The organism is Microbacterium sp. LMX7-1.2 (assembly GCF_040675935.1).
Lineage (GTDB): Bacteria > Actinomycetota > Actinomycetes > Actinomycetales > Microbacteriaceae > Microbacterium.
In genome coordinates this window covers 168,782-391,338 of record NZ_JBEGIL010000001.1, presented here as the reverse complement: position 1 = coordinate 391,338, position 222,557 = coordinate 168,782, and the positions used below count along the sequence as shown (strand labels likewise).

The 222,557-nt window shown below is 68.3% G+C and carries 221 protein-coding genes and 5 tRNA genes (2 of these 226 running past the window's edge); 107 read left to right on the top strand and 119 right to left on the bottom strand.

Annotation, left to right across the window (positions count from 1 at the left end):
* Nucleotides 1-2,578, top strand: partial view of a chromosome segregation protein SMC gene (smc, locus tag MRBLMX7_RS01935; RefSeq protein WP_363365951.1) — the 3' portion only. The gene continues 968 nt to the left of window position 1, outside the view; 2,578 of the gene's 3,546 nt are visible here — the last part of the coding sequence; its start codon lies beyond the left edge, outside the window; it ends in the stop codon at nt 2,576-2,578.
* Nucleotides 2,579-2,691: 113 nt separating this feature from the next.
* Here the strand turns inward: smc and MRBLMX7_RS01930 are convergent, their stop codons facing one another.
* Nucleotides 2,692-3,354: a hypothetical protein gene (locus tag MRBLMX7_RS01930; RefSeq protein ID WP_363365950.1), complete on the bottom strand. Its 663-nt coding sequence runs from the start codon at nt 3,352-3,354 to the stop codon at nt 2,692-2,694.
* Between the two features lie 28 nt (nt 3,355-3,382).
* On the opposite strand from MRBLMX7_RS01930, the gene ftsY reads away from it, so the two are divergent.
* Both ftsY and MRBLMX7_RS01920 read left to right on the top strand, forming a co-directional pair.
* A complete protein-coding gene (gene ftsY / locus MRBLMX7_RS01925) occupies nt 3,383-4,255 on the top strand; it encodes a signal recognition particle-docking protein FtsY (RefSeq protein ID WP_050721088.1) in 873 nt (290 codons plus the stop codon).
* Between the two features lie 54 nt (nt 4,256-4,309).
* Nucleotides 4,310-4,810, top strand: a complete 501-nt coding sequence (locus MRBLMX7_RS01920; protein ID WP_050721087.1) for a DUF2004 domain-containing protein — start codon at nt 4,310-4,312, stop codon at nt 4,808-4,810.
* A gap of 107 nt (nt 4,811-4,917) precedes the next feature.
* Here MRBLMX7_RS01920 and lipA read toward each other — a convergent pair whose 3' ends face one another.
* Entirely contained in the window at nt 4,918-5,910 is a 993-nt protein-coding gene (gene lipA / locus MRBLMX7_RS01915; protein ID WP_363365949.1) for a lipoyl synthase, read from the bottom strand.
* A complete protein-coding gene (gene lipB, locus MRBLMX7_RS01910; RefSeq protein ID WP_363365948.1) occupies nt 5,907-6,560 on the bottom strand; it encodes a lipoyl(octanoyl) transferase LipB in 654 nt (217 codons plus the stop codon). The genes lipA and lipB overlap by 4 nt, the downstream gene beginning before the upstream one ends.
* A gap of 119 nt (nt 6,561-6,679) precedes the next feature.
* Here lipB and MRBLMX7_RS01905 point away from each other — a divergent pair, with 119 nt between their 5' ends.
* Complete coding sequence (locus MRBLMX7_RS01905) at nt 6,680-7,264, top strand: TetR/AcrR family transcriptional regulator (RefSeq protein ID WP_363365947.1); 585 nt, start codon at nt 6,680-6,682, stop codon at nt 7,262-7,264.
* A 40-nt stretch (nt 7,265-7,304) separates the two neighbouring features.
* The gene (gene ffh / locus MRBLMX7_RS01900) at nt 7,305-8,864 is read left to right on the top strand and encodes a signal recognition particle protein (RefSeq protein WP_363365946.1); all 1,560 of its coding nucleotides are present in this window, start codon (nt 7,305-7,307) and stop codon (nt 8,862-8,864) included.
* A 6-nt stretch (nt 8,865-8,870) separates the two neighbouring features.
* On the opposite strand, the gene MRBLMX7_RS01895 is transcribed toward ffh, so the two are convergent.
* The gene (locus MRBLMX7_RS01895; protein ID WP_363365945.1) at nt 8,871-9,782 is read right to left on the bottom strand and encodes an EamA family transporter; all 912 of its coding nucleotides are present in this window, start codon (nt 9,780-9,782) and stop codon (nt 8,871-8,873) included.
* Nucleotides 9,783-9,860: 78 nt separating this feature from the next.
* On the opposite strand from MRBLMX7_RS01895, the gene MRBLMX7_RS01890 reads away from it, so the two are divergent.
* On the top strand, nt 9,861-10,757 hold the full coding sequence (locus tag MRBLMX7_RS01890; RefSeq protein WP_363365944.1) for a LysR family transcriptional regulator: 897 nt from the start codon (nt 9,861-9,863) through the stop codon (nt 10,755-10,757).
* Nucleotides 10,758-10,819: 62 nt separating this feature from the next.
* Nucleotides 10,820-11,734, top strand: a complete 915-nt coding sequence (locus MRBLMX7_RS01885) for a hypothetical protein (protein ID WP_363365943.1) — start codon at nt 10,820-10,822, stop codon at nt 11,732-11,734.
* A gap of 67 nt (nt 11,735-11,801) precedes the next feature.
* On the opposite strand, the gene glpK is transcribed toward MRBLMX7_RS01885, so the two are convergent.
* The 3 genes from glpK to MRBLMX7_RS01870 form a co-directional block, all read right to left on the bottom strand.
* Entirely contained in the window at nt 11,802-13,316 is a 1,515-nt protein-coding gene (gene glpK, locus MRBLMX7_RS01880; protein ID WP_050721081.1) for a glycerol kinase GlpK, read from the bottom strand.
* Nucleotides 13,317-13,355: 39 nt separating this feature from the next.
* The gene (locus tag MRBLMX7_RS01875) at nt 13,356-14,117 is read right to left on the bottom strand and encodes an MIP/aquaporin family protein (protein WP_363365942.1); all 762 of its coding nucleotides are present in this window, start codon (nt 14,115-14,117) and stop codon (nt 13,356-13,358) included.
* 93 nt (nt 14,118-14,210) lie between these two features.
* Nucleotides 14,211-15,920 carry a glycerol-3-phosphate dehydrogenase/oxidase gene (locus tag MRBLMX7_RS01870; protein WP_363365941.1) on the bottom strand — a complete coding sequence of 570 codons (1,710 nt, stop codon included), beginning with the start codon at nt 15,918-15,920 and terminating at the stop codon, nt 14,211-14,213.
* Nucleotides 15,921-16,022: 102 nt separating this feature from the next.
* On the opposite strand from MRBLMX7_RS01870, the gene MRBLMX7_RS01865 reads away from it, so the two are divergent.
* Nucleotides 16,023-16,994 (top strand): sugar-binding transcriptional regulator, encoded by a 972-nt coding sequence (locus tag MRBLMX7_RS01865; protein ID WP_050721078.1) that lies wholly within the window; start codon nt 16,023-16,025, stop codon nt 16,992-16,994.
* Between the two features lie 22 nt (nt 16,995-17,016).
* On the opposite strand, the gene MRBLMX7_RS01860 is transcribed toward MRBLMX7_RS01865, so the two are convergent.
* Nucleotides 17,017-18,168 carry a glutamate--cysteine ligase gene (locus MRBLMX7_RS01860; protein WP_363365940.1) on the bottom strand — a complete coding sequence of 384 codons (1,152 nt, stop codon included), beginning with the start codon at nt 18,166-18,168 and terminating at the stop codon, nt 17,017-17,019.
* Between the two features lie 207 nt (nt 18,169-18,375).
* On the opposite strand from MRBLMX7_RS01860, the gene rpsP reads away from it, so the two are divergent.
* The 4 genes from rpsP to trmD are packed head-to-tail and all read left to right on the top strand — an operon-like array spanning nt 18,376 to nt 20,379.
* On the top strand, nt 18,376-18,813 hold the full coding sequence (gene rpsP, locus MRBLMX7_RS01855) for a 30S ribosomal protein S16 (RefSeq protein WP_363365939.1): 438 nt from the start codon (nt 18,376-18,378) through the stop codon (nt 18,811-18,813).
* A gap of 6 nt (nt 18,814-18,819) precedes the next feature.
* Complete coding sequence (locus MRBLMX7_RS01850; protein ID WP_050721075.1) at nt 18,820-19,050, top strand: RNA-binding protein; 231 nt, start codon at nt 18,820-18,822, stop codon at nt 19,048-19,050.
* Between the two features lie 2 nt (nt 19,051-19,052).
* Nucleotides 19,053-19,655 carry a ribosome maturation factor RimM gene (gene rimM / locus MRBLMX7_RS01845; RefSeq protein ID WP_363365938.1) on the top strand — a complete coding sequence of 201 codons (603 nt, stop codon included), beginning with the start codon at nt 19,053-19,055 and terminating at the stop codon, nt 19,653-19,655.
* Between the two features lie 19 nt (nt 19,656-19,674).
* Entirely contained in the window at nt 19,675-20,379 is a 705-nt protein-coding gene (trmD, locus tag MRBLMX7_RS01840) for a tRNA (guanosine(37)-N1)-methyltransferase TrmD (protein ID WP_363365937.1), read from the top strand.
* On the opposite strand, the gene MRBLMX7_RS01835 is transcribed toward trmD, so the two are convergent.
* Nucleotides 20,376-20,969, bottom strand: coding sequence for a histidine phosphatase family protein (locus MRBLMX7_RS01835; protein ID WP_363365936.1), 594 nt, complete (start codon nt 20,967-20,969; stop codon nt 20,376-20,378). The genes trmD and MRBLMX7_RS01835 overlap by 4 nt on opposite strands.
* Nucleotides 20,970-21,022: 53 nt before the next feature.
* On the opposite strand from MRBLMX7_RS01835, the gene MRBLMX7_RS01830 reads away from it, so the two are divergent.
* Complete coding sequence (locus tag MRBLMX7_RS01830) at nt 21,023-21,760, top strand: class I SAM-dependent methyltransferase (protein ID WP_363365935.1); 738 nt, start codon at nt 21,023-21,025, stop codon at nt 21,758-21,760.
* Nucleotides 21,761-21,769: 9 nt separating this feature from the next.
* Here MRBLMX7_RS01830 and map read toward each other — a convergent pair whose 3' ends face one another.
* Nucleotides 21,770-22,552 (bottom strand): type I methionyl aminopeptidase, encoded by a 783-nt coding sequence (gene map / locus MRBLMX7_RS01825; protein WP_363365934.1) that lies wholly within the window; start codon nt 22,550-22,552, stop codon nt 21,770-21,772.
* Between the two features lie 109 nt (nt 22,553-22,661).
* Between map and MRBLMX7_RS01820 the strand changes: the two genes are divergently transcribed.
* The 9 genes from MRBLMX7_RS01820 (at nt 22,662) to MRBLMX7_RS01780 (ending at nt 29,820) form a co-directional block, all read left to right on the top strand.
* Nucleotides 22,662-23,153 carry an MFS transporter permease gene (locus tag MRBLMX7_RS01820; protein ID WP_363365933.1) on the top strand — a complete coding sequence of 164 codons (492 nt, stop codon included), beginning with the start codon at nt 22,662-22,664 and terminating at the stop codon, nt 23,151-23,153.
* 195 nt (nt 23,154-23,348) lie between these two features.
* Nucleotides 23,349-23,696, top strand: coding sequence for a 50S ribosomal protein L19 (rplS, locus tag MRBLMX7_RS01815; protein ID WP_096716150.1), 348 nt, complete (start codon nt 23,349-23,351; stop codon nt 23,694-23,696).
* Between the two features lie 117 nt (nt 23,697-23,813).
* Entirely contained in the window at nt 23,814-24,545 is a 732-nt protein-coding gene (gene lepB / locus MRBLMX7_RS01810) for a signal peptidase I (RefSeq protein ID WP_363365932.1), read from the top strand.
* Nucleotides 24,542-25,201 carry a ribonuclease HII gene (locus MRBLMX7_RS01805; RefSeq protein WP_363365931.1) on the top strand — a complete coding sequence of 220 codons (660 nt, stop codon included), beginning with the start codon at nt 24,542-24,544 and terminating at the stop codon, nt 25,199-25,201. Before lepB ends, MRBLMX7_RS01805 begins: the two co-directional genes overlap by 4 nt.
* A 58-nt stretch (nt 25,202-25,259) precedes the next feature.
* Nucleotides 25,260-25,586, top strand: a complete 327-nt coding sequence (locus MRBLMX7_RS01800; RefSeq protein ID WP_017204525.1) for a DUF2469 family protein — start codon at nt 25,260-25,262, stop codon at nt 25,584-25,586.
* A 102-nt stretch (nt 25,587-25,688) separates the two neighbouring features.
* Nucleotides 25,689-26,051, top strand: a complete 363-nt coding sequence (locus tag MRBLMX7_RS01795; protein ID WP_363365930.1) for a YraN family protein — start codon at nt 25,689-25,691, stop codon at nt 26,049-26,051.
* Entirely contained in the window at nt 26,048-27,577 is a 1,530-nt protein-coding gene (locus MRBLMX7_RS01790) for a YifB family Mg chelatase-like AAA ATPase (RefSeq protein WP_363365929.1), read from the top strand. The genes MRBLMX7_RS01795 and MRBLMX7_RS01790 overlap by 4 nt, the downstream gene beginning before the upstream one ends.
* The gene (gene dprA / locus MRBLMX7_RS01785; protein WP_363365928.1) at nt 27,574-28,770 is read left to right on the top strand and encodes a DNA-processing protein DprA; all 1,197 of its coding nucleotides are present in this window, start codon (nt 27,574-27,576) and stop codon (nt 28,768-28,770) included. Before MRBLMX7_RS01790 ends, dprA begins: the two co-directional genes overlap by 4 nt.
* A 147-nt stretch (nt 28,771-28,917) precedes the next feature.
* A complete protein-coding gene (locus MRBLMX7_RS01780; RefSeq protein ID WP_363365927.1) occupies nt 28,918-29,820 on the top strand; it encodes a tyrosine recombinase XerC in 903 nt (300 codons plus the stop codon).
* A gap of 27 nt (nt 29,821-29,847) precedes the next feature.
* On the opposite strand, the gene MRBLMX7_RS01775 is transcribed toward MRBLMX7_RS01780, so the two are convergent.
* Nucleotides 29,848-30,384: a murein hydrolase activator EnvC family protein gene (locus MRBLMX7_RS01775; RefSeq protein ID WP_363365926.1), complete on the bottom strand. Its 537-nt coding sequence runs from the start codon at nt 30,382-30,384 to the stop codon at nt 29,848-29,850.
* A gap of 319 nt (nt 30,385-30,703) precedes the next feature.
* On the opposite strand from MRBLMX7_RS01775, the gene rpsB reads away from it, so the two are divergent.
* The 9 genes from rpsB to MRBLMX7_RS01730 all read left to right on the top strand — a co-directional run bounded on the left by rpsB (nt 30,704) and on the right by MRBLMX7_RS01730 (nt 37,406).
* Nucleotides 30,704-31,645, top strand: coding sequence for a 30S ribosomal protein S2 (gene rpsB, locus MRBLMX7_RS01770; RefSeq protein WP_363365925.1), 942 nt, complete (start codon nt 30,704-30,706; stop codon nt 31,643-31,645).
* Between the two features lie 44 nt (nt 31,646-31,689).
* Entirely contained in the window at nt 31,690-32,517 is an 828-nt protein-coding gene (gene tsf, locus MRBLMX7_RS01765) for a translation elongation factor Ts (RefSeq protein WP_363365924.1), read from the top strand.
* Between the two features lie 91 nt (nt 32,518-32,608).
* Complete coding sequence (pyrH, locus tag MRBLMX7_RS01760) at nt 32,609-33,325, top strand: UMP kinase (RefSeq protein ID WP_050721059.1); 717 nt, start codon at nt 32,609-32,611, stop codon at nt 33,323-33,325.
* Nucleotides 33,326-33,392: 67 nt separating this feature from the next.
* The gene (gene frr / locus MRBLMX7_RS01755; RefSeq protein ID WP_363365923.1) at nt 33,393-33,947 is read left to right on the top strand and encodes a ribosome recycling factor; all 555 of its coding nucleotides are present in this window, start codon (nt 33,393-33,395) and stop codon (nt 33,945-33,947) included.
* Between the two features lie 5 nt (nt 33,948-33,952).
* Nucleotides 33,953-35,092: a phosphatidate cytidylyltransferase gene (locus MRBLMX7_RS01750; protein ID WP_363365922.1), complete on the top strand. Its 1,140-nt coding sequence runs from the start codon at nt 33,953-33,955 to the stop codon at nt 35,090-35,092.
* Entirely contained in the window at nt 35,092-35,673 is a 582-nt protein-coding gene (locus MRBLMX7_RS01745; protein WP_363365921.1) for a DivIVA domain-containing protein, read from the top strand. Before MRBLMX7_RS01750 ends, MRBLMX7_RS01745 begins: the two co-directional genes overlap by 1 nt.
* A 48-nt stretch (nt 35,674-35,721) precedes the next feature.
* Nucleotides 35,722-36,393 carry a transglycosylase SLT domain-containing protein gene (locus MRBLMX7_RS01740; protein WP_363365920.1) on the top strand — a complete coding sequence of 224 codons (672 nt, stop codon included), beginning with the start codon at nt 35,722-35,724 and terminating at the stop codon, nt 36,391-36,393.
* A gap of 9 nt (nt 36,394-36,402) precedes the next feature.
* Complete coding sequence (locus tag MRBLMX7_RS01735) at nt 36,403-36,690, top strand: hypothetical protein (RefSeq protein WP_050721055.1); 288 nt, start codon at nt 36,403-36,405, stop codon at nt 36,688-36,690.
* Nucleotides 36,691-36,692: 2 nt separating this feature from the next.
* Nucleotides 36,693-37,406: an alpha/beta hydrolase gene (locus tag MRBLMX7_RS01730; RefSeq protein ID WP_363370771.1), complete on the top strand. Its 714-nt coding sequence runs from the start codon at nt 36,693-36,695 to the stop codon at nt 37,404-37,406.
* On the opposite strand, the gene MRBLMX7_RS01725 is transcribed toward MRBLMX7_RS01730, so the two are convergent.
* A complete protein-coding gene (locus tag MRBLMX7_RS01725; protein ID WP_050721054.1) occupies nt 37,403-38,452 on the bottom strand; it encodes an AI-2E family transporter in 1,050 nt (349 codons plus the stop codon). The genes MRBLMX7_RS01730 and MRBLMX7_RS01725 overlap by 4 nt on opposite strands.
* Nucleotides 38,453-38,629: 177 nt before the next feature.
* Here MRBLMX7_RS01725 and MRBLMX7_RS01720 point away from each other — a divergent pair, with 177 nt between their 5' ends.
* Nucleotides 38,630-40,630 carry a glycosyl transferase gene (locus MRBLMX7_RS01720; protein WP_363365919.1) on the top strand — a complete coding sequence of 667 codons (2,001 nt, stop codon included), beginning with the start codon at nt 38,630-38,632 and terminating at the stop codon, nt 40,628-40,630.
* The gene (locus MRBLMX7_RS01715; protein ID WP_363365918.1) at nt 40,627-41,565 is read left to right on the top strand and encodes a tetratricopeptide repeat protein; all 939 of its coding nucleotides are present in this window, start codon (nt 40,627-40,629) and stop codon (nt 41,563-41,565) included. The genes MRBLMX7_RS01720 and MRBLMX7_RS01715 overlap by 4 nt, the downstream gene beginning before the upstream one ends.
* Before the next feature lie 33 nt (nt 41,566-41,598).
* Here the strand turns inward: MRBLMX7_RS01715 and glgB are convergent, their stop codons facing one another.
* The 3 genes from glgB to glgX form a co-directional block, all read right to left on the bottom strand.
* Nucleotides 41,599-43,806, bottom strand: coding sequence for a 1,4-alpha-glucan branching protein GlgB (gene glgB / locus MRBLMX7_RS01710; protein WP_363365917.1), 2,208 nt, complete (start codon nt 43,804-43,806; stop codon nt 41,599-41,601).
* Nucleotides 43,803-45,875, bottom strand: a complete 2,073-nt coding sequence (locus MRBLMX7_RS01705) for an alpha-1,4-glucan--maltose-1-phosphate maltosyltransferase (RefSeq protein ID WP_363365916.1) — start codon at nt 45,873-45,875, stop codon at nt 43,803-43,805. Before MRBLMX7_RS01705 ends, glgB begins: the two co-directional genes overlap by 4 nt.
* A 62-nt stretch (nt 45,876-45,937) precedes the next feature.
* Complete coding sequence (gene glgX / locus MRBLMX7_RS01700) at nt 45,938-48,010, bottom strand: glycogen debranching protein GlgX (RefSeq protein ID WP_363365915.1); 2,073 nt, start codon at nt 48,008-48,010, stop codon at nt 45,938-45,940.
* A 106-nt stretch (nt 48,011-48,116) separates the two neighbouring features.
* Between glgX and MRBLMX7_RS01695 the strand changes: the two genes are divergently transcribed.
* The 4 genes from MRBLMX7_RS01695 to MRBLMX7_RS01680 are packed head-to-tail and all read left to right on the top strand — an operon-like array spanning nt 48,117 to nt 53,223.
* Nucleotides 48,117-49,292, top strand: coding sequence for a cysteine desulfurase family protein (locus MRBLMX7_RS01695; protein WP_363365914.1), 1,176 nt, complete (start codon nt 48,117-48,119; stop codon nt 49,290-49,292).
* A 9-nt stretch (nt 49,293-49,301) separates the two neighbouring features.
* Complete coding sequence (mnmA, locus tag MRBLMX7_RS01690) at nt 49,302-50,399, top strand: tRNA 2-thiouridine(34) synthase MnmA (RefSeq protein WP_363365913.1); 1,098 nt, start codon at nt 49,302-49,304, stop codon at nt 50,397-50,399.
* A gap of 41 nt (nt 50,400-50,440) precedes the next feature.
* Nucleotides 50,441-52,756 carry an NAD-dependent DNA ligase LigA gene (ligA, locus tag MRBLMX7_RS01685; RefSeq protein ID WP_363365912.1) on the top strand — a complete coding sequence of 772 codons (2,316 nt, stop codon included), beginning with the start codon at nt 50,441-50,443 and terminating at the stop codon, nt 52,754-52,756.
* Nucleotides 52,753-53,223 carry a hypothetical protein gene (locus tag MRBLMX7_RS01680; RefSeq protein ID WP_363365911.1) on the top strand — a complete coding sequence of 157 codons (471 nt, stop codon included), beginning with the start codon at nt 52,753-52,755 and terminating at the stop codon, nt 53,221-53,223. Before ligA ends, MRBLMX7_RS01680 begins: the two co-directional genes overlap by 4 nt.
* 58 nt (nt 53,224-53,281) lie before the next feature.
* Here the strand turns inward: MRBLMX7_RS01680 and MRBLMX7_RS01675 are convergent, their stop codons facing one another.
* From MRBLMX7_RS01675 to MRBLMX7_RS01665, 3 genes are all read right to left on the bottom strand, one after another.
* Nucleotides 53,282-53,824, bottom strand: coding sequence for a GNAT family N-acetyltransferase (locus MRBLMX7_RS01675; RefSeq protein WP_363365910.1), 543 nt, complete (start codon nt 53,822-53,824; stop codon nt 53,282-53,284).
* A 129-nt stretch (nt 53,825-53,953) separates the two neighbouring features.
* Nucleotides 53,954-55,783, bottom strand: coding sequence for a DEAD/DEAH box helicase (locus tag MRBLMX7_RS01670; RefSeq protein ID WP_050721043.1), 1,830 nt, complete (start codon nt 55,781-55,783; stop codon nt 53,954-53,956).
* A 45-nt stretch (nt 55,784-55,828) separates the two neighbouring features.
* Nucleotides 55,829-57,529, bottom strand: a complete 1,701-nt coding sequence (locus MRBLMX7_RS01665) for a long-chain-fatty-acid--CoA ligase (RefSeq protein WP_363365909.1) — start codon at nt 57,527-57,529, stop codon at nt 55,829-55,831.
* 67 nt (nt 57,530-57,596) lie between these two features.
* On the opposite strand from MRBLMX7_RS01665, the gene gatC reads away from it, so the two are divergent.
* From gatC to MRBLMX7_RS01635, 6 genes are all read left to right on the top strand, one after another.
* The gene (gatC, locus tag MRBLMX7_RS01660) at nt 57,597-57,896 is read left to right on the top strand and encodes an Asp-tRNA(Asn)/Glu-tRNA(Gln) amidotransferase subunit GatC (protein WP_050721041.1); all 300 of its coding nucleotides are present in this window, start codon (nt 57,597-57,599) and stop codon (nt 57,894-57,896) included.
* Nucleotides 57,893-59,410 carry an Asp-tRNA(Asn)/Glu-tRNA(Gln) amidotransferase subunit GatA gene (gatA, locus tag MRBLMX7_RS01655; RefSeq protein WP_363365908.1) on the top strand — a complete coding sequence of 506 codons (1,518 nt, stop codon included), beginning with the start codon at nt 57,893-57,895 and terminating at the stop codon, nt 59,408-59,410. The genes gatC and gatA overlap by 4 nt, the downstream gene beginning before the upstream one ends.
* Entirely contained in the window at nt 59,410-60,924 is a 1,515-nt protein-coding gene (gatB, locus tag MRBLMX7_RS01650; RefSeq protein WP_363365907.1) for an Asp-tRNA(Asn)/Glu-tRNA(Gln) amidotransferase subunit GatB, read from the top strand. Before gatA ends, gatB begins: the two co-directional genes overlap by 1 nt.
* A 78-nt stretch (nt 60,925-61,002) precedes the next feature.
* A complete protein-coding gene (gene dinB, locus MRBLMX7_RS01645; protein WP_363365906.1) occupies nt 61,003-62,259 on the top strand; it encodes a DNA polymerase IV in 1,257 nt (418 codons plus the stop codon).
* A gap of 37 nt (nt 62,260-62,296) precedes the next feature.
* Nucleotides 62,297-62,614: a hypothetical protein gene (locus MRBLMX7_RS01640; RefSeq protein ID WP_050721037.1), complete on the top strand. Its 318-nt coding sequence runs from the start codon at nt 62,297-62,299 to the stop codon at nt 62,612-62,614.
* Nucleotides 62,598-63,179 carry a hypothetical protein gene (locus MRBLMX7_RS01635; RefSeq protein WP_363365905.1) on the top strand — a complete coding sequence of 194 codons (582 nt, stop codon included), beginning with the start codon at nt 62,598-62,600 and terminating at the stop codon, nt 63,177-63,179. Before MRBLMX7_RS01640 ends, MRBLMX7_RS01635 begins: the two co-directional genes overlap by 17 nt.
* Before the next feature lie 17 nt (nt 63,180-63,196).
* Here the strand turns inward: MRBLMX7_RS01635 and MRBLMX7_RS01630 are convergent, their stop codons facing one another.
* The 7 genes from MRBLMX7_RS01630 to orn form a co-directional block, all read right to left on the bottom strand.
* Complete coding sequence (locus MRBLMX7_RS01630; protein ID WP_363365904.1) at nt 63,197-63,688, bottom strand: DUF2017 family protein; 492 nt, start codon at nt 63,686-63,688, stop codon at nt 63,197-63,199.
* Nucleotides 63,685-63,978 carry an ATP-dependent Clp protease adapter ClpS gene (gene clpS / locus MRBLMX7_RS01625; protein ID WP_363365903.1) on the bottom strand — a complete coding sequence of 98 codons (294 nt, stop codon included), beginning with the start codon at nt 63,976-63,978 and terminating at the stop codon, nt 63,685-63,687. The genes MRBLMX7_RS01630 and clpS overlap by 4 nt, the downstream gene beginning before the upstream one ends.
* Nucleotides 63,975-64,322: a metallopeptidase family protein gene (locus tag MRBLMX7_RS01620; RefSeq protein ID WP_363365902.1), complete on the bottom strand. Its 348-nt coding sequence runs from the start codon at nt 64,320-64,322 to the stop codon at nt 63,975-63,977. The genes clpS and MRBLMX7_RS01620 overlap by 4 nt, the downstream gene beginning before the upstream one ends.
* 44 nt (nt 64,323-64,366) lie before the next feature.
* Nucleotides 64,367-64,993: a LysE family transporter gene (locus MRBLMX7_RS01615; RefSeq protein WP_363365901.1), complete on the bottom strand. Its 627-nt coding sequence runs from the start codon at nt 64,991-64,993 to the stop codon at nt 64,367-64,369.
* Nucleotides 64,994-65,043: 50 nt separating this feature from the next.
* Nucleotides 65,044-67,152 (bottom strand): heavy metal translocating P-type ATPase, encoded by a 2,109-nt coding sequence (locus tag MRBLMX7_RS01610; RefSeq protein WP_363365900.1) that lies wholly within the window; start codon nt 67,150-67,152, stop codon nt 65,044-65,046.
* Nucleotides 67,153-67,251: 99 nt separating this feature from the next.
* A tRNA-His gene (locus tag MRBLMX7_RS01605) sits at nt 67,252-67,327 on the bottom strand.
* A 36-nt stretch (nt 67,328-67,363) separates the two neighbouring features.
* Nucleotides 67,364-67,990 carry an oligoribonuclease gene (gene orn / locus MRBLMX7_RS01600; protein ID WP_363365899.1) on the bottom strand — a complete coding sequence of 209 codons (627 nt, stop codon included), beginning with the start codon at nt 67,988-67,990 and terminating at the stop codon, nt 67,364-67,366.
* A gap of 58 nt (nt 67,991-68,048) precedes the next feature.
* Here orn and MRBLMX7_RS01595 point away from each other — a divergent pair.
* Nucleotides 68,049-68,121 (top strand) — tRNA-Arg (locus MRBLMX7_RS01595).
* Nucleotides 68,122-68,176: 55 nt separating this feature from the next.
* On the opposite strand, the gene MRBLMX7_RS01590 is transcribed toward MRBLMX7_RS01595, so the two are convergent.
* A complete protein-coding gene (locus MRBLMX7_RS01590; RefSeq protein ID WP_050721033.1) occupies nt 68,177-68,446 on the bottom strand; it encodes a hypothetical protein in 270 nt (89 codons plus the stop codon).
* A 206-nt stretch (nt 68,447-68,652) separates the two neighbouring features.
* On the opposite strand from MRBLMX7_RS01590, the gene MRBLMX7_RS01585 reads away from it, so the two are divergent.
* From MRBLMX7_RS01585 to MRBLMX7_RS01570, 4 genes are all read left to right on the top strand, one after another.
* Nucleotides 68,653-69,225 (top strand): single-stranded DNA-binding protein, encoded by a 573-nt coding sequence (locus MRBLMX7_RS01585; protein WP_363365898.1) that lies wholly within the window; start codon nt 68,653-68,655, stop codon nt 69,223-69,225.
* A 107-nt stretch (nt 69,226-69,332) separates the two neighbouring features.
* Nucleotides 69,333-69,791 carry a DUF6993 domain-containing protein gene (locus tag MRBLMX7_RS01580; protein WP_363365897.1) on the top strand — a complete coding sequence of 153 codons (459 nt, stop codon included), beginning with the start codon at nt 69,333-69,335 and terminating at the stop codon, nt 69,789-69,791.
* A 63-nt stretch (nt 69,792-69,854) separates the two neighbouring features.
* Complete coding sequence (gene ettA, locus MRBLMX7_RS01575; RefSeq protein ID WP_363365896.1) at nt 69,855-71,534, top strand: energy-dependent translational throttle protein EttA; 1,680 nt, start codon at nt 69,855-69,857, stop codon at nt 71,532-71,534.
* A 5-nt stretch (nt 71,535-71,539) separates the two neighbouring features.
* Nucleotides 71,540-72,028 (top strand): acyl-CoA thioesterase, encoded by a 489-nt coding sequence (locus MRBLMX7_RS01570; RefSeq protein WP_363365895.1) that lies wholly within the window; start codon nt 71,540-71,542, stop codon nt 72,026-72,028.
* Between the two features lie 97 nt (nt 72,029-72,125).
* On the opposite strand, the gene MRBLMX7_RS01565 is transcribed toward MRBLMX7_RS01570, so the two are convergent.
* Nucleotides 72,126-73,013: an acyl-CoA thioesterase gene (locus MRBLMX7_RS01565; RefSeq protein WP_363365893.1), complete on the bottom strand. Its 888-nt coding sequence runs from the start codon at nt 73,011-73,013 to the stop codon at nt 72,126-72,128.
* A 52-nt stretch (nt 73,014-73,065) separates the two neighbouring features.
* Here MRBLMX7_RS01565 and MRBLMX7_RS01560 point away from each other — a divergent pair, with 52 nt between their 5' ends.
* On the top strand, nt 73,066-73,731 hold the full coding sequence (locus tag MRBLMX7_RS01560; RefSeq protein WP_363365892.1) for a hypothetical protein: 666 nt from the start codon (nt 73,066-73,068) through the stop codon (nt 73,729-73,731).
* Nucleotides 73,732-73,737: 6 nt separating this feature from the next.
* On the opposite strand, the gene MRBLMX7_RS01555 is transcribed toward MRBLMX7_RS01560, so the two are convergent.
* The 4 genes from MRBLMX7_RS01555 to pepN all read right to left on the bottom strand — a co-directional run bounded on the left by MRBLMX7_RS01555 (nt 73,738) and on the right by pepN (nt 79,542).
* Nucleotides 73,738-75,396, bottom strand: coding sequence for an FAD-binding dehydrogenase (locus tag MRBLMX7_RS01555; protein WP_363365891.1), 1,659 nt, complete (start codon nt 75,394-75,396; stop codon nt 73,738-73,740).
* A complete protein-coding gene (locus MRBLMX7_RS01550; protein ID WP_414685082.1) occupies nt 75,393-75,842 on the bottom strand; it encodes a globin in 450 nt (149 codons plus the stop codon). The genes MRBLMX7_RS01555 and MRBLMX7_RS01550 overlap by 4 nt, the downstream gene beginning before the upstream one ends.
* Nucleotides 75,839-76,909, bottom strand: a complete 1,071-nt coding sequence (locus MRBLMX7_RS01545) for a mechanosensitive ion channel family protein (protein WP_363370767.1) — start codon at nt 76,907-76,909, stop codon at nt 75,839-75,841. The genes MRBLMX7_RS01550 and MRBLMX7_RS01545 overlap by 4 nt, the downstream gene beginning before the upstream one ends.
* Nucleotides 76,910-76,989: 80 nt before the next feature.
* Nucleotides 76,990-79,542, bottom strand: coding sequence for an aminopeptidase N (pepN, locus tag MRBLMX7_RS01540; protein WP_363365890.1), 2,553 nt, complete (start codon nt 79,540-79,542; stop codon nt 76,990-76,992).
* Between the two features lie 124 nt (nt 79,543-79,666).
* Here pepN and MRBLMX7_RS01535 point away from each other — a divergent pair, with 124 nt between their 5' ends.
* The 5 genes from MRBLMX7_RS01535 to MRBLMX7_RS01515 are packed head-to-tail and all read left to right on the top strand — an operon-like array spanning nt 79,667 to nt 84,554.
* Complete coding sequence (locus MRBLMX7_RS01535; RefSeq protein WP_363365889.1) at nt 79,667-80,851, top strand: ferrochelatase; 1,185 nt, start codon at nt 79,667-79,669, stop codon at nt 80,849-80,851.
* 59 nt (nt 80,852-80,910) lie between these two features.
* Nucleotides 80,911-81,396: a ribose-5-phosphate isomerase gene (locus MRBLMX7_RS01530; protein ID WP_363365888.1), complete on the top strand. Its 486-nt coding sequence runs from the start codon at nt 80,911-80,913 to the stop codon at nt 81,394-81,396.
* Between the two features lies 1 nt (nt 81,397).
* Entirely contained in the window at nt 81,398-82,396 is a 999-nt protein-coding gene (locus MRBLMX7_RS01525) for an Fpg/Nei family DNA glycosylase (protein ID WP_050721023.1), read from the top strand.
* A 23-nt stretch (nt 82,397-82,419) separates the two neighbouring features.
* Nucleotides 82,420-83,061: an FMN-binding negative transcriptional regulator gene (locus MRBLMX7_RS01520; protein WP_363365887.1), complete on the top strand. Its 642-nt coding sequence runs from the start codon at nt 82,420-82,422 to the stop codon at nt 83,059-83,061.
* Complete coding sequence (locus MRBLMX7_RS01515; RefSeq protein WP_363365886.1) at nt 83,058-84,554, top strand: amidohydrolase; 1,497 nt, start codon at nt 83,058-83,060, stop codon at nt 84,552-84,554. Before MRBLMX7_RS01520 ends, MRBLMX7_RS01515 begins: the two co-directional genes overlap by 4 nt.
* A gap of 66 nt (nt 84,555-84,620) precedes the next feature.
* On the opposite strand, the gene MRBLMX7_RS01510 is transcribed toward MRBLMX7_RS01515, so the two are convergent.
* Nucleotides 84,621-85,106 (bottom strand): Dps family protein, encoded by a 486-nt coding sequence (locus MRBLMX7_RS01510; protein ID WP_050721020.1) that lies wholly within the window; start codon nt 85,104-85,106, stop codon nt 84,621-84,623.
* A gap of 140 nt (nt 85,107-85,246) precedes the next feature.
* Here MRBLMX7_RS01510 and MRBLMX7_RS01505 point away from each other — a divergent pair, with 140 nt between their 5' ends.
* The 3 genes from MRBLMX7_RS01505 (at nt 85,247) to MRBLMX7_RS01495 (ending at nt 86,950) form a co-directional block, all read left to right on the top strand.
* A complete protein-coding gene (locus MRBLMX7_RS01505) occupies nt 85,247-85,783 on the top strand; it encodes a gamma carbonic anhydrase family protein (protein WP_363365885.1) in 537 nt (178 codons plus the stop codon).
* Nucleotides 85,784-85,812: 29 nt separating this feature from the next.
* Nucleotides 85,813-85,886, top strand: a tRNA-Ile gene (locus MRBLMX7_RS01500).
* A gap of 116 nt (nt 85,887-86,002) precedes the next feature.
* The gene (locus tag MRBLMX7_RS01495; RefSeq protein ID WP_363365884.1) at nt 86,003-86,950 is read left to right on the top strand and encodes a helix-turn-helix domain-containing protein; all 948 of its coding nucleotides are present in this window, start codon (nt 86,003-86,005) and stop codon (nt 86,948-86,950) included.
* A gap of 42 nt (nt 86,951-86,992) precedes the next feature.
* Here MRBLMX7_RS01495 and MRBLMX7_RS01490 read toward each other — a convergent pair whose 3' ends face one another.
* A complete protein-coding gene (locus MRBLMX7_RS01490) occupies nt 86,993-88,474 on the bottom strand; it encodes an aldehyde dehydrogenase family protein (protein ID WP_363365883.1) in 1,482 nt (493 codons plus the stop codon).
* A gap of 185 nt (nt 88,475-88,659) precedes the next feature.
* Between MRBLMX7_RS01490 and MRBLMX7_RS01485 the strand changes: the two genes are divergently transcribed.
* Nucleotides 88,660-90,675, top strand: a complete 2,016-nt coding sequence (locus MRBLMX7_RS01485; RefSeq protein WP_363365882.1) for a primary-amine oxidase — start codon at nt 88,660-88,662, stop codon at nt 90,673-90,675.
* A 74-nt stretch (nt 90,676-90,749) separates the two neighbouring features.
* Here MRBLMX7_RS01485 and MRBLMX7_RS01480 read toward each other — a convergent pair whose 3' ends face one another.
* Nucleotides 90,750-92,288: an APC family permease gene (locus tag MRBLMX7_RS01480; RefSeq protein ID WP_363365881.1), complete on the bottom strand. Its 1,539-nt coding sequence runs from the start codon at nt 92,286-92,288 to the stop codon at nt 90,750-90,752.
* A gap of 191 nt (nt 92,289-92,479) precedes the next feature.
* On the opposite strand from MRBLMX7_RS01480, the gene MRBLMX7_RS01475 reads away from it, so the two are divergent.
* Together MRBLMX7_RS01475 and MRBLMX7_RS01470 are read left to right on the top strand one after the other, a co-directional pair.
* On the top strand, nt 92,480-92,989 hold the full coding sequence (locus MRBLMX7_RS01475; RefSeq protein ID WP_363365880.1) for a hypothetical protein: 510 nt from the start codon (nt 92,480-92,482) through the stop codon (nt 92,987-92,989).
* A 103-nt stretch (nt 92,990-93,092) separates the two neighbouring features.
* Nucleotides 93,093-93,311: a DUF6458 family protein gene (locus tag MRBLMX7_RS01470; RefSeq protein ID WP_050721018.1), complete on the top strand. Its 219-nt coding sequence runs from the start codon at nt 93,093-93,095 to the stop codon at nt 93,309-93,311.
* Between the two features lie 32 nt (nt 93,312-93,343).
* Here MRBLMX7_RS01470 and MRBLMX7_RS01465 read toward each other — a convergent pair whose 3' ends face one another.
* The 3 genes from MRBLMX7_RS01465 to MRBLMX7_RS01455 form a co-directional block, all read right to left on the bottom strand.
* Nucleotides 93,344-93,691 carry a hypothetical protein gene (locus tag MRBLMX7_RS01465; RefSeq protein WP_363365879.1) on the bottom strand — a complete coding sequence of 116 codons (348 nt, stop codon included), beginning with the start codon at nt 93,689-93,691 and terminating at the stop codon, nt 93,344-93,346.
* Nucleotides 93,692-93,776: 85 nt separating this feature from the next.
* Nucleotides 93,777-94,685 (bottom strand): helix-turn-helix transcriptional regulator, encoded by a 909-nt coding sequence (locus MRBLMX7_RS01460; RefSeq protein WP_363365878.1) that lies wholly within the window; start codon nt 94,683-94,685, stop codon nt 93,777-93,779.
* A gap of 1 nt (nt 94,686) precedes the next feature.
* Nucleotides 94,687-95,442 (bottom strand): exonuclease domain-containing protein, encoded by a 756-nt coding sequence (locus tag MRBLMX7_RS01455; protein ID WP_363365877.1) that lies wholly within the window; start codon nt 95,440-95,442, stop codon nt 94,687-94,689.
* A gap of 78 nt (nt 95,443-95,520) precedes the next feature.
* Between MRBLMX7_RS01455 and MRBLMX7_RS01450 the strand changes: the two genes are divergently transcribed.
* Nucleotides 95,521-96,420, top strand: coding sequence for an alpha/beta fold hydrolase (locus MRBLMX7_RS01450; RefSeq protein WP_363365876.1), 900 nt, complete (start codon nt 95,521-95,523; stop codon nt 96,418-96,420).
* On the opposite strand, the gene MRBLMX7_RS01445 is transcribed toward MRBLMX7_RS01450, so the two are convergent.
* On the bottom strand, nt 96,392-96,865 hold the full coding sequence (locus tag MRBLMX7_RS01445) for an Lrp/AsnC family transcriptional regulator (RefSeq protein ID WP_050721013.1): 474 nt from the start codon (nt 96,863-96,865) through the stop codon (nt 96,392-96,394). The two genes, MRBLMX7_RS01450 and MRBLMX7_RS01445, sit on opposite strands and share 29 nt — an antisense overlap.
* Before the next feature lie 170 nt (nt 96,866-97,035).
* Between MRBLMX7_RS01445 and pdhA the strand changes: the two genes are divergently transcribed.
* Genes pdhA through MRBLMX7_RS01430 form a run of 3 tightly spaced genes read left to right on the top strand, consistent with a single transcriptional unit; the run spans nt 97,036 to nt 100,531 of the window.
* Entirely contained in the window at nt 97,036-98,151 is a 1,116-nt protein-coding gene (pdhA, locus tag MRBLMX7_RS01440; RefSeq protein WP_363365875.1) for a pyruvate dehydrogenase (acetyl-transferring) E1 component subunit alpha, read from the top strand.
* A 2-nt stretch (nt 98,152-98,153) separates the two neighbouring features.
* Nucleotides 98,154-99,164: an alpha-ketoacid dehydrogenase subunit beta gene (locus tag MRBLMX7_RS01435; protein WP_363365874.1), complete on the top strand. Its 1,011-nt coding sequence runs from the start codon at nt 98,154-98,156 to the stop codon at nt 99,162-99,164.
* Nucleotides 99,161-100,531 (top strand): dihydrolipoamide acetyltransferase family protein, encoded by a 1,371-nt coding sequence (locus tag MRBLMX7_RS01430; RefSeq protein ID WP_363365873.1) that lies wholly within the window; start codon nt 99,161-99,163, stop codon nt 100,529-100,531. The genes MRBLMX7_RS01435 and MRBLMX7_RS01430 overlap by 4 nt, the downstream gene beginning before the upstream one ends.
* On the opposite strand, the gene MRBLMX7_RS01425 is transcribed toward MRBLMX7_RS01430, so the two are convergent.
* On the bottom strand, nt 100,524-101,117 hold the full coding sequence (locus MRBLMX7_RS01425) for a TetR/AcrR family transcriptional regulator (protein ID WP_050721010.1): 594 nt from the start codon (nt 101,115-101,117) through the stop codon (nt 100,524-100,526). The two genes, MRBLMX7_RS01430 and MRBLMX7_RS01425, sit on opposite strands and share 8 nt — an antisense overlap.
* Before the next feature lie 112 nt (nt 101,118-101,229).
* On the opposite strand from MRBLMX7_RS01425, the gene MRBLMX7_RS01420 reads away from it, so the two are divergent.
* Genes MRBLMX7_RS01420 through MRBLMX7_RS01400 form a run of 5 tightly spaced genes read left to right on the top strand, consistent with a single transcriptional unit; the run spans nt 101,230 to nt 107,202 of the window.
* Nucleotides 101,230-102,783 (top strand): carboxyl transferase domain-containing protein, encoded by a 1,554-nt coding sequence (locus MRBLMX7_RS01420; protein WP_363365872.1) that lies wholly within the window; start codon nt 101,230-101,232, stop codon nt 102,781-102,783.
* 4 nt (nt 102,784-102,787) lie between these two features.
* Nucleotides 102,788-104,719 carry an acetyl/propionyl/methylcrotonyl-CoA carboxylase subunit alpha gene (locus MRBLMX7_RS01415; RefSeq protein ID WP_363365871.1) on the top strand — a complete coding sequence of 644 codons (1,932 nt, stop codon included), beginning with the start codon at nt 102,788-102,790 and terminating at the stop codon, nt 104,717-104,719.
* Nucleotides 104,716-105,867 carry an acyl-CoA dehydrogenase family protein gene (locus MRBLMX7_RS01410; protein WP_363365870.1) on the top strand — a complete coding sequence of 384 codons (1,152 nt, stop codon included), beginning with the start codon at nt 104,716-104,718 and terminating at the stop codon, nt 105,865-105,867. The genes MRBLMX7_RS01415 and MRBLMX7_RS01410 overlap by 4 nt, the downstream gene beginning before the upstream one ends.
* Nucleotides 105,868-105,877: 10 nt before the next feature.
* Complete coding sequence (locus MRBLMX7_RS01405; RefSeq protein ID WP_363365869.1) at nt 105,878-106,399, top strand: MaoC family dehydratase; 522 nt, start codon at nt 105,878-105,880, stop codon at nt 106,397-106,399.
* Nucleotides 106,396-107,202 (top strand): HpcH/HpaI aldolase/citrate lyase family protein, encoded by an 807-nt coding sequence (locus tag MRBLMX7_RS01400; protein ID WP_363365868.1) that lies wholly within the window; start codon nt 106,396-106,398, stop codon nt 107,200-107,202. The genes MRBLMX7_RS01405 and MRBLMX7_RS01400 overlap by 4 nt, the downstream gene beginning before the upstream one ends.
* Before the next feature lie 8 nt (nt 107,203-107,210).
* Here the strand turns inward: MRBLMX7_RS01400 and MRBLMX7_RS01395 are convergent, their stop codons facing one another.
* Nucleotides 107,211-107,798, bottom strand: coding sequence for a histidine phosphatase family protein (locus MRBLMX7_RS01395; RefSeq protein ID WP_363365867.1), 588 nt, complete (start codon nt 107,796-107,798; stop codon nt 107,211-107,213).
* The gene (locus tag MRBLMX7_RS01390) at nt 107,795-108,634 is read right to left on the bottom strand and encodes a Sir2 family NAD-dependent protein deacetylase (protein ID WP_363365866.1); all 840 of its coding nucleotides are present in this window, start codon (nt 108,632-108,634) and stop codon (nt 107,795-107,797) included. The genes MRBLMX7_RS01395 and MRBLMX7_RS01390 overlap by 4 nt, the downstream gene beginning before the upstream one ends.
* 86 nt (nt 108,635-108,720) lie before the next feature.
* Between MRBLMX7_RS01390 and MRBLMX7_RS01385 the strand changes: the two genes are divergently transcribed.
* On the top strand, nt 108,721-109,524 hold the full coding sequence (locus tag MRBLMX7_RS01385; protein ID WP_363365865.1) for a TrmH family RNA methyltransferase: 804 nt from the start codon (nt 108,721-108,723) through the stop codon (nt 109,522-109,524).
* Nucleotides 109,525-109,540: 16 nt separating this feature from the next.
* On the opposite strand, the gene MRBLMX7_RS01380 is transcribed toward MRBLMX7_RS01385, so the two are convergent.
* Nucleotides 109,541-110,371, bottom strand: a complete 831-nt coding sequence (locus tag MRBLMX7_RS01380; protein ID WP_363365864.1) for an SGNH/GDSL hydrolase family protein — start codon at nt 110,369-110,371, stop codon at nt 109,541-109,543.
* A gap of 124 nt (nt 110,372-110,495) precedes the next feature.
* Here MRBLMX7_RS01380 and MRBLMX7_RS01375 point away from each other — a divergent pair, with 124 nt between their 5' ends.
* Together MRBLMX7_RS01375 and MRBLMX7_RS01370 are read left to right on the top strand one after the other, a co-directional pair.
* On the top strand, nt 110,496-112,238 hold the full coding sequence (locus MRBLMX7_RS01375) for a DEAD/DEAH box helicase (RefSeq protein WP_363365863.1): 1,743 nt from the start codon (nt 110,496-110,498) through the stop codon (nt 112,236-112,238).
* Nucleotides 112,239-112,349: 111 nt separating this feature from the next.
* Nucleotides 112,350-113,447 (top strand): VIT1/CCC1 transporter family protein, encoded by a 1,098-nt coding sequence (locus tag MRBLMX7_RS01370; RefSeq protein WP_363365862.1) that lies wholly within the window; start codon nt 112,350-112,352, stop codon nt 113,445-113,447.
* A 73-nt stretch (nt 113,448-113,520) separates the two neighbouring features.
* Here the strand turns inward: MRBLMX7_RS01370 and MRBLMX7_RS01365 are convergent.
* Nucleotides 113,521-113,603: transfer RNA gene (locus MRBLMX7_RS01365), tRNA-Leu, on the bottom strand.
* A 113-nt stretch (nt 113,604-113,716) separates the two neighbouring features.
* Between MRBLMX7_RS01365 and MRBLMX7_RS01360 the strand changes: the two genes are divergently transcribed.
* The gene (locus MRBLMX7_RS01360) at nt 113,717-115,012 is read left to right on the top strand and encodes a M20/M25/M40 family metallo-hydrolase (RefSeq protein WP_363365861.1); all 1,296 of its coding nucleotides are present in this window, start codon (nt 113,717-113,719) and stop codon (nt 115,010-115,012) included.
* 47 nt (nt 115,013-115,059) lie between these two features.
* The gene (locus tag MRBLMX7_RS01355; RefSeq protein ID WP_363365860.1) at nt 115,060-115,884 is read left to right on the top strand and encodes an undecaprenyl-diphosphate phosphatase; all 825 of its coding nucleotides are present in this window, start codon (nt 115,060-115,062) and stop codon (nt 115,882-115,884) included.
* A gap of 31 nt (nt 115,885-115,915) precedes the next feature.
* Here MRBLMX7_RS01355 and MRBLMX7_RS01350 read toward each other — a convergent pair whose 3' ends face one another.
* Nucleotides 115,916-116,764, bottom strand: a complete 849-nt coding sequence (locus MRBLMX7_RS01350; RefSeq protein WP_050720998.1) for a PAC2 family protein — start codon at nt 116,762-116,764, stop codon at nt 115,916-115,918.
* Between the two features lie 90 nt (nt 116,765-116,854).
* Here MRBLMX7_RS01350 and MRBLMX7_RS01345 point away from each other — a divergent pair, with 90 nt between their 5' ends.
* Genes MRBLMX7_RS01345 through lnt (MRBLMX7_RS01305) form a run of 9 tightly spaced genes read left to right on the top strand, consistent with a single transcriptional unit; the run spans nt 116,855 to nt 126,581 of the window.
* Nucleotides 116,855-117,538, top strand: coding sequence for an HAD family hydrolase (locus MRBLMX7_RS01345; RefSeq protein ID WP_363365859.1), 684 nt, complete (start codon nt 116,855-116,857; stop codon nt 117,536-117,538).
* A complete protein-coding gene (locus tag MRBLMX7_RS01340; RefSeq protein ID WP_050720996.1) occupies nt 117,535-118,554 on the top strand; it encodes a tRNA (adenine-N1)-methyltransferase in 1,020 nt (339 codons plus the stop codon). Before MRBLMX7_RS01345 ends, MRBLMX7_RS01340 begins: the two co-directional genes overlap by 4 nt.
* 10 nt (nt 118,555-118,564) lie before the next feature.
* Nucleotides 118,565-119,491 (top strand): hypothetical protein, encoded by a 927-nt coding sequence (locus MRBLMX7_RS01335; RefSeq protein WP_363365858.1) that lies wholly within the window; start codon nt 118,565-118,567, stop codon nt 119,489-119,491.
* On the top strand, nt 119,491-120,483 hold the full coding sequence (locus MRBLMX7_RS01330; protein WP_363365857.1) for a helix-turn-helix transcriptional regulator: 993 nt from the start codon (nt 119,491-119,493) through the stop codon (nt 120,481-120,483). Before MRBLMX7_RS01335 ends, MRBLMX7_RS01330 begins: the two co-directional genes overlap by 1 nt.
* A complete protein-coding gene (locus tag MRBLMX7_RS01325; RefSeq protein WP_363365856.1) occupies nt 120,480-121,469 on the top strand; it encodes a helix-turn-helix transcriptional regulator in 990 nt (329 codons plus the stop codon). Before MRBLMX7_RS01330 ends, MRBLMX7_RS01325 begins: the two co-directional genes overlap by 4 nt.
* Nucleotides 121,470-121,495: 26 nt before the next feature.
* Entirely contained in the window at nt 121,496-121,756 is a 261-nt protein-coding gene (gene tatA, locus MRBLMX7_RS01320; protein WP_363365855.1) for a Sec-independent protein translocase subunit TatA, read from the top strand.
* Nucleotides 121,757-121,810: 54 nt separating this feature from the next.
* Nucleotides 121,811-122,569 (top strand): twin-arginine translocase subunit TatC, encoded by a 759-nt coding sequence (tatC, locus tag MRBLMX7_RS01315; protein WP_363365854.1) that lies wholly within the window; start codon nt 121,811-121,813, stop codon nt 122,567-122,569.
* Nucleotides 122,566-125,040: a DEAD/DEAH box helicase gene (locus tag MRBLMX7_RS01310; protein WP_363365853.1), complete on the top strand. Its 2,475-nt coding sequence runs from the start codon at nt 122,566-122,568 to the stop codon at nt 125,038-125,040. The genes tatC and MRBLMX7_RS01310 overlap by 4 nt, the downstream gene beginning before the upstream one ends.
* A gap of 11 nt (nt 125,041-125,051) precedes the next feature.
* Nucleotides 125,052-126,581 carry an apolipoprotein N-acyltransferase gene (gene lnt / locus MRBLMX7_RS01305; protein WP_363365852.1) on the top strand — a complete coding sequence of 510 codons (1,530 nt, stop codon included), beginning with the start codon at nt 125,052-125,054 and terminating at the stop codon, nt 126,579-126,581.
* Here the strand turns inward: lnt (MRBLMX7_RS01305) and MRBLMX7_RS01300 are convergent, their stop codons facing one another.
* From MRBLMX7_RS01300 to MRBLMX7_RS01285, 4 genes are all read right to left on the bottom strand, one after another.
* Nucleotides 126,582-126,965, bottom strand: a complete 384-nt coding sequence (locus tag MRBLMX7_RS01300) for an RNA polymerase-binding protein RbpA (protein ID WP_050720988.1) — start codon at nt 126,963-126,965, stop codon at nt 126,582-126,584.
* A gap of 124 nt (nt 126,966-127,089) precedes the next feature.
* Nucleotides 127,090-127,863, bottom strand: coding sequence for a glycerophosphodiester phosphodiesterase family protein (locus tag MRBLMX7_RS01295; RefSeq protein WP_363365851.1), 774 nt, complete (start codon nt 127,861-127,863; stop codon nt 127,090-127,092).
* The gene (locus MRBLMX7_RS01290) at nt 127,860-128,786 is read right to left on the bottom strand and encodes an SPFH domain-containing protein (protein ID WP_050720986.1); all 927 of its coding nucleotides are present in this window, start codon (nt 128,784-128,786) and stop codon (nt 127,860-127,862) included. The genes MRBLMX7_RS01295 and MRBLMX7_RS01290 overlap by 4 nt, the downstream gene beginning before the upstream one ends.
* A gap of 9 nt (nt 128,787-128,795) precedes the next feature.
* Nucleotides 128,796-129,269, bottom strand: coding sequence for an NfeD family protein (locus MRBLMX7_RS01285; RefSeq protein ID WP_050720985.1), 474 nt, complete (start codon nt 129,267-129,269; stop codon nt 128,796-128,798).
* Nucleotides 129,270-129,390: 121 nt separating this feature from the next.
* On the opposite strand from MRBLMX7_RS01285, the gene MRBLMX7_RS01280 reads away from it, so the two are divergent.
* Nucleotides 129,391-130,155: an SDR family oxidoreductase gene (locus MRBLMX7_RS01280; protein WP_363365850.1), complete on the top strand. Its 765-nt coding sequence runs from the start codon at nt 129,391-129,393 to the stop codon at nt 130,153-130,155.
* Between the two features lie 73 nt (nt 130,156-130,228).
* Here MRBLMX7_RS01280 and MRBLMX7_RS01275 read toward each other — a convergent pair whose 3' ends face one another.
* On the bottom strand, nt 130,229-130,828 hold the full coding sequence (locus MRBLMX7_RS01275; protein ID WP_363365849.1) for an HdeD family acid-resistance protein: 600 nt from the start codon (nt 130,826-130,828) through the stop codon (nt 130,229-130,231).
* Nucleotides 130,829-131,008: 180 nt separating this feature from the next.
* Here MRBLMX7_RS01275 and MRBLMX7_RS01270 point away from each other — a divergent pair, with 180 nt between their 5' ends.
* From MRBLMX7_RS01270 to MRBLMX7_RS01255, 4 genes are read left to right on the top strand one after another with little or no spacing between them, the layout of a single operon-like run.
* Entirely contained in the window at nt 131,009-131,407 is a 399-nt protein-coding gene (locus MRBLMX7_RS01270; protein WP_050721986.1) for a helix-turn-helix transcriptional regulator, read from the top strand.
* Between the two features lie 4 nt (nt 131,408-131,411).
* Nucleotides 131,412-131,822, top strand: a complete 411-nt coding sequence (locus MRBLMX7_RS01265; RefSeq protein ID WP_363365848.1) for a VOC family protein — start codon at nt 131,412-131,414, stop codon at nt 131,820-131,822.
* 24 nt (nt 131,823-131,846) lie between these two features.
* Nucleotides 131,847-134,195: an excinuclease ABC subunit UvrA gene (locus MRBLMX7_RS01260; RefSeq protein WP_363365847.1), complete on the top strand. Its 2,349-nt coding sequence runs from the start codon at nt 131,847-131,849 to the stop codon at nt 134,193-134,195.
* 30 nt (nt 134,196-134,225) lie between these two features.
* Nucleotides 134,226-134,882: a dihydrofolate reductase family protein gene (locus tag MRBLMX7_RS01255; protein ID WP_363365846.1), complete on the top strand. Its 657-nt coding sequence runs from the start codon at nt 134,226-134,228 to the stop codon at nt 134,880-134,882.
* A 6-nt stretch (nt 134,883-134,888) separates the two neighbouring features.
* Here MRBLMX7_RS01255 and MRBLMX7_RS01250 read toward each other — a convergent pair whose 3' ends face one another.
* Nucleotides 134,889-135,734, bottom strand: a complete 846-nt coding sequence (locus MRBLMX7_RS01250) for a class I SAM-dependent methyltransferase (protein ID WP_363365845.1) — start codon at nt 135,732-135,734, stop codon at nt 134,889-134,891.
* A 305-nt stretch (nt 135,735-136,039) separates the two neighbouring features.
* Here MRBLMX7_RS01250 and MRBLMX7_RS01245 point away from each other — a divergent pair, with 305 nt between their 5' ends.
* The 3 genes from MRBLMX7_RS01245 to MRBLMX7_RS01235 all read left to right on the top strand — a co-directional run bounded on the left by MRBLMX7_RS01245 (nt 136,040) and on the right by MRBLMX7_RS01235 (nt 139,004).
* Nucleotides 136,040-137,176 (top strand): tyrosine-type recombinase/integrase, encoded by a 1,137-nt coding sequence (locus MRBLMX7_RS01245; RefSeq protein WP_363365844.1) that lies wholly within the window; start codon nt 136,040-136,042, stop codon nt 137,174-137,176.
* 14 nt (nt 137,177-137,190) lie between these two features.
* Entirely contained in the window at nt 137,191-137,517 is a 327-nt protein-coding gene (locus MRBLMX7_RS01240; protein ID WP_341934489.1) for a helix-turn-helix domain-containing protein, read from the top strand.
* Nucleotides 137,518-137,990: 473 nt separating this feature from the next.
* Nucleotides 137,991-139,004, top strand: a complete 1,014-nt coding sequence (locus MRBLMX7_RS01235; protein WP_363365843.1) for a hypothetical protein — start codon at nt 137,991-137,993, stop codon at nt 139,002-139,004.
* Between the two features lie 12 nt (nt 139,005-139,016).
* On the opposite strand, the gene MRBLMX7_RS01230 is transcribed toward MRBLMX7_RS01235, so the two are convergent.
* Nucleotides 139,017-139,301: a helix-turn-helix transcriptional regulator gene (locus MRBLMX7_RS01230; protein ID WP_126893216.1), complete on the bottom strand. Its 285-nt coding sequence runs from the start codon at nt 139,299-139,301 to the stop codon at nt 139,017-139,019.
* A gap of 196 nt (nt 139,302-139,497) precedes the next feature.
* Here MRBLMX7_RS01230 and MRBLMX7_RS01225 point away from each other — a divergent pair, with 196 nt between their 5' ends.
* From MRBLMX7_RS01225 to MRBLMX7_RS01205, 5 genes are all read left to right on the top strand, one after another.
* Nucleotides 139,498-139,899: a hypothetical protein gene (locus MRBLMX7_RS01225; RefSeq protein ID WP_341934487.1), complete on the top strand. Its 402-nt coding sequence runs from the start codon at nt 139,498-139,500 to the stop codon at nt 139,897-139,899.
* A gap of 37 nt (nt 139,900-139,936) precedes the next feature.
* Nucleotides 139,937-140,764, top strand: coding sequence for a metallophosphoesterase family protein (locus MRBLMX7_RS01220; protein ID WP_341934486.1), 828 nt, complete (start codon nt 139,937-139,939; stop codon nt 140,762-140,764).
* Nucleotides 140,761-141,153: a hypothetical protein gene (locus tag MRBLMX7_RS01215; RefSeq protein WP_341934485.1), complete on the top strand. Its 393-nt coding sequence runs from the start codon at nt 140,761-140,763 to the stop codon at nt 141,151-141,153. Before MRBLMX7_RS01220 ends, MRBLMX7_RS01215 begins: the two co-directional genes overlap by 4 nt.
* 138 nt (nt 141,154-141,291) lie before the next feature.
* Complete coding sequence (locus MRBLMX7_RS01210) at nt 141,292-141,552, top strand: hypothetical protein (protein WP_341934484.1); 261 nt, start codon at nt 141,292-141,294, stop codon at nt 141,550-141,552.
* A gap of 49 nt (nt 141,553-141,601) precedes the next feature.
* Nucleotides 141,602-142,213 (top strand): HIRAN domain-containing protein, encoded by a 612-nt coding sequence (locus MRBLMX7_RS01205; protein WP_341934483.1) that lies wholly within the window; start codon nt 141,602-141,604, stop codon nt 142,211-142,213.
* 240 nt (nt 142,214-142,453) lie between these two features.
* Here MRBLMX7_RS01205 and MRBLMX7_RS01200 read toward each other — a convergent pair whose 3' ends face one another.
* From MRBLMX7_RS01200 to MRBLMX7_RS01165, 8 genes are all read right to left on the bottom strand, one after another.
* Nucleotides 142,454-143,239, bottom strand: coding sequence for a WD40/YVTN/BNR-like repeat-containing protein (locus MRBLMX7_RS01200; RefSeq protein WP_363365842.1), 786 nt, complete (start codon nt 143,237-143,239; stop codon nt 142,454-142,456).
* A 181-nt stretch (nt 143,240-143,420) separates the two neighbouring features.
* A complete protein-coding gene (locus MRBLMX7_RS01195) occupies nt 143,421-144,017 on the bottom strand; it encodes a DUF305 domain-containing protein (RefSeq protein ID WP_341934481.1) in 597 nt (198 codons plus the stop codon).
* A gap of 83 nt (nt 144,018-144,100) precedes the next feature.
* Nucleotides 144,101-144,541, bottom strand: a complete 441-nt coding sequence (locus tag MRBLMX7_RS01190; RefSeq protein ID WP_341934480.1) for a DUF6153 family protein — start codon at nt 144,539-144,541, stop codon at nt 144,101-144,103.
* A gap of 47 nt (nt 144,542-144,588) precedes the next feature.
* On the bottom strand, nt 144,589-146,709 hold the full coding sequence (locus tag MRBLMX7_RS01185; RefSeq protein WP_341934479.1) for a heavy metal translocating P-type ATPase: 2,121 nt from the start codon (nt 146,707-146,709) through the stop codon (nt 144,589-144,591).
* Nucleotides 146,710-146,761: 52 nt separating this feature from the next.
* Complete coding sequence (locus MRBLMX7_RS01180; RefSeq protein ID WP_341934478.1) at nt 146,762-147,082, bottom strand: heavy-metal-associated domain-containing protein; 321 nt, start codon at nt 147,080-147,082, stop codon at nt 146,762-146,764.
* Nucleotides 147,083-147,110: 28 nt separating this feature from the next.
* Nucleotides 147,111-147,392 carry a metal-sensitive transcriptional regulator gene (locus tag MRBLMX7_RS01175; RefSeq protein ID WP_341934477.1) on the bottom strand — a complete coding sequence of 94 codons (282 nt, stop codon included), beginning with the start codon at nt 147,390-147,392 and terminating at the stop codon, nt 147,111-147,113.
* A gap of 125 nt (nt 147,393-147,517) precedes the next feature.
* The gene (locus MRBLMX7_RS01170; protein ID WP_341934476.1) at nt 147,518-148,888 is read right to left on the bottom strand and encodes an FAD-dependent oxidoreductase; all 1,371 of its coding nucleotides are present in this window, start codon (nt 148,886-148,888) and stop codon (nt 147,518-147,520) included.
* 13 nt (nt 148,889-148,901) lie between these two features.
* Nucleotides 148,902-149,636, bottom strand: a complete 735-nt coding sequence (locus MRBLMX7_RS01165; protein WP_341934475.1) for an MIP/aquaporin family protein — start codon at nt 149,634-149,636, stop codon at nt 148,902-148,904.
* A 49-nt stretch (nt 149,637-149,685) separates the two neighbouring features.
* Between MRBLMX7_RS01165 and MRBLMX7_RS01160 the strand changes: the two genes are divergently transcribed.
* On the top strand, nt 149,686-150,360 hold the full coding sequence (locus MRBLMX7_RS01160) for an ArsR family transcriptional regulator (protein ID WP_341936240.1): 675 nt from the start codon (nt 149,686-149,688) through the stop codon (nt 150,358-150,360).
* A gap of 13 nt (nt 150,361-150,373) precedes the next feature.
* A complete protein-coding gene (locus MRBLMX7_RS01155) occupies nt 150,374-150,769 on the top strand; it encodes a low molecular weight phosphatase family protein (protein WP_341934474.1) in 396 nt (131 codons plus the stop codon).
* 1 nt (nt 150,770) lies between these two features.
* On the opposite strand, the gene MRBLMX7_RS01150 is transcribed toward MRBLMX7_RS01155, so the two are convergent.
* A complete protein-coding gene (locus MRBLMX7_RS01150) occupies nt 150,771-152,087 on the bottom strand; it encodes an NAD(P)-binding domain-containing protein (protein WP_341934473.1) in 1,317 nt (438 codons plus the stop codon).
* A gap of 80 nt (nt 152,088-152,167) precedes the next feature.
* Here MRBLMX7_RS01150 and MRBLMX7_RS01145 point away from each other — a divergent pair, with 80 nt between their 5' ends.
* On the top strand, nt 152,168-152,515 hold the full coding sequence (locus MRBLMX7_RS01145; RefSeq protein WP_341934472.1) for an ArsR/SmtB family transcription factor: 348 nt from the start codon (nt 152,168-152,170) through the stop codon (nt 152,513-152,515).
* Between the two features lie 68 nt (nt 152,516-152,583).
* Nucleotides 152,584-153,678: a hypothetical protein gene (locus MRBLMX7_RS01140; RefSeq protein WP_363365841.1), complete on the top strand. Its 1,095-nt coding sequence runs from the start codon at nt 152,584-152,586 to the stop codon at nt 153,676-153,678.
* Here MRBLMX7_RS01140 and MRBLMX7_RS01135 read toward each other — a convergent pair.
* A complete protein-coding gene (locus MRBLMX7_RS01135; protein WP_341936239.1) occupies nt 153,599-153,880 on the bottom strand; it encodes an ArsR/SmtB family transcription factor in 282 nt (93 codons plus the stop codon). The genes MRBLMX7_RS01140 and MRBLMX7_RS01135 overlap by 80 nt on opposite strands.
* 183 nt (nt 153,881-154,063) lie before the next feature.
* Here MRBLMX7_RS01135 and MRBLMX7_RS01130 point away from each other — a divergent pair, with 183 nt between their 5' ends.
* Nucleotides 154,064-155,422, top strand: a complete 1,359-nt coding sequence (locus tag MRBLMX7_RS01130) for a M23 family metallopeptidase (protein ID WP_363370759.1) — start codon at nt 154,064-154,066, stop codon at nt 155,420-155,422.
* A gap of 23 nt (nt 155,423-155,445) precedes the next feature.
* Here the strand turns inward: MRBLMX7_RS01130 and ccsB are convergent, their stop codons facing one another.
* The 16 genes from ccsB to MRBLMX7_RS01050 form a co-directional block, all read right to left on the bottom strand.
* Entirely contained in the window at nt 155,446-156,453 is a 1,008-nt protein-coding gene (gene ccsB / locus MRBLMX7_RS01125; protein WP_363365840.1) for a c-type cytochrome biogenesis protein CcsB, read from the bottom strand.
* Nucleotides 156,450-158,171: a cytochrome c biogenesis protein ResB gene (gene resB, locus MRBLMX7_RS01120; RefSeq protein ID WP_341934470.1), complete on the bottom strand. Its 1,722-nt coding sequence runs from the start codon at nt 158,169-158,171 to the stop codon at nt 156,450-156,452. Before resB ends, ccsB begins: the two co-directional genes overlap by 4 nt.
* Nucleotides 158,152-158,907 carry a cytochrome c biogenesis CcdA family protein gene (locus tag MRBLMX7_RS01115; protein ID WP_050721167.1) on the bottom strand — a complete coding sequence of 252 codons (756 nt, stop codon included), beginning with the start codon at nt 158,905-158,907 and terminating at the stop codon, nt 158,152-158,154. Before MRBLMX7_RS01115 ends, resB begins: the two co-directional genes overlap by 20 nt.
* Nucleotides 158,904-159,569 (bottom strand): TlpA family protein disulfide reductase, encoded by a 666-nt coding sequence (locus MRBLMX7_RS01110; protein WP_341934469.1) that lies wholly within the window; start codon nt 159,567-159,569, stop codon nt 158,904-158,906. The genes MRBLMX7_RS01115 and MRBLMX7_RS01110 overlap by 4 nt, the downstream gene beginning before the upstream one ends.
* A gap of 636 nt (nt 159,570-160,205) precedes the next feature.
* The gene (locus tag MRBLMX7_RS01105; RefSeq protein ID WP_341934468.1) at nt 160,206-160,886 is read right to left on the bottom strand and encodes a M23 family metallopeptidase; all 681 of its coding nucleotides are present in this window, start codon (nt 160,884-160,886) and stop codon (nt 160,206-160,208) included.
* A 337-nt stretch (nt 160,887-161,223) separates the two neighbouring features.
* Nucleotides 161,224-162,846 (bottom strand): apolipoprotein N-acyltransferase, encoded by a 1,623-nt coding sequence (lnt, locus tag MRBLMX7_RS01100; RefSeq protein ID WP_341934467.1) that lies wholly within the window; start codon nt 162,844-162,846, stop codon nt 161,224-161,226.
* Between the two features lie 3 nt (nt 162,847-162,849).
* Nucleotides 162,850-163,788, bottom strand: a complete 939-nt coding sequence (locus MRBLMX7_RS01095; protein WP_050721170.1) for a cytochrome c oxidase assembly protein — start codon at nt 163,786-163,788, stop codon at nt 162,850-162,852.
* Between the two features lie 49 nt (nt 163,789-163,837).
* On the bottom strand, nt 163,838-164,173 hold the full coding sequence (locus MRBLMX7_RS01090; protein WP_045262820.1) for a DUF6804 family protein: 336 nt from the start codon (nt 164,171-164,173) through the stop codon (nt 163,838-163,840).
* Nucleotides 164,170-164,712, bottom strand: a complete 543-nt coding sequence (locus MRBLMX7_RS01085; protein ID WP_341936237.1) for a signal peptidase II — start codon at nt 164,710-164,712, stop codon at nt 164,170-164,172. The genes MRBLMX7_RS01090 and MRBLMX7_RS01085 overlap by 4 nt, the downstream gene beginning before the upstream one ends.
* A gap of 2 nt (nt 164,713-164,714) precedes the next feature.
* Nucleotides 164,715-164,864 carry a hypothetical protein gene (locus MRBLMX7_RS01080; protein ID WP_156149084.1) on the bottom strand — a complete coding sequence of 50 codons (150 nt, stop codon included), beginning with the start codon at nt 164,862-164,864 and terminating at the stop codon, nt 164,715-164,717.
* Nucleotides 164,865-165,143: 279 nt separating this feature from the next.
* Nucleotides 165,144-166,157 (bottom strand): NAD(P)-binding domain-containing protein, encoded by a 1,014-nt coding sequence (locus MRBLMX7_RS01075; protein ID WP_341934466.1) that lies wholly within the window; start codon nt 166,155-166,157, stop codon nt 165,144-165,146.
* Nucleotides 166,154-166,819: a DsbA family protein gene (locus MRBLMX7_RS01070; RefSeq protein WP_341934465.1), complete on the bottom strand. Its 666-nt coding sequence runs from the start codon at nt 166,817-166,819 to the stop codon at nt 166,154-166,156. The genes MRBLMX7_RS01075 and MRBLMX7_RS01070 overlap by 4 nt, the downstream gene beginning before the upstream one ends.
* Before the next feature lie 87 nt (nt 166,820-166,906).
* Nucleotides 166,907-167,368, bottom strand: coding sequence for a hypothetical protein (locus MRBLMX7_RS01065; RefSeq protein WP_341934464.1), 462 nt, complete (start codon nt 167,366-167,368; stop codon nt 166,907-166,909).
* Between the two features lie 57 nt (nt 167,369-167,425).
* A complete protein-coding gene (locus tag MRBLMX7_RS01060; RefSeq protein ID WP_341934463.1) occupies nt 167,426-168,085 on the bottom strand; it encodes a copper resistance CopC family protein in 660 nt (219 codons plus the stop codon).
* Complete coding sequence (locus tag MRBLMX7_RS01055) at nt 168,082-169,983, bottom strand: cytochrome c oxidase assembly protein (RefSeq protein ID WP_341934462.1); 1,902 nt, start codon at nt 169,981-169,983, stop codon at nt 168,082-168,084. Before MRBLMX7_RS01055 ends, MRBLMX7_RS01060 begins: the two co-directional genes overlap by 4 nt.
* Nucleotides 169,980-170,801 (bottom strand): DUF3515 family protein, encoded by an 822-nt coding sequence (locus MRBLMX7_RS01050; protein ID WP_363365839.1) that lies wholly within the window; start codon nt 170,799-170,801, stop codon nt 169,980-169,982. Before MRBLMX7_RS01050 ends, MRBLMX7_RS01055 begins: the two co-directional genes overlap by 4 nt.
* A gap of 362 nt (nt 170,802-171,163) precedes the next feature.
* Between MRBLMX7_RS01050 and cmtR the strand changes: the two genes are divergently transcribed.
* On the top strand, nt 171,164-171,538 hold the full coding sequence (gene cmtR, locus MRBLMX7_RS01045) for a Cd(II)/Pb(II)-sensing metalloregulatory transcriptional regulator CmtR (RefSeq protein ID WP_341934460.1): 375 nt from the start codon (nt 171,164-171,166) through the stop codon (nt 171,536-171,538).
* A 275-nt stretch (nt 171,539-171,813) separates the two neighbouring features.
* On the top strand, nt 171,814-173,613 hold the full coding sequence (locus MRBLMX7_RS01040; RefSeq protein WP_363370756.1) for a heavy metal translocating P-type ATPase: 1,800 nt from the start codon (nt 171,814-171,816) through the stop codon (nt 173,611-173,613).
* A gap of 152 nt (nt 173,614-173,765) precedes the next feature.
* On the opposite strand, the gene MRBLMX7_RS01035 is transcribed toward MRBLMX7_RS01040, so the two are convergent.
* From MRBLMX7_RS01035 to MRBLMX7_RS01025, 3 genes are all read right to left on the bottom strand, one after another.
* Nucleotides 173,766-174,707 carry a cation diffusion facilitator family transporter gene (locus MRBLMX7_RS01035; RefSeq protein ID WP_341934459.1) on the bottom strand — a complete coding sequence of 314 codons (942 nt, stop codon included), beginning with the start codon at nt 174,705-174,707 and terminating at the stop codon, nt 173,766-173,768.
* Nucleotides 174,707-175,072 (bottom strand): ArsR/SmtB family transcription factor, encoded by a 366-nt coding sequence (locus MRBLMX7_RS01030; protein ID WP_341936235.1) that lies wholly within the window; start codon nt 175,070-175,072, stop codon nt 174,707-174,709. Before MRBLMX7_RS01030 ends, MRBLMX7_RS01035 begins: the two co-directional genes overlap by 1 nt.
* A 1,351-nt stretch (nt 175,073-176,423) precedes the next feature.
* The gene (locus tag MRBLMX7_RS01025) at nt 176,424-176,873 is read right to left on the bottom strand and encodes a VOC family protein (protein ID WP_363365838.1); all 450 of its coding nucleotides are present in this window, start codon (nt 176,871-176,873) and stop codon (nt 176,424-176,426) included.
* Between the two features lie 88 nt (nt 176,874-176,961).
* Here MRBLMX7_RS01025 and MRBLMX7_RS01020 point away from each other — a divergent pair, with 88 nt between their 5' ends.
* On the top strand, nt 176,962-178,287 hold the full coding sequence (locus MRBLMX7_RS01020; RefSeq protein ID WP_363365837.1) for an MFS transporter: 1,326 nt from the start codon (nt 176,962-176,964) through the stop codon (nt 178,285-178,287).
* Nucleotides 178,288-178,293: 6 nt separating this feature from the next.
* On the opposite strand, the gene MRBLMX7_RS01015 is transcribed toward MRBLMX7_RS01020, so the two are convergent.
* The 7 genes from MRBLMX7_RS01015 to polA form a co-directional block, all read right to left on the bottom strand.
* Nucleotides 178,294-179,106, bottom strand: coding sequence for an arginase family protein (locus MRBLMX7_RS01015; RefSeq protein ID WP_363365836.1), 813 nt, complete (start codon nt 179,104-179,106; stop codon nt 178,294-178,296).
* A gap of 56 nt (nt 179,107-179,162) precedes the next feature.
* On the bottom strand, nt 179,163-179,927 hold the full coding sequence (locus tag MRBLMX7_RS01010) for a formylglycine-generating enzyme family protein (protein WP_363365835.1): 765 nt from the start codon (nt 179,925-179,927) through the stop codon (nt 179,163-179,165).
* Nucleotides 179,924-180,682: an SGNH/GDSL hydrolase family protein gene (locus MRBLMX7_RS01005; RefSeq protein ID WP_200903780.1), complete on the bottom strand. Its 759-nt coding sequence runs from the start codon at nt 180,680-180,682 to the stop codon at nt 179,924-179,926. The genes MRBLMX7_RS01010 and MRBLMX7_RS01005 overlap by 4 nt, the downstream gene beginning before the upstream one ends.
* A 46-nt stretch (nt 180,683-180,728) precedes the next feature.
* Nucleotides 180,729-182,081, bottom strand: coding sequence for an MFS transporter (locus MRBLMX7_RS01000; protein ID WP_363365834.1), 1,353 nt, complete (start codon nt 182,079-182,081; stop codon nt 180,729-180,731).
* A gap of 49 nt (nt 182,082-182,130) precedes the next feature.
* Nucleotides 182,131-183,162 (bottom strand): LLM class flavin-dependent oxidoreductase, encoded by a 1,032-nt coding sequence (locus MRBLMX7_RS00995; RefSeq protein ID WP_363365833.1) that lies wholly within the window; start codon nt 183,160-183,162, stop codon nt 182,131-182,133.
* A gap of 54 nt (nt 183,163-183,216) precedes the next feature.
* Nucleotides 183,217-184,893 (bottom strand): DUF885 domain-containing protein, encoded by a 1,677-nt coding sequence (locus MRBLMX7_RS00990; protein WP_363365832.1) that lies wholly within the window; start codon nt 184,891-184,893, stop codon nt 183,217-183,219.
* Between the two features lie 63 nt (nt 184,894-184,956).
* The gene (polA, locus tag MRBLMX7_RS00985; RefSeq protein WP_363365831.1) at nt 184,957-187,590 is read right to left on the bottom strand and encodes a DNA polymerase I; all 2,634 of its coding nucleotides are present in this window, start codon (nt 187,588-187,590) and stop codon (nt 184,957-184,959) included.
* Nucleotides 187,591-187,635: 45 nt separating this feature from the next.
* Between polA and MRBLMX7_RS00980 the strand changes: the two genes are divergently transcribed.
* Nucleotides 187,636-188,058 carry a hotdog fold thioesterase gene (locus MRBLMX7_RS00980; protein ID WP_363365830.1) on the top strand — a complete coding sequence of 141 codons (423 nt, stop codon included), beginning with the start codon at nt 187,636-187,638 and terminating at the stop codon, nt 188,056-188,058.
* On the opposite strand, the gene MRBLMX7_RS00975 is transcribed toward MRBLMX7_RS00980, so the two are convergent.
* The 3 genes from MRBLMX7_RS00975 to MRBLMX7_RS00965 form a co-directional block, all read right to left on the bottom strand.
* On the bottom strand, nt 188,039-188,293 hold the full coding sequence (locus tag MRBLMX7_RS00975; RefSeq protein ID WP_363365829.1) for a hypothetical protein: 255 nt from the start codon (nt 188,291-188,293) through the stop codon (nt 188,039-188,041). The two genes, MRBLMX7_RS00980 and MRBLMX7_RS00975, sit on opposite strands and share 20 nt — an antisense overlap.
* A 91-nt stretch (nt 188,294-188,384) precedes the next feature.
* The gene (locus tag MRBLMX7_RS00970; protein ID WP_363365828.1) at nt 188,385-188,918 is read right to left on the bottom strand and encodes a GNAT family N-acetyltransferase; all 534 of its coding nucleotides are present in this window, start codon (nt 188,916-188,918) and stop codon (nt 188,385-188,387) included.
* Between the two features lie 4 nt (nt 188,919-188,922).
* A complete protein-coding gene (locus tag MRBLMX7_RS00965; protein ID WP_025103469.1) occupies nt 188,923-189,540 on the bottom strand; it encodes an ANTAR domain-containing response regulator in 618 nt (205 codons plus the stop codon).
* Between the two features lie 101 nt (nt 189,541-189,641).
* On the opposite strand from MRBLMX7_RS00965, the gene MRBLMX7_RS00960 reads away from it, so the two are divergent.
* Nucleotides 189,642-189,724, top strand: a tRNA-Leu gene (locus MRBLMX7_RS00960).
* A 52-nt stretch (nt 189,725-189,776) separates the two neighbouring features.
* Nucleotides 189,777-191,042 carry an alpha/beta fold hydrolase gene (locus tag MRBLMX7_RS00955; RefSeq protein ID WP_363365827.1) on the top strand — a complete coding sequence of 422 codons (1,266 nt, stop codon included), beginning with the start codon at nt 189,777-189,779 and terminating at the stop codon, nt 191,040-191,042.
* A 64-nt stretch (nt 191,043-191,106) separates the two neighbouring features.
* Here MRBLMX7_RS00955 and pyk read toward each other — a convergent pair whose 3' ends face one another.
* The 29 genes from pyk to MRBLMX7_RS00810 form a co-directional block, all read right to left on the bottom strand.
* A complete protein-coding gene (gene pyk / locus MRBLMX7_RS00950) occupies nt 191,107-192,558 on the bottom strand; it encodes a pyruvate kinase (protein WP_363365826.1) in 1,452 nt (483 codons plus the stop codon).
* 66 nt (nt 192,559-192,624) lie between these two features.
* Nucleotides 192,625-194,082, bottom strand: a complete 1,458-nt coding sequence (locus tag MRBLMX7_RS00945) for a glutamate synthase subunit beta (RefSeq protein WP_363365825.1) — start codon at nt 194,080-194,082, stop codon at nt 192,625-192,627.
* The gene (gene gltB / locus MRBLMX7_RS00940) at nt 194,075-198,598 is read right to left on the bottom strand and encodes a glutamate synthase large subunit (RefSeq protein ID WP_363370753.1); all 4,524 of its coding nucleotides are present in this window, start codon (nt 198,596-198,598) and stop codon (nt 194,075-194,077) included. The genes MRBLMX7_RS00945 and gltB overlap by 8 nt, the downstream gene beginning before the upstream one ends.
* Before the next feature lie 137 nt (nt 198,599-198,735).
* Nucleotides 198,736-199,761: a prolipoprotein diacylglyceryl transferase gene (gene lgt, locus MRBLMX7_RS00935; RefSeq protein WP_363365824.1), complete on the bottom strand. Its 1,026-nt coding sequence runs from the start codon at nt 199,759-199,761 to the stop codon at nt 198,736-198,738.
* 10 nt (nt 199,762-199,771) lie between these two features.
* On the bottom strand, nt 199,772-200,575 hold the full coding sequence (gene trpA / locus MRBLMX7_RS00930; protein ID WP_363365823.1) for a tryptophan synthase subunit alpha: 804 nt from the start codon (nt 200,573-200,575) through the stop codon (nt 199,772-199,774).
* Nucleotides 200,572-201,840 (bottom strand): tryptophan synthase subunit beta, encoded by a 1,269-nt coding sequence (gene trpB / locus MRBLMX7_RS00925; protein ID WP_363365822.1) that lies wholly within the window; start codon nt 201,838-201,840, stop codon nt 200,572-200,574. Before trpB ends, trpA begins: the two co-directional genes overlap by 4 nt.
* Nucleotides 201,840-202,613: an indole-3-glycerol phosphate synthase TrpC gene (trpC, locus tag MRBLMX7_RS00920; protein WP_363365821.1), complete on the bottom strand. Its 774-nt coding sequence runs from the start codon at nt 202,611-202,613 to the stop codon at nt 201,840-201,842. Before trpC ends, trpB begins: the two co-directional genes overlap by 1 nt.
* A complete protein-coding gene (locus tag MRBLMX7_RS00915; RefSeq protein WP_050720960.1) occupies nt 202,613-202,858 on the bottom strand; it encodes an HGxxPAAW family protein in 246 nt (81 codons plus the stop codon). Before MRBLMX7_RS00915 ends, trpC begins: the two co-directional genes overlap by 1 nt.
* A 47-nt stretch (nt 202,859-202,905) precedes the next feature.
* Nucleotides 202,906-203,496, bottom strand: a complete 591-nt coding sequence (locus tag MRBLMX7_RS00910; protein WP_050720959.1) for a Trp biosynthesis-associated membrane protein — start codon at nt 203,494-203,496, stop codon at nt 202,906-202,908.
* Entirely contained in the window at nt 203,493-203,852 is a 360-nt protein-coding gene (gene hisI, locus MRBLMX7_RS00905) for a phosphoribosyl-AMP cyclohydrolase (protein WP_363365820.1), read from the bottom strand. Before hisI ends, MRBLMX7_RS00910 begins: the two co-directional genes overlap by 4 nt.
* On the bottom strand, nt 203,849-204,610 hold the full coding sequence (gene hisF / locus MRBLMX7_RS00900; RefSeq protein WP_050720957.1) for an imidazole glycerol phosphate synthase subunit HisF: 762 nt from the start codon (nt 204,608-204,610) through the stop codon (nt 203,849-203,851). The genes hisI and hisF overlap by 4 nt, the downstream gene beginning before the upstream one ends.
* Nucleotides 204,610-205,452 carry an ATP phosphoribosyltransferase gene (hisG, locus tag MRBLMX7_RS00895; RefSeq protein ID WP_363365819.1) on the bottom strand — a complete coding sequence of 281 codons (843 nt, stop codon included), beginning with the start codon at nt 205,450-205,452 and terminating at the stop codon, nt 204,610-204,612. The genes hisF and hisG overlap by 1 nt, the downstream gene beginning before the upstream one ends.
* Before the next feature lie 39 nt (nt 205,453-205,491).
* The gene (locus tag MRBLMX7_RS00890; RefSeq protein ID WP_363365818.1) at nt 205,492-205,755 is read right to left on the bottom strand and encodes a phosphoribosyl-ATP diphosphatase; all 264 of its coding nucleotides are present in this window, start codon (nt 205,753-205,755) and stop codon (nt 205,492-205,494) included.
* The gene (gene rpe / locus MRBLMX7_RS00885) at nt 205,752-206,432 is read right to left on the bottom strand and encodes a ribulose-phosphate 3-epimerase (protein ID WP_363365817.1); all 681 of its coding nucleotides are present in this window, start codon (nt 206,430-206,432) and stop codon (nt 205,752-205,754) included. The genes MRBLMX7_RS00890 and rpe overlap by 4 nt, the downstream gene beginning before the upstream one ends.
* 4 nt (nt 206,433-206,436) lie before the next feature.
* Nucleotides 206,437-207,825: an RsmB/NOP family class I SAM-dependent RNA methyltransferase gene (locus tag MRBLMX7_RS00880; protein WP_363365816.1), complete on the bottom strand. Its 1,389-nt coding sequence runs from the start codon at nt 207,823-207,825 to the stop codon at nt 206,437-206,439.
* Nucleotides 207,826-207,977: 152 nt separating this feature from the next.
* A complete protein-coding gene (gene fmt / locus MRBLMX7_RS00875) occupies nt 207,978-208,904 on the bottom strand; it encodes a methionyl-tRNA formyltransferase (protein ID WP_363365815.1) in 927 nt (308 codons plus the stop codon).
* 53 nt (nt 208,905-208,957) lie between these two features.
* Nucleotides 208,958-210,916 carry a primosomal protein N' gene (locus tag MRBLMX7_RS00870; protein WP_363365814.1) on the bottom strand — a complete coding sequence of 653 codons (1,959 nt, stop codon included), beginning with the start codon at nt 210,914-210,916 and terminating at the stop codon, nt 208,958-208,960.
* A 7-nt stretch (nt 210,917-210,923) separates the two neighbouring features.
* Nucleotides 210,924-212,117, bottom strand: coding sequence for a methionine adenosyltransferase (gene metK, locus MRBLMX7_RS00865; protein ID WP_363365813.1), 1,194 nt, complete (start codon nt 212,115-212,117; stop codon nt 210,924-210,926).
* A 92-nt stretch (nt 212,118-212,209) separates the two neighbouring features.
* Complete coding sequence (rpoZ, locus tag MRBLMX7_RS00860; protein ID WP_045258544.1) at nt 212,210-212,467, bottom strand: DNA-directed RNA polymerase subunit omega; 258 nt, start codon at nt 212,465-212,467, stop codon at nt 212,210-212,212.
* 65 nt (nt 212,468-212,532) lie between these two features.
* Complete coding sequence (gmk, locus tag MRBLMX7_RS00855; protein WP_363365812.1) at nt 212,533-213,441, bottom strand: guanylate kinase; 909 nt, start codon at nt 213,439-213,441, stop codon at nt 212,533-212,535.
* Entirely contained in the window at nt 213,434-214,279 is an 846-nt protein-coding gene (gene pyrF / locus MRBLMX7_RS00850) for an orotidine-5'-phosphate decarboxylase (protein WP_363365811.1), read from the bottom strand. The genes gmk and pyrF overlap by 8 nt, the downstream gene beginning before the upstream one ends.
* Nucleotides 214,276-217,563 carry a carbamoyl-phosphate synthase large subunit gene (gene carB, locus MRBLMX7_RS00845; RefSeq protein ID WP_363365810.1) on the bottom strand — a complete coding sequence of 1,096 codons (3,288 nt, stop codon included), beginning with the start codon at nt 217,561-217,563 and terminating at the stop codon, nt 214,276-214,278. The genes pyrF and carB overlap by 4 nt, the downstream gene beginning before the upstream one ends.
* The gene (gene carA / locus MRBLMX7_RS00840) at nt 217,563-218,708 is read right to left on the bottom strand and encodes a glutamine-hydrolyzing carbamoyl-phosphate synthase small subunit (RefSeq protein ID WP_363365809.1); all 1,146 of its coding nucleotides are present in this window, start codon (nt 218,706-218,708) and stop codon (nt 217,563-217,565) included. The genes carB and carA overlap by 1 nt, the downstream gene beginning before the upstream one ends.
* Nucleotides 218,705-219,241, bottom strand: coding sequence for a hypothetical protein (locus MRBLMX7_RS00835; RefSeq protein ID WP_050720946.1), 537 nt, complete (start codon nt 219,239-219,241; stop codon nt 218,705-218,707). Before MRBLMX7_RS00835 ends, carA begins: the two co-directional genes overlap by 4 nt.
* Nucleotides 219,238-220,542, bottom strand: coding sequence for a dihydroorotase (locus MRBLMX7_RS00830; protein ID WP_363365808.1), 1,305 nt, complete (start codon nt 220,540-220,542; stop codon nt 219,238-219,240). Before MRBLMX7_RS00830 ends, MRBLMX7_RS00835 begins: the two co-directional genes overlap by 4 nt.
* A complete protein-coding gene (locus MRBLMX7_RS00825; protein WP_363365807.1) occupies nt 220,539-221,504 on the bottom strand; it encodes an aspartate carbamoyltransferase catalytic subunit in 966 nt (321 codons plus the stop codon). Before MRBLMX7_RS00825 ends, MRBLMX7_RS00830 begins: the two co-directional genes overlap by 4 nt.
* Complete coding sequence (gene pyrR, locus MRBLMX7_RS00820; protein ID WP_050720943.1) at nt 221,501-222,031, bottom strand: bifunctional pyr operon transcriptional regulator/uracil phosphoribosyltransferase PyrR; 531 nt, start codon at nt 222,029-222,031, stop codon at nt 221,501-221,503. The genes MRBLMX7_RS00825 and pyrR overlap by 4 nt, the downstream gene beginning before the upstream one ends.
* Nucleotides 222,032-222,100: 69 nt before the next feature.
* The gene (locus MRBLMX7_RS00815; protein WP_050720942.1) at nt 222,101-222,481 is read right to left on the bottom strand and encodes a type II toxin-antitoxin system VapC family toxin; all 381 of its coding nucleotides are present in this window, start codon (nt 222,479-222,481) and stop codon (nt 222,101-222,103) included.
* On the bottom strand, nt 222,478-222,557 hold the 3' portion of the coding sequence (locus MRBLMX7_RS00810; RefSeq protein WP_363365806.1) for a hypothetical protein. It continues 178 nt past the right edge of the window; 80 of the gene's 258 nt are visible here — the last part of the coding sequence; its start codon lies off the right edge, out of view; it ends in the stop codon at nt 222,478-222,480. The genes MRBLMX7_RS00815 and MRBLMX7_RS00810 overlap by 4 nt, the downstream gene beginning before the upstream one ends.

The following is a 222,557-nucleotide window of genomic DNA, read 5'->3' as shown; positions in this document are numbered from 1 at the left end:
GGTGACCGTCACTCAGGCCACGATCGACGAGGCCAAGGACGAGATCACGGAGATCTCCGCGGGGCTCGGTGACGCGCAGGATGCCGCGGCGTCGGCGAGTCGCGAGGTCGTCGCCGCCCGCGCAGAGCTCGACACGCTCGACGTCGACATCGCCGAGCAGAGCGCTCTGGTCTCGCAGTACGACATGCGCCTGACCGCGCTGCGTGGCACGGCGGACGCGGCGGCATCGGCCCTCGCCGCTGTGCGCGGAGCGGTGCTGCGCCAGGAGAACGCACTCGAGTCCGCACACGCGCGACGCCGCGAAGCCGCGGAGGCGCTCGAATCCATCGACGGCGCTGAAGCGCCCGAAGGCACCGCCGCGGAGCACTCCGCCGCGTACGAGAGCGCGCAGCGCGCGGCGACGGCGGCCGAAGCCGAGCGGGAGACCCTGCGCGAGCGTCTGCACGCGGCCGAGCGCGAGGTGGACGCCCTCACGGCCAAGGCCGCGGCCCTCAGCAGCGCATTGGCCGTCTCCGGCGGCGCCGCAGAGATCGTGAAGGCCGGCGGCTCCGGCATCCGAGGCCTGGTGGGGGATGCCGTGCAGGTGCGGGCCGGGTTCGAGGCCGCGATCGCCGCGGTGCTCGGACCTCTCGCGGAGGGCGTGCTCGTCGATACAGCGGCGGACGCGTTCGCCCTCGCCGCCCAGGCGGGTGAGCATCGCAGGGGAGTGGTCGACTTCGTCGTCGCGGACGCGCTGCGTCCCACCGTCGAGCTCCCGCAGATCGCCGGGGTCACCCGCGCGATCGACACCGTGACCGCGCCGGACGGGGTGCTCGGCATCCTCTCGCACGTGATGATCGCGGATGACATCGAGGCCGCGCGGACGGCACGGGAGACACTCGACCTCGCGGGCGACACGACGACCACGATCGTGACCGCGACCGGCGAGGTCGTCACGGCGCAGACCCTGCGCACCGGATCGGGCGGGGAGCGATCGCGCCTCGAACTCGCGGCCGAACGCGATGCCGCCACCGACCGCATGGCCGAGGTGCAGGTCATCGTCGACTCGCTGCGCGAAGCGCGGATCGACGCCGATGAGACCGTCGAGTCGACTCGTCGCCACGCCAAGGACGCGCTGCGCGCGCTCCGTGAGCATGACGCCGCACTCGCGAGCCACGCCGAGCAGGTCAACCGCATCACCGTGACGCACGAGTCGGCGGTCGCCGAGTGCGAGCGTCTGGAATCCGGCCTCGCGCAGGCGCAGGCCGCCGTGGAGGATGCCGAGAGGACGGCGGAGTCCGCGAAGGCAGAGCTCGACGACGCGGTGTCCGCACCGCGGCCGGTACTGGATGCGTCGGCGCGGGATGGTCTGCTCGAGGCGCTCGAACTCGCTCGGGAGGGCGAGGTCAGGGCGCGACTCGAGATCGAGACGCTCCGTGAGCGCGTCCGAGCGGCGCAGGCACGGGTCGCCGGACTCGAGCGGCAACGCGAGCAGGAGCGCGATGCGGCCGCTGAGGCGGCACGTCGTGCGGTGATCCGTCGGGCCCAGCGCGAGGCAGCATCCGGAGTCGCCGACGAGCTCCCGCGCATCCTCGATTCGCTGGACCGCTCGGTGAGCGAGGCGCGTCTCGCTCTGGCCGAGGCCGAGGCCGCGAGGTCGGCGCAGAACGAGGAGCTCACGGGTCTCCGTGCCCAGGAGACGTCGCTCCGGGAGCGCCTCGCGGGCCTCACGGAGAGCGTGCACGGCCTGGAGCTGCAGATCCACGAGAAGAAGCTGCACCTCGGCAGCCTGCTCGAGAGGGTCGCCTCGGAACTGGCTCTCGACGAAGATATTCTCGTTGCGGAATATGGTCCGGATCAGCTCGTACCTCGCGATCCCGGTGCGGAGCCGGCCGATGGCGAGCTGCTCGATGACACCGCGATCCCGTTCGACCGCCGCATCCAGCAACGCCGCCTCTCGGAGGCGGAGCGCAAGCTCGCACAGCTCGGTCGCGTCAACCCGCTCGCGCTCGAGGAGTTCGCGGCGCTCGAGCAGCGCCACGCATTCCTCACGGAGCAGCTCGCCGATCTGACCCAGACGCGGCAAGATCTGCTGACGATCATCGGCGACCTCGACGAGCGCATGCAGACGATCTTCGCGAGCGCGTTCGAAGACACGAAGGATGCGTTCGGCGAGGTTTTCCCTCTGCTGTTCCCGGGCGGCTCGGGAAGCATCTCGCTGACGGATCCCGACAACATGCTGACGACAGGCATCGAGGTCTCGGTGCGTCCGGTCGGAAAGAAGATCGAGAGGCTCTCACTGCTCTCGGGCGGCGAGCGATCCCTCGCGGCCGTGGCACTGCTGGTCGCGATCTTCAAGGCCCGCCCGAGTCCCTTCTACATCCTCGACGAGGTGGAAGCCGCTCTCGACGATGCCAACCTCGGGCGGCTTCTCACGGTGTTCGAGCAGCTGCGGGAGAGCTCGCAACTGCTCGTCATCACGCACCAGAAGCGCACGATGGAGATCGCCGACGCCCTCTACGGCGTGTCCATGCGGCAGGACGGGGTCTCGGCGGTCGTCGGGCAGCGCGTGGGCGATCGTGCGGCGGCCGCGGTCTGACGTCGCGTCGGCCGCCGGGTCTGCGGGCACGGCTGCGGAGTCCGGACGGAATTCGCGGCGTGTCGACGCCCCGGCGCGGCATGTCGGGCTCGAACTCCGAAGCCGTGCCCGGGTCACCGGCGTAGGCGCGACTCGAACTCCTCGACCACAGGACCGAGACCCGGGAGATCCTGGGGACGATGCCCCGCGCCGGGCAGGATCACATGCTCGGCGCCACGGGAGGAGAGGATCTCCGCGATCGCTTCGTACTCGTCGTTCCATCCGCCGGTGACCACGAGAATCGGTATCCCAGCCACCATCCGTTCGCGGATTCCGTGACCCCACGGCACTGGGGTCGTGGACCAGCGCTCCGCCGTGGCAGCCTCGGTCGCCCACAGATCTTCGTCGAAGGGGCCGCCGAACATCACGGGTCGCAGCATCGCCCAGCATCCGCGGAGGTCACCGGTCGAGGCGAGTGCCCGCGCCTCGGACACGATCGCGATGTGTCGCTCGATGGACGGGACGCCGCGGGCGAGGTCGTAGAGAGCCGGTTCTACGAGGACCAGTCCTGACACGTGTGCCGATCGCGCCGCCAGAACCGCAGGCACGGCCCGGATCGAGTGGGCGAACAACAGACTGCTCTCGGTGCGCGAACCGCTCCGGACAGCATCCGCCTGCTCCTGCACGGACATCCCGACATCGAGAGCCAGCGACTGTTCCGGATTCGCATCGAGATGAAGCCAGGCACTGTGCACCGGGCGCTCGGCGCTGTGGATGAAGAGCCGTCGGGGAGGCATCTCAGGATCGTAGCCGTAGGCTGGAGTCATGGCGGAGAAGTCCTGGTCCCTCGGTCGCGCACTGCGCGGCATGTTCGTCAAGCCCACGATCGACGAGACGACATGGGAGGACCTCGAGACCGCGCTCATCACGGCGGACTTCGGCCCCGACATCAGCGAGCGCATCGTCGACGAGCTGCGCGCGAAGGTCGAGCGCTACCGCACGACCGACCCGAAGGATCTCCAGCGGATGCTGCGCGAGACGCTCGAGGAGCACTTCGCGAAGTTCGACACGACCCTGAAGCTCACAGAGCGTCCCGCCGTAGTGCTCGTCGTCGGCGTCAACGGCGTCGGCAAGACGACCACGATCGGCAAGTTCACGAAGTTCCTGCGCGGCTATCAGCGCAGCGTCGTGGTGGGCGCCGCCGACACCTTCCGTGCGGCCGCGGTCGACCAGCTCGCCACCTGGGCGCAGCGTGGGGGAGCGGCGATCGTCCGCCCGCAGCAGGAGGGCCAGGACCCGGCATCCGTTGCGTATCAGACCATCGAGTTCGCGCAGCGGGAAGGCATCGAGATCGCGATCATCGACACCGCCGGCCGGTTGCATACCAAGGGCGGTCTGATGGACGAGCTCACCAAGATCCGACGCGTCGTCGAGAAGCAGGCCCCGATCAGCGAGGTGCTGCTCGTACTGGACGCGACGACCGGGCAGAACGGCGTGATGCAGGCCGAGGCCTTCCTGCAGCATGCGGGCGTGACGGGGCTCGTGCTGACGAAGCTCGACGGCTCAGCGAAGGGCGGATTCGTGCTCGCGGTGCAGGAGCGCACAGGCATCCCCGTGAAGCTTCTCGGCCAGGGCGAGGGCATCGACGACCTCAGCGGCTTCACGCCGCATGTGTTCGTCCAGTCGCTGGTCGGCTGACGACACGCGAGGACAGGACTACCGCCGCGGTCACCGGGCTGGTTTCATATCGGTATGGCGATCGAACACGACTACTTCGGACTGCTGTCATCGGGTCCTGACGGCTCGATCTTCTGGTCGGAGACCGTGGAGCTCGGCGACCAGAGCGTGACCGTCGATCTGACTGCGCCCGATCAGGACGATGTGTCCGCCGACGCGCTCGACATCGCCGCCTCGCTCATCGCCGGGCTGGAGACGGTCGACGGAACCGCGCGACGCAGCATGCTGTCGGAGGTCGACGATCGCACGAGCGAGGTGACCGAGTACATCCTGCAGCAGCAGGAGGCCTACGGAGACGAGATCGAGGACGTGCTGGTCGACGTCAGCGGAGACGCGGCGGTCGACATCATCCGCTCCCTGCGCCTCATGAGCATGACGATCCTCGCCGACGAGCACGGCGGCTCCGAGCCGTTCGCGGTCCTGGAGTACGCTCTCGACGCCGACACGACTGACGACGTCCTGCTCGTGAACCTCGGCTCCGACGGCGCGGTCCTTTCGGTCATGAGCGCCGACTGACGACGCATCTCCGGTCGGGGGTGTAGGCGATCTCGCCGAGGTAGGCCGTTACCCGGCGTATGGTCCTACGCCGGCGTCGTCGCCTACCTCCCAACGGCCCTACCCGGTCAGACGGCCTGAGCGAAGCCCAGGTCGGCGCCCTCGGCGATGTGCGCGAGATGCGCGGGGATCTCCCGCCCCTTCGAGGTCATCGACTGCGCCCACAGGCGTCCCGCACGGTAGGAGGAGCGCACGAGGGGGCCGGCGAGCACACCGAGGAAGCCGATCCGCTCCGCCTCCTCCTTGAACTCGACGAACTCGGCCGGCTTGACCCATCGCGCCACAGGCAGGTGCCGCGGTGACGGCCGCAGGTACTGCGTGATCGTGATGATGTCGCATCCCGCCTCGTGCAGGTCGTTCAGCGCCTGCACGACCTCTTCTGGCTCCTCGCCCATGCCGAGGATGAGGTTCGACTTCGTGATGAGCCCGGCGTCACGCCCCTGCTCGATGACGTTCAGAGAGCGCTCGTACTTGAAGGCGGGGCGAATGCGCTTGAAGATCCTCGGGACGGTCTCGACGTTGTGCGCGAACACCTCGGGACGCGCCTCGAAGATCTGCCCGAGGAAGGCGGGGTCGGCGTTGTGCTCGTTCGCGAGCAGCTCGACGCCCGTGTTCGGGTTGAGCGCGTGGATGCGCCGCACGGTCTCGGCGTTCAGCCAGGCCCCCGTGTCGGGGAGGTCGTCGCGCGCGACGCTCGTGACGGTGGCGTAGCGGAGGCCCATCCGCTGCACGCTCTCGGCCACGCGGCGGGGCTCGTCGGTGTCATAGGCGTCGGGCTTACCGGTGTCGATCTGGCAGAAGTCGCAGCGCCGCGTGCACTGCGATCCACCGATCAGGAAGGTCGCCTCGCGGTCCTCCCAGCATTCGAAGATGTTCGGGCACCCGGCCTCCTGGCACACCGTGTGCAGGTCCTCGGTTTTCACGAGCGACTGCAGCGCCGTGTACTCCGGGCCCATCTTGGCCTTGGTCCTGATCCACTCCGGCTTGCGCTCGATCGGCGTCTCGGAGTTGCGGATCTCGAGGCGGAGGAGCTTGCGGCCCTCGGGTGCGGCGGTGGTCATGCGGAGGCTCCTGCGAGGTCGGCGGTCGAGTAGGCGCTCGCGAAGGCCGCGGAGACGGCATCCACGATGTCGGTGGGGGAGACGGTCCGGCCGGTGATCTCGCTCACGGTGGTCACACCGGCGTCGGTGATGCCGCACGGGATGATGCCGCGGAATCCCGCGAGAGTGTTGTCGCAGTTGATCGCGAAGCCGTGCATGGTCACGCCCTGCTGCACGCGCACACCGATCGCGGCGACCTTGTCCTCCGACAGGGGCCGACGTACCCAGACGCCGCTCCGGCCCTCGACCTGATAGCCGTCGACGCCGAACGGACGCAGGACGTCGATGAGGATGCTTTCGAGCCGCCGCACGTGTGCGACGACATCCATGGGTTCGGAGAGCCGGACGATGGGGTAGCCGACGAGCTGGCCCGGTCCGTGCCACGTGATCTTGCCTCCGCGGTCGACGTCGACGACCGGCGTGCCGTCCTGCGGGCGCTCGTGCGCCTCGGTGCGCTTGCCCGCGGTGTACACGGCCTCGTGCTCGAGCAGCAGGAGCGTGTCGGGGCGGGTGCCGGCGACGACCTCGGCGTGGACTCGGCGCTGCAGGTCCCAGCCCTCCGTGTACGGGACGTAGGCCGGGGCGAGTCCGGCCGTGACGATGTCGAGCATGCTGCACTCCCTTGTGAGGGCCGTTCGGGGATGTGTCCATATAGATGGATCGCGTCTAACAATACTCCTCGAACGTGGAGGTGGCATCGTCCGCGGAAGCTGCGCGGTACCGTGTCCTCATGACCAGCACGAGTCGCGCCGGCCGCCCCAAGGCGTCGTCCCGAGAGACGCTCGCGGAGGCCGCGTGCGAGCTGTTCCTGGAACGGGGGTACGACGCGACCTCGGTCGCCGACATCACCCAGCGTGCCGGTGTGAGTCGCTCGAGCTTCTTCAACTACTTCTCCTCCAAGAGCGACGTGCTGTGGTCGGGACTGGACGCCCGCATCGACGACGTCGGCACAGCGCTCGGTGCGCTCGGCGCAGGTGCGGATGCGGCGTCGGTACGCACCGTCCTCGTGGACGCGCTGCACGGCTTCGCGCCGGATCCGCTCGCCCTGGCGCTACGCAACCGGACCGCGATGGGACTCGACGAAGAGCTCACGCGCGACACCGCCCTGCGGCTGGCCCGGCTCGCGTCGATCGTCGCGTCCGCAGCATCCGCCTCCGGACTGTCGATGATCCGCGCCGAGATCCTGGGGGCTGCGCACGCCGCCGCCGTCCTGTCGTCCCTGCGGGTCTGGGCCGAACAGGGCGCCGGCTACTCGGCGCCCGAGACCGCGCTCGGCGACGCCCTGCAGAACCTCGACGACCTCCGCTGGCGCTGACGCGGACGGCGCAGAGCGCTCGGCTAGAATCGGTAGCACCATGGCTACGTTTGGCACGCTCTCCGATCGGCTCACCGAGACCTTCCGCAATCTGCGCACGAAGGGAAAGCTCACTGCGGCCGACGTCGACGGCACCGTCCGCGAGATCCGTCGCGCGCTGCTCGACGCCGACGTGGCGCTCGCGGTCGTCAAGGACTTCACCGCGAAGGTGCGCGAGCGCGCGCTCGGCGACGAGGTCAACAAGGCTCTCAACCCGGCCCAGCAGGTCGTGCAGATCGTCAACGAGGAGCTCATCCAGATCCTCGGCGGCGAGCAGCGTCGTCTGCAGTTCGCCAAGACGGCCCCCACCGTCATCATGCTCGCGGGCCTCCAGGGCTCGGGCAAGACGACGTTCGCGGGCAAGCTCGCGAAGCAGCTCGAAGGGGAGGGGCACACGCCGCTCCTCGTCGCCGCCGACCTCCAGCGCCCCAACGCCGTGAACCAGCTGCAGGTCGTCGCTGAGCAGGCCGGGGCCACGATCTACGCACCCGAGCCCGGCAACGGCATCGGGGATCCCGTGAAGGTCTCGCGAGATGGCGTCGAGCACGCACGCCGTCAGCAGCACGACGTGGTCATCATCGACACCGCCGGTCGCCTCGGCGTCGACGCCGAGCTGATGAAGCAGGCTGCGGACATCCGCAAGGCGGTCGACCCTGACGAGGTCCTCTTCGTGATCGACGCCATGATCGGTCAGGACGCCGTCAACACGGCCAAGGCTTTCCAGGAGGGCGTCGACTTCACGGGTGTCGTGCTGTCGAAGCTCGACGGCGACGCGCGTGGTGGCGCTGCCCTGTCGGTCGCCTCGGTCACCGGGCGTCCGATCATCTTCGCGTCGACCGGTGAGCGCCTCGAGGATCTCGAGCCGTTCCATCCCGACCGTATGGCGAGCCGCATCCTCGACCTCGGCGACATCCTCACCCTCATCGAGCAGGCCCAGCAGGCCTTCGACGAGGAGGAAGCCGCCAAGATGGCGGAGAAGCTCGCGACCGAGCAGTTCACCCTCGAGGACTTCCTCGACCAGCTTCAGCAGATGAAGAAGATGGGCTCGATGAAGAAGATGCTCGGGATGCTCCCGGGCATGGGGCAGATGAAGCAGCAGCTCGAGGACTTCGACGAGCGCGAGATCGACCGCACCGAGGCGATCATCCGGTCGATGACGCCCGGCGAGCGCCGTAATCCGAAGGTGCTCAACGGATCGCGTCGCCTGCGCATCGCCAAGGGCTCGGGCATGACGGTCACCGATGTCAACCAGCTGGTGCAGCGCTTCGACCAGGCCGCCAAGATGATGAAGACCGTCGCGCGCGGCGGAACGCCGAACATCCCCGGGATGGGCCCCGTGCCCGGCATGGGCCGTCCGGGGGCGTCGTCGAAGCGTGGGAAGAAGGGCAAGGGCAAGGCGTCGGGCTCCCGGTCCGGCAACCCCGCGAAGCGCGCGGCCGAGAACGCGGGCATCGCTCCCGCGTCGACCCCGACCGGCTCCGGCTTCGGCCTGGGCGGTGGAGCGAAGGCCCCGACCGAGGCGGATCTCGCCGAGATCCAGAAGCTCTTCGGCAAGGGCTGAGGCGTCTCAGCTCCTGGTCGGCACCACGTCTTCGAGCGCGGGCTCGAGCGGGATCGAGCCCCGTCGTGGCCGTGCTGCGATCTGCCCGCCGAGGAGCGCGACGAGCACGATCGCGATCCCCAGCGCCTGCGCGCCGGTGAACAGCTCGCCGGCGATCGTCACGCCGAGGACCGTCGCGACGACCGGTGAGAGCAGCGCGAGCAGTCCGGGCGCGATCACCGGCAGCTGCTGGATGCCACGGAACCACAGCGTGTAGGCGATGAGACCGCCGACCGAACCCAGCCACAGGTAGCCGAGAACCGCTCCACCGTCGAGGTGCGAGGGGAATCCCTCGAGCGTGATCGTGAGCGGGAGCAGAAACAGGCCTCCGGCGGTGAGCTGCCAGCCGGCGTATGCGACGGGCCCCACCCCGGTGGGACGCCCCCAGCGCTTCGTGAGGATGATACCGAGTCCCGTCGAACTCACGCCGCCGAGCGCGGCCAGAATGCCCCAGCCGTCGAGCTTCGCCTCCGGACCGAGCACGACCATCGCGACGCCGGCGGCTCCGGCGAGGGCGGCGATCGCGCCCGCGGGTCGGATGCGGTCGCGGAGCACGAGTGCGCCGAGTGCCAGGACGATGAGCGGCTGCGCGCCGGCCACCGCCGCGGCGACGCCGCCCGGAAGCCGCTCGGCGGCGAGGAAGAGCAGCGGGAAGAACGCGCCGATGTTGAGGATGCCGAGCACCAGTGCCTTGAGCCACCACCACCCTGTAGGCAGCGTGCGTCCGATCGCGAGAGCCAGGAGTCCGGCGGGCAGCGAACGGAGGAGACCGGCGAGCAACGGGTGGCCGACAGGCAGGAGTTCGGTCGTGACGAGGTAGGTTGTGCCCCAGGACACCGGAGCGACGGCCGTGAGGAGGAGAAGTGTCAGCCTGTTCATGTATCCAGGGTCCCGCCACGACGTTCATGAGTCCAACGCATAGTTGTCACTTCACCCATGAAGCGCGATCATGGGTGCATGGATCTCCAGCAGTTGAGATACGTGGTCGCCGTCGCTGACATGTCGAGCTTCACGCGCGCGGCGGAGCGGTGCTTCGTCACACAATCCGCGCTCAGCCATCAGATCGCCGCTCTCGAGCGCGAGATCGGACAGAGGCTGTTCGTGAGGTCGAGTCGGAGGGTCGGACTCACGGAGGCGGGTGAAGCGTTCCTCCCTCATGCGCGAACTTCAGTGACGTCGGCAGACAAGGCGGTCGAAGATGCCGCGGCAGCGTCCGGAGAGATCGTCGGTACGTTGCGCCTGGGCGTCATCCCGACGGTCACGGCGATCGACGTGCCGTCGCTGCTGCTCGCGTACCGGATCGCCCATCCGCTCTCCCGGGTCGAGATGCGGATGGGGAACAGCGACACTCTGATGACCGCCATCCGCTCCGGAGAGCTGGACGTGGCGCTGTTGGGTCTGCGCGAGGGCGCCGCCCCCGATCGGGTGGCCTCGCGCCTGCTCGCCACCGAACGGCTGCAGCTCGTCGTCGCCGCCGAGCACCGTCTCGCCGCGGAGCACCGAGTCGCCGCCGAAGGGTCTGTGTCCCTCGCGGACCTGGCCGGGGAGACCTTCGCCGACTTCCCGGCCGGGACCGCCGGGCGTGCGCAGAGCGATTCCGCGTTCCAAGCCGCGGGTGTGCAGCGCGATGTCGCGTTCGAGGCCGACGCGGTCGAGCCGATCCTCAGCCTCGTCGCTTCGGGTCTGGCCGTCACTCTGCTCGCACCGGGCGTGGTGCGCCGTACGTCTGCGCGCGTCATCGCCATCGATGTGCGCGGAGCACCCGTTCGCAGCGAGTATCTGGCCTGGGATGCGACGGCTCCCCGCAGCACCGCGCGAGCATTCCTGAATATCGCGTCGACTGGGCTAACCTGAGCGGCGCCGATCCTCGACGCCGAGCACGGCCCTCGGGCGAGGGCCGGAGAAAGAGACGACCTGTGGGATTTCTGAATTTCGGAAAGAAGAAGACCGCCGACCGCGACCCCGATCTCGACGACCTGACCGTCGAGGAGGCGGATTTCCTCCGGCGACTGTTCGCCGAGATGTGGCCGGCATCCGAGGGAACCATCACTCTCCACGGGGAGTACGCGCAGAGTTCCTCCGGCGGCCAGTTCGGGCTGTACAACCTTTCGCGCGCGGCGAGGGTCGAACCGCGGGAGAACTGGCCGCAGGTCGTGGAACGGCACATCTCGGGATTGTTCAGTCGCAGATCCGCGCCCGCAGAGGCAGACCTCTCCGACGATGAGATCCTGTCGCTCGTGAAGGCCCGGCTCATCACGAGCTCGTACCTCCCCGAGAGCCACCGTGCGGCGTTCACGTACCGGCGGACGATCGCGGACGGACTCGAAGCCATCCTCATGCTGGACTTCCCTGAGACAGCGAGCGCCATTCCCGACGCGATCGTCAGCCGCTTCGACCCGGACTTCCTGTGGAAGACGGCCATCGACGCGGTGTCGGCCGAACCGCTCGACGAGTTCGCGGTTCTCGAGGTCGGTTCGGGACGCATCCTCGCGGCGATGACGGATTCGCTCTTCACCGCGAGTCACGTGCTCGACTTCCCTGCGCTTCTCGCGGATGCCGGTGTCACATCCGCGCCTCACGGTGCGCTGTTCGCCGTGCCGTCGAGGCACGAGCTGTTGCTTCACGTGGTGGAGAGCCCGAGCGCGATCTCGGTGGTGAGCGAGATGACGCAACTTGCTCAGCTGCGGTTCAGCAGGGGCGTCGGCGAGATCTCGTCGGAGGTCTTCTATTGGAGCGGAGCGGGCTACGAGCGGGTCACCTTCACGCACGAGGGCGGATCGGTGAACGTCGACGGCACCGGCTCGTTCTTCGCGGCTGTCAACGGATTCTGACCCCGACCGCGAACGAGGAAGCGGGCTCGGAGGAATTCCTCCGAGCCCGCTCCTCAGCATCCTGAGATCACTTCACGTCTTCGTCGACCCAGTCCATCGACTTCGTGACGGCCTTGCGCCACAGGCGCAGCTGGCGGTCCCGCTCGCCCTCGTCCATCGACGGCTCCCAACGCTTGTCCTCCTGCCAGTTGGCGGACAGGTCGTCGAGACCGCTCCAGAATCCGACTGCGAGACCTGCCGCGTACGCGGCGCCGAGCGCGGTGGTCTCCGCGACGACCGGACGCACGACCGGCACGCCGAGCACGTCGGCCTGGAACTGCATCAGCGCGTCGTTCGCGACCATGCCGCCGTCGACCTTGAGCTCGGACAGGTCCACTCCGGCATCCGCGTTGACCGCGTCGAGGACGTCGCGGGTCTGGAACGCGACCGCCTCGAGCGCTGCCCGCGCGATGTGGTTCTTGTTCGCGTAGCGGGTGAGGCCGACGATCGCGCCGCGGGCGTCCGGACGCCAGTACGGTGCGAACAGACCGGAGAACGCGGGGACGATGTATACGCCACCGTTGTCCTCGACCTGCTCGGCGAGCTTCTCCACCTCGGGAGCGGAGGAGATGATGCCGAGCTGATCGCGCAGCCACTGGATCAGCGATCCCGTCACGGCGATCGATCCCTCGAGCGCGTAGTGGGTCGGCTGGTCGCCCAGCTTGTACCCGACGGTCGTGAGCAGCCCGTTCTTCGAGCGGACGATCTCTTCGCCCGTGTTGAAGATGAGGAAGCAACCGGTGCCGTACGTGTTCTTGCTCTCGCCCTTGTCGAACGCCGCCTGGCCGAAGGTCGCGGCCTGCTGGTCGCCGAGGATGCCGGCGATCGGCGTCTCGCGCAGCAGGGAGGAGCTCTCCGCTGCGCCGTAGACCTCGGAGGAGGAGCGGATCTCCGGCATCATCGAGCGCGGCACGCCGAATGCCTCGAGGATGTCGTCGCGCCACTCGAGCGTCTCGAGGTCCATGAACATCGTGCGCGAAGCGTTCGTGACGTCGGTCGCGTGGACGCCGCCCTCGACCCCGCCGGTGAGGTTCCAGAGCACCCAGCTGTCGGTCGTGCCGAACAGCAGGTCGCCGGCCTCGGCCTTCTCGCGGGCGCCGTCGACGTTCTCGAGGATCCAGGTGATCTTGGTCCCGGAGAAGTACGTGGCCAGCGGGAGGCCGACGATCGACTTGAAACGGTCGACACCCTCGTCGCCCGCGAGGCGGTCGACGATCTCCTGCGTGCGCGTGTCCTGCCACACGATCGCGTTGTACACAGGCTTGCCGGTGTTCTTGTCCCAGACCACCGCGGTCTCGCGCTGGTTCGTGATGCCTACGGCGGCGATGTCGTGCCGGGTGAGGTCGGCGCGGCTCAGTGCGAGGCCGATCACCTCCTGCACGTTGCGCCAGATCTCGGACGCGTCGTGCTCGACCCAGCCGGCCTTCGGCAGGATCTGCTCGTGCTCCTTCTGGCCGGTCGCGACGATGCTGCCCTTCTTGTCGAAGATGATCGCGCGGCTCGACGTCGTCCCCTGGTCGATCGCGATGATGTAGTCAGCCATTGTGTGTTCTCCTTTGAATCGATCTGCGGGCGATCAGGGTCAGGCGGCGCCGGCGAGGCCCAGGAGGACCGGCGCGGCGAGGGCGGCGAGGGCGCCACCGATGAGGGGGCCCACGACGGGCACCCACGAGTACGACCAGTCGCTCGAACCCTTGCCCTTGATCGGCAGGATCGCGTGCGCGATGCGAGGGCCGAGGTCGCGGGCAGGGTTGATCGCGTACCCGGTGGGGCCACCGAGCGACGCGCCGATCGCGACCACGACGAGGGCGACGGGCAGGGCGCTGAGCGGTCCGAGGCCTCCGGGGACGCCGATGTCGGCGACGCCGTAGTCGGCGAACGCGAACACCGCGAAAACGAGCACGAAAGTGCCGATGACCTCGGTCACGAGGTTCCAGCCGTAGGAGCGGATCGCGGGGCCGGTCGAGAAGACGCCGAGCTTGTTGGCGGGCTCGGGCTCCTCATCGAAGTGCTGCTTGTACGCGAGCCACGTGAGGATGGCACCGACGATCGCACCGAGGAGCTCGGCGGCGGTCGCGACAGCGAACTGCGCGAATCCGATCTTCCCGCCGATCAGGAGTCCGATGCCGACGGCCGGGTTCAGGATCGCTCCGGAGTAGGCGGAGGCGAGGACACCCACGAAGACCGCGAGACCCCATCCCCAGTTGACCATCAGGAAGCCGCCGCCGTAGCCCTTGTTCTTGGCCAGGGCGACGTTCGCCACGACTCCACACCCCAGGAGGATCAGCATCGCCGTGCCGACGAACTCCGAGAGGAAGTAGAGACCGAGATTCACATCAGTCATGTCTTCATTGACCTTTCTTGTGTGCCGGGGCCCCTCAGCCCCGGCACGTTATGGGAGTTACGCCGCGAGGAGGGCGGCGCTTCGGAGCTCTCGTCAGCCGCGGGCGCGGGACGGGATCTCGAGTCCGTGTCGTTCGTTCAGCAGCAGACGGGTCTGTTCGAGCTCGGCGTCGTGCCGCTCTCGGTCCCATTCGAGCAGCGGGGCGAGGGCGTCCGCAACCTCTTCGAGCACCTCGGCATCGGCATTTCCAGTGAAGGCGATGCTCGTGCGGCGCAGGATCACGTCCTGGAGGCGGGCGACGAGTTCGTTCTTCACCATCCATTCCAGCTCACGGGTCGAGAGATCGCCGCCGGCGAGAGGAGTGTCCGCACCCTGCTCGATGTACTCCCACACCTGGGCGGCGCGGGTGCCGTAGCGGGCGAGCAGCTTCTCGGACCGATCCCCGGCGCCGGGCAGGTTCTCCTGGATCCAGATGCGACGGGCCTTCTCGGTGCGGGGGAAGTCCCGTCCGCCGCCGATCGCCCGACCTGCGGTGGAGACGGTCCGCGTGCGTCCGATCAATCCGAGCACGGTGTCGGACAGGGACTCGCCGAGCGCGCGGAACGTGGTCCACTTGCCGCCGACGAGGCTGACGAGCGGTACGGCGCCCTTACGGTCGACCTCGACGCGGTAGTCCCGCGACACGAATCCGGGAGCCGTGTCCTCGTGGCGGGGGAGCGGGCGGATGCCGGAGAAGTTGTAGACGATCTGTTCGCGCGTCACCGCGATCTGCGGGAACACGTGGTGGATGAGATCGAAGAAGTAGTCGATCTCCTCGTCCGTGCAGACGGGGACCTCGCGCGGGTCGGCGTCGATGTCGGTGGTGCCGACGAGCACCCGGCCCTTGAGCGGGTAGATCAGCACGATGCGGCCGTCGGAGTGCTCGAAGAAGATCTCCCGTCCACGCGTCGCCTCGAGGAGCTCCGGGTGATCGAGCACGATGTGCGATCCCTTGGTGCCGCCCATGAAGTGCGTGTCGGTGCCGAGCGCGTCGTTCGTGAGGTCGGTCCAGGGGCCCGAAGCGTTGACGACGACGTCTGCGGTGACCGCGAACTCGGTGCCGCTCTCGCGGTCGCGGAGCATCACCTTGTCGCCGTCGCGGGCGATCGCCTCGACGTAGTTCAGCGCGACCGCGCCGGGGTGTGCCGCGCGGCCGTCCTGCAGCACGTCGAGCGCGAGGCGCTCGGGATCGTGCATCGATGCGTCGTAGTACGTCGCGGTGTACTTGATGTTCGGGTCGAGGTGGGGGAGTTCGGCGAGCGACTTCTTGCGTCCGAGGAAGCGGTGGCGGGGGACCGTGCCGCCGTCGCGCGAGAACGTGTCGTAGATCGTGAGGCCGATCTTGATGAGGAAGGCGCCGCGCTCCTGCGGCTTGCCGCTCTTGTGCGTCAGGAAGCGGAGGGGAGCCGAGAGGATGCCCGAGAACGTGGAGTAGATCGGGATCGTCGTCTGCAGCGGCTTGACGTAGTGCGGTGCGATCTTGAGGAGGCCGTTGCGCTCCTCGACGGACTCGCGGACGAGGCGGAACTCGCCGTTCTCCAGGTACCGGATGCCGCCGTGGATCATGTGGCTCGACGCGGCGGAGGCCCCGGAGGCGAAGTCGCCGCGCTCGACGAGGACGACGTCCACGCCCTGCAGGGCCAGGTCCCGGAACGTCGAGATGCCGTTGATCCCCGCTCCGATGATGAGGACGCTCGTGCGTCCGTTCTCTCGTACGGCGCGGACCTCTGCGCGCTCCGGTGACGAGTGTGTCGACTCGATCATCTTCGACCTCTCTTCTGTGCGTGCCCCCAGCATCGACCCGATGTATCCGCGCGCGCAAGTCCACTGCACATATGTGCAAGGATCGAGGTCGAGGAGGACCAGATGGCCCAGTCGGATGCGGGATCCCGCGATTCCAAGCTGATCGCGGCGCTCACCGCCGCACAGTTGTACTACATGCAGGACAAGACGATGGAGGTCATCGCCCAGGAGCTGAAGACGTCGCGCTCCTCGGTCTCCCGGCTGCTGAGCTTCGCCCGCGAGAGCGGACTCGTCGACATCCGCATCAACTCTCCGCTCGAACGGCTCGGGATGCTGGAGCAGAGGATCCGCGATCGGCATCGGGTCGTGGCGCACGTCGTGCCGACGCCGGAGATCGTCAGCGAGGTCGAGAGGCTCGAGCGTGTGGCGCTCACCGCCGGCCGTCTGCTCTCGCAGTTCGTCGACTCCAACATGATCGTGGGCGTCGCCTGGGGGTCGACCATCAGCGCGGTCAGCCGCGGTCTCACGCAGAAGGAGACGCACAACACGACCTTCGTGCAGCTCAACGGCGCGGGCAACACGCAGACGAGCGGCGTCGAGTACTCCAGCGACATCCTCCAGCGATTCGGCAGCGCGTTCGGCGCCCAGGTGCAGCAGTTCCCGGTCCCGGCCTTCTTCGACGATCCCTCGACCCGTGAGGCGATGTGGCGCGAGCGCAGCACGCGACGGGTGCTCGACCTGCAGGCCAAGATGGACATCGCCGTGTTCAGCCTCGGATCGCCTGCTGCGGAGGTGCCCAGTCGGGTCTACGTCGGCGGGTACCTGGGACGAGACGACTACCGGAGCCTTCGGGAGGACCACGCGATCGGCGATGTCGCGACCGTGTTCTTCCGCGCCGACGGTTCCTGGCGGGACATCAGGGTGAACGCACGGGCGACGGGTCCGGGGCTCGACAGGCTGCGGCGTGTTCCCCGACGCGTGTGCGTGGTCTCCGGCATCCCCAAGCTGGTGAGCCTGCGCGCCGCGATCGCCGCCGACCTCGTCACCGACGTCGTGCTCGACGAGGGGCTCGCACGACGGCTCGTCGAGGACTAGGGGCGTCGACGGTCGGCGCGGCTCAGGGGATGTCGGTCGAGGCCTCGGGGCCGGACCGGAACTCGCGGATCAGGTGCTGCACGACCGCCTGCAGGTCCCCACCGGTGGCGTTCGCGATCGTCAGCTGCCGTTCGTAGCTCGCGCCGTCCGTGAGGATCGTGTCTATGCTGCCGAACTCCCGCACGCAGCCGAGTTCCACGGCGAGCGGCGTGAGGTCCTGCAGTATCTCCGCGACGTGGTCGCGCACAGGACGCTGCGTGCCGGCGGCATCGACGATCACGCGTGCGTCGAGGCCGTAGCGAGCGGCGCGCCACTTGTTCTCGCGGTGGTACCAGGAGGGCAGGGTCGGAAGAGCGCGTCCCTCGTCGAGCTCGCGGGAGAGATGCTCCACCAGGACCTGGACGAGCGCGGCGACGGCGGCCAGCTCGGGAAGGGACGAGAGACCGTCGCAGGCGCGGATCTCGATCGTCCCCCAGCGCGGGGCGGGGCGGATGTCCCACCGCACCTCGGTCGCATCCGCCATGACCCCTGTGCGCACCATGTCGTCGAGATAGGACTCGTACTCCGACCAGTCGGCGAGCTGCCAGGGGAGACCTGCCGTCGGAAGCTGCTGGAACACCAGTGCGCGATTGGAGGCGTACCCGGTGCGCTCACCCGCCCAGAACGGACTCGACGCGGACAGCGCCTGAAGGTGCGGGAGGTACGCCGCGAGGGCGTTGATGATCGGGATGACCTTGCGCTTGTCCTCCACGCCGATGTGCACGTGGATTCCCCAGATCATCATGTTGCGACCCCACCACTGGGTCCGCTCGATGAGCGTGTGGTAGCGCGTCTTGTCGGTGACCTCCTGATCGAACCACTGCGCGAAGGGGTGGCTCCCCGCGGAGAGCAACTCGATACCGGCGGGATCGGTGGCGGTGCGCACAGCGGAGATCGCGTTCGCGATGTCGTCGACGGCGTGCGCCACGGAGTCGCCGATGCCGCTGGTCACCTCGATCGTGTTGGTGAGGAGCTCGCCTGTGACCGTGTGGCGCTCATCGGCGCTCTCGGCCTCCAGAGCGGACAGCAGCTCGGGGGCGCGGCCCACGAGATCGCCGGTCGCCGGATCGGCGAGCATGATCTCCCATTCCAGGCCGACGGTGGAGCGTGCGGAGGACGCGAACTCGAGGGGCACGCGCTCAGTCTGACACGCAGCGTCGGCGACACGGCAAGGCCCGTGTCGCCGCGTTTCGCTCCTGGCGCGTGGATCTGGCAGAATAGAGGGTCGGACGACGTGCTCGACCCTCTATCCAGCACGAGTCCTCCCTTTGAGCTTCCGCCGGGAGTGCACCCCACTCTCCAGGCGACCGGTTCGTCACTTTCCACACAATTCAGGAGAATCGTGGCTGTCAAGATTCGTCTCAAGCGCCTGGGCAAGATCCGCGCGCCGTACTACCGCATCGTCGTCGCCGACTCGCGCACCAAGCGCGACGGTCGTGTGATCGAGGAGATCGGCAAGTACCACCCCACCGAGGAGCCCTCGTTCATCGAGGTCGACTCCGAGCGTGCGCAGTACTGGCTGTCCGTCGGTGCGCAGCCGACCGAGCAGGTCACCGCGCTGCTCAAGATCACGGGCGACTGGGGCACCTTCAAGGGTGACAAGGACGCGAAGTCCACCCTCAAGGTCGCCGAGGAGAAGACGGCCTTCGAGGCCGACTCCTCCAAGAAGTCGGTCATCAAGCCCAAGGCGGAGAAGAAGGAGGAGGCTCCCGCTGCGGAGGCTCCCGCCGCCGAGGCCGACGCGGAGGCCGCTGAGGCTCCCGCCGCCGACTCCGAGTAATCCGCTGTGCTCGCCGCCGCGCTCGAACACATCGTCAAGGGGATCGTCGATCACCCGGAGGATGTGCGTATCAACGCCTCCACCTCGCCGCGAGGCGACCTTCTCGAGGTGCGTGTGCACCCCGACGATCGTGGACGCGTGATCGGGCGCGGCGGCCGCACCGCCAAGGCACTGCGCACGCTCATCACCGCCCTGGCTGATGGCCGTCGCGTCCGCGTCGACGTCGCGGACGACTGACCGTGGTGCCGAAGGACAAGAACCAGGGCAAGAACCAGCTCCGCGTCGGGCGTCTCGTCAAGGCCCACGGCCTCAAGGGCGCTCTGAAGCTCGAGCTGTACACCGACAACCCCGAGCGTCGCTTCGTGCCGGGCGCCGAGTTCACGCTGCAGGTGCCCGAGGCATCTCCGTGGCACGGCAAGACCGTGACGGTGCGCGAGTACCGCGTCATGAACGGCAACCCCGTCGTCTTCCTCGACGACGTCGACGACCGCTCGGCTGCCGAGGGGCTCGTGCGCGCGATCCTCTGGATCGACCAGGACGCCGACGAGGTCGAGGACAATGCCTGGTTCGACCACCAGCTCGTGGGACTCGACGTCGTCCGCGACGACGTCGTGATCGGCCGCGTCGCGCGCGTCGAGCACATGCCCGCACAGGACCTCCTCATCGTGAAGGCAGGCGAGCAGGAGGTCATGGTTCCGTTCGTCGAAGCCATCGTCCCCACCGTCGACGTCAGCGCCGGGCGTGTCATCGTCACACCGCCGGCCGGGCTCTTCGAGGAGCTCCCCGACGCCGACAGCACCGAGGGCGCGGGGGAGTCCACGGACTCCGACGCCTCCGAGTGACCCCGGGTACGGTTCTCCCGTGCGCATCGACGTCGTCTCGATCTTCCCGTCGTACTTCGACGGCCTGACGCTCTCCCTGCTGGGGAAGGCGCGCAGCACCGGCATCCTCGACCTGGCCGTGCACGACCTGCGCGACTGGACGCACGACCGCCATCGGACGGTCGACGACACGCCCTACGGCGGCGGTGCCGGCATGGTCATGAAGCCCGAGCCCTGGGGAGCGGCGCTGGACGACCTGGTCACGCGCGAGCCCGTGTCCGATCGGCCGACCATCATCTTCCCCTCGCCCGCCGGTGAGGTGTTCACTCAGGCGACAGCGCGCGACCTGAGCACGCGCGAGCACCTGGTCTTCGGCTGCGGCCGTTACGAGGGCATCGACGAACGGGTGTTCGAGTACGCTGCCGACCTCGGAGAGGTGAGACTGCTCAGCCTCGGCGACTATGTGCTGAACGGGGGAGAGGTCGCGTCCATGGCGATGATCGAGGCCATCGGCCGTCTGATCCCCGGCGTCGTCGGCAACCCGGAGAGCCTCGTCGAGGAGTCGCACGAGGACGGGCTGCTCGAGTACCCCTCCTACACGAAGCCGTCGGCGTGGCGCGAACGCGCCGTGCCCGATGTGCTTCTCAGCGGCAACCACGCGGCCATCGCGTCATGGCGTCGTGAGCAGCAGATCGAGCGCACGCGGACCCGCCGACCCGACCTGCTCGCCGAGACCGACGGCTAGAGCATCCGTTCGCCCCTGCCTTCGATCTCGAACACCACACCGTGGGGATGCCGGAGGCCGAGCGCGGTCGGGGCGTCGAGACCCCGCAGCTCGGCGCGCAGCATCCTCCCGATCATCTCGTGGCTCACGAGCACCGGGATACCGGTCGACGCCCACCCGCACGCCGTCAGGGCGCGACGTGCCCGCGCCCGCGCCTGCGCGTAGCTCTCACCACCGGGGAACGCCCACCCGTAACGGTTCTCCGCGCGCTCAGCGCGGGCCGTGGGGAATCTCTCGTCCGCCTCCTCCCAGGTGAGGCCGGCCAGGTCGCCGTGATGGATCTCCGCGAGCTCGGGGACTTCGACGAGGTCGGCGCCCGTCCGCTCGGCGATGACGACGGCGGTGCGCAGCGCGCGACCGAGTGGGCTCGAGCACACGGTTGCGACTCCTCGGTCCGACAGCAGCTCCGCCATCCTCTCGGCCTGGCGGAGCCCCTCCGCGGTGAGCGGCGAGTCCAGCTGGCCGTGCATCCGATGCTCGAGGTTCCAGTCGGTCTGGCCGTGACGCACCAGGAACAGATGCTCCGGTACGTGACGGTCCTGCGGGATCATGCGTCCAGGATGGCACAGCCGGTCGGCGGGACCGCGGCTGCTAGCGTCGAGGCATGGTGGATGAGGTGCTGGCACGATCGTTCGAGACTTCCGGAGAAGACTACGACCGGTACCGGCCGGGATTCCCTGCGGCCGTGGCCGGGATCATCGTTCCCGTGCAGCTGCAGGTGGTGCTCGACCTCGGTGCCGGCACGGGCAAGTTCACCCGCCTTCTCCTCGACCGCGCGGAGAAGGTGATCGCGGTCGAGCCCTCCGTGCCGATGCTCGACGTGCTGCGCGCGAAGCTCCCCGGTGTCGACGCCCGTGTGGGGAATGCGGAGGCGATCCCGTGTCTCGACGCGTCAGTCGACGCGGTGACAGTGGCGCAGGCGTTCCACTGGTTCGACAGGGACGCAGCGTGCGCGGAGATCGCCCGGGTCCTCCGCCCCGGGGGAGTCCTCGGACTCCTCTGGAACCACTCCGATCCCGACTGCGCGTGGGATCGCGCAGCTCACCGGGTCGCGCACCCGGCAGTCGCGGAGCAGGACGGCACCTCGGCGAGTGCGACGGAGCAGCTCCCGGGCTTCGCATTCGTCCGTCGGGACGACATCCGGACGGTCGAGAGCATCCGCCGTGACGACTACCTGCGTCGCTGGGCGACCGTCAGCACCTTCCTGGTCGCCGATGCCACCGGGCGGGCGAAGATGATCGCGGATATCGAGCAGATCCTGGATGAGGATCCGACGACGCGGGGACTCGACGTCCTCGAGCTGCCGGTGGTCACCGACGTCTTCGTCTACGAACGCGTGTGAGACGTCCGCTCAGCGGACCCCGAGGAAAGACCGGTCGGTCAACACGATCGGTCCGTCGGCCGTGACCGCGACGGTGTGCTCGGAATGAGCGCCGCGTGAGCCGTCGACACTGCGCAGCGTCCATCCGTCGGGGTCGGTGACGAGTTCGTCCGTGGTCGCGAGCAACCAGGGTTCGAGCGCGAAGACGAGACCCTCGCGCAGCGGGAAGCCTCGTCCGGCCCGGCCGTCGTTCGGCACGTGCGGGTCGCCGTGCATGATGCGGCCGACGCCGTGTCCGCCGAAGTCCGTGTTGATCGAATAGCCCTCGCCATGTGAGACCGCTGCGATCGCGGCAGAGATGTCGCCGATGCGATTGCCGACGACGGCCGCGGTGATCGCCGCGTCCAGAGCGCGCTCGGTGGTCTCGATGAGGCGGAGGTCTTCCTCCCGCGCGGTGCCGACGACGAAAGAGACGGCCGAGTCGGCGACCCAGCCGTCGACGGACACCGCGAAATCCAGAGACACGAGATCGCCGTCGCGAAGCGTGTAGTCGTGCGGGAGCCCGTGCAGCACGGCGTCGTTGATCGAGGTGCAGATGACCTTGCCGAAGGGGCTCGCGCCGAACGACGGGTGGTAGTCGATGTAGCAGGACTCGGCCCCGGCCTTGCGGATCATGTCGTGCGCGCGACGGTCGATCGACAGCAGGTTGGTGCCCACCTTGGTCTCGTCCCGGAGGGTCGCCAGGGTCTCCGCCACGAAGCGCCCGGCGGCGCGCATCTCGTCGATCTCGGCGGGGGTGCGCAGTTCGATCATCGGGTGTCCTCTCGTCCCCTCCATTGTCGCCGATCATCGACAGCGCGGCGTCCACGCGCTCAGAGCGAACACCGGGGCCGTCCACAGCCTGTCGTCGTACGATCGACGCATGTGGTTGCGTCAGGCGTTCTTCCGGTGGTTGCTCCCGGCCGCGTTCCTGCTGCCGCTGTGGTTGCTCATCGGGTGGGGTGTGTTCCAGGGAGGATGGGCGATCCTCTGGGTGCTCTTCATCGCGATCCCCTCCGTCTTCGTCGGACAGCTCCTGCTCACGCTGCTCACGCGCTCCCGTCCGTCTGTGCGCATCGAGCGCGCGGTGTCGTGGTGGGACGTCGCAGGATTCGCCGTATGGCACGCGCTCACGATCGCGGTCGGCTTCTTCCCCGGCGCGGCCTTCGGCTGGCTGCTCGCCGGCGCCGTGGTCGCGGGGATCGGTCTCGTCTGGCTCCAGCTGTGGCAGCTCTGGAACGAGGCGAAGGGGAGCGGCGCCCGCATCCGGGAGACGATCACCTGGTCGACCCTGCCCCGCGAGGACGAGGCTGCGACGGCGACGCGTGCCCACGAGGTCATCGTGGTCAAGGAAGCCGAGCAGCGGGAGTCCTGATCCCACCCTGCGGTCTCATGCCACCCGGCGGTTTTGGTCGCGTGCGGCATCCATGGCAGAATAGACGTTTGTGCCGTGACCGGCTCTGCCACAGGGGAGCCCGCGGAGGCTTGCGAGCGCCGTTAGGCACGAATCCGTTCTTATTCCTTCCAGCACCATGCAACCGACCTGTGGCGAGTGCAGAGAGAGACGATCATGCAGATCCTCGACGCCGTCGACGCGGCTTCGCTCCGTTCCGACATCCCGGTCTTCCACCCGGGCGACACCGTCAACGTCCACGTGAACATCACCGAGGGCAGCCGCTCCCGTATCCAGGTCTTCAAGGGCGTCGTCATCGGCCGCCAGGGCGACGGCGTTCGTGAGACCTTCACGGTTCGCAAGATCAGCTTCCAGGTGGGCGTCGAGCGCACGTTCCCCGTGCACTCCCCGGTGATCGACCACATCGAGGTCGTCACCCGCGGTGACGTGCGTCGCGCGAAGCTGTACTACCTCCGCCAGCTGCGGGGCAAGAAGGCCAAGATCAAGGAGAAGCGCGACAACTGACGCGCAGGTTCTCCGCAGCACCCCGGGACACGATGTCCCGGGGTGCTGTGTTCTCCCCGGGGTATGCGACCCTTGATAGTGCCGTCTCCGAGCGGTGCCGCTCTGTGAAGGAACCTGATGACGACTGACTCCGCATCCGCATCGACGCCCCGTACCCGTCGGCGCGGACTCCTGGTCTTCCTGCGTGATGTGCTCATCATCATCGTCATCGCCGCGGTCGTGTCGTTCGTCGTGAAAACGTTCGTCGTCCGTTCCTTCTACATCCCGTCCGCGTCGATGGAGCGGACGCTCATGACCGACGACCGCATTCTCGTCGACGAGCTCACGCCGCGATGGACCGGCTACGAGCGCGGTGACATCGTCGTGTTCAAGGATCCGGGTGGCTGGCTGGACGGCCAGCCCCAGGCCCCCGCGCAGCCCCCGCTCATCGAGGCGGTCGACTGGGTGCTCAACGTCGTGGGGATCTCGGCCTCCGACTCGCAGGATCACCTGGTCAAGCGCGTGATCGGCATGCCCGGTGATCACGTCGTCTGCTGCAACGCCCTCGGCCAGATCACGATCAACGGCACCCCGATCGACGAGTTGTCGTATCTGAATCTGCCGGATGGCGACACCGCCGCGTCCAACGAGCCCTTCGACGTGGTCGTCCCCGAGGGGTCGCTCTGGGTCCTCGGCGACAACCGCGACCGGTCGAGGGACTCCCGGGCGCATCAGGAGCTCCCGAGCGGTGGTTTCGTGCCGCTCGACAACGTCGTCGGCAAGGCGTTCCTCACGACCTGGCCGTTCGATCGGATGGGGACGATCGACGGACACCACGACATCTTCAACGGGGTCCCGGACGCCGAATGACCGTCGTCGCACCCAAGCTGACCCTCGAGCGCAAGCTGCTCACCGAGTTCGACCTCGTCATCTCGCTCGATGAGGTCGGACGCGGGGCGCTCGCGGGACCGGTCGCGGTGGGGGCGTCGGTGATGGATGCCGCGGGGGCGCGTCGGCGCGTTCCGGAAGGGCTCCGCGATTCGAAGCTCGTGACCGAACGGCGACGGCCCGATGTCGCGGCCCGTGCTGCGGCCTGGGTTCAGGCCTCGGGTGTCGGCTGGGCCAGCGCCGCCGAGGTCGACGAGTTCGGGATCATGCGCGCCCTGGGGCTCGCGGCATCCCGGGCGGTGCAGAGCGTCGTGGATCAGGGCGTGGCGACCGCGAACGCGCTGGTCCTGCTCGACGGGAACCACGACTACGTCTCCGCGGTCCACCCGGTGCCCCTCCGGGTCCGTCCCGTGGTGAAGGCCGATCGCGACTGCGCATCGGTGTCCGCCGCGTCCGTGATCGCCAAGGTGGCGCGGGACACCCTGATGGCGGGACTCCACGTCGATCACCCCGCCTATCAGTGGGATCGGAACAAGGGTTACGCGAGCCTGGAGCACCGAGACGCGATCCGGTCGGTGGGGTTGTCGCCGCACCATCGCTCCTCGTGGGCGATCGCGGACGCGCCGACCCTCTTCTGAGCAGCCGATCGCGGTCCGCGCGTCATGGTCGTCGTGGCGACTCTAGGATGGAGAGATCATGGATGAGGAAGCATTCGACGACTACGACCGCGAGCTCGAGCTGGCGCTGTTCCGTGAGTATCGCGACGTGGTCTCGCAGTTCCAGTACGTCGTCGAGACGGAGCGGCGTTTCTACCTCGCGAACGAGGTGAACGTCGTGCGTCGGGACACCGAGCACGACTTCTACTTCGAGATCTCCATGAGTGACGTGTGGGTCTGGGACATCTACCGCGCCGATCGCTTCGTCAAGGCCGTCAGGGTGCTCACGTTCAAGGACGTGAACGTCGAGGAGCTGCAGCGCCGCGAGTTCGAACTGCCGCAGGAGCTGTCCCTCGACGGGGAGTGACCCGCTCTCCACATCGCACGTCGTGAACCCGTTCTCCACCATCGCCGGTGGGGGTGCCGTCGGGCCGCGTGCTGAGTCCTCCCCGCACGACAGGCTGTCGACATGGCAGCTAAAGACGACCTCGGCAGGGCCGGCGAAGAGCGCGCGACGCGCTTTCTGACAGGCATCGGTTACGACATCCTCGATCGCAACTGGCGATGTCCCCAGGGCGAGATCGACATCGTCGCGTGCACGCGCGATCATCTTGCGATCGTCGAGGTGAAGACGCGGAGAACCGAGCGCTTCGGGCACCCGTTCGAGGCCGTGGACGCCCGGAAGCTGGGGCGACTCTGGCAGCTCGGTTACGCGTGGGCGGCTGAACACCCCGAGCAGGCGCGCGGATTGGCACTGCGCGTCGAGGCTGTCGCCGTCACCGGCGACGACCCGGAGGTCGGCGTCCTGGAGCACCTGGTGGACCTCGCATGAGCACGGTACGCACCTGGGCGGTCGCTCTCACGGGTGTCGACGGTCATCTCGTCGAAGTCGAAGCCGACCTGTCGAATCAGACCCCGGACTTCCGGATCATCGGACTGCCCGACAAGTCGCTCGGCGAAGCCGTGCAGCGCGTGCACAATGCTTGCAAGAACGCCGGTCTGGACCTGCCGAAGCGGAAACTGACGGTCAATCTGTCGCCGGCGAGCCTTCCGAAGCACGGATCGTCTTTCGACCTCGCCATCGCCGTCAGCGCCCTCGCCGCAGGCGGAGCGATCTCCCCTCGAGCGATCAGACAGGCGGTGCATATCGGGGAGCTCGCGCTCGACGGGCGCTTGAGACCGGTACCGGGAGTCCTCCCGGCCGTTCTCGCCGCTGCGCGTGCCGGTTTCGACACCGTCGTGGTTCCCAGCGCGAACGCCGTCGAGGCGGGACTCGTGCCCGGGGTCGTCGTACGGGCCGCGTCGACGCTCGCCGAAGTGGCGGTCTGGCACGGCGCGGATGTCGCGGTGCCCGACGTCGAGTCCGTGACGATCGGGGTCGTGGACGTGCCTGAGGAGGAGGCCCTCGATCTCGCGGACGTCGCCGGTCAGACCGAGGCGGTCGAAGCGCTCGTGGTTGCTGCCGCAGGTGGCCACCACATGCTGTTGAGCGGGCCGCCGGGCGCGGGCAAGACGATGCTCGCCCGCCGTCTGCCCGGCATCCTGCCCGCACTGACGGTCGATGAAGCGCTCGACGTCGCCTCGATCCGCTCTCTCGCCGGACAGGCGGTGGACGCGCTCGATCGTCGCGCTCCGCTGGAGGCTCCCCATCACAGTGCCTCGGTGGCCGCCCTGGTCGGCGGTGGGTCGCGTGCCGCCCGCCCCGGCGCGATCGCGCGTGCGCATCGGGGAGTGCTGCTCCTGGACGAGGCGGCCGAGTTCTCCCGCGTAGCCCTCGACGCACTCCGTCAACCCCTCGAGTCCGGGTCGATCGATGTGCACCGGTCGGGATTCACCGCGCGGTTCCCCGCGCGGTTCCAACTCGTGATGGCGATGAACCCGTGTCCCTGCGGCCAGTACGGCGTTCGCGGAGGGGAGTGCACCTGTCCATCGCTCGCGATCCGCCGCTACGCCGCGCGACTCTCCGGACCGCTTCGAGACCGCGTGGACATCGAGGTCCATGTCTCGCGCATCGCGGCGGCGGAGGCCGTGTCGGACCGGTCGACCCGCACGACGAGCGCGGATGCGCAGCAGCGCGTCGTCTCGGCCCGTGCCCGTGCGGCCGAGCGCTGGCGGGGCACTCCGTGGCGCCGCAACGCCGACGTGCCCGGAGCGCGGCTGCGCCAGGCCGATGTGCGCGTCGCGGTGGAGGCACGCCGTCCGCTCGACCGGGCGCTCGAGAAGGGCCTGCTGACCCTGCGCGGGTACGACCGGGTGCTCCGCCTCGCGTGGACCATGGCCGACCTCGACGAGATCGACCGGCCGGGTCTGGATCAGGTCGGTCGGGCGCTGTTCCTGAAGCGGGGGTATGCCGCATGATCGACGGACTGCGTCGCGACGAAGGTCTCGTGTCGGCCGTCACGAGCCTGTTGTGCACGGACCCACGCGTCGACGTGGATCGTCGGATGGATGCGATCGCGCGCGTGGCATGGAGCGTGCTCGCCGAGCCGGGCGACGGGGTGGCCGGCGCGCTCATCCAAGAGCTCGGTGCGACGGAGGCGTTGCGACTCGCGGTGGACGAGCACCCCACGCCCGCTCGCGTGCGAGGTGCCATTCCGGTCGAGGACGGGGCGATCGACGAGGGGATCTCGCGATGGCGTCCGCGGGTCGATCCTCGGCGTGTGACCGATGCGGTCGGGAGCGCACTCGCGGCGAATGCACGACTGCTGCTCCCCGGTGATCCGGGATGGCCGGTGCAGATTGACGACCTCGGCCGACACGCGCCGCTGCTCCTCTGGGTGCGAGGCGAGACGAGACTGCTCGCGGCAGCACCGCAGGTCGCGATCATCGGAGCACGTGCGGCCACCGCCTATGGCGAGCACATCGCGGGGGAATTCGCGGGGGAGCTGGCCGCGACGGGCACGGTGATCGTCTCCGGCGGTGCATACGGCATCGACGGAGCGGCCCATCGCGCAGCGCTGGGTGTGGGCGGCGCGACGGTCGCCTTCCTCGCTGGCGGCGTGGATCGCGCCTACCCGCAGGGGCACCGCGACCTTCTGGAACGCGTGAGGACGACGGGTGCCGTCGTCAGCGAGGTCCCGTGTGGGACGGCTCCGACCAAGTGGCGCTTCCTCTCCCGGAACCGGCTCATCGCAGCGGTGAGCGACGCGACTGTGGTGATCGAGGCGGGATGGCGCAGCGGTTCGTTGAACACCGCAGGACACGCTGCGTCTCTCGGTCGACCGCTCGGCGCGGTTCCCGGGCCGGTCACGTCCGCCACCTCGGAGGGATGTCATCGTCTGTTCCGCGAGTACGACGCGCGCTGCGTCACCACCTCGGCCGAGATCCGGGAGCTCTGGGGCGAGGACCCAGGACGGCGAGAGAGCGAGTGCACGGATCCCGACGAGACTCGACTCCGCGACGCGATGAGCAGTCGCACGCCGCTCGCCGCGTCCGAGCTCGCGCGTCGGAGCGGCCTCTCGATCGAGCGGGTGAGCGCGCTCCTCGGTTTCCTCGAGCTCCGTGGCGAGGCGCGACGCTCCGAGAGGGGATGGATCGGTGTGCGTCGGTAGAAACGGAGGCGTTGACAGCGGCCAGCCCCGGCGGCGCGCGTACGCCGGAGGCGGCCGACAGCCAGCTGCCGCCTCCGGGGTGGACAGGACGGTGTCCGCGCGGCGAGGCTGCGCTCGGGAAACACGGGACGACGGCATGCTGAAGCAATGGAGTTCAACGAGGCCACCGCCGCGTTCGCGGAGCACCTCGAGCGTGTACGACGCCTCTCACCCGCGACGGTGCGCGCGTACCGTTCGGATCTGCGAGACCTGGCCGTGGACGTCGGTGATGCATCCCTCGATCAGATCACCCTCGACACGCTCCGGGACTGGCTCTGGCGGGCGACCCAGCGCGGAGATGCCCGGTCGACGCTCGCGCGCCGCGCAGCAGCCGTCAGGTCTTTCTTCAGCTGGGCGCACGAGCAGCAGCTGATCGAGCACGACCCGAGTCTCCGGCTCGTCGCCCCCAAACGCGGCCGGACGCTTCCCACGGTGGCCTCCCAGGACGCGATGCGGACACTGCTCGATGCGCAGCGCAGCGCGGCATCGCAGGGGGATGCCGTAGCCCTCCGGGACCACGCGATCCTCGAACTGCTCTACGGCTCCGGCATCCGTGTCTCGGAACTCTGCGGACTCGACGTCGACGATGTCGATCTCGATCGCGCGACCGCGCGCGTCCTCGGCAAGGGGTCCAAGGAGAGGGTCGTTCCGTTCGGCATCCCCGCACGGGACGCCGTCGGCGCCTTCCTCACACGCGGACGACCTGTGCTCGCGGCACGAGCGACCGCCGCCCCCGCTGCGCTCCTGCTCGGTATCCGGGGAGCGCGGATCGGCCCCAGGGCGGTGTACGCGCTCGTCGCAGACGTGCTCGCTCCGCTCGTGGGCGAGGAGACCGTCGGACCCCACGCTCTCCGGCACACCGCCGCGACGCATCTGCTCGACGGCGGTGCCGACCTGCGGGCAGTGCAGGAGATCCTCGGGCATGCGAGCCTCGGGACCACTCAGATCTACACTCACGTCTCGTCCGAGCGTCTGGCGGCGACCTACCGCCTCGCGCATCCCCGCGCCTGAGGGTTCGCCGCCGCTCGAGCCTCACGTTCAGAGGGGTTCGCAGCAGGGGAGGAGCACCGCGCGCGGCACCTCGCCGAACAGGAGCATCGGGTCCACGTACGCGCCGTCGAGGCGCACACCCAAATGCATGGTGCCCGGCGAGCTGTGCCCGCCCACGTCGACGACGCCGATCAGGTCGCCCTCCGCGACCGCAGACCCCGCCGCCAGGTCGGACCGCACCGGCTCGAACGACGACACGAGCCCGCCGGGATGCGCGATCGTCAGGACGGCTCGGTCCACCACCGTGCCTCGAAAGGCCACCACGCCGGCGGCCGGCGCCCTCACCGACACGCCTACGGGAGCCTCGAGGTCGATCCCTCGATGCCCGGGTCCGTAGTCGTGCGCTGGTGCGATGAACCTCTCGACGACGCGGCGAGGACCCTCGACGGGCCACATCCAGTCCGCCCCGACGGTGCCAGCGGGGTCCGGTGCGTCGACAGCCGGCGCGCTCGCGGCGCGCGTGCCGGGAACGAGGATCAGAAAGGCGAGGAGAAGGAGTGCCGCGAGGCACAGTCGAGTTCTCATGTGCGCATGCTCCTCGGGTTCCGCGTCTGCCGCGCGGAGATCTCGGAGGGCAGCCCGGGAGCAGCGGACAACCGGGGATCCGGCTCGTGTGGGGAGAGCGAGTGCGGCGGCGTCTTCCTGTATGCTGGAGGAGCACCCCGATTCCGGGGTGACTACGCGTGCCCAGAGCGACGCCGTCGAGAGACGGATGTCGTGGCATCCACTCCCACAGGTCCCTTCTCCGAACGGGCGGGTGTGCGCCGGGCACCAGGAAGTCCGATCGACCGATCGGCTTGACAACCTCAACGGCGCAGAACCGCGCCAGAACCAGGAGACGACCATGGCTGTGGTCACCATCCGCCAGCTGCTCGACAGCGGCGTGCACTTCGGACACCAGACCCGTCGGTGGAACCCGAAGGTGAAGCGCTTCATCCTCACCGAGCGCAGCGGCATCCACATCATCGACCTCCAGCAGTCGCTCGGGTACATCGACAAGGCCTACGACTTCGTCAAGGAGACCGTCGCCCACGGCGGCACGATCCTCTTCGTCGGCACGAAGAAGCAGGCGCAGGAGATCCTCGCCGAGCAGGCCACCCGCGTCGGCCAGCCCTTCGTGAACCAGCGCTGGCTCGGTGGACTCCTCACCAACTTCTCCACCATCGCGAAGCGTCTCGCCCGCATGAAGGAGCTCGAGGAGCTCGACTACGAGAACCCGGCCGCATCGGGCTTCACGAAGAAGGAGCTCCTGCTCAAGAAGCGCGAGCTGGACAAGCTGCACAAGTCGCTCGGCGGTATCCGCAACCTCACCAAGACGCCGTCCGCTCTCTGGGTCGTCGACGCCAAGCGCGAGCACCTCGCGATCGACGAGGCCAAGAAGCTCGGCATCCCCGTGATCGGCATCCTCGACACGAACGCCGATCCGGACGACTTCCAGTACCCGATCCCCGGCAACGACGACGCGATCCGCTCCGTCTCGCTGCTGACGCGCATCATCGCCGACGCCGCCGCCGAGGGCCTGCAGCAGAAGCACAACCCCGAGTCCGGCGACGTCGAGCCGCTGGCCGAGTGGGAGAAGGAGCTCCTCGAGAGCCCTGTGCAGGAGTCCGCTGACGCTGCTGCCGTCGAGACGGCTGCCGACGAGGCCGCCGTCGTCGAGACGCCCGCCGCCGACGAGACCGCTGCCGACGAGGCCGGTGCCGAGGCGCACGACGAGGCCGTCGCGGCCGCCTCCGGCGAGGAGACCGCAGAGGTCGCCGCCGCCGAGGCTGCAGACGCCAAGTAATTCCGCGACCACCACACACATCACGAAGCAAGGAGCCACCACACATGGCCAACTTCACCATCGCCGACCTCAAGGCGCTGCGTGAGCAGCTCGGCACGGGAATGGTCGACACCAAGAAGGCGCTCGAGGAGGCCGACGGAGACGTCGAGAAGGCCACCGAGATCCTGCGTCTCAAGGGTGCCAAGGGCAACGCCAAGCGCGCCGACCGTTCCACCAGCGAGGGGCTGATCGCCGCTCGTGAGAACGACGGTTCTGTGACGCTCATCGAGCTCGCGTGCGAGACCGACTTCGTCGCCAAGAACGAGCGCTTCATCGCGCTGGCCGACAAGGTCGCCGACGCGGTCGCCGCGGCCAAGGCCGACTCGGTCGACGCCGCGCTGGCAGCGCCGGCCGGAGACAAGACCGTCGAGACGGTCATCTCCGAAGAGGCCGCGATCATCGGCGAGAAGGTCGAACTGCGTCAGGTTCGCACCGTGACCGGCGACAAGGTCGAGGTGTACCTGCACCGCACGAGCAAGGACCTGCCGCCGCAGATCGGCGTCGTCGTCGCCTACACGGGTGACGACGCCGACACGGCTCGCAGCATCGCGCAGCACATCTCGTTCGCGAACCCGTCTTTCCTGTCCCGCGAGGACGTCCCGGCCGAGGCTGTGGAGAAGGAGCGCGAGATCGTCACCGAGATCTCCCGCAACGAGGGCAAGCCGGAGGCGGCCCTGCCCAAGATCGTCGAGGGTCGCGTGTCCGCGTTCATCAAGCAGGTCGCCCTGCTCGAGCAGGACTACGCGAAGGACAACAAGCTCTCTGTCGCCCAGGTGGCGAAGGACGCCGGTATCACCGTGACGGACTTCGCGCGCTTCAAGGTCGGCGCGTAGCACAGTCGAAGGGGTTCGGATCCGGGAGATCCGAACCCCTTCTTCATGCCCAGAAGGCACTATCTTGAATCGGGATGAGAGGACTACACCTATGACCGAACGCACCGGACGCCGCCGCGTCCTCCTGAAGCTCTCCGGTGAGGCGTTCGGCGCCGGCCAGCTCGGCGTCAACCCCGACGTGGTCAGCCAGATCGCCCGAGACATCGCTGCTGCCGTCGATCGCGTCGAGATCGCGATCGTGGTCGGCGGAGGCAACTTCTTCCGCGGGGCCGAGCTGAGCCAGCGCGGCATGGATCGCGGACGCGCCGACTACATGGGGATGCTCGGCACCGTGATGAACGCACTCGCTCTGCAGGACTTCCTCGAGCAGGCAGGCGCTCCCACCCGCGTGCAGTCCGCGATCTCGATGACCCAGGTCGCCGAGCCCTACATCCCGCGCCGTGCCGAACGGCACATGGAGAAGGGTCGCATCGTGATCTTCGGCGCCGGCGCCGGGCTCCCGTACTTCTCGACCGACACGGTCGCGGCGCAGCGTGCGCTCGAAATCGGCGCCACCGAGGTGCTCGTCGCCAAGAACGGCGTCGACGCGATCTACACCGCGGATCCCAACAAGCACGCGGATGCCGAGCGCATCGACCGCGTCACCTACCGTGACGCGCTGCAGCGCGGCCTCAAGGTCGTGGACTCGACCGCATTCAGCCTGTGCATGGACAACAACATGGACATGCGCGTGTTCGGCATGGAGCCGGCGGGGAACGTGACCAAGGCCCTCCTCGGGGAGCCGATCGGCACGCTCGTCACCGCCTGAGCGCCTCACCGGACTCGCAGGTCCTGCCCGATAGAATTCTCAGAACACCCCGACGATAGGAGTCACCGTGATCGCGGACGTCCTCGCTGAAACCACCACTCGCATGACGCGGGCGGTCGAAGCCGCCAAGGAGGACTTCTCCACGGTCCGTACCGGCCGGGCCAACCCGCAGCTGTTCCAGAAGCTGCTGGTCGACTACTACGGAACACCCACGCCGCTTGCTCAGCTCGCCTCTCTGGCGAACCAGGAGGCGCGCACCCTCATCATCACGCCGTACGACAAGTCCGCGCTCAAGGCGATCGAGCAGGCCGTGCGGGACATGCCGAACCTGGGTGCCAACCCCACGAACGACGGCAACCTCGTGCGCGTGACGATGCCCGAGCTCACGGCCGAGCGCCGCAAGGAGTACGTCAAGCTCGTGAAGTCCAAGGGCGAGGACGCGAAGGTCCACGTCCGCGGCATCCGCCGCAAGGCCAAGGACGAGCTCGACGCTCTGAAGAGCGAGCTCGGCGAGGACGAGATCGTTCGCGGCGAGAAGGAGCTCGATGTCCTCACGCGCCAGCACGTCGACCTGATCGACGACGCTCTCAAGCGCAAAGAGGCCGAACTCCTCGAGGTGTAGGCGGGATGACCGACGACCCGACCGGTGAAGGCACCGACAAGCCGCATACGCGCCGCGAAGCGCGCGACTCGTCGACCTCTCCTGGCGGCGCTCCGTTGGCGGACGACGCCTTCCCACGATTCGATGCGGAGGCGATCCCGCCGCGGCCACCGTTGCCGGAGGAACTGCCGCTCGTTCCGGTGGAGACCCTCGCGACCGGGGATCACAACGCGATCCGCGAGCAGTGGCGCGCCGCACGCGACGAGTTCGGCACGCATGTCTCGAACGCCCGCGACCAGCTGGACCTCGCGAACGAGCGGATCAAGGAGCGGACAGGACGGGACCTGATCGTCGCGATCCTGATCGGCCTGGCGTTCGGCGGTGCGCTGCTCGCATCGCTCCTGTTCATCAAGGTGCTGTTCGTGCCGTTCGCCCTGGCCGCCGCGCTGCTGGGCGTGTACGAGCTGTCTCTCGCGCTGCGGGCGTCCGGGCGTCGGATCGACGTCGTCCCGCAGTTCGTCGCCGCTGCGCTCCTGGTCCTGTCAGGGTTCTTCCTCGACGCCTGGCTCGTCTGGGTGACGCTCTTCCTCGCTGTGGCGTTCGTGATCGTGTGGCGCCTCGTCGCCCAGATGATCGAGAAGGACGGGCGCACCTACGGAGACGTGCTGGCGGACGCCGTGATCGGTGGTTTCGTGCAGGTGTACGTACCCTTTCTCGCGGCCGTCGCGCTGATCCTGCTCGGTCAGGACGGCGGCGAATGGTGGGTGCTCAGCTTCATAGCGATCGCCGTGGCCGCCGACACCGGCGCCTACGCCGCAGGGCTCGCCTTCGGGCGGCATCCGATGGCCCCGCGCATCAGCCCGAAGAAGACGTGGGAGGGGTTCGGCGGTGCCGTCGTGGCGTCGGTCGCCGCGGGTGTTCTCCTCGCGATCCTCCTGCTGGGTGTGCCCTGGTGGATCGGCGTGATCTTCGGCGCCGCGATCCTGCTCTCCGCCACGCTCGGCGACCTGGGCGAGTCCATGCTCAAGCGCGATCTCGGGATCAAGGACATGAGCTCCTGGCTTCCCGGCCACGGCGGCCTGCTCGATCGTCTGGACAGCATCCTGCCGTCCACGATCCCCGCGCTGTGCCTCTACTTCCTCTTCTCCTCCTGGACGGTGCTGTGATGTCTTCCGACGACCTGCTCGACACGACCGAGGCGCCTCAGGCGCGACCCGCATTCACGCTGACCAGTGGCCGCACGCGCGGTTACCACCGCGCGGCCGTCGACACCTTCCTCGCGGCCGCGAGGGCGGCGTTCGAAGGCGGGGGTGAGCTCACGGCAGCCGACGTACGCGTGGCGTCGTTCCCGCTGGTCAAGAACGGCTACGTCGTCGCGGAGGTGGACGCCGCGCTGGGACGTGTCGAGGACGCGCTGGCTGCACGCTCTCGCGACCAGATGGTGCGCTCGCGCGGCGCCGGCGCCTGGGTCGAGCAGGCGCGTGATGAAGCGCAGGTCATCCTGGATCACCTGGCCCGTCCGCGTCGCCACCGGTTCGGCCGTACCGGGGTGCTCACCTTCGGCTACCGCGTGGACGAGGTCGACCATGTGGCGTCGCGTATCGTCCGATACCTGCGCGACGGTGAGCCTCTGACCGCTGAGCAGTTGCGGGGCGCGGCTTTCCGCATGCAGCGCGGGGGCTACCGCGAGGAGCAGGTCGATGCCCTGCTCGACGCCACAATCGACGTCATCCTGGCTGTTCGCTGAACGTTTCCGTGGCCTGCCCGGCGCTCACCGGGTAGACTGCCGCCTATCGTGAACTCCCGAAACGACATGATCGCTCACCGGAACGACGTCACGCCGCTGCCCGCGTCGACGACTCTTTCGGCGCGCGCGGGCACCCGCCGACGCGGCATCGTCGGCTTCTTCGCGGCACTCGCAGTGGTCGGCTTCGCCGGCGCTCTCGTGGCTCCCACCGGAGTGGCCCTCGCGCAGCAGCCCGCCGAGGCCGCGCCCGAGTCCGCGTACTCCGCGGCACTGGCCGACACGCAGAACCTCACGGTGACGGTCGAGGGAGCGGAGATCGCGCCCGTTCAGCGCGGTGCGTTCTCGGTCTACGTGACGCCCAAGCCCACCCCGACCCCGACGCCGACGACCGCCTCATCGGGGTCGAGCTCGGGAGGCGGCGGACCTCTCTTCTACACGGGCGGTGGCGCTCCCGCCGAATGGATGTCGGCCGCCGGCATCGCCGAGGCGGACTGGGGTTACGTCGACTACATCGTGTCGCGCGAGAGCGGATGGAACCCGAACGCCACGAACAAGTCCTCCGGGGCGTGCGGGCTCGTCCAGGCGCTTCCCTGCAGCAAGGTCCCTGGCAACGGCTACGATCCCGTCGACAATCTCCGCTGGGCCACGGGCTACGCCACCGGTCGCTACGGCAGCTGGGCGGGCGCGCACGCGTTCTGGACCAAGAACCACTGGTGGTGAGCGCAGGCGATGCCTCGCTCGCACCGACGACGTCCGTCGCGCCCTGAGGGCGAGGACTCCCTCGACCGCCTTCTCGCGTCCTGGAAGCGCACGGAGACCCGACGCGGCATCGAATGGACCGTGCAGCCCGTCTCCGGTCCGCAGGCGCAGAAGGACTATCTGTGTCCCGGATGCGGTCGCATGATCACGCCGGGGACGGCGCACGTCGTCGCCTGGCGGGCGGACGGCGTTCTGGGTGACGCGGCAGACCTCGCCGCACGTCGGCACTGGCATACGCATTGTTGGAGGATGGCGTGAGTATCGAGATCCGTGGACCGCTGGAACTGCCGGCTCGGCGGGAGGATGTGGAGCTCCGCACGGCGGACGGACTCACCCTCGTCGGGGAGCTCGCCCTTCCGGAGAGTGCCGACCCTGTCGCGACGCTCGTCACACTGCATCCTCTGCCCACCGCGGGCGGCTTCATGGACTCGCACATCATCCGCAAGGCCGCGGCCCGTCTGCCCGCTCTCGCCGATCTCGCCGTGCTGCGCTTCAACACGCGGGGCACGACGTCGCCGCGCGGCACCAGCGACGGCGCCTTCGACGGGGGAGCGGCCGAGCAGTTCGACGTCGCCGCGGCGATGGACCTGGTGCGTGAGCGGACTCTGCCCCGTCCCTGGCTGCTGGGGTGGTCGTTCGGCACCGAGCTCGCGCTGAAGTACGGGCGCGAGCACGACGTCGAGGGGATCATCCTGCTGTCCCCGCCGCTGCATCGTGCGACGGACGACGAGGTGGCCGCATGGCGCGACTCAGGGACGGAGGTCGTGATCCTCGTTCCAGAGCTCGACGACTACCTGCGGCCCGCCGAAGCACGTGAGCGGTTCGCGTCGATCCCGCACGCCAACCTGATCGCGGTCGAGGGCGGCAAGCATCTCTGGGTAGGGGAGAGCCAGACACGTCGTGTCCTGACCGAGATCGTCGCCGCCGTCAATCCCTCGGCTCTTCCGCTTCCGACCCAGTGGCCGGTGGCCTAACGCTCGTTCATGCGCGGGATCAGCACCTGACGGTAGATGATCAGGATGCTCGCCGCGACGGGGATCGCGATGAGCGCTCCCAGCAGGCCGAGCAGGCTGCCGCCGGCGAGGGCCGCGACCACGACCACGGCGCCCGGCACCGAGACCGCCCGGCTCATGATGCGCGGCGAGATCACGTACGCCTCGATCTGCATGTACACGAGGTAGTAGATCGCGGCGGCGATCGCGATTCCGGGTGAGCCGAGCCCCGGGATGAGGCACACGAGCACGATGATGGTCGACCCGGTGAGCGTGCCGACGAGCGGGATGAGGGAGAAGAAGAACGCGACCACGGCCAGCACCGCGGGGAACGGCGCGCCGATGATCGACAGGTAGATCATGCTGAGCACGCCGTTGATGACGCCCAGGGAGACCTGCCCCATGACGTAGTAGCCGACCGAGTCGGTGATCTGCTCCGAGAGGTCGATGAAGCGGTCGCGCTTCGACGCGGGGGCGAGCTGGTACACGGCGCGCTTGAGGGAGGGCGTCGACGCCGTGAGGTAGATCGTCAGGATCAGCACGATGAACGCCCCGAAGAGCCCCGTCACGACGGACAGACTCGCGTTGATGACGCTGTTCGTGATGTCGCCGAGGTTGGCGATCAGCCAGGCCTGGGCCTCCTGGAGCACGCGCTCGACATCGAGGTTCGGGAAGGCCGCGGTGATCCACTCCTCGATGTCACCGAGCAGGCTGGGACGACTCACGATCACCGTCACCTGCGACACGAGCTGCGAGATCTGATCGACCAGCACGGGGATGACGATCAGGATGATGCCGGCGAACACACCGAGGACCGCGACGATCGTGATCAGGACCGCCAGCCACCGCGGGAGCCGGCGGCGCTCGAGAAACGAGACGAGGGGGTCGAGTCCGAGGCTCAGGAACAGGGCGGTGCCGACGTACAGGAGGACGGTCGACAGGCTCTGCACGCTCGTGATGAGGAGGATGCCGAGCCCGACGCCGAGCGTCGCCACGAGGGCGGTGCGGAACGGACTGTGGATCTTCATCGTGCTCCTCGTGATCGGTACCTAAGGGTATCCGTCGGGGCAGTGCGCTCCGGACTCGACGTGCCGCAGGATGCGGCCTGCGACGCCCTCGTGGGCAACACACAGGTGGTTTCGATAGTCTGAAATGTCGAGTGTTGCGACTCGGGCGTGCGTCCGAGTCGCGTGAGGAGACTATTCGTGCGTTTCGTATGGGCCGTCGTGGCCTTCGTGCTGGCCGCGGGCCTGATCGGTGCGGGCATCGCCCAGCGCACCGTGTTCATGGGCCCCTCGAGCCAGAAGGTCTCGGTCGCCGTGGACGAGCCGGCGCCGTTCGTGCTCATGGACGGCGAGGTGTTCCGGGAGAACCCGGGGGCGCAGACCCTCACCGTCACCGGCGATGGAGACGTCTTCGCCGCGCAGGGCCGTACCGCCGATCTGGAGGCATGGCTCGCCGACTCCGACTACAACCACGTCAGTGTGCGTGAGGACGGCGACCTCGTCGTCGAGCACGTCACCGCCTCCGCCGATTCGACGGACGCCGGCGACAGCGGAGAGACTCCGCAGCCGACCGAGACGCCTGCTGCCGGAGAGAGTTCGGCCGGCGATGCGGACGCGGGGGAGCAGCCGGGGCGCAACCCGGTGGGATCCGACCTCTGGCTGCAGACCTTCAGCGAGACCGGCACCCTCGAGGCGGGGATGCAGGTGCCCGAGGGCGTGAGCGTGCTCATCGCCCAGGACGGCACCGCCGATGCCCCGGACGACATCGCCGTGTCCTGGCCGCTCGACAACTCGACTCCGCTCGCGGGGCCGCTCATGGTCGCGGGCGCGATCGTGCTCGCAGCGGGTCTCGTGCTGTACGTCCTGGCGATCCGTCATCAGCGTCGCGGACGCGGCCCCCGTCGCAAGGGACCCGGTCCGCTGCCCGCCACCGAGCCGATCGACCTGGCGCAGCTCCCTCCCGCCGAGCGTGCGGCGATCGAATCGTCCGCCCCCGACGCTGGGGCGCCGGTGACGCCGACCGCTGATCCTGCCTCGACGGACCCGTCGTCGACGGGTGCGGCCGCACGCCCGGGTACGGACGGCGAGACGCCCGACGACGACGCTCGCCGCACCGAGAGTCGTGCCAAGACCGGAAGCCGTCGGCGTCTGCTCGCGATCCCCGCGCTCGCGCTGACCGCAGCGATCGCGACAGGATGCTCGGCCGACTCGTGGCCGCAGTTCGGTGCGGGGACGCCGACGCCGTCGCCCAGCGCGACCGTGATCGCCCCCGACAACCAGAAGCCCCCGGCCGTCACCGAGTCGCAGGCGAAGAGGATCCTGGAGGAGGTCTCGTCGACCCTGGCCGACGCCGACACCGCAATGGACATCGAGCTCGCGAAGACACGCATCGATGGACCTCTGCTCGCGGCGCGGACGACCGAGTACGCTCTGCGCACCGCGGTGCCGGAGACGCCGGCGCCCGCGGTGATCCCGACCGATGACGTCGAGGTCGTGCTGCCCGAGGCCACCGACCGCTGGCCCCGTACGGTGCTGCTGCTCTCGCAGAGCGAGGGCGACGACACGGTGCCTCCGGTCATCCTGACCATGACCCAGCAGGACCCGTGGTCGAACTACAAGGTCACGAACATGGCCGAGATGTCGGCGGACGCCGTCTTCCCCGATGTCGCGGCCGCGTGGCTGGGGACGTCGATGGTCCCCTCCGACTCGGCGTTCCTGAGTCTTCCGCCCGGTCAGTTGGCGACGGCGTTCGCAGACGTCGTCGACGCCGGTGATGCGAGCGCCTCGCACGGGCTGTTCGACGACACGGCGCTGAACCTCGCGAAGTCCATCCAGGACAGCCGCCAGACCGTGGTGCAGAACCTCGCCGACTCGGGCGCGGCCGAGACGTCGCAGACCGCCTTCGACATCGTCCCGGCCGACAGCGCGCCGGTGTCGATGACGACCCTGGGAAGCGGAGCGATCGTGGCTGTGTCGCTCATCGACTCCGAGACCGTGACTCCGACCTCTGCTGACGCGGTGATCCGATTCACCGAGAACGCTCAGGCGAAGGCGCTCACGGGCGTCACGGAGTCTGCGAAGGGTGTCACCACCAAGTACGAGTTCCAGCTGTTCTTCTCGGTTCCCGCACAGGGGTCGACCGAGCAGATCAAGCTTCTCGCCGTCCACCAGGACCTTCTCTCCGTCGAGGTGATCAAGTGACCGATATCTCTCCCTCCGCACTGCGCGGCGCCGTCGACCTGTCGAGCCTGCGCAACCGTCCGGCGCCGGGGGCGGCACCCGCCGCATCGGTGCCCGCCGGTGCCGTGGCCGACGTCGTGGTCGACGCGACCGACGAGTCGTTCGGGCAGATCCTCGAGATCTCCCGTACGGTGCCCGTGGTCGTCGACCTCTGGGCTGAGTGGTGCGGGCCGTGCAAGCAGCTCAGCCCCATCATCGAGAAGGTCACGCGCGAACTGAGCGGACGCGTCCTGCTCGCGAAGGTCGACGTCGACGCGAACCCCCAGCTCGCGCAGGGGTTCCGCGCGCAGTCGATCCCGATGGTGGTCGCGCTCATCGCCGGACAGCCCGTGCCGATGTTCACCGGAGCCGTCCCCGAGGAGCAGGTCCGCGAGGTCTTCGCGCAGCTGCTCCAGGTCGCGGCGCAGAACGGCGTGACGGGCATTCTTCCGGTCGGCGAGGATGCGGAGGGCACAGAGCCTGTCGAACCTGCGGAGCCGCCGATGCCGCCGTTGCACGCCGCGGCCTTCGAAGCCATCGAGCGGGGAGACTACGCCGCGGCCATCACCGCCTACGAGAAGGCGCTCGCAGAGAACCCGCGCGACGAGGATGCGATCGCCGGCCTCGGCCAGGTGCGGCTCCTCGACCGCGTGCAGAACCTCGACCTGCAGGATGCCCGCGCCGCGGCGGCCGCAGGGCCCCTCGACGTGCGGGCGCAGTTCGACGTCGCCGACCTCGACCTCGCCGGGGGACACGTCGACGACGCGTTCGGACGCCTCCTGGACCTGTTCGCCCAGCTTCCCTCAGACGAGCGCGCTCCGGTGCGCGAGCGTCTCGTGGAGCTGTTCGGCCTGATCGGCGCCGCCGACCCCCGCGTGGTGACCGCCCGGAACCGCCTGTCCTCCCTGCTGTTCTGAGGGCGGTGTTCCCGCGCCGTGACCCGCGCGGCGTCAGCCGTGGGTCACGGACGGAATGTGCGGATCGCTCTGGTGACGCAGCCAGATCGTGGAGAGCGCGGGGAGCGTGATGGTCGCGGTCGACGCATCCGATCCGTCCTCCGGATGGGCCACGACCAGGCCGAGATTGCCGGACCCGCGTCCGCCGAAGGCGGCGGCATCCGAGTTCAGGATCTCCTGCCAGACGCCCTCGCGGGGGAGCGTCAGCCGATAGCCGCTGCGCTCGACGCCGGCGAAGTTGCTCACCACCACGAGGCGGCCGCCATGCGCGTCGCGGCGTTCGAAGGCGATCACCGTCGGATCCCAATGAGGTGCGCCGAGGCGAGAGAACGACGATCCGTCGTTGTCTCTCTCCCAGAGCGGTGCCTGCGCGCGGTACGTGCGGTTGAGCTCACCCACGAATTCCTGCAGCTGGGCGTGCGAGGGCTGGTCGAGAAGCCACCAGTCGAGTTCGCGGGACTCGGACCATTCGGCGAGCTGGCCGAACTCCTGACCCATGAACAGGAGCTTCTTGCCCGGGTGGCCCCACATGTACGCGAGGTACGCGCGCACGTTCGCGAGCTTGTGCCAGTGGTCTCCCGGCATCTTCGCGAGCAGGCTGCCCTTGCCGTGGACCACCTCGTCGTGGCTGATCGGGAGCAGATAGTTCTCGCCGAACGCGTAGACGAACGAGAACGTCATCTCGCCCTCGTGGTGCGAGCGGTACATCGGGTCGCGTTCGATGTACTGCAGCGAGTCGTTCATCCACCCCATGTTCCACTTGAACCCGAAGCCGAGTCCCGCATGATCGGTGGGAGCGGTCACCCCGGGGAAGCTCGTCGACTCCTCGGCGATCATGAGGATGCCGGGGTGCAGCCGGTACGCCGTGGCGTTCACCTCCTGCAGGAACCGGATCGCCTCGAGGTTCTCCCGACCGCCGTGGATGTTGGGCTCCCACTCGCCGTCCTTGCGGGAGTAGTCGAGGTAGAGCATGGAGGCGACCGCGTCGACCCGCAGCCCGTCGACGTGGAACTCCTGCAGCCAGTACAGGGCGTTCGCGACGAGGAATCCGCGCACCTCAGGACGACCGTAGTCGAAGATCAGCGTGCCCCAGTCCTGGTGCTCGCCGCGGCGGGGATCCGGGTGCTCGTACAGCGGCTGACCGTCGAATGCGGCGAGCGCGAAGGCATCCTTCGGGAAGTGCCCGGGAACCCAGTCCATGATGACGCCGATGCCGGCCTGGTGCAGCTCGTCGATCAGGTAGCGCAGATCGTCGGGGCTGCCGAAACGACTCGTCGCGGCGTAGTAGCCGCTCACCTGATACCCCCAGGAGCCGCCGAAAGGATGCTCTGCGAGAGGCAAGAACTCGACGTGCGTGAACCCGGCCTGGGTGACATGGGCGATCAGCTGATCGGCGACCTCACGATAGCCGAGGCCCGCGCGCCACGATCCGAGATGGACCTCGTACACCGACAGCGGCTGCGCGACGGCATGGGTGGCGGCCCGGCGGGTCATCCACGCACCGTCGCCCCAGCTGTACGACGATCGGGTGACCACCGAGGCCGTCTCGGGCGGGATCTGCGCGGCCTGCGCCATCGGATCGGCCTTCAGAAGCCATGCGCCGTTCCGCGAGTGGATCTCGTACTTGTAGATCGATCCGAGGGCGACATCGGGGATGAACAGCTCCCAGAGGCCGCTCACGCCCATGGAGCGCATCGCGTGACCCTGACCGTTCCAGCCGTTGAAATCGCCGACGACACGCACGGCCGTGGCGTTCGGAGCCCAGACCGCGAAAGCGACGCCCGAGTCGCCGTCGAGGTCGCGCGGGTGCGCGCCCAGGACCTCCCACAGCCGCTCGTGACGGCCTTCGGCGATCAGATGCAGGTCGAGGTCGCCGAGTGTCGGAGGATGCCGGTAGGGATCGCCGCTGAGCGTCTCCTCGTCGTCGCCGTACGCGGTAGCGATCCGGTACGGCACGGGCGCTCCGTCGTGCTGGCCCTCCCAGATGCCGTGCGCGACGTGCGCGAGCTCGAGGCGGGTGCCGTCGCGGAACACGGCGGCGACGGACGCCGCGAGCGGTCGACGGACGCGGATGACGGTGACGGTGCGATCCGCGGCATCCGTGTGGGGGTGCGCGCCCAGCACCGCATGCGGATCGTGATGCGCCCCCTCGGCGACGGCCGCCCAGTCGGCGGACGATGCGACGTCCTCGAGATAGCTCATGCTCGCTCCTTCACCCTCAGGATGTGCACCGGCTCGTCGAAGGCGTCGAGCCGCACGTAGTTGTGGTCGCTCCACGTCCAGACCGCACCGGTGAGCAGGTCTTCGACCTCGAAGGGCTCGCCCGGTGCGACGCCCCAGATGGTGGTGTCGAGGTGCACGGTGGTCTCCCGCACGGAGTGCGGATCGACGTTGGCGACGACGATGATCGTGTCCGGCCGCCCCGTGCCGGTGAAGGCCGCGTCGAGGTGCTTGCTGTACACGAGGACCGCGTCGTCGTCGCTCCAGTGAGCCGAGAAGTTGCGCAGCTGTCGGAGCGCGGGGTGGTCGTGGCGTATCTCGTTGAGCCTACGCAGCAGCGGGGCCAGGGAGTCGCCGGAGCGCTCCGCGCCCTCCCAGTCGCGCACCTTGTACTCGTACTTCTCGTTGTCGATGTTCTCCTCGGACCCGGGGCGCGCCACGTTCTCGAAGAGCTCGTAGCCGGCGTACACGCCGTAGATCGGCGCCGCCGTCGCCGCGATGCAGGCGCGGATGCGGTAGGCGGCTCGTCCGCCGAACTGGAGGTACTCGGTAAGGATGTCGTGCGTGTTCACGAAGAGGTTGGGCCGCATGTAGTCGCTCGTGTCGTGCGCGATCCCGTCGAGGAACTCCTCGAGCTCGGCCTTCGTGTTGCGCCAGGTGAAGTAGCTGTAGCTCTGCTGGAAGCCCACGGCCGCGAGCGCTCGCATCACGGCGGGACGCGTGAACGCCTCGGCGAGGAAGATGACGTCTGGGTCGTCGGCGTTCACGGTCGCGATCAGCCATTCCCAGAACTGCAGGGGCTTGGTGTGCGGGTTGTCGACGCGGAAGATCTTGACGCCCTCGCGCACCCAGTGCCGCACGATCCGCAGCATCTCGGTGTAGATCCCCTCGGGATCGTTGTCGAAGTTCAGCGGATAGATGTCCTGGTACTTCTTGGGCGGGTTCTCCGCGTAGGCGATCGTGCCGTCGGGGAGGGTCGTGAACCACTCCGGGTGCTCGGCGACCCAGGGATGATCCGGAGATGCCTGCAGTGCAAGGTCGAGCGCGACCTCGAGGCCCTCCTTGCGCGCGGCACGGACGAAGGAGCGGAAGTCCGCGGAAGTGCCGAGGTCGGGGTGGATTGCGTCGTGCCCGCCGTCCGGCGAACCGATCGCGTACGGAGAGCCGGGGTCGCCCGGCTCCGTGGTCAGCGTGTTGTTGCGTCCCTTGCGGTTGCTCGTGCCGATCGGGTGGATGGGGACGAGGTACACGACGTCGAAGCCCATCGCGGCGACGCCCGGCAGGCGGCGGGCCGCGGTGCGGAACGTTCCGCTCTTCACCGTCCCGTCCTTCAGCCTCTTCGCACCCTCGGAGCGTGGGAAGAACTCGTACCAGGCGCCGACTCCGGCGACGGTGCGTTCCACGAGGAGCGGATGGGGCTCCGTGGACGACCGCAACGAGGTCAGCGGGCGCTCCTCGAAGATCCGGGCGAGGTCGGGATCGACGGAGAGGGCCAGGATGCCATCGCTCTCGGCCGCACGGAGCTCCTGCGCCGTCGCAGCGAGAAGTCGACGCTGCGCGGCCGGGCGGTCCCTCTCTGCGGCTGCCCGGGTGAGCAGGTCCGCCCCGAGCGCGGCCATCACCGGCACGTCCACGCCGGCGGCGACCTTCAGCTCGGTCGCGTGCGCCCAGGTGGCGAAATCGTCGGAGAACGCCTCGAACCGGAAGGTCCACGTGCCCTGTACATCGATCGCGATGTCCGCTCCCCAGCGATCCGTGCCGTCGAGACGCGGGCGCAGGCGATGGAGGGACTGTTCGCCGTCGGGCGCCGTGAGCCGCAGCTGCACGCCGATGAGATCGTGCCCCTCGCGGAACGCGACGACGCTGAACGGCACGACCTCGCCGACGAACGCCTTGGGGGTGAAGCCGCCGGCGACCACGGGGGCGTGATCGAGGAGCGGGATCCGCGCGGTGCGGAGGTCGGGCCCGTCGGGCGCCGCGTCGAGCGGGCGCAAGGGGATCTGGGAGGTGCTCCGGAGAGCCTTCGGACGGGTGCTCGTTCGTGCGGCCACATCCTGACAGTACCGCGATGCCCTGGTGCTCGGAAGCGCGCAGACATGCGGCGCGCCGTGTGCTATTCGACCCGGAAAAGGCGCATCGACGTGCCGAGGACGGGAAGCACGTCCCCGGGGGCGAATACCTCCTCAGCGGACTCCGGGCGCTCGTCCGCACTCGACCACAGCGAGACGAAGCGCGTCGCTCCCTCGAGCTCCTCGGGCAGACGGACGTCGATGGGCGACTCCGTCCCGTGCACGATGAGCAGGATGCGGTTCGCGGGCTCCTGATCGGGGGTGGACGCGGCGACGTACTGCAGCGTGCGGTTGCCGGGGTCCGTCCACTGCTCGCTCTCCATGGTCTCGCCGTTCTGGTCGAACCATTCCATGACGGAGGCGTTGGGGATGTGCTCGCCCAGACGGGCATAGCGGCTCGGACGCAAGGCCGGATTCTCGGCGCGCAGCCGGATGAGACGCGTCACGTGCGCGCGCAGATCTTCCTGCCAGGGCTCGGGATCCCAGCTCAACCATGTGAGGGCGGAGTCCTGTGCGTAGGCGTTGTTGTTGCCGCGCTGCGTGCGCCCGACCTCGTCTCCCGCCGTGAGCATGGGGATGCCGGCGGAGAGGAGCAGCGTCCCGAGGAGGTTCCGCATGGCCTTGCGACGTGTCGCGAGGATGCCCGCGTCGTCGGTGGGTCCCTCGATGCCGTGGTTGAAGGCGCGGTTCGTGTCGGCGCCGTCGCGGTTGTGCTCGCCGTTGGCCTCGTTGTGCTTGACGTCGTACGACACGAGGTCGTTCAGGGTGAAGCCGTCGTGCGCGGTGACGAAGTTGATGCTCGCGAGCGGGCCGCGCGTCTCGGAGAAGGTATTGGAGGAGCCGGCGAGGCGGGTCGCGAAGCCGCCGATGCCGACGGGGGCGGAGGCCCGGCGTGCGTAGTCGATGTCGCTGAGCCAGAAGTTGCGGACCCGATCCCGGTAGCGGTCGTTCCATTCGTGCCAGCCGGTCGGGAAGTTCCCGGTCTGCCAGCCGCCGAGGCCCACGTCCCAGGGCTCGGCGATGAGCTTGGTGTCGCGCAGGACGGGGTCATCGGCGATCGCCGCGAGCAGCGGGTGGTCGGGCGTGTAGGTGTGCGATGCGTCGCGCGCGATCGCGGTCGCGAGGTCGAAGCGGAAGCCGTCGATCTGCATCTCCTGCGCCCAGTAGCGCAGCGAGTCGAGCACGAGGCGTGCACCGGCATCCGTCGAGGTGTCGAGCGTGTTCCCGCAGCCCGTCGTGTCGATGTACGCGCCCGCGGCGTCCTGCCGGTAGTAGCTCGCGTTGTCGATCCCGCGGAGGCTCGAGCGCGGCCCGCCGATGCCCTCCTCGGAGGTGTGGTTGTACACGACGTCCAGGATCACCTCGAGTCCGGCCTCGTGCAGCAGACGCACCATGCCCTTGAACTCGGCGAGGACGGCCTCGGGGCCTCCCTTGCGGGCGTCGTCCGTGGCGTACGCGGTGTGCGGGGTGAAGAAGTTCAGGGTGTTGTAGCCCCAGTAGTTCGTGAGTCCGCGTTCGAGCAGCCGCGGCTCCGGCACGAAGGCGTGCACGGGGAGCAGCTCGATCGACGTGACGCCCAGGTCCTGGAAGTACTGGATCATCGCGGGGTGGGCGAGTCCGGCGTAGGTGCCGTGCAGCGCCGGAGGCATGTCCGGCTGACGCTTGGTCAGCCCCTTCAGATGCCCCTCGTAGATCACCGTGCGGTCGAGGGGGATGCGCGGCTTGGCGGAATCGCCCCAGTCGAAGCCGTCCTCGATGACCACCGAGCGCCACTCCTCGTAGCCGTCGCCCTGCGCGAGCCCCCGGGCGTAGGGGTCGAGGAGAAGGGTCTCGGGATTGAACGTGTTGCCGGGGCCGTGCGGTCCGCCGACGCGGAGCGCGTAGCGGGTCCCCGGCTGCAAGAGCGGTGTCGTGACCTCCCAGACGCCGCCGGGCAGACGCTCGAGATCGACTTGGTCCGTGGCCCAGTCGAGGTCCTCTGCGTCGAAGACGACGAGCTCGACGGACGACGCGTTCTGCGACCAGACGCGCAGCGTCCCGACGCCGTCGTGCAGACGCACGCCGAGATCGTCGAGAGTGGTGCCGCCGGGCGCGGCGAGGACTCGATTCGCGGGCATGAGTACACCCTAGAGCGCCGAGCCTGGGTGTCATGACGGGCGACATCCGGTATATCGGCCCGGGAAGGCTGGAGCGTGCGCCCGGGAAATGGGGGAGAGTGGAAGGATGCAGCACTATCTCGACCACGCCGCGACCACTCCGCTGCGCCCCGAGGCCCGTGAGGCCTGGGTGCGCGCGAGCGAGCTGGTCGGGAACGCGTCCTCGACGCACGGCGCCGGTCAGGGTGCGCGGAGACTCCTCGAGGAGTCGCGCGAGCGCCTCGCCGCCGTCCTCGGATGCGATCCGATCGAGGTCGTGCTCACCTCGGGTGGCACCGAGTCGATCAACCTCGCGCTGAAGGGGCTCTGGTCGGCGCGTGCGAACGGCACCGACGCGATCGTGCTGCCGGATGCCGAGCACCACGCGACCATGGACACCGTCGAGGCCCTCGTGTCGGCGGGCGCCGTCGTACGAGGCGTCCGGGTGTCGTCGACGGCGGCGATCGACGTGATGGACTTCCGGGAGCGGCTGCCGGGTGCGGCGCTCGCGACCGCGCTCGTCGCGAACAACGAGGCGGGGACCCTGAACGACTCCGCAGCGCTTGCGGCATCCGCCGCCGAGGCGGACGTGCCGCTGCACCTCGACGCCGTCGCCGCGCTGGGGCACGTGCACCTTTCGTTCCGTGGGCTGCGAGCAGAGGCGGCGCCCGGCAGCGGACTCGTCGCCCTCAGCGTTGCGGGGCACAAGGTCGGCGCACCGGTGGGTGTCGGGGCGCTGGTCGTCTCCCGGACCGCCCGGCTCAGTGCGCTGCTCCACGGTGGCGCTCAGCAGCGCGGATTGCGCGCGGGAACTCAGGACGTCGCGGGAGCCGCGGCGTTCGCCGTCGCCGTCGAGCTCGCGGAGTCCGAGCGTGAGACCGAGCATCGTCGCCTCTCGGCGCTGCGCGAGCGGCTGGTCTCCGGCATCCTGACCCGCGTGCCCGTTGCGGAGCTGCTGGGCGATCCCGCGCACCGACTCCCGGGCAACGCGCACGTGCTCTTCCCCGGGGCGGTGGGGGAGAGCCTGCTGTTCCTGCTGGACATGCACGGGATCGCCGCATCGACCGGATCGGCGTGCCAGGCCGGAGTCGCCGAACCCTCGCACGTCGTGACGGCCATGGGACGCAGCGAGCAGGACGCCCGCAGCGTGCTGCGCTTCACCCTCGGGCGGACCTCCACGGCGGCCGATGTGGATGCCGTCCTCGCGGCGATCGCGGACGTCTACGCCCGGGCATCCGGGTCCGGTCCAGGCGACCGCTCGTAGACTGGTCGTATGAGGATCCTGGCAGCCATGAGCGGCGGCGTCGACTCCGCCGTCGCGGCCGCGCGTGCCGTCGAGGCGGGGCACGACGTCGTCGGCGTGCACCTCGCGCTCTCGCGTGCGGGCGGCACGTTGCGCACCGGCAGTCGCGGCTGCTGCACGATCGAGGACGCGCTGGACGCGCGGCGGGCTGCCGACGTGCTCGGCATCCCCTTCTACGTGTGGGACTTCTCCGAGCGTTTCCGCGACGACGTGATCGCCGACTTCGTGTCGGAGTACCAGGCCGGACGCACCCCGAACCCCTGCATGCGCTGCAACGAGAAGATCAAGTTCGCCGCGCTGCTGGAGCGCGCGATCGAGCTGGGCTTCGACGCCGTGTGCACAGGCCACTACGCGACGCTCGTGCCGACGGAGGCCGGGCTCGAGCTGCACCGCGCGGCCGACAACGCCAAGGACCAGTCCTACGTTCTCGGCGTGCTGACGGCCGACCAGCTCGCGCACACGTACTTCCCCCTCGGGACCACCCCGTCGAAGGCGATCGTGCGCGCCGAGGCCGCCGCGCGTGGTCTGAGCGTCGCGCAGAAACCGGACAGCCACGACATCTGCTTCATCCCCGACGGCGACACGCGCGGATGGCTGGCCGAGAAGGTCGGCACGGCGACGGGGGAGATCGTGGATCGCACCGGCGCCGTCGTCGGATCGCACGAGGGCGCGCACGCGTTCACGGTTGGGCAGCGGCGCGGGCTCAAGCTCGGAGTACCGGCCACCGATGGCAAGCCTCGCTTCGTCCTCGAGGTGCGGCCCGTCTCGAACACGGTCGTGGTGGGTCCCAAGGAGGCGCTTGCGACGCGGGAGATCGCAGGGGAGCGGTTCAGTTGGGCGGGCGCGGCGCCTGTCGAGACGGAGTTCGCCTGCGACGTGCAGATCCGAGCGCACGCCGAACCCGTGCCGGGTCGGGCGACGGTGTCGGACCTCGGCGTCACTGTCGTTCCCGACGAGCCGCTCGACGGCGTGGCTCCCGGACAGACCGCGGTGCTGTACGTCGGCACGCGCGTGCTCGGTCAGTTCACGATCGACCACACGGTCTCGGCGGTGCCGGTCGAGGCGTAGCGTCCCCTGTCGATGTCGGTCGTCGCTCGTAGACTGAGCGGGTGCCGCAGAACATCTCGCTGGAAGACGCCCGCACCGAGGCCGAGGAACTGACGAACCGGATCCTCGAGGCGAAGGACGCGTACTACGGGCGCGACACCTCGCTCGTCGATGACGCCACGTACGACGGTTGGATGCACCGCCTCGAGGAGCTCGAGCGACTGCACCCCGAGCTGCAGGGACAGGACTCGCCGACGCAGATGGTGGGTGCGGCCGAGGCGACCGGTCTCGCGACGATCGAGCACGCCGAGCGGATGCTCAGCCTCGACAACGTCTTCTCGATCGAGGAGCTCCGCGACTGGGCCGCCAAGACACGCGCGTCGGCGGGCCGCGACGTCGACTGGCTCACCGAGCTGAAGATCGACGGCCTCGCGATCAACCTGCGGTACGAGAACGGGCGGCTGACGTCGGCGGCGACGCGCGGCGACGGCCGTGTGGGCGAGATCGTCACGGAGAACGCCCTGCGTCTCCCCATGATCCCGGCGCAGCTGAGCGGCACGGGGCATCCGTCCATCGTCGAGGTCCGCGGTGAGGTCTTCATCCCGGTGGCCGCGTTCGAGCGGTTGAACGCCGCACAGGCCGAGTTCCGCGAGCGCGCGTACGACGAGGCGCTCTCGCGCTGGGAGGCGCGGGGCGGCGTGAAGAAGCCCTTCGATGAGGAGAAGGCTCGCACGGCTGCTGCCCGCCGGTTCCCCTCCTTCGCCAACCCCCGCAACGCCGCGAGCGGGGGTCTGCGCCAGCAGATCGACAAGAAGAACGGGATGGAGCTCGAAGCGGGTCTCCTCCGTATCGAGTCGCTCGACCTCTACGTGCACGGCATCGGCGCGTGGGAGAACCCGCCGGTCGCCGCACAGAGCCAGGTCTACGAGCTTCTCGCCGAGTGGGGACTGCCGACGAGCCCGCACACGAAGGTCTGCAGCACGATCGACGAGGTCGTCGAGTTCGTCGAGTACTTCGGCGAGCACCGCCACGACATCGAGCACGAGCTGGACGGCATCGTGGTCAAGGTCGACGAGCTCGCGCTGCACGACGAGCTCGGCGCGACGAGCCGTGCGCCGCGATGGGCCATCGCGTACAAGTACCCGCCCGAGGAGGTGCAGACCAAGCTCCTCGACATCGTCGTGTCGGTGGGCCGCACCGGCCGTGCTACGCCGTTCGCGGTGATGGCGCCGGCGCACGTCGCGGGGTCCGTCGTGCGACAGGCGACCCTGCACAACAAGGACGTCGTCAAGGCGAAGGGTGTGCTCATCGGCGACACGGTCGTGCTGCGCAAGGCCGGCGACGTGATCCCCGAGGTCCTCGGCCCCGTGGTCGAGAAGCGGGACGGCACCGAGCGCGAGTTCGTGATGCCCGCGGACTGCCCTGAGTGCGGCACGCCGCTGCGGCCCATGAAGGAGGGCGACATCGACCTGCGGTGCCCGAACGCCCGGTCGTGCCCCGCCCAGGTGCGTGGTCGTGTCGAGCACATCGGCTCTCGCGGCGGTCTCGACATCGAGGCGCTCGGTGAGGTGACGGCCGCTGCGCTGACGCAGCCGACGTCGCCGTCGACGCCTCCGCTCGAGACCGAGGCGGGACTGTTCGCACTCACGCTCGAGCAGATCGTGCCGATCGAGCTCGTCGTGAAGGACGCGGAGACGGGGCTGCCCAAGGAGGACGAGGACGGACTCGTGAAGACCCGGGCACCGTTCCGCCGGAACCCCACGACCGCCGAGAAGAAGTCCGGCGTCGACGGACCGCAGCCCTCCTCGCAGGCCGTCACGCTGCTCGCAGAGCTCGAGAAGGCCAAGACCAAGGACCTCTGGCGTCTGCTCGTGTCGCTCAACATCCGTCACGTCGGACCGTCCGCGGCGCGAGCGCTGGCGCAGTGGTTCGGGTCGCTCGACGCGATTCGCGCGGCGTCCCGAGACGAACTCGCGGCGGTGGAGGGCGTCGGCGGCATCATCGCCGATTCCCTGCTCGCCTGGTTCGAGGTCGACTGGCACCAGGAGATCGTTCGGCAGTGGACGGATGCCGGCGTGCAGTGGGCGACCCCGGGACATCCGGGACCGGGCGGAGCCGTCGCGGAAGGCGGCGTCCTCGAGGGGCTGACAGTCGTCGCGACCGGTTCGCTCGACGGCTACACGCGCGACGGTGCCCAGGAGGCGATCATCCAGGCCGGGGGCAAGGCCGCGTCGAGCGTGTCCAAGAAGACGGACTTCGTCGCCGCGGGCCCGGGCGCGGGGTCAAAGCTCGCGAAGGCCGAGGAGCTCGGCATCCGCGTGTTGGACGCCGCCCAATTCCGCATCCTCGTGACAGAAGGACCGGACGCTCTCGGATGAGGCGCTACGGACCGCTGCTCGCCGTCCCCGGTGCACTCGCGGTGGGCGACCCCGGTCGGCATCATCTCCGGTTGACGCCCGACGCCGTGGTCGTGCGCGAAGGGATCGAGAACCGCGGGATGATCCCGTGGGATCGTGTCGAACGGATACGGCTGGATGTGCCGACCACGAGGTTCCGCCTGCCCGGACTCGTCGGCACGATCGTCCTCGGGGCGGCATCCGCGCTCGCACAGACCGACATCGGGGCCGATCCCGAGGACGGCACGCTGACGATCACCGTGGACGGTGACCCGCAGACCTCACCACTCAGCCGGCATCATGTCGGTGGATACTGGACCCCCACCGTCGATGGTGCACACCGCCTGCTCGACCAGCTCATCGCCGTTCCTGAACAGCGGGCCCTGCTCGCACGACCGGAGGCGCTCGTGGATGTCGCCGCGAAGCTCGCACGGACCTCGACGCCCTGACACGCCGACCATGCGGCTGCACCGGCGTTCGACGGGGTCGGGCCGGCGTTCGGCGGGGTCAGAGTGCGCGGGACATCCGGAGCTCGTGCAGCCCGTCGACGCTGCCGCCTTCTCCGAACTTCTCACGCCCGTCGAGCTCCCAGCCGTGCGCGCGGTAGAAGCCGATCGCCCTCTCGTTGCCGTCCAGCGCCCACAGGTATCCCTGTTCACGCCCTTCGCCGCGCAGAGCATCCTCGACGTGGCGGATGAGCGCCCGCCCGACGCCGCGTGACCACACGTCCGGGTGGGCGTACAAGCCTGCGATCTCCCCCTGATCATCACTGCCGGCATCGCGTCCGCCGCCGAAGCTCGCCCATCCGACGATGCGTCCCTCGAGCTCCGCGACGACCAGCCGATGGGGGACCGGACCATAGGCATCGGTGGACTCCCCGACCAGGGATCGTTCGATCCAGGTGGTCCACATCTCCGTCCGCGCGTCGACGCTCTGCCGGTCGAGCACGTCCTGGTCGATGAGCCCCGCGTACGCGGAGCGCCAGGAATCCACATGCACGACGGCCACGCCGTGCGCGTCTCGGACGGTCGCGCCTCTGATCACCAGCATCCGGTCACCCTAGCGCGGGCACAGCTGCGGAGCGCGGGACCGACACTCCGCAGAACACGGGGGATGCCGCGGCGTGTCGCTCGCGCCATCCGAAACTGTGCCGGGGTCCGAGCCGAGCGGACGCGGGCGTCAGCCCTTGTGGCGCGGCTTGCGTGCCGGGCGGTCGTCGCGAGTCGGACGGTCGTCGCGGCGGTCGTAACGCGGACGCTCGTCACGACGCTCGAAGCGGTCACGACCGCCCTCGCGGGGTGCACGGCGGGCGCCAGGACCGCGATCCGGCTTGATCTCGATCAGGCGGCCCGAGATCCTCGTGTCGCTCAACTTGGCGAGCACCGCCGGGTCGAGGTTCGCGGGCAGCTCGACGATCGAGAAGTCCGGGCGGATGTTGATCGCGCCGAAGTCGTCCCGGCCGAGGCCGCCCTCGTTCGCGAGCGCTCCGACGATCTGACGCGGCTCGACGCGGTGGCGGCGACCGACCTCGATGCGATAGGCCGCGTAGTCGCCGCGCCCTCGCCGCTCACGCGGTTCGCGGTTCTCGCGCGGTTCACGGGTCGTACGCTCACGCGGCGGACGGTTGTCGTACTCGACGGCGCGTGCAAGGGCGTCGTCCTGGGGATCCAACAGGAGCGGCTGGTCTCCCTGAGCGACCACGGCGAGCGCCGCCGCGACATCCGCCTCCGGCACGTCATGGTTGCGCACGTAGTGGGCGATGATGTCACGGAACTTCTCGATGCGGGATGCGTCGCCGAGCGCGGTGGTGATCGCGTCGTCGAAACGCGCAAGACGCGTCGTGTTGACGTCGTCGGTCGTCGGCAGCTGCATCTGCGTCGGCTGCTGGCGCGTGGCCTTCTCGATGTGCTTGAGCAGGTAGCGCTCGCGCGGGGTGATGAAGCTGATGGCGTCGCCCGTGCGTCCCGCGCGGCCGGTGCGGCCGATGCGGTGCACATAGGACTCGGTGTCGGTCGGGATGTCGAAGTTCACGACATGGCTGATGCGCTCGACGTCGAGTCCGCGAGCGGCGACGTCGGTCGCCACGAGGATGTCGAGCTTGCCGTCCTTGAGCTGGTTCACGCTGCGCTCGCGCTGCACCTGCGGCACGTCGCCGTTGATCGCGGCGGCCGAGTAGCCGCGGGCTCGGAGCTTCTCGGCCAGGGTCTCGGTCTCGTTCTTCGTGCGGACGAACACGATCATGCCGTCGAAGTTCTCGACCTCGAGGATGCGGGTGAGCGCATCGACCTTCTGCGCATACGACACGACGAGGTAGCGCTGCGTGATGTTCGTGTTCGTCGCCGTCTTCGACTTGATCGTGATCTCCTCGGGATCACGGAGGTACTGCTGCGCGAGGCGACGGATCTGCGCCGGCATCGTGGCGGAGAACAGGGCGACCTGCTTCTCGACGGGCGTCTGCGCGAGGATCTGCTCGACGTCCTCCGCGAAGCCCATCTTCAGCATCTCGTCGGCCTCGTCAAGCACGAGGTACTGGAGCTCCGAGAGGTCGAGCGTGCCCTTGGCGAGGTGGTCCATGATGCGACCCGGGGTGCCGACGACGACATGCACGCCGCGTCGGAGGGCCGACAGCTGCACGCCGTAGCCCTGGCCGCCGTAGACGGGCAGCACGTGGACGCCCTTCATCTTCGAGGCGTACGACTCGAACGCCTCGCAGACCTGGAGTGCGAGTTCACGGGTCGGGGCGAGCACGAGCGCCTGCGGCGTCTTCTGCGACACGTCGAGCCGCTCGAGCACGGGCAGCGCGAACGCCGCCGTCTTGCCGGTGCCGGTCTGGGCCATGCCGACGACGTCGCGGCCGGAGAGCAGCGTCGGGATGGTCGCGGCCTGGATGGGCGAGGGTGTCTCGTATCCGAGATCCTTGATGGACTTGAGGACGGGCCCGGTGATCCCGAGCTCCTCGAATCCGGGGGTCGAGGGGGTGTCGGTGGGCGCAGCGTCTTCAGGAGTCACTGATCAAGGGTAGCGTCTCGCGACGCGCGCCACCTGGTGATGCGTTCAGGACCCGCTGGTGAGAGCGAGCAGCTTCTCCTTCACCTGGCGCCGCAGCACTTTGCCGATCAGGGACTTCGGCAGTTCGTCGACCACGAACACACGGCGGGGCACTTTGTACGGCGTGAGGATGCTGCGTGCGTACTCGCGCACGGCCTCGACGTCGATATCCGCACCGGGGTCGACGACGATCGCCGCCACGACCTCCTCTCCGGAGTGCTCGCTGGGGAGTCCGATGACGGCGGCGTCGACGACCTGCGGATGCTGTCGCAGGGCGTTCTCGACCTCGGTCGGTGCCACGTTGAAGCCGCCGGTGATGATGAGCTCCTTGATGCGGTCGACGATGCGGATGAAGCCGGCCTCGTCGACCGTGACGATGTCGCCGGTGCGGAACCAGCCGTCGACGAACACCGCTTCGGTCTCCTCGGGCTTGCCGTAGTACCCGGAGAACACCTGCGGACCGCGGACCACCAGCTCGCCGGCCGAACCCGAGGGAACGTCGGCGGAGGGATTCTCGGGATCGACGACACGGCACTCGGTACCGGGCAGCGGGAGGCCGACGGTGCCGGGGACGCGGTTGTCGGCGACCGGGTTCGCCATCAGGACGGGGGAGCACTCGCTGAGGCCGTAGCCCTCGACGAGGTAGCCGCCGGTCGCCTGCTCGAACGGCACGACGAGCTCGTGGGGGAGAGCCATGGCTCCCGAGATCGCGACCTCGATACCCGCGAGCGACACGCCCTTCTTCTGGGCGGCGCGCAGAAGCCGGTCGGCGATCGGCGGCACGAGGGGCAGGAACGTCGCGGGATGCTTCTTCATGACGTCGAGCACGAGGTCGGGATCGAACTTCGGGAACAGCACGAGGCGTGCGCCCATCGACATCGCGAACGTGAGGCACAGCGTGAGGCCGTAGGCGTGGAACATCGGCAGCACGGCGTAGACGACGCATCCCTTGCCCCGCTGGATGGAGGGCACCCAGGCCTGGGCCTGCGCGGCGTTCGCGAGGAGGTTGCGATGCGTGAGCGATGCGCCCTTCGGCGTGCCGGTCGTGCCGGAGGTGTACTGGATGATCGCGAGGTCGTCGGTCGCGGGCTTCGGGTGCGAGGCGGGCAGCGGCTGCGAGCCCACGATCGTGTCCCAGGTGACGGTGCCGCGCACGCGCTCAGTCAGTGCGGCGCGCGACTCACGCGCCTTCGCGACGGGCAGGCGCAGCGCCACCCGGGTCAGGAACGGCATGGCGCGGGTGACGTCGACCGACACGAGGTTCGTGACGGCGAGGTCGGTGGGGAAGTCCTGCACGGTCGAGACGACCTTGTTCCAGACGATCGCGTGCTTGGCGCCGTGGTCCTCGAACTGCTTGCGCAGCTCGCGCGGCGTGTAGAGCGGATTGTGTTCGACGACGACCGCGCCGAGCCGCAGCACGGCGTAGAACGCCACGATGTGCTGGGGGCAGTTGGGGAGGACGATCGCGACCGGGTCCCCGGCGCGCACCCCGAGGTCGCGGAGCCCGGCGGCGGCGCGGTCGATCGCGTCCTGCATGTCCGCATAGGTGGTCTCGCGCCCGAAGAACTGCAGCGCGGGAGCATTCGGGTAGTCACGGGCGGAGGCCGCGACGATGTCGATCAGCGATCCGGAGACCGGGGCGAGGTCGTCGGGGACGCCGTCCGCGTAGCTGGCGATCCACGGGCGAGGAGGCTCATACGTGCTCACGTGCCCAGCATAGGGCGGTGCCCCCTCGACTGCGGGTGACGACCGGGGCGCTGACTAGACTGGAGGGGTGTCTGAAATCACCCCTGATCTTGTGCGCCATCTCGGCGTGCTCGCGCGCATCCAGCTGAACGACGACGAGGTGACGCGGCTCACGGGTCAGCTCGACGCCATCGTCGACAACATCGCGAAGGTATCGGAGGTCGCGACCGCCGACGTCGCGGCGACGAGCCACCCGATCCCGCTGAGCAACGTCTTCCGCCCCGACGTGGTCGGGCAGACGCTCACGCATGAGCAGGTGCTGCAGAACGCACCCGACCAGGCCGACGGCCGGTTCCGCGTGACCGCGATCCTGGGAGAAGAGCAGTGAGCGACATCATCCGCCTGACCGCGGCCGAACTGGCCGACAAGCTCGCTTCGCGCGAGATCTCGAGTGTCGAGGCCACGCAGGCCCACCTCGACCGGATCGCCGCCGTGGACGGCGACGTGCACGCCTTCCTGCACGTGAACGAGGGTGCGATCGCGGCGGCCTCCGAGATCGACGCCCGTCGCGCGGCGGGGGACGAGCTCGGCCCGATCGCTGGCGTGCCGCTCGCGATCAAGGACGTCCTCGTCACGACCGATCAGCCCACGACCAGCGGATCGCGCATCCTCGAGGGCTACCGCTCGCCCTACGACGCCACGGTCGTCGCCCGCTCGCGCGCCGCGGGTCTCGTGCCGCTCGGCAAGACCAACATGGACGAGTTCGCGATGGGTTCGTCGACCGAGCACTCCGCTTACGGGCCGACGCGTAACCCCTGGGACCTCGACCGGATCCCCGGCGGATCCGGCGGCGGTTCGGCCGCCGCCGTCGCGGCCTTCGAGGCACCGCTCGCGCTCGGCTCCGACACGGGCGGTTCCATCCGTCAGCCCGCCCATGTCACCGGCACGGTGGGCGTCAAGCCGACCTACGGCGGTGTGAGCCGGTACGGTGCGATCGCACTGGCGTCTAGCCTCGACCAAGTCGGCCCCGTCACGCGCACCGTGCTCGACGCTGGTCTGCTGCACGACGCGATCGGCGGACACGACCCCAAGGACTCCACGTCGCTCACCGATTCCTGGCCGTCGTTCGCCCAGGCGGCGCGCGAGGGTGCACGCGGCGACGTGCTGAAGGGCCTCAAGGTCGGCGTGATCCGGGAGCTCCCCGACAGCGGCTTCCAGCCGGGCGTCGCCGAGTCGTTCCGCAGCGCGCTGGCGTTGATGGAGGCCCAGGGAGCGGAGATCGTCGAGGTCGGTGCGCCGCACTTCGAATACGGTGTCGCCGCGTACTACCTGATCCTCCCGGCGGAGGCGTCGAGCAACCTCGCGAAGTTCGACTCCGTGCGCTTCGGCCTCCGGGTCACGCCCGACGGCAACCCGACCGTCGAGGACGTCATGTCCGCGACCCGCGACGCGGGCTTCGGCGACGAGGTCAAGCGCCGCATCATCCTCGGCACTTACGCGCTCTCGGCGGGATACTACGACGCCTACTACGGCAGCGCGCAGAAGGTCCGCACGCTGATCCAGCAGGATTTCGCGAACGCGTTCGCCGACGTCGACGTCATCGCCACGCCGTCCGCTCCGACGACGGCCTTCAAGCTCGGCGAGAAGATCGACGACCCGCTGCAGATGTACCTGAACGACATCACCACGATCCCGGTGAACCTCGCCGGTGTTCCCGGCATCTCGATCCCCAGCGGTCTCGCCTCGGACGACGGGCTGCCCGTCGGCATCCAGTTCATCGCTCCGGCCCGTGAGGACGCCCGCCTGTACCAGGTGGGTGCCGCCCTCGAGACCCTGCTCGTCGACTCGTGGGGAGCGCCGCTCCTCACCCGTGCACCCCAGCTCGTGGGAGGGACCCGCTGATGGCCGCTGCCAAGCTCATGGACTTCGACAAGGCGCTGGAGCTGTTCGAGCCCGTCCTCGGGTTCGAGGTGCACGTCGAGCTCAACACGAACACGAAGATGTTCTCGGATGCGCCGAACCCGGCCAACGAGCTCTATCACGCGGCTGAGCCGAACACGCTCATCGCCCCGGTCGACCTCGGCCTGCCCGGATCGCTTCCGGTCGTGAACGAGACGGCGATCCGCTCGTCGATCAGCCTCGGCCTCGCGCTCGGCTGCTCGATCGCCGAGTCGAGTCGCTTCGCGCGGAAGAACTACTTCTACCCGGACCTCGGCAAGAACTACCAGATCTCGCAGTACGACGAGCCGATCGCGTTCGAGGGGTCGGTCGAGGTCGAGCTCGAGGACGGCACGCTCGTCACGATCCCGATCGAGCGCGCGCACATGGAGGAGGATGCCGGCAAGCTGACCCACATGGGCGGCGCGACCGGACGCATCCAGGGCGCCGAGTACTCGCTCGTCGACTACAACCGGGCGGGAGTGCCGCTCGTCGAGATCGTCACGAAGACGATCTTCGGCGCCGAGCACCGCGCACCCGAGGTCGCGAAGGCCTACGTGGCCGCGATCCGCGACATCGTCCGGGGCCTGGGTATCTCCGAGGCGCGACTCGAACGCGGCAACCTGCGCTGCGACGCGAACGTCTCGCTGCGTCCGCGCGGAGTCGAGAAGCTCGGCACCCGCACCGAGACCAAGAACGTCAACTCGATGCGCTCGGTCGAGCGTGCGGTCCGCTACGAGATCCAGCGCCAGGCGCAGATCCTCGCCGACGGCGGCACCATCACGCAGGAGACCCGTCACTGGCATGAGGACACCGGCACGACATCGCCGGGGCGTCCGAAGTCGGATGCCGACGACTACCGCTACTTCCCCGAGCCCGACCTGCTGCCCGTGCAGCCGGCGCGCGAGCTCGTCGAGGAGCTTCGCGCCGCCCTGCCGGAGCAGCCCGTCGCGCGTCGCCGCCGCCTGATGGGCGAGTGGGGATTCACCGACCTCGAGTTCCAGGACGTCCGCAACGGCGGCCTCGTCGAGGTCGTCGAGGCGACCGTCGCCGCCGGTGCGACGCCCGCCTCCGCACGCAAGTGGTGGACGGGCGAGATCACCCGCCTCGCGAACGCGCGGGAGAAGGACGCGACCGAGCTGGTCTCGCCGGAGAACGTGGCCGCCCTCCAGCAGCTCGTCGATGCGGGTACCCTGACCGACAAGCTGGCACGCCAGGTGCTCGAGGGCGTCATCGCCGGCGAGGGCACGCCGCAGCAGGTCGTGGATGCCCGTGGTCTGGCGGTCGTCTCGGACGACGGCGCGCTGATCGCCGCCATCGACGAGGCGCTCGCGGCCCAGCCCGACATCCTCGCGAAGATCAAGGACGGCAAGGTTCAGGCGGCGGGAGCGGTGATCGGAGCGGTCATGAAGGCGATGAAGGGCCAGGCCGACGCCGCACGCGTGCGCGAACTGGTCCTGGAGCGCGCGGCGCAATGATCTGTCGGCGGACTCGACGGCCCGCGGGTCGCCGGGTCCGCCGGACCGGTTGTCCCCGGCCCGAGGGACAATGGATTCATGGGTCACGGTGACGGCAGAGGGCGGATGGTGTCGTCCGCCGATGCCGACGACACCGGCACCCGCATCCTGCACGTCGACATGGACGCGTTCTATGCGGCCGTCGAGGTGCTCGACGACCCCAGTCTGCACGGACTGCCGCTGATCATCGGCTCCCCGGACGGTCGGTCCGTGGTGTCCAGCGCCTCCTACGAAGCGCGACGCTACGGCGTGCGCTCAGCCATGCCGGTGTCCCAGGCGGTGCGACTGTGCCCGACCGCGCGCATCGTGCCCCCGCACTTCCACCGCTATCAGGAGGTCTCGCGCCAGGTCATGGCGATTTTCGAGTCCTTCACCCCGCTCGTCGAGCCGCTCTCGGTCGACGAGGCGTTCCTCGATGTGCAGGGCGTACGTCGGCTGTGGGGGAGCCCCGCGCATATCGCGCAGCTCGTGCGCGGCCGCGTGCAGGCGGAGGTGGGCATCACGTGCAGCGTCGGCGTCGCAGCGACCAAGCACGTCGCCAAGATGGCGTCCACGATCGCCAAGCCCGACGGGATGCTCGTGATCGCAGCCCGCGACACGCAGGCGTTCCTCGATCCACGGCCCGTGCGAGCCATGTGGGGCGTGGGGCCGAAGGCCGCAGAGGCGCTGGAAGGCCGCGGCATCCGCACGATCCGCGACATCCGGGAGTCCTCCAGCGACATGCTCGATCGCGCCGTCGGTCCTGCGCTCGGCTCCCGTCTGGTCGCGCTGTCCCGCGGGGAGGACGCACGCGCGGTCGAGACCGAGCGCATGGAGAAGAGCATCGGCCACGAGGAGACCTTCGACGTCGACGTCACGGACCGGATCTTCCTCGGGGCGGAGCTCATGCGACTCGCCGATCGCGTCGCCGCTCGACTGCGTCGCGCGGAGTGGGAAGCGGCGACCGTGTCGATCAAGGTGCGGTTCGACGATTTCCGCACGCTGACGCGTTCCCAGACGCTCCCGGAGCCGACCGCGGTCGGGCAGCGCATCGGCGAGGCCGCGCGCGGCCTGTTCGCACAGATCGATCGCCGTGATCCCATCCGACTCGTGGGCGTCCGCGCGGAGAACTTCCGGCCCGCAGGTGGCGGCGGGATCGCGCTCTGGGACGACGACGAGGACTGGCGTCGCGTGGAAGGCGCGATGGATGACGCCGTCGCACGCTTCGGCAACGCGTCCATCACGCGGGCGAGGCACATCGGGCGAGGCGACGGGCGCGGCGCCGCCCGGCATCCCAAAGACCACGGCGTCGAATGACCCTGCTTTTCGTCGGGTCCTGGACTAGCGTGGACGCATGCCCAACATCGCACTGGAACTCGGCAAGCAGGCAGCGGACTTCGGCGTCAAGAGCGCCTACGGCGAACCGCAGGACGTCGACGGAGTGAGCATCACACCCGTCGCCTTCACGTACTCGGGTTTCGGCGGCGGCAGCGGCGACGGTGCCGAAGGCGGCGGAGGCGGGGGCATCTCCGTTCCGGTGGGCGTCTACGTGCGTCGTGAGGAAGGGCTGCGCTTCGAGCCCAACATCGTGACCCTGCTCGTCGTCGCCGTGCCGTTCGTCTGGGTCGCCGGACGCGCGCTCTCCCGCATCATCCGTGCCCTCAAGAAGTGACGATCCGGTCGCGGCGGCTCTCGATGACGCCGCGACACTGATCGTCGCGGACATCCGTGCGGTGGCCGCCACCAACCCGGTGGTGCTCGTCGACGGACGCAGTGGGGCGGGGAAGACATCGCTCGCGAGACTCCTGGTCGACCGGTGGCCGGTGCGCGGCCGCGTGCAGCTCATCGCACTCGACTCGATCTACCCCGGCTGGGACGGACTCGACTCAGGCGTGGAGCGAGCTCTCGACGGCATCCTCCGCCCGCACGGCCGGGGCCTGCTCGGAACGTGGAACCGCTGGGACTGGGAGCACGAGCGGGATGCGGAGAGCCACGCCGTCGACCCGTCGCTGAGCCTGCTCGTCGAAGGCAGCGGCATCCTGACACCCGCCACAGCCGCGATCGCCGACGTGCGCATCTGGGTCGATTCCGGAGTCGAGTCGCGCAAGCGGCGGGCACTCGCACGGGACGGCGACACCTATCGACCGCACTGGGACCGCTGGGCCCGCCAGGAGGAGTCGCACCTGCGAAGGGACGATCCCCGATCGCTCGCGACCCGGATCGTCACGATCCCCTGACAGGCCCGCCGCCGTGCTCAGGATCCGTCGAGCTCGTCGGCAGCCTGGACGATGACCTCGAGACGGTATCCGAGCCAGTCGTAGATGCCGAATCTCGCGTCCTCGGGGTCATGGTCGTCATCGCGTTCGATGCCCAGTCGAGCGGCGATCACGAGACGCAGCGCCGCGAGCGTGCGCAGCCAGGCATCCGCATCCGCCGCCGTCAGCGTGACATCGAGTTCGACGAAGGCCTCCGCCTCGGTCAGCTCGTCGTCGGCGCGCACGGCGGACAACGCGTGACGCACGACCTCGGCATCGTGCAGTCGGCGGTCGAAGAGGTCTGCGCGGGTCGCCTCGCGGAACTCCCGCGCGGCCTCTGCATCGCCCGGGTACGCATCCGGCGCGAGCCGATTCACCGCCGGGTCGGAGAGATCGCGGTCCGATCCGACGAGTTCGACGAAGTCATCCACCAACCTCGACAACTGGATGCCCTCGATCCGCGCCATCCGCATCGCGATCGTCGCGCTCACGAGCCGACCTTCCGCACGGTGGCCCAGAGTCCGTAGTCGTGCATGGCCTGCGCATGCACCTCCATGGTCTCGCGGGGACCCGTCGAGACGATCGCATGCCCGTCGTGATGAACCGAGAGCATGAGCCGCGTCGCATGATCGGTCGAGTAGCCGAAATACGTGCGGAAGACCCGCACGACATAGCTCATCAGGTTGACCGGATCGTTCCAGACGACGACCTCCCAGGGGTTCATCGGAGCAGCCGAAAGATCCAGATCCTGATCGATGTCCGGGCTCGCGAGCGGGGTCATGCCCACCCCAGCTCGTGCAGCTGCTCGTCATCGATGCCGTAGAAGTGCGCGATCTCATGCACGAGGGTCGTGTGAACCTCATCGCGCAACTCATCCTCGTCGTCGCACGCGGCCAGATGCGGTTCGCGATACACGACGATCCTGTCCGGGAGCTCGCCCATCCCGTACTGGGTCCTCTCGGTCAGTGCCAGTCCGTCGTAGAGGCCGAGCAGATCGAGACTGCCGTCCTCCGGTCGGTCCTCGACCACGAACACGACGTTGTCGAGTCCCTCGACCATGTCGTCGGGCAGTCGGTCGAGCTCGTCGATCACGAGCTCTTCGAAGGCAGCAGCATCCATCTCCATCGCCCCCAGCCTATGACGCGCACCTCAGGGACGGTCGCCGGCGGTCAATGAAGGAACACCAGCAGCGCGGCGACCCCGATGAACAGGGCGCCGAACACGCTGTTGAGCGTGCGCTGACCGCGGGCGGAACGTGTGAGCTGACGGAAGGGGCGGGCCGCCGCGGCGAAGAACCCCCACATGACAAGCACGTCGACGACGATCACCGTGACGATGAGGGTCACGTACTGGGGGAGCTGCGGTTCGTCGAGGCGCACGAACTGGGGGATGAACGCGAGGAAGAAGACGATCGCCTTCGGGTTGAGGAGGTTCACCCAGAAGCCGCGCCTGATCATCGACCAGTGTCCCTCTCGTGCGTCGACCGCCTCTTCCGGGCTCGCGCGCAGGTTCGGACGCGTGAGGATCAGGCGGACGCCGAGGTACACGAGATAGGCCGCCCCCGCGTAGCGGATGACGGTGAACAGGATCTCGGATCGGGCGACGATGAGTCCGACGCCGGCTGCGACGATGACGACGTGCACGATCAGGGCGAGCTGCTGTCCGATGATTCCCCAGATCGACCGCCGCCAGCCTTGGCTCAGCGCGTTCGACATCGTGTTGATCGCGCCTGCTCCCGGAGTGAAGCTGATGACCACGCACGCGGCGAGGAGGGAGAACCAGACGGCGGGCGACACGTGGCAATTCTAGGGTCCACGCGCCGTCGCTTCCGGCGCCGCCTCCGTCGTCAGTCGACCGAGTGCGGTCGTTCCGGGAGGGTGTGCGGACGCAGGTCGAGTCGTCGGAGGAGCTGGGCGTTCAGCGCCACCACGATCGTCGAGAGCGACATGAGAACAGCGCCGACGGACATCGGCAGGACGAAGCCCCACGGTGCCAGCACTCCGGCCGCGAGCGGCACCGACAGGAGGTTGTAGCCGGCCGCCCACCACAGGTTCTGCGTCATCTTGCGATAACTCGCCCGCGACAGTGCGATCACAGAGCCGACCGTGCGCGGATCGTCGCTCGCCAGGATCACGCCGGCGGATGCGATCGCCACGTCGGTGCCGGCACCGATCGCAAGCCCGACATGCGCCTGTGCGAGAGCGGGAGCATCGTTGACCCCATCGCCGACCATCGCGACGGTGCGACCCTCGGACTGCAGCTCGCGCACCGTCGACGCCTTGTCCTCGGGGCGCACGCCCGCGAAGACGCGGTGGATGCCCAGCGCCTCTGCGACGTGCTCGGCCACGGCCTGAGCGTCGCCCGTGAGCATGACGACCTCGATGCCCTGATCGCGCAGCGCAGCGACGGCCTCGACGGATTCGGCTCGCACTTCGTCGGCGAGCCGCAGAGCGCCGATGACGCGGTGGTCGGCTACGACGTGCAGGATGATCGCGCCCTCTTCGCGCCACGCCGCCGCGATCGGGAGTTCCGCGAGTCGCTCCTCGTCGAGGAGGCGCGGTCCGCCGACGGCGACGAGGCGACCGTCGACCTGCGCCCGCACTCCGACAGCGGGGGAGGAGGTGAAGTCCGCGGCCGCGGGAGGAGCGAGCTCGCGCCGCCTCGCGGTGTCGACGATCGCCCGGGCGAGCGGGTGCTCCGAGTCGCTCTCCGCCGCCGCAGCGAGCCTCAGCACGTCGTCCTCCGCGACGCCGACAACGGTCTCGACGGCAGTCACGGTGGGCGCGCCCTTCGTCAGTGTGCCGGTCTTGTCGAACAGCACGGTGTCGACAGTCCGCATCGTCTCGAGCGCGAGCCGGTCCTTCACGAGGATGCCGGCGCGCGCGGCGCGCTCGGTCGCGATCGACACGACCAGCGGGATCGCGAGTCCGAGGGCGTGCGGGCAGGCGATCACCAGCACCGTGATCGTGCGGACCACGGCGTCATCGGGCAGGCCCAGCACCGTCCATACGATCGCGGTGACGAGCGCGGACCCCAGGGCGAACCAGAAGAGCCATGCGGCCGCGCGATCGGCGATCCGCTGGGCGCGCGACGACGACGCCTGCGCCTCACTGACCAGCCGCTGGATTCCGGCGAGAGCGGTGTCCGCGCCGACAGCGGTGATCTCGACGCGGATGCCGGAGTCCGTCGACACCGTGCCGGCGACCACGGCGTCGCCCACCGCCCGATCGACCGGGCGGGATTCACCCGTGATCATCGACTCGTCGACGCTGGCGGCACCCTGCACGATCCGCCCGTCGGCGGGGATGCGTCCGCCGGGCCGGACGATCACGACATCTCCGACGCGAAGGTCGGACGGCGCGACCAGCATGGTGCCGTCGGCCTCGATGCGCTCCGCCTCGTCCGGCAGAAGCGCCGCGAGCGAGTCCAGCGCGTTGGTGGTCTGTGCGAGGGATCGCATCTCGATCCAATGCCCCAGCAGCATGATGACGATCAGGAGTGCCAGCTCCCACCAGAACTCGAGCTCGTGATGGAGCACGCCGAGCGACGCACCCCAGGACGCGAGGAACGCCACCGTGATCGCGAGCCCGATGAGCAGCATCATCCCGGGACGGCGGGCTTTGAGTTCAGCGGCTGCGCCGGTGAGGAACGGGGACCCGCCCCAGAAGTACATGACAGAGCCCAGGATCGGCGCGATCCATCGAAGCGGGCCCGGCACCTCGTAGCCCAGGATCATGGCGAACATCGGGGAGGTGGCGACGACCGGAAGTGAGACGGCCAACATGATCCAGAACAGGCGTCGGAAACGCTCGGTGTGTCCGGCATGGCCGCCGTGGCCCGAATGAGCGGTGTGACTCGTGGGATCGGCGTGGCTTGTGGGGTCGGCGTGGCTTGTGGGGTCGGCGTGGCTCGTAGGTTCGGCGTGGCCTGAGTGACCTGCGTGGTTGTGCGACATGGTGGAGCTCCGTCCTCTCGTCCCTGACCAGAACCATATACCCCCTAGGGGTATTCCAGAACGTGAGAAAAAGGCCCGGGTCTGAGACCCGGGCCTTCCTGGGGTGAGTAACGGGACTCGAACCCGCGACATCCGGCACCACAAGCCAGCGCTCTACCAGCTGAGCTATACCCACCATGCGCCGATCGGAATCGGCAACCAGACGAGTCTATTACATGTTTGGGGTGAACTCTGACACGGTGCGGCTCGCGATCTCGCGTGCGTCGTCGCTCGAGGGGCCGGGCTCGTCGACGAACACGGCCTCGCGGTAGTACCGGAGCTCGCGGATCGACTCCAGGATGTCGGCGAGTGCCCGGTGCCCGCCGTCCTTGGCCGGGGCCTGGAAGAACACGCGCGGATACCAGCGACGAGACAGTTCTTTGATGCTCGAGACATCGACGTTGCGGTAGTGCAGCCAGTGGTCGACCTGCGGCATGTACTTCGCGAGGAACATGCGATCGGTGCCGATCGTGTTGCCGGCGAGCGGCGCCTTGCGCTCGACGGGTGCGAAGCGCTTGATGTACGCGAGAGTCTGCTCCTCGGCCTCTGCGAGCGAGAGTCCGTCGGTGATCTCGGTGATGAGCCCGGACTTCTCGTGCATCGCAGTGACGAAGTCGTTCATGTGCGCGAGGGCAGCGTCGCTCGGCCGGATGACCACCTGGAACCCCGGATCGACCGGGTTGAGCTCGAAGTCAGTGATGACGACCGCGATCTCGACGAGCTCATCCACGGAGAGATCGAGTCCGGTCATCTCGCAGTCGATCCAGACGAGCCGGTCGTTCTCAGACGCAGATACCATGCCGACATCCTATCGACGGCTCCGACATCGGGCTCCGGCGCGGTACCGTAGAGTGCCCGCCTCCGTAGCTCAGGGGAAAGAGCAGGAGCCTTCTAATCTCTTGGTCGCAGGTTCGAATCCTGCCGGGGGCACGTAATCCGCATTCTTGGACGCTCGAAGTCCTGGTCTGCCCTGTCCGGTGCGTATTCAGCCGTTGCGGAGCGCGGCGACTGCGTCATCGGCTCGCCAGAAGTCCCCCACGAGGCGGAACGTCGCCGTCGGCAGGTGCAGGCGTTCTGCGCGGTAGCGCACGCCGAGCGGGTCGCTGGCGAGACGGAGGTGTCCGAGGACGCGCCCGGAGGCATCCTGCACACGCCACAGATGAGCGGATGCGCGGATCAGGTGCTCGCGCCGAGACGATAGCTGCGGAGTGGCGTACGGGACCTCGGGAAGCGTCGTGCTCGTGGTGTGGGACATCGGTTCTCCTCTCTGATTCGAACATATGGCCGACCACCGACATTCCTTGGAGTCGGCGTGGACGGCGGACTCGGCGACTCGTTCTCCACATCGGGGGACGTGCGCCGACCGTCCACATATCGCGGGTTCCGGGTCTCGCGGCGTCGGACGACGCGCGCAGGATGTCAGCACCCGGGCGATCAGACCCGGATCACAGAGGAGCAGACATGCAGGACATCGTGACCATCGTGGGCAATGTGGCGACCGATCCGACTCAGGGGAGGACGGCGGGAGGCGTGCCCGTCACGAACTTCCGGCTGGCCAGCTCGCATCGTCGCTTCGACGACGCGACGCAGACCTGGGTCGAGGTGGCCACCAACTGGTACTCGGTCGCCGCGTTCCGCGGGCTCGCCGAGAACGTCAAGACATCGCTGCGCGCGGGCGACAGCGTGATCGTCGTCGGGCGTCTGAAGATCCGAGCCTGGGAGAACAACGGCAAGCAGGGGACGAGCGTCGACATCGATGCCGATGCGATCGGCCACGACCTCAAGTGGGGTACTGCGAACTACCGCAGGACGCCGCGAGCCAGCAACGACGAGGGAGCGCGCCGAGGCGGCGGAGAGGCGATGTCCGATGCCGCAGACGATGCTCCGTCGGCGCACGACGCCGCGACTGACCGGAGGGAGAGGGATGGAGACGCGCTCGACGTCGACGTCGCGTGGGCGGATCCCGCGCTGTCTGCGCGACGGGACGACTCGGCCCGTACGCAGGAAGCAGAGGGTGTCGGCGCTCAGCGGTGATGTCCACCGACGGGACTCGCCGCGGCCTCGCGCACGTCCGTGAGCAGGAGCACGCCCCGTAGACTCGGGGCGTGCTTCGACGATCGGCTTCCTCCGCGACGCGCGTAATGCTGTCCCTCACCGCTCTCGGGGCCGCGCTCCTCCTGGCGGCCTGTGGGCCGACCGGCGACGCGGTGCCGTCGCCGGATGCCGAGACAGCGGCGCCCGGTCCGACAGCCACGCCGGAAGGCCCCGTCTTCGTCGCAGACGGCAGCGCCGACGACAACCTTCCGCTGTTCAGCGCGGTCACCGCTCAGGTGTGGGCGACGGATCAACGCGGCGCCGGCCGCGCATACATCGACGCTCTCATCGCCGCAGGCTTCGACCGCGCCGCGATGCAGGTCACGCAGGATGTGTCGACCGTCGGGAATGCGGCGGAGAGTCTTCAGTTCTCGGTGGCATGGGGAGACTCCGAGTGCTTGGTCGGTCAGGTCGGGCCGTCGACGGGAGAGCCGGTCGCCGTCGTCATGCCCCAGCTCGACGGCGGACGCTGCCTGATCGGCACCACGCGCGCCATCGACTGGTGAGTTCCGGCTGGGCCGGTAGGCTGGAGTGTCGATCTTCGACGCCAACAGAAGGAGCGGTTTTCGGTGGCTGAGTACATCTACTCGATGGTTCGCGCACGCAAGGCGGTGGGTGAGAAGCTCATCCTCGACGACGTCACGATGTCGTTCCTGCCCGGTGCCAAGATCGGCATGGTCGGCCCGAACGGCGCCGGAAAGTCGACGATCCTCAAGATCATGGCAGGACTCGACACGCCGTCGAACGGCGAGGCGAAGCTGACGCCGGGTTTCACGGTCGGCATCCTCATGCAGGAGCCCGAGCTCGACGAGTCGAAGACGGTGCTGGAGAACATCCAGGACGGCATCGCGATCAAGGCGAAGCTCGATCGCTTCAACGAGATCTCCGCTCTCATGGCCGACCCCGACGCGGACTTCGACGCGCTCCTCGCCGAGATGGGGACCCTCCAGGAGGAGATCGACGCGGCTGACGGGTGGGACCTCGACTCGCAGCTCGACCAGGCGATGGACGCGCTCCGCACGCCTCCGGGAGACGCCGCGATCGCGCCGCTGTCGGGCGGTGAGAAGCGTCGCGTCGCACTCGCGAAGCTCCTGCTGCAGAAGCCCGACCTGCTGCTCCTCGACGAGCCCACCAACCACCTCGACGCGGAGAGCGTGCTCTGGCTCGAGCAGCACCTGCAGGCCTACAAGGGCGCGGTCATCGCGATCACGCACGATCGGTACTTCCTCGACCACGTGGCCGAATGGATCGCCGAGGTCGACCGCGGCCGCCTGATCGGCTACGAGGGCAACTACTCGACCTATCTGGAGAAGAAGGGCGAGCGCCTCGAGATCCAGGGCAAGAAGGATGCGAAGCTCGCGAAGCGCCTCAAGGAGGAGCTCGAGTGGGTGCGCTCCAGCGCCAAGGGTCGTCAGACGAAGTCGAAGGCGCGTCTCGCCCGATACGAGGAGATGGCGGCCGAGGCGGAGCGGACCCGGAAGCTCGACTTCGAGGAGATCCAGATCCCGGCGGGTCCCCGTCTCGGCAACGTCGTGATCGAGGCCAAGAAGCTGCAGAAGGGCTTCGACGGACGCTCCCTGATCGACGGACTGAGCTTCAGCCTGCCGCCGAACGGCATCGTCGGCGTGATCGGCCCGAACGGCGTCGGAAAGACCACGCTCTTCAAGACGATCGTGGGGCTCGAGCCTCTCGACGGCGGCGACCTCAAGATCGGCGAGACCGTCAAGATCAGCTACGTCGACCAGTCGCGTGCGAACATCGACCCCGACAAGACGCTGTGGGAGGTCGTCTCCGACGGACTCGACTTCATCACGGTCGGCAAGACGGAGATCCCCTCCCGCGCCTACGTCTCGAAGTTCGGCTTCAAGGGTCCGGACCAGCAGAAGAAGGCCGGAGTGCTCTCCGGCGGTGAGCGCAACCGACTGAACCTGGCCCTCACGCTCAAGGAGGGCGGCAACCTGTTGCTCCTCGACGAGCCGACCAACGACCTCGACGTCGAGACCCTGAGCTCGCTCGAGAACGCCCTGCTCGAATTCCCCGGCTGCGCCGTGGTCATCACCCACGACCGGTGGTTCCTCGACCGCATCGCGACCCACATCCTCGCCTACGAGGGCACCGACGAGAAGCCCGACCAGTGGTACTGGTTCGAGGGCAACTTCGAAGCGTATGAGGAGAACAAGATCGAGCGCCTCGGACCGGACGCGGCGAAGCCCCACCGCTCCACGCACCGCAAGCTCACGCGCGACTGATTCGCATGACCGAAGCGATCCCCGGGCCCCGTCTGCACATCCCTATCCACCTGCGCTGGGGAGATCTGGACGCCTTCAACCACGTCAACAACACCTCGATGCTGAAGCTGCTCGAGGAGGCGCGGGTGCGAGCGTTCTGGCGGGCGGGACCGGGGGAGCAGGCTCCATCCACGGCTGTTCTCGACTCAGGGCTCGACGAGGGGATTCTCACCCTCATCGCGCGCCAGGAGATCGAGTACCTCGCGCCGGTGCCGTACCAGCGCCGTCCGCTCGAGGTGCAGATGTGGTTCGGCAAGCTCGGCGGATCCAGCGTCGAGGTCTGCTACGAGGTGCACAACGACCCCTCGGCCGAGCCCCGCACGATCTACGCGCGCTCGACGGCCGTCATCGTGCTCGTGGACGCGGCTACCGGCCGGCCCACGCGACTGACGCCGGAGATGCGCGAGGCCTGGGAGCCGTACGTAGGCCCGTCCATCGAGTACGCGCACCGCTGACGCCCATACGCCAGGACCGTTGGATCCGGATGCGTTCGGTTCGGTCCGCACCCGTTGGGGGTCAGCCGGTCAGAGAGCCTCGCTCAGCAGACCGCGGTCAGGGAGTCTCCGGTACGCGCACCATGATCTCCTGCGCCACCGATGCGACGAGCAGACCCTCACGCGTGTAGATCCGCCCCTGGGCGAGGCCGCGACCGCCGCGCGCGTTCGGGGACTCCTGCACGTACAGCAGCCATTCGTCGACCCGGGCAGGCCGGTGCCACCACATCGCGTGGTCGAGGCTCGCGACCTTGAGCCCCGGGAGAGCCCAGTAGACGCCGTGCGCGCGCAGGATCGACTCCTGGATCGTCATGTCGCTGAGGTACGCGAGAGCGGCGCGGTGGATCCGTGGGTCGTCCGGCAGCGGCGCCCGCATCCGCATCCACACGCCCTGATGCGGCACGCGCTCGTCGTCGCTCGGGAGGAACAGGGGCGAATCCACGTGCCGCACGTCGGCGGCGCGATCCGTGAGCATACTGGCCGTCCCGGGCGGGAGGCCCTCCACGCGCTTCTCGTCGGGGAGCAGGCTCTCCGGCTCCGGTACGCCGTCGGGCATGCGTGTGGCGTGCTCGACGCCGGGATCCTCGTCCTGGAAAGAGGCGATCATCGAGAAGATCGGCACGCCGTTCTGGTACGCCTGCGACCGTCGCGTCGAGAACGAGCGCCCGTCGTGTATGCGGTCCACGGCGATCGTGATGCCCTGGGACGCGTCTCCGGGCCGGAGGAAGTACCCGTGCATCGAGTGGACGGCGCGGTCCTCGGGGAGCGTGCGTTCGGCGGCCAGCAGGCTCTGCGCGAGCACCTGACCGCCGTAGATCCGTCCGGAGGGCATCGGATGGGAGCGGCCGGTGAAGATGTCCTCCGTGGTCCGCGCCTGTGCGGCATCGAGGTCGAGGACCGACAGCAGCTGCTCGACGGTGCGGGTGGCGTGGGCATCGGCGGTCATGAGGTCCTTCCCCGCGGCTGGGGCGACCGCTGGCGTTGATAGTTTAGAGGCTGTGCCCCAGCAGCTCGTCCTCGCCGATGCCCCGACGACCAAGGACGTCCTGACGTTCCTCGGACGCACCGCCCGGATCTCCGACGAGGGCGTCCGACTCCAGGCCGCACGCGGTGTGCTCGCACTCACCGGCGCGGCCCTCGCGCCTCACGGACTCTTCGATCACACGCCGACGGTGCTCGGGATGCGCGTCGTGCACGCCGATCCCGAACTCGAATGCGACATCGTCGTGGCCTCGCTCACGGCGACGGACGACGACCGCGTCCTCGATCTCCCCGAGACCGGGCTCTCGCCCGCCTGGGCAGGCATCGCCCCGCCCCGAGGCGAGTGGGCTCCGCTCGGACGACTCACGGCCTCGGTGGTCGCGCACCGCGCGCAATGGGGCATCAGCGCCGTGGCGCGCGGGGCCACGGACGGCGCCGGTGAGGAAGCCGTGCGAGCGCTGCGCGCGGCAGTCTGGGGGGAACCCGACGAAGACCTGCTCGGCCTTCCACGCGGGGTGGCCTTCGCCGCGGACGCCTTCGGATTCATCTCCGGGGAAGAGGACGTCGCGGTCCTGACGTCCGGGCGCTGGACGCGGCTGGCGTTCCGACGCGGTCATGTGCTGACCCGGGGGCCGGCAGCGATCGGCATGACCGCGGTCCGCGGCACCGGCGTCGGGGGGTAGCGACGCTCAGCGCGCGGCGGCTCGTCCCGCCTGGCGCCCCGAGAAGAGGCACCCGCCCAGGAACGTCCCTTCGAGGGCGCGATAGCCGTGCACGCCGCCACCGCCGAAACCGCTCGCCTCGCCCGCGGCGAACAGTCCGGGGATCGGCGAGCCCTGCGCATCGAGCGCGCGGCCGTCCAGATCGGTCGTGATGCCGCCGAGCGACTTGCGGGTGAGCACGTGCAGCTTGACGGCGATCATCGGCCCGGCCGCGGGATCCTGCAGTCGGTGCGGGGCCGCGGTGCGGATCAGCCGGTCGCCCCGGTAGCCGCGCATCGAGCGCAGCATCCCGATCTGGGCATCCTTGGAGAAGTCGTTGTCCATCTCGAGGTCGCGTGCGATGATCTCGCGACGCACATGGTCGATGTCGAGCAGGTCGCCGCCATCGTGCCGTCGCATCTGCTCGAGGAGAGACTCCAGGTCGTTCTCGACGATGAAGTCCTCTCCTTCGTCGAGGAACGCCTGCACCGGTCCGGTAGGACCCTTCGCGAGGCGCGACCGCAGCAGCAGCCCGACGTCCTTGCCCGTGAGGTCGGGGTTCTGCTCGCTGCCCGAGAGCGCGAACTCCTTCTCCACGATCTGTCGTGATGTCACGAACCAGGAGTGGTCGTGGCCCGTGCGACGCAGATGCTCGAGCGTGCCGAGGGTGTCGAAACCGGGGAACAACGGCCCGGGGAGGCGCCGTCCGGTCGCGTCGAGCCAGAGCGACGACGGGCCGGGCAGGATGCGGATGCCGTGGGACGGCCAGACCGGATCCCAGTTGCGGATGCCTTCGACGTAGTGCCACATGCGGTCGCCGTTGATGAGGCGTGCACCCGCCGCGGCGCTGACCGTCTGCATGGAGCCGTCCACGTAGGCGGGTACGCCCGTGAGCATGTGCTCGGGCGGGTTTCCGAGGCGCGCGGGCCACGCGGCGCGCACGAGGTCGTGATTGCCGCCGATTCCACCGGAGGCGACGATAGTCGCGGATGCGGTGATCGCGAAGTCCCCGATCACCTCGCGCGAGGACTCGACGCCGCGCTGGGCGCCGCTGGAGGCGAGGACGGACCCGCTCGCGCCCGTCACGACGCCGTCGCGGACGTTCAGCTCCGTCACCCGGTGCCGCGGCAGGATCGTGATGCGGCCCTCGCGCTCCGCCTGTTCGACCGACGCCTGGAACGGCGCTACGATCCCGGGACCCGTGCCCCACGTGATGTGGAACCGCGGCACGGAGTTGCCGGGCCCCAGAGCGCCGTATCCGCCGCGTTCCGCCCACCCGACCACGGGGAAGAAGCCCACGCCGCGCTCGCGCAGCCACGCGCGCTTCTCGCCCGCGGCGAACTGCAGATAGGCCTCCGCCCACCGACGCGGCCAGTCGTCCTCGGGACGGTCGAACCCCGCGGTGCCGAACCAGTCCTGCGTCGCGAGCGCCAGGGAGTCCCTGATGCCCATTCGGCGCTGCTCTGGGGAGTCGATGAAGAACAGCCCGCCGAACGACCACCAGGCCTGACCGCCGAGGTTCGTGCGAGGCTCCTGGTCCAGGAGGATCACGCGGCGACCGGCATCCAACGCTTCCGATGCGGCCACGAGGCCGGCCAGCCCCCATCCGATCACGAGGACGTCGGCGGACAGGGGCGTGGTCGTCATGGGGTCTCCGTTGATTCCTGACGTGAGCGGGTCTCGAGCGTGGGGCGGCCCTCGGCGGCAGCGCCGATGCCGGAGCGCTCCATCGAGTTCACCATGGCATACGCCGCCCGCTCGAGGTAGTCCCACAGCGTCGATTCGTGCAGGGGCGACAAGTGCGCCTCGTCCACGGCCGTGCGCATGTGCCGCAGCCAACGATCGCGCGCATCCGGATCGACGCGGAACGGCATGTGCCTCATCCGCAGGCGAGGATGTCCCCGGGTCTCTCCGTACGTCGTCGGTCCGCCCCAGTATTGCTCGAGGAACAGCAGCAGGCGCTCCTCTGCAGGTCCGAGGTCCTCCTCCGGGTACATGGGCTTCAGCACGGGATCCTGCGCGACCTCACGGTAGAACACCGAGACGATCTTCGCGAACGTCTCGCGTCCGCCGACCTCGTCGTAGAACGTCACTTCTGTGTGCTCCCGCCATCGTTCTGCTGCTTCTTGCGTCGCCAGATGCCTCGGTCAGGCACGACAGGGACGCCGGTCACCGCGTTGGGGCGCGTCTTGGGCGGGTTGGCGCCGCGCACTCGTCGCGCGCCGTCGAGACCCGTCGGCACCACGGTCGCCATGCTGGGCAGCGCGATCCCCTTCTCGAGGAAGGCCGCACGAAGGCGCTTGCGCAGCTCCTGGGCGACGTCGTCCTTGGCGTTCGCCCGCGCCTTGATCACGATGCGGACGACGAGCGCCTCGCCGCCGATCGACTCCAGCCCCCAGAGCTCGGGCTTCTCGATGATGCGGGTGCGCCACTTGGGGTCCTTGGCGAGCCCCTGGGCGGTCTCCAGCATGACCTGCTCGACCTGGTCGATGTCGACGTCCAACGGCACGCCGAGGTCGATGATCGCGCGCGCCCACCCCTGGGACATGTTGCCGATTCGGGTGACCTCGCCGTTGCGGACGTACCAGAGCGTGCCGTTCACGTCGCGCACCTGAGTGATGCGCACGCTCACGTACTCGACGACACCCGAGGCGAGTCCCAGGTCGACGACGTCGCCGATCCCGATCTGATCCTCCGCGACGATGAACATGCCGTTCAGCACGTCCTTGACGATGTTCTGGGCGCCGAAGCCGAGACCTGCGCCCACGGCAGCGGTCAGCAGCGTGAGGGAGCCGAGGAGGCTGTTGTCGAGTGCGTTGACGATCAGCACGATCGCGATCACGACGAGCATCACATTGACGATGTTCTGAAGGATCGTGCCGAGGGTGCGCGTGCGCTGCACGAGCCGCATGTCGGCGAGAGGGCTGCGTTCGAGTGCCTGCGTGTCGTCGACTGCGGCCTTGCTCTTGGCGGTGTCGACGATGCGGTGCACGACCCGTCGGATCACGACGCGCAGAGCGAGGGCGATCAGAACGCACGCGACGATGATGATCGCGACGTTGAGGGCTCTCATGCCGACGACCCCGAGGACGCTGAGCATGTCCGTCCACCAGGTCGGCGGTTCAGCGGGGGGTTGGTCGGTCTCGAACGGCAGCATCATCATCACTCCCCAGGGTAGCGATCAGGCCTCTGCGTGGGCTGGATGCACCGCGCAGAGGCCTGAGAGAGACGCAGCGGAGCTCAGTCCTCCGCGTCGCGCGACTGCGCCGCGAGGGAGCGCTCGACATCGGCGAGGTTCTCCAGCACGAGGCGGCGCAGAGCGGGGGCGGCATCCTGGTGCTCCGAGAGCCAGGCGCGCGTCGTGTCGCGCAGTGCGACATCGGCGATCGCGGTCGGGAACAGGCCTACGACCAGGTACTGGGCGATCTGGTAGGTCCGCGATTCCCAGATCGGCAGCAGCATGTCGAAGTACGGCTGGACGAACTCCCGGAGCACCTCGGCGCCGGCCGGGTGGACGAAGCCGAGCGCTGCGGAGCGCACGATGGTGTTCGGTGCGTCGTCGCGTTCGATCAGCGATGCCCAGGCCGCCTTCTTGGAGGCGACGTCAGGCAGTGCGGCGCGGGCCTGAGCCGCGAACTCGCCGCCCTTCGCCGTGTTGTCCGCTGCGAGCGCCGCGTCGATCGCCGCGGCATCGGTCGCGCCGATCGTGGCGAGTCCGACCAGCAGCTGCCAGTTCAGGTCGGCGTCGATCTCGAGCCCGGGCAGCGTGTCCTCACCGGAGCGCAGGCGACCGACGACTCCCGCGTGCTCGGGGGTGACGAGCGCGCCGGCGAACGCGGTGACGAACTGCAGCTGGCTGTCGCTGCCGGCCTCCGCGCCCTCCGCGAGCGCCCACAGGCCATCGGCGACCTTCTGGCGGGCAGCGGCGCGGTTCTCGGGCGTCACGTACAGCGTCGCGGCGGTGCGCAGCTGCGCGAGGGTGGTGCGCACCGTGGTCGACTCGGTCTCGCGGCCGATGTTGCCCAGCACGAGATCGATGTAGTCGGACGCGGCCGTCTCGGCATCCCGTGTCTGGTCCCAGGCGGCGCCCCAGACCAGCGAGCGGGCGAGCGGGTCGCTGATGTCGGCCAGGTGCGCGATCGCGGTGGCCAGCGACCGCTCGTCGAGCCGGATCTTCGCATAGGCCAGGTCGTTGTCGTTCAGCAGCACGAGGTCGGGGCGCTTCAGGCCCACGAGCTCGGGGACCTCGGTGCGATCGCCGTCGACGTCGACCTCGGCGTAGTGACTGCGCACGAGAGCGCCGTCCGTGAGGGAGTAGAAGCCGATGCCGAGGCGGTGCGGACGGATCGTCGAGTAATCGGCGGGAGCCGTCTGGGTGACGGCGAACCGGGAGATCGTGCCGTCGGCATCCTCGGCGATGACCGGCTCGAGGGTGTTCACGCCGGCGGTCTCGAGCCACTTCTTCGACCAGGTGCTGAGGTCGCGGCCACTCGTGGCCTCGAGCTCGGTGAGGAGGTCGCTCAGCTCGGTGTTGCCCCAGGAGTGCTTCTGGAAGTACTGCGAGACACCGGCGAAGAACTCCTCGATGCCGACCCATGCCGCGAGCTGCTTGAGGACGGAGCCGCCCTTGGCGTACGTGATGCCGTCGAAGTTGACCTGCACGTCCTCGAGGTCGTTGATCTCGGCGACGATCGGGTGCGTGGACGGCAGCTGGTCCTGGCGGTACGCCCAGGTCTTCTCCATGGCGTTGAACGTGGTCCACGCCTCGGTCCACTCGGTGGCCTCCGCGGTGGCGATGGTCGACGCCCATTCGGCGAACGACTCGTTCAGCCACAGGTCGTTCCACCACTTCATGGTGACGAGGTCGCCGAACCACATGTGCGCGAGCTCGTGCAGGATCGTGACGACGCGGCGCTCCTTGACCGCATCCGTCACCTTGCTGCGGAACACATAGGTCTCGGTGAAGGTCACCGCGCCCGCGTTCTCCATCGCTCCGGCGTTGAACTCCGGTACGAAGAGCTGGTCGTACTTGGCGAACGGATAAGGGACGCCGAACTTGGACTCGAAGTACGCGAAGCCCTCGCGCGTCTTGTCGAAGATGTAGTCGGCGTCGAGGTGCTGCCAGAGGCTCTTGCGGCCGTAGACCCCGAGCGGGATGACCCGACCGGAGGCGCTCGTGAGCTCGGAGAAGGTCGACTCGTAGGGTCCGGCGACGAGAGCCGTGATGTACGAGGAGATGCGCGGCGTCGGCTCGAAGCCCCACGTGGCGATCGAGCTGTCGTCGTGCAGGATCGGCTCGGGCGTGGGGGAGTTCGACACGACCTTCCACGCGGCCGGAGCCGTCACCGTGAACTGGAACGTCGCCTTGAGGTCGGGCTGCTCGAAGACCGCGAACACACGGCGGGAGTCGGGCACCTCGAACTGCGAGTACAGGTAGACCTCGCCGTCGACCGGGTCGACGAAACGGTGCAGCCCCTCGCCGGTGTTCGTGTAGAGGCAGTCGGCATCGACTACGAGGACGTTCTCGGCCTGCAGCCCGGTGAGCGCGATGCGCGAGTCGGCGAAGGCCTCCGCGGGGTCGAGCTGCTCGCCGTTGAGTGAGATCTCGCGGACGTCGCGCGCGATCAGGTCGATGAAGGTGAAGCTCTCGGGCGTCGCGGTGAAGCGCACGACACTGCGGGAGCCGAAGACCTCGGCGCCCTTCGTCAGGTCGAGGGACACCTCGTACGACTGCGTGTCGACGACGTCGCGGCGCTCCTGCGCTTCGATGCGGGTGAGGTTCTCTCCAGGCACAGGTGTACTCCCAGGGGTGAGGGGACGCTGCCGTAACCCGGCGCAGCTGGCACCCACGGCAACCATGACAGCCTACGCCAGCATCGCGGCCTGTCTCGCTCCCGAGAGATGAAAGGATGGAGAGGTGACTGCGATCGAGCCGAACACCGTCCCCTTTGCCTCTGCTGCCGCTGCCGGCGGAGAGCCCTTCGTGACGACGCCCGTCGCCTACGACGGCATCCTCCTCGCGGGCTTCGGCGGGCCGGAGGGTCAGGACGACGTCATCCCGTTCCTGCGCAACGTCACGCGTGGCCGCGGCATCCCGGATGAGCGCCTCGAAGAGGTCGCCCATCACTACCGGCACTTCGGCGGCGTGAGTCCGATCAACGGGCAGAACCGGATCCTCAAGGAGGCGCTCGAGGGAGAGCTCGCCCGTCGTGGTGTGAACCTGCCGGTGTACTGGGGCAACCGCAACTGGAGCCCCTATCTGGAGGAGGTCGTGACCGAGGCCGCCGACGCCGGCCACACCACGCTCCTCGCCTTCGCGACGAGCGCCTACAGCTCCTTCTCCAGCTGCCGCCAGTACCGCGAGGATTTCGCGCGGGTGCTCGAGGAGACCGGGCTCGGCGACACCGTCACGATCGACAAGATCCGTCCGTTCTACGACCACCCCGGTTTCGTGGAGTCCTTCGAGACCGGCGTCCGTGAGGCGGTGGAGGGCTTCCTCGCGCAGGGGATCGCGGCCTCCGACATCCAGATCCTCTTCTCGACGCACAGTATCCCGACCGAGGACGCCCAGCGCTCCGGCGCGCGTGACATCGACTGGGGCGACGGTGGGGCCTATGCGGCTCAGCACCTCGCCGTCGCAGCGTGGGTCATGGATCGTGTGCGCGAGAGCATCCCGGCCGCATCCGACGTGCCCTGGGAGCTCGTCTACCAGTCGCGCTCGGGCCCCGCGTCGCAGCCCTGGCTGGAGCCGGACGTCTGCGATGTCATCGGAGAGCTCCCCGCACGCGGTCGCACGGCCGTCGCGGTTGTGCCCGTCGGCTTCATGAGCGACCACATGGAGGTGCTCTGGGACCTCGACACGGAGGCAGCGGAGGCCGCCGAGGAGGCGGGACTCGCCTTCACCCGCACTCCGACGCCCGGCGTCGCGCCGTCGTTCGTGGCGGGTATCGTCGACCTGATCCTCGAGCGCATCGAGGGGCGTCCGAACGAGGAGCGTCCGCACGTCACCTCGCTGCCCGGCGGATTCGACGTGTGCCGCCCCGGATGCTGCGAGAACATCCGCGCCGGGTTCAAGCCCGCCGCCGCCGGCGTCGCGCCCTGACCCCGCGGACGAACGGAACGTGCGTCGGTCCGGCGACACTCGCTCCTAGGATGGGAGCCATGCGCATCCACATCGCCACAGACCACGCAGGTCTCGACTTCTCCACGCAGCTGCAGGAGCACCTGCGCACCGCGGGTCACGAGGTCGTCGACCACGGACCGATCGAGTACGACGCGCTGGACGACTACCCGGCCTTCTGCATCCGCGCCGCCCAGGCCGTCGTCGCCGATCAGGCCGCCGGCGTCGAGACGCTCGGAGTCGTCTTCGGGGGCTCGGGCAACGGCGAGCAGATCGCCGCGAACAAGGTCGAGGGCGTCCGCGCGGCACTCGTCTGGAACATCTCGACCGCCGAGCTCGCGCGTCAGCACAACGACGCGAACGTGATCTCGATCGGCGCGCGTCAGCACTCCTTCGACGAGGTCACGTCGTTCATCGACACGTTCATCGCGACTCCGTTCTCGGACGAGGAGCGTCACGTGCGCCGCATCGCCCAGATCGCGGACTTCGAGCGCGACGGCTCGCTGCTCCCGGATCCTCGGGCCTGACATGCCCGAGGGGCATTCCGTCCACCGCATCGCGCGGCAGTTCGACCGGAACTTCGTCGGTAGGCCCGTGCGCGCGTCGAGCCCGCAGGGGCGCTTCGCGGAAGGCGCGGCCGTCCTCGACGGGCGAGAGGCGGTGAGCGTGCAGGCGGTCGGCAAGCAGATGTTCCTCGAGTTCGACGGCGCGATCTGGCTCCGCGTGCACCTGGGGCTCTACGGAGCGTGGGACTTCGCGGGGGAGATCCTCGTCGATCCGACGATCGCGTCGGCGAACGGGCGCATGGGGCAGACGAACCAGCGTGGCACCGTGGTCGATGACGAGATCCTCGACGATGCGGGGGAGAACTCGCTCGCCTCGATCGGAGCCCCGCGCCGCACGCGTGTGCACGTGCGGATGTCCGAGCAGACGAAGGGGCTCGCCGACGAGGGCCTGGAGTGGCCGCCGCCCGTCGTCGGTCAGGTACGGCTGCGTCTCATGACCGACATCACCGCGGCGGACCTACGCGGCCCCACGGCCTGCGTGCTGCAGACCCCGGAGGAGATGCTCGCGACCGTCGCGAAGCTCGGACCCGACCCTCTCGTGGGCGATCCGACCGAGAACGAGGAGCGGTTCGTCCGAGCCGTGCGCAAGACCCAGACCGTGATCGCATTGCTGCTCATGGATCAGTCCGTGGTGAGCGGCATCGGCAACGTCTACCGCGCCGAGATGCTCTACCGTCAGCGGCTCAACCCGCACACCCCGGGCAAGCAGGTGCCCGAGGACGTCGTGCGCGCCCTGTGGCGGGACTGGGTGCGCCTGCTCGCGATCGGCGTCGAGACCGGTCAGATGATGACCATGGACGACCTGTCACCCGAGCAGTACCGGGCGGCGATGGCGAGCCGCGACGACAGGCACTGGGTCTACCATCGCGCGGGTCTGCCCTGTCGGGTGTGCGGCACGGAGATCGCTCTCGAGGAGATCGGCGCGCGCAAGCTCTACTGGTGTCCGCGCTGCCAGGCCTGACCGCGCGGTCATAGGCTGAGGGGATGCGTCAGAACCCCAGCTTCAGCCTCGCCGACGTCCCCGAGATCCGGCGGGTCATCGCCGCGAATCCGTGGGCAACGATCGTCAGCGACGGTCCCGACGGGCTCGTGTCGTCGCACTATGCGGTGCTTCTGGACGAAGGCCGCGACGACCTCACGGTCGTCGCGCATGTCGGCCGTCCGGACGACCTCATCCACGGGCTGGGCGAGCGCGAGATGCTCGTGATCTTCCAGGGACCGCACGGCTACATCTCGCCCGGCTGGTACGGAGATGTCGCGGCAGTCCCCACCTGGAACTACACCGCGGTCCATCTCTCGGGTGTGCCCGAGATCCTGACCGACGAGGAGAACCTGCAGGTGCTCGATCGGCTCGTCGCGCATTTCGAGGGGCGGATGCCCGGTCCGCGACTGATGTGGGAGCGTCCGAACGACGAGGCGTTCGTCTCGAGGCTCGCCGCCGGCACCGTCGGCTTCCGACTCACCCCGTCCCGGGTCGTCGCGAAACGCAAGCTGAGCCAGAACAAGCCCGCGGACACGATCGAGACCGTGATCGCCGCGCTCGAAGGCGACGGCCCGTACGCGCAGGCGGAGCTCGCTCGCGAGATGCGCCGCGCCCAGGATGCGCGCACGGCGGTCGATCGATGAGCGGTGCTGGGGAGCGGATCGGTACGATCACGGGCGCGCGGATCGCAGGGCCCGGCAGCGAGTTCCTCATGGACGACGAGCCGGTCGACGTCTTCCTTGAGGACGGCGTGATCGCGGACATCGCTCCGTCGGGTGCCCTTCCGGCGCGGGGTGGGGTGCTGGATGCCGCCGGCGCGTGGGCGATTCCGGGCCTGTGGGACAACCACGTGCACACGGTGCAGTGGGCGCTGGCCGCGGAGCGCGTCGACCTGGGAGGCGCTCGATCCGCGGGGGAGGCCGCGGCGATGATGGGGCGAGCCGCGCCGCTGCCGGACGGCCGACGTGTGGGAGCCGGGTTCCGGGATGCCCTGTGGAACGGCGCCCCCAGCCTCTCCCTTCTCGACGCGGCCACGGGGAGCGTCCCCACCTACCTGATCAACGCCGACGTCCACAGCACCTGGCTCAACTCGGCGGCGCTGCAGCGCGAGGGGTTCCGTACCTCGGATGGCGTGCTGCGAGAAGAGGACGCCTTCGAGATCTCGCGTCGCCTGAACGCCGTCGATCCCGAGCGCAGCGACCGCGCCGTGATCGCGGCGGGTGCGAAGGCCGCGGAGCGGGGAGTGACCGGCCTCGTCGACTTCGACATGGCCTGGAACGCGGATGCATGGCCGCGTCGGATCGCCGACGGCTTCGCCTCCCACCGCGTGGAGTTCGCCGTGTACCCGTTCGACCTGGAACGTGCGATAGCCGCGGGCCTGCGCACGGGGGAGCTGCATGAGGCAGCGGAGACGCCCGAGTCCGGCCGCGGCCTCATCCGCGTGGGCGCGCTCAAGATCATCAGCGACGGGTCCCTCGGCACGCGCACGGCGGCCTGCTCGCACTCCTATCCCGGTGATCCCGAGAACTTCGGCGTGCTGACGGTGCCGCCCGCCGAACTGACCGATCTCCTCACGCGGGCGACGGGCGCGGGTCTCTCGGTGGCGGTGCATGCGATCGGGGACCGTGCCGTGACCGCCGCGCTCGACGCTTTCACGGTCACCGGCGCCGTGGGGACGATCGAGCACGCGCAACTCGTCCGCCATGCGGACCTGGCGCGCTTCGCGCGACTCGGCGTGATCGCGAGCGTGCAGCCGCAGCATGCCCTCGACGATCGTGACGTCGTCGGCGCGCACTGGGCGCTGCAGACATCCATCGGCTATCCGCTGCGCGCTCTGCAGGATGCGGGGGTCGAGTTGCGGTTCGGGTCTGACGCCCCGGTCGCTCCTCTCGACCCGTGGCAGGCGATCGCAGCGGCCGTCGAGCGCACGGACGACGCGCGCGAGCCGTGGCATCCCGAGGAAGCGCTGGGAACCGACGACGCGCTGCGCGCGAGCGTACGGTCGTCCCTTCGGCCCGGGGAGGTCGCGGACATCGCGCTGTGCGGCCTCGACCCGCTCGTGGCGGCAGGCGAGGACCTCCGCCGGATGCCGGTGACCGCGACCCTGCTCGGCGGACGCCTCACGCATCGCGCCTGAGCGGCTCGACCACGCAGAAGGAGGGCGCCGGGACGGATCCCGGCGCCCTCCTTCTCGGTCAGGTCGTTACGCGGCGATGTGCGAGACGAGGAACCAGCGGTCCTTCTCGAGGCCCCGCATGATCTCGATCGCGACGTCCTGGCTCGTGAGGTCGACCTCGTCGAGTCCGTCGATCGCGGCCTTGACGTCGACAAGGATCGCGTCGATGTCGGAGATGACCGCGCGCACGAGCTCATCGGACTGCGTGAATCCTGCGGGAACGGCGGTGGCACCGGCCTTGGCGGCGACGGTCGCGACGCGGGCGTCGATCGGGAGGCCCAGGGCGACGATGCGCTCCGCGGCGGTGTCGGCGAAGTCGCCGGCGTGGGCGACGATCGTGTCGAGCAGCTCGTGGACACCGACGAAGTTCGCACCCCGGACGTGCCAGTGGGCCTGCTTGCCGTCGATCGTGAGGGCCTGGAGGCCGAGGACGACCGGCGAGAGGAACTGGGCTGCAGCGGCCGCGACCGTCGGGTCGCTGGCGGTGGTGGAAACGGTCTGTGCCTTGCTCATCGTGACTCCTCCGGAGTGGTCATTTCGTACCTGGTGAAGACAACGCTACTCATCCTGATTCATTCCGCAAGCAAGTGAAGGCTCGGCTTAGTTCCGCGTGATCACGCGGAAATCCGGGCATGCGAGGGTAGGCTCGCCTCATGAGCGTCGCATCAGGAGCATCCGTTCTCGCCCTCGGAGGCAGGGTCCCGTCGATCGCCGAGGCGACCTTCGTGGCGGACGGTGCACGCATCGTCGGCGACGTGCGTCTCGAGCCCGGGGCGAGCGTCTGGTACAACGCGGTCCTGCGGGGGGATTCCGCGGGCATCGTCGTCGGTCCCGGCAGCAACGTGCAGGACAACGTGTCGGTGCACGTGGACGCCGGACACCCCGTCCGCATCGGGGCGAAGGTGTCGATCGGGCACAACGCCGTGGTGCACGGGTGCACCATCGGCGACGGCGCGCTGATCGGCATGGGCGCGGTCGTCCTCAGCGGAGCCGTGATCGGCGAGGGATGTCTCGTCGCCGGGGGAGCGGTCGTGCTCGGCGGCACCGAGGTGCCCGCGGGCTCGCTCGTGGCCGGGGTTCCGGCGAAAGTCCGTCGAGCGCTCACCGACGAGGAGCGCGAGGGGCTGATCGCGAACGCGGACGTCTATCTCGGACACCTCCGCACGCACGAGGATGCGGCTCCGGCCTGAGCGTCGGCGCCCGCTAGGCTGGGTCTCACGGGGCGGTGGCCAAGCTGGTTAAGGCAGTGGGCTCATAACCCAACGATCGCGGGTTCAAGTCCCGCCCGCCCTACCGTTCTCTCTCGCGCATCCATCGAGTCGCTGTACGTTGTCGCGTCCGGAATGACCGGGTAGGCTGGCGCCAGCATCGTATACGATGACGATCCGCTTCGAAGGAGAGGTGGTCCCATGGTCCTCAGCACCCGAGATGAGCGACCGGTCCACGGCGAGGTCCTCGGCATCAGCGGCTTCCGAGCCGCCGTGAACGACTCGTTCGTACCTCTGCAGGTGTCAAGCGCGCGCCCGGACGTGTTCCGCGGCGTGATCCGAGGAGCTCAGGTGGACGAGTTGCACATCACGGACGTGCGCGCGACCGAGCATGTGGTCGAGCGCACGCCCGAGCTCATCGCCCGGGGAGACAGCCCGTACTTCAAGGTGAGCATGATGCTCGCCGGAACCGGGATGCTGATCCAGGACGGCCGCGAAGCGGTGCTCGGCCCCGGCGATCTCGCGATCTACGACACGGATCGGCCGTACACCCTCGCGTTCGAGGACACATTCCGCACCATGGTCATGATGGTTCCTCGGCATCTCGTCGCGGTGCCGAGCGAGATCCTCGGTCAGCTCACCGCCGTGCGGATGTCGGGATCGGAGGGCATCGGTGCGCTCGTCGCGCCGTACCTCGGTCAGCTCGCCGACAACCTCGACCAGGTCGTCGGGTCGACCGGTGCACGGCTCCTGCACAGCGCCATGGACCTCCTCACGACGGTCTTCACGCGCGAGCTCGGCCTCGACGCGGCGAGCGATCCGCATCGCGCGATGATCCAGCGCATCCACGCGTACATCGACCGCAACCTCGCGTCACCGCAGCTCGGGCCGACCTCGATCGCCGCGGCGCACTTCATCTCGACGCGGCACCTCCATGGTCTGTTCCGCGAGCAGGGCACGACCATCTCGACGTGGATCCGTATGCGCCGACTGCAGCAGTGCCAGCGCACGCTCGTGGATCCGGCATCCGCCGCCCGCCCGGTGGCGGCCATCGCGGCGCAGTGGGGCTTCCCGGACGCGGCCCACTTCAGCCGCGTGTTCAAGGCGACCTTCGGCGTCTCGCCGAGCGAGTTCCGCGCGACTCACTGACCGCACCGCGCAGCCGATCACGCGGTGCGGCGCACGCCGACCTCAGCCGTTGACGATCTGCGGTACCGCGACCGACTTGAGTCCCTCGACGCCGAACTCGAGGCCGTACCCCGATCCCTTCACGCCGCCGAACGGGATCATCGGATGCACCCCGCCGTGCGAGTTGATCCAGACGGTCCCCGCCTGAATCCGAGCCGCGACGGCCCGGGCCTCGTCCCGGTCTCCCCACACCGACGCGCCGAGACCGACATCGAGGCCGTTGGCGCTGCGCACGGCATCGTCCACGTCGCTGTACCGGATGATCGGCAGCGCGGGTCCGAACTGCTCCTCGTCGACCAGCGGGGCTCCGTCGGCGATGTCGGCGACGAGCGTCACGGGATAGAACAGTTCACCGAGCTCGGACGCCGGGGCCCCGCCGGTCACGATCCGCGCGCCGCGCTCCCTGGCGTCGTCGACCAGGCGCGAGACGATGTCGAACTGCGCGCGGTTCTGCAGCGGTCCGAGCACGTTGTCCTCGTCGAGGCCGTTGCCCATCCGCGTCGCGGCGGCGACCGCGGTGAGCTCATCCACGACCTGGTCGTACAGCGAGTCGTGCACGTAGAGACGCTTGAGCGCCGCGCACGTCTGCCCGGTGTTGATGAACGCCCCCCAGAAGAGGTCCTGCGCGATGGCGGCGGGGTCGGCGCTCGGCAGTACGATCCCCGCATCGTTCCCGCCGAGTTCGAGCGTGAGACGCGCGAGGTTCTGCGCGGAGCCCTCGACGATCCGCCGCCCCGTCGCCGTCGACCCCGTGAACATCACCTTGCCGACGAGCGGGTGCGCCGTGAGTCGAGCGCCGATCTCGCGGTCGCCGGCGATGCCGATCAGCACATCGGAGGGGAGCACGTCGTTCAGCACGGAGAGCAGGGCGAGCACGCTGAGAGTCGTGTACTCGCTCGGCTTGACGACGGCGGTGTTGCCCATCCGGAGCGCGGCGGCGATCTGCCAGACCGTGATCATGAGCGGCCAGTTCCAGGGTCCGATCGCTCCGACGACCCCGATCGCCCGGTACGTCAGCTCGGCGTGGCCGGTCTCGTCGTCGAGCACGACCTCGGTCTCGAGCACGGTCGAAGCCGCGGTGCGCAGCCAGGCGGCGCAGGCGCCGACCTCGAAACGCGCGTTGGGTCCGTTCAGCGGCTTGCCCTGCTCCCGCGAGAGCAGACGGGCGAGCCCTTCGGCGTGCTGCTCGACGGCGTCCGCGGCTGCGAGCAGGAGTCGCGAGCGCTCGGCATGGCCGAGGGACTCCCAGGCGGGCTGCGCGGCACGCGCGCGGGCGACGGCGTCCTCCAGGTCGACGGGCCCCTGCTCGGGGGCGCGTCCGATCGTGACGCGCGTCGCGGCGTCGGGCACCTCGCGGCCACGCGCGCCGTCCGCGCCGATCCGCTGCAGCAGCGTCTCCTCATCGGCGCCGAGTGCCGCGGCCGTGATGCCGGTCGTCTCCTGCGGCGATGCCGTACTGCGGACGGTGGATGTGGGTTCGGACATCGGTGTCTCCTCTGCGCGGTCGCGGTCTGCGCACCGGCGTCGCTCCCGTGCGCGAGTCCCAGTCTGCGCGGCTCGACGCCCGCCGGCTTGTCGAGGAGTGCGCAGTGGATGCGCGTGCGCGAACGGTCGGCCGCGACGCACACGGATCGCTTGTCGGCCTCCGATCGCGCTCCTAGCATCTGGGCATGACCCACCATCAGCATCAGGTGCAACCGCATGACAACGCCGACCTCATCCCGGTGCGGGCGAACCGCGAGTCGGCGCCGCGGCATCCACTCGATCCGCTGTCCGCCGAGGAGATCGCCGCAGCCCGCGAGGTGCTCGTGAGCGCCGGACTGCTCACCGCTGCTGTCCGTGTGCCGATGCTGCTGCCGGACGAACCGTCCAAGCAGGAACTGAGCACCTGGTCGCCCGGCACTCCGATGGATCGGCGCGTGGACGTCACCCTCCTCGACACCGAGACCGGCGCAGTGACGGAGGCGATCGTGTCCGTCACCCGCCGCGAGCTGGTCTCGACGCGGAGACACGATCCGGCGACGCCTCCCTACGGTCAGCCCCAGTACTTGTTCGAGGAGTACGAGCGCGCTGCCGAGATCGTCAAGGCCTCACCGGAGTGGCAGGCGGCGATGACCCGCCGTGGGCTGGCCGATCGCGCCGAACTCGCCTTCTGCTCCCCGCTCGCTCCCGGGTTCGTGGGGCGTGCCGAGGAGGTCGGCCGCCGCGTCATCCGCTCCCTGACCTTCCTGCGCGACAGCGAGGACGACATCCCCTGGGCGCATCCGGTCGAGGGCCTGATCGTGCACGTCGATCTGATCACGAACACGGTGATCGGGGTCGAGGACGAGGGCGACGTCCCGGTGCCGTCGGAGCACGGGAACTACACGCCGGAGGTCGTCGGCCCGGCGCGCACCACGCTCAAGCCGATCGAGATCACTCAGCCGGACGGGCCGAGCTTCCACGTCGACGGCTCTGCCGTGCAGTGGGAGAACTGGTCGATGCGCATCGACTTCAACGCGCGTGAAGGCCTCGTGCTGCATGACGTGCGGTTCGACGGCCGCCCGGTGCTCACCCGCGCGAGCGTCCCCGAGATGGTCGTGCCCTATGGCGACACCTCGCCGACGCGCTTCTGGATCAGCTACTTCGATGCGGGGGAGTACCTCCTCGGCAAGAACGCCAATCATCTGGAGCTCGGGTGCGACTGCCTGGGCGTCATCCACTACTTCGACGGCCATGTCGCCGACGACCACGGCAATCCGATGCTGATCCCGAACGTCGTGTGCATGCACGAGGAGGACGCCGGCATCCTGTGGAAGCACACCGAGCAGGGGCCGGTGGGGTCGCATGTGCGCCGCTCCCGTCGTCTCGTCGTGTCGTACTTCTCCACCATCGGCAACTACGACTACGGGTTCTACTGGCACTTCTCGCTCGACGGCACGATCCGGCTCGAAGCGAAGGCCACCGGCATCGTCTTCGTGGGAGCGGGCGAGCCGGGTACGGCCGATCCGCACGCGCCGGAGATCGCTCCAGGGGTGTTCGCCCCGGTGCACCAGCACTTGTTCAGCGCCCGCCTGGACGTCGCGATCGACGGGGAGGACAACCGGCTCGTCGAGATCGACGCGACGCGCATCCCGATGGGAGCAGCAAACCCCTTCGGAAACGCGTTCACCTGGACGGAGACGCCGTTGGTCTCCGAAGCCGGAGCGCAGCGCGTTGCGGACACCTCGGTCGCGCGTGTCTGGGAGGTGCAGTCCGCGTCACGTAGGAACCGTCTCGGGAAGCCCACGGCCTATCACCTCGTGCCGCAGCCGACCGCCCTGCTGATGGCCGACCCCGGGTCGACGGTCGCTGCGCGAGCCGCGTTCGCCACGAAGCACCTGTGGGGCACGGCGTACGACGCGGAAGAGCGCTGGCCCGCCGGTCGCTACCCCAATGCGCATCAGGGAGGAGCGGGTCTCCCCGCTTACACACAGGACGACCGCGGCCTGGACGGCGAGGACATCGTGCTGTGGCACACCTTCGGCCTGACGCACATCCCGCGCCCCGAGGACTGGCCCGTGATGCCCGTCGACCACACCGGCTTCACACTCAGCCCCTACGGCTTCCTCGACGCGAACCCGGCCCTCGACGTCCCCGAGTCGAGCCAGGCGCACGCGGAAGCCGAAGGCGGATGCGGTCAGGGCGAGCACTGCACCTGCGGCTGAGGCTGAGCACGGACACGGAGAAGAGGGGCGGATGCCCGGCACCCGCCCCTCTTTCGCGTCCCCGCGCCTGCGCCCTATGGAGCGGTGTCGGCGGCTCCGGTTCCCACGGGTTCGTCACCGAGCACCGGCGCTCCGATCTGCTCGGCGCCGTGGCCGATCCGCGCGTAGACCTCGGGACGAGCGCGACGCAGCCAGAATCCCCACAGCACCGCGGCGGCGGAGGGCACGAGGATCGCGGCGGGCAGGATGAAGGACGTCGGAGTGGTCTCCGCCTGACCGAGCAGCACGTCCCAGTTCGCGAGGATGAGGACCCACACCGTTCCGAGAGCGAAGAGCGAGACGAACGGCGCGACGACGCGGCTCCCGACGCCGACGTCGCGGGCGTCCCGACGGAAGAAGCCGATCACGGCGACGGAGACGAGCGCCATGAGGAGCACGAGACCGAACGCGCCGAGGTTCGTGAGCCACGTGAAGAGCGTGAGCACCGGGAACGGCCCGGCTGCCGGGTCCCAGCCGATCTCGCCGACCGCGAAGCCGAGCACCACCACGACCGCGATCGCCGTCTGCAGCAGCGAACCCGCCCACGGTGCACCGCTCTCGCGACGGATGGAGGCCAGCCCGCCGGGGAGCACGCCCTCGCGCCCGAGTGAGAACGCGTACCGGGCGACGGCGTTGTGGAAGCTCACGACCGCCGCGAACACGCTCGTGATGAAGAGGACCGACATGATGTCGACCCAGATAGCTCCGAGGCGCGCGAAGACGAAGTCGAAGAACAGCGGGGGACCGGCCTCGGCCGCCGTGATCCCCGACGGGTCCATGATCTTCTCCGGACCCACGGCGAGTGCCAGCGCCCAGGAGGAGATCGTGTAGAAGATTCCGATCACGGCGACTGCGAGGAAAGTCGCGCGCGGAATCGTGCGCTTCGGGTCTTTCGACTCCTCACCGTAGATCGCGGCGGACTCGAAGCCCATGAAGGCAGCGATTCCGAAGGCCAGCACGGCGCCCACGCCCGGCACGAAAAGCGCCGCGGGACTGATCGGGGCGGCAGTGAGCTGTTCGGCGGGGTTCGCGAAAGCGACGACATCGAACACGATCACGACCACGAACTCCAGGGCGACGAGGACGCCCAGCACCTTGGCGGACAGATCCACTCGGTTGACGCCCATCACCGCGACGACGGCGATTCCGGCGAGCACCCAGATCCACCAGGAGATCGCGACACCGGTCTTGGATTCGATGAACGACGACATCTGGAAACCGAACATGCCCCAGATGCCGACCTGCATGGCGTTGTACGCGATCAGGGCGAGGACTGCGGCTCCGATTCCGGCCGGTCGGCTGATGCCCTGTGAGACATACGAGTAGAACGCGCCGGCGTTCGTCACGAAGCGGCTCATCGCCGCGTAGCCGATCGCGAACACCGCGAGCGCTGCGGCGAGCACCACGAAGCCGAAAGGGACGCCGAGCACGTGCGTCACCGAGAAGGCGCTCGTCGACCCGCCGGCGATGACGGTGAGGGGCGCAGACGCCGCGACGATCATGAACGCGACGGCGGGCACCCCGAGACGGCGATGCGCCTCGGTGCGGGTCGTCAGCGGGGCGGATGAGGACATGGCAGCTCCTTCGGTGCAGTGCGGCTCGACGCCGTGCTCCCATCGTGTCGCCACCCCGCTCGCCCTGGTTGTCGGGGGGAGCACGGTGCTTGTCCGTGGCGGCAGGTGTCGGTCGCGCAGGGCGGCCTCACGGCAGTGTGGAGGCGGGGCCGCCGTCGTGGACGGTCGGACGGGATGGACGAATGGCGGGCATGTGGCTGCATCTCATCGCGGCGATTCTCATGGTCGCGCATCTCGGCGTCGCCGCCGCGGCCGGACGGTCGCATCTCGCACCCCTGTGCGGCGATCTCGTGATGGTCCTGGGCATGCTTGACATGGCGGCAGGATCCCTCGTGCTCGATCCGGTCGCGTGGTGCGGCGTGAGCATCGTCACCGCACTCGGGATCGCGATGTCGCATCGGCGCCGTCGGATCGGGGCGACCGCCGGCGCGCGGTTCGACGATGCCACGGTGCGGACGGCGTTGGCGCTCGTGCTGATGGGCGTGGTGCACCTGGTCGCGATGCCGCATCACGTGGTCGAGGATCCGGGGACGCATCATCACGCGACGCCACTCGTCCCGTTCGTCCTGGTCGGGCTCGCGGCACAGCTGACGGCATCCGTCGTGGCTGCCGCGAGGACGCGGGACACACGCATACGGGCGTCCCGGCTGCTGACCGCCGGAGCGACGATGGCGATGGGCGCGGCGCTCCTCATGCCGTGATGCGCATGACTCCGGCGGAGCGCGCCGCGTTGTCAAGCCCCTTCCAGACGTTCGGACCGCGATGGCAGTGTCGGGCCGTCAATCCACCCGAGGAGGCATCACCATGACCATCGGCACCGGAGTTCTGCTGTTCGTGATCGGCGCGGTACTGGTCTTCGCGCTCAACGTCCAACTGGACTGGATCGACCTCGACATGGTCGGCTACATCCTGATGGCTGCGGGAGCGCTGGCCTTCGTGATCGGTCTGATCCTGCTGGTGTCTCGACGCGGCCGTCGGGATCGCGTCGTCCGGGATCGCGTCGTCGAAGACGACGTGCTCTGAGGCGCCGGATCGGATCGGCGGCTCCCTCGCCGTCAGTCCGATCCGGTCTCCCGGACGTCCGCGGCCTCCGGCAGCTCCGGCGTCTCGAGGTGCTCGTCGACGAGGGTGATGCCACCGCTCGAGTTCGCGGTGTGTGCGAGGTCCTCGATCCATCGACGACTGAGTTCGGGTGTCTCCGGCTCCTGGAACACGAACCGCAAAGGGATCGACGGGTGCAACCAGATCGTCGATCGCCCCTGGGGCTGTCCGTCCGGGTGACGCCAGGACAGGGTGAAGCTCTCGTTGCGGCGGAGCTTGGTCGCGACGACGACCTTCAGATGCGCGAGCGCTCGATCTTCGATCTGGATCGGCTCGGAGTCGCCGTAGAAGAGGGATCCCATAACCCGGAATCTACGGAGTGAACCGAGAGAGAGCGCTCGCGGGCCCCGCGACTCGCGGGCGCGCGCACAGTCTCTGCGTGCGGTGTCATCTGCGGTGCGCGGCGGCGGTCACGGACGGAGACACGCCGAAGGCGTCCCGGTAGGCGGCGGCGAAGCGCGAGGGATGGCTGAAACCCCACCGTCGCGCGATCTCGGCGACCGTCTTGGGGGACCCGGCGCGCAGTTCGCGGTGGGCGCCGTCCAGCCGCGCCTGCCGAAGGCATTCGGCGGGGGTGCGGTCCAGCGCGCGTCGGAACGCGTACTGCAGGCCTCGTGTCGAGATGTGCACGGATTCGGCGACCTCGTCGACCGTGATGCCGCGATGCGCGTTCTCGGCGATGAAGTCCAGCGCCCGACGGACGAGCGCCGGTGCAGGACCGGCCTGCGGCGAGCGGGCGCGCGGATCGCGCGCGGTGGTCGCGAAGGCGGACAGCGTGACGGCGGCCGCGTGGCGCGCGAGCTCCGCGCGAAGCACCTTGTCGTCGGCGTCGAGGCCAGCGACGCTCTGCTCCAGGTACGCGACGGTGCGGTCCCAGGTCGCTCCGGCCTGTGCCGAGATCGAGGAGAGCGCAGTCACGTGCAGGGTGAGCGTGTCGTCGCCCGTGATCCGCCGACCGAGCCGTTCGAGACGCGCGCGGTCGAAGACCAGTGCGGTCACGTGCGCACCCGCGTCCCAATGCGCATGAACGCGCGGTCCGTCAGTGATCCAGGGTCGCGTCGGATCGAGGTCGTGGCGATCGGAGTGCAGTCGGACGTCTGATCCGGCCACGCGGCACGCGAGGAACTGCGCCTGCGGCTCGGCGGTGGAGTGCACCTGAGCGGCGAGGTCGTAACGCACGAGGCTGACACCGTCCAGGTCGGCCGAGTGCCACTCGAAACGGAAGCGCTGCGGATCGACATCGTGCAGCGTCGCCGAGGGGACGTACTGGCGCCACGTCTCCTCGACACGGGTCACGTCACGGGTGGAGAAGTGCACTCGAACCGTCCTCGGAATCGACGGCACGGTGCCCACGCACCGGCCACGTGCCGTCGATCGCGTCGTCGGGGTCCAGTCGACCCACGCGGATGAAGTACTCCGTCAGACTCGCGGCCTGCGAGCGCGCCCACCCGATCTGGCGGTCGTGCAGCTCGGTGAGCGTCTCCGGCAGGACGAATCGGCGGGCGAGCGCCTGAGCCACACGCCCTGCGGCGACAGCATCGGCCGCGGCCTCGTGCGCGTCGTCGAGCGGGACGGCGTAGTGATCGGCGACCACCTGCAGCGTCCTCTTGCCCGGACGGTAGCGGTCGTACGCCTTGTCGATCACGAGCGGGTCTACGACCGGGGAGGGGCTCTCCAGAGGGACGATCCCGTGACGACGCGCCTCGTGGGCCAGCAGAGAGAAGTCGTAGGCCGCGTTGTAGGCGACGACCGGGACGCCCTGCGACAGCAGGGAGCGCAGTGCGGAAGTGACCTGCTCGACGACCTCCGCAGCCGGCCGTCCGAGGGCACGCGCATGCGACGTGGTCACGCCGTGGACGGCCGTGGCGCCCTCGGGAATCGGGATTCCCGGATCGGCCAGCCAGTTCCGCGCGGCGATCTCGGTACCGCCGGCGTCCAGCAGGCCCACGTGGGCGGTGACCACGCGGTCGGTCTCGACATCGACTCCCGTCGTCTCGAGATCGAACACCGCGACGCGGGTGATCCAGGACGGGAGCGGGGGGAGCGAGGGCATGGATTCACCGTAGAACGGAGCGCGGACATAGCCGGGTAGGGACACGAAGCGATAGGTCGCCGCGCTTAGACTTGGGCCATGCCCGTGCCCTCGCCGTATGCCGATCGACTGAGCCGCCTGACGGTGCAGCGCCATGAGGTCGAGGTGCGGGGTGCGCGCACGGCGTACTGGGTGTACGGACCGGACGACGCCGAGACGACCATCCTCGCTGTGCACGGGTTCCGTGGCGACCATCACGGCCTCGAGTCTGTTCTCGCGTACCTGCCCGAGGCCCGCGTGATCGCCCCGGACCTGCCCGGATTCGGTGAGTCGACGCCCGCATCCGGAACCCGGTACGACCTCGACGAGTACGTCGCCTGGCTGCGGGAGTTCGCGACCTCCCTCGCGCCCGGCGCCGTGATCCTCGGGCATTCCTTCGGCTCGATCGTCACGGCTGCGGCCGTCGCCGCCGGCCTCGAGACACCGAGGCTGATCCTGGTGAACCCGATCGGAGCGCCGGCGCTGGAGGGGCCGAAGGGCATCATGACCCGTCTCGCCGTGCTCTACTACGCGCTCGGCGCGCGGCTGCCCGAACGCCTCGGGACCGCACTGCTGCGCAACCGCGTCATCGTCCGGGTCATGAGCATCGCGATGGCCAAGACCTCGGATCCCGTGCTGCGCCGCTTCATCCACGATCAGCACGACACGTACTTCTCGCTGTTCGCGGACCGCGACGTGCTGCGCGATGCCTTCGTCGCGAGCGTGTCGCACGACGTCAGCGAGTACGCCGAGTCGATCGACGTGCCGACCCTGCTGATCGCCGCGCAACGCGACGACATCACCCCGATCGAGGTCGAGCGGGAGCTCGCGACGCGGTTCGCCGATGCCGAACTCGTCGAGATCGCCCACGTCGGGCACCTGATCCACTACGAGACGCCGGCCGAGGCCGCAGGCGCGGTCCGCCGCTACCTCAGGATTCCCGTCGCGCGAGGCCGATGAGCCCCGCCACCCGGAACGGGATCACCTCGCCCATCGCGAGCGAGGTCTCGGTGCGCTCGACGCCCTCGATCGAGAGGATGCGCGCGTCGGTGTCGAACAGGTGACGGGCGTCCCTGCAGGCGACCCTGGCCAGGAGGTCGATCGATCCGCTGAGACCGTGCGCCTGCACCACCTCGGGTATGCGGGCCAGCTCGTTGATGATGCGCGGGAGCTCGGTCTGCCTGACGCCGATGCTGACGAAGGCCTGGAGCGGGAAGCCGAGCACGTCGGGGGCGAAGGACCGCTCGTACGAGAGGAAGACGCCGGTCTGCTCGAGGCGGGCCATGCGCGCCTGGATGGTGTTGCGGGAGAGGCCGAGGCTCTCGGCGAGCGCGACGATCGTGATCCGCGGATCATCGGCGAGAGCGGCGAGAAGTTCCAGATCGATGCGGTCGAGTCCAGCCATAGTGCCAAAGGGTAGCAGGGGCGGATCCCGTCAAATTGAGCAACATGCTCAAGCGGCTCTTCATTGCTTGAGCGAGGTGTTGAGCGGACGTACGCTCGGAGCAGCCGGTGACGATGCCGGCCGCCACGTGCCGCGTCCCACGAGGACGGCCACGAACGAGGAGGACGATGATGTCACCGCAGATCACGCCGATCGCCGACACCGCCCAGGATCTCGAGCTCTCCGAGCGCATCCTGACCCCGGACGGACAGCGGGTGGCGAACCCGCAGCTCGACCCCTACGTCGCCGAGGTCGACGCCGCGCAGCTGCGTGCCCTGCACCGTGACATGGTGGTCCTCCGGCGGATCGACGCGGAGGGCGTCGCCCTCCAGCGCCAGGGGCAGCTCGGACTCTGGGCTCCCTGCCAGGGGCAGGAGGCGACGCAGATCGGCACGGCCCGTGCACTCGCCCCGCAGGACTACGTCTTCCCCAGCTATCGGGAGACCGGTGTCATCTACGCGCGCGGCGCCGAGCCCGGCGACTACGTCCGCATGTGGCGTGGAGAGGAGGGCGCGGGACACGACCCGAATGCTCTCCGTGTCGCCCCGCTGCAGATCATCATCGGCGCACAGACCCTGCACGCGGTCGGCTACGCCCTCGGCATCCGCCACGACGGCGCGGACGAGGTCGCCGTCACGTACTTCGGCGACGGGGCCACGAGTCAGGGCGACGTGAACGAGGCCATGATCTTCGCCGCGTCGTACCAGGCTCCTGTCGTATTCGTGTGCCAGAACAACCACTGGGCGATCTCCGAGCCGGTGGCCCTGCAGTCGCAGTACCCGATCGCCGGCCGCGCGCCCGGTTTCGGCATCCCCAGCGTCCGCGTCGACGGCAACGACGTCCTCGCCTGCATGGCGGCGATGCGCTGGGCGCTCGACCACGCGCGCTCCGGCAAGGGCCCCGCGTACATCGAGGCCGTGACCTACCGCATGGGTCCGCATACGACCGCCGACGACCCGACCCGCTATCGCGACGCGGAGGAGCTCGAGTCCTGGCGTCGCCGCGATCCCATCGCCCGGCTGGAGGCGCATCTGCGCTCCCTCGGCGAACTCTCCGAGGAGCACCTCGCCGAGACGCAGGCTGCGGCCGACGACATCGCGCGCCGGATGCGCGCGGAGTGCCTCGGCATGGTGACCAGGCCGCCGCTCGCGGTGTTCGACGGGGTCTACGCAGAGCCGCACTCGGGGCTCGAGCGCCAGCGGGACGAGTATGCCGCGTATCTGGCGTCGTTCGAGAGCGAGGCCTGAGCATGGTGGAGATGACGCTCGGGAAGGCGCTCAGCGCCGGTCTGCGCCAGGCGATGCGCGACGACGACAAGGTCGTTCTGCTCGGCGAGGACATCGGCAGGCTCGGCGGCGTGTTCCGCATCACCGACGGCCTCCTCGACGAATTCGGGGCACAGCGGGTGATCGATACGCCTCTCGCCGAGTCCGGGATCGTCGGGATGGCGGTGGGTCTGGCGTTCCGCGGCTACCGCCCGGTCGTCGAGATCCAGTTCGACGGCTTCGTCTACCCGGCGTTCGACCAGATCGTGGCGCAGGTCGCGAAGCTGCACTATCGCACGCAGGGGCGTGTGAAGATGCCCATCACGATCCGGATCCCGTGGGCCGGGGGCATCGGCGCGGCCGAGCACCACTCCGAGTCCCCCGAGGCCTACTTCGTGCACACCGCCGGCCTCCGGGTCATCGCCGTGTCGAATCCCGAGGACGCCTATCGCAGCCTGCGTCAGGCGATCGCGAGCGACGACCCCGTGATCTTCTTCGAGCCGAAGCGGCTCTACCACCACAAGGGGGAGGTCGACCTGGATGCCCCCCTGGCCGATGCCGCCCCCATGGGACTCGCGCGGGTCGTGCGCGCGGGGTCGGACGCCACCCTCATCACGTACGGGGCGATGCTCGCGACGGCGCTGCAGGCGGCGGAGGCGGCGGAAGACGAGGGGATCTCTCTGGAGGTCATCGACCTGCGCTCACTGTCGCCCGTGGACTACGACTCGGTCGCTGCGTCCGTACGCAAGACCGGTCGCGTCGTCGTGGCGCACGAGGCCTCGCGCGAGGCGGGGGTCGCGGCGGAGGTGATCGCGAGCGTCACGGAGCGCTGCTTCGAGTACCTCGAGTCCGCGCCGCTGCGTGTCACCGGTCACGACGTTCCGTATCCTCCCGCGAAGCTCGAGAAGTACCACCTGCCGGATCTCGACAGGATCCTCGACGCGGTGGATCGCGTCCTCGATCGCCCGAACAGCCTGACGGGAGCAGACGCATGATCACCGAGTTCCGACTGCCCGACCTCGGCGAAGGGCTCACCGAGGCGGAGGTCGTCCAGTGGCTCGTCGCGCCCGGCGACCCGGTCGCGCTCAATCAGACGCTCGCGGAGGTGGAGACCGCCAAGGCGGTCGTCGAGCTGCCCTCGCCCTACGAAGGGACCGTCTCGACGTTGCACGCAGAGGCGGGTGAGACGGTCGCGGTCGGCGCGCCGCTGATCGCCTTCGACGTCGCCGGCGACGACGGCCCCGGAGCGGATGCGGGAGGTGGCGGTGCCGAGACGGAGAGGGTGCAGCCGAACCTCGTGGGGTACGGCGCGGCTCCGGCAGCATCCGGTCGTCCTGCGCGTCGTGCCCGCCGCGCGGGTGCCGTGCCGGTCGCCGACACCGCCGTGCTCGAGGCCGCTCCGCACGATGCCGAGCCCACCGCCCACGTCGAGACGGTGGTCGAACGTCCGCGGTCGACCCCGCCCGTGCGCGCCTACGCGAAGCGTCTCGGCGTCGACCTCGTCCTGGTCGCCGCGACCGTGGGCGACCGACTCATCACGCGTGACGACATCGACGTGTACGCGCAGCGCACCGGTATCGCGGGCGCGACCACCGAGCATCCGCAGCCTTCTGCAGCAGCTGCGTACACGCCGTCCCCGGTCGGGGGAGCGCCCGAAGCGGAACGCGAGGTCCGCATCCCGATCCGCGGGGTCCGCAAGCACACGGCGGCCGCGATGGTGGAGAGCGCCTTCACCGCTCCGCACGTGACGGTCTTCCACACGGTCGACGTCACGGCGACCATGGACCTGCTCGCATCCTTCCGTGGGGACAGGACCCTCTCCGATCACCGGATCGGGCCCCTCGCCGTGATCGCCAAGGCCGTGTGCCTCGCGCTGGGACGCACTCCCGGGCTCAACTCCCGCTGGGACGAGTCGGCTGGAGAGATCGTCCAGTTCCGATACGTCGACCTGGGCATCGCGGCGGCCACGGACCGCGGCCTCATCGTCCCGAACATCCGCGACGCGGAGGCGCTGGCCCTTCCGGAGCTCGCGGATGCGATCACGCGACTCGCGACCACGGCGAGAGCAGGGCGGACGTCACCGGCCGAACTGGCGGGCGGCACCTTCTCGATCTCCAACATCGGCGTATTCGGCGTGGACGCGGGGACCCCGATCCTCCCGCCCGGGCAGTCCGGCATCCTCGCGGTGGGCGCCGTGCGACGTCAGCCGTGGGAGTATCGCGGCGAGATCGCGCTGCGCCAGGTGATGACGCTGAGCCTGTCCTTCGATCACCGTCTGGTGGACGGCGCCGAAGGGGCGCGCTTCCTCAAGGACGTCGCCGACGTGCTGGAGGAGCCCGGGCGGGCGATGCTCCTCAGATAGCGGCGCGCAGCGCGGCCTCCGCCATCGCGATCAGCACGATCGCGGTGGCGGGGTCCTGACGGACCGCGGCGCGCGTGCTGTGCGGCGTGGAGTTGATGAGACCGAAGCAGGCCTGCACCCGCAGGCGCAGCTCCTCGGGGGCTGCGTCGACCAGCGGCTCCAGGGTGCGGATCCAGAGTTCGATGTACGCGCGCTGCAGGCGTCGGACCGCGGCGCGGTCGTCCTCCGCGAGGTGGGCGACCTCCTGGTCGTGCACCCGGATGACATCGGCGTGCCCGAGGGCGAACTGGACGTGGAAGGCGATCAGAGCCCGCATGCGCGCGTCGTCGACGACGGCCGCGTCGGCGACGTCGGTGCCGCCGGTGACGAGGTCTTCGCTCACCTGGACCAGCACGGCTCCGAGCAGGGCCTGCTTGCCCGCGAAGTGGCGGTAGACCGCGGGGCCGGATACGCCGACGGCGGTGCCGATGTCCTCGAGGCTCACACCGTTGTATCCGCGTTCGGCGAACAGGTGGGCGGCGGCGCGCAGGATCGCGTCGGAGCGCTCGGCCTTCGCGCGGTCGCGGGCGGTGACGGGGCTTGTCATCTCAGTTAATCCTCGCTAACCTGATGAAACGGGTTAGTGCACACTAACCGGAATATCGTCGAGTGCGCCAGATCGTTACCGAGGCGCGACGTGGGTCGAGGAGGACTTCACGATGCCCGATACCCAGGAGTCCCTCGCCGCGCAGCTGCGAGACCGCCTCGCCACCGTGTCACGCGGTGGACCGGAGGCCTCGCGCGCGCGACACGTCGCCCGAGGCAAGCTGCTCCCGCGGGAACGCGTGGCACGGCTCCTCGACGAGGGGAGCCCCTTCGTCGAGATCGCCCCGCTCGCCGCCGAAGGGCTGTACGGGGGAGAGGCGCCGGCGGCCGGAGTCATCGCCGGCATCGGACTCGTGCACGGCCGCCACGTCATGGTCGTCTGCAACGACGCGACCGTCAAGGGCGGCACGTACCTCCCGCTCACCGTCAAGAAGCACCTCCGGGCGCAGGAGATCGCGCTCGAGAACCGGCTCCCGTGCCTGTACCTCGTCGACTCCGGAGGGGCGTTCCTTCCCCAGCAGGACGAGGTCTTCCCGGACCGCGACCACTTCGGACGCATCTTCTTCAACCAGGCGCGCATGTCGGCGGAGCGGATCCCGCAGATCGCCGCGGTCCTCGGCTCCTGCACGGCCGGCGGCGCCTACGTGCCGGCGATGAGCGACGAGACCGTGATCGTCCGCGGACAGGGCACGATCTTCCTCGGTGGTCCGCCGCTGGTGAAGGCGGCCATCGGCGAGGTCGTGACGGCCGAGGAACTCGGCGGGGGAGAGCTCCACGCACGACGCAGCGGAGTCGTCGACCATCTCGCCGAGGACGACGAGCATGCCCTCGAGATCGTGCGTGACATCGTCGCGACCCTCCCGGCGCCGCTTGCTCCCGCCTGGGACGTCGTCGATTCGGTCGCCCCCGCCGAGGACGGGTCCCTGTACGACGTCGTCCCGGTCGATGTGAACGCCGCCTACGACGTGCACGTGGTGATCGAGCGCCTGATCGATGCCGACACCTTCCACGAGTTCAAGGCCGAGTACGGCACCACGCTCGTCACGGGGTTCGCGCGGTTGCACGGTCACCCGGTGGGGATCGTGGCCAACAACGGCGTCCTCTTCGGCGAGTCCGCGCTCAAGGGCGCCCATTTCATCGAACTGTGCGATCAGCGCGGCATCCCCCTCCTGTTCCTGCAGAACATCACCGGATTCATGGTCGGATCGGATGCCGAGGCCGGCGGCATCGCGAAGGACGGGGCGAAGATGGTCACGGCTGTCGCGAGCACCCGCGTGCCGAAGCTCACGGTCATCATCGGCGGCTCGTTCGGAGCCGGGAACTACTCGATGTGCGGCCGCGCCTACTCGCCTCGTTTCCTGTGGACCTGGCCCGCGAGCCGCATTTCGGTGATGGGCGGCCCGCAGGCGGCATCCGTCCTCGCGACCGTCAAGGAGGACCAGCTCGCGTCCCGCGGCGAATCCTGGGATGCCGAGGAGCGCGTCGCGTTCGAGCAGCCGATCCGCTCGCAGTACGAGACCCAGGGGGAGCCGTACTACGCCACGGCGCGGCTCTGGGACGACGGGATCATCGACCCCGAGCAGACCCGCGACCGCCTCGGACTCGCGCTCGACGTCATCTCCCGCTCCCCACTGCCCGAACCCCGCTTCGGCCTCTTCCGGATGTGACCACGTGACCACTACTCCCGTCTACGCCGCCCCCTCCTTCACGACCGTGCTCGTCGCGAACCGCGGCGAGATCGCACGTCGCGTGATCCGCACGCTGCGTGCGCTCGGTATCCGCAGCGTCGCCGTCTACAGCGATGCCGACGCCGATGCTCCCCACGTCCGAGAGGCCGACGAGGCCGTGCGCATCGGGCCCGCCCCTGCGGCGGGGTCGTATCTCGACATCGATGCAGTCGTGGCCGCTGCGCGTCGCACGGGGGCGCAAGCCATCCACCCGGGCTACGGGTTCCTGTCCGAGAGCGTCGGCCTCGCCGAGGCGTGTGCCGAGAGCGGGATCGTCTTCATCGGACCCGGGATCGATGCGCTGCAGATCATGGGTGACAAGGCGCGTGCCCGCGATCACGTCGTGCGCTCAGGCGTTCCGGTCGTTCCCGGATTCGACGCCCGCGGGCTGTCCGACGACGAGATCGCGGAAGAGGCCGACGCCGTCGGATACCCGCTGCTGGTGAAGCCGAGCGCAGGCGGTGGAGGAAAGGGCATGGAGGTCGTCTCGGACGCCACCGGGCTCAGCGCCGCCCTCGCCTCCGCGCGACGGGTGGCGAAGGCGGGATTCGGCGACGACGCGTTGATCCTCGAGCGACTGATCCGCCGGCCGCGCCACATCGAGGTGCAGGTCTTCGGCGACGTCCACGGAACGGTGATCACGCTGGGGGAGCGCGAGTGCACTCTGCAGCGGCGTCACCAGAAGGTGATCGAGGAGGCGCCGTCCGCCGGCATCTCGGACGAGACGCGCGAGCGTCTGCTGCGCGCCGCGATCCAGGCGGCGGAGAGCGTGGACTACGTCGGGGCGGGGACCGTCGAGTTCCTGATCGACGCCGACAGTCCCGACGAGGTCTTCTTCATCGAGATGAACACCCGGCTGCAGGTCGAGCATCCCGTCACGGAAGAGGTCACCGGACTCGACCTCGTGGCGCTGCAGCTGCATGTCGCTGCGGGTGGCGCACTCGACAAGGGACCCGCGCTGCGCGGTCACGCGATCGAGGCGCGCATCTACGCCGAATCCCCCGAGCGCGGCTTCCTGCCGTCGACCGGTCGTGTCCTCCTGTTCGATGCCCCTGAGGGCGTGCGGGTGGATGCCGCGGTCGAGACGGGATCGGAGGTGACCGGGTTCTACGACCCGATGATCGCGAAGGTCATCACGGTCGCGGAGGATCGTGCGACCGCCCTCCGACTCCTCGACGATGCACTCGGTCGCACAGTCGTGCTGGGCGTCGAGACCAACATCGCTTTCCTCCGAGAACTGTGCCGAGACCCGCGCGTCGCCTCCGGCGACCTCGACACCGGCATCATCGAGACCCTGCTCCCGGTCGCGGAGCAGGCGCCGTCTCCGGAGATGCTCGCTGCCGCGGCCGCCCGGGTTCGGGAGAGCGATTCGGCGCATGCCCACTCGCGTCGAGCGATCGAGCGGGCAGGATCGGTGTGGCTCTCGCTCACCGATCCGACTGCACCGTCTCTCGCGTTCCTCAGCGACAGCGGCGACGTCGTCGAGGCGGGATCGGCGGGGCCGGTGGGGGCCGGGATCGTCACGGCCGTCGATGCGGACGGGGCTGTGTGGGTGAGCACCGACGGGCGCACGGCGCGTCTGCGCCCGCTGGACCGCCGCGCACGCCTTCGCCATCGGCTCGCTGCGCGCGAGCAGGAGGCCGCGGCCGGCGGCCCGGAGGGGCTCGCGCCCATGCCGGGCAGCGTCGTCGCCGTGCATGTGATGGACGGAGCGGCGGTCAGGGCCGGCGATCCGCTCGTGTCGATCGAGGCGATGAAGATGGAGCACCAGGTGGTCGCTCCGCGGGACGGGACGGTGCATCTGCTCGTCGCGGTAGGAGACCAGGTACGACGTGACCAGGCGGTCGCGCGAGTCACGACGGAGGAGAGCGCATGAACGAGCAGCTGACGGACGAGGAACGCGAACTCGCAGGGATGGTGCGGGAGTTCGCGGAGACCGTCGTCGCGCCGCAGTCCTACGAGGCGGATCGCACGCACACGCTCTCGATGGACGTGGTGGCGGCGATGGGCGACCTCGGGCTGTTCGGGCTGCCGTTCCCCGAGGAGTACGGCGGACAGGGCGGCGACTACATGGCGCTCGGCATCGCGATCGAGGCGCTCGGCCGTGTCGATCAGTCGATCGCCATCACGCTCGAGGCCGGAGTGAGTCTCGGCGCGATGCCGGTCTTCCGCTTCGGGACCGAGCAGCAGAAGCAGGAGCTGCTTCCCGATCTGCTCGCGGGGAAGGCCCTGGCGGGCTTCGGTCTCACGGAGCCCGAAGCAGGCAGCGACGCGGGTGCCACGCGCACCACCGCGCGCCTCGACGGAGGAGAGTGGGTGATCGACGGCTCGAAGCAGTTCATCACCAACTCCGGCACACCGATCACCCGATTCGTGACGGTCACGGCCGTGACCGGGGCCTCCGAGGGGCGCAAGGAGATCTCGACGATCATCGTGCCCAACGGCACACCCGGCTTCACGGTCGGGGCGGCCTACGACAAGGTCGGCTGGAACGCCTCGGACACGCATCCGCTGACCTTCACCGGCGCCCGCGTCCCCGAGTCGAACCTGCTCGGAGAACGCGGGAGCGGCTTCCGCAACTTCCTCAGCATCCTCGACGAAGGACGCATCGCGATCGCCGCTCTCTCCACGGGCGCCGCGGAGGGTTGCCTCGAGGCCGCCGTGGACTACGCCAAGAGTCGCACGATCTTCGGCAGCGCGCTCAGCACCCGCCAGAACGCCCAGTTCACGCTCGCCCGGATGCGTGCACGCGTGCACACGGCCCGCCTGGCATGGCACCATGCGGCCCGCCTGCGCGACGCCGGCCGGCCGTTCGCCGAGCAGGCCGCGATCGCCAAGCTCGTCGCGGGCGAGGCGGCGATGGACAACGCCCGCGATGCGACCCAGATCTTCGGCGGCAACGGCTTCATGAACGAGTTCCCGGTCGCCCGGCACTACCGCGACTCGAAGATCCTCGAGATCGGCGAGGGCACCACCGAGGTGCAGCTTCTCGTGATCGCTCGGGCCCTCGGGCTCGCCGGGTAGCGTGGTCGATATGCGACACACAGAAGCGCCGAACAGCAGCGAAGGGCCGACGAAGGACGTCGTGCAGCGCGGACTGTGGTTCGAGGAGTTCGCCCTCGACGCCCGCTACCTGCATCGTCCCGGGCGCACGGCGACCGAGACGGACAACGTGCTCTTCACGACCCTGACGATGAACACGCAGGCCCTGCACCTGGACGCGGCCTTCGCGGACGCGCAGGAGCCGTTCGGCGCGCGGCTCATCAACTCGATGTGGACGCTGTCGACCATGGTGGGCGCCTCCGTGGCGCAGCTCACGCAGGGCACGCTCGTCGCGCAGCTCGGATTCGGAGAGGTCTCGTTCCCGCATCCGCTGTTCGCGGGCGACACGCTCTACACCGAGAGCACCGTGGTCGAGAAACGGCTGTCGGCCTCTCGACCGGGGCAGGGCATCGTGCGGATCGCGCACACCGGCCGCAACCAGGACGGCACGGTCGTGGCCACGGCGACGCGATCGGTCCTCGTCCGCTGCGCCCCCGAGGGAGACGACCGATGACCTTCGCTCTGGGACCCGCGCTGCTGTTCTGCCCGGCCGATCGCCCTGAGCGTTTCCGCGGCGCACTCGAGAAGGCCGACGCCGTGATCCTCGACCTCGAGGACGCCGTGCTCCCCGACGCGAAGGCCACCGCCCGCGGCAACCTCATCGACGCCGACCTCGATCCCGATCGCGTGATCGTGCGCGTGAACGCCCCCGGCACCGAGGCGTTCGTCTCCGACCTGTCGACCCTGTCGCAGACCGACTTCCGCACCGTGATGGTCGCGAAGACCGAGGATCCCGCCGCACTATCGGCGTTCGACGAGCGATTCGACCTGATCGCTCTGTGCGAGACGGCCCGCGGCGTCCACTTCGCGGATCGGATCGCCGCGCATCCGCGGATCGTCGCGATAATGTGGGGCGCGGAGGATCTCGTCGCGTCTCTGGGTGGGACCGCGAGTCGGACCGCCGACGGGGTGTACCGCGACGTCGCCCGCTACTCCCGCTCTCGTGTGCTCATTGAGGCGGGAGCGCACGGGAAGGCGGCCATCGACGCGGTGCACATCGCGATCGACGACACCGACGGGCTGCGCCGCGAGGCGGAGGATGCGTCGGCGTCGGGTTTCGCCGCCACGGCGTGCATCCACCCGAGCCAGGTCGGCGTGATCCGCGCGGCCTACGCCCCCGCTGAGGAGACGGTGTCCTGGGCACGAGACGTGCTCGCCGCCGCCGCGACGGAACGCGGTGTCTTCCGCTTCCGGGGCCGCATGATAGACGAACCCGTGCTCCGGCACGCGCGCTCGGTGCTCGACCGGGCACACTGACCGCGGACTCAGACGAGGATCGCGTGCTCCAGGAGGCGGAGCGAGCCGGGCGACGCCTCGAAACGATGCACTGATCCGTTGGCGAGCGCATCGCCGACGCGGGGGAGCGTGCCCCCGGAGACATGATCGATCAGCGAGCGGATCACGCCGCCGTGCGCTACCACGATGACGGACTCGGCCAGTGGTGCGGATCGACGACGGGAGTCCCGGGCGATTGCGTCGATGGCCGCCAGGGCGCGATCGGCCACCGCGCCGAGCGTCTCGGCGCCGGGCACGGGGGCGAGCCAGTCGCCGTACTGCTCGAGGTAGTCGGCGACGAGCATGCCCTCGCCCTCGCCGAACTCGCGCTCGCGCACGTCCCGCACGAGGTGCGGCGCGTCGAGCCCGAGCTCGTCCGCGATGATCTCCGCGGTCTCACGGGCACGCACGAGGGGACTGGAGTAGATGGCGTGGTGAGTCGTGTCGGCGAGAAGGCCGGCGGCGGTCCTGGCATCCGCCCGGCCGGTCTCGTTCAACGGGATGTCGGTCGAGCCCTGGATGCGACGTGCGAGGTTCCAGTCGGTCTGGCCGTGACGGACGAGCGTGATGAGGGTCATGGAAGAAGCTCCTGAAGGGCGGGGAGCACGTCGCCCGTGCCGGCGGCGATGGTGATGTCCGCCCAAGGATCGGCACGTGTCGGCTCACGGTTGATGATGACGAGGGGGATGCTGCGGCGTCGCGCGCGTTCGACCAGCCGCACCCCGGAGTTGACCACGAGCGACGACCCCGCGACGATGAGCGCGTCGCTCGAGCGCAGCAGCGACTCCGCCGCACGGAAGCGGTCCTGGGGCACGTACTCGCCGAAGAAGACCACGTCGGGTTTGAGCATCCCGCCGCACACGGTGCACACGGGCACGACGAAGCCCTCGGTGCTCTCGGGCAGCACGTCGCCGTCGGGCGCGAGCTTCACGTTGTCGGGGACGGTGATCCAGGGATTGAGGTCTTCGATCTGCGTCGCGACGTCGCGACGGTCGAACACCTGGCCGCAGTGCAGGCAGGTCACGCGGCGCATGGTGCCGTGCACTTCGATGACGTGCGAGCTTCCGGCTCGCAGGTGCAGTCCGTCGACGTTCTGGGTGATGACGCCCGTCACGTGGCCGGTGGACTCCATTGTGGCGAGGGCGCGGTGCGCGGCGTTGGGCTCGGCGCGGGCGAACGCGCGCCAGCCGAGGTGGCCGCCGACCCAGTAGCGACGGCGCGCGGCCTCGTCGCCGAGGTAGCGGTCGATCGTCATGGGATCGCTGCGAGTGCGGGAGCCCTCGCCTCGATAGGCCGGGATGCCGGAGTCCGTGGAGATGCCGGCTCCCGTGAGGAGCGCGATCCTGCGGCCGGCGAGGAGTTCTGCGGTGCGAGCGACGATGGCCGACAGCTCGACGGGACTCGATGCGCTCACAGGACCTCCTCCTCGAGTCTAGGCGGTGGCGGCGACACCGGAAGGCGGGCGTCCGACCTCGGCGCGCGGGATGCCACAGTAGGGATGTGGACCTGCACCTCGTGACCGACCCCGACGATCCGCGCCTCGACGACTATCGGGGCCTCACCGACACCGCATTGCGCATGCGCACCGAGTCCGCCAACGGGCTGTACATCGCCGAATCCGCGAAGGTCATCGAACGAGCCGTGCGAGCGGGCCACAGTCCGCGGTCGGTCATGGTGCAACGACGATGGACCGACGGCATCCGCTCGATCATGCGCGACGTCGACGTGCCCGTGTACGAGGTCCCCGATGCCGTGGCCGAGTCCGTCGCGGGCTTCGACGTGCACCGCGGCGCCCTCGCGGCCATGAACCGACCGGTGCTTCCGGATCTGGCCGCGGTGGTCCGTGACGCGCGACTGGTGCTGATCCTCGCCGGGATCGGCGATCACACGAACATCGGCGCCGCCTTCCGTGCCGCAGCAGGTCTCGGCGCGGATGCCGTGCTCGTCGCCCCTCGCTGCGCGGACCCGCTCTACCGTCGGAGCGTGCGGGTGAGCATGGGCACCGTGTTCCAGGTGCCGTGGACGCGGATGTCGGACTGGCAGGAGTCGGTGTCCGCTCTGCACGCCGAGGGGATCGAGGTCGCGGCGCTCGCTCTCTCGGAGGACGCCGTCTCCCTGCGCGAGTACGCGCGCCGGCGGCCCGATCGAGTCGCGCTGCTGATGGGATCGGAGGGCGACGGCCTGTCTGCGGAGGAGCTCGCATTCGCGGACCGGGTCGTCACGATCCCCATGCGCGGAGGCGTGGACTCGCTCAATGTCGCCTCCGCGGCAGCCGTCGCGCTGTACGCGCTCGGCGACGACTGAGCCGGATCGACCCGGCTCAGCTCTCGTCGGAGAGGGAGAGGTAGGGCGCCGCGTCCGGACGCTTGGCGGCGACGTGGTCCCCTGAGGACTGGTGCCGCAGACGGCGGAGCACCCACGGGACGAGGTGCTCTCGCGCCCAGCCGAGGTCTTCCGCCCTGGCCTCTCGCCACGTCCGGAGCGGAATGGTCTCAGGCTGCATCGACTCGAGGTCGTTCGGCACGTTGAGGGCTCGCAACACCATCCGTGCGATCTCGTGGTGGCCGAGCGCGTTGTAATGCAGCCGGTCGTCGTCGAAGAAGCGCATGTCCTGGACGGTCTTCAGCGCCCACTGATCGGCGACGATGCAGTCGTGACGATCGGCGATCGCCCGGATGTTCTCGTTGTAGATCGCGACCTTTCCCCGGAACGGGCGGAACACCGGTGTGAACAGAGTGTCGATTCCGGTGAAGAGGATCACGGCGGCGCCCGTGGAGGAGAGCCGCGTGACGGCATCCTCGAGCTGCACCGAGATCGCGTCCGGGTCGGTGCCGGGACGGATGACGTCGTTGCCTCCGGCACAGATCGAGATGAGGTCGGGGCGGAGCGCCACCGCCGGCTCGATCTGGTCCTCGACGATCTGGGCGATGAGCTTGCCGCGCACGGCGAGATTGGCGTAGGCGAAGTCGTCGACATCCTGCGACAGCACCTCGGCGACGCGGTCGGCCCACCCGCGGTTGCCACCGGGCACGGCCGGGTCGGGGTCGCCGATGCCCTCGGTGAACGAGTCTCCCACGGCGACGAAACGACGCCACGGGTGCGGCGTCTCGTTGGCCACATAGGGGGTCCGAGTCGAATCCTGGTCGGTCATCCAGCTCTCCTTCGCGAACGCGCGCGCCCGTCGGTGGAGGTCGCGCAGTGACCGAGCCTACTCCGCCTCCCGACACCGGCGACGGCGTGCGCCGATGTCGGAGGGAGCGATTATCGTTGTTCCGATGCTCTCTCCGTCCTTCCCTCAGCGTGCCCCGTGGGGAACCGCCAATAAGCTGCGCGCCTGGCAGCAGGAGGCCCTCGAGCAGTACTTCGAGGCGGATCAGCGCGACTTCCTCGTCGCCGCGACCCCGGGCGCAGGCAAGACGACGTTCGCCCTGACCCTGGCCGTCGAGCTCATGCGCATGGGCGAGGTGAACCGCGTGATCGTGGTCGCGCCGACCGAGCACCTCAAGACGCAGTGGGCCGACGCCGCGGCGCGTGTGCACATCCGCCTCGATCCGCAGTTCCGCAACAGCCACTGGGCGCCCGCACGGCACTATCACGGAGCGGTCGTGACGTACGCGCAGGTCGCCGCGAAGTCCTCGGTGCACCGCCATCTGACCGAGGACGCGAAGACGCTCGTGATCCTCGACGAGGTGCACCACGGCGGCGACGCTCTCAGCTGGGGAGACGCGATCCGCGACGCCTACGGCCCGGCCCGACGGCGACTGCTGCTCTCGGGCACGCCGTTCCGCAGCGACACCGCGCCGATCCCGTTCGTCGAGTACCACCCCGACGAGTCCGGGGCGCGGATCTCCCGCACGGACTACAACTACGGCTACGGTCGCGCCTTGGCCGACGGCGTCGTGCGTCCTGTGCTGTTCCACATGTACGCAGGCAAGATGCGGTGGCGCACGAGCTCGGGAGACGAGCTCGAGACGCACCTCGGTCAGGACAACACGAAGGACGTCACCTCTCAGGCCTGGCGCACCGCGCTCGACCCTGAGGGCGAGTGGATGCCGGCGGTGCTGTCCGCAGCCGACCGGCGTCTCACCGAGGTCCGCAATCACGTCCCGGACGCCGGCGGCCTCGTGCTCGCGACGGATCAGACCGTCGCTCGCGCCTACGCCAAGATCCTGCACAGCATCACGCGACAGCAGCCGACGATCGTCCTCTCGGACGACGCCACCGCATCGGAGCGCATCGAGAAGTTCAGTGCGAGCGACGACCGCTGGATGGTCGCGGTGCGCATGGTGTCCGAGGGGGTCGACGTGCCGCGCCTCGCGGTCGGGGTGTACGCCACGTCGTCGTCGACGCCGCTGTTCTTCGCCCAGGCCATCGGACGCTTCGTGCGCGCCCGCCGCCGAGGCGAGGCCGCGAGCGTGTTCCTGCCGCAGGTGCCGGTGCTCATGGGTCTTGCGAACGAGATGGACAAGCAGCGCGATCACGCGCTCGATCGTCAGTCGAAGGACGACGATGGTCTCGAGGACTCGCTGCTCGAGAGCGCCAACCGCGAGGACGACGCCTCCGACGCGCTCACCCAGGAGTTCAGTTATCAGGCGCTGTCGTCGGTCGCCCATTTCGACCGCTTGGTCTTCGAGGGCAAGGAGTTCGGTCAGCTCGCCGAACCGGGAACGCCCGAGGAGGAGGAGTTCATCGGGTTCCCGGGCCTCCTCGAGCCCGAGCACGTGCACGACCTGCTCATGCAGCGTCAGGCGCGCCAGTCGCGCCTGCGGGAGGCACGTGAGGCATCCGCCGGTCCGACCGAGACGACCACGCTGCCCGCTCCGCTGCACCGCACGCTCAAGGAGCAGAGACAGCTCCTGAACAGCCTCGTCGGTCTCTACGCCCGTCAGAAGGGCGAACCGCACGGCGCGGTGCACGCCGAGCTGCGCCGTATCTGCGGAGGGCCCGCTGTCGCACAGGCGACCGTGACCCAGCTGCAGGCGCGTATCGACGTGCTGCGTAAGCGGGTGCGCTCCTGACGGAGTCGGCTTCACCGCGCCGAAATCCTGGCAATACCTGCCCCAGGATCATCGCGCGGGAGCGACGACGCTAGCGTGGAGAGCGCCCGTACGCTCCGAGGAGGAGACCGCATGACCAGTCCCGCACCCGCTCAGGAGACGGCGGCGGATCGACGCCGGTGGGCTCGCTATCTCGTGGAGGAGCGCGCGGAGGGTCTGGTCTACCAGAAGCTCGCGAGCCGTCGTACGGGGGAGGAGCGGGAGATCCTGTTGAGCCTCGCCGAGGCGGAGCGTCGACACGAGCAGCACTGGCTCGATCTGCTCGGCGGAGAGCCCGCGAAGCTGCCGAGCGCGGGGCTCCGTTCCCGGCTCCTCGGCTGGATGGCGGGGCGCTTCGGATCGATCTTCGTGCTCGCACTCGCGCAGAGCGCGGAGGCGCGGTCGCCCTACGACTCGGAGCAGTACGCGACGCCCGCCATGCGGGCCGACGAGAAGGTCCACTACGAGGTCGTCCGGGGACTCGCCGCCCGCGGACGGCGCAGGCTCTCCGGATCGTTCCGCGCGGCCGTGTTCGGGGCGAACGACGGTCTCGTCAGCAACCTGGCCCTCGTGCTGGGCATCGGCGCGACGGGGGTGAGCTCGGGGTTCGTGCTGTTCAGTGGCATCGCGGGGCTGCTCGCCGGCGCGCTCTCGATGGGGGCGGGGGAGTTCGTCTCCGTGCGGTCACAGCGTGAGCTGCTCGCCGCGACGGAGGCGAACGAGGACGCCGCCGCGACGGCCGCCGACCTCGACATCGACGAGAACGAGCTCGCGCTGGTGTACCGTGCACGGGGTATCGACCAGGAGGAGGCGCTCGCGCGCGCTCGACGGATCGTCTCGGCCGCCCGCGCCGGCGTCGAGCGCACGGCGACGGGGCCCGTGCCCGTGCGGCCCGGCGACGACCACGAGATCGTCGGCAGCGACTGGACGGCCGCGATCTCCTCGTTCCTGCTGTTCGCCTCCGGGGCGATCATCCCCGTGCTGCCCTGGATCTTCGGTCTGCAGGGTGCGACCGCGGTGATCGTCGCCCTCGTCCTCGTCGGAGTCGCCCTGCTCTCGACGGGTGCGATGGTCGGCATCCTGTCCGGCGGTCCGCCTCTCCGACGTGCGCTGCGCCAGCTCGCCATCGGCTTCGGCGCCGCGGCGATCACGTACGTGCTCGGCCTCGTGTTCGGCGTCGGCGCGGTCTGATCCGATGCGAGCCAGCCGAGATCCGGGAACGAAGAAGGCCCCGGAGATCCGATGATCTTCCGGGGCCTGTCCGTGCGCGGAGGGGGACTTGAACCCCCACGCCCTATCGGGCACTACGACCTCAACGTAGCGCGTCTACCATTCCGCCACCCGCGCAGGTGTTGGATGTTCGTTGCCGAACGAGGATTTACATTAGCACGGCGTGGAGCGCACCCTGAAACCGACGCCGCCGCCCGGGCGCGCCTCGGCGCTTCGATAGCCTGGAGCACATGAACGACGAGTCCCTCCCCGAGGTCGTGCGCGTAGCACGGGACCTCATTCGGTTCGACACCTCCAACTTCGGAGGCGGCGACGCGAAGGGCGAACGGGAGGCCGCCGAATACGTCGGCGCCTACCTGGAGGCACTCGGGCTCGAGGTCGAGTACTACGAGCCGATCGCTCGCCGCACGAATGTCATGGCGCGCGTCCCCGGCCGCGACCGCGGCAAGCCGGCACTGGTCGTGCACGGACACCTCGATGTCGTCCCTGCGATGGCGGAGGACTGGACCGTCGATCCCTTCGCGGGTGTCGTGCAGGACGGGATGCTGTGGGGCCGCGGCGCCGTGGACATGAAGAACATGGACGCGATGATCCTCACCGCCGTCGCGGACATCCTGCGAGCAGGCGAGCAGCCGGAGCGCGACCTCATCCTGGCGTTCTTCGCCGATGAGGAGAATGGCGGAGTCGAAGGCTCCGCGCTGGTCGTGCAGAACCACCCGGAGTGGTTCCACGGTGCGACGGAGGCGATCAGCGAGGTCGGCGGCTACTCGATCTCGGTCGACGACCGTCGCGCCTACCTCCTGCAGGTGGGGGAGAAGGCCCTCATCTGGATCCGACTCGTCGCGAAGGGCCGCGCCGGGCACGGCAGCCGTCTGCACGAGGAGAACGCCGTCACACGCCTTGCTGAAGCGGTCGCGGCGATCGGACGCACCCGGTGGCCGGTCCGACTCACGGCGACGACCGCGGCGCTGCTGGAGGGCCTGAGCGAGCTCAGCGGGCTGCCCGTCGACGACCCCGACGCCCTGGCCGCGACCGCGGGACCCGCTGAGGCGTTCCTGCGCTCGACCTTCCGCACCACGACGAACCCGACGGTGCTGAAGGCCGGGTACAAGCACAACGTCATCCCGGAGCGCGCCGAGGCCCTGATCGATGTGCGGGTGATCCCCGGAACCGAGGACGACGTCCTCGCGGAACTGCAGCAGATCGTCGGCGACGACATCGAGATCCAGACCGTGGTGCGCGACATCGGGATGGAGACGCCGTTCGCAGGCGCGCTCGTCGACGCGATGGTCGGTGCGCTGGGACGCCACGACCCGGGCGTGCCGGTGATCCCGTATCTGCTCGGAGCGGGCACGGACAACAAGGCACTCGCCTACCTCGGCATCACGGGTTATGGCTTCGCACCGCTGCGTCTCCCCGCGGACCTCGACTTCACGGGCATGTTCCACGGGGTCGATGAGAGAGTCCCCGTAGAATCGCTTGTCTTCGGTCAGCAGGTGCTGGCCGATCTGCTGCGCACCTACTGAGCGCTTCCGCGTCCGTCGCGGACACCTGACACCCCGTAAGGCCCTCCATGCATCTGTTCGAAGCGCTCATCCTCGGCATCGTCCAGGGACTCACCGAGTTCCTCCCGATCTCCTCCAGCGCGCACCTGCGCATCCTCGGGACGTTCCTGCCCTCGGGGGAGGACCCCGGTGCCGCGTTCACCGCGATCACGCAGATCGGCACGGAGGCAGCCGTCGTGGTGTTCTTCTGGCGCGACATCGTCCGCATCATCCGCCAGTGGTTCCGGTCGCTCATCGGCAAGGCGCCCAAGAGCGACCCCGACGCGCGCATGGGATGGATGATCATCATCGGCAGCATCCCGATCGTGGTCCTGGGCCTGCTCTTCCAGGACCAGATCGAGAGCGTGTTCCGGTCGCTGTGGATCGTCGCCGTCATGCTCATCGTGTTCGGCATCCTGCTGGGCGTCGCAGACTACGTCGGCGCCAAGCGCCGCAAGCTCGAGGACCTCACCTATCCGCACGGTGTTGCCTACGGCTTCGCACAGGCGCTCGCACTGATCCCGGGTGTGTCGCGGTCGGGCGGCACCATCACGATGGGTCTGTTCCTCGGCTACGAACGTGCGGCCGCGGCGCGTTACGCGTTCCTGCTCGCGATCCCCGCGGTCTTCGGCAGTGGCTTCTACCAGGTGTTCAAGAGCTGGGACGAGCCGGCGTTCTTCTCGTTCGGAGACACGCTGGCGGCGACCGGCATCGCCTTCGTGGTGGCTCTCGGCGTGATCGCGTTCTTCATGAACTACATCTCGAAGCGGAGCTTCTTGCCGTTCGTGATCTACCGCATCCTGCTCGGCACGGTTCTGCTCGTGCTGCTCGGCACGGGCGTCATCGCCCCCTGATCGCGCCCGAGGCGGCGGTCAGCCTCTGCGGTCAGCCCTTGCGGTCGGACGGGCCGTCGCCACGGCGCTTGAGGTAGCGCTCGAACGCCTGGGCGATCGCGTCACCCGAGGCGTCGGGGGAGTCCCACGTGTCGCGCGTGCGCTCCAGCTGACGGATGTACTCGGTCATGTCCTCGTCGTCGGCCGCGGCGGCGTCCACGGACGCCTCCCAGGCCGCCGCCTCGGTGCGCAGATGGTCTCGCGGCACGTCGACACCCGTGAGTTCCTCGAGGCGGTCGAGCAGAGCGAGCGTGACCTTGGGCGAGGGAGCGGCGGACGCCACGTAGTGCGGCACACTCGCCCACAGACTCGCGGTGGGGATGCCTGCGGATTCGGCGAAGTGCTCGAACACGCTGAGGATGCCGACCGGCCCTTCGTACAGCGAGCGCTCGAGACCATGGGCCTCACGGACCTGCTCGTTCTGGCTCGATGCGAAGATCGAGATCGGGCGGGTGTGCGGCACGTCGGAGAGCATCGCCCCCAGGGTCACGAGACCCGAGACGTCGTCGCGCAGCGCCACGTCGACGAACTCCGAGGCGAACGCCTGCCAGGTGCGCGCGGGCTCCGCGCCCGTGAGCACCCAGAACTCGGGCCCCGGCCCCGGATCCCGGGGGCGCCACAGTCCGGCTTCCGGCCACGTGAGCTGACGGCGCCCTTCGGCATCCATCTTCGTGGCGGGGCGGGTGTACTGGTAGTCGAAGTACAGCTCGGGGTCGATCGAGTGCACGAGGTCGTACTCGCTCATCTCACGCAGCGCGGCGATCGCTCCGCTCGCCGCTTCTCCCGCGTCGTTCCAGCCGTCGAAGGCGGCGATGATGATGCGCGAACCGAGGACGTCCATGATGGTCTCCCTTCGCGAACCCGGTGGGGTATCCCTCCAGGCTAGTCCGCCCGCGCGGGGACCGGGCTGCGCCACGGCTAACATGGACCGGTGAGCAGACAGCCCCGCGCGATCCTCTGGGACATGGACGGAACCCTGGTCGACACCGAACCCTATTGGATGGCGGCGGAGACGGCCCTCGTGGAGTCGTTCGGCGGCACGTGGTCCCATGAGCAGGCTCTGCAGCTCGTCGGCAACGGCCTGATCGACAGCGCCGGGATCCTGCAGAACGCCGGTGTGGACATGGAGGCGGAAGCCATCATCTCTCTGCTCACCGACGGCGTGCAGGACGCGTTGCGCACGCAGGGAGTGCCGTTCCGACCGGGAGCACGCGAGCTGCTTCTCGATCTCAAGGCCGCGGGGATCCCGACGGGTCTGGTCACGATGTCGCTGCGGCGGATGGCCATGAGCGTCGCAGAGCTCATCGAGTTCGACGCGTTCGACATCGTGGTCGCGGGCGACGACGTCTCGCGCCCCAAGCCCCATCCCGAGCCGTACCTCACGGCCGCGTCGCTGCTCGACATCGACATCGCGGATGCCGTCGTGATCGAGGACTCGCCGACCGGCCTCCGTGCCGGTCTCGCCTCGGGGGCCGTCACGCTGGGCGTGCCGCACATCGTGCCGCTCGACCATGTGGGCGCGCACGAGCTGTGGCCGACGCTGCAGGACCGCACCGCCGCCGACCTCGTCGACCTGTTCGACCGCAAGAACTCCATGACGGGAGCCACCCGATGACCTCGACCAGCGCGCACCGACCCAGCGGACCGTTCCGCGAGGGCGACCGCGTCCAGCTCACGGGTCCCAAGGGCCGTCTGCACACCGTCACGCTCCGCGAGGACGGCGAGCTGCACACGCACCAGGGTGTGCTCCGCCACCGAGACCTGATCGGCCTCCCGGACGGCTCGGTGGTCGCGAACAGCTCCGGGCACGACTACCTGGCGCTGCGACCGCTCCTGCGCGACTTCGCGATGTCGATGCCGCGAGGCGCCGCGATCGTCTACCCGAAGGATGCCGCGCAGATCGTCATGCAGGCCGACGTGTTCCCGGGGTCCGTGGTCGTCGAGGCGGGTGTGGGCTCCGGTGCGCTGTCGCTCTCGCTGCTGCGGGCGATCGGTCACGAAGGCCGCCTGGTCTCGTTCGAGCGACGCGAGGAGTTCGCCGACGTGGCGCGCGCGAACGTCGAGACGTTCTTCGGGGAGACGCCCTCGACCTGGGACGTGATCGTGGGGGACCTCGCCGAAGAGCTCCCTGCGCAGTTCGAAGACGGAACGGTCGACCGGGTCGTGCTCGACATGCTCGCGCCCTGGGAGTGCATGGATGCCGTGGCGGACGCCCTCACCCCCGGCGGCGTCGTGCTCTGCTATGTCGCCACCGCCACGCAGCTGTCCCGGGTCGCCGAGTACATCCGCGGCACCGGCCTCTTCACCGACCCCGACGCGTCCGAGACGATGGTCCGGGGCTGGCACGTGGAGGGACTCGCGGTGCGCCCCGATCACCGGATGGTCGCGCACACGGGCTTCCTGCTCACGGCGCGTCGTCTGGCTCCGGGCGCCGTCGCCCCCTCGGTCAAGCGTCGCGCCTCGAAGAGCAGCTACGGCGATGCCGATGTCGAGGCCTGGACGCCGGGTGCGGTGGGGGACAGGGAGATCACCGACAAGAACCTCCGTAAGCGGGCACGGGAGGCCGGAAAGGCCGCGGAGGGCGCGCGTATCGCTGCTGCTTCGCGCGAATCGGAGCCCCTGACGGAATAGACTGGAGCGCGTGCGTAAAACGTCCGCCGTTCTGGCCACCCTCAGCCTTGCCGCCCTCGCTCTGAGCGGGTGCGCTGCCGCTCCGTCCTTCGCGGGCGACTCGTGCGATCGCGCCGGTGACGGGGATGCCGTCTCCAGCGCGGTGACGGTCGAGGGCGACTTCGGGTCCGCCCCGGAGGTCGAGGTGTTCTCGCCGGTGAAGTTCCCGAAGACGTCCTTCGAGGACATCGTGGTGGGCGACGGCATCCCGCTCGTGAACGAGACGCAGGTCATGACGACCGAGCTCTCGATCTACAGCGCGACGACCGGGGAGATGGTGTTCCAGTCGCCGTACGCCGACGATTCCGAGAGCCTGTCGAACATCGCGACCCTCGCACCGCAGTTCCCGGGTCTCGCCTCTGTGCTGGAGTGCGCGACCGGCGGCTCGCGGATCGTCGCGGGCATCCCGGCGGACGGCGTGACCGATGAGACGCGCAAGAGCCTGGGCCTCGACGACGGCGACGCCGCGATCGTCGTGGTCGACCTCCTCAAGGTGTATCCCTCGCGTGCCGATGGCGCACTGCAGTTCAATGACGCGCGCAACATGCCCACCGTCGTGCGCGCCGCGGACGGCACTCCCGGCGTGATCATCCCGGACACGGATGCTCCCGACGAGCTGACGACGCAGACGCTCATCAAGGGCGACGGTGCGAAGGTCGAGGCCGACCAGACGCCGCTGCTCAACCTGACGGTCGTGGGCTGGGACGACCGCGAGGTCAAGACCACCACGTGGGGCGCGAACCCCAGCCTCGACCTTCCCTCCACGGCTCCCGAGGTCGCTCAGGCGCTCGTCGGCGAGACCGTCGGCTCCCAGGTGCTCGTGGTGACTCCGGCGACCGACAGCGGTCCCGCCCTCGCCTACGTGATCGACATCCTGGGTGCGGTGACGGCGCGCTGATGGCCGCCCGGATCCCCGCGGAGGAGCGCCTGACGAACCTCGTCGTGGCGCTCATGGCCACGGAGATCGGGCTCACCAAGCAGCAGATCCTCGACAACGTGTCGGGATACCGTCAGCGCGCGGATGCCGGCGCTCGCGCCGACGCCCTCGAGAAGATGTTCGAGCGCGACAAGGACGAGCTGCGGACACTCGGCATCCCCGTCGAGACGCTCGGCGACCAGGCAGACCCCAACGACCTCCGCGAGGCTCGATATCGCATTCCTCAGGCGGAATACGACCTTCCCGGCGACATCGAGTTCACGCCGGCGGAGCTCGCCGTCCTGCGGCTGGCAGGCAGCGTGTGGAGTGCCGAATCCGCGTCGGGGGACGCACAGGCGGGCGTGCGCAAGATCCGCGCGCTCGGCATCGACGGCGATGAGCCCATCATCGGCTTCGCGCCCCGGATCACCGCGAGCAGCGAGGCTTTCGCGCCGTTGCAGGACGCGATCGAGAGGAGCCGCGTCGTCGTCTTCGACTACCTCAAGCCGGGGGAGGACGCTCCGCGCCGACGCAGCATCCGCCCTCTGGCACTCGTCGACTACGAGGCCCGGTGGCACGTGTTCGGCGTCGACGTCGAGATCGAGGAGGACCGGATGTTCCTCCTCAGCCGGATCGTCGGAGCCGTCAGGGTCACTGCCACCGCGTTCGACCCGTCTCTGCGGGACGGCGCGGGGGAGAGGGCGCTGAGCGGTCTCGAGCGCGTCGCCGCCGAGAACTCCGCGCTGCTGGAGGTCACGCCCGGCACGGAGGCGTCGCTCCGGCTCGGCCGACGTGCCACTCCCGCCACCCAGGGGATCCGCGTGCCGTTCGTCGACCTGCACATCCTCGCCGACGAGCTCGCGTCCTACGGTCCGGAGGTGCGGGTGGTCGAACCCGCGCCGTTGCGCGAAGCCGTCATCTCCCGACTCCGCGCGGTGGTCGCGGCCAACGCGTCCGAGGAGGTGACCCGATGAGCGCCACGGCGAAGCCTCTGCTCGCGGCGGATCGAGTGCGCGTCTATCTGACGCTCGTGCCGTACCTGCTGGAGCACGGACAGGTGTCGCTGAGTGAAGCCGCAGCCGAGTTCGGCGTCACTCCGCGGGAGATGCGCCAGATGGTCGAGAAGCTCACGGTGATCGGCCTCCCTGGTGACTCCGGTTACTGGCAGCAGCCCCAGGAGATGTTCGACATCAACTGGGACCTCCTGGACCAGGAGGACGTGATCGAGATCACGAACGACGTGGCCCTCCGCCGCGTGCCACGATTCACCGCGCGAGAGGCCGCCGCGCTGCTCGCCGGACTCCAGATGGTCGCGGCCGTACCCGCCGTGTCCGACTCGGGCCTCGTCACGGGGCTGATCTCGAAACTGTCGAGAGGTGCCGCGGATGCGCCGGCCGAGGTCGTCGTCGCTCCGAGTGCGGTCGACGAGGTCCGTCAGGTCGTCTCCGCCGGCATTCAGAGCGGCGTGGCTGTCGCGTTCACCTATCAGGCGCCGGACGCCGCGCCGACGACGCGCACCGTGGATCCCGTGCAGGTTCTCATCACGAACGCGCAGTGGTATCTGCAGGGCTGGTGCCACCTCCGTCGGGCGATGCGCACCTTCCATCTGGATCGCGTCAGCGACGCGCACCTCACCGACATCCCGATCACCCATGCGGGCGACCACGTGCCGGAGGCGTTCGCCGCCGCGGCGGACGAGGGCGAGGTCCGCGTGCGCGTACCCGAACGGATCGCCCCGCTGCTGCGCGGGTTCCTCATCGGCGACGACGTCGAGTCCGTCGACGGTGTCGTGACGGCCCGGCTGCATCTCGCCGATCCCCGTGGAGTCAAACGCCTCGCCGCACGCTTCGGCGGCGTCATCGAGGTCGTCGATCCCGGCGTGGCACGAACGGCGACCCGGGAATGGGCGGCGGCGGGACTCGCTCTCTACCGGGACCCAAATGCCGCAGACGCCGGTTAGACTGTGAGAAACGACGAAGGAGAATCATGGGCGCTTTCGGTTGGCCACATCTGCTGATCATCCTCGCCGTCATCCTGCTGCTTTTCGGCGCGGCGAAGCTGCCGGCGCTCGCGAAGAGCCTCGGTCAGTCCGCTCGCGTCTTCAAGGGTGAGATGAAGGCCATGAAGAGCGACGACGCGACGGACGCACAGGGAACGGCCGCGGCCACCCCGGCTCCGTCCGTATCGAGCACGGACGCCACGGCCCCCCGCGACGTCGACCCGGGTCAGCCACCTCGATCCGCGTAGGTCGTGTCCGCACTCGAATCCGCTGATCAGGAGACATCCGGTCGCGACAGGCGGATGTCTCTCGGCGCCCACCTGATCGAGCTGCGCAAGCGGCTCGTGATCGCCGCGGCAGCCCTCGTGATCGGCATGATCATCGCGTTCATCGTGACCGGACCCGTCATCGACCTCCTGTCGGTCCCGATCCGCGCGATCGCGGCGGAGGAGGGGCGGGAATACACCGGGCTCAACTTCACGACCGTCACGAGCGGCTTCGATCTGCGGATGCGCATCGCCTTCGCGATCGGACTCCTCATCTCGGCGCCGGCGTGGCTCTGGCAGGTCTGGGCGTTCATCATGCCCGGCCTCACCCGCAAGGAGACGCAGTACACCTGGGGCTTCCTCGGCGCGGCGATCCCGCTCTTCTTCGGCGGATGCACCGTCGCGTTCTTCGTGCTCCCTCATGTCATCGAGATCATGGCCTCGTTCGTGCCGACCGGTATGGCGCAGTTCTACGACTACTCGGGCTACTACGACTTCGTGTTCAAGTTCCTGCTGGTGGTCGGCATCGCCTTCGTGCTCCCGGTCTTCCTCGTGGCGTTGAATCTCGCGGGTGTGATCTCCGGGCGCGAGATCCTGAAGGGGTGGCGCGTGGCCATCCTGGTGTGCACGATCTTCGCAGCGATCACCACCCCTCCTGCAGACGTCTTCTCGATGCTCCTGCTCATGGCGTCGATGATCGTCCTCTACTTCGCCGCGACTCTCATCTCCATGCTGTTCGACCGTCGCAAGCGCAAACGCGACGAAGCCGCCGGCCTCGGCACGACGGCCGCATGAGCTCGCCCGCCGAGAGGTACGCGGCCGCCCGCGAGTCCGCGGGGCATCCGGAGACCTCCGCGTTCGCCGCTCGCCAGAGGTTCGACCTGGACCCGTTCCAGATCGAAGGCTGCCACGCGCTCGAACGCGGCAGCAGCGTGCTCGTCGCCGCGCCCACGGGAGCCGGCAAGACGATCGTGGGGGAGTTCGCGATCCACCTGGCGATGCAGACTCCGACCGACAAGGCGTTCTACACCACGCCGATGAAGGCGCTGTCGAACCAGAAGTTCCGCGAACTGGTCGACGTGTACGGCGCAGACCAGGTCGGACTGCTCACCGGTGACACGAACATCAACGGCAGCGCCCGGATCGTCGTGATGACGACCGAGGTGCTCCGCAACATGATCTACGCGGACTCCGCGGCGCTTCGCGACCTCCGCTACGTCGTGATGGACGAGGTCCACTACCTCGCCGACCGCTTCCGCGGTGCTGTCTGGGAAGAGGTCATCATCCACCTCCCCACGCACGTGCGCCTGGTGTCGCTGAGTGCGACGGTGTCGAACGCGGAGGAGTTCGGCGACTGGCTGGACACGGTACGCGGCGATACGGAGGTGATCGTCTCCGAGATCCGCCCCGTGCCTCTCGAGCAGCACGTCCTCGTGCGCGACGACCTGCTGCCGCTGTTCGACGACCGGGCTGGTCTCGCGACCGCGCGCGTGAACCAGGAGCTCATGCGCATCCGCTCGTTCACCGGCTCGCACTACGAGCAGAATCGCGAGGCGCAGTCGTACCGCAGCAACCGCCATGCGGGGCGTCAGGCGCAGAGGCCGCAGCGCGGCGGCCGCCGCCCCGTCCGCTCGGCGAACGTTCGGCGCATCGAGCGGATGGACCGCCCCGACGTGGTGCGGCTGCTGGAGCGCTCGAACCTCCTGCCGGCGATCTTCTTCATCTTCAGCCGCGTGGGCTGCGACGCCGCGGTGCAGCAGATCCGGCGCTCCGGCCTGCGTCTCACCTCGACGGAGGAGCGTGCGGAGATCCGAGCGGTCGTCGAGGAGCGCACCCGGTCGCTCCAGGACGAGGATCTCGGCGTCCTCGGCTACTTCGAGTGGCTCGACAACCTGGAGCGCGGCGTCGCCTCCCACCACGCCGGACTCCTCCCCGCCTTCAAGGAGGTCGTCGAGGAGCTCTTCCAACGCAAGCTCGTGAAGGTCGTCTTCGCGACCGAGACCCTTGCGCTCGGAATCAACATGCCGGCACGGACCGTGGTTCTCGAGAAGATGGAGAAGTTCAACGGCGAGGCGCGCGTCGCGATCACCTCGGGGGAGTACACGCAGCTCACCGGTCGCGCGGGCCGCCGCGGCATCGACGTGGAGGGCCACGCCGTGGTGCAGTGGACCGAGGGCATGGACCCGCAGGCGGTCGCCGCACTCGCATCCCGTCGCACCTATCCGCTGAACTCCAGTTTCCGGCCGACGTACAACATGGCGGTGAACCTGATCGACCTGTTCGGGAAGGCCAGGGCGCGGGAGGTGCTGGAGTCGTCGTTCGCGCAGTTCCAGGCCGATCGCGCAGTCGTCGGTCTCGCGCGGAAGGTTCGCGAGGCGGAGGAGTCGCTCGACGGCTATCGGTCAGCGATGACGTGCGATCACGGCGACTTCATGGAGTATGCGGCGATGCGCCGCGAGATCACCGATCTGGAGAAGAAGAACCGCCAGGACTCGAACGCCCCGCGGGGGGCGCGCGACAAGCGGATGAAGCAGATCCAGGCCCTCCGCACCCGCATGCAGCGGCATGGATGCCATCGGTGTCCGGACCGCGAGTCTCACGCACGGTGGGCAGAGCGGTACTGGAAGCTCAAGCGTGAGACGGATCGCACCCGTCGACAGATCGAGACCCGCACGGGCACCGTCGCCCGCGTGTTCGACCGCGTCGTCGAGGTGCTCGAGACCCTCGATTACCTGAACCGCGACGCCGAGGAGCTGGTCCTCACGAGCGCCGGTCGCACGATGCGCCGCATCTACGGCGAACGCGACCTCCTGGTGGCCGAGTCCCTCCGTCAGGGGCTGTGGAAGGGCCTGGACGCCCCGTCGCTGGCCGCCATGGCCTGCTGCCTGGTCTACGAGCCCCGGCGCGACGAGGCGAACGCGGGGGAGCGGGGTCTGCCGCGCGGTGCGTTCCGTGCCGCGTATGAGAAGACGACGACGCTCTGGGCCGAGCTCGACGATCTCGAGAAGGACCACCACCTGCCCGGCACGGAGCCTCTCGCAGCAGGACTCGCAGGGGCCATGCACTCCTGGGCGCGCGGCGGCACGCTGGACCGCGTGCTGATCGATGCCGATATGGCCGCAGGCGACTTCGTGAGGTGGGCCAAGCAGACCATCGATCTGCTCGACCAGCTGTCGATCGTCGCCGAGGATGCGACGATCGCGCGCACGGCGCGCACCGCGCTCGACGGGGTTAGACGAGGAATCGTCGCCTACTCGTCGATGTGAGAAGGGGATCGATGTCCGACTCTCGAGCGAGCGCCGAACCGGGGCGCCCGATCCTCCCGCTGTGGGCCGCAGTCCTCGTCGCCGCCCTCGCCGCTGTGTTGATGGACCTCTCCTACCCGGACGCGGCGGTCTGGGTGCTGGCGTTCCCGGCCACGGCTCTGCTGCTCGTCTCGCTGATCGGGCGACGGGCGGGCGGTGCACTGCTCGTCGGCGCCGTGTTCGGCATCCTCTTCTTCGCCCTGCTGGTGTCCTGGACCTCGCGATACCTGGGGCCGGTGCCGTGGATCGCGCTGAGCGTCGTCGAGGGCGGGCTCACCGCCCTCGCGCTGATCCTGATCACCCTGGCGTATCGGTGGATCCCGCGTACCCTTCCCGGTCGCTGGGGACGCATCGTCGTGGTGCCGGTGGTAGTCGCCGCACTCTGGGTCGGGCGAGAGTTGTTCGTCGGCTCCTGGCCCTACGGGGGCTTCCCCTGGGCACGTCTCGGGATGACGCAGGCGCAGAGCCCTCTGGCACCCGTGACGTCCTGGCTCGGCGTCTCCGGGCTCAGCTTCGTCATGGTGCTGCTGGTCGCGGTGCTGATCGAGCTCGTGCGTCTGCGTCGGGGCCTGCGCCCGGTCACCCTGCTGGTGCCGGCGGCTCTCGTCCTCGTGCTGTTCCTCACACCGCTCTTCCCGACTGCCACCTCGGGCACATTGCGGATCGCCGCCGTTCAGGGCAACGGTCCGACCGGCTACTTCGACGAACGGACCCCGTACTCCGTAGTGGACGCGCAGACGGAGGCGACCGAGCCCCTGTACGGCGAAGACGTCGACCTGCTGGTGTGGCCCGAGGGATCCCTCGACTACGATCCGTTCCAGACTCCGGACCTCGCCCGACGGATCAGTCTGGTCAGCGCTCGGATCGACGCCCCTCTGCTGGCGAACGCGGCGACCGGGCGCAACGAGCGGTATTACAACACCTCGATGCTGTGGCGCGACGGTGCTGCCGAGGCGATCCACGACAAGCGACACCCCGTCCCCTTCGGCGAGTACGTGCCGGACCGGCCCTTCTTCAACGCGCTGGCACCCGATCTCATAGGCCTCATCCAGCGTGAGTACACGCCGGGTACCAACAGTTCGGTGATCGACGTCGACGATGTTCCGGTGGGACTCGCGATCTGCTTCGACGTGATCTACGACGACGTGGTCGACCAGGGGGTCCGCGACGGCGCCGAGGTCCTCGTGTTCCAGACGAACAACGCGGACTTCCGCGGCACGGACGAGAACTATCAGCAGCTCGCCTTCGCTCGTATGCGCGCGATCGAGACCGGGCGGAGCGTCGTGAACGTATCGACAGTGGGAACCAGTCAGATCATCCGGCCGGACGGCGCGACGGTGTCGAGCCTGGACGCGGATGAGGCCGGAGCCCTGCTCGAAGATGTCGAGCTGCGCTCCGGCCTCACGGCGGGTGTTGTTCTGGGCCCCTGGATCCAGCAGCTTCTGCTGTGGGGCGGACTGGGTGCGCTCGTGATCGGGTGGTGGCGCGCCCGTCGTCGCTGATCAGGCGCCGATCTTCTCCCGGGTCGGGTCCTCACCGGCGCCGCGGCGGGCGCGGATGAAGGCGAGACGCTCCTCGAGGAGCTCTTCCAACTCGGCGCGGGTGCGGCGCTCCATGAGCATGTCCCAGTGCGTGCGTGCGGCCTTCTCGTCCGTGGCCTCGAGCGTGACGGCCTGACCGTCGACGTTCAGTCGTGCCTCGGCGCCGCACGAGCGGCACTCCCAGGTCTGCGGCGGCTCGGCGTCGGCCGCGAACATCAGGTTCGTGACATGGCCGCATGCGTCACAGGTGTATGTGGTCTCCCGGCGCTCCATGAAGACGACGCCCTCTTCGCTCTGTAGGCTCTGGGCGCCGAGTCGGATGCCGCGTAGGCTGCGATCTGCCATTGTGTGGTCCTCTCGTCGCTGTCAGGTATAACGTCCCAGCCTGTGGGCTTCATCCACGCCCGCGTCTTCTCGGCGCGATTCACAGCGGAATCCCAGCGCGACAGCGCAGGAGGCCGTGTTCCGCTCAGGCGCTGAGGATCTCGACGGCGAGATCGGCGCGGTCCGATACGATCCCGTCGACGCCGAGGTCGACGAGTCGACGCATGTCGGACGCATCGTTCACGGTCCAGACGTGCACCTCGACGCCGAACCGATGCGCCGCGTCGAGAAGCGCGGGCGTGAGCACTCGAAGGCGTCCGTGGCGCTCGGGGATCTGGAGCGCGTCGACGTCGCGGAGGACGCGAGCGGGGGAGAGGCGCAGGGACGACAGGGCTCGAAGGGCGGCGATCGTGCGGCTGCCTCCGGACGTGGCAGGACGCAGTCCGGCGCCTGCGCGCAGGACTGCCGAGATCGTGGCGCGGCGGTTGGTGTCGTCGAAGCTGGTCACGAGCACGCGGTCGACGTGATCGGCGAGGATCGCGCCGAGTGGTTCCGCGGCATCCCGTGTCTTCACATCGATGTTGAACCGGGAGGACGGGAAGGACGCGAGAGCATCCGACACCGTCAGCAGGCCTCCGTGATCGGCGAAGAGCTCGGCCAGTTCGCGCGTCGACACCTCCCGGACCGCTCGGCGATCGCCGGTCAGGCGCATGAGCGTCGAGTCGTGGAACAGGATCACGTCGCCGTCCGCGGTGACCTGGCAGTCGGTCTCGATGTACTCCACGCCAGCTGCGTGTGCGGCGGCGAGCGCAGCGGCGGTGTTCTCCCACACGCCCGAGGCTCCGCCCTGCTCCGTCACGAGGCCGCGATGCGCGAAGACCCGCGGGTGGGCGGTCTTCTCGAAGTACGGGTGCGTCACGCGCCGGGCGCGCTGGTCGGTCCCTGGCCCGGCTTGGGCGTGAAGGCGCTGCCGATGCCCTTGAGCGCCTCGGTGAGCTCGCTCGGGATGATCCACAGCTTGCTGGACTCGCTCTCGCTGATCTTCGGCAGCATCTGCAGGTACTGGTAGGCGAGGAGCTTGTCGTCCGGCTGTCCCTGGTGGATCGCGCTGAACACGTTCTGGATGGCCTCGGCCTCACCCTGAGCACGCAGGACGGCGGCCTGCTTGTCGCCCTCGGCGCGCAGGATCTCGGCCTGGCGGCGGCCCTCAGCCTCGAGGATCTGCGACTGCTTGGAGCCCTCTGCGGTGAGGATCGCGGCGCGACGGTCTCGCTCGGCGCGCATCTGCTTCTCCATGGAGTCCTGGATCGAGATGGGCGGGTCGATCGCCTTGAGCTCGACGCGGCCGACGCGGATGCCCCACTTGCCCGTCGCCTCGTCGAGCACGACGCGCAACTGGCCGTTGATGTTGTCGCGGCTCGTGAGGGCCTCTTCGAGGTTGAGGCCACCGACGACGTTGCGGAGGGTGGTCGTCGTGAGCTGCTCGACCGCACCGAGGTAATTGGCGATCTCGTAGGTCGCGGCCCGCGCATCCGTCACCTGGAAGTAGACGACCGTGTCGATGGAGACGACGAGGTTGTCCTCCGTGATCACGGGCTGCGGCGGGAAGGACACGACCTGCTCGCGCATGTCGATCAGTGGGCGGAGCCGGTCGATGAACGGCACGAGGATGTTGAGTCCCGGCGTGAGGGTCTTGTGGTACCGCCCGAGTCGCTCGACGACGCCGGCCGTGGCCTGCGGGATGATGCGGATGGATCGAGCGAGCGTCACCACCACGAAGATGATGACCGCGATGATGAAGATCCACAGGATCGCGGTCGGGATGAACGAGGAATCCTCCACGGAACTCTCCTAGTCGTTGACGGGGCGGACGATGGCGGTGGCCCCGTTGATCGCGCTGATCGCGACCGGCGAGCCCTGGGGGATGGAGACCGGCGACAGCGAGCGGGCGGTCCAGGTGTCGCCGTTGCTCAGCTTCACCTGTCCCGAGATCTGGGTGACGTCCTGCAAGGCGATGCCTCGCAGATCGAGCAGCGCGTCGACGTTGGACTTCGTCGGATCCTCGCCACGATGAAGTCGACGCAGTAGCGGCGGGCGCAGCAGGAGGATGAATGCGGCGGCCGCGACGGCGGCGATGATGACCTGCACCCACGCCGGCAGGCCGACGAGGTCGGTGACGAGCCCGATCGCGCTGCCGAAGCTGAGCATCAGGAACGTGAAATCGAGGGTCAGCATCTCGATCACGAGGAAGAGGGCGATGAGGACGAGCCAACCGATCCAGGCCCAGTTCTCGACGATGTCGATGAAGACGGAGAAGTCGTTCATGCTGCCTCCCTATGCGGTCAACCTATCACGCACGTGCGCCGCGATCACGGCGTGCCGGCGGCCGGTTGGTAGTCTGGGTTCGCCGTGCGATCACGGCGTTCGACGCACTTGAGGAGTCACCGTGACCGACGTTCTTCCCGCAGGATCCCTCGACGGCAAGGTGGCGCTCGTCACCGGATCGTCCCGCGGCATCGGTGCCGACACCGTGCGCTACCTCGCCGAGGCGGGGGCCGACGTCGTCATCAACTACCGCAACAAGGCGCCTCGCGCCGAGAAGCTCGCCTCGCAGCTGCGCGAACTGGGTCGCCGTGCTCTCGTCGTCGGGGCCGACCTCACCGACCCCGCCTCGGTCGCCGAGATGCTCGACGCCGTCAAGGCCGAGTACGGCCGCCTCGACGTCCTCGTGCTCAACGCCTCGGGGGGCATGGAGTCCGGCATGGCCGAGGACTACGCGCTGACCCTCAACCGCGACGCGCAGATCAACGTGCTCGAGGCCGCGACGCCGCTGCTGGGCGAGGGGTCGCGCGTCGTGTTCGTCACGAGCCACCAGGCGCACTTCATCCGCACCACGCCCACGATGCCCGAGTACGAGCCGGTCGCGCTGTCGAAGCGCGCCGGCGAGGACGCGCTGCGCGAGCGCATCCCCGGTCTTGCCGAGAAGGGGATCGGCTTCACGGTCGTCTCGGGCGACATGATCGAGGGCACGATCACGGCGACTCTCCTCGAGCGGGCGAACCCCGGGGCCATCGCGGAGCGTCGCGAGTCGGCGGGCAAGCTCTACAACGTGTCCGAGTTCGCGGCCGAGGTCGCCCGGGCGGCGGTCGACCCGGTCCCCGCCGACAACACCCGTCTCGTGGGCGACGTGAGCGGCTTCGCGGCCGAGTGACCTGAACCCAGAGCGGACAAGAGGCGCCCCGTCCGGGATCGGACGGGGCGCCTCTTCCTGCATGACCGGTGGCTCAGCTCGCGGCATCCGGTCGCACCGCCGCGGCGACGCTCTTCGCATCCTTGCCGATGGTGACCGCGCGGACGATCTGCACGATCCCCAGAACGACGAGCGAGATCCCGAGGAACAGCCACAGCACGGCCGCGGCGTAGAGCGGAGAGAACAGCACGATGATGCCGGCGACGATGCTGAGCAGTGCGTAGAGCAGAGTCCACACGCGGGAGCCGTCGCTGCCGAGCAGCGTGAGGGAGACGACGCCGTCGACGATCCAGCTGATGCCGATGAAGATCACGACGACGAGCGCGAGTGTCGCCGCTGCGACCCCGAGGTTGGCGAACGCGATGATCCCCGCCACGATGTAGAGCAGACCGAGCGCGATGTGCCCGACGCGCGCCCACCCGCCCTTGCGGTGCGAGAAGATCCCGAGGCCGATGTACACGAGACCCGCAACGACGAGATAGGCGGCGACGATGCCTGTCACGATCACGGCCGACTTGACCGGCCAGACGAGCAGGACGATGCCGGCGACGAGTGCGATGACGCCCGAGACGGCGAGGGTGATGCGGATGGACTTGAAGAGCGACGACGCTTCCGTCGCGATCGAATCAGACATGGTGGGAGACCCTTTCTGAGAGAACCCTGTGAGGGATGATCACAGGGTAGCGCTCCCACAGTCCGAGCGGGGGAGGACCGTCCGCCGGTGTCGCGAGCCGTCATACGGCGGCATCCCGCGACATGGGATGATTCTCGCGTGACCGCCGACGCCGACGCCCGACTCCGCGAGCTCGTAATCATGCGCAAGGTCCGTGACCGGATCGACCGGGAGTATGCGCAGCCGCTCGACGTCGAGTCGCTCGCGCGGGGAGCGCACATGTCGGCCGGTCACCTCAGCCGCCGATTCCGTGAGACCTACGGGGAGTCGCCGTACTCCTACCTCATGACCCGGCGTATCGAACGGGCGATGGCCCTGCTCCGCCGCGGCGACCTGTCGGTGACCGAGGTGTGCACCGAGGTCGGCGGTTCCTCCCTCGGCACCTTCACGACCCGGTTCACCGAACTCGTCGGTGTCCCACCCGGGGTGTACCGTGAACGCGCCGCGCACGTCGACGGCATCCCGACGTTCCAGGCGAAGCACGTCACCAGACCGATCAGGAATCGAGAAGCACCGCGCACCGACGCGCACCTAACCTGAACCCATGAACATCAACATCCACTACGCGTTCCTGCCGCATACGGACGCCGAGGCTGCTCTCGGCTTCTACCGCGATGCCCTCGGGTTCGAGGTGCGGGGCGACGTCGGCTACGACGGTCTGCGCTGGCTCACCGTCGGACCGGAAGGGCAGCCCGAGACCTCGATCGTGCTCCACCCGCCGGCGACGGACCCCGGAATCACGGACACCGAGCGCCAGACGATCCTCGAGCTGATAGCGAAGGGCAGCTACGGCGCGCTCACCCTCTCGAGCGACGACCTCGACGCTCTGTTCGAGCGACTCGTGGAGAGGGGAGCGGACGTGGTTCAGGAGCCCATGGACCAGCCCTACGGCGTCCGCGACTGCGCATTCCGCGACCCCGCGGGTAACCTGCTCCGTATCAACCAGGCCGGCTGACCGGCCACGACTCCGAGGACCACGATGACCCACGTCGCCGACGGCCACGACCTGATCCGCGTCCAGGGCGCGCGCGAGAACAACCTGAAGGAGGTCAGCGTCGACATCCCCAAGCGCCGGCTGACGGTGTTCACGGGGGTGTCCGGATCGGGGAAGAGCTCGCTCGTATTCGACACCATCGCCGCGGAGTCGCGACGCATGATCGACGAGACCTACAGTGCGTTCGTGCAGGGCTTCATGCCCTCCGTGCCGCGGCCCGACGTCGACGTGCTCGAGGGCCTGACCACGGCGATCATCGTCGATCAGGAGCGTCTCGGCGCGAACCCGCGGTCCACCGTCGGCACGGTCACGGATGCGAACGCCATGCTCCGCATCCTGTTCAGCAAGCTCGGCCAGCCGTACATCGGCGGACCCACGGCCTTCTCCTTCAACATCCCGACGCAGAAGGCGAGCGGGGTCATGACCGGTCCCGGGGGCGAGAAGAAGATCGTGAAGGATGCGATCTACCTCGGCGGGATGTGCCCGCGCTGCGAGGGCAGGGGAGCGGTGTCCGACCTCGACCTCGCGCAGATCGTCGACGAGTCGAAGTCGCTCGACGAGGGCGCGATCATGGTTCCGGGTTACACGGCGGACGGCTGGATGGTGAAGGGGTTCTCGCAGTCGGGCTTCTATCCCGGTGACAAGCCGATCGCGGAGTTCAGCGAGAAGCAGCGTCATCTCTTCCTCTACGGCGAGGTCACGAAGGTCAAGATCTCCGGCATCAACATGACCTACGAGGGTCTGATCCCCAAGATCACGAAGTCGATGCTCTCGAAGGACCTCGACGCACTGCAGCCTCACATCCGCGCCTTCGTGGAGCGTGTCGCGACGTTCGCCACCTGTCCCGAGTGCGAGGGGACGCGCCTCACCGAGGGCGCACGCTCCTCGAAGATCGAAGGCATCAGCATCGCCGACGCGTGCCGGATGCAGGTCACCGATCTCGCCGAGTGGGTGCGCGGTCTCGACCTGCCGGGAGCCGCTCCGCTGCTCGAGGCGCTGCGCGCGAACCTCGACGCGTTCGTGACCCTGGGACTCGGCTACCTCAGCCTCGACCGCCCGTCGGGCACGCTCTCCGGCGGTGAGGCGCAGCGCATCAAGATGCTGCGACACCTCGGCTCCTCGCTCACGGACGTCACCTACGTCTTCGACGAGCCCACCATCGGGCTGCACCCGCACGACATCCAGCGCATGAACACTCTTCTGCTCCGCCTGCGCGACAAGGGCAACACGGTCCTCGTGGTCGAGCACAAGCCCGAGACCATCGCGATCGGCGATCATGTGGTCGATCTCGGTCCCGGCGCGGGCAGCGCGGGCGGAGAGATCTGCTTCGAGGGGTCGGTCGAGGGACTCAAATCGAGCGGCACGCGCACCGGCACCCACCTCGACGATCGGGCCTCGCTCAAGCCCTCCGTGCGCACGAGCACTGGTGTGATCGAGGTCCGCGGCGCGACGGCCAACAACCTGCAGGACGTCGACGTCGACATCCCGACGGGAGTGCTCACGGTCGTCACCGGTGTCGCCGGCTCGGGCAAGAGTTCGCTCATCCACGGCTCGGTATCGAAGCGCGAGGGCGTGGTCGCGATCGACCAGGCGGCGATCAAGGGATCGCGGCGCAGCAATCCGGCGACGTACACGGGGCTCCTCGAGCCGATCCGCAAGGCCTTCGCGAAGGCCAACGGGGTGAAGCCCGCCCTGTTCAGCGCTAACTCGGAGGGCGCGTGCCCCACCTGCAAGGGTGCCGGCGTCATCATCACCGAGCTCGGATTCATGGACACGATCGAGACGCCGTGTGAGGACTGCGGTGGCAAGCGCTTCCAGGCGGCCGTGCTGGAGTACAAGCTCGCGGGCAAGGACATCACCGAGGTGCTCGACCTCCCCGTCTCGGACGCGCGGGAGTTCTTCTCGGCGGGGGAGGCGAAGCTTCCTGCGGCGACGGCCATCCTCGGACGGCTGCACGACGTCGGGCTGGGATACCTGTCCTTGGGGCAGCCGCTGTCCACGCTGTCCGGCGGTGAACGTCAGCGCATCAAGCTCGCCATCCAGATGGGCGAGAAGGGGGACGTCTATGTGCTGGACGAGCCGACGACAGGTCTCCACCTCGCCGACGTGCAGAACATCCTGGGTCTTCTCGATCGCCTCGTCGAGTCGGGCAAGACCGTGATCGTGATCGAGCACCACCAGGCCGTCATGGCCCACGCCGACTGGATCATCGACATCGGTCCCGGGGCGGGTCACGACGGCGGCCGTGTGGTGTTCCAGGGGAGTCCCGCCGACCTCGTCGCCGATCGTTCCACGCTCACCGGGGAGCACCTCGCCGCCTACGTCGGGGCCTGATCCCGCCACCCTCATCGAAGGAGCAACACCGTGTCTCTCGTCCGCGTCCACAACTTCACGATCTCGCTCGACGGCTTCGGGGCAGGGGAGGGGCAGACGCTCGAATCCCCGTTCGGCCATGCCGGTCACCGTCTGATGTCGTGGGCCTTCGGCACCCGGACCTTCCGGAACATGGGTCTGCCCGGAGAGGGACCCGGGTCGGATGGTGTGGATGACGCGTTCGCGCGTCGATGGAACGACGGCATCGGGGTCGAGATCATGGGTCGGAACAAGTTCGGGCCCCAGCGCGGGCCGTGGACGGACGACGAGTGGAAGGGGTGGTGGGGCGACGAGCCGCCGTTCCACACGCCGGTCGTCATCCTGACCCACCACGTGCGCGAGCCCATCGAGATGGCCGGAGGCACGACCTTCCATTTCGTGGACGCCGATCCCGCGGAGGCGCTTCGTCAGGCACGGGAGCTGGCGGGGGAGAAGGACGTCCGTATCGGCGGAGGCGTCGAGACCGTGCGGCAGTTCCTCGCCGCGGATCTGGTGGATCGCATGCACCTCGTGATCGCGCCCATCGTGCTCGGACGCGGTGAGCGACTGTGGGACGGACTCGAAGGTCTCGAGGAGCGTTTCGAGATCGAGTCCACGACGTCGCCCGGTGGCGTCGTGCATCGGAACTTCACACGACGGCCTCGCTGAACGCGTTCAGTCGCGTCGAGCGATGATCGTATACGTGCACGGCACCAGGCCTCGTTCCGCCTCCGGCCAGGCGTAGCCCCGAGGGACCTCGACCATGCGGGAGCTGAACCGCCAGGGCAGCGTGCGGCCCTCGTCGAAGTGCACGATCCGCAGTCCGGAACGCAGCAGCGCGCCGAGGATCTCGGAGAGGGGGTGCGCCCATTCATAGGTCCGAGCGTGCGCGACCACGCCGTCGCCTGCGTACGTCGAGGCGTCGTCCCACCGCTGCGCACGGCCGTCGCCGAAGTACGGGTACCGTGCGGTGAGCTGCGGGGCGTCCTCATCGAGCGCATAGAGCGCAGGATGGCCGTCCCTGATGAAGAACGTTCCGCCGGGCCGCAACAGGTGGACGATCTGCGTCGCCCATCGGTCGAGATCGTTCAGCCAGCAGATCGTGCCGATGCTGGTATAGACCACATCGAAGTCTCCGCTGACGGCGGCACGAGCGTCCAGCACGTCGGTGGCGACCCAGGATGCCTCGACGCCCGCACGTACCGCCAGTGCTGCGGCCGCGTCGAGCGCGGGCTGGGAGAAGTCGACTCCGGTGACCGATGCGCCCGCGCGTGCCAGGGAGATCGTGTCGGTTCCGATGTGGCACTGCAGGTGCACCAGATCGATCCCGGTGAGGTCCTTCGTTCCGAGTGCCTGGGTCAGGGCGGGAAGATCATCCAGGACGACGTCGCTCAGATGCGCCGGGTCGTCGAACGCGTCGATGCCGTAGGCGCTCTGGTGCAGAGGCACACGATCGTCCCAGTTGTCCCGGTTCGCCTGACGTGCTTCGTCCCAGTGGATGTCTGTGGCATCTCCGCTCATGATCCGAGCCTAACGAGCGATCGCAGGGGCCTCTCTCGCGTGGATCCACAAGAGCCGATAATGCACATTATGTCAGTACGAAGACGACATCTTGTCATTTATTGCGAATCCGCCGGTCTGCCGCCACTCCCCGTTGATGGACTGGAGTAGATCGAGTCTGAGGCTAGTTGGAGCTGCGATCTGGAGCAAGTTGGGGGCCCCGCCACCTGTCTGCGCCTTCCTGGACCCTTGAATTTACGCGGGTTGGCGCTCGTGGAAACTCACAAGTTGCGTGGTTCGCAGTTTATGCGATAAATTCCTGTTTTATGCGAGACTTTGATCCTGAGGATTCCCGGCAGCACGCGTCAAACCTCTTGCCCGGCGGGGTTGTCTACTTCGACGAGAAGGAAGCCGTGTGGCGCGCGATGCAGGCCGGGTGGGCTGCGCAACAGATGGCCCGAAACCTCTCTTCGGCCACGGTCGTTGGCCGTACTTCCCTCCTTAACCGCTTCTTCAAGTTCGCCGAGAAGTATCCCTGGCAATGGAACGTTGAAGACGTCGACAGCTTCTTCCTCGAACTCAGGACCGTGCGCCACGCCGCTCATTCAACTGTGTTGGGTTATCAGAACGCCCTTCGCATGTTCTTGGCCTACGTGACGGATGCGCGATACGGGTGGGTCGAAGAATGTGGAAAGCGCTTTGGCGAGCATCCTGCTCAGGTCTTCCACGAATGGAACACAGCGCGCCACGTTCAGGAGGCGATGGGCCGCCCTGGCAAGCGCCCGTACACACGTGACGAGCTGCAGGACCTGTTCGATTGTGCGGATGACCGAGTCGCGCGGATCCGTGAGTCCGGCAGCAAGGGATGGATTCCTGCTTTCCGCATCGCGACGATGATGAAGGTGGCATACGCCTGGGGGCTACGGCGTAACGAAGTGCGCTCTCTCGAGCTCGTCGATCTTGCGGCCAACCCTCAACATCGCCGAGCCTTCCGAAACGTCGGCTTCGTATACGTCCGCTTTGGAAAGGCGATGAGGGGTTCGCCTCCCAAGCGGCGAGCCGTCGCGACCCTCCCCCAGTTCAAATGGGCCGTCGACTGCGTCGAAGAGTGGCTCGAGGATGTTCGACCTCTAATTGCAGGCGCCGGGTCGATGAGTCTTTGGCCTTCCGAGCGTGGCGGTGGCCTTGCACCCATCACAGCGGACTCCGTCTCACGCATGTTCACTGCGGTCCGGCGAGAAGTCGGATTGGATGACGGACTCGACTTCCATTCACTGCGACGTTCGTACGTTACGCACCTGGTTGAGCTCGGGTACGACGCCTTCTTCATCCAGCAGCAAGTGGGACACGAGCACGGATCTACTACGAGCATCTACACTGGCCTCTCCCCCGACTATCGAGCTCGCATCGTGACTGACGCGATCGCGCGAATGGCTGATGAAATGGACTCTGAAGCCGACTAGAGGAGAGAGCAGCCATGGAGAAGAAGGTCACGCACACATGGAGACTGCGCGAGGTGATGGCCTCGCGAGGGCTATTTAACATCTCCGACTTGATCCCGATTCTCGTTGACTATGGCATTGAGCTGTCTCCCTCTCAGCTATATCGGCTTCTCGGCGGCTCGCCCGAGCGTATAAATCTCACTCTGTTGCACACAATTTGCGAAGCACTCGATTGTGAACTTACTGACCTGTCGGTGCGACAAGTTGTCGCGACCCCCACGAGGCTCAAGAACACCGGCACCCATGGCCGAACCAACGACCCGAAGCGCCCTCGCCGTGCGCGAATACACAGACCAGAATGAAGTTTCATTAGATGAGCAATACACGGACCGATCCCGCCTGTGCCCGATGCGACCGCGAGGAAGTCCGATTCGCCACGACCTGGCCCGAAGGACGGATCTGCCGGCGCTGCTATCAACGGGCGACCCGTATCCACGGCACCTGCCCAAAATGCGGTGTCAACCGCTTGTTGCCAGGACTCCTGGCGAGCGGGGAGCCGGCCTGCGTCGACTGCACCGGAATCCCCAAGGACTTCCACTGCTCGAGATGCGGGCGTGAGGACGAGCCTGTACGGCGAGGGCTCTGCTCACATTGCTGCCTCAAGGACGATCTCACGCTCCTCCTAGCCGGACCCGATGGAGAGGTGTCCCCCGCCGTACAGCCTCTGTTCGTTGCGCTGACAACTCAGCGGAACGCACGCAGCGCCACGATCTGGCTGACAAAGAACCATGAGACGCGGGAACTTCTTCGCGCATTCGCCACTGGCGCTATTGCGATGACGCATGAAGCGTTCGATACGCACCCCGCGCCGGAGCGCGTGGCCTTTCTTCGCACGCTGCTTGTCGAGCACGGCATCCTAGAGAAGACCGACATCGAGGTTCAGAAGTTCGACGCGTGGGTCACGACCGAGGTTTCCTCCCTACCCGCGGGCGACAAGCAAGTCATTCTCCAGTACGCGCGCTGGGTTCATGTCCGCAGAATCCGGGATCTGATGAGCGCAGGTAAGTTCAAGCCCGGTTCCGTCCTCTACTCCCGTCAATCCATCACCGCTGCAATCGACTTCCTCGCCTATGTCGGGTCGCGTCACACGCTTCGTCGAGACCTTGAACAGATCGATATCGACGAGTGGCTCAGCGAGGGGCCCACGACTCGAAGTCTCGCGCGACCCTTCGTGCGCTGGTGCGTCCAGCACAACCACTTGCCGCCTGTCAACTTTCCTTATCGTGTAGCGAAGTCGGTGCCGATTCTCACCCAGCAAGAACGACTGGAGCACCTTCGGCGGGTCGCATCAGATGAGGCGATCTCTACTTACCTGCGTGTCGCTGGCGCGCTACTCCTACTCTTTGCGCAGCCGATTACGCGAATCGCTGCGATGACCCTGGACCAGGTCGAGGTCGGCGAAGTCATCGTCCTGCGGATCACTCAGGACGAGGTTATCGTGCCCCCACCATTCGACCGCCTGATCCGCGAGCACATCGTCGCCTTGCCGAATCTCAACACCTCAGCTCACCGGGATAACAAATGGCTGTTCCCTGGGGGATCGCCGGGAAAGCACCTGAGCTCCAATCACCTGATGACCGGACTCAGGAACGACGGCATTGATCTAAGGGCCGCGAAGAACGCAGTACTGCGTAGGCTCGTACTCGAGCTACCTGCGCCGGTGGTCGCAGATTCACTTGGCTACAGTTACAACGTCGCCGAACGGCACCGCATGGACGCGGGTGCCATGCACCTGGGATACGTCTCCTTGATGGTGGCGGACGAACCCGACGCCCGCGCGGATGGCTAGCCCCTCCCCCAGCTAGCGAGCCGTCACATCTGGCTTGTCGTCAGGTAAGAGTTCTTGAAGGGGAATCTCAAACACTTGGGACAGTGCGAGAAGCGTCTTCAGGCTAGGGTTCGCCGGTGCTCCCGATTGGGCCTGCCCACGCTCGTACCTGATGTACGTCAGTCGTGAAAGACCGGCTCTGTACGCCACGGCCTCTTGCGAAAGACCGCGTGCAACTCGCAGGCGGTGAACCCGAAGTCCGAACGCGGCGGCGAAGGCTCCCCACGCTTCGCTGCTGGTCGTCTCCTGTCTGCCCACTCATCCAGCCTTGTGACAAAACCATCGGTCATGGTTTTGTCTATGTGACATAATTGGCCGTAGTCATACGAAACATTCACTTCATCGACGGACCGCACCCCGCGCGTCTCGACCTGCACGTGTGCCACTGCGCTTCGGCTCCGGGTCGCCTCGATGTGCAGGTCCCGTTCAGGTCGACCCCGATTGCGGAGTTGTAGTGACTGATCCCCGACCGATCTGGTGGAGTGCCACGGAGGTCGATGCTCCCGACACTTGGATTGAGGCGTTCGACGCGCTCACCGATGAGGAGCGAGCCGACGAGATGGGCCTGACGGCGGCCATCTTCATCGCACGCGTGCGCCGACGCACTGGCCGCGGACCGACGTTCTCGGAGACGTTCGCCGAACTCTTCCCGAGTAGCCAGCTCCACCCCGAATGGCCTCCGGGTCTCACCTACCCGGTGCGGGCGACGATCCACCATGCATTCCGTCTGCACGTGGCGATTCAATGGAAGCGACGTGGCTGGATCAGCTGGGATCCGGGCGTGGAACGCAGCCTGCGGGTGGGCCCTACGTTCCGGGAGCGGTCACGCGCTCGTCAGGCCGCGAGGGCGAAATGACACTCCCCCACATCAGCCAGGGAACTGGTGTTGAATCATGAGGACACCGCCGACGCTGAAAGCTCTCGAGCTCGCATCGACGGTCGACCTACCTGACCAGCGCGTGGCTGTGGTCGGCGACATCCACGGCGACTTCCGATGGCTGGACATCGTCGCTAGGGCGGTTCAGACGCTCGCACCGGACGTTACCACCATGCTGCAGCTCGGCGACTGGGCGATGGATCCCGGCATGACGGACGAGGCTCTCGATGGAACTGGCATCGAGCGCGTCTACGTGACGCTCGGGAATCACGAGCCCTGGGGCCAGATCAACCCGCTGCTGAACGCGCACCCCGGCTGTGCTATCCGGGTCTCTGAGATCACCTGGATTCTGCCAAGGCCCGCACGCCTGACTATCGGCGGCCGCAGCGTCCTCTCGCTTGGCGGCGCGGTGTCCGTCGACCGGGCGTGGCGGGTAGAAGGGGTGAGCTGGTGGCCGGACGAGGAGATCACCCGAGACCACGTGGCGGCGGCCATTGCGGGAGGACCCGCGGACTTGATGCTGACTCACGAGTCGCCCGCTGGCACGCCGGTGCGCGCAGTCCGGGAGATCCTGCGGACGAACCCGTTCGGATTCCCCGACGATGCCCGAGCAAACTCGGCCACCTCTCGCGCTCGAGTGGCGAAGGTCTGGAACATCGTCTATCCGGAGCTTCTCATTCACGGCCACATGCACGCGCCCGGTGGCGGACAGACTGAGGACGGGCTGCGTGTGGCAAGCCTTGGGCAGGACGGGCAACAGGGCAACCTCGGCTTCCTCGACATGACGACGCTGCGCATCGAGACGCCGACGCTTCGACAGATCCGGGAGGCGGCGGGGCGATGACAGAAGAGACGAGGAACAATCCGTGGGCGGCCATCATCGGCCCCTGCTACACCGCTTCTTCGTTAGCTCGCGCGCTTGGATGGAATGAGGCCCACATCGTTGAAGCTGTGGCATCTCTCCATGTACTTGAGTTGGAGGCCAGTGACGGACCACTGCTCTATCCGACGTTTCAGGTGTGGGACGGGCGTGTAGTCGACGGCCTAGGTGCCGTACTTGAAGTGCTGAGCGCGGGGACGTCTTCGCGGTGGACGTGGGCGCAATGGCTGAACGCGGCGGCAGACGATGACTCAGGCGAAGACGCCCCGTGTGCAATCGAGCAGCTGCGCGCTGGTCAACTGGACATTGTCCTGCGTGATGCGCGTCATGCTGCAGCGGCGTGGAGTTCCTGACGCCCCTGGGTGACTGTGCACCGTGCGTGGTTGCCCCGCCTCTTCCTCGGGAGCTCCATCCCTCTGAACTGCAGCGGGGCGGTGACAGACAAGGTCGGCGTGGCGATATGGTGTCGGCACACGCAGAGAGGCTTCACCATGGACTTTCAGATGAACCCCGATTTTCCCCGACAGATGCAGGAGCAGCTCAACAAACTGAAAGCCGTGCTCGATGAAGTCTCATCCGAACATGCCGGCCAGGACCTCGAGGTAGTCAAAACGGCACTGCGCAGTCGCTGGCGAGCGGTGGGGAACGGCGCAGACGTGACTGACCCAGATCTCACCAACGTGGCGACGCGGATCAGCCTCGGGAAGCGCGTGTGGATGGAAGACGACGGAAAGATCATGTCGGACGACTAGTCACGCATCACGCGCGGAAGAGAGAGCTGTACTGGGCTAGTCTCACCCCATGGGTCTACTCGACTGGTTCGGGCGTAGGAGTCCACCTGCCGTCAGCCCGGGCCGCGCCGGAACGCCCGCCACTCCGGTTCTCGTCTCGCAACGCGAGACGGCCTCAGGCATCACGGTGTCTACCTACGCGTCTGGAGGGCCGCCGGTCGGCTACGTATCGCCGTATCTGTCAGCGGATGAGGCTGAGAAGCTTGTTCATCTGGACGAGCATGGATTGCCCAACCTTCGAGTGGTGGAGTTCAGAGGCGAGTGGTGGCTGGCAGAGACGTCGACCGGGCGGCTGGTGAATGCTGGGTCCCGGGTGCTGAGGCGTCTCGGGATCTGGAGCGTGCGCGTCCGTGGCGACGAGCACGCGCCCGGCACCCTACGGATCGGTCCTGCCACCCTCGTTCGCGAACCGGACAACGAGTTCGACGCGAACGCCGTCGCGGTGTATCAAGACGAGACCCGCTGCGGGTACTGGAACAAGGGCGCTGCCCGCTCTCTCGCGAAGCTCCTCGACAGCGGTCAGGAGATGTCCGCGTATGCCATCTCCGCACGTCCCCCGAAAGTAATCGCCGCTGAGCAGCGGGTCCTTGAACACCTCGTGAGGAGATTGCGCCCAACATAGGCGGGGCGGTCCTCCGGTGTCTGCTGCAGTCCCGGCTGCTCACCAGTGATTCAGGCGGGTCAGCTCGTCGGCCGGGTTGAATTCATCCCTGTGCCGTCCTTGACCTGCACTACAAACGCGAGCAGCGAGCGAGTGTGTTCACGACGTCCGGCATCCGCCTTCGCAAGAACCGGGCTCATGGAGCCGGGGCTTCGCCGGGCGCGGCTCGTAGGCCGCGCCCGACTCTGCCCGCGCAGGGGATTACGACCGAGGAATGAGGCTGAGACCGCTGTCATCGAAGACGAGGACAGCGGCGTCGTCTGTGATGGCGACGGCCTGTGCAGGCCCGTGGGTGATTGCCACTTGCTGCCAGTCTTTGGATGATGCCGTGCTTGTCCAGATCTGTTCTCCCGCGCCTACGCCGACGAGATTCTGCCCATCGGGAGACGCTGCGAGCAGGTACAGCGCGGGCGCGCCGGCGAGTGGGGCGAATGTGCGGCCGCCGTCGCTGCTGATCTGCACGCCATCGGGTGTCGATGCCAGCAGACGATTGCTGGCATCGGCGACGAGGCTGAATGCGAGGATTCCGTCCCCTACCGGCGTCCAGGCTTGTCCACGGTCGTCACTGCGCAGCAGTTCGATGGAGTCCGTGGCGATCCCGTATAGGGTCCCTTCAGGGGTCGCTGTGAGGACGTGGAAGTCTTTCTCGCTGGTAAAGGTGACCGGCGACCAGGAGCGGGCGCCGTCGTCACTGCGGATGATTCCGAGGTGCGGGGATCCGAGTTCGGACGGGGTGTTGGGCCCGGGGTGGCCGGAGGCGATGAGTACATCGTCGACGACTGTCAGCCCCATGGCGTCGAAGTCTGTGGTCGCCAGTTTCTCGCCGACCTCCGCGTCGCGAGTGGTCGGATAGATGCCGTCGTGTGCTCCGAGGAGGAATCCGTCGCCACCGGGGTCGGCGACTATCGCGTGGACATGGTCAAGGTCAGTGGCGTGGTCGTGGCTGGTCGTTGGTTGCGCGGTGGCGGCGCATCCAGTCAGCGTCAATCCGACGACGACGGTGCTTGGAAGCCACGCGCGGCGGGTTGGTCGCCGACGCCTCGACTGGAGTGACCGTGCGGCGCGGAGCCGAAACGCCGCCTGAGGAGTTGCAATGAGTGTTCGCATGATGATGTGCGCAACAGATCGCCGAGTGGGGCGCCGATGACCGGCGCCCCACTCATACAGATCAGAGGGTTGCGAGGATCTCCTTCATCGTGGCGATCTCGGTCGTCTGCGCGTCGATGATGGTCTCGGCCAGGGCAATCGCGTCGCTGTTCTGGCCGTTGTTGACTTCCTCTTGAGCCATGTCGACTGCACCTTGGTGGTGCTGGATCATCTGCTCGAGGAACAGACTGCCGGCGTCTGCACCGGTGGCGTCGCCGAGGGCCTTCATGTCCTCTTCGGACATCATTCCGTCGCCGTGATCCATGCTCTCCATACCCGAGGTGTCGGCACGCCAGTCTTCGAGCCACTGCTCCATCTTCTGGATTTCAGGCTCTTGGGCGGCTTTGATCTCCTCTGCGAGAGCGACGACGCGTTCGTCGACGCCGTCCTTGCTGAGCAGCATGTCGGACATCTCAACGGCCTGCGCGTGGTGTTCCTTCATCATGCTGGCGAACATGATGTCGGCATCGTTGGCGTCGGCGGATGCGGGGGCGGAGCTGCTGCTGCCGCCGTGGTTCATGCCCGGCATGTCGCCGCCGGAGCTGGTGCCGGCGCAGCCGGCGAGTGCGAGCAGTGCAGTGAGGGTGATGGCGGCGGTCGCCAAAGGACGGTTCTTCATGGTGGTTCTCCAAGAGTCGGTTGTGGTGCCCAGCGGAGGCGCTGGATGAGTGCTGTGCCCGCGAAGCGCGGGCGCAGCACTGCTCACTTACGGCTGATGCAGAGAACGGTGAGAGAGGGTGGGCGGAGTGGGTGCACCGTCGGTCGCGCCCACGACGAGCGGGGCGGGGTGCGTGGCTGCCACAGTGAGTGCCGCCATGCGCCGGGGCGTGCCAGCAGCACAACTGCGACCAGGAGCGCGAGAACGCACGCCATCCAGGTCGTCCCGTGGTTTTCGGAGCAGCCGACGCATCCTGTGTAATCGTCCGTCGGTAAGGATGCTGCGGGGGCGGTGTGCTCGTGATGCGTCTCGGCGACGCTGGCGACGGCGACGTCATTGCTGTGCCCGGAGGGCATGGCATGCGTGTTCATCGAGTGCATCGCCAGCAATCCGAAGATGACACCAAGGGCGACTGCGACCACGGTGACCACGCTGCGGGTGAGCGAACGCCGCTGGTGCACGCGTCGCGCGAGTGTCGTCAGCATCCGTCCGCCTCCCTTCCATCCAGCGTACGTCGCGGCCTCGGGTGCGACTAGTTCTTCAGGACCGCGTCCGGAGCGAGATTCAACCGGCGCAGCAGCTGCGCGTTCAGAGCAACGACGATGGTCGACAGAGACATCAGCACCGCTCCGACCGACATCGGCAGCACGAACCCGACGGGTGCGAGAACACCGGCGGCGAGCGGAACCGAGATGAGGTTGTAGCCGGCAGCCCACCACAGGTTCTGTTTCATCTTCCGGTAGCTCGCCCGGGATAACTCGATGACCGACAGCACCGACCGCGGATCGTCGCTGGCGAGGATGACTCCCGCCGACGCGATGGCAACATCGGTACCTGCGCCGATGGCGATTCCGACATCGGCCTGGGCCAGCGCCGGGGCGTCATTCACGCCATCGCCGACCATCGCGACCTTCCGCCCCTCGGACTGCAGCTCCTTCACCTTCGACGCCTTGTCCTCCGGCCGGACGCCCGCGAAGAACCGGTCGATACCCAGATCTGCGGCCACAGACGCGGCGACGGCCTCCGCATCCCCCGTAATCATGACCACCTGCACGTCGCGGTCGTGCAAAGCCTTGACAGCCTGGCGGGACTCAGACCGGATCTCGTCCGCCAGCCTGAACGCACCGACCACCGCCCCGTCCACGAGAACATGGAGAATGATGGCACCCTCCCGGCGCCACTCGTCGGCCACCGCCAACTCGGACGCGTTCTCCTGCTCGAGCAGGTACGGACCGCCCACCTGGATCGTGCGTGCGTTCACCCGTGCGCGGACACCGACAGCTGGCGAGGACTCGAAGTCTTTCGAGCTCGGGACGATGAGATTCTTCTCCTTCGCGGTGGCGACGATGGCGCGAGCCAGCGGGTGCTCAGAGTCCGCCTCGGCCGCGGCCGCCAGTGCGAGCAGTTCGTCCGGCGACATATCGCCCGCGGGCTCGATGGCGGTGACGGCCGGACTTCCCTTGGTGAGCGTGCCGGTCTTATCGAACAAAACGGTGTCGACTGTCCGCATGCTCTCCAGCGCGAGGCGATCCTTCACCAGGACACCGCCGCGGGCGGCGCGCTCGGTCGCAATAGACACGACCAGCGGGATGGCGAGTCCCAGCGCGTGCGGGCAGGCGATGACGAGCACGGTGATGGTGCGGATCACGGCCTGATCCGGCAGGCCGACGAGCGTCCACACGAGGGCTGTGATGACTCCGGCGCCGAGGGCGAACCAGAACAGCCAGCCGGCGGCGCGGTCGGCGAGACGCTGCGCGCGAGACGACGAGCTCTGAGCCTCCGTGACGAGCTTCTGGATCCCGGCTAGAGCGGTGTCTTGCCCGACGGCGGTGATCTCCACCCGCAGTCCGGAATCCGTGGCAACCGTCCCGGCGATGACCAGGTCGCCATCGGCGCGACGCACCGGATGCGACTCCCCGGTAATCATCGACTCGTCCATGCTCGCCGAGCCCTGCACGATCCGGCCGTCAGCGGGAACCCGGCCACCCGGACGGACGACGACCACGTCACCCACCTGCAGATCGGCCGGAGCGACTGTGACAGTCCCCTCGCCGTCGACCTTCTCCGCCTCATCGGGCAGCAAGGCTGCGAGCGAGTCCAACGCGGATGTCGTTTGCGCGAGAGAGCGCATCTCGATCCAGTGGCCGAGCAGCATAATGACGATGAGGAGCGCCAGCTCCCACCAGAAGTCCAGCTCATGGTGCAGCAGTCCGACACTCGCTCCCCAGGATGCGAGGAACGCCACGGTAATGGCCAGCGCGATGAGCAGCATCATCCCGGGCTTGCGAGCCCGGAGCTCGCTCACCGCACCGGTCAGGAACGGTGCCCCGCCCCAGACGTACATGACTGTTCCGAGGATCGGTGACACCCACATCACCCACGCCGCGTCAGGCAACGCGTAGCCGAGCAGCATCGAGAACATCATAGAGAAGCCCACCACGGGGATGGCGAGCATGAGCATGATCCAGAACAGGCGCCGGAACTGCCCGACGTGGTCGCCATGCCCGCTGTGGCCCCCATGCCCGGCGTGACCGCTGTGAGCGTCGCTTTCGGCGTGCCCGTTGTGGCTGTGGTGGTCGTGACCGTGGTCTGTCGTCTCGGTGGTGGTGTGAGACGCGTTGTGGTGCATCTCTGTGTGGTCGTGCTGGCTCATGGCGAGCCTCCTTGACTTCTGACGCGTGACGAATATGTGAGGGTGTGCGGGCTCAGTTTGGGGTCGAAAGGGCGTAGCCCGCTTCTTCGACCGCGGCCGTGATGGCGTCGTCGTCGATGTCGGTGCGGCTGTTGATGGTCACGCGCGACGTTCCACCCGCGTTTAGGGCGACCGTGATGCTGTCGACGCCCTCAATGGCAGTCAGCTCTTCGGTGACACTGGAGACGCAGTGCGAGCAGGTCATGCCGTCCACCAGGATCTCCTGCGTAACCGCGGATGCCGCAGGCAGGTCGGTGTTCTGGTTTCCGGGTGCGGCACAGCAGGCGCATCCGGCGGTGGCGTCCTTCAGGCTGAGTTCGATTCGGTCAGTCATGATGAGCTCCAGGGTCGATGGGTGGGGGTCAGGAACGGACGAGACGGGCAATCGCTTCGTTGGCTTCACGGATCTTCTCGACGGCCACCTGGCCGCCTTCGGCGCTGGCTTCTGCGACGCAGTGCCTGAGGTGATCTCCGAGCAACGACAGGGCTACGGTTTCCAGGGCCTTCGTCGCGGCGGACACCTGCGTGAGGATGTCGATGCAGTACTGGTCCTCGTCGACCATCCGCGCGATTCCGCGCACCTGACCCTCCACCCGCCGCAGGCGCTGTTGCAACGCGGACTTGTCGTACGCATATCCGTTCATGCCCCTACTATACCCCCTGGGGGTATATTAGGGGCAGCATCGGGTTATTCGGCGCCCCGGTTAGATGCAGCTTGGCGTGCAGAACACCTCGCCGCCAACAGCTACCTCCATCGGGAGCTGTCTGCTCAGGCAGGTTGGTTCTGGCGCTCCCACGACTGAGCGGCCATCTGCACGGCGTCCCACGGGGATCCGAGCGGTGGCGTGTAGGAGAGGTCGAGGTCGCTGATCTGGGCGACGGTCATCTCGTGATACAGCGCGGTGGCGTAAGTGTCGACGCGCTTGGCGATCTCTGCAGTGCGCTGGCCGACCAGCTGTGCGCCGAGAAGGCGGCCGTCTTCGTCGCCGGTGATGCGGATGTTGATGGGGGTTGCGCCCGGGTAGTACGCCTTGTGGTCGTCGGGTGTGGCAGTGACGGAGACCGGCGTGAAGCCGGCGGCGAGAGCCTCGTGGTCGCGGAGGCCGGTGCGTGCGGCGACGAGGTCAAAGATCTTGACCACCTGGGTGCCGAGGCTGCCGGCGAAGCGGGCGTTGCCGCCGATGGCGTTCTCTCCGGCGACGCGGCCTTGCTTGTGCGCTGTAGTGCCGAGCGGGAGGTACGTCGTCCCGAGGAGCCGGTGGTGGGTGACGACGCCGTCGCCGGCAGCCCAGACGTTCGGGAGTCCGGTGCGCATCTGTTCATCGACCGAGACGGCGCCACCGGGGCCGGTCGTGGCACCCGCGGCGGTGAGGAGGCTGGTGTTGGGGCGCACGCCGACCACGACGAGCACAACGTCGGCCGTGCGGCTGAACGCCTCACCGGCATGGGCTCCTGTGACGACGATGCCATGGTCGTCGCGACTGATGGCTTCGATTCGAGTGTTGGTGATGACGTCGACCCCGTGGCGGGTGAGTTCGTCGTGGACGAGGGCGCCGAGTTCGGGGTCGACGGTGGAGAGGACTTCCGGGCCGCGTTGGAGCTGGGTCACGTGCAGGCCTCGGATGGTGAGGGCTTCGGCCATCTCGAGGCCGACGTAGCCAGCGCCGACGATGATGGCGGTCTCCGGATCGTGACTGTCGAGGTACTGCTCGAGCGCGAAGGTGTCCCCCATGGAGTGCAGGAGGTGGACACCGTCGTCGGGTCCGAGCTGGTCGAGTCCCGTGATGCCTGCGGTTGACGGCGATGCGCCTGTTCCGACCATCAGCGCGTCGTAGGCGATGGTCGATTCGGTGCCGTGTTCGTCGCGCACGTGGAGTCGGTGTCCGGCGACGTCGATGTCGGTGGCGAGGGTGTTCAGGCGGAGGTTCATGCCGGTGGCTTCGAGGTCGGCGTGTGTGCGGTGCGCGAGCGACTGCCAGGGCTGGACTTCGCGGGAGAAGTAGTACGGGATCCCGCAGATGGAGAAGTTGGGGAAGGCGTCGGCGACGACGACGGTGACGTCGACGGATGGATCCAGTTCACGGGCGCGGAGGGCGGTGGAGATGCCGGCGTCGCTTCCGCCGATGGCTACGAGGTGCATTGTGGTGGGCCTTTCAGGAGTGAGCGGGGATGACGACGTCGCCGGCGACCCGGGCCACTCGTGGGTAGAGGTAGGAGACGAGGGCGAGCCCGAGGGCGCCGCCGACGAGCTGGGCTCCGATGAAGGGCAGCACGGCAACGGGAGCAATGCCGGCGAACGTGTCGGTGAAGAGTCGGGCGATGGTGACAGCGGGGTTGGCGAACGAGGTGGAGCTGGTGAACCAGTACGCTGCGCCGATGTACGCGCCGACAGCGGCGGCGATGACCGGCGGGGTGGTGGTCCGCGCGAGGGCGAAGATGAGGATGACGAGCCCTGCGGTGGCAACGACTTCCCCGATGAGGTGACCGGCAGTGGCCCGGTTGTTCGCAGAGAACGCCGGCGCGACGTCGAACATGATGCTCGCGAGCATGGTTCCCCCGATTCCGCCGGTGATCTGCGCCGCGAGGTAGGGAGCGACATCTCGGGGCGCGATGCCATCGCCGTGGCGGCGTCCGAGCACGAAGTCGGCGAGTGTGACGACCGGGTTGAAGTGGGCCCCGGACACCGGGCCGAACATCAGGATGAACACCGCTAGTCCCAGCGTGGTGGCCAGGCTGTTCTCGAGGAGCTGCAGGCCCGTGTCCTCGGGAGAGAGGCGCTGGGCGGCAATGCCGGATCCGACGACGGTCGTGACGAGCAGGCCGGTGCCCAGGAACTCGGCGAGCAGCCGGCGACTGAGGACTGGGCGGGTGGGTGTGGTTTCGTGCATGGCTGGCCCATCTTGACGCATGGAGGATAGTTCAGTCAATATTGAGTCAATGAACAGTGAACGAAGTCTCCTTCAGGTGCGGGCAGCCAAGCACGCGGCGCTTGGTGACCCGTCACGACTGCGCATCGTCGACCTGCTGACTCTGGGTGATCTCTCCCCGAAAGAGATCGCCGTGTCCCTGGACATGCCGTCGAATCTCGTCTCGCATCACCTTGCAACGCTCGAATCCGTCGGCATGGTCGGCCGGTCCCGCTCGGAAGCGGATAGGCGACGCAGCTATCTCCACCTGACGCCGAGCGCTCTCGAGGGGCTCGTGCCGTCGCCTGTCGATGAGGCGTCCCGCGTGTTGTTCGTGTGCACCGCGAACTCCGCGCGCTCGCAACTGGCCGCGGCTCTGTGGGCGCAGCACAGTGCCATTCCAGCCGCGTCGGGCGGAACGCAGCCGGCGGAGCAGGTCGCCCCGGGTGCGCGCGGCGCTGCACAGCGTCACGACCTGACTCTGACCGACGAGATGCCCCGCCATCTCGATGACGTCGCGACGGACGCGGACTTCATCGTGACGGTGTGCGACAGCGCGCACGAGGTGCTGAGTCCTCGCGGTCACCTGCACTGGTCCATCCCTGACCCGGTGCGAGTCGGCGACGACGCCGCGTTCGATACCGCTTACGACGAGCTCGAGCGTCGCGTCAGCGAGCTTGCACCACGCCTGACCCTGACACGTTGAGAGAGATCATCTGATGCCCACCGCACCCACTGTCCTGTTCGTCTGCCAGCACAACGCCGGTCGCTCTCAGCTCGGCGCCGCACTTCTCGAGCACCTCGCCGGTGACCGGTTCACCGCGACATCTGCGGGCCTCGCGCCTGCGGAGACCGTGAACTCCGCTGTCGCCGCAACCGTCGCGGAGCTGGGACTGGACATCACCGACCGGGTCCCTCGTTCGGTCACCTTCGGTGACCTTCAGACTGCGGATGTGGTCGTGCTGATGAAGCCCGGGCTGCAGCTGCCTGGCACGCCCCGAGGTGAGGTTCTCCAGTGGGAGTTCCCCAACCCCGAGGCGTGGGATGTGGAAGCCGTCCGGCCCTTGCGCGAAGCGGTGTCCGCGAAGATCAGCGTGACTCTGCTCGCGCGCTGAGTCAGACGGACGCCGGGGCTCGCCCGATCTGCACCACCTGAGCGGGCGGCGCACAGCACGCCCCACCGAGCGACGCACCCGATGCATCGAACAGACCAGCCCCTCCGCAGACGCCCGTATCCGGCAGCACCAGCTCGACCCGACGAGCAGCTTCATGGTCACCTACGAGCTCGGCGACAACGCTCCGGACCTGCTCGTAACCGGTGAGCGCAAGGAACGTCGGTGCACGCCCATAGGACTTCGCCCCGACCAGGTAGAACCCCGGCTCGGGGTGCGCAAGGTCTGCGGCCCCGGTCGCGGCGACCGAACCGCAGGAGTGAATGTTCGGATCAACCTCGGCCGCGATCCGCGGCGGGGCCTGCAACGTCGAGTCCAGCTCGAGGCGCAGCTCTGACAGGAACGAGAGGTCCGGACGGAATCCGGTCAGCACCACGACACGGTCTGCGGTGAGTGTCCGCCCATCCTCCGCGACAATGGCGGCACGATCCGCGTCGGTAGAGATGCTGTCAACCCGGAAACCGGTGACCAGGTCGACGAGACCCGCATCGACCAGTTCCTTCGCCCTGATCCCCAGCGCGCCACGCGCCGGCAGTTCATCCGCGTCGCCACCGCCGAAGGTGTTTGCCGTGGTCGCCCGTCGGAGCGCCCAGGTGACCGTAGTTGCGGGGTCGCGACGCGCCATGCGCGCCAAAGCGAGGACGGCCGTTATGGCCGAGTGCCCCGAGCCGATGACGACGGTGTGCTTGCCGGCGAACTCAGCGGTGTTGCGGAAGTCCGGGATCCGGTAGGTCAGCGCGCCAGAGGCGGCGCGCTCTCCGAGAGCAGGCAAGCCGTCAGCACCCGCAGGGTTCGGAAGGCCCCAGGTTCCCGAGGCGTCGATGACCGCGCGCGCCTGCAGGCGATACTCACCGTCTGCCGAATCGATGTGCACAGTGAACGGCTGCTGTCCCCGGTCTGCATCGACCAGGCGGTCGCGACCGCGCCGAGAGACACCCACCACTCGAGCTCCGTAGCGAACGCGGTCGCCCAGAAGGTCAGCGAGCGGCTTCAAGTAGGCCGCGATCCACTGGCTTCCCGTCGGGTACCCGGACTGCGGCGCCTCCCAGCCAGTCGGCTCGAGGAGACGAGCGGATGCAGCATCGACGAGCTCACCCCACTCGGAAAAGAGTCGCACATGACCCCACTCGGCAACCGCCGAAGCAACCCCCTCGCCGGCTTCGAGGATCACGACCTCCTCGCCGCGTTCCACGAGATGGGCGGCGGACGCCAGACCCTGCGGTCCGGCACCGATAACAACAACGGGCAACGACCCATCCATCACGAGCTCCTCTCTCTTTCTAACGTATCGAGACTTGTCGATACATCGACAGATGTCAATACGTGTGGCAAACTCGGAGTATGACGACGCAGCTGCCGCTCCTCGCGACCGACGCGGACGCGTGCTGCTCGCGCGTGACCGGCGGCGTTCTCGACGTCGCCGAGGCGGAGCGCATCTCAGCAACCTTCAAGGCACTCGGGGATCCCACGCGTCTCCGTCTGCTGTCGCTCATCGCCGCGTCGGAAGGCGGGGAGGCCTGCATCTGCGACCTCACCGAGCCCGTAGGTCTCTCACAGCCCACCGTCTCTCACCACATGCGCCTGCTTGTCGACGCGGGACTCGCCACCCGGGAACAGCGCGGGCGCTGGGCCTACTACCGGGTTGCGCCAGATGCACTCGAGAGTGCCGCCCGAGCGCTGCAGTCATGATCTGACCATCGGGTGGCCCGCCGAACGCCCACGGCCGAGTCAACGCCCGATTCATCACGCTAGCGCCAGTGATCCATCTGCAGCAGGCGAAAGGCACGACCGACGACATCAGTGGGTACGCTCGCTCCATGTACTCGTTCCGTGTACCGCTGCATGTAGGTAACAGCAATCCGGACACTGTCGAGAGTCGACTCTCGCTATCAGAGTCGAACAGCGAGAGCATCTGGCTCCAGTCGAATGGGCCGCTCGCGGACGCCGAGAGAGTGGCGTTTTGCGGATCCGGCTACCCGACCGCTGAAATAGCGGAGCAACGGGCCAATGGACTTCTTCCGGCGCTGCGGCTCACTTCTTTACGCACAGGGATCTACTTCGACTTCTTGTCCCGCGAAGTATCCGGTGGGATGTCCGAGACCGCGCTGCGCGACCTCAATGAGGCTCTCCCGACAGGAGTTCGCGCTGCCCGCTTTCGCCCGGGGGTCATGGTGCATCTGACATCGGAGGACATCGTCGTGCCTCGACTGAGCGCAACAGTTCGCGCTCATACTCCCGCGCAGGCGGTGGGCGCGACGTTCCAGCGCGCGATGCGCTGCGCGACCGCCTCACTGCACGGTTCTCTGGCATTCGACCTATATGTGGCCAGTTGGCGAATGCCCACGGATGACGCCCGCCTTCTCATGCTCACGTCCACCACCGAAGCCATGGTCGTCCCCGAGAAGGTTTCTGGTGAGGAACGAATCGCTCTTCGCCGACTTGCCGCCGTAGTCCGCGCCGATCAGACGCTGTCACCTGCCAGCAAGAAGTCGTTGGAGAGTCGGATCGGATCGCTAAACCAAGAGAGCATCGGATCCGCGAGCGCCCGACTCGCAGACCGTTTGAACCCGCGCACCTTCTTGGATCGAACGGCGCGTGATTTCTTCAGCTATGCGTACGACGTCCGAAGTCGTCTCGTGCATGGCGACGTCCCTCCTTCAAGCTCGGAGGTCGCGCTCGCGCTAGGTGCTCTCGGCGAGTTCGCGCAAGAGCTCATAGGCCTGGAGCTGTCGTCGCTCGCGACGGCACAGCCCCAACCAGAGAGAAAGCCGGCTACTTTTCGCGTGGACTGGTCTCGACACCGGTCGGGAGGTACGCCACGTGGCCAAGCACGCCATCAAGCAGAGCCATGACGTGGTCGTCGTACAAGTCGTAGCGGACGTTGCGCCCGTCGCGATTTCCTGACACGAGGCCGAGCTCACGCATCAGCCGTAAGTGGTTCGACACGGCTGTCTGACCAGCTCCCACAGCTTCGCAGAGCTGGGTGACGGTCAGCGACGATTGTCGCAGCGCGGTGAGTATTCTCAGCCGCACCGGTGAGGAGAGGCCATGCATGACTTCCGCCAGTCGAACGGCTGCGCTCGACGGCAAGATCGTCGCCGCATCGAAGTGCATGTCTCGCGTCACCGTAGTGAGTCTACGACGGCAACACTCACTCCGAGGTGACAACACATCACGCATTCGTGATGTAACTTGAAGGCGATATCCGAGCGATGAGGAGCCAAACGCGTGAGTCCGATGCGCCCGACAGCCGCTGATCTCGCTTCCGCGTCGACTGCTGATGACTGCGGCTGTGCCCCGACACCCGCCGAGAGAGATCGACTGTGGAAGCGCCCGATTAATCGCCGCGGCGTCTTCGAGCTCGGCGCCTTGAGCGTGGTGGCGCTCGCAGCGTTCGGGGTCGGATCCGGCGTTTCTACCGCGCATGCCGCCACGTACCCGTCGTGGGACGACGTTCAGCGCGCCAAGGGCAACGAGGCAGCGAAAGGTGTCGAAGTTCAACGCATTCAAGGCCTCATTCAGTCGCTGACGCAGAAGGTCGCTGACACCGAGGCCGCGGCCCTGCTCGCATCCGACGAGTTCTACGCAGCGCAGCAGCAGTACTTCGAGGCAATCCGGGTCGCAGACGACCTGCAGGCGCAAGCCGACGAACAGACCCTCATCGCCGAGGAGGCGTCGAGGAAAGCCGGACAGCTGGCGGCGCAGCTCTATCGCAACGGTGGCGACGACACCACGCTGCAGCTGTTCTTCGCAGGCTCTGCAGCCGAATCAGATGAGCTGTTGTCCCGATTGGGAACGCTCGACAAGTTCATGCAGCACAACCGCGCGGTCTACGACGAAGCGATCTCGTCGAAGAACGCGGCGCAGTCGCTCACAGATCAGGCGGTCGTCGCTCGAGACGAGCGCGACCGACTTCAGCAGGTCGCGGAGCAGAAGATGACAGCGGCGCTGGAAGCCGCAGACGCCGCACAGGCTGCGCTCGACGAGCAGACCACCTACCTCGAGACGCTGAAGGCACAACTCGCGGCGCTTCAGGATACGACCGCGCAGACGGTTGCCGGTTATCAGGCCGGCGTCGCAGCGCGCGCCGCAGAGGAGAAGGCTCGTCGGGAAAGAGAAGCCGCCGAAGCCGCCGCCAACAGCGGCGGCAACGGGGGCGGAGGGGGCCAGGCCGGCAGCGGAGGGTGGGTTCGACCGCACGGTGGCGCACGCAGTTCGAGCTACGGGCCTCGAACCCCGATCTGCGGACCCCAGGGCTGCTCATCGAGTTACCACTACGGCGCAGACCTGGCGAACGGATGCGGCGCAGCGATCTACGCCGCGAACTCGGGGACAGTCGACTACGCCGGCGCCAACGGGAACTACGGCAACTACGTTCGCATTCAGCACGGTGGCGGCGTGAGCTCTGGCTACGCACACATCAAGCCGGGCGGAATCGCCGTTCGTCGCGGGCAGTGGGTCGAGTCGGGACAGATCATCGCATACGCGGGCAACACCGGGCGATCCTTCGGGTGCCATCTGCACTTCGAGGTGTACCTCAACGGTGGCTACACCAACCCGGTGCGTTTCATGGAGGACCGCGGCGTCTACGTGTGAGATAGCGCCGCGGCCCCACCGAATCACGTCAGCCCGGAGTAGGAATGGAGCCCGGGGAAGTAGATGTTCACGACGGTGAAGTTGAACAGCACTGCTGCGAACCCAACAATCGACAGCCACGCGGACCGGGAACCACGCCACCCCCGGGTGGCGCGCGCGTGGATGTACCCCGCGTAAAGGACCCAGATCACGAAGGTCCACACCTCCTTGACGTCGAATCCCCAGTAGCGACCCCACGAGTCGTTCGCCCAGATCGCTCCCGCGATGAGGGTGAAGCTCCAGAACATGAAGCCGACGATAGTGAAGCGATACGCCAGGGTCTCCAGCGCGTCCGCGGACGGGATCGTGCGAAGGAAGCGAGGACCGCGCTTCCGCTGTCGCGTGTCTGGAGCGGCACTGAGGAGACGCTCGCGCCTGCCCTGCATCAGTTGTGTGATTGACACGCCGCAGGCGAGGGCGAACAGAGCTGTGGCGAGCGAAGCCACGAACACGTGGATCACCAGCCACACGCTCTTCAGCGGATCCATCAGCGGCACAACCTCGACATAGAAGCCGAGGGTCGCACCTCCGAGAAGCAGAACGGTCATTCCGAGCAGGAACGCGCCCAAGAATCGAAGATCGTACAGCCGCAGCACCACGAGGTACACGGCGACGATGAGGAGCGTCCCGGTGAGCGCGAACTCGTACATGTTGGCCCACGGGACCCGCTCGGCAGCAATGCCTCTGCCGAGAGTTCCTCCCAGCTGGAAGAGGAACGCCAGAACCGTGAGCGAGGTTCCGATTCGCGCCCACAAGCGTCGGGGTGGCCGCTGTAGGGCAGTGTCGGCGCCGGGAACATCCTCGGCGACCTCTTCGGACGAGGATGCCAGCCCACGCCCGCCGACGGTCGCCAATCTTCGCACGGGAACGGCAACCGTTGCGGCGCTGCGCTGCGCGAGGTCGATGGTGTACGCGGTGAACGCGAGGAGGTAGGTGGCAATCGCGGTCCAGACGAGGAGGAGGGAGATGCCGTCGAGGCTGAGCTGATTCATGACGGGTTCCTTTCGGTCGTGTCGTGCTGCTGGTCGTTGTCAGAAGTGGCCGGTGCGGGCTTCACAGGCTCCGCGCCGAGCGAAGTCGAGTGACGATGCGCGAGATCGTCGACCGCTCGTTGCAGCGTGGGGTCGTCGCCGCGCGCGAGACCGGCGTACTCGATGTGCATGCCGTCGATCCCGTCGCGGGCTTTCACCCACACGCGACGCCGGGGTACGAACAGGCCTGCGAAGAGACCCACCATGGCGATCACCGAGAAGAGGAGCACTCCCCCACTGCTCGGATCTTGTTGGATCTGCAGCGAGGCGAATCGCTTCACTGGTTGCTGTTCCTCCGCGATCTCCCATGTGACGGACCCCCAGCCATTCGGGAGGTCAGCCGTGTCACCGGGTCGGAGTTCCAACGAGTCAGTGCCACTGTCGCCGCCCGTCTCCTGGTCGAGTCCGCTCACGTCGAGCGTGTAGACGGAGCGCGGCGTGCCGTCGTCGATGCCGAGGTCCCCGCTGAAGACGTTGAAGGTGAGCACGGGATCGACGACGTCGGGGTAGATGGACGTGAATGCACCTGACGGGAGAGTGCCCTGCGTGGGGTAGAAGAACCCGACGAGCCCGACTTGCTTCGGTAGCCCGTCCGGGATTTTGATGATGCCCAGGGAGGTCATGTTCGAGTCCTGCGGCAGGAACGGCTGCGACTCACTGAACACGACGTCGCCGTCGCCGTTCCTCACGGTCAGCGTCGGGGCGTACCCGTTCCCCAGGAGGTAGATCCGGTCATTCGCAATCGTGGTCGGGTAGTTCACTCGAACGCTGCGCTCACTGTCCTGCTCGCCCGGCTGGCGGACCGTGATCTGCGCATCGAAGTTCTCTGCCTGTCCCGCGCCCGGTGTGCCCGGCAGTCGATAGGCGACGCGGAAGTCGTCGAGCGTGAGCGAGTACGGAACAAGTCCCGCGCCGTCGACGAATCGTCCCGGGTTGAAGGAAGAGTAATCGCTCAAGGCATTCACGAACGTCGTCCCCTCCACCACGACTCGTTGTCCGGTGTACGCGAAGGATCCGCCTACTGCGACCGAGAGGAGCACCCCGACGAGCGCGACATGGAAGACGAGGTTGCCAGTCTCACGGAGGTAGCCGCGCTCTGCCGATACCGAGTAGGTGCCTCCCTGGTCGTAACGCTCGACACGGTAACCAGATCTGCGCAGCATGTCGGACGCCGCCGAGACAGCCCCCTCAGCATCGCCGCCCTTCCCAGCGATGATCCTCTCGCGATGAGCGGGCAACCTCGACAGTCGGGACGGAGTGCGAGGAGGTCGTGACCGCAGCGCGACATAGTGGTGCTTCGCACGCGGGATCACACACCCGATGAGCGAGACGAACAGCAGGAGATGGATGGCGGAGAACCACGGTGAGATGTAGACGTCGAACAGTCCAAGGCCGTCCGCGAGTGGGAACGCTTCTGGGTTGTTCCTTCGCCATTGCACCACGCCGTTGGGGTCTGCGCTGCGCTGCGGGAACAGTGAACCGGGGATCGCTGCGACAGCGAGGAGCAGAAGCAGCAACAAGGCGGTGCGCATGCTCGTCAGTTGTGTCCACCCCCATCGCAGCCACCCGGTCACGCTAAGCGCCGGGCTCGTCACCTCAGATGTTGCGCCGGTATCGGTGTGGTCGGCTGGCCGAAGCGGATCGCCCTTGGTGTCGGGGTCAGAGAGGGAGCGGGACATTGATAATCACCTGCTGAAGTTGGGACATGAGAGCGGTCCAGAGGCCGGAGACCATCAGGATCCCGAGAGCGACGAGCATCGCTCCGCCGATGAGGTTGAGCGTGCGGACATGGCGCCGGAGGAAGGCGAGCGAGGAGGACGCCCATCCCCACCCGGCGGCGAGGACAATGAAGGGGATACCGAGGCCGAGCGAGTACGCCAGCCCGAGCAGGCCGGCCCGAGCGGGGTCACCCAAGTTCCATGACATCGAGATGATTGCGGCGAGTGTCGGGCCGATGCAGGGCGTCCATCCCACTCCGAGTGCGAACCCCAGCAGCGGGGCGCCAACCAGACCTGCACGACTGCCGATCCGTGGGCGCATTGTTCGCTGCGCGACGCCGAAGAGTCCGATGAAGACGAAGCCCATCACGATGATGACAACGCCGAACACCCTGGTGAGAATGTTCGCGTACTGCAGCAGCACGAAGCCGAACGCACCCCCGAGGATGGTCACGGCGACGAAGACGGTCGTGAAGCCTGCGATGAACAGCGTCACCCCCAGCATCAGTCGACCGCGGTGCGACTCTTGGCTTCCGCTCTTGCCCTGTTCTGGCCGCACAGTTCCACCGAGATACCCCAGGTACCCGGGCACCAAAGGGAGGACGCACGGTGAAACGAAGGAGACGAGCCCGGCGAGGATCGCCACGGGGATGGCGATCCACAGAACTCCGTCGACGATAAGCGTTCCAGGGCTCATGGGACGCTCTCCTCGAGAACGTCCTCGACGAGCGTCGCGAGGATTGAGGCGCTGTCGAGTTGGCCGATGACGCGGGCGGCGACTCTGCCGGAGCGGTCGATGACCAGGGTGGTCGGCGTGGCTTGGATCGGCGTCACCTGAGCGAAGGCCAGCTTGACCTTGCCGTCGTTGACGTCTATCACGCTCGGATACGTGACGCCGTTGTCTTTGGCGAACGAGAGCGCGGTGGCGGGTTGGTCGTAGGTGTTCACGCCAAGGAATGCCACGCCGTCCTCGCGATAGTCCTGCCACACCTGTTCGAGGTATGGCGCCTCGACGATGCAGGGGCCGCATGCGGCGTACCAGAAGTTCACGACGAGGACGTCGCCGCGGTAGTCGTCACTCGCGACTTGCTCTTCGGTCTCCGTGACCCCTTCGAATGTCACCGGCTCTCCGCGCTCGTCTTGCGGGATCTCGACAACTTGGAAGTCTCCTGCGATGAAGCCTTTCTCGTTGCCATCCCTAAATTGCTGGGAGAGGGAGTCGTTGGACGCGCACCCTGCGAGCAGGAGAAGGACGGGTATGGAGGCGAGAACGGCGTGACGAATACGTCGTCGCCGGCCGTGGTCCTGCGCGGTGGGGACGCGGGTGGCGGGTGGTCGGGGGACGGGCTCGCTGAGCATGGGTTCCTCTTCGGATCTGAATCTCGTTGGCAGGGCAGAGCCGCAGGTAATCGGGCTCACGCCTCGCTCCCCGGACGTCAGTGCTCGACGAGGAGCGGGTCCCGGGGGCGACGTCACGTCTCGCTCCCGAGTGACGAGAGCAGGACGGCGTGAATCGAGGAAGTTCAGGTCCGCGACACGCGGAGTTTCGTCAGAGAGGGGGCGGTGGCCCTCATCACGATTCTCGGAAGGAGTCGACGTATGAGGTGAGACCTGATACGTCCCGGGTTCATTAGAGGCATCGGCCGACGCAGAGTGCTGAGGAGCAGGAGAAGTACTCCGCAGAACAGTCCGAGAGCGCACGCAACGGGGCCCATGCCGATGCTCGATGCAGAGGGCTCCCCCACCGCAACTGAGGGCGCGTCCGGCGCAGCGTTTCGAGCACCGAGCGCCGAGGGATCGTCGACGCCGACGGCCGTCGATGCATCAGGTGTCGCCCGATACGGAGCGCAGGCGACACCCAACACGAGCAACAGTGACGCCATGACCACGACAATCACACCGACGGCAAACGGCGACGTCGCCGGTGTTCGCCCTCGACGGGTGTTTTTCGCCCGTCCTCTCAGGTCTAGGTCATCGAGCGGGACGGGCCGCAGCTCATCCACCGGTTTTCTCCCGCAACCAAGCGACAGGATCGACAGTTCCGTCTTCTGTCGACAGTTCAAGGTGCAGGTGCGCACCAAAACTGCGTCCGGTGTTACCGACTCGTCCGACGACCGCACCGACGGAGACTGTCTCCCCCTCGCGAACTCCGAGGGAGCCGCGCAACATGTGCGCGTAGCGGCTGAATACCGTCTGCCCGTCGATCTTGCTCTCAATGTAGACCGTGACCCCGAACGCCCCTCCGTTCTCGGTCGCGATGCGGACCGTCCCGCCGGCCACGGCGCGGATCTGAGCTCCCTCACCTGGTGTGAAGTCGGCGCCTTCATGCATTCGTCCCCACCTGGGCCCGAAACTCGACGACGTGGGCACGCTGACCGGGAACGGCCATTGCACCTCAGCATCGGGGTCGAGCAGCAGGGATCCACTGAAGTAACGGATTCCTGCTGCCGCCGCGAGCTGCGGGACGGACGTCACGCTGAAGCCGCTCGACCGACCAAGGTCCTCCGCCGCAGCATCCTCCGGCACGACAAACGCCTGAATGTCACTATCGGCGGCGGATCGGTCGCTCTCGGAAGGCGCGAACCGCGCCGTGGTATCCGTCCTGGTCGCCGCGACGGTCTCGGCCGGGATCGTCATGCCGACCATAAACGAGGAAGCGACGGTCAATGTGCCCACCACGATGAGCGTTCTCCCGATTCGCCGCCCGATGGACCTCGCAGGAGCAGGCTTTGCAACGCGTCGAGCGTCCTGCTCCGTGGGGGTGGTGGATGGAGTCGTGTTCACCGTCTTCGCCGGAGTCCGCACGTCGTGCTCTCGGCTCGGAATGCCCTCGTCACGAGGTCGATGGTCGGATGCGCTGATTGGTGGAATCGGCGGATGGGACAGGGCCTCGCGCCTGCGCCGAAGTTCGGAGCGGGTGACTGGCGGAGTCGGGGCTGTCGGCGCGGTCTCTCGGCGTCGAAGCTCCGACCGCGTGAGAAGCGGCTCCGGTCGAATGTTCGGCTCGAGAGGGTCATGTGTGGTCACGGTTCGGGCCTCCGGATTCGGGTTCGGGGGTCGAGTCTGGGCCGTACGACGATGCACGTCGAACGATGAGGGCAAGTGTTGCGAGGCTTCCGAACGCGAGCAATGGCGCGCTCAACGCGAGCCACTTCTCCGCGAGGATGCCTGGTGCGATGCCTGAGCGGAGCGGCACATCCGTGATTGCGGCAGCGACCGTGTCGACGCCTGCTGTGTCGAGGATCGCGCCGTCCGGGGCTATGACTTGACTGGTGCCCACAGTGGAAACGTTCACCACGCTCTTACCGGTCTGGATGGCACGCATCCGGGCAAAGGCCAGTTGCTGAAGGTTCTCGTCGGAGCCGCGGAAGTCCGCGTTGTTGGTTTGGAAGATGTAGAGCTTCACATCTTGCTCAGCAGCGGCACGGATCACGTCGTCGAAGATCACGTCGAAGCAGATCGCGAGACCGATGTCGGTCTCGCCGACGGTCACGACGGGTGGGTTCGTGCCGGCAGTGTACTCGCGCTGGATCAGCCCGACGAGGTCGGGGGCAAGGCGCTCGTACAACCATCGGTCGGGGACGTACTCGCCGAATGGGACGGGATTGACCTTGTCGTGGACTTGAGAGCTGCCGGGGTTTGCCGTCCACAGGAAGGAGGTGTTGAACGTCTCATCGCCTCGTGCCGTCGCCGCGTTCGCCAGAAGCGGCGCCCCCGTCCGGGACACGATCCGATTCAGTTCAGAGGCGGCCTGTCGGTTGCGGAACGGGTCGAACTCCGCCGATCCTTCGGGCCAGACGAGCACGTCCATGTTCCGGTCGAGAATCGGTTCCGATGCCGCGACCTGTGCTTTGAGCAGGTCACCCGAGGCTCTACCGTCGAAGTAGCCTGAGGGACCGTTGCCTTGGACCCACCCAACCGCGAATGTGCCCGCGCCTGTCGTCGCATATTGCGGTGTCACACTGAGTCCGAAAATCAGGACGACAGCGGGCGTCAGAACGGACACTGCGCGCAACCCGATACGAAGCCACTGCACGATGCTCGCAGCGATGACCGCGATGGTGAGCGAGAGCCCGGTCACACCGATCCACGATGTAGCTTCCGGGAACGGGCTCTCGACCTGGGTCATCCCGAGTCGCACCCAGGGGAACCCGCCGTACGGCCACGATCCGAGCACGATCTCGCGGGCAACCCACAACCCGCCGACCAGCGCGGGTACGGCGACGATCTGCCAGACGCGACGGCCGCGGAAGCGGCTCGTCCATCGGTATGCCAGCGCTATGGGAACCGCACCGAGCCCGAACAAGAGAGCCTGCAGCCCCGACAACGCGATGCGTGGCAACGGCCCGAGGAACTGACCAACCCAATCGAGGTGAAGCGCGTAGAAGGTGACACCGAACGCGAGACCGACGAGCAGCGCTCCGCCGACGCTACGTCCGACGGTCGCAACCAAGGTGAGGATGACGCTGACGAACGCGAGGGGCCACCAACTGACCTCGGGAGTCGCGAGGTCCATGGCGAGTCCGCCGACCGCCGACAGCGAAACGGCGACCCATACACCGACGAGTGGTCGTGTGAGATCACTGTTCGTCGTTCGGGCCTCAGACGTCGGCGCAGTGAGGAGTCTCGTCGACATTGCTCAGGCGTCCCGCTCGCGGAGTTTCTGGAGGTAAGCGTTGTACTCATCCAGCTCGGATGATCCGTGGATGTCTACGTACCGGTCCTGTGCCTGGGATCGTGCGGTGTCCTCTCGGAACCATCGGTGCATGACGTAGATCAGCATCAGGAGCGTGGGGGCCTCGCCGTACGACCAGGCGAGTCCGCCGGCGAGCCGCTGGTCTTCGATGGGGTCGAGTCCCATGGCCTGCGTGGGCGCGACGAAGTGGGTGATGAGCATGGTGGTGGCCATCATGAGGAACACTCCGAAGAAGGCGTGCAGCGCGGCTTCGGCGAACACATCGAGGGCGCGGCCGCCGTGACTGAGGCGAACGGGTAGCGGGTCGGAGCTCAGGATGGGGATTGTGAAGATGATGCCCGCGCCGAGGAACGCCACCTCGAGGGCGATGTGTCCCGCGGTCGAGCTCAGGAGGGAGTCTGCGAACCCCGCGAGGTACAGGCCGTAGAACGCGGCCAGATAGAGAGGGAGCGCCGCCCATGGGCTCAGAGCCCAGCGCGCGAGTCTGCTGCGCAGCCCCGCGTGGGCGACGGCGAGTGCCGTACGCCCCAGCCCTACGTGCGGGGTGGCGCGGAGCAGCAACGTGCCCGGAGATCCCAGGATGAGTAGCGGCGGAATCGCCATCATCAGAGTGAGCTGCTGGAACATGAACACCGACATCAACGCGTAGCCGTAATTCTCCACGGCGAGACCGGTCGTCCCAGCCAGGAGCGCGCAGCCGCTGAGGAAGCTGAACGTACGCCAGATGGACCAGCGTCGACCGTGCGTCCACATGCGAACGGCCCCGACCATGTAGAGAAGTGCAAGCAGCCCAGCGACCACCGGCAGCACCGGAAGCGCCCCCGGAACCACGGCGAAGTAGTCAGGGAAGGTGGGCGCGACGTCGGGGATCCACGGAGTCATCGACGGGCCCCCTCCGGCCTGTCGATGAGCTGAGCGACGAGTGCCGACATCAGGGTCGGGGGAACTTGATAAGGCTTCCCGCTACCAGGAAGACGACTGCTGCCGCGGGCTGGATTCCGGTCCAGACCGGTCCGGCGAACGGGAAGGGCATGACGGGATTCCACAGGACGGCGATGGCGATGAACACCGGGATCCACCACCAGTGGCGCGCTTGCACGGCGAACCATCCGACGATGACCGCGAGGATCGACGTGACGTAGAGGATGACCGAGGCCCAGTCACTCGCCAGCAGCACGGGGGCGAGGAACAGCACCGCGGCTGCGAGCAGACTCGGAGCAAGGGCGTTCCGCTGATAAGTGGAAGGGGTCCGCTTCTTCTGTGTCATGAGCGTCCCCATCCTTCGCTCATGTCCTGTGGCATCGAAGCGGGAGGCGTGACGACGTCGTCGTCTGGACCACGGCGGCGCCGAAGAAGCCCGACGACCAGCACGACGGCACCGACCCCCAGCGCCACGTCCGCCAGATTGCCGATGAAGAGGTCCGAGTAGGCGAGGAAGTCGGTGACGTACCCGCGGCCGAACGCAGGGGGTGCGAAGAGACGGTCCAGGACGTTGCCGATGGCTCCCCCGAGAATGAACCCGATACCGACCGCCCACCACGTGGTACGGGATCGAATTGCGCTCCTGATGAGCACGACCGTCGCTGCGATTCCGACTGCGGTCAGCAGCGGAGTCGCGCTGGAACCGAACGACAGGATGGCACCCGGGTTGAACGCCAGTTGCAGCCCGAAGAGGTCTCCCAGTAGCGGAATGCGCTCCGTGGTACTCAGTTGCGCCAAGGCGACCGCCTTCGACACTTGGTCGATGATGACGGTCGCACCGGCGACGGCGAACGCAATGGCGAGCTTCGGCACGCGCGCACTCATGATCACGCGCCTCCTTCCGTGTCGGCCGCTGCTCGGTCGCGCCGGCGGCGCTTCCACCCGGCGAACGCGACACCGACAGCGCCCGCTACGAGAACGAACCCCATGCCGATGACGAACAGGATGCCGAGGAACCCGAGATCGTCTCGTTCCACCGGCCGCTCTCCGTTCTGCCTTTGATGACGGTCCTTGTCCGACTCTGTCTCTTCGGGCGACGGCGAAGGCGACGGCGTTGAACTCTGTTCCGGAGTGGGGGACGCGGTAACTGGTGCGACGTCCCCAACTGCGGACGCTGAAACCGAAGGCGAAACCAGCAGGACCGTCGCGAGGATCAGCAACGCACACGCGACGGCACCCCACGCATGTTTCGTCGTGGCCATCGGATGTCTCATGTGTGATCCTCGTTTCGGTCGGTGTATTTCGGACGAACGTATTCAGGGGCGCTTCATGATGTGGCGTGCAATCGAGATCGCGTCGCGGCGTGCCCCGTCGAAGGTGTCTGAATCCTGGCTACCGTGGCTCGGCATGCCGACGACGAACAGACCTGGGACGCTCGTAGTCCCGCGCTTCCGGCGACTGGACGTGGCATCGAGTACCGGACGGGGAAGCCAGCCGTCCGCGGGCAGGTATCCGGTCGCGTAGATGATGGACTGCGGAGCGATACGACGACCATCGTCGAAGACGATGTGCGCTCCATCTGCGGCAATGGCCGCAGGCAGCACTTCGATGCCGAGTTGTTCCCATTCCGGATCCAGTGAGAGCGCTGCCCCACCTCGCGCTAGTGCCCGACGCCGCCCGACGCCGCGTCGTGCCGGTCGAGCTGCGGAGACCGCCGAGGGCTGGGACGACAGCGTGACGCGGTGCGTACGACTGAGCTCGCGCGCGATCTCTTGGCCGCTGTGGCCGGCTCCGACGACCAGCACGTCACCGCTGGGAATCTGGCTCGGTCCGCGATAGTCGGCGCTATGAACCATGATCCCCGGCACCGCGGCGTCTACCGCCCAGCTCGGGATCCGAGGTCGAGCCGCAGACCCGGTCGCGCAGACGATGTTGCGCGTCTGTACCGGCCCTTCGTTCGTTGACAGAAGCAGAGTGGATCCGTCCCCCAGACGGTCCACGCCTGTCGCTCTGATGCCCCACAGCGTCGTGAGGCCTAGGGCGGCCTCGACGTCGAGAAGATGCTGTTCGATCTCTCGCGGCGACGGGCGTCGATAGGGGTCGCCTGTGAGATGCCGCCCGGCGACCGTGCTCCGCCCTGCCTCCGTCAGGAGTGTCATCGACGACCAGCGGAACGCCCACGAACGACGCCCGTCAGGATTGCTGTCGATGACGGCGAAGTCCCGTTGCGGCTTCAGGCCCGAACGCGAGAGTTCGGCGGCGACGGAGAGACCGGCGTGGCCGGAGCCGACGATGATGACTCGACGATGAGAGAGGCCTAGGAGTGTCATGTTCCCTTGCCCGCTGAGAGGACCGCGTTCTCGAGGTCGTCGTAGCGCTCGAGTGTGATGGCATCGCCGTTCACGAAGAACGTCGGAGTTCCGCTCACTCCCAGTGCCTGACCGTCGTTGTAGTCGAGATCGACTCGTGCGACCGTCGCGGGGTCAGAGATCGCGGTATCGTAAGCGGCCATGTCCAGGCCGATCTCCTCAGCGAAGCCTCGGAACAGGCTCGCCCGCGATTCCTGAGCTTCACCCCATTGAGCCTGCGTCTCGAAGAGCTTGCGGTACATCTCCTCAAGGCGTCCCTGCTGCGCAGCCGCTTCGGCAGCGAACGCGGCATTCCTGGAGTTCAGGTGACCCGGTAGCGGGAAATAGCGGATGACATAGGTGATCTCGCCGTCGTAGCGCTCGCGAAGGTCTTCGACCACGGGGTAGAAGGCTCCGCACGCTTCGCATTCGAAGTCGAGGAATTCAACGACGGTGACTGCCCCGTCTCCCCCGTCGTCGAGAACGTGTGAGTTCTCGCGGAGCACCTGCGCCGTAGAGCTTCCGTTCTCGGATTCTGGCGGCGCAGTGTTCTGCTGGTTAACGATGACGACGATTACCGCGACGATAATCAGGACGATGGTTACGGCAAGGGCAGCGAGGCCGGCTTTGACGGCGGGTTTCATCAGGTACTCCAAAGACTGTCGACACGGTCGAAGGTCGAGCGGATGCTCGATGGGATGCGCACGCGCGAGGCGCGACGCCTCGACGGGTCAGGTCCGGGAGATCCCGAGCGTCGCCAGAGTCAGCGACGTCCGCCTCAGGGGGATGCTATTCGGAGCGGCGCTCGTTCGCGGCTGAGCCGCGTGGGTCTCCACGACCACGGCTGTCCTGCGCCAGAGCAGCCGATAGAGCATGACCGCTGCGACAAGTCCGCAGAGAAGACCGAGGACGCACAGCACAACGCCCGTGACCCGGTCTACTTGTGCAGCGCCCGTGGCGAGCTGCATCACGACGCCTGCGGGTGCCGCAGCGGCTGCGTCGGTGCCTGATTCATTGGCGTCGAGCGACGTGCTGGCCGTGGTCGACCCCGTGGTGACATCGGCACTTCCGTGCTCGGCTGCGCCGACGGCGAAGATCAGGAGGAGTGTGAGCCCGATGATGCTAATGAGCCGCATTATCATCTGGCTGCGATCCGGCCGCCCGTGGCAGGCGACCCGGATCGAGTGGAACACGATTCGATTGTAATCGTCGCTCCTACTTCTTCCTTTGAATGAGCCGTAATCATTCGGTCACTCCGCGCGCTTGCGTCGACGGTGCACCACGAGCACGGTCGCCATCGCCAGAACTCCCAGCACGACGACGCCTCCGACAACGGCCAGGGCCACGACGCTCTCATCTGCCCCGTCAGCGCGCGGCTCTCGGTCGGTATCTTGTGTGGGCGGCGCCGAGTTGGTGGCGTCGGTCGGCATCGGGGCACTGGTCAGCGCTGCTCCTGGTTGAGTACGGGTGCCTTCGTTCCCGCACGCCGGTGCGTCCCAACCGAGTGCGACGGTCGCCGTCGGATCCGCTGCGTAGTCGAACTGGTATGACTCGGAGATGGGGTGCCCGTCGCTGGACACAGCGTTCCAGAGCACCGTGTAGGTGCCCGACGCTCTGAGGGCGACGGGGGTGGTGAGCACGTTGAGTTCGATGGTGGAGCACGACGACTCGTAGAAGAGCCCGTCGGGGCCCTGCACCTGGGCGAAGCTCGTCTGGCTGAAGTCGATGAGCTCCCCGCTGAAAGTCAGTGCGACTGTGTCGAGGTTGGTGACTGTCTCGCCCGCCGATGGCACAGCGTCGGTGAGATTGTCATGTGCGGAGGCTGGGGTTGCGGTCAGCAGCACGATTGCGACAGCGGCGGCGCATACGGCACCGCTCACGCGGCGGATTCGGGTGGAGACGGATGTCATGAGATGGCCTTTCGAGTGGAGTGGAGGGGTCGGTCGACCTCCTGTGGTGAGCGAGTGGAGTGCCCGCTGAGTATGTAGTCGACGCTGAGGCCGAAGAGGAGCAGCATTGGCGCCGAGAGCAGGATCACCATGCCGGCTGCTTGTTGGTCCGCCATCGGCTCCAGGCCCCATTGACGACCCATCGCCCCGAACCAGCTCGCAGCAATCAGGCCGCTCTGAAGCAGCACCCAACTGCCTACACTCGCCAGCGCGGCAGCCGATCCGAACACGACAACCACACGCATCCGCCGGGGATATGTGCCGGCAGGACGGAGGATCGCAGCGGTCACCAAGCTTCCCGCTACGAGCAGCGCGACGACGCGCAATTCATGCACCAAGGGATCGGCGAGGGAATCGCGCAAGAGGCCAGTGGCGGATACGCCCCACACGATAAAAGCGAACGTGCACATCGCGACTATGGGGTGGCGCAGGAAGAGGACGATCCGCGAGCGCTCCCCTGCTCGCAGCCACTCGCGGATTCCACGGCTCCCATCGGTGCGGTTGGTGATTCCCTCCAATGCCAGGCGATATGGCGCGCCAAACACGAGGAGGGAGGGAACCACGAGGAGCATGAGCATCCGTCCCGCCGCGTCGACGCTGTGGAGGTAGTCGGAGTAGACAGCGACCGCCCCACTGTTCACCCAAGCCAGCAGCACCATCCCGCTGATCCACGCGAACGTGCGCAGGCCGCTCCACGCCTCGCCGCGACGCCGCAGGCGACGGACACCCATCAGATAGAAGAAGACTCCGAAACCGGCGACCATCACCCACAGGAGATTCACGTCGTTCCCACTCAGCCAACGGACGAGTGTGAGCTCGGGCGGAAGCGGCGCTTCGGTGAGGATCTCAGCCGGTGTCGTCAGCGCCGGAGCTGAGGTGTCTGCCGGCGCGGGCGTGCGGGCGAGCGCCGCTGCGGCACCACTCGCGATGCCCATGACCGCGAACTCGACGGTGACGAACGTCCAGAACGGTGCCCGCTCTCCGACCCCACGGCGGATGTACCACTGACGGTGCGCGACACCCACGACGCCGAGGAGCGTGAGCGCCACCACCTTCACCAAGAGCACAGCTCCGTACGCGCTGAGAAGTTCTCGCCAGCCGCTGACAGACGTCATCGCGCGGGCGACTCCGGACACGGAGACGACCACGAAGGCGACGAGTGCGATGGTCGAGTATCGCTCGACGATTGCCCGCAGACGGTGCTCGCGCGCAGACGGCCTGAGGAAGACCAGCGCGAGAAGACCGCCGAGCCATACCGCCGCGCTGGTGATGTGCAGCACGAGCGAGATGACCGCAGCATCATGATTGGCGAGGCTTCCGGAATGACCTTGCGTGGCCATCGGGACCAGCGACGCCAGCGAAAGGAACGTCAGCAACAGCGCGGCCGCCCATCCCCGGAACGCATACGAGATCACCGTGAGTATCGCGGCCATCACTGTTGTGATGAGCCAGACGCGGCCCAGCTCCGTCTCGAGGAGGAATCTGCCGAACTGCTGACCGAATCCCGGGCCGAGTGACACCTCAGGATTGAACGATGACAGGAAGGTGAGATAACCAGTGACTCCTGCGCCGATGGTGAGCACTGCGGCACCGATGGAGGCGACATCCAGGGCGGTATCGAACTCCTTCTCGCCCTGTGTGAGCGCGTACGCAGCAAGGACGGCCGATCCCACCATGACCGCCGCCCCGAGGTTGACGATGAGCTTCGCGACCGGCAGTCCCCACCGGACGACCGCGCCGGGGTCGCTGGTGACCCGTGGATCAGCCCCGCCACCTATCACCAATCCCAGGAGGAGCGCGACCAGCGCTGAGGTGAGCAGGAGGGCGGGTCCGGCCAGTCGGAGCCCGCTGGCGCTCACGGGAGGTCTCCGGAGCCGCCCGTGGTCGGCGCGTCCTCGTCGTCCGATGACGCTGTGTCCGGCGCGGAGCAGGCGGACGTCTTCGGCAGCATCTGGACCGCGGGTGCGAGGGCTTGCAACGCGGCATCCGCGGAGAGCTTCGTCGTATCGACGTAGGCCTGGGCTGCGGGCGTTCGGCCGTAGGTCGTCAAGCGCAGGTAAGGGGAATCTTGTTCGTCGACGATCCAATCGACGGAGTTGATGGTCACGCACTGCAGCGTCGTCGGTGCTGGTGGCTCGAGCCCGCAGGTAAAGACGACGATGGTCGGGTCTCCCCATGCGGCGGTCGCTTGGGCATCGGTCGTGCGACCGGTGAACTCTCCGACGGCTGCGGGGAGCCGAACCGTCACGTCGGCGCATTCGGGGTCGTTCGCATTTGTCGCAGGTTTCAATGCGACAGTGGACGCGCATCCCGACAATGTCGCGAGCAGGCCGATGAGTGCGACGGCTCCGAGGATTAGGTTCCGCGAAACGGCGCGCCGATTGACTGAGACCTCGGCGGGGGTCGGGGTGAGGGGCGTGTTCTCCAAGTCATCTCTCCAAGCTGTCGACGACGTGCGTCGATCCGCATCCGCGCGATGGCACGGATGAAGGCGGGATTGAGCCGGAGAGTCAGGTTCGGGAGATCTGCAGCTGCGCGAGGTCAGGGCGCAGCAGATGTGGTCCCTGAATGCGCGGAATCGATGCGCGGTGCGCGGAGTCTCGTGAAGGGGCTCGCATCGGGGTGCGGAGTCGCGCGCGGGCGAGTCGGGCGAACACCAGCACGCCGAGAAGCGCACCGACTATGCACACAGCGGCGGCGACATCAGATGATCCAGCAGAGGACACCGCGGACTGATCGCGTTCGTCGTGCTCACTCGACAACGAGAAGCTTTCCGGTGACGCTGTGGCCGACGTCGCAGTCTCTGCGTGGACAGTGCTCGCGATACCGAGCGTGAGAAGCAGAGCAATAATGATCCCGAAGAGCACCCTCATCGCAAGCGGCCCGCGGGGGACGTGCGCTGAGCGTCCGGTGTCCGTGCGCAGCATCATCCTCTCCAGTCTACGTTGCGGTCGCCCGGCGCAACTCCACACCCGAACCCAGAGCTCGAGCGCACCGGTCTGTTGAAAGATAAGTCAGCAAGCACTGTATAGTCATTGCATGCTGACCATTGCTCCTCGTCTCGACGTGATGAACCGATTGGGGCGCGCCATGGCTGACCCCACTCGTTCTCGGATTCTGCTGGAACTGCTTTCCGGGCCGGGATACCCGGCGCGCTTGTCCGAGGCACTGGATCTGTCTCGCACCAACGTGTCGAACCATCTCGCGTGTCTTCGAGGGTGCGGCATCGTGGTCGCGACGCCGGAGGGACGTCAGACGCGGTACGAGATCGCGGATCCGCATGTGACTCGAGCCATCACTCTGCTGGTGAACACGGTCCTCGCGGTCGACGACGGAGAGGCGTGCACAGACGAGAACTGTGACGTGCCTCTATGCTGCGCGCCTACCGACAGGGCGATGGAGGAGATCCGATGAGCGAGGAATGCTGCGGCCCGGACGAGCCACGCCAGACGAGAACTGTCCGTCGGCTCGAGCTACGCCAGCCCTCTGCCGCCGCAGACGCCTGCTGCGGACCCGACCCCATCACGTCCTCTTCATCATCGAGGCGAACGCCGCTCCTGGAGGACGACGCCTGCTGCGGACCGGCTTCCCCCCGCGACCCGGATCATTCGCACGGGGACGCTGAGCACGAAGAACGGCCACCGCTCTGGCGCGACACCGCGCTCCTGCCGTCCGCGGTTGCCGGCGTGATGCTGCTGGCAGGTTATGTCTTCGAGTGGTCCGGACTACCGTTTCCGGCGCTTGTCCTCCAGACGGTCGCACTCCTCGCGGGTGCGTACACGTTCGTCCCCGGGGCGATCCGCCGCCTGGTGCGGGGCCGACTCGGCGTCGGCCTTCTGATGACCATCGCCGCCATCGGCGCCGTAGCTCTCGGCCACGTGGGCGAAGCTGCAGCGCTGGCGTTCCTGTTCTCGCTTGCCGAAGCTCTCGAGGATCGGGCTATGGATCGGGCGAAGGAGGGACTACGCGCGCTGCTGTCGCTGATCCCGGAGACCGTGCGTGTCTCGCGCCTGAACGGTGACGTGACGATCCCCGCCGCGGAGGTCCGCGAGCTCGACATCCTCGTCGTCGGTGCGGGAGAACGGATCGCGACGGATGGCGTGGTGGTCGAGGGCCGCTCCGGCATCGACACGTCTGCCGTGACGGGCGAGTCGATCCCGGTGGAGGTCGGACCGGGACACGCCGTCCCCGCGGGATCGGTGAACGGGGCTGCGACGTTGCGGATCGAAGCAACCGCCGACGGCCGCGACAATTCCCTCACCCAGATCGTCGAGCTGGTCGAGCAGGCGCACGCCCGCAAGGGAGAGCGGGCCCGCCTGGCGGACCGGATCGCCCGCCCGCTCGTGCCGGCCGTGCTCATCATCGCAGCCCTCGTGGCCGTGTTCGGGTTCATCGTCGGGGATCCCGGCCTGTGGATCGAGAGGGCGCTCGTCGTGCTCGTCGCCGCGTCCCCGTGCGCGCTAGCCATCGCCGTTCCGGTGACGGTCATCAGCGCCATCGGCTCGGCCTCGAAGTTCGGTGTGGTCATCAAGTCCGGCGAGGCCTTCGAACAGTTCGGCACCATCCGTACCGTCGCGCTCGACAAGACCGGCACCCTCACGCGCAACGAGCCGGAGATCGTCGCCGTCGTGCCTGCTCACGGACGCTCCCGCGAGGAGATCATCTCCCTCGCCGCCGCCCTCGAGACCACGAGCTCCCACCCGCTTGCCGCCGCCATCACTCGCGCCGCGTCCGACATCCCCGCAGCGACAGACGTCGTCGAAGATGCCGGCCACGGCCTCACCGGCCTCGTCGGCTCCACCCACGTTCGGGTCGGGAACGCACGCTGGCTCTCGGAACTGGGTGAGCTCACCAAGCCCGCCGACGAGATGGCCGGAGACGGTATGACCGTCGTCGTCGTCGAGACCGACGGTCGGGTGTCGGGCCTCATCGGCGTGCGGGACGAACTGCGCCCTGAAGCCGCCGAGACCATCTCCATGCTGAACGCGCAGGGCATACGCACCGTCATGCTCACCGGCGACAACCAGCGAACCGCCTACGCCCTCGCCGCCCGCGCCGGCATCAGCGACGTACGCGCTGAGCAACTCCCTGCCGACAAGGCCGCCGCCATCACGGCCCTCGTCACGGAGAGTCCGACGGCCATGGTCGGCGACGGCATCAATGACGCCCCCGCCCTTGCTACCGCGACCGTCGGGATCGCGATGGGTGTGAAAGGCTCAGCTGCGGCCATCGAATCCGCCGACATCGCCTTCACCGGCAACGATCTGCGCCTCATCCCCGCAGCCCTCGCCCACGCCCGCCGCGGACGCCGTATCATGACCATCAACATCGCACTCGCCCTGGCCATCATCGTCGTTCTGTTCCTCCTCGCCTTGTTCGGCGTTCTCGGCCTCGCTGGTGTCGTCCTTGTACACGAGGTCGCCGAAGTCATCGTCATCCTCAATGGCGTCCGTGCCGCCCGACGCCGCGGGATCGGATTCTCGCGGTGACGACTTCGGTTGCCGAGTCGACGGACCTCGTGATGGAAGTTCGGGGTTTGGACGCATCACCACTGAAGTTGTGCTTCAGCGAGTGTCAGAGCGAGCGTTCGGCGCGTATCGGAGCAGCATCACCTTGAGGCAGCGCGGTAAGCCGCGTCCACCTATGCATGCCGGACAGACGTTGACTCGTGGTCGGCGACCGTCTCGGTCTCCAGTTGGAAGGTCGAGTGCGCGACCGAAACTTCGAAGTGTTCAGCCACACATTCCCGAATGTCAGCCAACACCGTCATGGCGTGTCCGTTCTGGAAGCACTCGTCGCGAACTACGATGTGCGCGCTCAGCGTGGGCAACCCAGTGGCCACGGTGGATGCGTGAACGTCATGCACATCGACTACATGCCCGAGCTTGAGAATGTGCGCCCGCACGTCCTCGAGGTCCAGGCCTTTGGGAGTGAACTCCATGAGAACACTGCCGGTCTCACGCATCAACATGAACGCGCGGGGGACGATGAGAGCGGCGATGAGCATTCCTGCGAGAGCATCTGCCTGCTGAAACCCTGTCGTCGCGATGACGATGGCCGCGACGATGACACCGAGTGAACCAAGAGCATCGTTGAGAACTTCGAGGAAAGCGGCCCTCATGTTGAAGTTCGCGCCACGACTCGATGCGAGCACCGCGATTGCAACGATATTGGCGGTGAGGCCGATGATGCCGAAGACGAGCAACTCCCCCGCTGGTACCTCTGGCGGCTCGAACAGGCGACGGATACCTTCGATTGCCGCGTAGGTTCCGACCGCCAGCAGCAGCGCCGCTTGAGCGAGTGCTGCTAACACTTCAATCCGTCGAAAGCCCCAGGTGCGCTTCGAGCTCGGCGGGCGCAGCATCAACGTTGCCGCGATGAGCGCGACGAGAAGTCCTGACGCGTCGGTGATGGCGTGCGCCGTGTCCGTGAGCAGAGCGAGGCTGCCGGTGATGACGGAGCCAACCCCCTGCGCCGCCACGATGGCGGCAGTGATGGCGAAAGCGATCCAGAGCCGGCGGCGAAAGTCCCCGGGCATGCCTTCTTCGGTCATGGTTGGCCCGTGGTCATGTCCCGCACCCATTACGCTGCCCCTTCTCTCTCGCTTCGTAAGTGCTCACACAGCATCAAGTCTTTTCCGGTGGCGCCCAGGAGCGCTTCTCCGGCAACCATCACGACTCGCAGAGCCTCGGGATGTGCGAGGGCGTACCACGTCGATGGACCGTCAGGTCGAGCGACAGCAAGACGACATTCAACGAGGAATCCAAGGTGCTTGCTCACGGTCGACTGCGCGAATCCCATGTGCTCAACGAGGTCTCGCACTCGATGTTCTCCGGACGAGAGATGCTGAACGATAGCCAGTCGCGTTGGGTCAGCGAACGCCTGGAACAGGTGTGCGTACGCGCCTGTCGCCTCCGCGTCCAACTCAAGCAACTCGCGTTCTATCATCGCCATACGACGATGATAGAACGCAGACGCTGTACCGTCACGGTTCTAGAGCAACTGATAAGGACACTCACTTGCACGGCCAACTGATGGCGGGCGCGCTTGGCCTGTCGACTATGTCACATGACGATCTCGCCGGGACGCACGAGACGCTGGCGGACGTCGCCCCCATGAACCACGAGATGCGCACGTTGCCTGACGAACAATGATGTCCTCCGCGGCACGCCACTATCAGACACGGCTAACCGAAGGATGTTCCCTCAGCGGTCTTCGGACGCCCTGCAAGAGGGGGAACACGAGCGCGTTGGGTCCGGAGATCTGCTGCGAGGTCCTGGCGGCTCGCGGGTCGCAAAGTCCGGGGAATCCTCTCGGCACCCGGGTACGGCCCGACAGGGTGAGCCCGGCTGTCTCGAGAACACTCTCGACGCTAGTGACCCCCAGCATGTTCGCGACGAGAGATCTAGCGATAATGCCGAACTGCTCTTGCGATGCCCTTTCCCGCTCACGGTGCTCATCGGTCGTCTGTCGAACACGTTGCGCGTCCGGGTGTTTGAATGGGACGACAGCGAACAGGGCGATAATATCCAGGCACTGTACACCGCAGCTTTGAGTATTCATGCGAGCGCGCCCTCCTGGCCCATCACAGACGTGCTGCTTCAGGTCGTACCTTCATCAACATCGGCGACTCCCCGGGAGGCCGGAGAGTCTTGGTGGTCAAGCGCGACTCGGGAGCTGTTCCGGCGCGGGAACGGGAGCTCTTCAGGCAGCTAGCTGACCTTCAGGTCCTTGAGTTCACGGCGGGGAAGGTTGCTATCGAGAGCCCTCTTGCGTGGCTTCTGCGGTGTTCAATGTGATTCGCCCGTTCGGCTTTACCTGAACTCCGCCTTGCTAGCCCTGGCGCGGAACTACTCGCTGTCGCGGGGACTGCCTCACCGCGGCAGACTCGCACGGCTGCTGACGTTGTCAGCCGCCTCTGGTGGGGGTGGACGTCGGCATCGGGATCACCACGGCAGACAGCATGAAACTCACTCCCGCCAAGTGCGGCGTCCTCGCAGCGCGCCCAAGTGCTCGGTGTTGCGATGCGATCTCGAGCCCAGCGATCTTCAGTCTGATCTCCCGCGACCTGCGCAGAATCATGCGCCTCTCCACAGTCGCCCGCGATTCATCGGTTCTGGCCATCGTGGGATGTTTCATTGCGCTCACGTTTCGCGACCGGCAACGGCCGACAACGACAGTCAAACGGACGAAGGTCTCCAGCTCTCATTGGTCTACCGAATCGTTCGCTGCCGCGGCCCGCGTCGTTCGGAGAACTTCGCCCTGACGGGTGACCAAGCAGCGAATACGCCGGTTCGGATTACGCCGTCAGAACAGTAACTTGGAGGAGGCCACGGTTACCGCGACCCGCCTCGGCGATCTTCGTACATGACCCGCTCAAGACGCCGCCCAGACCCCCAGCTCGTTGCCGCTCGGGTCGGTGAAGTGCAGCCGCCGGCCGTCCTCCGGGGAACTCGTACGGTCCCTGGATCACGGTGCCGCCCGCCGCGGTGATCGCCTGCTGCGTCGCATCGAGATCGTCCGAATACAGGAGCACGAGCGGACCGCCCGGCGGGCGCCCCTGATCCGAGAGCAGCAGCCCTCCGACCTCGGCCCCGTCGCCTGAGGGCGACGAGATGCCCGCATATGTCGGCCCGTAGTCCACGAACGTCCACCCGAAGGCCTCGCCGTAGAATCGCCGCGCTGCGTCGAGGTCCTGCACGACGAGTTCGACGTAGTCGATCGAATGGTGCTGCGGTGTCGGAGTCATGACGCAACGGTAGCGAGGGCCACCGACATCCAACACGGCTTCCGTGGCCGGGTGCGGTCCCCCGTCGGCGCAGGAGTAGCGTGGAGGGGTGCGTCAGATCTCCCACTCCCCCGTGTCGGCTCCGGGGTGGAGGGCCTGGCTGATCTGGTCGGTGGGCGTCGCCGCCTACGTTCTCGCGATCACCAACCGCACGTCCCTCGGCGCCGTGGGGGTCGAGGCCGCTGATCGCTTCCAGGCCGACGCCTCGACTCTGGCACTGTTCGCCGTCGTGCAGCTGGCGGTGTACGGCGGTATGCAGATCCCGGTCGGGGTGCTGCTCGACCGATACGGCTCGCGGCCCATCATGACGATCGGCATGTTCCTCATGGCCGCGGGTCAGCTCACCATGGCGCTCTCCCCCAGCATCGGCATCGCGCTCGTCGCCCGCATCCTCCTCGGGGCCGGGGACGCCGCGATCTTCCCAGCGGTCCTGCGCCTCGTGGCGACGTGGTTCCCGGCGCAGCGCGGTCCCCTCATGGTCCAGTTCACCGGGATCCTCGGTCAGGCGGGTCAGCTGATCGCCCTCGTGCCGCTCGCCGCACTGCTGCACTCGACGAGCTGGACGATCACCTTCGGCAGCGTCGCGGGACTCGGCGTGCTGTTCACGATCCTCGTGGCGCTCGTGATCCGCAACCACCCGCCCGAGAGAGGCGCAGACGTCTCGGTCGACACCGACACCGGGGTGATCCGCGTTGTGACCTCCGCGATCGACACCGGCGTCGGCATCCGTGCGGCCTGGGCGCATCCGGGCACCCGACTGGCATTCTGGTCGCACTTCACCACTCCCTTCGCAGGAACCGCCTTCATCCTGCTGTGGGGAATGCCTTTCCTCACAGCCGCGCAGGGGCTCTCCCCCGCCCACGCGGCCGGGATCATCTCCGTCTACGTCATCGCGGGCATGGCACTCGGCCCCGTGATCGGTGATCTGTCGCGGCGCCTGCCGAACCACCGCTCCCTGGCGCTCGTGCTTCCTGCCGTCACGGTGCAGCTGGTCGCCTGGGTCGTCGTGATCGCACTCCCCGGACCCGCACCGCTGTGGCTCCTGTACGTGCTCGCCGCCGCTCTCGCGACAGGCGGCCCCGCGAGCATGATCGCCTTCGACCACGCGCGCACGCACAATCCCTCGCACCGGCTCAGCACGGCGACCGGTGTCACGAACGCCGGCGGCTTCATCGCCGCGCTGATCGCGATCTTCCTGATCGGTCTCGCCCTCGATCTCCAGGGCGCGGGGTCGCCAGAGACCTACTCCCTGGACGCGTTCCGCATCGCCTTCCTGATGCCCGTGCCCCTCTGGCTGCTGGGCACGACGTTCATCCTCGTCGAGCGCAAGCGCACCCGCATCCGTATGGGACTGGATCCGGACCGACGTCGCTGAGCGCGCTCAGCGCGCGAGGTGCTGGAACGTCTCGAGGATGAGCTCGACACTGACGCGCTCGGGGACCTCGTCGTCGCCCGCCTCGAATTCTGCCAGCTCGATGCCCTTGACGGAGCCGGCGGGAAGTGCCGCGAAGATCGTCGCGATCTGATGGGGCAGCAGACCCGCCCCGACCCGGTAGGCGGCCGGGATGTACCCGGGCTCCAGGACGTCCCAGTCCACGTGGATCCACACGGGGCGGCCGTCGAGGAGCTCTGTCACGCGCTCGGGCGTGCTCTCGTCCGGCGCGAGCACGGTGACGCCGGCCTGTGCCAGCAGATCGCCCTCCGCCGGGTCGATGTCGCGGCCACCGACGACGATCACCCGGCGCGGATCGATCCCGGCACCGTGGCCGCTGTCCCACAGCCCGCACGCGGCGGCCACCACCATCCCACCGAGGTATCCCGAGCCGGTCGTGTCCGGGGTGTTGAAGTCGCCGTGCGCGTCGATCCAGAGCAGCACCGCATCGGGGTGGCGATCCGCCACGGTGGGCAGAGTGCCGAGACTCGCGGCGCAGGTGTTGGTCGCCAGAAGGGGTGTGCGGTCGGCGTCGATCGCCGCAGCGACGGCGTCGCGCAGACCATGCAGAGTGGCCTTCGCCGCGGGAAGGGCCTCTGACCAGTCGTCGGTGCGGGATGCCGTGGGCGTCCCGATGACCTGCTGCTCCACCCCGAGGAGCCCCGAGAGCGCCTCGCCCACGAGCCGCGCACCGACGAGGGCTCCGTCCGTGCGGTCCGCCACACGGCCCTGGGAGACGATGAGTGAGAAGCGAGCAGTCATCCTCTCAGCTTCCCACTCCCCCGTGCCGCCGAGCAAAACGACGACCGGCGATACGCTCAGCGCGCCGCACGACCCATCGGCGTCCAGCCGAAGGGCACGAGGCCGTCCACGACTGCCCGCTCGCGGTCTGTGGATGCCGACCATCCCTGCACCTCGTCGCCGCCGTCGAGGCTGTCGAACGCGCCGCGAGCCACCCGGAGTCCGACATCGTCGTGATGCATCTGCGGTCCACCGCCTCGCCGCACGCCGGCCCGCACGCTCCACACATCGTCGGCGAATCCGCCGCCGCGGAACACACGGTAGTCGTCGTACCGCGCGGGATCCAGGAGGTCCCAGCACCATTCCCACACGTTGCCCAGGGTGTCGAAGAGGCCGTGCAGGTTCGGCAGCTTCCCGCCCACGTCCTGCGGTGCGGACACGCCGTCGGCGGAGGTCCAGGCGGCCTCGGCGAGCGGGGCGTAATGCGGTCCAGCGGAGCCGGCGCGGCACGCGAACTCCCATTCGGCCTCGGTCGGCAGCCGATACCCGTCGGCGGTCGTGTCCCAGGTGACGTCCTCTCCGTCGAACAGGTACACAGGGTCCAGCCCTTCCCATTCGGACGCCGCGTTGCAGAAGTGGACCGCGCGCAGCCAGCTGAGGTCGCGGGCAGGACGCCGGGGATGCCGGGACGGGATCGGCAGGATCTCGGCGAGCTGCTCCTCCGTCACCGCGAACGCTCCGATCTCGAAGGCTTCGAGCTCGACCGTGCGCTGCACCGAGAGTCGGGCGTCGTGCAGCGTCACAGCGCCGGCGGGGATTCGCCTCAGCTCGATGTCCGTCACGCCTGCGGCGTCCGTTCGACCCAGTCGGGGTATTTGGCCGCGCGGCCGTCTCCCGACGATGTGCGCGTGACCCGACGTCGGACCCATGGGCCGACGAACTGCCGGTAGTACGCGAGGCCCGCGGGACCGGCCGCGGCCAGCTCGGTCGGCGACCACCAGGTCGGGTCGGGCTCGAGGCCGAGCGCGTGGAGCACACGCGCCGCGACGCGATGATGGCCGGACGCGTTCATGTGCAGCCGGTCCTCTGACCAGTACGGCGCGCGGGCGAGCTCTCGATCCGGCCAGTTCAGGGCCCGCACGACGTCGGGGCGATCCTCGATCCGCCGGAGCACTGCCTCCGAGAGCAGGTCCCCGCGTTTCTGCACGAGCGGCCCCATCGGCAGCTGCCCGCTCGGGTTGGCTCCTGACAGGAGGATGAGTGTGACCCCCTCCTCATCGCACCGGCGGAGCACGCGGCTGAACGCATCGGCGATGTGCTCGGGGTCGGTCCGCGGGCGGAGCATGTCGTTGCCCCCGCCGTTGAACGAGAGATGCGTGGGGCGGAGGGCGAGGGCGGGTTCGAGCTGCTGCTCGACGATCGGCCAGGCCAGCTTGCCCCGGATCGCGAGATTCGCATAGCTGATGGACCGACCGGATGCCGTCGCCCAGCCCTGGGCGACGAGGTCGGCCCAGCCTCGCTCGCGGCCGTCCGGGAGCACGTCGCCGACCCCCTCCGTGAAGGAGTCGCCGATGGCCACATAGCGCACTTCTGCCATCAGACCAGCATATTGGTGCGAGACGACCGGGCGGCGTGAGACGCGGCTACCGGTCGTCGAGTGCCGCTCCCCCACGGTCGACCAGCCCCCAGGCCGCCGCTGCAGCGACGACGAAGCACGCGCCGAAGATCACGAAGAGCAGCGGCGCCCCACCCGCGACGAGCAGCACAGGAACGACGAGCGGCGCCACGATCGAGGCGATGCGTCCGACTCCGGCGGCCCACCCGGCGCCGGTGCCGCGCAACGAGGTCGGGTAGATCTCCGGCGTGACGGCGTACAGGGCACCCCAGGCGCCGAGGTTGAAGAACGAGAGCGCCATTCCCGACGCGATGATCGCCGCCTCGGTCGTCGACGTGCCGAAGAACACGGCCGCGACCGCCGATCCGCCGAGGAATACCGACAGGGTGACTCTGCGGCCCCAGACCTCGATCAGCCAGGCGGCGACGGCGTAGCCGGGAAGCTGCGCCACGGTGATGATGAGGGTGAATCCGAAGGACCGTACGAGGTCGAACCCTGCGTCGACCAGGATGCTGGGGATCCAGATGAACGCGCCGTAGTACGAGAAGTTCACGCAGAGCCAGACCACCCACAGGCACGCCGTACGGATCCGGAACTCGCTGTTCCACAGCCCCGAGACACGCGTCCTGAGGTCTCGCGCGAGCGGACGCGACTCGGGCTCGCGGCGGATGGACGGCGCGCGCTCCACGCGGGCATCCACCTCGAAGGTCGACACGATCCGGTCGGCTTCGGCGATGCGTCCGCGCGAGGCCAGCCAGCGCGGAGACTCCGGGAGACCCCAGCGCACGATCAGCGCGTACAGGGCGGGGACGGCGCCGATCGCGAACGCCCAACGCCATCCGTCGGCGGACGCGGGGATCACGAAGTATCCGATCACCGCGGCGGCCGTCCAGCCGACCGCCCAGAACGCCTCGAGCAACACGATCAGACGCCCGCGTATGCGGGCGGGAGCGAACTCGCTCACGTAGCTCGAGGCGACCGGCAACTCGGCACCGAGTCCGAGGCCCACCACGAAACGGAGCACCAGCAGCGCGGCGAGGCCGCTCACGAGAGCGCTCGCCCCGGTCGCGACGCCGTACACGAGCAGGGTGAGCGCGAAGACCTGGCGTCGCCCCAGACGATCGGCGAGGAGACCGCCGAGCGTCGCGCCGAGCGCCATGCCGATGAATCCGACGGAGGCGATCCACCCGGCATCCGTCTTGGTGATCCCCCACTGCTGCGTCAGCGCCGCGAGGATGAACGAGATCAGTCCGACGTCCATCGCGTCGAGGGCCCAGCCCACCCCCGATCCCGTGAGCACCCGGAGGTGGCGACGGGTGAACGGCAGATCGTCGAGACGACCGGCCAGCGACTCGCGGCTCGGCAGGACGGGATGTGCCATGCTCCCCATCGTAGGACTCACCGGGTCCTGCCGAGCCGGTCGTCTCGTCTCAGTCGTCGGCCAGCAGGCGACGCACCCGCGGGATGACCTCGGTGCCGTAGAGCTCGATGCTCGTCATCATGGCCTCGTGCGACAGGGTCCCCGTGGCGTACTTCAGGTCGAAACGCCCGAGCCCGAGAGTGCGCACGGTGTCGGCGATCTTCGCCGCCACGCGATCGGGAGACCCCACGTACAGAGCCCCAGCGGGGCCGACATCGTTCTGGAATCGCGCGCGACTGTACGCCGGCCATCCCCGCTCGCGCCCGATCGTGTTGTTCATCGCCTCGAAGCCCGAGTACGCGGCATCCCAGGCCTCGTCGTCCGTCGCGGCGACGTGCCCCGGAGAGTGCACCGAGATCGGGTGCGAGGCCGTGCCGAAGGACTCCACCGAGCGGTGGTAGAGATCCACGAACGGCCGGAATCGCGCTGCGGGACCGCCGATGATCGCCAGCATGAGACCGAGGCCGTGCCGGGCCACGCGCACCACCGACTCCGGGCTTCCGCCGACGCCGACCCACGTGCGGAGTCCGTTGGCGGTCTTCGGGAACACGTCGGCATTCTCGAGAGAGGCGCGCATGCTCCCGGACCACGTCACCGGCTCCTCCTTGAGAAGCTCGACGAAGAGCTCGAGCTTCTGCTCGAACAGCGCCTCATAGTCCCGGAGGTCATAGCCGAACAGCGGGAAGGACTCGATGAACGATCCGCGGCCGAGAACGACCTCGGCTCGTCCGTTCGAGAGAGCGTCCAGGGTCGAGAACCGCTCGAAGACCCGCACGGGATCGTCCGAGGACAGCACCGTCACGGCGGTCCCGAGGCGGATGCTCTCCGTACGCCCCGCAATCGTCGCGAGGACCATCTCTGGCGCCGACACCGCGAATTCCGCCCGGTGGTGCTCCCCCACGCCGAAGAAGCCGACACCGACGCGGTCCGCCAGGACCGCCTGCTCGACGACGTTGCGGATCGTCTCCGCCGCCGTCAGCAGCTCTCCGTCGGCGTCGCGCGTGATGTCGCCGAATGTGTCCAGCCCGAACTCGATGTCCATGTCAGCCCTTTCTATTCAGGTGAATGAACAACGACTCGCGCTGGACCATTCCCATCAGCGACCGAGAAGCGCCGTCCGCAGGGTGTCGAGACCCACGCCGCCCATATCCAGCGCGCGCTTGTGGAACTCCTTGACGTCGAACCCGTCGCCGCGCTCGGCCTGATACGCGTCTCGGACCTGCTCCCAGATGCGCTGCCCGACCTTGTAGGACGGAGCCTGCCCCGGCCAGCCGAGGTAGCGGTTCACCTCGAACTGCACGAACTGGTCGGACATGTTGACGTTCCCGCGCATGAAGTCGAGCGCGGATGCCGCATCCCAGGTGCCTTCGCCGTCGAGGCGTGGCTTGCGCAGATGCACGCCGATGTCGAGGACCACCCGGGCGGCGCGCATGCGCTGCCCGTCGAGCATCCCCAGGCGGTCGGCCGGGTCGTCGAGATACCCGAGCTGCTGCATCAGACGCTCCGCGTACAGAGCCCATCCCTCGGCGTGGCCGGACGTGCCCGCGAGCAGGCGACGCCACGAGTTGAGCTCGGCGCGATTGTAGACCGCCTGCGCGATCTGCAGGTGGTGGCCGGGAACGCCCTCGTGGTAGACGGTCGTGAGCTCACGCCAGGTGTCGAACTCCGTGACGCCCTCGGGAACCGACCACCACATCCGCCCCGGGCGCGAGAAGTCGTCCGTCGGGCCGGTGTAGTAGATCCCGCCCTCCTGCGTGGGAGCGATCATGCACTCCAGGGTCCGGATCTCCTCCGGGATGTCGAAGTGCGTGGCGCCCAGCTCAGCGACGGCGCGGTCGCTCGTCTCCTGCATCCATCGCTGCAGCGCGTCGGTGCCGACCAGCTTGCGCGACGAGTCCGACTCGAGGTGGGCCACCGCCTCCTCGACACTGGCGCCGGGCAGGATCTCGTTCGCGATCGCGGTCTGTTCGGCCACCATCCGCTGAAGCTCTTCGCGACCCCACTCGTACGTCTCGTCGAGGTCGATCGTCGCGCCGAGGAATCGTCGGGAGTTGAGGGCGTACAGGTCGCGGCCGACCGCGTCCTCCTCGGAGGCTTCCGGCGCGAGCTCCTCCGCGAGGAAGCGACGCAGCGCGCCGTAGGCGACGCGAGCGGATGCGGAGTTCTCGTCGAGCGTGCGGGCGAGCGAGGCGGGGAGATTTCCCTCCTCCGGAGTCGCGTGGGCGACGAAGGACGCGAAGAAGCCGTCATCCGCGATGTAGCGATCGATCTGCGTCGCGACCTCGACGACCTGGCGACGTGCGGGCATGACCCCCGCCGCGATACCGGCTCGGAGCGTCTCGGTGTAGCCTCGCAGCGCCTCCGGTACCGCGGCGAGCCGGGTCGCGATGACCGACCAGTCGTCGACCGTCGCTGTCGGCATGAGGTCGAAGGCGGACCGCACGTCCTGCGCAGCGGAGGCGATGACGTTGAGGTCGCGCAGGTGCCACCGAGCCTCGTGCAGTTCGAGGTCGAGCGAGAGCTCGGCGCTGAGGTCCGCTTTGGTCACCTCATCGATCGCATCGACCGGCTCGAGCGCAGCGAGCGTGGCCAGAGTCTCCTTCGTCGCCGCGGCGATCTGCTCATGCCCCTCGGGGCTCAGATCTCCGAAACGGTCGTTGACCTCGTCACGACCGATGTAGGTGCCGAGCGTCGGCGCCAGCACAGCGATCGTGTCGACCCAGTCGTCGGCGACCTTGTCGATGGCGGAAGGGATGCGGGGGGAAGACGTCATCCCTTCAGCGTAGCCCGCGGCGGCCGCGCGGACACGTCGGTCTCGCGCAGCCGCCCCTGCACGTCAATGAGCTGCTTCGTTCCAGTCCTGTCCGCGGCCCACCTGTACATCGAGCGGCACCGACAGAGACGCGGCGTCGCCCATCCGCGTCCGCACGATCCGCTCGGCAGCATCCCACTCCCCCGGTGCCACCTCGACTACGAGCTCGTCATGGATCTGCAGCAGCACGCGGGAGGTCAGTCCCTCCGAGCGGAGATCCCCGTGGATGTGGAACAGGGCGATCTTCATGATGTCGGCGGCGCTGCCCTGGATCGGAGCGTTGAGGGCTGCGCGCTCCGCATTCTCACGCAGGACGCGGTTGGGCGAGGCGAGGTCGGGGAACGGACGGCGGCGACCGAAGATCGTCTCGGTGTAGCCGTCCTCTTTCGCCTGCAGCACCGAGGCCCGCAGATAGTCGCGGACCGCACCGAAGCGCGCGAAGTACTCGATCATGAGCTGCTTCGCCTCGGACTGCTCGATCCGCAACTGCTTGGAGAGCCCGAAGGCCGAGAGTCCGTAGACCAGGCCGTAGGACATCGCCTTGACCTTCGTGCGCATGGCCGCCGTGACGTCCGACGGATCCACCCCGAACACACGTGCACCCACGAAGCGATGGAGATCCTCGCCGCTGTTGAACGCCTCGATCAAGCCCTCGTCGCCCGAGAGATGCGCCATGATGCGCATCTCGATCTGCGAGTAGTCCGCCGTGAGCAGCGCTTCGTACTCGTCGCCGACCTGGAACGCGCTGCGGATGCGACGCGACTCCTCGGTGCGCACCGGGATGTTCTGCAGGTTGGGGTCGGTGCTCGACAAACGCCCCGTCTGGCTGCCCGTCTGCACGTAGGTCGTATGGACGCGGTGATCGTCGCCGATCGCGGTGTCGAGCGATTCGATGATCTGTCGCAGTTTGGTCGCCTCCCGGTGCTGCAGGAGGAGCCCGAGGAACGGGTGCGGGTTCGTCTCCTGGAGATCGGCGAGCACGGCGGCGTCGGTCGAGTACCCGGTCTTGGTCTTGCGGGTCTTCGGCAGCTGAAGATCGTCGAACAGCACCTCCTGGAGCTGCTTCGGAGACCCGAGGTTGAACTCACGTCCGACGATCGTGAACGCCTCCTGCGCGAGTCCCTCGGCACGGGATCCGAGCTCGCCCGAGAACGAGGACAGAACCTCGTGGGACACCGCGACTCCCGCGACCTCCATATCCGCGAGCGTGAGCAGCGTCGGCAACTCGATGTCGGTGAGCACAGCGCCCACGGACTCCGGGATGTCCTCGCGGAGGGCTTGGGCGACGCGGAGGGCGAACCACGCCTCCTGCGACGGGGTCGCGCCCTCGGTCTCGGGCACGAGCTGGGACGGATCCGCCTCGGGCAGCTTCTCGCCCAGGTAACGCTCTACGAGATCGGCGAGCGTCTTATCCGGGAAGCTCGGGCGCAGAAGCCATCCGGCGAGACTGGTGTCGTATGCCAGGCCGTCGAGGCGGATACCGCGCCGGAGCAGCGCCTTGACCTGCGGCTTGGCGTCGTGGAGCACCTTGGGCCGGTCGGATTGCAGCCACTCGGCGAGAGCCGCTGCGGTCGCTTCGCTCCAATCGACCTCGCGGAGGGCCTCGACCGTCGCGGCTCCGAGGCGCGTGGGCACGCCGTTCTGCACGACCACGCGGAGCGCGACATCCCCCTCCTGCGCCTGTGCCCAGGCGGCGAAGCCCGCAGCGTCGAGCTGCTCGGGACTCGGCAGCTCGACCACGGCGGCCGGATCGTCTGCGACCTCGCCGGCGCCGACGGCGTCGAACACCCGAGGCAGCAGCGTGCGGAACTCGAGACGCGCGAAGATGTCGCGCACGGCCTGCGCGTCGATCGGGCTCACCGCGAGGTCGTCCGGTGCGACCGGGAGCTCGACGTCGCGCAGCAGGCGATTGAGCTTGCGGTTCCGGCGCACGTCCTCGATGTGGTCGCGGAGGTTGCCGCCGACGACGCCTTTGATCTCCTCTGCGCGCGCGAGCAGCTCGTCGAGCGATCCGAACTGGGTAAGCCATTTGACGGCCGTCTTCTCGCCGACCTTCGGCACACCGGGGAGGTTGTCGCTCGTCTCACCCACGAGGGCCGCGATGTCGGGATACTGCTCGGGGCGTACGCCGTAGCGCTCCTGCACTGTGGTCGGGTCGTAGCGCTTGAGCTGCGACACGCCCTGCACGTTGGGATACAGCAGGGTGATGTCATCGTTCACGAGCTGGATCGTGTCGCGATCGCCCGAGACCACGAGGACCTCGTAGCCCTGCTCGGCTCCCTGGGTGGACAGGGTCGCGAGGATGTCGTCCGCCTCGATGCCCTCTTTCGTCAGGACCGGGATCGACATCGCGGCGAGGCAGTCCTGGAGCAGCGGGATCTGCCCGCGGAACTCCTGGGGCGTCTCGGAGCGCGTGGCCTTGTACTCGGGGTACTCCTCCGTGCGGAAGGAGTGGCGGGAGGTGTCGAACGCGATCGCAAGATGCGTGGGCTGCTCGGCCTTGATCAGGTTCACCAGCATCGACAGGAACCCGTAGATGGCGTTCGTGTGCTGGTTGTCCTTGGTGGTGAAGTTGTCCACCGGAAGCGCGAAGAAGGCGCGGTAGGCGAGCGAGTGGCCGTCGACGACCATGAGGGTAGGCTTTGCGGAGTCCGTCACCCTGTCAGCCTAACGAGGACCACGGACAAGCGCTGAGGAGGCTTCATGAGCGAGACAGTGTCCGGGACCGGACTCGACTGGGCGACGGCTCGGGGCATGGGGGCGCTCGCCGAGAAGATGGGCATGGAGTTCCTCGAGTTCGCCACGGACCGATGCGTCGCGACGATGCCGGTCGAGGGCAACACGCAGCCTGTGGGACTCATGCATGGGGGCGCCTACGTGGTGCTCGGCGAGTCGCTCGGCTCCATGGCGGCCAATCTCCATGCGGGTCCTGGCCGTCTCGCCGTCGGCGTGGACATCAATGCGACGCATACGCGCTCCGCCACTTCCGGTCTCGTGACCGGTGTATGCACTCCGGTCCACCTCGGACGCAGCATCACCGTGCATGAGATCGTTGTGACCGATGATCAGGGACGCCGATGCTCGACGATCCGCATCACCAACATGATCAAGGACCTTCCGGTCTGATCCCCTCCCGAAGGATGCCGAGCACCTCGGCCATCTGCGAGCTCAGTCCGTCGAGACGCCCGTCGATGCCGTCGAGACGCGCGTCGATGCCGTCGAGACGCGCGTCGATGCCGTCGAAACGCGCATCGTGCTCGTCGAGCTTCTTGCCGATCCCTTCGAGGATCTCGTAGATCGATGCGATATCGTTCGTGTTCTGCTCGACGCGGAGCTGGAGGGCGGCTGGGCTCAATGGCATGCGATGACACTACGCGTCGCGTCGCTGCTCGGGGGGCGTGATCGAGCAAGTGTGGAGAAGTATCTCGACGAAGGCATCCGTGGAGGAGGGATCACACGAGGATGCGCTGGAAGAGCACGTGGTCCTGCCACTCCCCCGCGATGCGCAGATACTGAGGGGCGATGCCGATGCGCTCGAATCCGTCCGAGGTCAGAACGTGCTGCGACGCGGTGTTGTGGAGCAGGGTCGCCGCCTGCAGGCGGTGCAGGTGCAGCTCCGTGCGAGCGTGGTCTGAGACGAGAGCGACCGCACGTCTAGCGAGTCCACGGCGAGTATGGCGGCCATCGATCCAATAGCCCAGGTCGGCGCTCCAGAAAGCGCCGCGCACGACGTTGTTCAGGTTGACCCGGCCGCGGATCTCTCCGTCTCCCGACTCGATCACGAAGCGGTACCCACGTCCTGCCTGGACGTCGGCGAGGCACTGTTCGACGTGCTGCTCCTGGTGCGCCCGCGTGAAGAACACGTCCGAGCGCGACGGCTCCCAGGGGGCGAGATGCTCCCGGTTCGCGGCGTACGCCCGGGCCAGCGCAGCCCCATCGCTCGTGCGAACCGGACGAAGGACGTGATCCGCATCGAGCGGATGCATCGTGCTACTTCTTCGGTGCGAGCTGCTCGATGATCGCCTTGGCGACGTCCTGCATCGTGAGACGACGATCCATCGAGGCCTTCTGGATCCAGCGGAAGGCCTCGGGCTCGGAGAGCCCCATCTTCTCGTTGAGCAGCCCCTTGGCGCGGTCGACGAGCTTGCGGGTCTCGAAGCGTTCGACCATGTCGGCGACCTCGGCCTCGAGCGTGATGATCTGCTCGTGGCGCGCGAGCGCGATCTCGATCGCGGGCAGCAGGTCGTTCGGCGTGAACGGCTTGACCACGTAGGCCAGCGCCCCCGCCTCGCTCGCACGTTCCACGAGCTCCTTCTGGCTGAACGCGGTCAGCAGAACCACGGGCGCGATGTTGCCCTTGTGCAGCTTCTCCGCGGCGCTGATGCCGTCGAGCTGAGGCATCTTGACATCCATGATGACGAGGTCGGGACGCAGCTCGGTCGCCAACGCCACCGCTGTCTCGCCGTCCCCGGCCTCGCCGACGACATCGAATCCGTTGTCGCGGAGGATCTCGACGATGTCGAGGCGGATCAGCGATTCGTCCTCGGCGACGACGACGCGTCGAGGTGCGGATGCCGTGGGCTGCTCAGCCTGTTCTTGCTCTGTCACGCCTCCATCCTAGTGGAGAGACTCCCCCGCGGCCGGGAAGGCACCCGTCCGCGCACATCCGTGCAGTCGTGCTGCGCTACAGTCGTAGACGCGACACACGAGCCGGCGTGGCGGAATGGCAGACGCGGAGCACTCAAAATGCTCTGTCCGTGAGGGCGTGTGGGTTCGAGTCCCACCGCCGGCACCGAGGTCTCGCAGATCTGTCGCGTAGCGCGATCATGCGCTAGACAGTCCTCATGCGAGCGAATCCTGCGACCGACATCTGGAGCCGCACGCGGCGTCGACGTCGCGTGCTCGCCGGCGTGCTGGTCGCAGTCGTCCTCGTCGCCGGGGTGTTCGCGACGGACGCCATCCGCCGCCACATCGAGGGCGAGGCCGACCTCGTCTCCGATGCGGGCTTCTACCGGTTGCCATCGCCGATGCCGTCAGGTGAGCCCGGTGACGTCATCCGATCGGAGCGGATCGACAGCGCTCCCCTCGGGGCGGTTGCGTGGCGGGTGATCTACCACACACGCGATCTCGCAGGCGATGACGTCGCGGCCTCCGCCGTCGTGATCGTCCCGGACGTCCCCGCGCCTGACAGCGGTCGCGTCAGCATCGCCTGGGGCCACCCGACCACCGGCGCGGCACCCGCGTGTGCGCCGTCACTCGACGTCGATCCGTTCCAGCTGATCGAAGGGCTCCATGAGTTCCTGCTCGCCGGCTACGCGGTCGTCGCCGCAGACTACCCCGGGCTCGGGGTACCCGGGGACTCCTCCTACCTGTTGGGCGTCCCCGAGTCCAACAGCATCCTCGACGCTGTCCGCGCCGCCCACAGCATCGACGCCGCGCAGATCGGAACGGATCTCGTGCTGTGGGGGCATTCGCAGGGAGGGCAAGCCGTGCTGTTCGCCGCCGAGCGCGCCACCGCATACGCCCCGGAGCTGTCCGTCCGTGGTGTCGCGGTCGCCGCTCCAGCAGCCGACCTCACGGAGCTCATGAGCGACGACATCATCGACATCTCCGGCGTCACCATCGCGTCGTACGCGATCCCCGCCTACGAAGCCGCCTACGCGCACCGGTTCGGGGAGGAGGCGCTGTCCTCCATCCTCACCCCCGCGGGCGCGACGGCGACACCCGAGATGGCGTCGATGTGTCTGCTCTCGGACGTGAAGGAGATCCATGAGATCGCGGATCCGCTGATCGGTCGGTACGTCACGAGCGACCCCGCGACCACCGAGCCGTGGAAGACCGTGCTCGAGGAGAACAGCGCCGGCTCCTCCCCCATCGACGTGCCGATCTTCGTCGGACAGGGACTCGCGGATCAACTCGTCCGCCCTTCGGCGACCGAGGACTACGTCGCGGGTCTGTGCGCGCAGCGAGCCGATGTCGACTTCCACCGCTATCCGGGCGTGAACCACGGCCTCGCGGCCTATGCGGCCCTGCCCGACATGCTCCTCTGGCTCGCCGAGGTGAGCTCTGGACGCCCGCCTACGACGACGTGCGCCGCGCCGGGACGCTGACGCCGTCGACGACGAGGGGGGAAGGAGCGTGCACTCCTTCCCCCCTCGTGACTGACCGATCGGGTCAGACCGTGGCTTCCTTGTAGATCGGCGCCGCTCCGTTGACGGCATCCCCGACCTTGTGGACGCGGATATCGTTCGTGGAGCCCACGATCCCGGGAGGGGATCCGGAGATCACGACGACCTTGTCGCCCTCGGCGGCAAGACCGTTCCTCAGAAGGTAGTCGTCGACCTGGAGATACATGAGGTCGGTGTGCTGCACCATGTCCACCAGGCTGGACCGGATGCCCCAGGTGAGGGCCATACGGCGGCGGATGTCGGGCTCCGGAGTGAAGGCGAGCATCGGGATCCGCGAACGGAGGCGCGACAGGCGCCGAGCCGAGTCTCCGGACTGCGTGAACACGCAGAGGAACTTGGCCTCGACGAACTCGGCGACCTCGAGTGCGGCGAGCGTGATGGCGCCACCCTGGGTGCGGGGCTTCGCGGTCAGGGGCGCGATGCGCTCCAGCCCGTGCTCCTCGGTCGACTCGATGATCCGCGCCATGGTCTCGACCACGACGACCGGGTAGTCGCCGACGCTGGTCTCGCCCGAGAGCATGACGGCGTCAGCGCCGTCGAGCACCGCGTTCGCCACGTCCGAGGTCTCGGCACGGGTGGGCACCGGGCTGTTGATCATCGACTCGAGCATCTGCGTCGCGACGATCACGGGCTTGGCCATGCGGCGGGCGAGCTCGACCGCGCGCTTCTGCACGATCGGCACGGCCTCCAGCGGCAGCTCGACACCCAGGTCGCCGCGGGCGACCATGATCGCGTCGAACGCGTCGACGATCTCCTCGAGCGCGTCTACCGCCTGCGGCTTCTCGACCTTGGCGATGACGGGGACCTTGACGCCCTCCTCCGCCATGATCTCGTGCACGCGTGTCACGTCGGCGGCGTTGCGCACGAAAGACAGCGCGATGAGGTCGGCGCCGATGCGGAGGCCCCAGCGCAGATCCTCCTCATCCTTCTCGCTCAGCGCCGGCACGTTGACGGCGACGCCGGGGAGGTTGATGCCCTTGTTGTTCGAGACGGCACCGGCGACCACGACCCGCGTCGTGACGCGCACGCCATCGGTCTCGACGACCTCGACGCGGACCTTGCCGTCGTCGATCAGGAGGAAGTCCCCCGGCTTGACGTCCTGCGGCAGGCCCTTGAAGGTCGTGCCGCAGATCTCCCTATTGCCGATGATGTCCTCGGTCGTGATGGTGAAGATGTCACCCTTCGCGAGCTCGTAGGGGCCGGCCTCGAACTTGCCGAGGCGGATCTTCGGTCCCTGCAGGTCGACGAGGATCGCGACGGCGCGACCCGCGTCCTCCGCGGCGCGACGGACGTTCGCGTAGTTGTTCTCGTGCACGGAGTAGTCGCCGTGGCTGAGGTTCAGGCGCGCGACATCCACGCCGGCGTCGATCAGTGCACGCACGGTCTCATAGGTGGATGTTGCGGGGCCCAGGGTGGCGACGATTTTCGCGCGTCTCAACGGATTCTCCAGGGTAGAAGTGGGGGATGGAAATCAGGCGACGGTGCCGCGCTCAGCCTACGCGGGCTAGAGGGCGATCGCGACTTCGTGCGGACGCACCGGCTCCGGCAGCACGGTGTCGCCCATCAGGAAGCGGTCCACGTTCGCAGCGGCTGCGCGGCCTTCGGCGATCGCCCACACGATGAGCGACTGGCCACGACCCGCGTCACCGGCCACGAACACGCCAGGAATGGTCGACTCGTAGCTGTCGTCACGGCGGAACGCACCGCGGTCGGTCACCTGAGGACGGGTGTCCTCCGTGAAGCCGTCCTGCTCCGGACCCGTGAAGCCCATCGCGATCAGCACGAGGTCCGCGGGGATCTCCCGCTCGGTGCCGCTCTTGGGGACGCGGCGTCCGTCGATGTACTCGGTCTCTGCGACGCGCAGTGCCCGGACCTCGCCGACCTCGTTCGCGAGGAAATCGACGGTCGACGCGAGGAACACGCGCTCACCGCCCTCCTCGTGCGCCGATGACACCTCGAAGACGGTCGGCATCATCGGCCACGGCTGGTGCGCGGGCCGCTCGGTTCCCGGCTGCTTGCCGATCGCGAGGTTGGTGACGCTCAACGCGCCCTGGCGGTGCGCGGTGCCGATGCAGTCCGCTCCGGTGTCGCCGCCGCCGATCACGATGACGTGCTTGCCCTCGGCCGTGATCTGCTCGGTGACCTTGTCGCCGGCCACCGCGTGGTTGGACTCGACGAGGTACTCCATCGCGAAATGGACGCCGTCGAGGTCGCGCCCGGGGATCGGCAGGTCGCGGGGCACCGTCGCGCCGGTGGCGATCAGCACGGCGTCGTAACGTGCGCGAAGATCGGACCAGGTGATGTCCTTGCCGATCTCGACGCCCGCACGGAACCGGGTGCCCTCCTCCTGCATCTGGCGCAGACGAGCCTCGAGCTGCCCCTTCTCCATCTTGAAGTCGGGGATGCCGTAGCGCATCAGACCGCCGATGCGGTCGTCGCGCTCGAACACGGCGACGGTGTGGCCGGCGCGGGTGAGCTGCTGCGCCGCGGCGAGGCCTGCTGGGCCGGAACCCACGACGGCGACCGTCTTGCCGGTCAGGCGCGCGGGCGGCTGCGGCTCGACCCAGCCCTTCGCGAACGCCTCGTCGATGATCGACTGCTCGATCTGCTTGATCGTCACTGCAGGCTGGTTGATCCCCAGCACGCACGAGCTCTCGCACGGGGCGGGGCACAGCCGTCCGGTGAACTCCGGGAAGTTGTTCGTCGCGTGCAGACGGTCGATCGCCGCGCGACCCTCGCCGCGCCACGTGAGGTCGTTCCACTCCGGGATCAGGTTGCCCAGCGGGCATCCCTGATGGCAGAACGGCACGCCGCAGTCCATGCAGCGCCCGGCCTGGCGCTTGAGCACGGCCTGGTCGCCGGCCTCATAGACCTCTTTCCAGTCCATGATGCGCACCGGGACGGGGCGACGGGCCGGGAGCTCGCGCTCCGTGACCTTCAGAAAACCTTTGGGATCAGCCACCGGTCACCTCCAGGATCCGGTTCCAGACGATGTCGCCGTCGGGGTCGATGCCCTCGGCGACGGCTTCGTCTCGCATGGTGCGCACCGCGGCGAAGTCACGGGGAAGCACCTTGGTGAACTCCCCCGAGATCTCGTCGAATCGGGCGAGGATGTCGGAGCCGAGCGGCGACGCAGTCCGCTCCACGTGCTCTGCGATCAGGCTGCGCAGCACTTCGAGATCGGCACGGTCGAGCGGTTCGAGCATCAGCTCCCCGCTGCCGAGAGACTGCGCGTTGATCTTGCCCGTGTCGAGCAGGCGGATGTACGCCACCCCTCCGGACATGCCCGCGCCGAGGTTGCGCCCCGTGGTGCCGAGGATCACGGCGACGCCTCCGGTCATGTACTCGAGCGCGTGGTCGCCCACGCCCTCGACGACGGCCGTGGCACCGGAGTTGCGCACCAGGAACCGCTCCCCCACGACGCCGGAGAGGAACATGGTCCCCGAGGTGGCGCCGTAGCCGATCACGTTTCCGGCGATCACGTTCTCCTGCGGCACGATGGACGAGCCGCGCGGCGGTCGGACCGTGATGTCGCCGCCCGAGAGGCCCTTGCCGACGTAGTCGTTCGCGTCGCCCTCGAGGCGGAGCACGATGCCCGACGGGAGGAACGCGCCGAGGGACTGGCCCGCGGTGCCGTGCAGGGTCACGTCGATCGTGCCGCGAGGCAGCCCCGCGGCGCCGTGACGCGAGGTCACCTGGTGGCCGAGCATCGTGCCGACTGCGCGCTCGGTGTTGGCGATCGGAAGCTCGACGACGACGGGCTCGGCGTTCAGCAACGCGGGCCCCGCGACGTCGATCAGCTGCACATCGAAATGCTTGTCGAGTTCGTGATCCTGAGCGCGCCGGCTGCGGCGAGGCTCGCTCGCCGGGAACGCGGGTCCGTCGAGCACGGGGCTGAGGTCGAGACCCTCGGCCTTCCAGTGCTGGACGGCGGCGTCGACCTCGATGAACTCGGCGCGTCCGATGATCTCGTCGAGTGAGCGGAAGCCCAGCTCCGCGAGCAGTTCGCGCACCTCCTCCGCGATGAACTCCATGAAGTTCACGACGAACTCGGGCTTGCCCGTGAAGCGCTCGCGCAGGACCGGGTTCTGCGTCGCGACGCCGACCGGGCACGTGTCGAGGTGGCAGACGCGCATCATGATGCAGCCGCTCACGACGAGCGGAGCGGTGGCGAATCCGAACTCCTCCGCACCCAGCAGCGCGCCGATGACGACGTCGCGGCCGGTCTTGAGCTGGCCGTCGACCTGCACGACGACGCGGTCGCGCATGCCGTTGAGCATGAGCGTCTGCTGCGTCTCCGCGAGACCGAGCTCCCAAGGCGTGCCCGCGTGCTTGAGCGAATTCATCGGGCTGGCACCCGTGCCGCCATCGTGACCGGACACCAGGATGACGTCGCTGAGCGCCTTCGCGACGCCGGCCGACACCGCGCCGATTCCCGACTGGCTCACGAGCTTCGTGTGGATCCGCGCCTCGGGGTTCGCCCGCTTCAGGTCGAAGATTAGCTGCTTCAAGTCCTCGATCGAGTAGATGTCGTGGTGCGGCGGCGGCGAGATGAGCCCGACACCGGGCGTGCCGCCGCGTGTCCGCGCGACCCACGGGTAGACCTTCTGCGGCGGCAGCTGACCGCCCTCGCCGGGCTTGGCGCCCTGAGCGAGCTTGATCTGGATGTCGTCGGCCTCGGTCAGGTACAGGCTCGTGACGCCGAAACGTCCGGAGGCGACCTGCTTGATCGCGCTGCGGCGCTCGGGATCGACCAGCCGCTCCGCGTCCTCGCCGCCCTCGCCGGTGTTCGACTTGCCGCCGATCCGGTTCATGGCGATCGCGAGCGTCTCGTGCGCCTCCTTGGAGATCGAGCCGTAGCTCATCGCTCCCGTGGAGAAGCGCTTGACGATCGCCGACACGGGCTCGACCTCGTCGAGCGGCACGGGCTTGCGGGTGCCTGTGCGCAGGGTGAAGAGACCACGGAGGGTCTTCAGCTCGGCGGCCTGGTCGTCCACGAGACGCGTGTAGTCGCGGAAGATGTCGTAGCGACGCTCACGCGTCGCATGCTGCAGTTTGAACACCGTCTCGGGGTTGAACAGGTGGGGCGAGCCGTCTCGCCGCCATTGGTACTCCCCGCCCGTCCACAGACGCTCGTGTGCGCGCGCCGCGGCATCCTCCGGGTAGGCGTAGTCGTGACGGGCCTGGTTCTCGGCGAAGATCTCGGCGATGCCGATGCCCCCGAGCTTGGACTCCGTGCGCGTGAAGTACTTGTCGATGAACTCCTCGCTCAGGCCCACGGCCTCGAACACCTGCGCGCCGGCGTATGACGACACGGTGGAGATGCCCATCTTCGACATGATCTTCAGCACGCCCTTGCCGAGCGCGTAGATGAGGTTCTTGACCGCCTTCTCGGGGCTGATGCCGGTGATGTAGCCGGTCCGCACGAGGTGCTCGACCGTCTCCATCGCGAGATAGGGGTTCACGGCGGACGCGCCGTAGCCGATCAGCGTCGCGACGTGGTGGACCTCACGCACATCGCCGGCTTCGACGATCAGACCGACCTTCATGCGGTTCTCGCGCCGGATGAGGTGGTGATGCACGGCCGACACCATGAGAAGCGACGGGATCGGGGTCAGATCCTTGTTGGAGTCGCGGTCGGACAGGATGATGAACTCCGCGCCGCGCTCGATCGCCTCGTCGACCTCGACGCACATCTCCTCGAGACGCTTCTCGAGTGTGTTGGAGCCGACGTCGAAGTGGTACAGACCCTTGATCGTCTCGCTCGAACGGTCGGGCAGCGCCTTGTCGATGTGCCTGATCTTCGCGAGCTCGTCGTTGTCGATCACCGGGAAGTCGAGCGATACCGTGCGCGTGTGGTCAGGTCCCCAAGTGAGCAGGTTGCTCTCGGGGCCGAGTCCGAGCTTGAGGCTCGTGACGACCTCTTCGCGGATGGAGTCCAGCGGCGGGTTCGTGACCTGCGCGAACTGCTGGGTGAAGTAGTCGAACAGCAGACGCGGACGCTTGCTCAGCACCGCGATCGGAGTGTCGGACCCCATGGCTCCGAGGGGCTCCACGCCCGTCTGCCCCATCGGGGTGAGAAGGATCCGGACTTCTTCCTCCGTGTACCCGAAGGTGCGCTGACGACGCGTGATCGATGCGGGCGGATGCACGATGTGCTCGCGCTCGGGAAGATCCGCGAGTCGCACGGATCCGGCATCCAGCCACTCCTGCCACGGGTGCATCGTGGCGAGGTCGCGCTTGATCTCCTCGTCCTCGATGATCCGCTGCTGCGCGGTGTCGACCAGGAACATCTTGCCGGGCTGCAGACGTCCGCGACGCTTGATCCGCTCGGGCTCGAACGTGAGCACGCCGGTCTCGGAGCCGATCACGATCAGCCCGTCCGTCGTCTCGGTCCAGCGTCCGGGGCGGAGGCCGTTGCGGTCGAGCGTCGCGCCGACGAGCGTGCCGTCGGTGAAGATGAGCGCTGCGGGGCCGTCCCACGGCTCCATCTGGTTCGAGTGGTACTCGTAGAACGAGCGGAGCTCAGGGGCGATGTCCGACTGCTTCTCGTAGGCCTCGGGGACCATCATCATGATCGCGTGGGGCAGGCTGCGTCCGGTCAGCGTGAGGAGCTCGAGGACTTCGTCGAAGGACGCCGAATCGCTTGCGCCGTCGGTGCAGATCGGGAGCAGTGGGGCGACGTCGCCGAGCAGCTCGGACTCGAGCTGGGACTGGCGCGCGCGCATCCAGTTGCGGTTTCCGCCGACCGTGTTGATCTCGCCGTTGTGGGCGAGCATGCGCAGCGGCTGCGCGAGGGGCCAGGACGGGAAGGTGTTCGTGGAGTAGCGGGAGTGCACGACGGCGAGCTCCGACATGAAGCGCTCATCCTGCAGGTCGGGGTAAAACGGCTCGAGCTGGAGGGTGGTGACCATGCCCTTGTAGCCGAGGGTCCGAGCAGACAGCGAGACGAAGTAGGCGCCGAGCTCGTGTCCGGCCCTTTTGCGCAGACGGTAGGCCACGCGGTCGAGCCCGATGCCGGTCAGCGGGGCGTCGGAGTGCGAGCCCCCGCCTGCGCTCACGAAGAGCTGCTCGAAGGCCGGTCGCGCCTCGTCGGCGAGCTTGCCGAGGTTCTCGTTGGCGGTGGGGACCTCGCGCCAGCCGAGGACGCGGAGGCCCTCTGAGCGGGCAATCTTCTCGATGCCCGCCTTCTGCTCGCGCCGGACGCTCGAGTCGCGCGGGAGGAACGCCAGTCCGGCGGCGTACTCGCCGACCGGGGGCAGTTCGAACTCCGTCACCGCGCGGAGGAACGCGTCCGGCATCTGGGTCAGGATGCCGGCGCCGTCACCCGTTCCCGCATCGGAGCCGATCGCTCCGCGGTGCTCCAGGTTGCGAAGGGCCTGCAGCGCGAGCGCGATGATGTCGTGGCCGGCTTCGCCGCGCAGCGTCGCGACCATGGCCAGGCCGCAGGCGTCCTTCTCGAACGCCGGGTTGTACATGCCCTGCTTCGGCGGGTAGGCGCCGGACGCGCCGTGGGGAGGCTGAAAATACACCTGAACCGTCCTCAGATCTGCGGAGAACCCGGGGACGTCATTGGCCGGGTGGATGCGATGGGTCCTCACGGACCGGTCGGCTGTTATCGGGAGCCGTCCGCGTCCGTGGGAGCGGTGCTTGTGGCGCTGGCTCCTGCGGCGACTTCTTCGGACGGAGGCTCACTCAGGTCCACGAAGTCGGAGGGATTGTCCTGCGAGTCTACATCAGGGTCCAGATCCTTCCGTCCGCGACCCGGCTGGTACGGAGACGGCTCCAGGCCGGGGTGGCGACGCGACTGGACGATCAGGATCGCGAGGCCGACGATGACGCCGATGATCGCTGCCCATACGTTGCTACGGAGGCCTAGGTAGATCTCGCTCGGATCGATGCGGATCGACTCCCAGAGGATGCGGCCCGCGGAGTACCAGATCAGGTAGATCGCGAAAGTCTTGCCCCACTGCAGGCTCGTGACCTTGCGGCTGATCCAGAGCAGGACAATGACGCCGAGGCCGTTCCAGATGACCTCGTAGAGGAAGGTGGGGTGGAATAGCGTGCCCTCGGGCAGCCCGGGCGGGAAGGCGGAGTTCGTCGACTCGATCTCCAGACCCCAAGGAAGGTCGGTCGGAAGACCGAAGAGCTCGTGGTTGAACCAGTTGCCGAAGCGTCCCATGGCCTGAGCGAGCAGAAGGCCGGGAGCGAGCGCGTCGGCGAAGGTCCAGAAGCGGATGCCGGTCCACCGGCAGCCGAAGTACGCGCCCACAGCGCCGCCGATCAGCGCACCGAAGATCGCGATGCCGCCCTCCCAGATCGCCCACACCGAACCGGGCTCGAAGGGGTTCCACGTGTTCTTGCCCTCGCCGAAGTAGAACCCGGGGTGGGTGAGCACGTGGAAGATCCGCGCCCCGATGATCGCGAGGGGCACCGCCAGGATCGAGATGTCGATCACGACCCACGGCTCCGCTCCCCGACGCGACAGACGATGGTTGGTCAGGAAGACCGCCGCGATGATGCCGGCGATGATGCACAGCGCGTAGAAGTGGATCCGCAGCGGGCCGAGGTCGATGTACGACACGGGAGGACTGGGGATGCTGGCGAGCACGCCGGTGAAGCTGTGGAGCGCGAGGGACATGAGTGCGATTCTAGTTCGAGGTCGTGGCGTGTGCCGACGACGTGCCGGAGGCCAGGGTGCGGGTGACGTCCGCGAGGGCCGGGAGGCCCCCGTCCCGGAGGGCGCGGACGAGCGCGGTGCCGACGATCGCGCCGTCCGCGTACTCGGAGACGCCGGCGATCTGCTCGGCGGTGGAGATGCCGATTCCGACGCACGCGCGGGTGACGCCGTGGTCGCGGAGTCGGCCGACGAGGGTACGCGCCGCGCGATCGAGCTCGGCGCGCTCGCCCGTGATACCCATCGTCGAGACGGTGTAGACGAACCCGGTCGAGGACTTCACGACGAGGTCGAGGCGCTCGTCCGACGAGGTCGGCGCGGCGAGGAACACGCGGTCGAGGCCGGTGCGCTCGCTCGCGGCGATCCACTCCCCTGCGGCCTCGGGCGTGATATCGGGCGTGATGAGTCCTGCGCCGCCGGCGGAGAGGAGGTCGTCGGCGTACCGGTCGACGCCGTACTGGAAGACCGGGTTCCAGTAGGTCATGACGAGCACGGGGACGTCCGTCGCAGCCGTGATGGCACGCACCGCGGTGAACAGGTCCTTCATCTTGAAGCCGTTCGCGAGGGCCGCGGTCGTGGCCTCCTGGATCACGGCGCCGTCCATCACGGGATCGCTGTACGGCGGGCCGAGCTCGATGATGTCGACACCGTTCTCGGCGAGCGTGATCGCTGCCTGGATGCTGGTCTCGAGGTCGGGGAATCCGACGGGCAGGTAGCCCACGAAGGCGCTGCGCCCGGCGGCGTGCGCGGCCGCGATGGCCTCTTCCACGCGGCTCATAGCTGGGGCTCCCCCTTCGAGGCCGCGTCCTCCGCGGCGGTCTCCTCGGCGACGTCGTGCTCGAGCGCGGCCTCGTCGTACAGGTGGAAATAGCGCGCGGCGGTGTCCATGTCCTTGTCTCCGCGACCCGAGAGGCACACCGCGAGCACGGCATCCGGTCCCATCTCCCAGCCGAGGCGCAGCGCGCCGGCGAGGGCGTGGGCGGACTCGATCGCCGGGATGATGCCCTCCGTGCGGCTCAGCAGGCGCAGCGCCTGCATGGCCTCGTCGTCCGTCGCGGGGATGTACTCCGCGCGACCGATGTCGGCGAGCCAGGAGTGCTCCGGGCCGACGCCCGGGTAGTCGAGACCGGCGGAGATCGAGTGGGACTCGATCGTCTGGCCGTCCTCGTCCTGCAGGACGTAGGTCTTCGCGCCGTGCAGCACGCCGGGGCGTCCCCTCTCGATCGACGCGGCGTGCTTCGGCGTGTCGACGCCGTCGCCGGCCGCCTCGACGCCGTAGAGCTTCACGCCCTCGTCGTCGAGGAAGGCATCGAACATGCCGATGGCATTGGAGCCACCGCCCACGCAGGCGATCACGGCGTCGGGCAGGCGTCCGACCTCGTCGAGCAGCTGCTGGCGTGCCTCCTCGCCGATCACCTTCTGGAAGTCGCGGACCATAGCCGGGAACGGATGCGGCCCCGCAGCCGTCCCGAAGATGTAATTCGTGGTCTCGACCGTCGCGACCCAGTCACGGTAGGCGTCGTTGATCGCATCCTTGAGCGTGCGCGACCCCGAGGTGACGGGCACGACCTCGGCGCCGAGGAGACGCATCCGCGCGACGTTGAGCGCCTGGCGCTCGGTGTCGACCTCGCCCATGTAGATCGTGCAGTCGAGCCCGAACAGTGCGGCGGCGGTGGCGGTCGCGACACCGTGCTGCCCGGCACCGGTCTCGGCGATCACGCGCGTCTTGCCCAGCCGCTTCGTGAGCAGAGCCTGTCCCAGCACATTGTTGATCTTGTGGGAACCCGTGTGGTTGAGGTCCTCGCGCTTGAGGAAGACCCGGGCACCCCCGGCATGCTCGGCGAAACGAGCGACCTCCGTGATCGGCGACGGCCGACCCGCGTAGGAGCCGAGGAGCTCGGCGAGTTCCGCGCGGAACGCCGGATCGGCGATCGCTTCGGCGTACGCCTCGGTCAGTTCGTCGATCGCGGCGATCAGCGACTCGGGCATGTAGCGCCCGCCGTACTCGCCGAACAGCGGACCGTGCTGTTCTCGCAGACTCATCACGCCTCCAGGAAGGTCTTGAGGGTGGCGACGGGGTCGCCGGTCACGAGCGCCTCGCCGATCAGCACGACGTCGGCGCCCGCGGAGCGGTAGTGCACGACGTCGTCGGGGGTGAGCACCGCCGATTCCGCGATCTTCACGGCGGTGTCGGGGATGCGGTCGACGAGACGCCCGAACAGGTCGCGGTCGAGTTCGAGCGTCTTCAGGTCACGCGCGTTGACGCCGATCAGCGGCGCACCCAGGTCGATCGCCGCCTCGAGTTCGTCGTCCGAATGCGTCTCGACGAGCGGCGTCATGCCGAGGTCGCCGATGAAGCCGAAGAGGTCCTGCAGCACCGCAGGCTCGAGGCCCGCGACGATGAGCAGGACGAGGTCGGCGCCTGCCGCCCTCGCCTCCAGCACCTGGTAGCGCGTGGCGATGAAGTCCTTGCGGAGCACCGGGAGGGACACCCGCGCGGTCACGGCCTCGAGGTCGGCGAGGCTGCCCCCGAAACGGCGCTCCTCGGTCAACACGCTGATCGCCGAGGCACCGCCCGTCTCGTACAGGGACGCCTGGTGGGCGGGATCGGGGATGTCGGCGAGGGCGCCGCGCGAGGGGCTCGCGCGCTTGACCTCCGCGATGATCTTCACCCGGTCGGTCGGGGCGAGGAACGACAGGGCGTCCTTCGCAGCGGGGCGCTCCAGCGCGTCGCGCTCCACTTCAGCCAGCGGCCGCGTGAGGGAGCGGCGTTCCGCGTCTGCGACTGCGCCGGCCGTGAGGTCGGCGAGGACCACTAGTGCGCCTTCGGCGAGTACTTGGGACCCTTCACGCCGTATCCGGCACGGGCCAGGACCCAGCCGGCGACGGCGCCCACGGGGATGAGCGCGGCGCCGATCCAGATCAGCGAGACCCACAGCGGGCTGAACTCGGCGAAGCAGAAACCGACCGTGCCGATCGTGAATCCGACCAGCATGATGATGACGGCCGTCCAGGCTGCAGGCGAGTGTCCGTGGCCGGGGTCGGCGATCGGGTTGGTCATGGTCTCCTCCGGGGACGGCGTGCGGGATCGGGTTCAGTCTATCGGGGTCAGCGTGTCGGATCGGTTCCGCGCGACAGGTCGTCCCAGGAATCGATCGCGTCGACGGGCCCGCTGCTCTCGGTGCCGTGCGGCGCGTCGGTGCGGTAGCGCCGTCCTCCGGTCTTCCAGCGGCGCCAGGTGAGGACCACGACGACGGATGCGAGGATCAGCACGACCCAGCCGACGAGGGCGATGACCGGCCAGGCCGAGAGCGCGATGCCGCGCACGACGTCCGCGACGGCGGCATCACCGGCCAGGCCCGTGGTCTCCGTGACCGTGGTGCGCACCGCCGCGAGCGGCTCGGCGAGGAACAGCTGCACCGTGGTCCACGCCAGGAACAGCCCGGTCGCCAGCCCCAGGATGCCGAACACGAGACGGAGCACAGGGCCGACGATCGACATCGCGACGCCGAGTGCCAGTACGGCCAGGCTCAGCGGAGCGAGCAGAGGGAGTGCTGACGCGCCGGGGACCAGGATCGCCTCGCCCGCATCCGCACGCTCCACCGTGAGCCATGTCTGGGTCGAGGAGATGATGCCCACGGCGCCCGCGAGCAGAAAGCCGAGGACGCCGATCATGCGCCCACGACGAGCGATTCTCATGGGGCGGTGCTCCCATCCGCCGCGTCCAGGTCGGTCGTGTCGAAGCAGGTGCGCGTGCCGGTGTGGCACGCCGGGCCCGTCTGGTCCACGCGCAGAAGCACCGCGTCGCCGTCGCAGTCCAGGCGCGCCTCGTGGACGACCTGGATGTTGCCGGAGGTGTCGCCCTTCCGCCAGTACTCCTGGCGGGAGCGAGACCAGTACACGGCGCGACCGCTCGTGAGGGTGCGCCGCAGGGCTTCGGCATCCATCCAGGCGAGCATCAGCACCTCGGAGGTGTCCCACTGCTGCACGATGGCGGGTACCAGCCCGTCGGCGTTGAAGGCGACCTGCGCGATGCGTTCGTCTACCGTGCTCACCGGACGATCACCCCTTCGCTGCGCAGCGCATCCTTGACGTCGCCGACCGTGAGCGCTCCGGTGTGGAAGACGCTCGCGGCGAGAACGGCATCCGCGCCCGCCTTGATCGCCGGGGCGAAGTCCTCGGCCTTCCCCGCTCCGCCCGAGGCGATCACGGGTACCGAGGCGATCTCGCGCATCAGGGACACGAGCTCGAGGTCGAAGCCGTCGCGCGTGCCGTCGGCGTCGATCGAGTTGACGAGCAGCTCGCCAGCGCCGCGCTCCGCAGCTTCGCGCGCCCACTCCAGCGCGTCGAGCGTGGTCTGGGTGCGCCCGCCGTGCGTCGTGACGACGAAGCCGGACGCAGTGGTGTCCGCACGTTTGACGTCGAGCGACAGCACGAGCACCTGCGCACCGAAACGATCCGCGATCTCGCCGAGGAGGTCGGGACGGGCGATCGCCGCCGAGTTGACGCCGATCTTGTCGGCGCCGACCGCGAGCAGGCGAGCGACGTCGTCCACCGAGCGCACTCCCCCGCCGACCGTGAGCGGGACGAAGACCTGTTCGGCCGTGCGCTGCACGACGTCGTACGTGGTCGCCCGCGCGTCGACCGTGGCCGTGACATCGAGGAAGGTGATCTCGTCCGCTCCCTGCGCGGCGTAGTGGCGCGCGAGCTCGACGGGGTCGCCCATGTCGCGGAGGTTCTCGAAGTTGACGCCCTTGACGACACGCCCCTCGGCGACGTCGAGGCACGGGATGACGCGGCTGGCGAGCGTCATCAGAGCCTCGCGTTGTGGATCGCCGTCACGAGGATCGCGCGAGCGCCGAGGGCGTACAACTCGTCCATGACGGGGTTCACGCGCGAGCGCGCCACCATCACCCGCACTGCGACCCACTCCGGATCGCGCAGCGGCGACACGGTCGGCGATTCGATGCCCCCGGCGACCTTCACGGCGTCGTCGAGAAGGGCTGCGGGGAGGTCGTAGTCGATCATCACGAAACGGCGGGCGACCATCACGCCGCGGAGGCGGCGCAGGAGCGTCTCGGACCCCTCGGCGTCCTGCGGACCGGCGATCAGCACAGCCTCTGACTCGAGGATGACCGGTCCGAACACGTCGAGCCCCGCCTGACGCAGCGTCGTGCCGGTCTCGACGACGTCGGCGACGGCATCCGCGACACCGAGTCGCACGGCGGACTCGACGGCGCCGTCCAGCGGCACGAGGTCCACGGCGATGCCGCGCTCGTCGAGGAACGCGTCGACGAGACCGGGGTACGAGGTCGCGACGCGCAGGCCGTCGAGCTCGGAGACGTCCGTGTAGCGGCCGGAGGGCGCAGCGAACCGGAAGGTGGAACCGGCGAAGCCGAGCGCCTCGATCTCACGCGCTCCGGGCATGCGCGCGTCGAGCAGGAGATCACGACCGGTGATGCCGACGTCGATCGCTCCTGACCCGACGTACGTCGCGATGTCCTTGGGGCGCAGGAAGAAGAACTCGACGTCGTTCTCGGCGTCGATCACGTGCAGGGTCTTGGGATCCCGGCGACCGGCGTAACCGGCCTCCGCGAGCATCTCGGCGGCCGTCTCGGAGAGAGAGCCCTTGTTGGGGACAGCGATGCGCAGCATGGTGCAGCCTTCAGTTCGGAGTGAATGGGGCGGGGCGCATCACAGATGTCGGTAGACGTCCTGCAGGGTCAGGCCTTTCGCGAGCATCATCACCTGCACGTGGTAGAGCAGCTGCGAGATCTCCTCGGCCGCGGCCTCATCGGATTCGTATTCGGACGCCATCCAGACCTCGGCGGCCTCCTCGACGATCTTCTTGCCGATCGTGTGCACGCCGCCGTCGAGCTCCGCGACAGTGCCCGAGCCCTCGGGTCGGGTCTCCGCTTTGTGGCTGAGCTCGGCGAACAGCTCGTCGAAAGTCTTCACGCTTCCAGGCTAGCGGCTCGCGCGCGGTCCCTGAGCCGGGTGACGGCCGCCTCCACGTCTTCCGCTCCGTACACGGCGGAGCCGGCGACGAAGGTGTCGGCGCCCGCTGCGGCCGCCTGCTCGATCGTCGCGTCGGAGATGCCGCCGTCGACCTGCAACCAGACGTTCGACCCGCGGCGCCTCGCCTCATCGGCCAGGGCGCGCAGCTTCGGCATGGTCTCGGGCATGAAACCCTGACCGCCGAACCCGGGTTCCACCGTCATCACCAGGATCTGATCGAACTCGTCCAGCACGGGGTACAGGCCCTCGGCGGGCGTGTCCGGCTTGATCGCCACCCCTGCCCGGGCGCCGATGCCGCGCAGCGCTCGGGCCAGGGAGATCGGGTCGGCGGCGGCCTCCAGGTGGAACGTCACGCTCGCCGCCCCCAGCTCCGCGTACGCGGGCGCCCAGCGGTCGGGATCCGTGATCATGAGATGCACGTCGAGCGGGATCGGGCTCGTCGCCTGGATGCGCTCGACCATCTGCGGACCGAACGTCAGGTTCGGCACGAAGTGGTTGTCCATGACGTCGACGTGAGCGAAGTCTGCCGTCGCGATGCGTGCCAGGTCGCGTTGCATGTTGACGAAGTCGGCGGCGAGGATGCTGGGATTGATGCGCGGTGCGTCGGGGAGGTCCACGGCACTAGTCTCCTTGATCTTCCGTGGTCGTGCGGTCCGCAGCGGCGTCGCGCCGCTGGAGGAGCGCGAGGAACATCGCGTCGGTGCCGTGCCGGTGGGGCCACAGCTGGACGCGTCCTGAGCCGTCGGAGGCGAGATCGATCGGCGATTCCGCGACACCGGCGAGGACGGCGCGAGCGTCGAGCTCCGTGATGTCATCGTGGGTGCGAAGGACCTCCTGCACCACGCCCGTCGTCTCTGCAAGATGCGGCGAGCACGTCACGTAGGCCACGATCCCCCCGGGCGCGAGGGCACCGATAGCGGCGGACAGGAGCTCGACCTGGAGCGGCACGAGATTGGCGACGTCCGCCGGGGTCTTGCGCCAGCGTGCCTCGGGACGGCGACGAAGCGCGCCGAGGCCTGTGCACGGCGCGTCGACGAGGATGCGGTCGAACTCCGCCGGATGCTCAGCGGCGAGGACACGCCCGTCCGCCTCGTGCACGACGATGTCGCCGGGGACCGCACGCAGGGCCTTGCGCACCAGACGTGCTCTGGTCGGCACGACCTCGTTCGCCTCGAGGTGCACATCGTGCTGGTGCGCGACAGCCCCCAGCAGCGCCGTCTTGCCCCCGGGTCCGGCGCAGAGATCGAGCCACCGCTCCCCCGCCCGGATCGGTGACGCGGCCGCGAGAGCGAGGGCGACCAACTGCGATCCCTCATCCTGCACACGGACCGTGCCACCGGAGGCGGCCACGACGCGGTGCGGATCGCCACCGGGCGAGCCGTAGGCGGTCGGCGCGAAGGGACGTCGGGGCTCGCCCGTGGCGGCGAGCCCGGGCAGCGCGACCAAGGTGACCTCGGGCGAGATGTTGTCGGCGGCGAGGAGATCGTCGAGCTCCTCGCCGCGGCCCTCCGCCGCAAGGGCACGACGCAGGGCCCGGATGACCCAGACCGGGTGCGCGGTACGCAGGGCGAGGCGTTCGTCGTCCGACCGCGCCGTCGACTCGATGCGCTCCTCCCACTGTCCGGGCGTCTCCCGCGCGATCCGACGCAGCACGGCGTTCGCGAAGCCCGCCGCTCCGCGCCCCTGGGCCGCGGCGATGAGGTTCACGGACTCGTTCACCGCCGCATGGGATGCCACCCGCGTCGCGAGGAGCTGGTGCGCGGCGAGACGCAGGGCGTCGAGCACCGCAGGATCGATGTCCTCCGCGGAGCGGTCGGCGGCGGCCGCGATCACCGCGTCGTACGTCCCCCGACGTCGCAGGGTCCCGTAGGCGAGTTCGGTCGCGAGCGCCGCGTCCTTCGGAGTCAGGCCCGCCTCGGCGATCGCCGTCGGAAGGATGAGGTTGGCGTACGCGTCGGAGTCGGACACCGCACGCAGCACGTCGTACGCGACGCGGCGTGCAGGCTGCACTCCGCGCTGCGGGCTCCGCGCGGCGCGCTGACCCCTGTTCCGCGCGCCGCCGTTCCGGTCGTCATCCGATCGTCCGGAACCCCGCCGGGCCGGTCGGGAGTCGGATCGAGGACGTCGGTTCTCCGCTCCGCCACGGATCCGGTCGCGTTCACTCATGATCCGAACCTCGTCCCGTCGCCGCCGTGCAGACCGCGCCACCAGTCGACCGCGCGCATCGCCCCCTTGCCTGCGGGCTGCAAGCGTGTGACGGCGAGCGGCGCGTCCGCGGTCCCGATGAGGAGGGCATGCTTCGTCGCGGCGATCTCTCCGGGAGCGAGCGCGGCGTCGGCCATCTCGGCGTCGACGTTCGCTTCGAGGATCTTGAGCCGCTGCCCGACGACGGTGGTGTGCGCGCCCGGCTCCGGTGTAACACCCCGGTACCGGGCGAAGACCTCTGCGCGCGGAGCCGTCCAGTCGAGAGCGCCGTCCTCCCAGGTGAGCTTCGGGGCGAGCGTGACCTCGCCCACCTGCGGGACCGCCCGAGCGGTGCCCGCTGCGATGCCTGCGACGACCTCGGAGGTGAGGTCCGCTCCGTCCGCGGCGAGGATCTCGAGCACGGTAGCCGCCGTCGCATCGCCCGGGACCGCGACCTCGCGCATCCCGAAGACCTCGCCCGCATCCAGCGCGAGGACGAGCTGGAACACGCTCGCTCCGATCCTGTCGTCGCCGGCCATGAGAGCGCGCTGCACCGGGGCCGCACCCCGCCATCGAGGCAGCAGGGAGAAGTGCAGGTTGATCCACCCGGCCTTCGGGATGGACAGCAGGGGTTCGCGCACGAGACCTCCGTACGCGACGATCACGCCCAGCTCGGGTTCGAGCAAGGAGATGCGCGCGGTCGCCGCCTCGTCGAGTCGCGCTGCCGGGATCACCGGCAGACCGAGCTCGTGCGCGGCCTGAGCGACCGGTGACGGGGTCAGCACGCGCTTGCGCCCCTGAGGCGCGTCCGGACGCGTGACGACCGCCGCGATGTCATGCTCGGAGGCGAGGCGGCGGAGAGTGGGAACGGCGACGGCGGGTGTGCCGGCGAAGACGAGACGCATGAAGGTGCTCCGGAGGGATGCAGGGGCGAACGGAACCGATCGGCGGAGGCCGGTCAGAGCTCTGGATCGAGGATATCGAGGTGGACCGTGAGAGTGCTCCGTGTCGAGCGTCCCTTGCCCCGGCGCGCGCTCATGGCCTCGGAGACGACAGCCGCGCGCAGCGTGGACGACACGCGGGCGCCCGCGCCGTAGTCGAAGCGGACGAGGGCGCGGACCCGGGGAGGCACGTCGTCCGACTCGAGTGGCACCGGTCCGAGCACGGCGTCGGGGGGCAGGGCGAGCTCGTGGAGAGACGCGAGAGCACGCCCGACTGCCGCGGCGGAGCCCTCGACGAGCGCCACGCGCGCCGCCGGTGGCATGTGCAGCGGATCACGCTCCGCCAGCTCTGCGCGCGCATAGGCGGGTTGAGTCCAGGTCGCGAGGGCGCGGGCGACAGCGCCGTCAACACCCACGAGGTGCACGGGCGCGCCCGGGGCGGCGAGGGCCGCGGCGTTCGACCACCAGCGCAGACACGCTTCGCCGATCCGGAGGTCGGGTGCCTGCAGCATCCGCGGTCCGTCGAGCAGCACGACCGCGCGGTATCCGCCGTCCGCGAGGGGTTCGGCGCCCCTCGTCGCGATGACGAGCGCCGGCTTGTCGGCGACGCGCTCGACCGGGTGCGCTGAGTCGGCGACGATCACGCGGATCCCGGGGAACGCCTTGCCGAGCTCATCCGCGGTCCGCTCGCTCCCCGAGGACGCCAGGCGGAGCTGCGTCGACGAGCAATGCGGGCATGCCCACGCACGGGCGCCGCGCCCGCACCACCCGCACACCGGCACCGCGCCGCGGTGCGTCGCCCCGAGCGGGCCGCCGCAGTGCGCACACCGCGCCGGCGCACGGCATTCGGCGCACACGAGAGACGGCGCGAAACCCGGGCGCGAGACCTGCACGAGCACGGGTCCCTCCGCGGCGGCGGTCCTGGTCGCGAGGAACGCCGACGACGGCATCCGCTGCGCGGTGGGCTGCTCCATCTCCTGCGGTGTGCTGAGCACGACCCGCGGCAGGACGCGGCGGGCGGCTCTGACATCCTCCAGCCAGCCGCGCGCCACGAGCCTCTCGACGTCGGTGGTGCGCGTGTGGCCCGCGAACAGGAGCGCTGAGCCTTCCTGCTCCTGACGCAGCAGCGCCGCGTCGCGAGCGTGCACGTAGGGCGCGAGCGGCTCCCCCAGCAGCGTGTCGCCGTCGTCCCAGATCGCGACCAGACCGGCGCGCACCGGTGCGTACACCGCGGATCGGTTGCCGACGACCACGCACGGCGAGTCTTCGAGCGTGCGGAGAAATGCCCTATAGCGATCCGGGTTCGTCTGACGCGAGTCGTGGCGCACGATCGACTCCAGAGGCAGGACCGGTGCGAGCGCCGACAGCAACCGATCGAGATCACGATGATCGGGCACGACGAGGATGCTGGACCGCCCCGCCGAGAGCATCCGCGACGCCGAGGCGGCGAGCAGCGCCGCCCATCCCGGCGCGCCCTCATGCGCTGCGGGGATCGCCTCGACCGCTGCGCGACCACCGGCGTCGAGTACCTCGGCGAGTCCGTCGTACAGCGACACCAGATCCGCCGCGCGCTCGCGAGCATCCTCCGATGGAGAGGCCGCCGGCGTGTCAGAGTTCCACGCCTTCTCGACGCGCACCTGGCGCTTGGGGATGACGAGACGCAGGATGTCGGATGCCGACCCCGCCGCCCTGTCGGCGACCCTGCGCGCGAATCGGTACAGCCGCTCGGGCAGCACGGGCACGGGCGACACGACGGTGTCGACCTCGGACAGCGCGCGATCGGCGTCGCTCTCGGTGTCGAGCTCGACGATGAACCCGTCCACGACGCGCCCTGCCGTGCGCAGCGGAACCCGCACGCGCGCGCCCGGCGCGACGTCGACGATCTCTTCGGGCAGCGCGTAGTCGAACAGCCGGTCCAGTTGCGGGAGCGGCGAATCGAGGAGCACGCGCGCGATGCGTCGGCTCTGCGTCACCATGCGCGACTCAGAGACCGGCAGCCCGCCGCAGTTCCTCTGCGCGGTCGGTCCGCTCCCAGGTGAACTCGGGGAGCTCGCGGCCGAAGTGACCGTACGCGGCTGTCTGCGCGTAGATCGGACGCAGCAGGTCGAGGTGGTCGATGATCGCCTGGGGCCGGAGGTCGAACACGTCGAGGATCGCCTTCGTGATCACCTCGTCGGAGACCTTGCCGGTGCCGAAGGTCTCGACGTACAGGCCGACCGGACGTGCGACGCCGATCGCATAGGCGACCTGAACCTCGAGGCGGTCGGCGAGCCCGGCGGCCACGGCGTTCTTGGCGACCCAACGCGTCGCGTAGGCGCCGGAGCGGTCCACCTTGGACGGGTCCTTCCCGCTGAAGGCACCACCGCCGTGACGAGCCGCGCCGCCATACGTGTCGATGATGATCTTGCGTCCGGTGAGTCCGGCGTCTCCCTTGGGGCCACCCGTCACGAAGGGACCTGCGGGGTTGATGTAGTACGTGACGTCAGCGAGATCGAGACCGGTCGTGGCGAGCACGGGGTCGATCACGTGCTCGCGCACCTGCGCCTGGATCTCCTCCTGGGAGATGTCCGGGTTGTGCTGCGTCGACAGCACCACGGCGTCGACGGTCTTCGGCGTGAACCCGTCGTAGCCGAGAGTGACCTGGGTCTTGCCGTCCGGACGGAGGAACGGCAACGCACCGGAACGACGCACCTCGGTGAGGCGCTCAGCGATGCGGTGCGCGGTCCACGCGGCCATGGGCATGAGCTGCGGCGTCTCGTTCGTCGCGAAACCGAACATGATGCCCTGATCCCCCGCGCCGAGGCCGTCGAGCGGATCGATCGACGACCCGTCCCGGTGCTCCTGCGCGTTGTCGACGCCATGCGCGATGTCCGAGGACTGCTCCCCCACCGAGACGCTGACTCCGCACGAGTCGCCGTCGAAGCCGGTGTCGCTCGACGTGTATCCGATGCCGTTGACGACCTGACGGACGATCGTCGGGATGTCGACGTACGCGTCCGTCCGGATCTCCCCCGCGACGTGCACGAGGCCCGTCGTCACGAGCGTCTCGACGGCGACGCGGGACCCCGGATCCTTCGCGATGAGGCCGTCGAGGATGCTGTCCGAGATCTGGTCGCAGATCTTGTCCGGGTGCCCTTCGGTGACGGACTCGGACGTGAACAGACGCAGGGCGCTCATCGGGGCTCCAGGACGGGATCGGACGGGTGACGGGGCTGGACCCCATTGTGGACCGCGCCGCCGACATCAGCGGGCGACGCGGTCACGGGACGTCACTCGGCGTGACGCAGGCGGAGCTTGTCCTCGTTGATCTCGTGCAGGGCGATGGTCAGCGGCTTGTCCTCGACGGAGGAGTCGACCAGCGGGCCCACGTTGTCGAAGAGGTTGCCCTCGTGCAGGTCCGAGTAGTAGTCGTTGATCTGACGCGCGCGCTTCGCCGCGTAGATGACGAGCTCGTACTTGGAGTCCACGCGGTCGAGCAGGTTGTCGATGGGGGGATCGATGATTCCCTTGTTGTGGTGTCCGGCCATGGTGGGACCTCCTGATCAGGCGACGGGATCGTCGCGAAGACGGTGCTACGGGCGCGCGAGAGGACTCAGCGCGCAGAGCCTGAGGACAATTCTACGACCTCCGCGGCCGCAGCGGCGACGTCCTCGTTCACGACGAGGTGATCGAACTCGTTCTGGGCGGCCAGCTCGACCTTCGCGGTGCGCAGTCGCCTGGCCCGTTCCTCGGCCTCCTCCGTACCCCGGCCGACCAGTCGCTGGACGAGTTCGTCCCATGTCGGCGGCAGCAGGAAGATCAGCGTCGCGCTCGGCTCGGCGCGTCGCACCTGACGCGCGCCTTGCAGGTCGATCTCGAGGAGGACGGTCTTCCCCTCGGCCAGTGCGGCGTCGATCGGCGCCCGCGGCGTGCCGTATCGGGACCTGTTGTGCACGACCGCGTACTCGAGAAGCTCGTCCGCAGCGATCAGGCGGTCGAACTCCGCGTCGTCCACGAAGTAGTAGTGCACGCCGTCGATCTCGCCGGGGCGCGGAGCGCGGGTGGTCGCGGACACGGAGAGGTGGATCTCGGGGTTGTGCTCGCGGATGTAGGCGGCGACGGTGCCCTTGCCCACCGCGGTGGGGCCCGCCAGGACGAGCAGTCGGCTGCGGGCGCCGCGCGGCTCGAGCACTGGGAAGCGGTCGTCGAGCCACGCCGAGAGCGCGACGCGCTGACGTACGCCGAGGCCGCCGAGGCGTTTGACGGGCGAGATGCTCAGCTCCTCGAGGATGCGGTCGCGCTTGCCCGCGCCGATCGCCGGGAGTGCGAGGAGGAAATCGGTGATCCGCATCGAGCCCTCGACCGAGTCGGGGTCGGCGGCCGCTCGCGCGACCACCGTCTGCGGCGTGATGACGCGCATCGTGAGATCGCGCTTGAGCGAGGCACGGGCGCGTCGACGTTCCACGGCTTTGCGCGCTGCAGCCGCGCGATCGACCTCCGGAACCGGGCGTGCTTCAGCCACGGTGGCCCTCCCTGTAGTCGGCGACGCGCGCGTCGATGGCGGCCTCGAGCCCTGCAGGGCCTGAGGCGAGGATGCTGCGGCTCTCGCTCGCTATCACGGTGCGACTCATCGAGCCGAAGCGACGGTGCAGATCAGCGGGCGTCGCTCCCTGGGCTCCGAACCCCGGCGCGAGGATCGGCGCGGGCGGTGCGAACGCCGCGAGTCCCGCATCCGTCCAGTCGACGGTCGCCCCGACCACGAACCCGATGCCGCCCCACTCCCCCGCGGCGACGTGCTCGGCGTTGCGCGCCGAGACGACCGACACGATGTCGGCCGAGACCGAGCGGCCGGTGGCCGACTCCGCACGCTGCAGCGACAGCGCCTCGGGATTGCTCGTCGCGGCCAGCACGAACACGCCCTTGCCGTGCTCGTGCGCCAGGGCGAACGTGCCGTCCAGCGCACCGACGCCGAGGAACGGGTTGACCGTGAGCGCGTCGGCTTCGAGCGGCGAACCGGGTGTGAGCCAGGCGGCCGCATACGCGTCCATCGTCGTGCCGATGTCGCCGCGCTTGGCGTCGGCGATCACGAGCAGTCCGGCATCGCGGGCGGCGGCGAGCACGTCTTCGAGCGCGGCGAACCCGGCCGATCCGAACCGTTCGAAGAACGACACCTGCGGCTTCACGATCCCGGCTCGTCCGGCGGCCGCTTCGACGGTGCGCAGCCCGAACTCACGGACTCCGGCGGCATCCTGCCCGAGCCCCCAGGCGTCCAGGAGGGACGCATGCGGGTCGATGCCCACGCACAGCGGGCCGTGCGCGTCGAGGACGCCACGGACCCGCTCGCCGAAGGAGGTCGTCACACCGCGGCCTTCCGGTCGAGGGCGTACTCCTGGAGGCTCTTCACCTGGAACCCCTCGTGGGCCGCGTCCATGCCGCTCACGGCCGCTCCGAGCACGGCCATGGTCGTGAAGAGGGCCTTGTCGGCGGCCACGGCCGCCGCGCGGATCTCGTAGCCGTCGGCGCGGGCCGCACCGCCCGAGGGGGTGTTCACGACGATGTCGATCTCGCCGTCGTTGATGAGGTCGACGATGTTCGTCGCGCCCGACTCCTGCGTGTCGCTGTACTTCTCGACGACCGTGACCGCGATGCCGTTGCGCGAGAGGATCTCGGCGGTGCCCTCCGTCGCGACGATCGTGAAGCCCAGTTGCTGCAACCGGTGCGCGGGCAGGATCACCGCACGCTTGTCGGAGTCGGCGACGGAGATGAACACGGTGCCCGACGTCGGCATCCCGCCGTAGGCCGCGGCCTGGCTCTTCGCGAACGCGGTCGGGAAGTCGCGGTCGATGCCCATGACCTCGCCGGTCGAGCGCATCTCCGGGCCGAGGACCGAGTCCACCGTCTTGCCGTCGGCGGTGCGGAACCGCTTGAACGGGAGCACGGCCTCCTTGACCGAGACGGGCGCATCGAGCGGCACGCGTGAGCCGTCCTGCTGGGGCAGCATGCCCTCGGCACGGAGCTCGGCGATCGTCGCGCCCGCCATCACGCGGCTCGCCGCCTTGGCCATCGGGATCCCGAGGGCCTTGGAGACGAACGGCACCGTGCGGCTTGCGCGCGGGTTGGCCTCGATCACGTAGAGCACGCCGGCGCTGATCGCGAACTGCACGTTCAGGAGGCCGCGGACGCCCACGCCCTCGGCGATCGCGAGAGTCGCCTCGCGCACGCGGTCGATGTCGGTGCGCCCCAGCGAGACGGGCGGCAGCGTGCAGCTGGAGTCGCCGGAGTGGATGCCGGCCTCCTCGAGGTGCTCCATGACGCCGCCGATGAAGAGATCGGTCCCGTCGTACAGAGCGTCCACGTCGAGCTCGATCGCGTCGTCGAGGAAGCGGTCGACCAGCAGGGGCTTGCCCTCCTCGATCACGACCTCTCCCGCCGTGCGCACGAAGTAGTCGCGAAGCGCCTCGGTGCCGTACACGATCTCCATGCCCCGGCCGCCGAGCACGAAGCTCGGACGAACGAGCACGGGGTAGCCGATCTCCTCCGCCACGGCCACCGCGCCCTCGACGTCGACGGCCGTGCCGTGACGCGGAGCGAGCAGCCCCGCCGTGTCGAGCAGCTGCGAGAAGAGTTCGCGCTCCTCGGCGATGTCGATCGCCGCGGGGCTCGTGCCGAGCACGGTGTAGCCCGCCGCCTCGATGCCCTTCGCGAGGCCGAGCGGCGTCTGGCCGCCGAGCTGGCAGACGACTCCGAGGATCGTGCCGCTCGCGGCTTCCGCGTCCAGCACCTCCAGGACGTCCTCGAGCGTGAGCGGCTCGAAGTACAGACGGTCCGAGGTGTCGTAGTCGGTCGACACGGTCTCCGGGTTGCAGTTGACCATCACGGTCTCGAAGCCGGCGTCGGACAGCGCGAAGGAGGCGTGCACGCAGGAGTAGTCGAACTCGACGCCCTGGCCGATGCGGTTCGGGCCGGAACCGATGATGACGACCTTCGTGCGCTCGGACGGTGCGACCTCGGTCTCGAAGTCGTAGCTCGAGTAGTGGTACGGCGTGAGCGCCGGGAACTCGCCGGCGCACGTGTCGACCGTCTTGTACACGGGGCGGATGCCGAGCCCGTGGCGCACGCCGCGGATCTCCTCCTCGCTCTCCCCGCGCAGCTGCGCGAGCTGCGCGTCGGAGAAGCCGTGCTCCTTGGCGTAGCGCAGCGTCGCCGCATCCAGCTCCGGGGCCGTGCGCACGATCTCGGCGACCTCGTTGATCAGCACGATCTGGTCGAGGAACCAGGGGTCCATGGCGGTGGACTCGAAGGCCTGCTCGACAGTCGCGCCCTTGCGCAGCGCCTGCTGCAGCGTCACGATCCGACCGTCGGTGGGGATCCGCGCGATCTCGAGCAGCTCCTCGACCGAGCGCACCTCGGGACCCCAGTGGAAGCTGGAGCCGCGCTTCTCGAGCGAGCGCAGCGCCTTCTGCAGGGCGGTGGCGTAATTGCGCCCGATCGCCATCGCCTCACCCACGGACTTCATGGTCGTGGTGAGGGTGGCGTCGGCGGCAGGGAACTTCTCGAACGCGAAACGGGGCACCTTGACGACCACGTAGTCGAGCGTGGGCTCGAAGCTGGCGGGGGTCACCCCTGTGATGTCGTTGGGGATCTCGTCCAGGCGGTAGCCCAGTGCGAGCTTCGCCGCGAGCTTCGCGATCGGGAAGCCCGTCGCCTTGGACGCGAGGGCGCTCGAGCGCGAGACGCGCGGGTTCATCTCGATCACGATGATGCGCCCGTTGGTCGGGTCGACCGCGAACTGGATGTTGCAGCCACCCGTGTCGACGCCCACGGCGCGGATGATGTCGATGCCGATGTCGCGCATCTTCTGGTACTCGCGGTCCGTGAGCGTCAGCGCTGGCGCGACGGTGATCGAGTCGCCGGTGTGCACGCCGACCGGGTCGACGTTCTCGATCGAGCAGACGACGACCGTGTTGTCGGCCGTGTCGCGCATGAGCTCGAGCTCGTACTCCTTCCAGCCGAGGATCGACTCCTCCAGGAGCACCTCGGTCGTCGGCGAGTCGCGCAGGCCGGCGCCGCCGATGCGGCGGAGGTCCTCCTCGTCGTAGGCGAAGCCCGAGCCCAGGCCGCCCATCGTGAACGAGGGACGCACGACGAGCGGGTAGCCGAGCTTCTCGGCACCGGCGAGCAGGTCGTCCATGGTATGCGCGATCACGCTCTTGGCGACGTCGGCGCCGGCCTCGAGCACGAGCTCCTTGAAGACCTGGCGGTCCTCGCCCTTCTTGATCGCGTCGACCTTGGCGCCGATGAGCTCGACGCCGTACTTGGCGAGGATGCCGCGCTCGTCGAGCGCCATGGCCGCGTTCAGCGCGGTCTGCCCGCCGAGGGTCGGCAGGATCGCGTCGGGCTTCTCCTTCGCGATGATCGTCTCGATCACCTCGGGGGTGATCGGCTCGATGTACGTCGCGTCGGCGAAGTCGGGGTCGGTCATGATCGTCGCGGGGTTGGAGTTCACGAGGATCACCCGCACGCCCTCCTCGCGGAGGACACGGCACGCCTGGGTGCCGGAGTAGTCGAACTCGCAGGCCTGACCGATGACGATCGGGCCGGAGCCGATGACGAGGACGGAATTGATGTCGTCGCGCTTGGGCATTACTGTGCGTCCTTCTTGCTCGCGATGACCATGTCGCGGAACCGGTCGAAGAGATAGTTGGCGTCGTGCGGACCGGCCGCCGCCTCGGGGTGGTACTGCACCGAGAACGCGGGGAGGTCGAGGGCGCGGAGTCCCTCCACGACGTTGTCGTTGAGACCGACGTGGCTGACCTCGACCGCGCCGTAGCCGTGCGGGCTGTCGAACGAGCCGTCGAGCGGCGCATCCACGGCGAACCCGTGATTGTGCGCCGTGATCTCGACCTTGCCGGTGGACTTGTCGAGGACCGGCTGGTTGATGCCGCGGTGGCCGAACGTCAGCTTGTACGTGCTGAGGCCGAGGGCCCGCCCGAACAGCTGGTTGCCGAAGCAGATGCCGAAGTAGGGCAGCTTGGCGTCGAGCACCTCGCGCAGCACCGCGACCTGACCGTCGGAGGCCGAGGGGTCGCCGGGGCCGTTCGAGTAGAACACCGCGACCGGATCGATCGCCATGATGTCGGCGAAGGTCGAGGACTGCGGCAGGACGTGCACCTCGAAGCCGCGGGCCGCGAGGTTGTCGATCGTCGCCTGCTTCACGCCGAGATCGAGGACCGCCAGGTTGCCGATCTTCTCCCCCACGGCATCCGTCACGATCGCGACGTCCACCGAGACCTGGGCCGACAGGTTCTGCCCGGCCATCTCCGGCGCCTCGCGGACGATCCGGAGCTGCTCCTCGGCATCGAGACCGGCCGCCTCGCCCGAGAAGATCCCGCCGCGCATGGAACCGGCGGAACGGATGTGGCGCGTGATGGCACGCGTGTCGATGCCGCTGATGCCGACGATGCCGTCCTGCACGAGGATCTCGTCGAGCGAGGCGTTCGCACGCCAGTTCGAGACGACCCGGGAGGGGTCGCGCACGATGTAGCCGGCCACCCAGATGCGTCGCGACTCGGTGTCCTCGTCGTTCATGCCCGTGTTGCCGATGTGCGGTGCGGTCTGGAGGACGATCTGTCCCGCGTACGAGGGGTCGGTGAGCGTCTCCTGGTAGCCGGACATGCCGGTGGCGAACACGACCTCGCCGAGCGTCGTGCCCAGCGCGCCGTAGGCGCGGCCGGAGTGGCGGGTGCCGTCCTCGAGGACCAGGACGGCGGGTTCGGGGAGGGAGGTCATGACTGTGCTCCTGTGTCGGGGGCAGCCGAGTCGTCCGCGGCGCCGGAGGCGGGGACGAGCTGCTGCAGTGCAGAGATGAAGTTCTTCGGGTCGCCGTCGGTGAGACGGAGGTAGGAGTCGACCACGGTGTCGTCGTCGGCGCTCCACGCCACCCGGACGAGACCGCCCGGTTCGACGACGCGGTCGATCGTGACCGTCGCGCGGTCGACGCCGGTGAGGCGGGACGAGGCGAGGAACACGGTCGGCGCGCCGTCGAGGCAGAGCGCCAGTCCGCGGTCCGTCACCGCGACCTCGCCGCGGGCACGATACGCGAGCGGCGACATGGTGAGGCGTTCGAGCGGCTGGTCGTGCTTCGTCGTCGAGACGTAGAGCACCTCGTGCCGGTCGATCACCTCGGCATGCTCGGGTACGCCGAGCGGGGCCGCGAGCCCCGCGTCGCGTCGGAGACGTCGACGCCAGGCGAACACCATCGCCAGGAGCACCAGCACCGCCAGCGCGATCATGACCGCGATCGCGACATCCCTGGGGATCATGCGCGCAGCTCCTCGACCACGGCACCGCCGTCGACCGTCACCGTGCCGCCGTGGATCGTGTACTCGACCCGGCCGGGCAGGTCTCGACCGAGGTAGGGCGAGTTCGCGCTGCGTCCATGCAGGTCGGCGGCGGTGAACACTCCCGCGACGGATGCGTCGTACAACGCGATCTGCGCCGGCGCTCCGACCTCGAGGGGCGTGCCGTGTCCGGAAAGGCGGCCGATCCGCGCCGGGGCGGCGCTCAGCACGCGCGCGACATCGCTCCACCCGATCAGCCCGGTCTGCACCATGGACTGGTGCACCACGCGCAGCGCGGATTCCAGCCCGACCATGCCGTTCGCCGCCGCCTGCCACTCGCACGTCTTGTGCTCGCTCGGGTGCGGGGCGTGGTCGGTCGCGACGATGTCGATGGTCCCGTCGGCCAACCCCTCACGGACCGCGAGGACGTCCTCCTCGCGCCGCAGCGGCGGATTGACCTTGTAACGGGCGTCATAGCCGCGCACGAGCTCGTCGGTCAGCAGCAGATGGTGCGGAGTGACTTCAGCCGTCACCGCGATGCCGCGCTTCTTGGCCCAGCGGATGATGTCGACGGAGCCGGCCGTCGAGAGATGGCACACGTGCAGGCGCGATCCGACGTGCTCGGCGAGCAGGACGTCGCGCGCGATGATCGACTCCTCGGCGACGGCGGGCCATCCGGCGAGGCCCAGCTCGGCAGACACCGTGCCCTCGTTCATCTGCGCGCCCTCGGTCAGGCGCGGATCCTGCGCGTGCTGCGCGATCACGCCGTCGAAGGACTTCACGTACTCCAGTGCGCGGCGCATGATGAGCGGATCGAACACGCAGAAGCCGTCGTCGCTGAACACGCGCACCTGGGCTCGCGAGGTGGCCATGGCGCCGAGCTCGGCGAGCCGCTCGCCCTTCTGGCCCACGGTGACGGCACCGATCGGCTGCACGGTCGCGTAGCCGGCGGCCTCGCCGAGCGCCAACTCCTGCTCGACGACGCCTGCCGTATCGGCCACGGGCGAGGTGTTCGGCATCGCGAAGACCGCGGTGAACCCACCGGCTGCCGCAGCACGCGTGCCGGTGAGGATCGTCTCGGATGCCTCATACCCGGGCTCGCGCAGGTGCGTGTGCAGGTCGACCAGACCGGGGAGGGCCACGAGGCCGTCGGCGTCGATCACGCGCGCACCGGAGCGGCTCAGACCGCTGCCGATCTCGACGATGCGGCCGTCCGCCACGATGATGTCGGCACCCTCGGTGCCGAGAAGCTGTGCGCCGGTGATGACGAGGGTCTCGCTCACAGGTCTCCCCCTCGTTCGTCGTCTCGTTCGCCTGCCAGCAGCAGATACAGCACGGCCATCCGCACCGACACTCCGTTCGTGACCTGTTCCAGCACGGTGGAGCGCGGCGAATCCGCCGCCTCCGAGCTGATCTCCAGCCCGCGGTTCATGGGTCCGGGGTGCATCACAATGCTATCGCCCCGAAGCGCTGCCGCACGCCGTGCGTCGAGGCCCCAGCGCCGGGAATACTCCCGCTCAGTCGGGAAATACGCGGCGTTCATGCGTTCGAGCTGGATTCGTAGCATCATGACCGCGTCCGGTTCTTCGGCCAGTGCCTGATCGAGGTCGTAGACCACCCGCGCGGGCCAGAGCGACACGTTCTGCGGCACGAGGGTCGGCGGGGCCACGAGCGTGACCTCGGCGCCGAGCGTGGACAGCAGCCACACGTTCGACCGCGCGACCCGGGAATGCAGCACGTCGCCGACGATCACGACCCGCACACCGGCGAGGTCGCGACCCCGGCTCTCCGCTCCGAAGCGGCGTTTGCGGATCGTGAAGGCGTCGAGCAGAGCTTGCGTCGGGTGCTCATGGGTCCCATCGCCCGCGTTGACGACGCCGGCAGAGATCCAGCCGCTCGTCGCGAGCGTCTGTGGGGCGCCGGAGGCGGGATGCCGGATGACGACGGCATCCGCTCCCATCGCCTGCAGCGTCTGCGCGGTGTCCTTCAGGCTTTCGCCCTTCGACACGCTGGAGCCCTTGGCCGCGAAGTTGATGACGTCGGCGGAGAGCCGCTTGGCTGCGGCCTCGAAGGAGATCCGGGTGCGCGTGGAGTCCTCGAAGAAGAGGTTCACCACGGTCTTGCCGCGCAGCGTCGGGAGCTTCTTGATCTCACGCGACTGCGTGTCGGACATGTCCTCGGCGACGTCCAGGATCCGCAGGGCGGTGTCGCGGTCGAGGGCGCGGGTGTCGAGCAGGTGCCTCATGCTTCGATCGTCACCTCCTCGGCGTCGTCGTTCTCGCGCAGACGCACGTTTACCCGCTCCTGCCGTGACGACGGGATGTTCTTGCCGACGAAGTCCGGGCGGATCGGGAGTTCGCGGTGCCCCCGGTCGACGAGGATGGCCAGACGCACGACCGCGGGACGTCCGATCGACTGCAGCGCATCCAGTGCCGCCCGGATGCTGCGCCCTGAGAAGAGCACGTCGTCGACGAGCACCACCGTGCGTCCGTCGATCCCTCCGGCGGGGATGTCCGTGGGCTGGGGCGACCGGGTCGGATGCTTCGCCAGGTCGTCGCGGAAGAGCGTGACGTCGAGCGCCCCTACGGGAACGGGCGTCTGCGAGATCTCGCCGATCAGGTGAGCGAGGCGCTGGGCGAGTGCGACGCCGCGGGTCGGGATGCCCAGGAGAACGAGGTTCTCGGCTCCTCGATTGGACTCGAGGATCTCATGCGCGATGCGGGTCAGAGCCCGCGAGATATCGGCTTCGTGCAGGACGGTGCGTGCACTCATCAGCCGCTCCCTTCTCCGCCTCACAGGACGGTGTTAAAGGTTGCTTGCGGATCTACTCTATCGGAGTGCTCAGGCTCCGACGACGGGGAGGCCCCGCCCGCGCGCGACCTCGGCGAGCCGGTGGTCGAACGTCGCGAGCGTGGCGCGGAACGATTCCGCCGTCACCAGCACCGCGCAGTCGGGGATTTTCAGCGAGGAGACTGCGCGCAGACGTGCGATCCGCACCGGCTCGTCGACGTCCTCCTCGCGACGGAGCAGACCGAGCGTCTCGATACGAGCAAGGTCCGCGACCTCAGTGCCGACGCGCGCGGGATGGACCAGGGCCTCCGCGATCGTCAGCGGATGCACGAGCAGGTCGTCCTCCGTATCGAGGATGTCGAACGCGGCGTCTTGATGGGGATCGTCCACGGATAGGTGCGCGATCAGCACCCCGGCGTCCAGAACGATCATTCCGGCCAGTCCTTGCGGAGCTCGTCGAGGTAGCCGGCCGGGTACGCGATCGTGCCGCGAGTCGCTTCGAGCGCCG

Excerpts from the sequence above, each read along its gene's own strand:
- resB (WP_341934470.1), bottom strand. The coding sequence starts at position 158,171 with ATGTCCCGCTCCCTCTCTGACCCCGACACCAAGGGCGATCCGCTTCGG.
- trpA (WP_363365823.1), bottom strand. The coding sequence starts at position 200,575 with ATGAGCCGCGTGGAAGAGGCCATCGCGGCCGCGCACGCCGCCGGGCGC.
- MRBLMX7_RS01905 (WP_363365947.1), top strand. The coding sequence starts at position 6,680 with ATGACCAGCACGAGTCGCGCCGGCCGCCCCAAGGCGTCGTCCCGAGAG.
- glgX (WP_363365915.1), bottom strand. The coding sequence starts at position 48,010 with ATGCCCGCGAATCGAGTCCTCGCCGCGCCCGGCGGCACCACTCTCGAC.
- lepB (WP_363365932.1), top strand. The coding sequence starts at position 23,814 with ATGACGACTGACTCCGCATCCGCATCGACGCCCCGTACCCGTCGGCGC.
- MRBLMX7_RS00955 (WP_363365827.1), top strand. The coding sequence starts at position 189,777 with ATGCGAGCGAATCCTGCGACCGACATCTGGAGCCGCACGCGGCGTCGA.
- MRBLMX7_RS01725 (WP_050721054.1), bottom strand. The coding sequence starts at position 38,452 with ATGAAGATCCACAGTCCGTTCCGCACCGCCCTCGTGGCGACGCTCGGC.
- MRBLMX7_RS01510 (WP_050721020.1), bottom strand. The coding sequence starts at position 85,106 with ATGAGCAAGGCACAGACCGTTTCCACCACCGCCAGCGACCCGACGGTC.
- MRBLMX7_RS00825 (WP_363365807.1), bottom strand. The coding sequence starts at position 221,504 with ATGAGGCACCTGCTCGACACCCGCGCCCTCGACCGCGACACCGCCCTG.
- ftsY (WP_050721088.1), top strand. The coding sequence starts at position 3,383 with ATGGCGGAGAAGTCCTGGTCCCTCGGTCGCGCACTGCGCGGCATGTTC.
- MRBLMX7_RS01425 (WP_050721010.1), bottom strand. The coding sequence starts at position 101,117 with ATGACAAGCCCCGTCACCGCCCGCGACCGCGCGAAGGCCGAGCGCTCC.
- rplS (WP_096716150.1), top strand. The coding sequence starts at position 23,349 with ATGCAGATCCTCGACGCCGTCGACGCGGCTTCGCTCCGTTCCGACATC.
- MRBLMX7_RS01220 (WP_341934486.1), top strand. The coding sequence starts at position 139,937 with ATGAGGACACCGCCGACGCTGAAAGCTCTCGAGCTCGCATCGACGGTC.
- MRBLMX7_RS01515 (WP_363365886.1), top strand. The coding sequence starts at position 83,058 with ATGAGCGGTGCTGGGGAGCGGATCGGTACGATCACGGGCGCGCGGATC.
- MRBLMX7_RS01520 (WP_363365887.1), top strand. The coding sequence starts at position 82,420 with ATGCGTCAGAACCCCAGCTTCAGCCTCGCCGACGTCCCCGAGATCCGG.
- MRBLMX7_RS01205 (WP_341934483.1), top strand. The coding sequence starts at position 141,602 with ATGGGTCTACTCGACTGGTTCGGGCGTAGGAGTCCACCTGCCGTCAGC.
- MRBLMX7_RS01375 (WP_363365863.1), top strand. The coding sequence starts at position 110,496 with ATGCTCTCTCCGTCCTTCCCTCAGCGTGCCCCGTGGGGAACCGCCAAT.
- mnmA (WP_363365913.1), top strand. The coding sequence starts at position 49,302 with ATGAGGATCCTGGCAGCCATGAGCGGCGGCGTCGACTCCGCCGTCGCG.
- MRBLMX7_RS01060 (WP_341934463.1), bottom strand. The coding sequence starts at position 168,085 with ATGACATCCGTCTCCACCCGAATCCGCCGCGTGAGCGGTGCCGTATGC.
- MRBLMX7_RS01330 (WP_363365857.1), top strand. The coding sequence starts at position 119,491 with ATGGCCGCCCGGATCCCCGCGGAGGAGCGCCTGACGAACCTCGTCGTG.
- lipA (WP_363365949.1), bottom strand. The coding sequence starts at position 5,910 with ATGACCACCGCCGCACCCGAGGGCCGCAAGCTCCTCCGCCTCGAGATC.
- carA (WP_363365809.1), bottom strand. The coding sequence starts at position 218,708 with ATGACCTCCCTCCCCGAACCCGCCGTCCTGGTCCTCGAGGACGGCACC.
- clpS (WP_363365903.1), bottom strand. The coding sequence starts at position 63,978 with ATGACCCCGCTCGCGAGCCCGGACATCGATCAGGATCTGGATCTTTCG.
- MRBLMX7_RS00970 (WP_363365828.1), bottom strand. The coding sequence starts at position 188,918 with ATGCATCCGCTCGATGCGGATCACGTCCTTCGTCCGGTTCGCACGAGC.
- MRBLMX7_RS01265 (WP_363365848.1), top strand. The coding sequence starts at position 131,412 with ATGAACATCAACATCCACTACGCGTTCCTGCCGCATACGGACGCCGAG.
- MRBLMX7_RS01455 (WP_363365877.1), bottom strand. The coding sequence starts at position 95,442 with ATGCCCTCGCTCCCCCCGCTCCCGTCCTGGATCACCCGCGTCGCGGTG.
- MRBLMX7_RS01270 (WP_050721986.1), top strand. The coding sequence starts at position 131,009 with ATGCGCAAGGTCCGTGACCGGATCGACCGGGAGTATGCGCAGCCGCTC.
- MRBLMX7_RS01435 (WP_363365874.1), top strand. The coding sequence starts at position 98,154 with ATGGTGGAGATGACGCTCGGGAAGGCGCTCAGCGCCGGTCTGCGCCAG.
- MRBLMX7_RS00870 (WP_363365814.1), bottom strand. The coding sequence starts at position 210,916 with ATGGTGACGCAGAGCCGACGCATCGCGCGCGTGCTCCTCGATTCGCCG.
- MRBLMX7_RS00835 (WP_050720946.1), bottom strand. The coding sequence starts at position 219,241 with ATGATCCCCAGGGATGTCGCGATCGCGGTCATGATCGCGCTGGCGGTG.
- MRBLMX7_RS01895 (WP_363365945.1), bottom strand. The coding sequence starts at position 9,782 with ATGAACAGGCTGACACTTCTCCTCCTCACGGCCGTCGCTCCGGTGTCC.
- MRBLMX7_RS01570 (WP_363365895.1), top strand. The coding sequence starts at position 71,540 with ATGACCGAAGCGATCCCCGGGCCCCGTCTGCACATCCCTATCCACCTG.
- MRBLMX7_RS01195 (WP_341934481.1), bottom strand. The coding sequence starts at position 144,017 with ATGAAGAACCGTCCTTTGGCGACCGCCGCCATCACCCTCACTGCACTG.
- MRBLMX7_RS01875 (WP_363365942.1), bottom strand. The coding sequence starts at position 14,117 with ATGACTGATGTGAATCTCGGTCTCTACTTCCTCTCGGAGTTCGTCGGC.
- MRBLMX7_RS01830 (WP_363365935.1), top strand. The coding sequence starts at position 21,023 with ATGGTGGATGAGGTGCTGGCACGATCGTTCGAGACTTCCGGAGAAGAC.
- MRBLMX7_RS00915 (WP_050720960.1), bottom strand. The coding sequence starts at position 202,858 with ATGACCAACCCGATCGCCGACCCCGGCCACGGACACTCGCCTGCAGCC.
- MRBLMX7_RS01555 (WP_363365891.1), bottom strand. The coding sequence starts at position 75,396 with ATGACGACCACGCCCCTGTCCGCCGACGTCCTCGTGATCGGATGGGGG.
- MRBLMX7_RS01820 (WP_363365933.1), top strand. The coding sequence starts at position 22,662 with ATGTGGTTGCGTCAGGCGTTCTTCCGGTGGTTGCTCCCGGCCGCGTTC.
- MRBLMX7_RS01610 (WP_363365900.1), bottom strand. The coding sequence starts at position 67,152 with ATGTCGCACAACCACGCAGGTCACTCAGGCCACGCCGAACCTACGAGC.
- MRBLMX7_RS01035 (WP_341934459.1), bottom strand. The coding sequence starts at position 174,707 with ATGGGTGCGGGACATGACCACGGGCCAACCATGACCGAAGAAGGCATG.
- MRBLMX7_RS01235 (WP_363365843.1), top strand. The coding sequence starts at position 137,991 with ATGACGCATGAAGCGTTCGATACGCACCCCGCGCCGGAGCGCGTGGCC.
- MRBLMX7_RS01585 (WP_363365898.1), top strand. The coding sequence starts at position 68,653 with ATGCAGGACATCGTGACCATCGTGGGCAATGTGGCGACCGATCCGACT.
- MRBLMX7_RS01465 (WP_363365879.1), bottom strand. The coding sequence starts at position 93,691 with ATGGGATCCCTCTTCTACGGCGACTCCGAGCCGATCCAGATCGAAGAT.
- tatC (WP_363365854.1), top strand. The coding sequence starts at position 121,811 with ATGTCTCTCGGCGCCCACCTGATCGAGCTGCGCAAGCGGCTCGTGATC.
- MRBLMX7_RS01485 (WP_363365882.1), top strand. The coding sequence starts at position 88,660 with ATGACCCACCATCAGCATCAGGTGCAACCGCATGACAACGCCGACCTC.
- MRBLMX7_RS01160 (WP_341936240.1), top strand. The coding sequence starts at position 149,686 with ATGAACAGTGAACGAAGTCTCCTTCAGGTGCGGGCAGCCAAGCACGCG.
- MRBLMX7_RS00990 (WP_363365832.1), bottom strand. The coding sequence starts at position 184,893 with ATGACGTCTTCCCCCCGCATCCCTTCCGCCATCGACAAGGTCGCCGAC.
- MRBLMX7_RS01145 (WP_341934472.1), top strand. The coding sequence starts at position 152,168 with ATGACGACGCAGCTGCCGCTCCTCGCGACCGACGCGGACGCGTGCTGC.
- MRBLMX7_RS01525 (WP_050721023.1), top strand. The coding sequence starts at position 81,398 with ATGCCCGAGGGGCATTCCGTCCACCGCATCGCGCGGCAGTTCGACCGG.
- rpoZ (WP_045258544.1), bottom strand. The coding sequence starts at position 212,467 with ATGGCCGGACACCACAACAAGGGAATCATCGATCCCCCCATCGACAAC.
- MRBLMX7_RS01030 (WP_341936235.1), bottom strand. The coding sequence starts at position 175,072 with ATGATAGAACGCGAGTTGCTTGAGTTGGACGCGGAGGCGACAGGCGCG.
- MRBLMX7_RS01130 (WP_363370759.1), top strand. The coding sequence starts at position 154,064 with ATGCGCCCGACAGCCGCTGATCTCGCTTCCGCGTCGACTGCTGATGAC.
- MRBLMX7_RS01505 (WP_363365885.1), top strand. The coding sequence starts at position 85,247 with ATGAGCGTCGCATCAGGAGCATCCGTTCTCGCCCTCGGAGGCAGGGTC.
- MRBLMX7_RS01420 (WP_363365872.1), top strand. The coding sequence starts at position 101,230 with ATGCCCGATACCCAGGAGTCCCTCGCCGCGCAGCTGCGAGACCGCCTC.
- MRBLMX7_RS01480 (WP_363365881.1), bottom strand. The coding sequence starts at position 92,288 with ATGTCCTCATCCGCCCCGCTGACGACCCGCACCGAGGCGCATCGCCGT.
- MRBLMX7_RS01185 (WP_341934479.1), bottom strand. The coding sequence starts at position 146,709 with ATGAGCCAGCACGACCACACAGAGATGCACCACAACGCGTCTCACACC.
- MRBLMX7_RS01310 (WP_363365853.1), top strand. The coding sequence starts at position 122,566 with ATGAGCTCGCCCGCCGAGAGGTACGCGGCCGCCCGCGAGTCCGCGGGG.
- MRBLMX7_RS01085 (WP_341936237.1), bottom strand. The coding sequence starts at position 164,712 with ATGAGTGCGCGCGTGCCGAAGCTCGCCATTGCGTTCGCCGTCGCCGGT.
- MRBLMX7_RS01680 (WP_363365911.1), top strand. The coding sequence starts at position 52,753 with ATGAGGCGCTACGGACCGCTGCTCGCCGTCCCCGGTGCACTCGCGGTG.
- MRBLMX7_RS01155 (WP_341934474.1), top strand. The coding sequence starts at position 150,374 with ATGCCCACCGCACCCACTGTCCTGTTCGTCTGCCAGCACAACGCCGGT.
- MRBLMX7_RS01470 (WP_050721018.1), top strand. The coding sequence starts at position 93,093 with ATGACCATCGGCACCGGAGTTCTGCTGTTCGTGATCGGCGCGGTACTG.
- MRBLMX7_RS01590 (WP_050721033.1), bottom strand. The coding sequence starts at position 68,446 with ATGTCCCACACCACGAGCACGACGCTTCCCGAGGTCCCGTACGCCACT.
- MRBLMX7_RS01920 (WP_050721087.1), top strand. The coding sequence starts at position 4,310 with ATGGCGATCGAACACGACTACTTCGGACTGCTGTCATCGGGTCCTGAC.
- MRBLMX7_RS01380 (WP_363365864.1), bottom strand. The coding sequence starts at position 110,371 with ATGACCGACCAGGATTCGACTCGGACCCCCTATGTGGCCAACGAGACG.
- MRBLMX7_RS01275 (WP_363365849.1), bottom strand. The coding sequence starts at position 130,828 with ATGTCTGATTCGATCGCGACGGAAGCGTCGTCGCTCTTCAAGTCCATC.
- MRBLMX7_RS01015 (WP_363365836.1), bottom strand. The coding sequence starts at position 179,106 with ATGACTGCTCGCTTCTCACTCATCGTCTCCCAGGGCCGTGTGGCGGAC.
- rpsB (WP_363365925.1), top strand. The coding sequence starts at position 30,704 with ATGGCTGTGGTCACCATCCGCCAGCTGCTCGACAGCGGCGTGCACTTC.
- glgB (WP_363365917.1), bottom strand. The coding sequence starts at position 43,806 with ATGAGCTATCTCGAGGACGTCGCATCGTCCGCCGACTGGGCGGCCGTC.
- MRBLMX7_RS01190 (WP_341934480.1), bottom strand. The coding sequence starts at position 144,541 with ATGCTGACGACACTCGCGCGACGCGTGCACCAGCGGCGTTCGCTCACC.
- MRBLMX7_RS01675 (WP_363365910.1), bottom strand. The coding sequence starts at position 53,824 with ATGCTGGTGATCAGAGGCGCGACCGTCCGAGACGCGCACGGCGTGGCC.
- MRBLMX7_RS01775 (WP_363365926.1), bottom strand. The coding sequence starts at position 30,384 with ATGAGAACTCGACTGTGCCTCGCGGCACTCCTTCTCCTCGCCTTTCTG.
- MRBLMX7_RS01640 (WP_050721037.1), top strand. The coding sequence starts at position 62,297 with ATGCCCAACATCGCACTGGAACTCGGCAAGCAGGCAGCGGACTTCGGC.
- MRBLMX7_RS01870 (WP_363365941.1), bottom strand. The coding sequence starts at position 15,920 with ATGATCGAGTCGACACACTCGTCACCGGAGCGCGCAGAGGTCCGCGCC.
- carB (WP_363365810.1), bottom strand. The coding sequence starts at position 217,563 with ATGCCCAAGCGCGACGACATCAATTCCGTCCTCGTCATCGGCTCCGGC.
- MRBLMX7_RS01180 (WP_341934478.1), bottom strand. The coding sequence starts at position 147,082 with ATGACTGACCGAATCGAACTCAGCCTGAAGGACGCCACCGCCGGATGC.
- MRBLMX7_RS01110 (WP_341934469.1), bottom strand. The coding sequence starts at position 159,569 with ATGCTCAGCGAGCCCGTCCCCCGACCACCCGCCACCCGCGTCCCCACC.
- MRBLMX7_RS01170 (WP_341934476.1), bottom strand. The coding sequence starts at position 148,888 with ATGCACCTCGTAGCCATCGGCGGAAGCGACGCCGGCATCTCCACCGCC.
- MRBLMX7_RS01090 (WP_045262820.1), bottom strand. The coding sequence starts at position 164,173 with ATGACACAGAAGAAGCGGACCCCTTCCACTTATCAGCGGAACGCCCTT.
- MRBLMX7_RS01695 (WP_363365914.1), top strand. The coding sequence starts at position 48,117 with ATGCAGCACTATCTCGACCACGCCGCGACCACTCCGCTGCGCCCCGAG.
- MRBLMX7_RS01780 (WP_363365927.1), top strand. The coding sequence starts at position 28,918 with ATGGAGTTCAACGAGGCCACCGCCGCGTTCGCGGAGCACCTCGAGCGT.
- MRBLMX7_RS01285 (WP_050720985.1), bottom strand. The coding sequence starts at position 129,269 with ATGAACGACTTCTCCGTCTTCATCGACATCGTCGAGAACTGGGCCTGG.
- MRBLMX7_RS01890 (WP_363365944.1), top strand. The coding sequence starts at position 9,861 with ATGGATCTCCAGCAGTTGAGATACGTGGTCGCCGTCGCTGACATGTCG.
- MRBLMX7_RS01565 (WP_363365893.1), bottom strand. The coding sequence starts at position 73,013 with ATGACCGCCGATGCCCACGCCACCCGCACCGTCGAGCAGCTGCTGTCG.
- MRBLMX7_RS01750 (WP_363365922.1), top strand. The coding sequence starts at position 33,953 with ATGACCGACGACCCGACCGGTGAAGGCACCGACAAGCCGCATACGCGC.
- MRBLMX7_RS01215 (WP_341934485.1), top strand. The coding sequence starts at position 140,761 with ATGACAGAAGAGACGAGGAACAATCCGTGGGCGGCCATCATCGGCCCC.
- MRBLMX7_RS01135 (WP_341936239.1), bottom strand. The coding sequence starts at position 153,880 with ATGCATGGCCTCTCCTCACCGGTGCGGCTGAGAATACTCACCGCGCTG.
- tatA (WP_363365855.1), top strand. The coding sequence starts at position 121,496 with ATGGGCGCTTTCGGTTGGCCACATCTGCTGATCATCCTCGCCGTCATC.
- orn (WP_363365899.1), bottom strand. The coding sequence starts at position 67,990 with ATGGTATCTGCGTCTGAGAACGACCGGCTCGTCTGGATCGACTGCGAG.
- MRBLMX7_RS01005 (WP_200903780.1), bottom strand. The coding sequence starts at position 180,682 with ATGGCAGAAGTGCGCTATGTGGCCATCGGCGACTCCTTCACGGAGGGG.
- MRBLMX7_RS01495 (WP_363365884.1), top strand. The coding sequence starts at position 86,003 with ATGGTCCTCAGCACCCGAGATGAGCGACCGGTCCACGGCGAGGTCCTC.
- MRBLMX7_RS01210 (WP_341934484.1), top strand. The coding sequence starts at position 141,292 with ATGGACTTTCAGATGAACCCCGATTTTCCCCGACAGATGCAGGAGCAG.
- pyrR (WP_050720943.1), bottom strand. The coding sequence starts at position 222,031 with ATGAGTGCACGCACCGTCCTGCACGAAGCCGATATCTCGCGGGCTCTG.
- hisF (WP_050720957.1), bottom strand. The coding sequence starts at position 204,610 with ATGACGCTCGCCAGCCGCGTCATCCCGTGCCTCGACGTCGCCGAGGGG.
- fmt (WP_363365815.1), bottom strand. The coding sequence starts at position 208,904 with ATGCGTCTCGTCTTCGCCGGCACACCCGCCGTCGCCGTTCCCACTCTC.
- glpK (WP_050721081.1), bottom strand. The coding sequence starts at position 13,316 with ATGGCTGACTACATCATCGCGATCGACCAGGGGACGACGTCGAGCCGC.
- MRBLMX7_RS01115 (WP_050721167.1), bottom strand. The coding sequence starts at position 158,907 with ATGAGCCCTGGAACGCTTATCGTCGACGGAGTTCTGTGGATCGCCATC.
- pyrH (WP_050721059.1), top strand. The coding sequence starts at position 32,609 with ATGACCGAACGCACCGGACGCCGCCGCGTCCTCCTGAAGCTCTCCGGT.
- MRBLMX7_RS01430 (WP_363365873.1), top strand. The coding sequence starts at position 99,161 with ATGATCACCGAGTTCCGACTGCCCGACCTCGGCGAAGGGCTCACCGAG.
- MRBLMX7_RS00815 (WP_050720942.1), bottom strand. The coding sequence starts at position 222,481 with ATGATCGTTCTGGACGCCGGGGTGCTGATCGCGCACCTATCCGTGGAC.
- MRBLMX7_RS01240 (WP_341934489.1), top strand. The coding sequence starts at position 137,191 with ATGGAGAAGAAGGTCACGCACACATGGAGACTGCGCGAGGTGATGGCC.
- MRBLMX7_RS01245 (WP_363365844.1), top strand. The coding sequence starts at position 136,040 with ATGCGAGACTTTGATCCTGAGGATTCCCGGCAGCACGCGTCAAACCTC.
- MRBLMX7_RS00980 (WP_363365830.1), top strand. The coding sequence starts at position 187,636 with ATGAGCGAGACAGTGTCCGGGACCGGACTCGACTGGGCGACGGCTCGG.
- MRBLMX7_RS01445 (WP_050721013.1), bottom strand. The coding sequence starts at position 96,865 with ATGGCTGGACTCGACCGCATCGATCTGGAACTTCTCGCCGCTCTCGCC.
- MRBLMX7_RS01405 (WP_363365869.1), top strand. The coding sequence starts at position 105,878 with ATGCGACACACAGAAGCGCCGAACAGCAGCGAAGGGCCGACGAAGGAC.
- MRBLMX7_RS01250 (WP_363365845.1), bottom strand. The coding sequence starts at position 135,734 with ATGAGCGGAGATGCCACAGACATCCACTGGGACGAAGCACGTCAGGCG.
- MRBLMX7_RS01325 (WP_363365856.1), top strand. The coding sequence starts at position 120,480 with ATGAGCGCCACGGCGAAGCCTCTGCTCGCGGCGGATCGAGTGCGCGTC.
- ccsB (WP_363365840.1), bottom strand. The coding sequence starts at position 156,453 with ATGAATCAGCTCAGCCTCGACGGCATCTCCCTCCTCCTCGTCTGGACC.
- dinB (WP_363365906.1), top strand. The coding sequence starts at position 61,003 with ATGGGTCACGGTGACGGCAGAGGGCGGATGGTGTCGTCCGCCGATGCC.
- MRBLMX7_RS01795 (WP_363365930.1), top strand. The coding sequence starts at position 25,689 with ATGGCAGCTAAAGACGACCTCGGCAGGGCCGGCGAAGAGCGCGCGACG.
- lnt (WP_363365852.1), top strand. The coding sequence starts at position 125,052 with ATGTCCGACTCTCGAGCGAGCGCCGAACCGGGGCGCCCGATCCTCCCG.
- MRBLMX7_RS01075 (WP_341934466.1), bottom strand. The coding sequence starts at position 166,157 with ATGACACTCCTAGGCCTCTCTCATCGTCGAGTCATCATCGTCGGCTCC.
- lgt (WP_363365824.1), bottom strand. The coding sequence starts at position 199,761 with ATGTCCCTCGCGCTCCACAGCTTCACCGGCGTGCTCGCCAGCATCCCC.
- MRBLMX7_RS01580 (WP_363365897.1), top strand. The coding sequence starts at position 69,333 with ATGCTGTCCCTCACCGCTCTCGGGGCCGCGCTCCTCCTGGCGGCCTGT.
- lnt (WP_341934467.1), bottom strand. The coding sequence starts at position 162,846 with ATGTCGACGAGACTCCTCACTGCGCCGACGTCTGAGGCCCGAACGACG.
- MRBLMX7_RS01545 (WP_363370767.1), bottom strand. The coding sequence starts at position 76,909 with ATGATGCTGCCGTTCGAGACCGACCAACCCCCCGCTGAACCGCCGACC.
- metK (WP_363365813.1), bottom strand. The coding sequence starts at position 212,117 with ATGAGCGCCCTGCGTCTGTTCACGTCCGAGTCCGTCACCGAAGGGCAC.
- MRBLMX7_RS01000 (WP_363365834.1), bottom strand. The coding sequence starts at position 182,081 with ATGGCACATCCCGTCCTGCCGAGCCGCGAGTCGCTGGCCGGTCGTCTC.
- MRBLMX7_RS01355 (WP_363365860.1), top strand. The coding sequence starts at position 115,060 with ATGCATCTGTTCGAAGCGCTCATCCTCGGCATCGTCCAGGGACTCACC.
- MRBLMX7_RS01490 (WP_363365883.1), bottom strand. The coding sequence starts at position 88,474 with ATGTCCGAACCCACATCCACCGTCCGCAGTACGGCATCGCCGCAGGAG.
- MRBLMX7_RS01835 (WP_363365936.1), bottom strand. The coding sequence starts at position 20,969 with ATGATCCCGCAGGACCGTCACGTACCGGAGCATCTGTTCCTGGTGCGT.
- MRBLMX7_RS01150 (WP_341934473.1), bottom strand. The coding sequence starts at position 152,087 with ATGGATGGGTCGTTGCCCGTTGTTGTTATCGGTGCCGGACCGCAGGGT.
- pdhA (WP_363365875.1), top strand. The coding sequence starts at position 97,036 with ATGTCACCGCAGATCACGCCGATCGCCGACACCGCCCAGGATCTCGAG.
- MRBLMX7_RS01530 (WP_363365888.1), top strand. The coding sequence starts at position 80,911 with ATGCGCATCCACATCGCCACAGACCACGCAGGTCTCGACTTCTCCACG.
- MRBLMX7_RS01300 (WP_050720988.1), bottom strand. The coding sequence starts at position 126,965 with ATGGCAGATCGCAGCCTACGCGGCATCCGACTCGGCGCCCAGAGCCTA.
- MRBLMX7_RS00910 (WP_050720959.1), bottom strand. The coding sequence starts at position 203,496 with ATGAGAATCGCTCGTCGTGGGCGCATGATCGGCGTCCTCGGCTTTCTG.
- MRBLMX7_RS01790 (WP_363365929.1), top strand. The coding sequence starts at position 26,048 with ATGAGCACGGTACGCACCTGGGCGGTCGCTCTCACGGGTGTCGACGGT.
- MRBLMX7_RS01475 (WP_363365880.1), top strand. The coding sequence starts at position 92,480 with ATGTGGCTGCATCTCATCGCGGCGATTCTCATGGTCGCGCATCTCGGC.
- gatB (WP_363365907.1), top strand. The coding sequence starts at position 59,410 with ATGGCCGCTGCCAAGCTCATGGACTTCGACAAGGCGCTGGAGCTGTTC.
- MRBLMX7_RS01865 (WP_050721078.1), top strand. The coding sequence starts at position 16,023 with ATGGCCCAGTCGGATGCGGGATCCCGCGATTCCAAGCTGATCGCGGCG.
- tsf (WP_363365924.1), top strand. The coding sequence starts at position 31,690 with ATGGCCAACTTCACCATCGCCGACCTCAAGGCGCTGCGTGAGCAGCTC.
- MRBLMX7_RS01745 (WP_363365921.1), top strand. The coding sequence starts at position 35,092 with ATGTCTTCCGACGACCTGCTCGACACGACCGAGGCGCCTCAGGCGCGA.
- MRBLMX7_RS01805 (WP_363365931.1), top strand. The coding sequence starts at position 24,542 with ATGACCGTCGTCGCACCCAAGCTGACCCTCGAGCGCAAGCTGCTCACC.
- MRBLMX7_RS01175 (WP_341934477.1), bottom strand. The coding sequence starts at position 147,392 with ATGAACGGATATGCGTACGACAAGTCCGCGTTGCAACAGCGCCTGCGG.
- MRBLMX7_RS01410 (WP_363365870.1), top strand. The coding sequence starts at position 104,716 with ATGAACGAGCAGCTGACGGACGAGGAACGCGAACTCGCAGGGATGGTG.
- dprA (WP_363365928.1), top strand. The coding sequence starts at position 27,574 with ATGATCGACGGACTGCGTCGCGACGAAGGTCTCGTGTCGGCCGTCACG.
- MRBLMX7_RS01025 (WP_363365838.1), bottom strand. The coding sequence starts at position 176,873 with ATGACTCCGACACCGCAGCACCATTCGATCGACTACGTCGAACTCGTC.
- MRBLMX7_RS01735 (WP_050721055.1), top strand. The coding sequence starts at position 36,403 with ATGCCTCGCTCGCACCGACGACGTCCGTCGCGCCCTGAGGGCGAGGAC.
- MRBLMX7_RS01800 (WP_017204525.1), top strand. The coding sequence starts at position 25,260 with ATGGATGAGGAAGCATTCGACGACTACGACCGCGAGCTCGAGCTGGCG.
- MRBLMX7_RS01070 (WP_341934465.1), bottom strand. The coding sequence starts at position 166,819 with ATGAAACCCGCCGTCAAAGCCGGCCTCGCTGCCCTTGCCGTAACCATC.
- trpB (WP_363365822.1), bottom strand. The coding sequence starts at position 201,840 with ATGAGTCTGCGAGAACAGCACGGTCCGCTGTTCGGCGAGTACGGCGGG.
- MRBLMX7_RS01395 (WP_363365867.1), bottom strand. The coding sequence starts at position 107,798 with ATGACCCTCATCACGCTCGTCCGTCACGGCCAGACCGACTGGAACCTC.
- MRBLMX7_RS01095 (WP_050721170.1), bottom strand. The coding sequence starts at position 163,788 with ATGACTCCGTGGATCCCCGACGTCGCGCCCACCTTCCCTGACTACTTC.
- MRBLMX7_RS01620 (WP_363365902.1), bottom strand. The coding sequence starts at position 64,322 with ATGGAGATGGATGCTGCTGCCTTCGAAGAGCTCGTGATCGACGAGCTC.
- MRBLMX7_RS00995 (WP_363365833.1), bottom strand. The coding sequence starts at position 183,162 with ATGGACATCGAGTTCGGGCTGGACACATTCGGCGACATCACGCGCGAC.
- MRBLMX7_RS01360 (WP_363365861.1), top strand. The coding sequence starts at position 113,717 with ATGAACGACGAGTCCCTCCCCGAGGTCGTGCGCGTAGCACGGGACCTC.
- MRBLMX7_RS01400 (WP_363365868.1), top strand. The coding sequence starts at position 106,396 with ATGACCTTCGCTCTGGGACCCGCGCTGCTGTTCTGCCCGGCCGATCGC.
- MRBLMX7_RS01350 (WP_050720998.1), bottom strand. The coding sequence starts at position 116,764 with ATGGACGTCCTCGGTTCGCGCATCATCATCGCCGCCTTCGACGGCTGG.
- MRBLMX7_RS01260 (WP_363365847.1), top strand. The coding sequence starts at position 131,847 with ATGACCCACGTCGCCGACGGCCACGACCTGATCCGCGTCCAGGGCGCG.
- cmtR (WP_341934460.1), top strand. The coding sequence starts at position 171,164 with ATGCTGACCATTGCTCCTCGTCTCGACGTGATGAACCGATTGGGGCGC.
- hisG (WP_363365819.1), bottom strand. The coding sequence starts at position 205,452 with ATGCTGCGCATCGCTGTCCCCAACAAGGGCTCTCTCTCCGAGACGGCC.
- MRBLMX7_RS01370 (WP_363365862.1), top strand. The coding sequence starts at position 112,350 with ATGACCAGTCCCGCACCCGCTCAGGAGACGGCGGCGGATCGACGCCGG.
- gltB (WP_363370753.1), bottom strand. The coding sequence starts at position 198,598 with ATGTACAACCCGGCGTTCGAGAAGGACGCCTGCGGCCTGGCCATGGTC.
- MRBLMX7_RS01450 (WP_363365876.1), top strand. The coding sequence starts at position 95,521 with ATGCCCGTGCCCTCGCCGTATGCCGATCGACTGAGCCGCCTGACGGTG.
- ffh (WP_363365946.1), top strand. The coding sequence starts at position 7,305 with ATGGCTACGTTTGGCACGCTCTCCGATCGGCTCACCGAGACCTTCCGC.
- lipB (WP_363365948.1), bottom strand. The coding sequence starts at position 6,560 with ATGCTCGACATCGTCACGGCCGGACTCGCCCCGGCCTACGTCCCGTAC.
- MRBLMX7_RS01930 (WP_363365950.1), bottom strand. The coding sequence starts at position 3,354 with ATGCCTCCCCGACGGCTCTTCATCCACAGCGCCGAGCGCCCGGTGCAC.
- MRBLMX7_RS01340 (WP_050720996.1), top strand. The coding sequence starts at position 117,535 with ATGACCTCGACCAGCGCGCACCGACCCAGCGGACCGTTCCGCGAGGGC.
- MRBLMX7_RS00975 (WP_363365829.1), bottom strand. The coding sequence starts at position 188,293 with ATGCCATTGAGCCCAGCCGCCCTCCAGCTCCGCGTCGAGCAGAACACG.
- MRBLMX7_RS01165 (WP_341934475.1), bottom strand. The coding sequence starts at position 149,636 with ATGCACGAAACCACACCCACCCGCCCAGTCCTCAGTCGCCGGCTGCTC.
- MRBLMX7_RS01040 (WP_363370756.1), top strand. The coding sequence starts at position 171,814 with ATGCTGCTGGCAGGTTATGTCTTCGAGTGGTCCGGACTACCGTTTCCG.
- map (WP_363365934.1), bottom strand. The coding sequence starts at position 22,552 with ATGATCGAACTGCGCACCCCCGCCGAGATCGACGAGATGCGCGCCGCC.